The sequence below is a fragment of the uncultured Plantibacter sp. genome (assembly GCF_963518075.1).
Classification (GTDB): domain Bacteria; phylum Actinomycetota; class Actinomycetes; order Actinomycetales; family Microbacteriaceae; genus Plantibacter; species Plantibacter flavus_A.
The window spans coordinates 167099-392572 of the sequence record NZ_CAUQHZ010000001.1; the positions used below are offsets into that span (position 1 = coordinate 167099).

Annotated in this window: 219 protein-coding genes (2 of these 219 only partly in view); 116 read left to right on the forward strand and 103 right to left on the reverse strand. The window is 70.2% G+C overall.

The window, feature by feature from the left end:
• Positions 1 to 612: the 5' portion of a substrate-binding domain-containing protein gene (locus tag RWN05_RS00835; protein ID WP_314137888.1), read on the reverse strand. Its footprint begins 258 nt before the window's first position; 612 of the gene's 870 nt are visible here — the first part of the coding sequence; its start codon is at positions 610 to 612; its stop codon lies off the left edge, out of view.
• Between the two features lie 74 nt (positions 613 to 686).
• Here RWN05_RS00835 and RWN05_RS00840 point away from each other — a divergent pair, with 74 nt between their 5' ends.
• The 3 genes from RWN05_RS00840 (at position 687) to RWN05_RS00850 (ending at position 5569) form a co-directional block, all read left to right on the forward strand.
• Positions 687 to 1910 carry an ROK family transcriptional regulator gene (locus tag RWN05_RS00840; RefSeq protein WP_314137889.1) on the forward strand — a complete coding sequence of 408 codons (1224 nt, stop codon included), beginning with the start codon at positions 687 to 689 and terminating at the stop codon, positions 1908 to 1910.
• A gap of 78 nt (positions 1911 to 1988) precedes the next feature.
• Positions 1989 to 2648, forward strand: a complete 660-nt coding sequence (locus RWN05_RS00845; RefSeq protein ID WP_314137890.1) for a HEAT repeat domain-containing protein — start codon at positions 1989 to 1991, stop codon at positions 2646 to 2648.
• Positions 2649 to 2689: 41 nt separating this feature from the next.
• Positions 2690 to 5569: a hypothetical protein gene (locus RWN05_RS00850; protein WP_314137891.1), complete on the forward strand. Its 2880-nt coding sequence runs from the start codon at positions 2690 to 2692 to the stop codon at positions 5567 to 5569.
• A gap of 205 nt (positions 5570 to 5774) precedes the next feature.
• On the opposite strand, the gene RWN05_RS00855 is transcribed toward RWN05_RS00850, so the two are convergent.
• Both RWN05_RS00855 and RWN05_RS00860 read right to left on the reverse strand, forming a co-directional pair.
• Positions 5775 to 8567 (reverse strand): family 78 glycoside hydrolase catalytic domain, encoded by a 2793-nt coding sequence (locus RWN05_RS00855; protein WP_314137894.1) that lies wholly within the window; start codon positions 8565 to 8567, stop codon positions 5775 to 5777.
• A gap of 8 nt (positions 8568 to 8575) precedes the next feature.
• Complete coding sequence (locus RWN05_RS00860; RefSeq protein ID WP_314137896.1) at positions 8576 to 12031, reverse strand: sugar-binding protein; 3456 nt, start codon at positions 12029 to 12031, stop codon at positions 8576 to 8578.
• Positions 12032 to 12248: 217 nt separating this feature from the next.
• Here RWN05_RS00860 and RWN05_RS00865 point away from each other — a divergent pair, with 217 nt between their 5' ends.
• The 8 genes from RWN05_RS00865 to RWN05_RS00900 are packed head-to-tail and all read left to right on the forward strand — an operon-like array spanning position 12249 to position 20920.
• Positions 12249 to 13607: an extracellular solute-binding protein gene (locus RWN05_RS00865; protein WP_079000932.1), complete on the forward strand. Its 1359-nt coding sequence runs from the start codon at positions 12249 to 12251 to the stop codon at positions 13605 to 13607.
• Positions 13608 to 13656: 49 nt separating this feature from the next.
• On the forward strand, positions 13657 to 14601 hold the full coding sequence (locus RWN05_RS00870) for a sugar ABC transporter permease (protein WP_314137898.1): 945 nt from the start codon (positions 13657 to 13659) through the stop codon (positions 14599 to 14601).
• Entirely contained in the window at positions 14598 to 15536 is a 939-nt protein-coding gene (locus tag RWN05_RS00875) for a carbohydrate ABC transporter permease (protein WP_064295933.1), read from the forward strand. The genes RWN05_RS00870 and RWN05_RS00875 overlap by 4 nt, the downstream gene beginning before the upstream one ends.
• Positions 15533 to 16423 (forward strand): NAD(P)-dependent oxidoreductase, encoded by an 891-nt coding sequence (locus RWN05_RS00880; protein WP_314137900.1) that lies wholly within the window; start codon positions 15533 to 15535, stop codon positions 16421 to 16423. The genes RWN05_RS00875 and RWN05_RS00880 overlap by 4 nt, the downstream gene beginning before the upstream one ends.
• The gene (locus RWN05_RS00885) at positions 16420 to 17682 is read left to right on the forward strand and encodes an enolase C-terminal domain-like protein (RefSeq protein WP_079000927.1); all 1263 of its coding nucleotides are present in this window, start codon (positions 16420 to 16422) and stop codon (positions 17680 to 17682) included. Before RWN05_RS00880 ends, RWN05_RS00885 begins: the two co-directional genes overlap by 4 nt.
• Before the next feature lie 54 nt (positions 17683 to 17736).
• Complete coding sequence (locus RWN05_RS00890) at positions 17737 to 19038, forward strand: DUF4038 domain-containing protein (protein WP_314137902.1); 1302 nt, start codon at positions 17737 to 17739, stop codon at positions 19036 to 19038.
• 23 nt (positions 19039 to 19061) lie between these two features.
• Positions 19062 to 19868: a hypothetical protein gene (locus RWN05_RS00895; protein WP_314137904.1), complete on the forward strand. Its 807-nt coding sequence runs from the start codon at positions 19062 to 19064 to the stop codon at positions 19866 to 19868.
• 35 nt (positions 19869 to 19903) lie between these two features.
• Positions 19904 to 20920 carry a LacI family DNA-binding transcriptional regulator gene (locus RWN05_RS00900; RefSeq protein WP_064295998.1) on the forward strand — a complete coding sequence of 339 codons (1017 nt, stop codon included), beginning with the start codon at positions 19904 to 19906 and terminating at the stop codon, positions 20918 to 20920.
• A gap of 40 nt (positions 20921 to 20960) precedes the next feature.
• On the opposite strand, the gene RWN05_RS00905 is transcribed toward RWN05_RS00900, so the two are convergent.
• The 3 genes from RWN05_RS00905 to RWN05_RS00915 all read right to left on the reverse strand — a co-directional run bounded on the left by RWN05_RS00905 (position 20961) and on the right by RWN05_RS00915 (position 24582).
• Positions 20961 to 22619: an extracellular solute-binding protein gene (locus RWN05_RS00905; protein WP_079000920.1), complete on the reverse strand. Its 1659-nt coding sequence runs from the start codon at positions 22617 to 22619 to the stop codon at positions 20961 to 20963.
• 83 nt (positions 22620 to 22702) lie between these two features.
• The gene (locus tag RWN05_RS00910; RefSeq protein ID WP_064295927.1) at positions 22703 to 23590 is read right to left on the reverse strand and encodes a carbohydrate ABC transporter permease; all 888 of its coding nucleotides are present in this window, start codon (positions 23588 to 23590) and stop codon (positions 22703 to 22705) included.
• Positions 23587 to 24582: a sugar ABC transporter permease gene (locus RWN05_RS00915; RefSeq protein ID WP_285038630.1), complete on the reverse strand. Its 996-nt coding sequence runs from the start codon at positions 24580 to 24582 to the stop codon at positions 23587 to 23589. The genes RWN05_RS00910 and RWN05_RS00915 overlap by 4 nt, the downstream gene beginning before the upstream one ends.
• A gap of 141 nt (positions 24583 to 24723) precedes the next feature.
• On the opposite strand from RWN05_RS00915, the gene RWN05_RS00920 reads away from it, so the two are divergent.
• The 5 genes from RWN05_RS00920 (at position 24724) to RWN05_RS00940 (ending at position 33116) form a co-directional block, all read left to right on the forward strand.
• Positions 24724 to 25815 carry a substrate-binding domain-containing protein gene (locus RWN05_RS00920; protein WP_314137905.1) on the forward strand — a complete coding sequence of 364 codons (1092 nt, stop codon included), beginning with the start codon at positions 24724 to 24726 and terminating at the stop codon, positions 25813 to 25815.
• A gap of 104 nt (positions 25816 to 25919) precedes the next feature.
• Positions 25920 to 26948, forward strand: a complete 1029-nt coding sequence (locus RWN05_RS00925) for a hydroxyacid dehydrogenase (protein ID WP_314137907.1) — start codon at positions 25920 to 25922, stop codon at positions 26946 to 26948.
• A 62-nt stretch (positions 26949 to 27010) separates the two neighbouring features.
• Positions 27011 to 28942, forward strand: coding sequence for a heparinase II/III family protein (locus RWN05_RS00930; RefSeq protein ID WP_314137908.1), 1932 nt, complete (start codon positions 27011 to 27013; stop codon positions 28940 to 28942).
• The gene (locus RWN05_RS00935) at positions 28939 to 30918 is read left to right on the forward strand and encodes a DUF2264 domain-containing protein (protein WP_314137909.1); all 1980 of its coding nucleotides are present in this window, start codon (positions 28939 to 28941) and stop codon (positions 30916 to 30918) included. Before RWN05_RS00930 ends, RWN05_RS00935 begins: the two co-directional genes overlap by 4 nt.
• A 26-nt stretch (positions 30919 to 30944) precedes the next feature.
• Complete coding sequence (locus RWN05_RS00940) at positions 30945 to 33116, forward strand: alpha-galactosidase (protein ID WP_314137911.1); 2172 nt, start codon at positions 30945 to 30947, stop codon at positions 33114 to 33116.
• On the opposite strand, the gene RWN05_RS00945 is transcribed toward RWN05_RS00940, so the two are convergent.
• A complete protein-coding gene (locus RWN05_RS00945) occupies positions 33113 to 34120 on the reverse strand; it encodes a glycosyl hydrolase (protein WP_314137912.1) in 1008 nt (335 codons plus the stop codon). The two genes, RWN05_RS00940 and RWN05_RS00945, sit on opposite strands and share 4 nt — an antisense overlap.
• 157 nt (positions 34121 to 34277) lie before the next feature.
• Between RWN05_RS00945 and RWN05_RS00950 the strand changes: the two genes are divergently transcribed.
• From RWN05_RS00950 to RWN05_RS00970, 5 genes are all read left to right on the forward strand, one after another.
• Complete coding sequence (locus tag RWN05_RS00950) at positions 34278 to 35186, forward strand: PhzF family phenazine biosynthesis protein (RefSeq protein ID WP_314137913.1); 909 nt, start codon at positions 34278 to 34280, stop codon at positions 35184 to 35186.
• 104 nt (positions 35187 to 35290) lie between these two features.
• Positions 35291 to 35731, forward strand: a complete 441-nt coding sequence (locus RWN05_RS00955) for an META domain-containing protein (RefSeq protein WP_314137915.1) — start codon at positions 35291 to 35293, stop codon at positions 35729 to 35731.
• Between the two features lie 54 nt (positions 35732 to 35785).
• Positions 35786 to 36361 (forward strand): leucine-rich repeat domain-containing protein, encoded by a 576-nt coding sequence (locus RWN05_RS00960; RefSeq protein ID WP_314137919.1) that lies wholly within the window; start codon positions 35786 to 35788, stop codon positions 36359 to 36361.
• Positions 36362 to 36517: 156 nt separating this feature from the next.
• Complete coding sequence (locus tag RWN05_RS00965; RefSeq protein ID WP_314137922.1) at positions 36518 to 37177, forward strand: hypothetical protein; 660 nt, start codon at positions 36518 to 36520, stop codon at positions 37175 to 37177.
• Positions 37174 to 37668, forward strand: a complete 495-nt coding sequence (locus RWN05_RS00970) for an RNA polymerase sigma factor (RefSeq protein ID WP_314137923.1) — start codon at positions 37174 to 37176, stop codon at positions 37666 to 37668. The genes RWN05_RS00965 and RWN05_RS00970 overlap by 4 nt, the downstream gene beginning before the upstream one ends.
• Before the next feature lie 5 nt (positions 37669 to 37673).
• Here the strand turns inward: RWN05_RS00970 and RWN05_RS00975 are convergent, their stop codons facing one another.
• The 5 genes from RWN05_RS00975 to RWN05_RS00995 all read right to left on the reverse strand — a co-directional run bounded on the left by RWN05_RS00975 (position 37674) and on the right by RWN05_RS00995 (position 42505).
• Positions 37674 to 38333 (reverse strand): response regulator transcription factor, encoded by a 660-nt coding sequence (locus tag RWN05_RS00975; protein ID WP_314137924.1) that lies wholly within the window; start codon positions 38331 to 38333, stop codon positions 37674 to 37676.
• On the reverse strand, positions 38330 to 39616 hold the full coding sequence (locus RWN05_RS00980) for a histidine kinase (protein WP_314137925.1): 1287 nt from the start codon (positions 39614 to 39616) through the stop codon (positions 38330 to 38332). The genes RWN05_RS00975 and RWN05_RS00980 overlap by 4 nt, the downstream gene beginning before the upstream one ends.
• Positions 39617 to 39684: 68 nt before the next feature.
• On the reverse strand, positions 39685 to 40917 hold the full coding sequence (locus tag RWN05_RS00985) for a serine hydrolase domain-containing protein (protein WP_314137927.1): 1233 nt from the start codon (positions 40915 to 40917) through the stop codon (positions 39685 to 39687).
• A gap of 14 nt (positions 40918 to 40931) precedes the next feature.
• A complete protein-coding gene (locus RWN05_RS00990; RefSeq protein WP_314137929.1) occupies positions 40932 to 41756 on the reverse strand; it encodes a hypothetical protein in 825 nt (274 codons plus the stop codon).
• Positions 41756 to 42505: an ATP-binding cassette domain-containing protein gene (locus RWN05_RS00995; RefSeq protein ID WP_314137931.1), complete on the reverse strand. Its 750-nt coding sequence runs from the start codon at positions 42503 to 42505 to the stop codon at positions 41756 to 41758. The genes RWN05_RS00990 and RWN05_RS00995 overlap by 1 nt, the downstream gene beginning before the upstream one ends.
• A 99-nt stretch (positions 42506 to 42604) precedes the next feature.
• Between RWN05_RS00995 and RWN05_RS01000 the strand changes: the two genes are divergently transcribed.
• Positions 42605 to 43162, forward strand: a complete 558-nt coding sequence (locus RWN05_RS01000; protein WP_314137933.1) for a hypothetical protein — start codon at positions 42605 to 42607, stop codon at positions 43160 to 43162.
• An 81-nt stretch (positions 43163 to 43243) separates the two neighbouring features.
• A complete protein-coding gene (locus RWN05_RS01005; protein WP_314137934.1) occupies positions 43244 to 43957 on the forward strand; it encodes an HAD family hydrolase in 714 nt (237 codons plus the stop codon).
• Positions 43958 to 43988: 31 nt separating this feature from the next.
• Here the strand turns inward: RWN05_RS01005 and RWN05_RS01010 are convergent, their stop codons facing one another.
• The 3 genes from RWN05_RS01010 to RWN05_RS01020 form a co-directional block, all read right to left on the reverse strand.
• Positions 43989 to 44444, reverse strand: a complete 456-nt coding sequence (locus RWN05_RS01010; RefSeq protein ID WP_314137935.1) for a BLUF domain-containing protein — start codon at positions 44442 to 44444, stop codon at positions 43989 to 43991.
• Between the two features lie 188 nt (positions 44445 to 44632).
• Entirely contained in the window at positions 44633 to 45904 is a 1272-nt protein-coding gene (locus RWN05_RS01015) for a DUF222 domain-containing protein (protein ID WP_314137936.1), read from the reverse strand.
• A 200-nt stretch (positions 45905 to 46104) separates the two neighbouring features.
• Positions 46105 to 46701 carry a hypothetical protein gene (locus RWN05_RS01020; RefSeq protein ID WP_314137937.1) on the reverse strand — a complete coding sequence of 199 codons (597 nt, stop codon included), beginning with the start codon at positions 46699 to 46701 and terminating at the stop codon, positions 46105 to 46107.
• Positions 46702 to 46759: 58 nt separating this feature from the next.
• Here RWN05_RS01020 and RWN05_RS01025 point away from each other — a divergent pair, with 58 nt between their 5' ends.
• The gene (locus RWN05_RS01025) at positions 46760 to 48079 is read left to right on the forward strand and encodes an FAD-dependent oxidoreductase (RefSeq protein ID WP_314137938.1); all 1320 of its coding nucleotides are present in this window, start codon (positions 46760 to 46762) and stop codon (positions 48077 to 48079) included.
• Positions 48080 to 48258: 179 nt separating this feature from the next.
• On the opposite strand, the gene RWN05_RS01030 is transcribed toward RWN05_RS01025, so the two are convergent.
• A complete protein-coding gene (locus RWN05_RS01030) occupies positions 48259 to 49569 on the reverse strand; it encodes an ABC transporter permease (RefSeq protein ID WP_314137939.1) in 1311 nt (436 codons plus the stop codon).
• Positions 49566 to 50273, reverse strand: coding sequence for an ABC transporter ATP-binding protein (locus tag RWN05_RS01035; protein ID WP_056779793.1), 708 nt, complete (start codon positions 50271 to 50273; stop codon positions 49566 to 49568). The genes RWN05_RS01030 and RWN05_RS01035 overlap by 4 nt, the downstream gene beginning before the upstream one ends.
• A gap of 166 nt (positions 50274 to 50439) precedes the next feature.
• Here RWN05_RS01035 and RWN05_RS01040 point away from each other — a divergent pair, with 166 nt between their 5' ends.
• The 3 genes from RWN05_RS01040 to RWN05_RS01050 all read left to right on the forward strand — a co-directional run bounded on the left by RWN05_RS01040 (position 50440) and on the right by RWN05_RS01050 (position 53856).
• Positions 50440 to 51675, forward strand: a complete 1236-nt coding sequence (locus RWN05_RS01040) for a sensor histidine kinase (RefSeq protein WP_314137941.1) — start codon at positions 50440 to 50442, stop codon at positions 51673 to 51675.
• A complete protein-coding gene (locus RWN05_RS01045) occupies positions 51672 to 52349 on the forward strand; it encodes a response regulator transcription factor (protein ID WP_314137943.1) in 678 nt (225 codons plus the stop codon). The genes RWN05_RS01040 and RWN05_RS01045 overlap by 4 nt, the downstream gene beginning before the upstream one ends.
• 64 nt (positions 52350 to 52413) lie before the next feature.
• On the forward strand, positions 52414 to 53856 hold the full coding sequence (locus RWN05_RS01050) for a sugar porter family MFS transporter (protein WP_314137944.1): 1443 nt from the start codon (positions 52414 to 52416) through the stop codon (positions 53854 to 53856).
• A gap of 7 nt (positions 53857 to 53863) precedes the next feature.
• Here RWN05_RS01050 and RWN05_RS01055 read toward each other — a convergent pair whose 3' ends face one another.
• A complete protein-coding gene (locus tag RWN05_RS01055) occupies positions 53864 to 54427 on the reverse strand; it encodes a manganese efflux pump MntP family protein (protein ID WP_314137945.1) in 564 nt (187 codons plus the stop codon).
• Positions 54428 to 54639: 212 nt separating this feature from the next.
• Here RWN05_RS01055 and RWN05_RS01060 point away from each other — a divergent pair, with 212 nt between their 5' ends.
• Genes RWN05_RS01060 through RWN05_RS01075 form a run of 4 tightly spaced genes read left to right on the forward strand, consistent with a single transcriptional unit; the run spans position 54640 to position 57443 of the window.
• Positions 54640 to 54975: a metalloregulator ArsR/SmtB family transcription factor gene (locus RWN05_RS01060; protein WP_314138585.1), complete on the forward strand. Its 336-nt coding sequence runs from the start codon at positions 54640 to 54642 to the stop codon at positions 54973 to 54975.
• Positions 54972 to 55664, forward strand: a complete 693-nt coding sequence (locus tag RWN05_RS01065; RefSeq protein WP_314137946.1) for a cation transporter — start codon at positions 54972 to 54974, stop codon at positions 55662 to 55664. Before RWN05_RS01060 ends, RWN05_RS01065 begins: the two co-directional genes overlap by 4 nt.
• A 40-nt stretch (positions 55665 to 55704) precedes the next feature.
• Positions 55705 to 56460 carry an enhanced serine sensitivity protein SseB C-terminal domain-containing protein gene (locus RWN05_RS01070; RefSeq protein ID WP_314137947.1) on the forward strand — a complete coding sequence of 252 codons (756 nt, stop codon included), beginning with the start codon at positions 55705 to 55707 and terminating at the stop codon, positions 56458 to 56460.
• A gap of 20 nt (positions 56461 to 56480) precedes the next feature.
• Positions 56481 to 57443 carry a hypothetical protein gene (locus RWN05_RS01075; RefSeq protein WP_314137948.1) on the forward strand — a complete coding sequence of 321 codons (963 nt, stop codon included), beginning with the start codon at positions 56481 to 56483 and terminating at the stop codon, positions 57441 to 57443.
• Positions 57444 to 57455: 12 nt separating this feature from the next.
• Here RWN05_RS01075 and RWN05_RS01080 read toward each other — a convergent pair whose 3' ends face one another.
• Both RWN05_RS01080 and RWN05_RS01085 read right to left on the reverse strand, forming a co-directional pair.
• Positions 57456 to 57782 (reverse strand): hypothetical protein, encoded by a 327-nt coding sequence (locus tag RWN05_RS01080; RefSeq protein ID WP_314137949.1) that lies wholly within the window; start codon positions 57780 to 57782, stop codon positions 57456 to 57458.
• 97 nt (positions 57783 to 57879) lie between these two features.
• Complete coding sequence (locus RWN05_RS01085; RefSeq protein WP_071261327.1) at positions 57880 to 58305, reverse strand: Hsp20/alpha crystallin family protein; 426 nt, start codon at positions 58303 to 58305, stop codon at positions 57880 to 57882.
• Positions 58306 to 58465: 160 nt separating this feature from the next.
• On the opposite strand from RWN05_RS01085, the gene RWN05_RS01090 reads away from it, so the two are divergent.
• The 3 genes from RWN05_RS01090 to RWN05_RS01100 all read left to right on the forward strand — a co-directional run bounded on the left by RWN05_RS01090 (position 58466) and on the right by RWN05_RS01100 (position 61332).
• A complete protein-coding gene (locus RWN05_RS01090; RefSeq protein WP_064295887.1) occupies positions 58466 to 58750 on the forward strand; it encodes a MerR family transcriptional regulator in 285 nt (94 codons plus the stop codon).
• Between the two features lie 43 nt (positions 58751 to 58793).
• Positions 58794 to 60266: a serine hydrolase domain-containing protein gene (locus RWN05_RS01095; RefSeq protein WP_314137953.1), complete on the forward strand. Its 1473-nt coding sequence runs from the start codon at positions 58794 to 58796 to the stop codon at positions 60264 to 60266.
• 61 nt (positions 60267 to 60327) lie between these two features.
• Positions 60328 to 61332 carry an alcohol dehydrogenase catalytic domain-containing protein gene (locus RWN05_RS01100; protein WP_314137955.1) on the forward strand — a complete coding sequence of 335 codons (1005 nt, stop codon included), beginning with the start codon at positions 60328 to 60330 and terminating at the stop codon, positions 61330 to 61332.
• Between the two features lie 6 nt (positions 61333 to 61338).
• Here the strand turns inward: RWN05_RS01100 and RWN05_RS01105 are convergent, their stop codons facing one another.
• Positions 61339 to 61581: a hypothetical protein gene (locus RWN05_RS01105; protein ID WP_064295884.1), complete on the reverse strand. Its 243-nt coding sequence runs from the start codon at positions 61579 to 61581 to the stop codon at positions 61339 to 61341.
• Between the two features lie 123 nt (positions 61582 to 61704).
• Between RWN05_RS01105 and RWN05_RS01110 the strand changes: the two genes are divergently transcribed.
• Positions 61705 to 62553: a DNA/RNA non-specific endonuclease gene (locus tag RWN05_RS01110; protein WP_314137957.1), complete on the forward strand. Its 849-nt coding sequence runs from the start codon at positions 61705 to 61707 to the stop codon at positions 62551 to 62553.
• 45 nt (positions 62554 to 62598) lie between these two features.
• Here RWN05_RS01110 and RWN05_RS01115 read toward each other — a convergent pair whose 3' ends face one another.
• Both RWN05_RS01115 and RWN05_RS01120 read right to left on the reverse strand, forming a co-directional pair.
• On the reverse strand, positions 62599 to 63099 hold the full coding sequence (locus RWN05_RS01115) for a MarR family winged helix-turn-helix transcriptional regulator (protein ID WP_071261330.1): 501 nt from the start codon (positions 63097 to 63099) through the stop codon (positions 62599 to 62601).
• A 107-nt stretch (positions 63100 to 63206) separates the two neighbouring features.
• On the reverse strand, positions 63207 to 63818 hold the full coding sequence (locus tag RWN05_RS01120) for a TetR/AcrR family transcriptional regulator C-terminal domain-containing protein (RefSeq protein ID WP_079003792.1): 612 nt from the start codon (positions 63816 to 63818) through the stop codon (positions 63207 to 63209).
• A 96-nt stretch (positions 63819 to 63914) separates the two neighbouring features.
• On the opposite strand from RWN05_RS01120, the gene RWN05_RS01125 reads away from it, so the two are divergent.
• From RWN05_RS01125 to RWN05_RS01150, 6 genes are read left to right on the forward strand one after another with little or no spacing between them, the layout of a single operon-like run.
• Complete coding sequence (locus tag RWN05_RS01125) at positions 63915 to 64520, forward strand: biotin transporter BioY (RefSeq protein WP_314137960.1); 606 nt, start codon at positions 63915 to 63917, stop codon at positions 64518 to 64520.
• Positions 64517 to 65674: a fatty acid--CoA ligase family protein gene (locus RWN05_RS01130; RefSeq protein ID WP_314137961.1), complete on the forward strand. Its 1158-nt coding sequence runs from the start codon at positions 64517 to 64519 to the stop codon at positions 65672 to 65674. The genes RWN05_RS01125 and RWN05_RS01130 overlap by 4 nt, the downstream gene beginning before the upstream one ends.
• Positions 65667 to 66833 carry a thiolase family protein gene (locus tag RWN05_RS01135; protein ID WP_314137963.1) on the forward strand — a complete coding sequence of 389 codons (1167 nt, stop codon included), beginning with the start codon at positions 65667 to 65669 and terminating at the stop codon, positions 66831 to 66833. The genes RWN05_RS01130 and RWN05_RS01135 overlap by 8 nt, the downstream gene beginning before the upstream one ends.
• Positions 66830 to 67540 carry an energy-coupling factor ABC transporter ATP-binding protein gene (locus RWN05_RS01140; RefSeq protein ID WP_079000834.1) on the forward strand — a complete coding sequence of 237 codons (711 nt, stop codon included), beginning with the start codon at positions 66830 to 66832 and terminating at the stop codon, positions 67538 to 67540. Before RWN05_RS01135 ends, RWN05_RS01140 begins: the two co-directional genes overlap by 4 nt.
• Before the next feature lie 4 nt (positions 67541 to 67544).
• On the forward strand, positions 67545 to 68141 hold the full coding sequence (locus RWN05_RS01145) for an energy-coupling factor transporter transmembrane protein EcfT (RefSeq protein ID WP_314137966.1): 597 nt from the start codon (positions 67545 to 67547) through the stop codon (positions 68139 to 68141).
• Positions 68138 to 68470, forward strand: a complete 333-nt coding sequence (locus tag RWN05_RS01150; RefSeq protein ID WP_314137968.1) for a CHY zinc finger protein — start codon at positions 68138 to 68140, stop codon at positions 68468 to 68470. The genes RWN05_RS01145 and RWN05_RS01150 overlap by 4 nt, the downstream gene beginning before the upstream one ends.
• On the opposite strand, the gene nhaA is transcribed toward RWN05_RS01150, so the two are convergent.
• Positions 68424 to 69740, reverse strand: a complete 1317-nt coding sequence (gene nhaA / locus RWN05_RS01155) for a Na+/H+ antiporter NhaA (RefSeq protein WP_314137969.1) — start codon at positions 69738 to 69740, stop codon at positions 68424 to 68426. The two genes, RWN05_RS01150 and nhaA, sit on opposite strands and share 47 nt — an antisense overlap.
• A gap of 160 nt (positions 69741 to 69900) precedes the next feature.
• Here nhaA and RWN05_RS01160 point away from each other — a divergent pair, with 160 nt between their 5' ends.
• Positions 69901 to 70629, forward strand: coding sequence for a VIT family protein (locus RWN05_RS01160; RefSeq protein ID WP_121289144.1), 729 nt, complete (start codon positions 69901 to 69903; stop codon positions 70627 to 70629).
• A gap of 201 nt (positions 70630 to 70830) precedes the next feature.
• Positions 70831 to 71004 carry a CsbD family protein gene (locus tag RWN05_RS01165; protein ID WP_064295874.1) on the forward strand — a complete coding sequence of 58 codons (174 nt, stop codon included), beginning with the start codon at positions 70831 to 70833 and terminating at the stop codon, positions 71002 to 71004.
• 123 nt (positions 71005 to 71127) lie between these two features.
• On the opposite strand, the gene RWN05_RS01170 is transcribed toward RWN05_RS01165, so the two are convergent.
• Entirely contained in the window at positions 71128 to 71781 is a 654-nt protein-coding gene (locus tag RWN05_RS01170; protein ID WP_079000823.1) for a hypothetical protein, read from the reverse strand.
• Positions 71782 to 71988: 207 nt separating this feature from the next.
• Between RWN05_RS01170 and RWN05_RS01175 the strand changes: the two genes are divergently transcribed.
• On the forward strand, positions 71989 to 73509 hold the full coding sequence (locus RWN05_RS01175; RefSeq protein ID WP_314137973.1) for a glycosyltransferase family 39 protein: 1521 nt from the start codon (positions 71989 to 71991) through the stop codon (positions 73507 to 73509).
• Between the two features lie 7 nt (positions 73510 to 73516).
• A complete protein-coding gene (locus tag RWN05_RS01180) occupies positions 73517 to 74011 on the forward strand; it encodes a GtrA family protein (protein ID WP_314137974.1) in 495 nt (164 codons plus the stop codon).
• Positions 74012 to 74021: 10 nt separating this feature from the next.
• On the opposite strand, the gene RWN05_RS01185 is transcribed toward RWN05_RS01180, so the two are convergent.
• Positions 74022 to 74513 carry a MarR family winged helix-turn-helix transcriptional regulator gene (locus RWN05_RS01185; RefSeq protein ID WP_064295869.1) on the reverse strand — a complete coding sequence of 164 codons (492 nt, stop codon included), beginning with the start codon at positions 74511 to 74513 and terminating at the stop codon, positions 74022 to 74024.
• Positions 74514 to 74635: 122 nt separating this feature from the next.
• Between RWN05_RS01185 and RWN05_RS01190 the strand changes: the two genes are divergently transcribed.
• From RWN05_RS01190 to RWN05_RS01240, 11 genes are all read left to right on the forward strand, one after another.
• Complete coding sequence (locus RWN05_RS01190) at positions 74636 to 75862, forward strand: TerC family protein (protein WP_064295868.1); 1227 nt, start codon at positions 74636 to 74638, stop codon at positions 75860 to 75862.
• A gap of 128 nt (positions 75863 to 75990) precedes the next feature.
• Positions 75991 to 76584: a TerD family protein gene (locus RWN05_RS01195; protein WP_064295867.1), complete on the forward strand. Its 594-nt coding sequence runs from the start codon at positions 75991 to 75993 to the stop codon at positions 76582 to 76584.
• A gap of 58 nt (positions 76585 to 76642) precedes the next feature.
• Entirely contained in the window at positions 76643 to 77221 is a 579-nt protein-coding gene (locus tag RWN05_RS01200; protein ID WP_064295866.1) for a TerD family protein, read from the forward strand.
• 52 nt (positions 77222 to 77273) lie between these two features.
• Complete coding sequence (locus RWN05_RS01205; RefSeq protein ID WP_079000817.1) at positions 77274 to 78485, forward strand: toxic anion resistance protein; 1212 nt, start codon at positions 77274 to 77276, stop codon at positions 78483 to 78485.
• Positions 78486 to 78539: 54 nt separating this feature from the next.
• A complete protein-coding gene (locus RWN05_RS01210; protein WP_314137976.1) occupies positions 78540 to 79055 on the forward strand; it encodes a hypothetical protein in 516 nt (171 codons plus the stop codon).
• A complete protein-coding gene (locus RWN05_RS01215) occupies positions 79055 to 79606 on the forward strand; it encodes a TerD family protein (protein WP_064295863.1) in 552 nt (183 codons plus the stop codon). The genes RWN05_RS01210 and RWN05_RS01215 overlap by 1 nt, the downstream gene beginning before the upstream one ends.
• Positions 79607 to 79609: 3 nt before the next feature.
• On the forward strand, positions 79610 to 80446 hold the full coding sequence (locus tag RWN05_RS01220; protein WP_314137978.1) for a hypothetical protein: 837 nt from the start codon (positions 79610 to 79612) through the stop codon (positions 80444 to 80446).
• 2 nt (positions 80447 to 80448) lie between these two features.
• Positions 80449 to 81642, forward strand: a complete 1194-nt coding sequence (locus RWN05_RS01225) for an HpcH/HpaI aldolase/citrate lyase family protein (RefSeq protein WP_071261351.1) — start codon at positions 80449 to 80451, stop codon at positions 81640 to 81642.
• 85 nt (positions 81643 to 81727) lie between these two features.
• A complete protein-coding gene (locus tag RWN05_RS01230) occupies positions 81728 to 83122 on the forward strand; it encodes a phosphoribosyltransferase domain-containing protein (protein WP_314137981.1) in 1395 nt (464 codons plus the stop codon).
• The gene (locus tag RWN05_RS01235) at positions 83119 to 84273 is read left to right on the forward strand and encodes a cysteine protease StiP family protein (RefSeq protein WP_314137983.1); all 1155 of its coding nucleotides are present in this window, start codon (positions 83119 to 83121) and stop codon (positions 84271 to 84273) included. Before RWN05_RS01230 ends, RWN05_RS01235 begins: the two co-directional genes overlap by 4 nt.
• Complete coding sequence (locus tag RWN05_RS01240; RefSeq protein ID WP_314137984.1) at positions 84270 to 85082, forward strand: HAD family hydrolase; 813 nt, start codon at positions 84270 to 84272, stop codon at positions 85080 to 85082. The genes RWN05_RS01235 and RWN05_RS01240 overlap by 4 nt, the downstream gene beginning before the upstream one ends.
• 12 nt (positions 85083 to 85094) lie before the next feature.
• On the opposite strand, the gene RWN05_RS01245 is transcribed toward RWN05_RS01240, so the two are convergent.
• From RWN05_RS01245 to RWN05_RS01255, 3 genes are read right to left on the reverse strand one after another with little or no spacing between them, the layout of a single operon-like run.
• The gene (locus RWN05_RS01245; RefSeq protein ID WP_314137986.1) at positions 85095 to 86333 is read right to left on the reverse strand and encodes a molybdopterin molybdotransferase MoeA; all 1239 of its coding nucleotides are present in this window, start codon (positions 86331 to 86333) and stop codon (positions 85095 to 85097) included.
• Positions 86330 to 86602, reverse strand: a complete 273-nt coding sequence (locus RWN05_RS01250; RefSeq protein WP_071261359.1) for a DUF6457 domain-containing protein — start codon at positions 86600 to 86602, stop codon at positions 86330 to 86332. Before RWN05_RS01250 ends, RWN05_RS01245 begins: the two co-directional genes overlap by 4 nt.
• The gene (locus RWN05_RS01255; protein ID WP_314137988.1) at positions 86599 to 87276 is read right to left on the reverse strand and encodes an NTP transferase domain-containing protein; all 678 of its coding nucleotides are present in this window, start codon (positions 87274 to 87276) and stop codon (positions 86599 to 86601) included. Before RWN05_RS01255 ends, RWN05_RS01250 begins: the two co-directional genes overlap by 4 nt.
• Before the next feature lie 93 nt (positions 87277 to 87369).
• On the opposite strand from RWN05_RS01255, the gene fdhD reads away from it, so the two are divergent.
• A complete protein-coding gene (gene fdhD / locus RWN05_RS01260) occupies positions 87370 to 88248 on the forward strand; it encodes a formate dehydrogenase accessory sulfurtransferase FdhD (RefSeq protein WP_071261361.1) in 879 nt (292 codons plus the stop codon).
• Positions 88245 to 90536: an FdhF/YdeP family oxidoreductase gene (locus RWN05_RS01265; RefSeq protein ID WP_314137991.1), complete on the forward strand. Its 2292-nt coding sequence runs from the start codon at positions 88245 to 88247 to the stop codon at positions 90534 to 90536. The genes fdhD and RWN05_RS01265 overlap by 4 nt, the downstream gene beginning before the upstream one ends.
• A 40-nt stretch (positions 90537 to 90576) precedes the next feature.
• Here RWN05_RS01265 and RWN05_RS01270 read toward each other — a convergent pair whose 3' ends face one another.
• From RWN05_RS01270 to RWN05_RS01285, 4 genes are all read right to left on the reverse strand, one after another.
• Entirely contained in the window at positions 90577 to 90837 is a 261-nt protein-coding gene (locus RWN05_RS01270; RefSeq protein ID WP_064295852.1) for a hypothetical protein, read from the reverse strand.
• Positions 90838 to 90927: 90 nt separating this feature from the next.
• The gene (locus RWN05_RS01275; protein ID WP_314137992.1) at positions 90928 to 91872 is read right to left on the reverse strand and encodes an alpha/beta hydrolase; all 945 of its coding nucleotides are present in this window, start codon (positions 91870 to 91872) and stop codon (positions 90928 to 90930) included.
• A 209-nt stretch (positions 91873 to 92081) separates the two neighbouring features.
• Positions 92082 to 93269 (reverse strand): hypothetical protein, encoded by a 1188-nt coding sequence (locus tag RWN05_RS01280; protein ID WP_314137994.1) that lies wholly within the window; start codon positions 93267 to 93269, stop codon positions 92082 to 92084.
• Positions 93270 to 93401: 132 nt separating this feature from the next.
• Entirely contained in the window at positions 93402 to 93803 is a 402-nt protein-coding gene (locus tag RWN05_RS01285) for a cupin domain-containing protein (protein ID WP_079000803.1), read from the reverse strand.
• 132 nt (positions 93804 to 93935) lie between these two features.
• Between RWN05_RS01285 and RWN05_RS01290 the strand changes: the two genes are divergently transcribed.
• Positions 93936 to 94829: a DUF808 domain-containing protein gene (locus RWN05_RS01290; RefSeq protein ID WP_314137995.1), complete on the forward strand. Its 894-nt coding sequence runs from the start codon at positions 93936 to 93938 to the stop codon at positions 94827 to 94829.
• A gap of 32 nt (positions 94830 to 94861) precedes the next feature.
• Here RWN05_RS01290 and RWN05_RS01295 read toward each other — a convergent pair whose 3' ends face one another.
• The gene (locus RWN05_RS01295) at positions 94862 to 95356 is read right to left on the reverse strand and encodes a GNAT family N-acetyltransferase (protein WP_137242686.1); all 495 of its coding nucleotides are present in this window, start codon (positions 95354 to 95356) and stop codon (positions 94862 to 94864) included.
• A gap of 177 nt (positions 95357 to 95533) precedes the next feature.
• Between RWN05_RS01295 and RWN05_RS01300 the strand changes: the two genes are divergently transcribed.
• Positions 95534 to 96469, forward strand: a complete 936-nt coding sequence (locus RWN05_RS01300) for an alpha/beta hydrolase fold domain-containing protein (RefSeq protein WP_240555635.1) — start codon at positions 95534 to 95536, stop codon at positions 96467 to 96469.
• A gap of 73 nt (positions 96470 to 96542) precedes the next feature.
• On the opposite strand, the gene RWN05_RS01305 is transcribed toward RWN05_RS01300, so the two are convergent.
• Positions 96543 to 96854 (reverse strand): metalloregulator ArsR/SmtB family transcription factor, encoded by a 312-nt coding sequence (locus tag RWN05_RS01305; RefSeq protein ID WP_064295846.1) that lies wholly within the window; start codon positions 96852 to 96854, stop codon positions 96543 to 96545.
• 65 nt (positions 96855 to 96919) lie between these two features.
• Here RWN05_RS01305 and RWN05_RS01310 point away from each other — a divergent pair, with 65 nt between their 5' ends.
• Positions 96920 to 97819, forward strand: coding sequence for an NAD-dependent epimerase/dehydratase family protein (locus RWN05_RS01310; RefSeq protein WP_079000795.1), 900 nt, complete (start codon positions 96920 to 96922; stop codon positions 97817 to 97819).
• Positions 97820 to 97870: 51 nt separating this feature from the next.
• Here RWN05_RS01310 and RWN05_RS01315 read toward each other — a convergent pair whose 3' ends face one another.
• On the reverse strand, positions 97871 to 98929 hold the full coding sequence (locus RWN05_RS01315; protein WP_079000793.1) for a LacI family DNA-binding transcriptional regulator: 1059 nt from the start codon (positions 98927 to 98929) through the stop codon (positions 97871 to 97873).
• A gap of 167 nt (positions 98930 to 99096) precedes the next feature.
• Between RWN05_RS01315 and RWN05_RS01320 the strand changes: the two genes are divergently transcribed.
• Positions 99097 to 101535, forward strand: coding sequence for a glycoside hydrolase family 2 TIM barrel-domain containing protein (locus RWN05_RS01320; protein ID WP_314137998.1), 2439 nt, complete (start codon positions 99097 to 99099; stop codon positions 101533 to 101535).
• 19 nt (positions 101536 to 101554) lie between these two features.
• On the opposite strand, the gene RWN05_RS01325 is transcribed toward RWN05_RS01320, so the two are convergent.
• On the reverse strand, positions 101555 to 102166 hold the full coding sequence (locus RWN05_RS01325) for a helix-turn-helix domain-containing protein (protein ID WP_314137999.1): 612 nt from the start codon (positions 102164 to 102166) through the stop codon (positions 101555 to 101557).
• Between the two features lie 162 nt (positions 102167 to 102328).
• Between RWN05_RS01325 and RWN05_RS01330 the strand changes: the two genes are divergently transcribed.
• Positions 102329 to 103360, forward strand: a complete 1032-nt coding sequence (locus RWN05_RS01330) for a zinc-binding dehydrogenase (protein WP_314138000.1) — start codon at positions 102329 to 102331, stop codon at positions 103358 to 103360.
• Complete coding sequence (locus tag RWN05_RS01335; RefSeq protein ID WP_314138002.1) at positions 103357 to 103899, forward strand: cysteine hydrolase; 543 nt, start codon at positions 103357 to 103359, stop codon at positions 103897 to 103899. Before RWN05_RS01330 ends, RWN05_RS01335 begins: the two co-directional genes overlap by 4 nt.
• A gap of 60 nt (positions 103900 to 103959) precedes the next feature.
• Here the strand turns inward: RWN05_RS01335 and RWN05_RS01340 are convergent, their stop codons facing one another.
• Positions 103960 to 104715 (reverse strand): SDR family NAD(P)-dependent oxidoreductase, encoded by a 756-nt coding sequence (locus RWN05_RS01340; protein ID WP_314138003.1) that lies wholly within the window; start codon positions 104713 to 104715, stop codon positions 103960 to 103962.
• A 100-nt stretch (positions 104716 to 104815) separates the two neighbouring features.
• On the opposite strand from RWN05_RS01340, the gene RWN05_RS01345 reads away from it, so the two are divergent.
• Complete coding sequence (locus tag RWN05_RS01345) at positions 104816 to 105661, forward strand: helix-turn-helix transcriptional regulator (protein WP_314138004.1); 846 nt, start codon at positions 104816 to 104818, stop codon at positions 105659 to 105661.
• 21 nt (positions 105662 to 105682) lie between these two features.
• Here the strand turns inward: RWN05_RS01345 and RWN05_RS01350 are convergent, their stop codons facing one another.
• A complete protein-coding gene (locus RWN05_RS01350; RefSeq protein ID WP_314138005.1) occupies positions 105683 to 106099 on the reverse strand; it encodes a hypothetical protein in 417 nt (138 codons plus the stop codon).
• Between the two features lie 99 nt (positions 106100 to 106198).
• Between RWN05_RS01350 and RWN05_RS01355 the strand changes: the two genes are divergently transcribed.
• Positions 106199 to 107011: an isocitrate lyase/phosphoenolpyruvate mutase family protein gene (locus tag RWN05_RS01355; RefSeq protein WP_314138006.1), complete on the forward strand. Its 813-nt coding sequence runs from the start codon at positions 106199 to 106201 to the stop codon at positions 107009 to 107011.
• 13 nt (positions 107012 to 107024) lie between these two features.
• Here the strand turns inward: RWN05_RS01355 and RWN05_RS01360 are convergent, their stop codons facing one another.
• The 3 genes from RWN05_RS01360 to RWN05_RS01370 all read right to left on the reverse strand — a co-directional run bounded on the left by RWN05_RS01360 (position 107025) and on the right by RWN05_RS01370 (position 108929).
• On the reverse strand, positions 107025 to 107567 hold the full coding sequence (locus tag RWN05_RS01360; RefSeq protein ID WP_314138007.1) for a hypothetical protein: 543 nt from the start codon (positions 107565 to 107567) through the stop codon (positions 107025 to 107027).
• On the reverse strand, positions 107564 to 108115 hold the full coding sequence (locus RWN05_RS01365; RefSeq protein WP_314138008.1) for a helix-turn-helix domain-containing protein: 552 nt from the start codon (positions 108113 to 108115) through the stop codon (positions 107564 to 107566). The genes RWN05_RS01360 and RWN05_RS01365 overlap by 4 nt, the downstream gene beginning before the upstream one ends.
• A gap of 181 nt (positions 108116 to 108296) precedes the next feature.
• On the reverse strand, positions 108297 to 108929 hold the full coding sequence (locus tag RWN05_RS01370; protein WP_314138009.1) for a Type 1 glutamine amidotransferase-like domain-containing protein: 633 nt from the start codon (positions 108927 to 108929) through the stop codon (positions 108297 to 108299).
• Positions 108930 to 109037: 108 nt separating this feature from the next.
• On the opposite strand from RWN05_RS01370, the gene RWN05_RS01375 reads away from it, so the two are divergent.
• The 4 genes from RWN05_RS01375 to RWN05_RS01390 all read left to right on the forward strand — a co-directional run bounded on the left by RWN05_RS01375 (position 109038) and on the right by RWN05_RS01390 (position 113582).
• Positions 109038 to 109922, forward strand: coding sequence for a hypothetical protein (locus RWN05_RS01375; protein WP_079000780.1), 885 nt, complete (start codon positions 109038 to 109040; stop codon positions 109920 to 109922).
• A 172-nt stretch (positions 109923 to 110094) separates the two neighbouring features.
• Complete coding sequence (locus tag RWN05_RS01380; protein ID WP_314138010.1) at positions 110095 to 111018, forward strand: pentapeptide repeat-containing protein; 924 nt, start codon at positions 110095 to 110097, stop codon at positions 111016 to 111018.
• A gap of 1 nt (position 111019) precedes the next feature.
• Entirely contained in the window at positions 111020 to 111553 is a 534-nt protein-coding gene (locus RWN05_RS01385; protein ID WP_314138011.1) for a hypothetical protein, read from the forward strand.
• Between the two features lie 133 nt (positions 111554 to 111686).
• Complete coding sequence (locus RWN05_RS01390) at positions 111687 to 113582, forward strand: FAD-binding monooxygenase (RefSeq protein WP_314138012.1); 1896 nt, start codon at positions 111687 to 111689, stop codon at positions 113580 to 113582.
• A 3-nt stretch (positions 113583 to 113585) separates the two neighbouring features.
• Here RWN05_RS01390 and RWN05_RS01395 read toward each other — a convergent pair whose 3' ends face one another.
• A complete protein-coding gene (locus RWN05_RS01395; RefSeq protein ID WP_314138014.1) occupies positions 113586 to 114632 on the reverse strand; it encodes an NAD(P)-dependent alcohol dehydrogenase in 1047 nt (348 codons plus the stop codon).
• Positions 114633 to 114678: 46 nt separating this feature from the next.
• On the opposite strand from RWN05_RS01395, the gene RWN05_RS01400 reads away from it, so the two are divergent.
• Complete coding sequence (locus RWN05_RS01400) at positions 114679 to 115251, forward strand: TetR family transcriptional regulator (protein ID WP_079000770.1); 573 nt, start codon at positions 114679 to 114681, stop codon at positions 115249 to 115251.
• 16 nt (positions 115252 to 115267) lie between these two features.
• Here the strand turns inward: RWN05_RS01400 and RWN05_RS01405 are convergent, their stop codons facing one another.
• From RWN05_RS01405 to RWN05_RS01430, 6 genes are all read right to left on the reverse strand, one after another.
• A complete protein-coding gene (locus tag RWN05_RS01405) occupies positions 115268 to 115489 on the reverse strand; it encodes a hypothetical protein (RefSeq protein ID WP_079000769.1) in 222 nt (73 codons plus the stop codon).
• 9 nt (positions 115490 to 115498) lie between these two features.
• Entirely contained in the window at positions 115499 to 116875 is a 1377-nt protein-coding gene (locus RWN05_RS01410; RefSeq protein ID WP_314138015.1) for an acyltransferase, read from the reverse strand.
• Between the two features lie 118 nt (positions 116876 to 116993).
• On the reverse strand, positions 116994 to 117662 hold the full coding sequence (locus tag RWN05_RS01415) for a response regulator transcription factor (protein ID WP_064295829.1): 669 nt from the start codon (positions 117660 to 117662) through the stop codon (positions 116994 to 116996).
• On the reverse strand, positions 117659 to 118897 hold the full coding sequence (locus tag RWN05_RS01420; protein ID WP_240555633.1) for a sensor histidine kinase: 1239 nt from the start codon (positions 118895 to 118897) through the stop codon (positions 117659 to 117661). The genes RWN05_RS01415 and RWN05_RS01420 overlap by 4 nt, the downstream gene beginning before the upstream one ends.
• A 5-nt stretch (positions 118898 to 118902) precedes the next feature.
• On the reverse strand, positions 118903 to 119583 hold the full coding sequence (locus RWN05_RS01425) for a VTT domain-containing protein (RefSeq protein WP_314138017.1): 681 nt from the start codon (positions 119581 to 119583) through the stop codon (positions 118903 to 118905).
• 113 nt (positions 119584 to 119696) lie between these two features.
• Positions 119697 to 121016 (reverse strand): ammonium transporter, encoded by a 1320-nt coding sequence (locus RWN05_RS01430; RefSeq protein WP_314138018.1) that lies wholly within the window; start codon positions 121014 to 121016, stop codon positions 119697 to 119699.
• A gap of 163 nt (positions 121017 to 121179) precedes the next feature.
• Here RWN05_RS01430 and RWN05_RS01435 point away from each other — a divergent pair, with 163 nt between their 5' ends.
• Positions 121180 to 121644 (forward strand): type II toxin-antitoxin system Phd/YefM family antitoxin, encoded by a 465-nt coding sequence (locus RWN05_RS01435; protein WP_064295825.1) that lies wholly within the window; start codon positions 121180 to 121182, stop codon positions 121642 to 121644.
• 2 nt (positions 121645 to 121646) lie between these two features.
• On the forward strand, positions 121647 to 121928 hold the full coding sequence (locus tag RWN05_RS01440; protein ID WP_314138020.1) for a hypothetical protein: 282 nt from the start codon (positions 121647 to 121649) through the stop codon (positions 121926 to 121928).
• A 73-nt stretch (positions 121929 to 122001) separates the two neighbouring features.
• Here RWN05_RS01440 and RWN05_RS01445 read toward each other — a convergent pair whose 3' ends face one another.
• The 5 genes from RWN05_RS01445 to RWN05_RS01465 form a co-directional block, all read right to left on the reverse strand.
• Positions 122002 to 122739: a helix-turn-helix domain-containing protein gene (locus RWN05_RS01445; protein ID WP_314138021.1), complete on the reverse strand. Its 738-nt coding sequence runs from the start codon at positions 122737 to 122739 to the stop codon at positions 122002 to 122004.
• Positions 122740 to 122797: 58 nt separating this feature from the next.
• A complete protein-coding gene (locus RWN05_RS01450) occupies positions 122798 to 123796 on the reverse strand; it encodes an alpha/beta fold hydrolase (RefSeq protein ID WP_314138023.1) in 999 nt (332 codons plus the stop codon).
• Between the two features lie 5 nt (positions 123797 to 123801).
• A complete protein-coding gene (glnT, locus tag RWN05_RS01455; protein ID WP_064295821.1) occupies positions 123802 to 125163 on the reverse strand; it encodes a type III glutamate--ammonia ligase in 1362 nt (453 codons plus the stop codon).
• Between the two features lie 191 nt (positions 125164 to 125354).
• Positions 125355 to 126401 (reverse strand): NAD(P)-dependent alcohol dehydrogenase, encoded by a 1047-nt coding sequence (locus RWN05_RS01460; RefSeq protein ID WP_314138025.1) that lies wholly within the window; start codon positions 126399 to 126401, stop codon positions 125355 to 125357.
• Between the two features lie 161 nt (positions 126402 to 126562).
• Positions 126563 to 126931, reverse strand: coding sequence for a VOC family protein (locus RWN05_RS01465; RefSeq protein ID WP_079003789.1), 369 nt, complete (start codon positions 126929 to 126931; stop codon positions 126563 to 126565).
• A 64-nt stretch (positions 126932 to 126995) separates the two neighbouring features.
• Here RWN05_RS01465 and RWN05_RS01470 point away from each other — a divergent pair, with 64 nt between their 5' ends.
• On the forward strand, positions 126996 to 127442 hold the full coding sequence (locus RWN05_RS01470) for a MarR family winged helix-turn-helix transcriptional regulator (RefSeq protein ID WP_071261399.1): 447 nt from the start codon (positions 126996 to 126998) through the stop codon (positions 127440 to 127442).
• An 8-nt stretch (positions 127443 to 127450) separates the two neighbouring features.
• Here the strand turns inward: RWN05_RS01470 and RWN05_RS01475 are convergent, their stop codons facing one another.
• A complete protein-coding gene (locus RWN05_RS01475) occupies positions 127451 to 128581 on the reverse strand; it encodes an epoxide hydrolase (protein ID WP_314138029.1) in 1131 nt (376 codons plus the stop codon).
• 108 nt (positions 128582 to 128689) lie between these two features.
• Here RWN05_RS01475 and RWN05_RS01480 point away from each other — a divergent pair, with 108 nt between their 5' ends.
• Positions 128690 to 129271 (forward strand): helix-turn-helix transcriptional regulator, encoded by a 582-nt coding sequence (locus tag RWN05_RS01480; RefSeq protein ID WP_314138031.1) that lies wholly within the window; start codon positions 128690 to 128692, stop codon positions 129269 to 129271.
• 212 nt (positions 129272 to 129483) lie between these two features.
• On the opposite strand, the gene RWN05_RS01485 is transcribed toward RWN05_RS01480, so the two are convergent.
• The 4 genes from RWN05_RS01485 to RWN05_RS01500 all read right to left on the reverse strand — a co-directional run bounded on the left by RWN05_RS01485 (position 129484) and on the right by RWN05_RS01500 (position 132245).
• The gene (locus tag RWN05_RS01485; RefSeq protein WP_314138033.1) at positions 129484 to 129840 is read right to left on the reverse strand and encodes a hypothetical protein; all 357 of its coding nucleotides are present in this window, start codon (positions 129838 to 129840) and stop codon (positions 129484 to 129486) included.
• A 99-nt stretch (positions 129841 to 129939) separates the two neighbouring features.
• Positions 129940 to 130068 carry a hypothetical protein gene (locus RWN05_RS01490; RefSeq protein ID WP_276207405.1) on the reverse strand — a complete coding sequence of 43 codons (129 nt, stop codon included), beginning with the start codon at positions 130066 to 130068 and terminating at the stop codon, positions 129940 to 129942.
• Between the two features lie 26 nt (positions 130069 to 130094).
• On the reverse strand, positions 130095 to 131372 hold the full coding sequence (locus tag RWN05_RS01495; RefSeq protein ID WP_314138034.1) for an alpha/beta fold hydrolase: 1278 nt from the start codon (positions 131370 to 131372) through the stop codon (positions 130095 to 130097).
• A gap of 357 nt (positions 131373 to 131729) precedes the next feature.
• The gene (locus tag RWN05_RS01500; protein WP_314138035.1) at positions 131730 to 132245 is read right to left on the reverse strand and encodes a MarR family winged helix-turn-helix transcriptional regulator; all 516 of its coding nucleotides are present in this window, start codon (positions 132243 to 132245) and stop codon (positions 131730 to 131732) included.
• Positions 132246 to 132337: 92 nt separating this feature from the next.
• On the opposite strand from RWN05_RS01500, the gene RWN05_RS01505 reads away from it, so the two are divergent.
• On the forward strand, positions 132338 to 133570 hold the full coding sequence (locus RWN05_RS01505) for an FAD-dependent monooxygenase (RefSeq protein WP_314138037.1): 1233 nt from the start codon (positions 132338 to 132340) through the stop codon (positions 133568 to 133570).
• A gap of 36 nt (positions 133571 to 133606) precedes the next feature.
• On the opposite strand, the gene RWN05_RS01510 is transcribed toward RWN05_RS01505, so the two are convergent.
• The 3 genes from RWN05_RS01510 to RWN05_RS01520 are packed head-to-tail and all read right to left on the reverse strand — an operon-like array spanning position 133607 to position 138230.
• A complete protein-coding gene (locus RWN05_RS01510) occupies positions 133607 to 134575 on the reverse strand; it encodes an NAD-dependent epimerase/dehydratase family protein (protein WP_314138039.1) in 969 nt (322 codons plus the stop codon).
• On the reverse strand, positions 134572 to 137250 hold the full coding sequence (locus tag RWN05_RS01515; RefSeq protein ID WP_314138040.1) for an alpha/beta fold hydrolase: 2679 nt from the start codon (positions 137248 to 137250) through the stop codon (positions 134572 to 134574). The genes RWN05_RS01510 and RWN05_RS01515 overlap by 4 nt, the downstream gene beginning before the upstream one ends.
• Complete coding sequence (locus tag RWN05_RS01520; protein ID WP_064295813.1) at positions 137244 to 138230, reverse strand: 3-oxoacyl-ACP synthase III; 987 nt, start codon at positions 138228 to 138230, stop codon at positions 137244 to 137246. The genes RWN05_RS01515 and RWN05_RS01520 overlap by 7 nt, the downstream gene beginning before the upstream one ends.
• Before the next feature lie 360 nt (positions 138231 to 138590).
• Here RWN05_RS01520 and RWN05_RS01525 point away from each other — a divergent pair, with 360 nt between their 5' ends.
• Positions 138591 to 139439 (forward strand): Abi family protein, encoded by an 849-nt coding sequence (locus tag RWN05_RS01525; protein WP_314138043.1) that lies wholly within the window; start codon positions 138591 to 138593, stop codon positions 139437 to 139439.
• A gap of 82 nt (positions 139440 to 139521) precedes the next feature.
• Positions 139522 to 140748: a pyridoxal phosphate-dependent aminotransferase gene (locus RWN05_RS01530; RefSeq protein WP_064295812.1), complete on the forward strand. Its 1227-nt coding sequence runs from the start codon at positions 139522 to 139524 to the stop codon at positions 140746 to 140748.
• Positions 140749 to 140780: 32 nt separating this feature from the next.
• On the opposite strand, the gene RWN05_RS01535 is transcribed toward RWN05_RS01530, so the two are convergent.
• Positions 140781 to 141449 (reverse strand): YitT family protein, encoded by a 669-nt coding sequence (locus tag RWN05_RS01535; protein WP_314138046.1) that lies wholly within the window; start codon positions 141447 to 141449, stop codon positions 140781 to 140783.
• A 91-nt stretch (positions 141450 to 141540) separates the two neighbouring features.
• On the opposite strand from RWN05_RS01535, the gene RWN05_RS01540 reads away from it, so the two are divergent.
• The gene (locus RWN05_RS01540) at positions 141541 to 142032 is read left to right on the forward strand and encodes an Lrp/AsnC family transcriptional regulator (protein ID WP_314138048.1); all 492 of its coding nucleotides are present in this window, start codon (positions 141541 to 141543) and stop codon (positions 142030 to 142032) included.
• A 22-nt stretch (positions 142033 to 142054) separates the two neighbouring features.
• On the opposite strand, the gene RWN05_RS01545 is transcribed toward RWN05_RS01540, so the two are convergent.
• Positions 142055 to 143290 carry an MFS transporter gene (locus RWN05_RS01545; RefSeq protein ID WP_314138050.1) on the reverse strand — a complete coding sequence of 412 codons (1236 nt, stop codon included), beginning with the start codon at positions 143288 to 143290 and terminating at the stop codon, positions 142055 to 142057.
• An 83-nt stretch (positions 143291 to 143373) separates the two neighbouring features.
• Between RWN05_RS01545 and RWN05_RS01550 the strand changes: the two genes are divergently transcribed.
• A complete protein-coding gene (locus RWN05_RS01550; protein ID WP_079000723.1) occupies positions 143374 to 143688 on the forward strand; it encodes a helix-turn-helix transcriptional regulator in 315 nt (104 codons plus the stop codon).
• Between the two features lie 99 nt (positions 143689 to 143787).
• Positions 143788 to 144105 carry a hypothetical protein gene (locus RWN05_RS01555; RefSeq protein WP_079000721.1) on the forward strand — a complete coding sequence of 106 codons (318 nt, stop codon included), beginning with the start codon at positions 143788 to 143790 and terminating at the stop codon, positions 144103 to 144105.
• 284 nt (positions 144106 to 144389) lie between these two features.
• On the opposite strand, the gene RWN05_RS01560 is transcribed toward RWN05_RS01555, so the two are convergent.
• Positions 144390 to 144911, reverse strand: a complete 522-nt coding sequence (locus RWN05_RS01560; RefSeq protein ID WP_064295985.1) for a MarR family winged helix-turn-helix transcriptional regulator — start codon at positions 144909 to 144911, stop codon at positions 144390 to 144392.
• Between the two features lie 131 nt (positions 144912 to 145042).
• Here RWN05_RS01560 and RWN05_RS01565 point away from each other — a divergent pair, with 131 nt between their 5' ends.
• From RWN05_RS01565 to RWN05_RS01580, 4 genes are read left to right on the forward strand one after another with little or no spacing between them, the layout of a single operon-like run.
• The gene (locus RWN05_RS01565; RefSeq protein WP_071261404.1) at positions 145043 to 145345 is read left to right on the forward strand and encodes a hypothetical protein; all 303 of its coding nucleotides are present in this window, start codon (positions 145043 to 145045) and stop codon (positions 145343 to 145345) included.
• Positions 145346 to 145352: 7 nt separating this feature from the next.
• Positions 145353 to 145904 carry an RNA polymerase sigma factor gene (locus RWN05_RS01570; protein ID WP_079000718.1) on the forward strand — a complete coding sequence of 184 codons (552 nt, stop codon included), beginning with the start codon at positions 145353 to 145355 and terminating at the stop codon, positions 145902 to 145904.
• Complete coding sequence (locus RWN05_RS01575; RefSeq protein ID WP_314138055.1) at positions 145901 to 146515, forward strand: hypothetical protein; 615 nt, start codon at positions 145901 to 145903, stop codon at positions 146513 to 146515. The genes RWN05_RS01570 and RWN05_RS01575 overlap by 4 nt, the downstream gene beginning before the upstream one ends.
• Entirely contained in the window at positions 146515 to 146898 is a 384-nt protein-coding gene (locus tag RWN05_RS01580; RefSeq protein ID WP_314138057.1) for a hypothetical protein, read from the forward strand. The genes RWN05_RS01575 and RWN05_RS01580 overlap by 1 nt, the downstream gene beginning before the upstream one ends.
• A gap of 6 nt (positions 146899 to 146904) precedes the next feature.
• On the opposite strand, the gene RWN05_RS01585 is transcribed toward RWN05_RS01580, so the two are convergent.
• Positions 146905 to 147843, reverse strand: coding sequence for a DMT family transporter (locus RWN05_RS01585; RefSeq protein WP_314138058.1), 939 nt, complete (start codon positions 147841 to 147843; stop codon positions 146905 to 146907).
• A gap of 72 nt (positions 147844 to 147915) precedes the next feature.
• On the opposite strand from RWN05_RS01585, the gene RWN05_RS01590 reads away from it, so the two are divergent.
• Both RWN05_RS01590 and RWN05_RS01595 read left to right on the forward strand, forming a co-directional pair.
• Positions 147916 to 148839, forward strand: a complete 924-nt coding sequence (locus tag RWN05_RS01590) for a LysR family transcriptional regulator (protein ID WP_314138059.1) — start codon at positions 147916 to 147918, stop codon at positions 148837 to 148839.
• A gap of 90 nt (positions 148840 to 148929) precedes the next feature.
• The gene (locus tag RWN05_RS01595) at positions 148930 to 150111 is read left to right on the forward strand and encodes an alcohol dehydrogenase catalytic domain-containing protein (RefSeq protein WP_071261406.1); all 1182 of its coding nucleotides are present in this window, start codon (positions 148930 to 148932) and stop codon (positions 150109 to 150111) included.
• Positions 150112 to 150195: 84 nt separating this feature from the next.
• Here RWN05_RS01595 and RWN05_RS01600 read toward each other — a convergent pair whose 3' ends face one another.
• The 5 genes from RWN05_RS01600 to RWN05_RS01620 all read right to left on the reverse strand — a co-directional run bounded on the left by RWN05_RS01600 (position 150196) and on the right by RWN05_RS01620 (position 156058).
• Positions 150196 to 151632: a glucose-6-phosphate dehydrogenase gene (locus RWN05_RS01600; protein ID WP_314138062.1), complete on the reverse strand. Its 1437-nt coding sequence runs from the start codon at positions 151630 to 151632 to the stop codon at positions 150196 to 150198.
• An 84-nt stretch (positions 151633 to 151716) separates the two neighbouring features.
• Positions 151717 to 152730, reverse strand: coding sequence for a LacI family DNA-binding transcriptional regulator (locus RWN05_RS01605; protein ID WP_071261407.1), 1014 nt, complete (start codon positions 152728 to 152730; stop codon positions 151717 to 151719).
• A gap of 73 nt (positions 152731 to 152803) precedes the next feature.
• Positions 152804 to 153706 carry a carbohydrate ABC transporter permease gene (locus RWN05_RS01610; protein ID WP_079000706.1) on the reverse strand — a complete coding sequence of 301 codons (903 nt, stop codon included), beginning with the start codon at positions 153704 to 153706 and terminating at the stop codon, positions 152804 to 152806.
• Positions 153707 to 153710: 4 nt separating this feature from the next.
• Entirely contained in the window at positions 153711 to 154697 is a 987-nt protein-coding gene (locus RWN05_RS01615) for a carbohydrate ABC transporter permease (protein ID WP_079000704.1), read from the reverse strand.
• Between the two features lie 59 nt (positions 154698 to 154756).
• On the reverse strand, positions 154757 to 156058 hold the full coding sequence (locus RWN05_RS01620; protein WP_064295800.1) for an ABC transporter substrate-binding protein: 1302 nt from the start codon (positions 156056 to 156058) through the stop codon (positions 154757 to 154759).
• A 228-nt stretch (positions 156059 to 156286) separates the two neighbouring features.
• On the opposite strand from RWN05_RS01620, the gene RWN05_RS01625 reads away from it, so the two are divergent.
• Together RWN05_RS01625 and RWN05_RS01630 are read left to right on the forward strand one after the other, a co-directional pair.
• Positions 156287 to 158323 carry a beta-galactosidase gene (locus RWN05_RS01625; RefSeq protein WP_314138065.1) on the forward strand — a complete coding sequence of 679 codons (2037 nt, stop codon included), beginning with the start codon at positions 156287 to 156289 and terminating at the stop codon, positions 158321 to 158323.
• Positions 158324 to 158552: 229 nt separating this feature from the next.
• On the forward strand, positions 158553 to 159842 hold the full coding sequence (locus tag RWN05_RS01630; RefSeq protein ID WP_314138066.1) for a DUF222 domain-containing protein: 1290 nt from the start codon (positions 158553 to 158555) through the stop codon (positions 159840 to 159842).
• A 169-nt stretch (positions 159843 to 160011) separates the two neighbouring features.
• On the opposite strand, the gene RWN05_RS01635 is transcribed toward RWN05_RS01630, so the two are convergent.
• On the reverse strand, positions 160012 to 160812 hold the full coding sequence (locus tag RWN05_RS01635; RefSeq protein ID WP_079704551.1) for a sugar phosphate isomerase/epimerase: 801 nt from the start codon (positions 160810 to 160812) through the stop codon (positions 160012 to 160014).
• A gap of 189 nt (positions 160813 to 161001) precedes the next feature.
• Here RWN05_RS01635 and RWN05_RS01640 point away from each other — a divergent pair, with 189 nt between their 5' ends.
• The gene (locus RWN05_RS01640; RefSeq protein WP_314138068.1) at positions 161002 to 161190 is read left to right on the forward strand and encodes a hypothetical protein; all 189 of its coding nucleotides are present in this window, start codon (positions 161002 to 161004) and stop codon (positions 161188 to 161190) included.
• A gap of 20 nt (positions 161191 to 161210) precedes the next feature.
• On the opposite strand, the gene RWN05_RS01645 is transcribed toward RWN05_RS01640, so the two are convergent.
• Positions 161211 to 161414: a three-helix bundle dimerization domain-containing protein gene (locus RWN05_RS01645; protein ID WP_064295795.1), complete on the reverse strand. Its 204-nt coding sequence runs from the start codon at positions 161412 to 161414 to the stop codon at positions 161211 to 161213.
• A 214-nt stretch (positions 161415 to 161628) separates the two neighbouring features.
• On the opposite strand from RWN05_RS01645, the gene RWN05_RS01650 reads away from it, so the two are divergent.
• Entirely contained in the window at positions 161629 to 162072 is a 444-nt protein-coding gene (locus RWN05_RS01650; protein ID WP_137242729.1) for a YciI family protein, read from the forward strand.
• A 103-nt stretch (positions 162073 to 162175) separates the two neighbouring features.
• The gene (locus tag RWN05_RS01655; RefSeq protein WP_314138588.1) at positions 162176 to 163369 is read left to right on the forward strand and encodes an RNA polymerase sigma factor; all 1194 of its coding nucleotides are present in this window, start codon (positions 162176 to 162178) and stop codon (positions 163367 to 163369) included.
• Positions 163370 to 163387: 18 nt separating this feature from the next.
• Here the strand turns inward: RWN05_RS01655 and RWN05_RS01660 are convergent, their stop codons facing one another.
• The 9 genes from RWN05_RS01660 to RWN05_RS01700 form a co-directional block, all read right to left on the reverse strand.
• Positions 163388 to 164023 (reverse strand): DUF805 domain-containing protein, encoded by a 636-nt coding sequence (locus RWN05_RS01660; protein ID WP_314138071.1) that lies wholly within the window; start codon positions 164021 to 164023, stop codon positions 163388 to 163390.
• Positions 164024 to 164093: 70 nt separating this feature from the next.
• Positions 164094 to 164306 carry a helix-turn-helix transcriptional regulator gene (locus RWN05_RS01665; protein ID WP_137242732.1) on the reverse strand — a complete coding sequence of 71 codons (213 nt, stop codon included), beginning with the start codon at positions 164304 to 164306 and terminating at the stop codon, positions 164094 to 164096.
• On the reverse strand, positions 164306 to 164791 hold the full coding sequence (locus tag RWN05_RS01670) for a DUF2975 domain-containing protein (protein WP_314138072.1): 486 nt from the start codon (positions 164789 to 164791) through the stop codon (positions 164306 to 164308). Before RWN05_RS01670 ends, RWN05_RS01665 begins: the two co-directional genes overlap by 1 nt.
• A gap of 199 nt (positions 164792 to 164990) precedes the next feature.
• The gene (locus RWN05_RS01675; RefSeq protein ID WP_314138073.1) at positions 164991 to 168836 is read right to left on the reverse strand and encodes an OmpL47-type beta-barrel domain-containing protein; all 3846 of its coding nucleotides are present in this window, start codon (positions 168834 to 168836) and stop codon (positions 164991 to 164993) included.
• Positions 168837 to 169022: 186 nt separating this feature from the next.
• On the reverse strand, positions 169023 to 175286 hold the full coding sequence (locus RWN05_RS01680) for an OmpL47-type beta-barrel domain-containing protein (RefSeq protein ID WP_314138074.1): 6264 nt from the start codon (positions 175284 to 175286) through the stop codon (positions 169023 to 169025).
• 203 nt (positions 175287 to 175489) lie between these two features.
• Positions 175490 to 177457, reverse strand: a complete 1968-nt coding sequence (locus RWN05_RS01685; RefSeq protein ID WP_314138075.1) for a beta-L-arabinofuranosidase domain-containing protein — start codon at positions 177455 to 177457, stop codon at positions 175490 to 175492.
• A gap of 2 nt (positions 177458 to 177459) precedes the next feature.
• Positions 177460 to 178383: a carbohydrate ABC transporter permease gene (locus RWN05_RS01690; RefSeq protein ID WP_307783524.1), complete on the reverse strand. Its 924-nt coding sequence runs from the start codon at positions 178381 to 178383 to the stop codon at positions 177460 to 177462.
• Positions 178384 to 178385: 2 nt separating this feature from the next.
• Positions 178386 to 179303, reverse strand: a complete 918-nt coding sequence (locus tag RWN05_RS01695) for a sugar ABC transporter permease (RefSeq protein WP_314138077.1) — start codon at positions 179301 to 179303, stop codon at positions 178386 to 178388.
• A gap of 77 nt (positions 179304 to 179380) precedes the next feature.
• On the reverse strand, positions 179381 to 180676 hold the full coding sequence (locus RWN05_RS01700) for a sugar ABC transporter substrate-binding protein (RefSeq protein ID WP_137242737.1): 1296 nt from the start codon (positions 180674 to 180676) through the stop codon (positions 179381 to 179383).
• 166 nt (positions 180677 to 180842) lie between these two features.
• Between RWN05_RS01700 and RWN05_RS01705 the strand changes: the two genes are divergently transcribed.
• Together RWN05_RS01705 and RWN05_RS01710 are read left to right on the forward strand one after the other, a co-directional pair.
• A complete protein-coding gene (locus RWN05_RS01705; protein ID WP_314138078.1) occupies positions 180843 to 181889 on the forward strand; it encodes a LacI family DNA-binding transcriptional regulator in 1047 nt (348 codons plus the stop codon).
• Positions 181890 to 181959: 70 nt separating this feature from the next.
• On the forward strand, positions 181960 to 182229 hold the full coding sequence (locus RWN05_RS01710; protein ID WP_314138079.1) for a hypothetical protein: 270 nt from the start codon (positions 181960 to 181962) through the stop codon (positions 182227 to 182229).
• 29 nt (positions 182230 to 182258) lie between these two features.
• On the opposite strand, the gene RWN05_RS01715 is transcribed toward RWN05_RS01710, so the two are convergent.
• A complete protein-coding gene (locus RWN05_RS01715; RefSeq protein ID WP_314138081.1) occupies positions 182259 to 182837 on the reverse strand; it encodes a hypothetical protein in 579 nt (192 codons plus the stop codon).
• A 73-nt stretch (positions 182838 to 182910) separates the two neighbouring features.
• Here RWN05_RS01715 and RWN05_RS01720 point away from each other — a divergent pair, with 73 nt between their 5' ends.
• Positions 182911 to 183162, forward strand: coding sequence for a hypothetical protein (locus tag RWN05_RS01720; protein WP_314138082.1), 252 nt, complete (start codon positions 182911 to 182913; stop codon positions 183160 to 183162).
• Positions 183163 to 183286: 124 nt separating this feature from the next.
• Positions 183287 to 183886 carry a hypothetical protein gene (locus tag RWN05_RS01725; RefSeq protein ID WP_314138083.1) on the forward strand — a complete coding sequence of 200 codons (600 nt, stop codon included), beginning with the start codon at positions 183287 to 183289 and terminating at the stop codon, positions 183884 to 183886.
• Positions 183887 to 183952: 66 nt separating this feature from the next.
• On the opposite strand, the gene RWN05_RS01730 is transcribed toward RWN05_RS01725, so the two are convergent.
• Entirely contained in the window at positions 183953 to 184519 is a 567-nt protein-coding gene (locus tag RWN05_RS01730; RefSeq protein WP_314138084.1) for a TetR family transcriptional regulator, read from the reverse strand.
• A gap of 46 nt (positions 184520 to 184565) precedes the next feature.
• Between RWN05_RS01730 and RWN05_RS01735 the strand changes: the two genes are divergently transcribed.
• Complete coding sequence (locus RWN05_RS01735; protein WP_314138085.1) at positions 184566 to 185735, forward strand: zinc-binding alcohol dehydrogenase family protein; 1170 nt, start codon at positions 184566 to 184568, stop codon at positions 185733 to 185735.
• A 25-nt stretch (positions 185736 to 185760) separates the two neighbouring features.
• On the opposite strand, the gene RWN05_RS01740 is transcribed toward RWN05_RS01735, so the two are convergent.
• On the reverse strand, positions 185761 to 186345 hold the full coding sequence (locus RWN05_RS01740) for an NADPH-dependent FMN reductase (protein ID WP_314138086.1): 585 nt from the start codon (positions 186343 to 186345) through the stop codon (positions 185761 to 185763).
• Between the two features lie 59 nt (positions 186346 to 186404).
• Here RWN05_RS01740 and RWN05_RS01745 point away from each other — a divergent pair, with 59 nt between their 5' ends.
• Positions 186405 to 187493, forward strand: a complete 1089-nt coding sequence (locus RWN05_RS01745; protein ID WP_314138087.1) for a GrpB family protein — start codon at positions 186405 to 186407, stop codon at positions 187491 to 187493.
• Between the two features lie 51 nt (positions 187494 to 187544).
• On the opposite strand, the gene RWN05_RS01750 is transcribed toward RWN05_RS01745, so the two are convergent.
• Positions 187545 to 188819 (reverse strand): threonine/serine exporter family protein, encoded by a 1275-nt coding sequence (locus tag RWN05_RS01750; protein WP_314138088.1) that lies wholly within the window; start codon positions 188817 to 188819, stop codon positions 187545 to 187547.
• Positions 188820 to 188868: 49 nt separating this feature from the next.
• Positions 188869 to 189075, reverse strand: coding sequence for a hypothetical protein (locus RWN05_RS01755; RefSeq protein WP_085511274.1), 207 nt, complete (start codon positions 189073 to 189075; stop codon positions 188869 to 188871).
• A gap of 145 nt (positions 189076 to 189220) precedes the next feature.
• Here RWN05_RS01755 and RWN05_RS01760 point away from each other — a divergent pair, with 145 nt between their 5' ends.
• Positions 189221 to 189433, forward strand: coding sequence for a DUF2945 domain-containing protein (locus tag RWN05_RS01760; RefSeq protein ID WP_314138089.1), 213 nt, complete (start codon positions 189221 to 189223; stop codon positions 189431 to 189433).
• A gap of 76 nt (positions 189434 to 189509) precedes the next feature.
• Positions 189510 to 190418 (forward strand): cation diffusion facilitator family transporter, encoded by a 909-nt coding sequence (locus tag RWN05_RS01765; RefSeq protein WP_314138090.1) that lies wholly within the window; start codon positions 189510 to 189512, stop codon positions 190416 to 190418.
• Positions 190419 to 190439: 21 nt separating this feature from the next.
• Here the strand turns inward: RWN05_RS01765 and RWN05_RS01770 are convergent, their stop codons facing one another.
• From RWN05_RS01770 to RWN05_RS01780, 3 genes are all read right to left on the reverse strand, one after another.
• Entirely contained in the window at positions 190440 to 191627 is a 1188-nt protein-coding gene (locus RWN05_RS01770; protein WP_314138091.1) for a cobalamin-independent methionine synthase II family protein, read from the reverse strand.
• A 46-nt stretch (positions 191628 to 191673) separates the two neighbouring features.
• Positions 191674 to 191877, reverse strand: a complete 204-nt coding sequence (locus RWN05_RS01775) for a hypothetical protein (RefSeq protein WP_124768057.1) — start codon at positions 191875 to 191877, stop codon at positions 191674 to 191676.
• 160 nt (positions 191878 to 192037) lie between these two features.
• A complete protein-coding gene (locus RWN05_RS01780) occupies positions 192038 to 192595 on the reverse strand; it encodes a GNAT family N-acetyltransferase (protein ID WP_314138092.1) in 558 nt (185 codons plus the stop codon).
• Positions 192596 to 192681: 86 nt separating this feature from the next.
• Between RWN05_RS01780 and RWN05_RS01785 the strand changes: the two genes are divergently transcribed.
• The 7 genes from RWN05_RS01785 to RWN05_RS01815 all read left to right on the forward strand — a co-directional run bounded on the left by RWN05_RS01785 (position 192682) and on the right by RWN05_RS01815 (position 201354).
• Positions 192682 to 193410, forward strand: a complete 729-nt coding sequence (locus RWN05_RS01785; protein WP_314138093.1) for an alpha/beta hydrolase family protein — start codon at positions 192682 to 192684, stop codon at positions 193408 to 193410.
• 141 nt (positions 193411 to 193551) lie between these two features.
• A complete protein-coding gene (locus tag RWN05_RS01790) occupies positions 193552 to 194904 on the forward strand; it encodes a cytosine permease (RefSeq protein ID WP_085511293.1) in 1353 nt (450 codons plus the stop codon).
• 81 nt (positions 194905 to 194985) lie between these two features.
• On the forward strand, positions 194986 to 196539 hold the full coding sequence (locus RWN05_RS01795; RefSeq protein ID WP_314138095.1) for a hydantoinase/oxoprolinase family protein: 1554 nt from the start codon (positions 194986 to 194988) through the stop codon (positions 196537 to 196539).
• Positions 196536 to 197639: a DUF917 domain-containing protein gene (locus tag RWN05_RS01800; RefSeq protein WP_079000662.1), complete on the forward strand. Its 1104-nt coding sequence runs from the start codon at positions 196536 to 196538 to the stop codon at positions 197637 to 197639. Before RWN05_RS01795 ends, RWN05_RS01800 begins: the two co-directional genes overlap by 4 nt.
• Positions 197636 to 198784, forward strand: coding sequence for a DUF917 domain-containing protein (locus RWN05_RS01805; protein WP_079000660.1), 1149 nt, complete (start codon positions 197636 to 197638; stop codon positions 198782 to 198784). The genes RWN05_RS01800 and RWN05_RS01805 overlap by 4 nt, the downstream gene beginning before the upstream one ends.
• Before the next feature lie 9 nt (positions 198785 to 198793).
• Positions 198794 to 199849, forward strand: coding sequence for a DUF917 domain-containing protein (locus RWN05_RS01810; RefSeq protein WP_314138099.1), 1056 nt, complete (start codon positions 198794 to 198796; stop codon positions 199847 to 199849).
• The gene (locus tag RWN05_RS01815; protein WP_079000656.1) at positions 199846 to 201354 is read left to right on the forward strand and encodes a CdaR family transcriptional regulator; all 1509 of its coding nucleotides are present in this window, start codon (positions 199846 to 199848) and stop codon (positions 201352 to 201354) included. The genes RWN05_RS01810 and RWN05_RS01815 overlap by 4 nt, the downstream gene beginning before the upstream one ends.
• A 73-nt stretch (positions 201355 to 201427) precedes the next feature.
• Here the strand turns inward: RWN05_RS01815 and pdxY are convergent, their stop codons facing one another.
• Positions 201428 to 202276, reverse strand: coding sequence for a pyridoxal kinase PdxY (pdxY, locus tag RWN05_RS01820; protein ID WP_079704522.1), 849 nt, complete (start codon positions 202274 to 202276; stop codon positions 201428 to 201430).
• Positions 202277 to 202446: 170 nt separating this feature from the next.
• Between pdxY and RWN05_RS01825 the strand changes: the two genes are divergently transcribed.
• Positions 202447 to 203457 carry a diacylglycerol kinase family protein gene (locus tag RWN05_RS01825; protein ID WP_064295398.1) on the forward strand — a complete coding sequence of 337 codons (1011 nt, stop codon included), beginning with the start codon at positions 202447 to 202449 and terminating at the stop codon, positions 203455 to 203457.
• An 11-nt stretch (positions 203458 to 203468) separates the two neighbouring features.
• Here the strand turns inward: RWN05_RS01825 and RWN05_RS01830 are convergent, their stop codons facing one another.
• Positions 203469 to 204797 (reverse strand): MFS transporter, encoded by a 1329-nt coding sequence (locus RWN05_RS01830; RefSeq protein WP_314138103.1) that lies wholly within the window; start codon positions 204795 to 204797, stop codon positions 203469 to 203471.
• Positions 204798 to 204807: 10 nt separating this feature from the next.
• Positions 204808 to 205086, reverse strand: coding sequence for a hypothetical protein (locus RWN05_RS01835; RefSeq protein ID WP_064295400.1), 279 nt, complete (start codon positions 205084 to 205086; stop codon positions 204808 to 204810).
• A gap of 89 nt (positions 205087 to 205175) precedes the next feature.
• Here RWN05_RS01835 and RWN05_RS01840 point away from each other — a divergent pair, with 89 nt between their 5' ends.
• On the forward strand, positions 205176 to 205691 hold the full coding sequence (locus RWN05_RS01840) for a GNAT family N-acetyltransferase (protein WP_314138106.1): 516 nt from the start codon (positions 205176 to 205178) through the stop codon (positions 205689 to 205691).
• Positions 205692 to 205933: 242 nt separating this feature from the next.
• Here the strand turns inward: RWN05_RS01840 and RWN05_RS01845 are convergent, their stop codons facing one another.
• The 8 genes from RWN05_RS01845 to RWN05_RS01880 form a co-directional block, all read right to left on the reverse strand.
• Entirely contained in the window at positions 205934 to 207886 is a 1953-nt protein-coding gene (locus tag RWN05_RS01845; protein ID WP_314138107.1) for a hypothetical protein, read from the reverse strand.
• A gap of 10 nt (positions 207887 to 207896) precedes the next feature.
• The gene (locus RWN05_RS01850; protein ID WP_064295403.1) at positions 207897 to 208649 is read right to left on the reverse strand and encodes an SDR family NAD(P)-dependent oxidoreductase; all 753 of its coding nucleotides are present in this window, start codon (positions 208647 to 208649) and stop codon (positions 207897 to 207899) included.
• A gap of 234 nt (positions 208650 to 208883) precedes the next feature.
• Positions 208884 to 209756 (reverse strand): phosphogluconate dehydrogenase C-terminal domain-containing protein, encoded by an 873-nt coding sequence (locus RWN05_RS01855; protein WP_314138109.1) that lies wholly within the window; start codon positions 209754 to 209756, stop codon positions 208884 to 208886.
• Positions 209753 to 210550 (reverse strand): sugar phosphate isomerase/epimerase family protein, encoded by a 798-nt coding sequence (locus RWN05_RS01860; protein ID WP_314138110.1) that lies wholly within the window; start codon positions 210548 to 210550, stop codon positions 209753 to 209755. Before RWN05_RS01860 ends, RWN05_RS01855 begins: the two co-directional genes overlap by 4 nt.
• On the reverse strand, positions 210547 to 211374 hold the full coding sequence (locus RWN05_RS01865; protein WP_314138111.1) for a triose-phosphate isomerase family protein: 828 nt from the start codon (positions 211372 to 211374) through the stop codon (positions 210547 to 210549). Before RWN05_RS01865 ends, RWN05_RS01860 begins: the two co-directional genes overlap by 4 nt.
• Entirely contained in the window at positions 211374 to 211844 is a 471-nt protein-coding gene (locus RWN05_RS01870) for a ribose-5-phosphate isomerase (protein ID WP_064295405.1), read from the reverse strand. The genes RWN05_RS01865 and RWN05_RS01870 overlap by 1 nt, the downstream gene beginning before the upstream one ends.
• Complete coding sequence (locus RWN05_RS01875) at positions 211841 to 213625, reverse strand: dihydroxyacetone kinase family protein (RefSeq protein WP_314138113.1); 1785 nt, start codon at positions 213623 to 213625, stop codon at positions 211841 to 211843. Before RWN05_RS01875 ends, RWN05_RS01870 begins: the two co-directional genes overlap by 4 nt.
• Positions 213622 to 215001 carry an MFS transporter gene (locus RWN05_RS01880; RefSeq protein WP_231884344.1) on the reverse strand — a complete coding sequence of 460 codons (1380 nt, stop codon included), beginning with the start codon at positions 214999 to 215001 and terminating at the stop codon, positions 213622 to 213624. Before RWN05_RS01880 ends, RWN05_RS01875 begins: the two co-directional genes overlap by 4 nt.
• 140 nt (positions 215002 to 215141) lie before the next feature.
• Between RWN05_RS01880 and RWN05_RS01885 the strand changes: the two genes are divergently transcribed.
• The gene (locus RWN05_RS01885; RefSeq protein WP_314138116.1) at positions 215142 to 215879 is read left to right on the forward strand and encodes a FadR/GntR family transcriptional regulator; all 738 of its coding nucleotides are present in this window, start codon (positions 215142 to 215144) and stop codon (positions 215877 to 215879) included.
• A gap of 52 nt (positions 215880 to 215931) precedes the next feature.
• On the opposite strand, the gene RWN05_RS01890 is transcribed toward RWN05_RS01885, so the two are convergent.
• Positions 215932 to 216531, reverse strand: a complete 600-nt coding sequence (locus RWN05_RS01890) for an NAD(P)H-dependent oxidoreductase (RefSeq protein ID WP_314138118.1) — start codon at positions 216529 to 216531, stop codon at positions 215932 to 215934.
• A gap of 117 nt (positions 216532 to 216648) precedes the next feature.
• Here RWN05_RS01890 and RWN05_RS01895 point away from each other — a divergent pair, with 117 nt between their 5' ends.
• Entirely contained in the window at positions 216649 to 217779 is a 1131-nt protein-coding gene (locus RWN05_RS01895; protein ID WP_314138120.1) for a VanZ family protein, read from the forward strand.
• Positions 217780 to 217875: 96 nt separating this feature from the next.
• On the opposite strand, the gene RWN05_RS01900 is transcribed toward RWN05_RS01895, so the two are convergent.
• On the reverse strand, positions 217876 to 218436 hold the full coding sequence (locus tag RWN05_RS01900; RefSeq protein WP_231884345.1) for a TetR/AcrR family transcriptional regulator: 561 nt from the start codon (positions 218434 to 218436) through the stop codon (positions 217876 to 217878).
• A gap of 247 nt (positions 218437 to 218683) precedes the next feature.
• Here RWN05_RS01900 and RWN05_RS01905 point away from each other — a divergent pair, with 247 nt between their 5' ends.
• The 5 genes from RWN05_RS01905 to RWN05_RS01925 all read left to right on the forward strand — a co-directional run.
• Entirely contained in the window at positions 218684 to 220204 is a 1521-nt protein-coding gene (locus tag RWN05_RS01905) for an ABC transporter substrate-binding protein (protein ID WP_071261458.1), read from the forward strand.
• Between the two features lie 207 nt (positions 220205 to 220411).
• Complete coding sequence (locus RWN05_RS01910; protein ID WP_064295411.1) at positions 220412 to 221353, forward strand: ABC transporter permease; 942 nt, start codon at positions 220412 to 220414, stop codon at positions 221351 to 221353.
• On the forward strand, positions 221350 to 223209 hold the full coding sequence (locus RWN05_RS01915) for a dipeptide/oligopeptide/nickel ABC transporter permease/ATP-binding protein (protein WP_314138123.1): 1860 nt from the start codon (positions 221350 to 221352) through the stop codon (positions 223207 to 223209). Before RWN05_RS01910 ends, RWN05_RS01915 begins: the two co-directional genes overlap by 4 nt.
• Positions 223206 to 224057, forward strand: coding sequence for an ATP-binding cassette domain-containing protein (locus tag RWN05_RS01920; RefSeq protein ID WP_314138124.1), 852 nt, complete (start codon positions 223206 to 223208; stop codon positions 224055 to 224057). The genes RWN05_RS01915 and RWN05_RS01920 overlap by 4 nt, the downstream gene beginning before the upstream one ends.
• 153 nt (positions 224058 to 224210) lie before the next feature.
• Positions 224211 to 225474 carry the 5' portion of a glycoside hydrolase family 3 C-terminal domain-containing protein gene (locus RWN05_RS01925; RefSeq protein ID WP_314138125.1) on the forward strand. It continues 1214 nt past the right edge of the window, so only the first 1264 of its 2478 coding nucleotides appear in the window; it begins with the start codon at positions 224211 to 224213; the stop codon falls past the right edge of the window.

A 225474-nucleotide genomic window follows, 5' to 3' on the forward strand; every position in this document is an offset into this window, starting at 1 on the left:
CGCCATGACGTCGCTGTCGAAGACGACCGCCGTCGGTCGCGGGTCCCGTGCGAGCAGCGCCTGCATGGCCTGGACGCCGGACGCCCGGGAGTAGTCGCCGCCGATCGAGACGGTGTCCACCTCGGGCAGGTCGGAGGCGAGGGTGAACGCCTCCATGCGCGAGAGCGTGTGGGTGAGTTCGCGCGGACCCGTGACGTGCGCGAGCCGCCGGTGCCCGAGGGAGACGAGGTGGTCGACGGCCTCGTGCATCGTGACCGCGTCGTTGGTCCAGACGGCCGGCAGCCCCTGCGCCGTCGTCGGTGCGCCGATCACGATCGCGGGGATGCCCGAGCGCTCGACGAAGGCGACCCGCTCGTCGTCGTCGATGAGGTCCACGAGGATCACGGCGCTCACCGTGCCGTCCCGCTGCCAGCGTCCGAGCTGCAGCAGCTCCTCCTCGCGCGTCGGCAGGACGCGCAGCAGCACCGACAGGCCGTGCGGGCGGACCACGCGATCGATGCCCGCGATGAGCTCGTGGTAGAACGGCTCAGCCCCGTAGATCTCCGAGGCACGGAACAGCGTGAGGCCGATCGGCCGGGGCTGCGCGATAGTCTGTTCGGCGTCGAGACCCATCGGGACGCGGCCTTTCGTGAGGAGTGGTCGTGTGGCCCTCACATTACGCGCTCGACGATCGCCGGGAGGGACAGATGGCCAGACGCGAGTCCGTGCAGTCGGGCCCCGGTAGCCAGGCACTCATCGTCGACCTCATCCGCTCGGCCGGCACGATCAGCCGCACGGAGCTCACCGAGGCGACCGGCCTGACCCAACCGTCGATCTCCAACATCGTGCGTCGACTCATCGAGGACGGGCTCGTCCGCGAGACCGGCCGCGCAGCACCCCGAGGCGGGAAACCGCGGACCCTCCTCGAGATCAACGCGAGTGCGAAGTACGGGATCGGCGTGCAGCTCGGGTTCGAGTCGATCACGCTCGTCGCCACCGACGTCCGTGGTGGCGTGGTCGGCCGGCAGCTCGTCGACGGCGCGGGATCGGCCACGCCGGAGCAGGTGACCGATCGCCTCGTGACGCTCTACCGCGACTTCGTCGCCGGGGTGGGGCTCGCGGCGCCGTCGATAGCCGGGGTCGCGGTCGTCGCGCCCGGGCCGATCGCCCAGCTCGGCGGGGTGCTGCTCGGGCCACCGACGCTCGTCCGCTGGGACGACTTCCCCCTGCAGCAGGCGTTGCAGGAGAGCCTCGACGTGCCGGTGGTCGTCGACAACGACGCCGCCGCCGCGGCCGTCGGCGAGTTCTGGAGCCGCCAGGTCTCGCGGACGGAGTCGTTCGCCTGCGTCTACATGGGCACCGGCATCGGCGCCGGTATGGTGCTGGGCGGTGCGCTCTACCGCGGTTCGAGTTCGAACGCGGGCGAACTCGGTCACATCAGCATCGAGGTCGACGGTGTCCCCTGCCACTGCGGCAACCGCGGTTGTCTGGAACGCTATGCGGCACCGGCGGCCGTGATGGCCGCCGCCGAAGCGGTGCGGGACCGTCTCGACGGCCTGGGGCTCGGCTTCGCCCCGGAGACCCTCAGCCGTGACTTCGACCAGCTCGCCCGGGCGGCCGTCAGCGGTCACGAGGTGGCGCTCGACCTCATCCGGTTCTCGGCCGACCGGGTCGCCGCAGCCACGGTGACGCTCGCGAATCTGCTCGACCTCGACCGACTCGTCCTCGCCGGCCCCGGCATGGCGGTCGCCGGTTCGCTCTACGCCCGCGCCATCAGGGAACGCCTCGAGGAACGGTTCTTCGCCCGCCGGGCACACCCGATCGTGGTGGAGCTCTCCGCCAACCCGCGCGACGCGGCCGCCATCGGTGCCGCGTCACTCGTCCTGCAGGGCACGATCGCCCCGGGGCACGGTCCGGCGCTCACCCGCTGATCGACCGTTTCGGGGATCTCGTCCGCCCCGGCTCACCTAGGCTGGAATCGAACCGACACAGCTCTGGGAGGTCGCTCGATGAGCCAGGAGTACGACGCCGCTGCAGCGAACGGTCTGGCGATCGCCCTTCGTGCGCCCGTCCCCTCGGACCGACTGCAGGCCGCACTCGCCGCGGGCACCACCCCGAGGACCGCCTACATCGAGGTGCTCGTCGACCGCTGCGCCGTCGAGCCCGACTTCTTCGTGCGCGACATGCTCACCTGGGCGCTCGTGCGACACGACCCCGAGGTGACCGTCCCTCGCCTGATGGAGGAACTCGGGTCGGTCTTCCCACAGGCACGCAGCCAGGCGCTGCACACCCTCTCCAAGACCGGAGACCCACGCACCTGGTCGGCCATCACCCTGGCGCTGCTCGAGGACGAGGAGGATCAGGTCGCCCGAGCCGCGTGGCGCACCGCCGCAGGGGTCGTCCCGGAGCGGGAGGCGTCGGCGCTCGCCGAGCTGCTGACGAGGCAGTTCGGCCGCGGCGACCGCGAGGTGCAGCTCAGCCTCACGCGTGCGTTCACCACGATCGGTGAGCCCTCGCTCGAACCCGTCGAACACACGGCCGTGTCCGAGGCATTCGGCCGGGAGGCCCGTGCACACGCTCGCGCGACCGCCCGGATCCTCCGCGACCCCGAAGTCGACTTCGACGAGGCGATGCAGGAGGCCCAGCACGCCCTGCGCCAGGGTGACTGACGAGCGGGCGGCCAGGCGGCCCCGCCCCGTACACTCGACGGGTGCGGGGATCTGACAGCGTGAGCGAGTCGGCCCTCGACGAACCCGACCTCCGCATCCCGGACCCCGCACCACGGCACACGCCGTTGTGGACCGTCCTGTCCGCCTGGCTGCTGCGCGTCGAGCGGTGGTTGCAGTCACGTGGCGGCTCCCGCCTCCGCAGGGTGCTGTGGCAGTTCTGGGGCCTCGTCGCCATCGGCGGGCTCATCCTCCTGGTCGGCCCGGTCATCAACCCTCCCCTCACCCTCGACGACCTCACCGACGAGGCGTCCGACGTCACCGACACCTGGATAGCCCGCTCCTTCGACGCCGACTACCGCGTCACGATGGACGACGACGGCCGGCTCGTCACGGAGGTCGAGGAGCGCATCGATGCGTTCTTCCCGACGGACCTCGACGACCGCACCATCGAGCGGGTGCTCGCCACCGAGTACCAAGGGCACGCCCTCGACCCGTCCATGATCTCGGTGACGCTGGACGGCGTGGAGCAGGACGTTCGCAGGGAACGCGCCGCGGTCTTCCTCCGCCTCGTCGTCGACCCCGGCGAGCAGCTCACGGGCGACCACGAACTCGTCATCCGGTACCAGCTCTCCGATCTCGCCTACGTCGCTCCGGACCCCGCCACCGGGCAGCCAGTCGACCTGCTCCGGTGGGACGTGTTCGGCCCCGATCTGCAGCAGGCCGTGGCGAAGCTCGACGTCCGGGTGACCATCCCGCAGGACCTCGACGACCGTCTCGTCCGGCAGCCCCGAGGCTCGCTCGCGTGGACCCTCGTGGGCGCCGGGCAGTGGTTGACCCCGGAGCCGGACGCCCCACCCGGCGAGGTGGCCTACGCCTTCACGAGCGACGACGCGGCCCCGCCGCATGCGCAGGCGCGCTTCACCATGCCGTTCGAGGCGGGCTCGATCACGATGCCACCGCAGTCCTGGATCTTCTGGGTCCAGACCTTCGGGCCCGTCCTGCCGATGCTCGTCCTCGCGGCGACGCTTCTGCTGTCGTTCGCGGCCCGTGCGGTCGCGTGGGGTGATGCCCGCGGACGTCCGTGGTACCTCGCGCAGTCGGAACCGCCGGACGGCGTCTCGCCCCGCACCGCGGCGCATCTCCTCCGGTCACCCGCGACGATGGAGCTCGCCGAACGCCTCAAGGACGCCGCGATCAGCGGCACGAAGCAGCAGGCGAAGCGACAGGCGCGTCTCGTCGCGGCGGCGGGCGCCGCCAAGCGGGCCGGCCGTCTGGGCGACCGACCCCGGGCCCTGCGTCGGTACCTGACCGGGCCGGAACGCGCCGGGCAGGTGCGCGACGGCCTACGTCGCGTGCCGACGGGCTTCGTCCGCGACTGGTTCATCGCCGCACCGATCGCGCTGACCATCCTCCAGTGGGGCATCGTCCGGCAGCTCTCCCACCAGGCCGTGCTCGCAGTGGTGTGGTGGCCGCTCGCCTTCGTCGTCCTCTCGACCGTCTTCGCCGTCATCGTGCTCGCGATCGCCCTGACCGCCCGGCCGCTGACCCGCAAGGGTGCTCTCCTCAAGCAGCACCTGCTCGGCATTCGGGTGTTCGCCGAGCGGACGCAGCTGCTCGATCGCGCCAGCCTGCGCGACCGTCTCCTGCCCTACGCCGTGCTCGGCGCCCCGCCCCGGGCGACCGGCCGGCGGGTGGCGGCCCTGATCGCGCCGGAGGTCACGATGCCGGCGGCCGCGGCCGATCGCGCCTCGCGCGCCGATGGGTCGACAGCGGGCTTCCTGTCCGGTCCGCGCATCGCCGTCCGGGTGCTCGCCGTGCTCCTCGTCGTCGGCGCGATCGTCGCGGTGAGCGTCCTCCCGGCGCCGTCACTGGAGCCCGAGACACCCCGTTCCTACACGGGCGACATCCCCGGATCGACCCTCACGACGATCGCGACGGCCGACCTCGACGCGGAGCTCACGAGGACCGACGGCGACGGTGCGCGACTGCGCGTCACCGAACGCCTCGGCGTGGACTTCTCCGACGAGGGTGCGGTGCCCGGTCAGGTGGTGCGCGAGTGGCCCGCGGTCGTCGACGGTCAGGACCTGGGCCTCACGGTCGACGGCGTGACGATCGACGGCGAGGACGCGCCGTTCACGACGGAACTCGAGGACGGGCGGCTGCTGCTCCGGACGACCTTCGAGGACGTGCGCACCGGTCTGCACGACGTCGTGATCGAGACGACGTCCACGAGGCCGGCCGTCGCCGCGACCGTCGACGGCCTGGACGTCGACCGGGTCAACTGGGTCGCGCTCCTCGACGGCTGGACGAGCGGCGTCGCCTGGGACGAGGACGTGCAGCAAGGCCCGTTCCGACTGTCCTTCAGCGCCGACCGCGAGCTCCTCGACGACGCCGTCGACGCCGGGTGGACCCCCGCGGATGCCGGGAGGTGGCTGCCGTCGGCTGACCCGGATGACACCGGTCGGGCGACGGCGACCGTCGAGCTCGAGCCTGACAGCGACGGTCGATGGCCGCTCGACGTCCGGAGTGACGACCTCGGTGTCGTCCTCGACCTCCCGGCCGGGACGGTTGCGGGCGTCGATGCTGGAGCACCGATGACCGCTCGGCTGGCGGTGCAGTGGCCGGGGCTCGTGGCGATCACCCTGTCGGTGCTCGCAGTCCTCGGTGCCGTGCTGGGCGTGGCCGGCGCGGTGCGACGCCGCAGTCGAGGCATCGAGGGCACGCCTGGCACGGCGCGTGACGCGGTGCGCTGGCTGGCCCCGTCCGCCATGATCGCCGCCCTGGTGGTGGGCGTCCGGATGCTGAACGGCATCCCCGCCGACGATCCGTTCGGTGGGCTCCTCCTCGCTGCGCTCGGCGCAGGTGTCCTGTCGATGCTCGTCTGGTGGTTCGTCGCCCGACGATTCCGAAGCCGCCGCTGACCCCCTCTCCCCCTGACGCCAGCGCGGTGCGCTGACGCCCACACACTCGCCTTCACGTCAGCGCGCCGCGCTGACGCGAGCACACCCCAACCGGCGCCACCGCGCCCCACACGCGCGAGCGCGCCCCTCCGGAGACCCGCGCTCACGCGTACGACCCGCGCCCACGCCCACGCCAGCGCACCGCGCTGGCCGAAGGCACGGGGACTCAGCGCGGGGGCACGGCGAGGGAGGAGAGTCCCTCGTCGATGCGCGCGACCACCTCCGGGGGCGCCGCGACCGCCGCGAGCTCGGCACGCAGCGTCCGTCCCGGCACCCAGCGGATGTAGGCGTCGAACTCCTCGGCGAGCGCCGGTTCGGCCTCCCGCAGGACCGCCGAGACGAGCGCGCCCACGCCACGGTGGTCGATGAGTCGCGCCAGGTCGTCGTCGACCCCCAGGGCGACGGGCCGTTCGGCGGGCGGGAGGAGGACGGTCCATCGATGCGTCCCCGAGCCGATGTCGAACACGGGCCGGTCGGGTAGGCGCACCTCGGCGCTGCTCCCGGTCGGGATCGTCGCGCACACCGTCACGCCGTCCGGCACACGTTCCCAGGCGACCTCTGCGCGACCGAACGGGGTCTCGTGCACGACGGACGCGTGCCGGAGGGCTTCCGGGAACCACGGTCGCACGAGGATCCGCCGGTACCCGGGCGCGGCGGGCGCGAGGCCCCCGATGCGGCGGTGCAGCACGTCGGCCACGGCACCGAACGCGCAGTGGTTGAGGGACACCATCCCGGAGGGATGCACCGAACCGTCCGGCCGGATGGCGTCGGGCCGTTCCCACACCGTCGTCGCGCCCTGGGTCACCGGATACAGCCACGACGGGCAGGCGGTCTGGAACAGCAGGCGCTCGGCGGCCCGTTCCTGGCCATGGTCGAGGAGCGCGTCGAGCACGAACGGCGTCCCGAGGAACCCGGTGGCGAGGTGGTGGCCGCCGGCACGGAGCAGGGCGGCGAGTCGTTCGGCGAGGACGGTCCGGTGCCCTACCGGGGCCAGGTCGAACGCCAGGACGAGGGCGTAGGCGGTCGGGGTGTCGGACATCAGCCGGCCGGCGGGGGTGAGATAGGCGTCGCGGAAGGCCCGGCTCGCTTGCTCGGCGAGTGCCCGCGCCCGTTCCGCGCCACGGTGGTCCCCGGCCGCCTCGAGCGCGGCTCCCGCGAGGCACGCGGAATGGACGTGGAACGCGGTGGCGACGAGGCCGGGATCGGTACGCGCCTTGTCCGGTCGGCTCACCGTCGGGTCCAGCCAGTCGCCGTACTGGAAGCCCCGTTCCCACAGCCCGGAGGGGTCGGCGCGCTCGGCGCACGCCTCGACCCAGGCGAGCATGGATGCGGCGTGGCGGCGCTCCATCGCCAGATCGCCGTACCGGTCGCGGAGCACGTCCGGCACCATGGTCACCGCGTCACCCCAGCCCGCTGCGGCGACCTCGCTGAACGAGCCGAGCGGGTTCGGCACGACGGTCGGGACGACCCCGCCGGCCGCACGCTGTTCCAGGGCGAGATCGTCGAGCCAGGACGCGAAGCAGGCGTCGACGTCGAACAGCGACGCCGCGGCTGCCGAGAAGACCTGCGCGTCGCCCGTCCAGCCGAGCCGTTCGTCCCGCTGCGGGCAATCGGTCGGGATCGCGAGCGTGTTGCCGCGGACGCTCCACACGACGTTCTCGTGGAGGCGGTCGAGCATCGGGTCGGAGGACGAGAACCAACCGGTGCGGCGCAGCGCGGACTGGAGGACGACGGCGCGGACGTCGTCGGCTCCGACCGAAGCCGACACGCCACGCACCTCCGCATAGCGGAAGCCGTGGAAGGTGAACTCCGGCTCGACCCAGCGCGGGCCCCGGCCGTCGGCGACGAACCGGTCGGTCGCCGACGCGGCACGCAACGATCGGGTGTACAGCTCACCGTCCTGGAGCAGTTCGGCGTGCCGGAGGATCACCTCGGTCCCCGCCGGCGCGTCCAGGCGGAGCCGGAGCCGACCGACCAGGTTCTGACCGAAGTCGATGATCGTCCCCGTGCCGTCGGGGTTCGGCCACACGGCCACGGGAGTTCGGTCGTCGACGACGCGCACCGGCTCGACGTCGGCGGCCTGCACCTGGACGTCGGCGGGGAACGGGTGCACCGCCGCGGCGAGCCACGGCTCGGACCCGTCACCCCGACCGTCGACCTCCCGACTGAGGTCCCAGGTCTCCCCGGCGTAGAGGCCGCTCTCGACGAGGGCGGGCGCAGGGTCGACGAGCCACGCGCCGTCACCTCCCACCCGGACCATCCGGCCGTCCGCGCATCGCAGCTCGAGTCGGAGGGAGACCGTCGGCTGCTCCCCGTAGTGTCGGCGAGCGGTCTCGCCGAAGCCGTAGCGCTCGGTGAACCAGCCGCCGGCTACCCGGACGGTCACGACGTCCTCCGCCCCCGGGGTGAGCAGCGCGCCGACCTCGGTTCCGGTGACCGTGAGCCGATCCCGGTAGCTCGTCCAACCGGGCTTGAGGACATGGTCGTCGACGTCGACGCCGTTGATGGAGACCTGGTGGACGCCGTGCGAGGTGCTCCACAGCGTCGCCGACACGAGGTCGGCGGGGACGGTCACGACCCGCCGCAGGACGAACGGCTCGGCCTCCCGCGTCGGGGCGGGGTGGGCGAGGAACGGCTCGGACCAGGGCGCGTCGAGGAAACGGGTGACGAAGCGGAGCGGCGGACTCCACTCCGACGCGGTGCCGTCGACGCCGTCGACACGGACCTCGAGCCGATGCTCCGAACCGGGCGCCAGCGGTGCGAACGGCCAGGGCTCGACCACCCCGTGGGGGTCGAGCTCGCGCTCCTCGACACCGTCGAGGCGTACGACGGCGCGGGCGCCGGCCCAACCGGGCTCGGCCTCCACCGTCCACGAGAGAGGCGGATCGGGGACCGCGGCGACGGCGACGTCCCGCCGTCGGCCGACCCGCAGGCCGGTGACGACGGGACGGCGAGGCATGCCGTCGGTCACGGTCGGTGACCGCTCGCGCGTCGGCCACGCGCGACGACGAGCGCCCCGGCGGCGAGCGCCCCGAGTCCGAGCATCGCGAGCGTCGCCGTGCCGTCGACTCCGGTGCCGGCGAGACCGCGCGTCCCGGACTGGGCCGTCGACGCGGCTCCTCCGTCCAAGCCACCCGAGGTGCCGGTACCCGTGCCCGTCCCGGGCTCGGTGCCCGGATCCGTGCCACCACCGGTACCGGCCGCCGGCAGGAGCCGCACGGGCAGGAACTGCGCGGAGTCCTTCTCGGCCGCGATACCACCGCCCCAAGCGAGGTACCCGTCGCGCCCCTCTCCGTCGGCCTCGTTCACGATGAAGGCACTGCTCAGCAGTGCCGCGTCCGGACGGACACCGGTGAGCCGCACCCAGGGCACCGCCACCTCGTACACGGTCGTCGCGGCGGCGTCGTCCCGTTCGACGGCGACCCGCGCTCCCGCGACCGTCCCGGGACCCTCGCCCACCGCGAGCCACCGGTACAGCTGGGGCCCGGCCGGGGTCAGCGCCATCCCGAGTTCATGCCATCCGGTGGCCGATCCCGGGGCACCCGCTGCGACGGTGAACTGCACCGAGTCGCCCTGCCAGATGTTCGCGCCGGCCGCCGGCTGGTCGTGGACGTCGTCGGTCACCTCGACCGACAGGAAGAGGTCGTCCTCGTCCCAGGTGTACCAGGCCCGCGCGGACTGGTCGTCAGCGGCACGTCCGGTGGCCGCCGGGACGATCGGCGTGAGGTCGTCGAGGTCGTCGAGCACGCCGTCCACCTCGATCGTCCGATGCGCGGCGTCGACCGCGGTTCCGAGGTCGAGGGGCACGACGACACCCGACGCCGTCAGTTCGCGCCCGCCCACGAGCGCCACGGCGCTCCAGTCCGTGCGACCGGCGAGACCGGCGAGCGGGAGATCGGCGGTCGCCGACTCGTGTGCCGCGACCGTCACCCCGTCGAGGAACGTCTGCGTGGAACCGCCGAGGTCGACGGTCAGTCGGTCGATCGTGACCGGCTCGCCCGAGGCGTTGTCCACGGTCAGGCGGAGTGCGCTGCCGTCGGCCAGGGCGACCTGATCGCCGACGAGCGTGACGGGTTCCCCGACGGTGGTGCGTGCTGTGAGGCGCCCGAGCTCGACGTCGTCCTCGAGGAGGGTGGCCTCGACGAGCAGCTCTCCGAGCGCGCTCGCCGGTGGCAGCTCGACGACGACGCTTCCGGTGGTCCCGGCGGCGACCGTCTGCGACGCCTCCTGGCCGTCGTCGAAGCGGAGCACGACGGTACGGTCGGTGGTACCCGCCCGGTTGTCCATGGTCCACCTCGCGGTGACCGCCTGCCCCAGGTAGGCGGGGTCGAGCGTCAGCGCGGTCTCCGAAGCGGTCACACCGGCCACCTCGCCCTGGACGTACACCGGGCCCTCCCCGAGTTCGAGCAGGATGCTCGTGCCGTCGCCGGCCGCGACGGTGCGCGACGCGCCGTACAGGTCCGTGATCACGACCTCCCCGCGCAACCCGAGGGTGACCGCCCGGTCCGAGGTCGACCAGAGCGCATGCAGTGGCCCGTCGGGCGTGTCGAAGGAGACGTTCCAGAGATCGGCGACGGAGGTGTCCCGTCCCGTGGCCGTCGCGTCCAGCAGCAGCCCGGCCGCCGTGGAGTAGGAGACGAACGCCGGCTTCGGGGTGAACGCGCCCAGCGGGTCCTGCGGGTGGTGCAGCAGGCCGAAGTTCTCCTCGGTCTCCTGCGCGTCCACGCCGTCGTTGACGAGGTCGTAGATGAAGGTCCGCTGCACGTCGTGCATAGCCGTGATGACCGCCGACTTGGCGATGTCGGCCGCCTGCGACGACTCGGAGACGGCTCGGGCGTTCGTGCCGGTCGGCCAGCCGAGCTCGGTCACCCACAGGGGGATGGACTCGCCGCCGTTGTACTGCCGGACCAGCGCGTCGACACGGCTGAGGGTCTCGTCGAGCGCCTCGGCCCCGACCGGGTAGCTGTAGGGGTGCAGGACGATGCCGTCCAGGTATTGCAGCGCTCCGAGACGGAACGTCTGCTCGAGCCAGTCGGTGTTGAGGTTCGCGACCGCGGGACCGATGACCGGCAGCTCGGGGGCGACCGCCTTCACGGCGGGGGACGCCGCGGCGAGGAGGTCGACGTAGTGCTCCGGGGCGACGTTGGTGTTGCCACCGAGCCCGAGGTCCCACTCGTTCCAGATCTCGAGGCCCGTCGACATGTCGCCGAACTCGTCGGCCATCGCCGTCGCGTACGCGGCGTACGCGGACACGGCTTCGTCACTCACCGGTCCGTTGCCACCGTCGTAGAGCGGGTTGCCGTAGCCGGCGAGGAGGAGCGGTTTGACGCCGGAATCGCGTGCAGCATCGAGGAACTCGGCTCGCGGGCGCGACCAGTCGTAGACGCCTGGGGTCGTCTCGACCTCGCTCCAGTACACCTCGTCGCGGAACTGCGCGACACCGCCGACCGCGAGGGCGCCCATCGAGGCCGGGTCCCAGCCCTGGCCATAGTGGGTGGCTGCACCGTACCGCCCGGTCGCCGTGGCGGCGACGTCGGTCTCGGCGAGGACCGCGAACGTCGTGGTGGCGGAACCCACCGACTCGCCGGCGGCGAGGCCTTCGACGGACAGCGAGAACCATCCGCGACCGGGTGCGGTGAGGTCCAGCGCACCGTCGGCGTCCTCCTCGCCTTCGTCGACCACGCGTCCGTCCCCGTCCGTGACGGTCCAGCGCACCGTGTCGGCACCGGTCGTGTAGGGGAAGGCGAGCGGATCGCCCGCGGTGAACAGGTTGCCGAGCGTCCCCGGGGTCAGGGCGAACCCGGAGGGGGCGTCCGCGGCCCGGACGGTGAGGTCGTCGACGAGCAGGCGGGCGGACGGCTGGGCTGTGTCCGCCCGAGCCCACCCGTTGACGACGAAGCCGACCTGCCGCGCCGGGCCGTGCCAGATCCCGTCACCAGCGCCGCCCCAGGCGCTGTGACTCGGGTCGGTCACGGGCGATTGCAGGGTGAGCTCCTGCCACCCGTCGGACGCGGGGACCGGGAGGAAGCTCTGGTGCGTCTGCCCGGTCGCGTCCACGAGCTGGACACCGACGGTGGTCACGTTCTCCGCGCGGACCCAGAACGACACCGAATCCAGCGGGGCGTCGTCCAGGGACCGGACGGCCATCTCCCAGCCGTCCACCGTGCGCGCTCCGGTGTCCAGGAGGACCTCGACGGCGCCCGCACCCGTGTGGCCGTCGGCGGCGATGCGCGGAGCACTCGGCGCGACCGACGTCCCGTCGAACGCGACACCCGACCAGCCCACGAGATCCTCGACGGGGATCGTCGTCTCCTGCGCCACCGCCGCGGTCGGTTGCGCCAGGGCGCCGACCGCGAGGAGGACCCCCAGCGTTGCTGCCGCGAGCCGCCGCGGGTGCGACGGGCGTCGTGTTCGTTCGGTCATCACTGTCTCCTCGTTGAGCGTGCCCCGTCCGACGGGGAAAGCGGTTTTCCTGACGAAGCCTGCCGAACCATCGGGCCCACTGTCAAGCACCTCTTCGCAGCAGCTATTGAGCACACTCGTCGTGAAAGTCCGCTTTGACGAACCACCGCCGAACCTGCTAGACATCCGTAGAGCAATCGCTTTTCCTCTCACCCGAGCATCGAACGAAGGAGTTCACATGACTGGACGCATCCGCGCAGCAGCGGCTGTGCTGGTGATCGGCGGCATCGCCGTCGCAGCGGCGGGCTGTTCGCCGCAATCGTCGGAATCGGCCGACGGCAAGACCACCATCGAGGTCGGCGACCGCCCGTCGGCGGACCGCCCCGAGGATCGCAAGTACTTCGACGAACGCGTCTCGGCGTTCGAGGAGGCCAACCCCGACATCGACGTGAAGGCGGTCGAGACCGCTTACGACCCGACGACCTTCCAGGCCCTCGCGGCCGGCGGCAGCCTCCCGGACGTCCTGAGTGTCCCCCTCACCGAACCCCAGGGGCTCATCAAGCGCGGCCAGGCTGCCGACCTCACCGACACCCTGAAGTCCGAGGGCCTGCTCGACTCGCTGAACCCGGCGATCCTGAAACTCGCCTCCGATGCCGACGGCAAGGCCTACGGCGTCCCCACGAACGCCTACTCCTTCGGCCTCGTGTACAACCGCGCCCTGTTCACCGCGGCCGGACTCGACCCCGACGCACCGCCGACCACCTGGGACGAGGTCCGCACGGCCGCGCAGCAGATCACCGCGAAGACCGGCGCCGCCGGCTTCTCGGTCCTCACCACCGCCAACACGGGCGGGTGGCAGTTCACCGGGATGACCTACTCCTTCGGCGGGACCGTCGAGAACGCGGACGGCACGAAGGCCACCTTCGACGACACGCCCTCGGCCGATGCGCTCGCCCTCCTGCAGACCATGCAGTTCGAGGACGGCACCCTGCCCGCGAACACCCTGTACGACGCCGACTCGCAGGGCCAGGACTTCGCCGCGGGCAAGATCGGCATGATGATCGGTGCCAGCGACCGCTACTACGGCGTCGTGCAGAACCTCAAGCTCCCGGCCGAGGACTTCGGCATCGGTGGGATGCCGCAGGACGGCGGGTCGAACGGCACCCTCTCCGGCGGCAGTGTCCAGATCGTCAACCCGAACGCGACCGACGCCGAGCGTACCGCCGCGGTGAAGTGGATCAGCTTCCTCTATCTGCAGCGCTACTTCGACCAGGACACCGCCGTCGCCGACGCCAAAGCCTCGAACGAGGCAGGGTCCGTCACCGGCCTCCCCGGCCTCGCGGTGGTGAACGAGGACGCGTACGACACCTACTTCGACTGGATCGCCGACTACATCAACGTGCCGTCGGCCAACTTCACGCCCTACCTCGACGCCTCGGCGGAGATCCCGGTCGTCGCCGAGCCCGTCAACAACGCGCAAGAGGTCTACGGCGCGCTCGACACCGTCATCCAGACCGTGCTGACGGACCGGAACGCAGACATCGACAGCCTGCTCTCGCAGGCGAGCACCGACGTCCAGGGCCGACTGACGCGCTGACGACCCTCCGGGGCGGGCCACGCGCCCGCCCCGGTCCCAGGAGGACCCCATGTTCCAGACCATCAAGCGACCGCAGCCGGGTCCGTCATCGGCCACGCGCACGCCCGCGGCGACACGACGATGGCGACGCGCCCGTCCAGGTCTCGTCGCCCTCGGCATCGCGCTGCCGGCGATCCTCGTCTACCTGTACTTCTCGTGGGGTCCGATCCTCTCCTCGCTCGTGATGAGCGTCCAGAACATCACGCCCGGGCAGACGTCCACCTGGGTCGGGATGGAGAACTTCAGCTACGTGCTGAGCGATCCGAACCTGCCGCAGGCGACCCTCAACACCCTCCTCTACACCGGTCTCGCGATCCTCTTCGGCTTCCCGGTCCCGCTGGCCCTGGCCGTGTTCATCTCCGAGTTGCGCGGCCACCGTTGGTACTTCAGCGCCCTGGCCTACCTCCCCGTCATGGTGCCGCCGGTCGTCGCCATCCTGCTCTGGAAGTTCTTCTACGAACCGAGCGAGGACGGCGTCTTCAACGCGGTCCTCGGCGTCGTCGGCATCGGGCCGGTACCATGGCTCACCGCACCGACCCTCGCGATGCCGTCGATCGTCCTGGAGACCACCTGGGCCGGCGCCGGGACCGCCGTCATCATCTACATCGCCGCCCTCTCGAGCATCCCGGCCGAACTGTACGAGGCGGCCGAACTCGACGGCGCGGGCATCTGGCGTCGCGTCTGGCACGTCGCCCTGCCGCAGATGCGCGGCATCATCGGCACGATGCTGCTCCTCCAGGTGATCGGCACGATGCAGATCTTCACCGAGCCCTTCCTCTTCACCGGCGGCGGACCACTCGGTGCCACCAGGACCCTGCTGATGACCATCTACGACTACGCCTTCGTACGCGTGGACTACGGCGCAGCGACCGCCCTGAGCGTCCTGCTCGCAGCCGTCCTCGCGGTCTTCGCCCTCGTCTACGCCCGTCTCACCCGCCGTTGGAGTGCCTCATGAGTGCGCCCGCACTAGCCCGCAGCGCCAAGCGCGCCGACCGACCCGAGCGCGACGCCGTCGGACGGTCGAACATCTCCGACACCGACCGCCGTCGACCCGTCGTCCGCGTCTCACTGCTCCTGGGACAGGTCGTCGTCCTCCTCGGCCTCGTCGTCGCGGGACTCGGCCCGCTCGTGTGGCTCGCGCTCGCCGCCGTGTCGCCGACCCAGGACCTCATCCGAGAGCCGTTCGCGTTCTTCAGCAGCGGCGTCGTGCAGTGGGAGAACATCGGCATCGCCTGGGAACGCGGGCGGATCGGCCACTACCTCTGGAACACCGCGGTGCTCGCCCTCGGAGCGACCGTCGCGACCCTCGTGGTCTCCACCAGCGCCGCCTTCGTGATCACGGTACTCCGGCCCCGATGGGGCCGCTTGTTCTCGGCAGCCATCCTCGCCACGCTGTTCGTCCCGGGCATCGTCGCGCTCGTTCCGCTGTACCTCACGGTCCGCGAGCTGCCGGTCGTCGGCATCTCCTTGCTGAACACGCCGTGGGCGGTCTGGCTGCCGGCTGCGGCCACGGCGTTCAACGTCCTGATCATCGCCCGCTTCCTCGAATCGATCCCCGCGGACCTCTACGACGCGGCTCGGATCGACGGAGCCGGCGCGCTGCGGATCCTGTGGAGCATCGTGCTGCCGCTGTCCCGTCCGATCCTGGGCGTCGTCGGACTGCTCGCCGTGGTCGCCTCGTGGAAGGACTACCTGTGGCCGCTCCTCGTGCTGCCGGACCCCGACCTCCAACCGGTGTCGGTGGCACTGCCGCGACTCGCGGCCCAGACGGAACTCAGCGTCCAGATGGCGGCACTGTTCCTGTCGCTCATCATCCCGGTGGCGCTGTTCCTGGTCTTCCAGCGACAGTTCCTCCGCGGTGCGAGCATGGCCGGCGGGGTGAAGGGATGACTCGCGTCCTGGTCACCGGCGCCGACGGCGAGATCGGCCGCGCCGTCAGCCACGCGCTGGTCCGCGCAGGCTACGAGGTCTCCGCGCTGTCGCTCGCCTTCGGCGCGGAACACCCCGCCGACCGGCTGTTCGTCGGCGACACGACCTCGGTGGCCGACGTCGCCGCCGCACTGGACGGCGTCGACGCGGTCGCCCACTTCGCCGCCATCCCGCACCCCTCGCTCGGGACGCCGTACGAGGTGTTCCGGGTGAACACCGACTCCACGTTCAACGTGCTCGACCAGGCCGGTCGACGCGGCGTGCGGCGAGCGGTCATCGCCAGCAGCATCAACGCGCTCGGGTACCCCAACAACCCGCACGGGACGTGGCCGCCGTCCTTCCCGCTGGACGAGCACACCCCCGCGGACATCGCCGACGCGTACTCGCTCTCCAAGTCGGTCGACGAGCAGACCGCCGCATACGCCCACCGCCGCCACGGCATCGACGTGGTCGCCCTGCGCTTCCCGCTCGTGAAATGGCCGTCCGTCCTGCGCGACGTCGCCGAGGAGGTCGCGCGCGACCCCGCGGCCATGGCGCGCGAGGGCTGGGCCTACCTCACGATGGGTGACGCCACCCGCGCGGTGCTGCGCGGCCTCGAGGTGTCGACCGAGGGCGTGCTCGTCGCCGGCCTGAGCGCCGCGGACACGCTGCTCGGCGGCGAGACGCTTCTGCTGGCCGATCGCTACACGCCCGGTGTCCCGATCATCCGGCCGGTGTCCGACACCGCAGCCCTGATCGACACGACGACCGCGGAGCGGGCCCTCGGCTTCCACCCGACCGAATCCCTGCACGACGGGACCGCCGTCGCGCAGCCCGACCCCGAGACCCCGGTGAGGAACCTCCGATGACCGATGCCGCCCCGACCACCTTCGCCCAGCCGTGGATCCCGCGGGACGACGTGCGCATCACCGACGTCCGCGCGGTGGTCACCGCTCCCGAGGGCATCCCGCTCGTCGTGGTGAAGGTGCTCACGAGCGACGACGGGCTGTACGGTCTCGGCTGTGCGACCTTCACCCAGCGTTGGCGTGCCGTCGTCGCCTACCTCGACCACCTCCGGCCGCTCCTCGTCGGGCGGTACCCCGGAGACATCGAGGACCTCGGGCGGTTGATCCGCTTCTCCGCGTACTGGCGCGAAGGGCCCGTCGGCAACAACGCACTCTCGGGGATCGACATGGCCCTGTGGGACATCGCCGGCAAGCGGGCCGGGACGCCCGTGTACGAGCTCCTCGGTGGCAGGGTCCGGGCTGCGGCCGATGTGTACCTGCACGCTGAGGGTGCCGACCCCGAGGCCACGGCGGCCCACGCCGAACAGCTGCGGGACGAGGGCCTCCGGCACATCCGGGTGCAGACGGGCCAGGCCGGGATCGGCCACTACGGAGCACCGCCGGCCGCCGACCCCTACACCTGGGCGAAGCACCCGCAGGGGTGGCGCGTGGAGGAGTACCTCCGGCGGACCCCGCGCCTCTTCCAGCGCATGCGGGAGCTCCTGGGCGACGAGGTCGAACTCCTGCACGACGTGCACTCCCGGCTGACGCCGCGCCAGGCGATCGCCCTCACCCGTGCGCTGGAACCGTACCGCCCGTTCTTCGTGGAGGACGTCCTGGCGCCGGAGCACTGGGACCGACTGCCCGAGGTGGCCGCCGCATCGCCCGTGCCCCTCGCGGTCGGCGAGCTGGCGACGTCGTTCACCGACGCGGCTCGCCTCGTCCGCACCCACTCCGTCGACTTCATCCGCTGTCACCTCTCCGACATCGGCGGCCTCAGCGCCGGTCGGCGACTGGCCACGCTCGCGGACGTCGAGGGCATCCGGACCGCCTGGCACTCCCCCGGTGATGCGTCGCCGTTCGCCGTGGCGGCCGCAGTAGCCCTCGACGTCTCGAGCCCCGCCTTCGGCGTCCAGGAGGGCCACCGGTATTCCGAGGCCTGTCACGAGGTGTTCCCGGGCATGCTCGACATCGTCGACGGCTGGCTCACCCCGAGCGACGCACCTGGCTGGGGCGTGGACCTGGACGAGCGCGAAGCCGCCAGGTATCCCGCGGGCGTCTCCGGCCACGACGCCTGGGCGGCCGGTGTGCGCGCCCCGGACGGCGGGCTCATCGCCCCCTGACCGCCCACGCCCCGTCCTCCTCCGCCTGCCCGTCACCCTCCGAAAGCGCACCCCATGCCCCGTTGGTCCGTCTCCCCCTCCCGTCGCGCCCTGCTGCGCGACGGCCTGCCGTCGTTCCTCCTCGCAGACACCGTCTGGGCCGCGTTCAGCGGTCCGACGGACGAGGAGTGGTCCGACTACCTCGTCCTGCGGCGTCGGCAGGGCTTCACCGCCCTGCTCATCAGCGTGTTGCCGATCGAGCACGACCGGTCCGAGGGTGGCCGTTCGCCCTACGCCGTCGTCGACGGGCGTCTGGACCTGTCCGCGGGCGATCCCGGCTACTGGCCGCGCGCGGTCCGGCTCCTCGAGCAGGCGGTCGAGCACGGCTTCACGCCGATGCTGGTCCTGTTGTGGAACAACTTCGTCCCGGCGACATGGGGAGCGGGCCTCACGCCCCAGCTGGTGCTCGACGAACAGCAGACACTCGACCACGTGCGCGATTCGGTCGAGCGGTTCGCACGGTTCGAACCGATCTGGATCGTGTCGGGCGACGACGACCTCGATGCCGATGAGGCCATCGCCCGCTACAGCCTCGCCGCGTCCGAGGTGCGCCGACTGGCACCGGAGGCGCTCGTCACTTGGCACAGCACCCCGACCGCGCGCATGCCGGAAGACCTCGCGAACGGTCCGCTGCTCGACCTGCACGGCCTGCAGTCCGGGCACAACGAGGACTGGGACACGCTGCCGCAGACCCTCACCCGATACGTGGACGGCCTCGCGGTCACGCGGCCGATCATCGATCTGGAACCCTGTTACGAAGGGCTCGGTCGATTCGCCGGCCGCGCGAGGCACTCGCGCGCGGACGTGCGGCAGGCGAGCTGGACGGGCGTCGTGGCAGGTGCTGCGGCCGGACTCGGCTACGGCGCGCACGGGGTGTGGTCATGGCATCGTCGCGGGAGCACGTTCACGGCCGAGGCGGTCCACGGCGTCCCGTTCCCCGCCGCCGTCGCACTCGGCTTCCCGGGAGCGGACGACGTCGGCTTCCTCCGACGGGTCGTCGAGGCCGAGGGGCTGTCAGAACTCCGCGAGGACCGCGCGCTCCTCGAGTCCGAACCCTCGGGCGCCGTGGCTGGTCGGGTGGACGAGCACCTCGTCGCCGTGTACGCGCCGTCGGCGTTCGCGCTGACGTGTCGACTCGATCCCGCTTCGGTGGCGTCGGTCACCGTCTACGACCTCGACGAGCGCCGGCAGGACGCCGCGGAATGGACCGCGGTCGCTGGCGAGGACGGCACCGGGCGTATCCGCCTCGAGCAGCCCGAGTTCCCGGGCGACGCGTTGTTCGTGATCCGCGTCGAGCACGGGACGGCCGCGGCGTGACGTCCCCCACCGAGCCCGCGTCGGTGACGATCCGAACCCACGGCCTCCGGGTCCGGGTCGTCGCCCTCGGCGCGCGGATCGACTCGATCCTGCTCGAGGAGCCCGGTCTGGAGCTGCTGTACCGGACGCCATGGGCAGACGCCGGAGGATCCGAGTGGGGCATGTCCTCCTCGAGCGCCCTCTGGCACCGTGATTACGCCGGTGGCTGGCACGTGCTGCTGCCGTCGGCGGGCGATCCCGATCCGCGGGCTCCCGTCGAGCAGCCGTTCCACGGTGAGGCCGCCTGGCGGACCTGGTCACTGCGGCAGGACGGTGACACGGTGGTCGCCGAAGTGCTGCTGCGCACCGTGCCCGTCCGGGTCGTCAGGACGGTGTCAGTGACCGAGGGCCGGGTCACGGTCGACACCGTGCTGCGCAACGTCGGGATGGACGCGACCCGCCTGATGTGGGTCGAACACCCCGCGTTCGCGGGCGAGCTGTTTGACGACGCGGAGCTCCTCGTCGACGGCGGCGCGGTCGGTCTCGTGTCGGCACCGGGCTCTGCGTTCGCGGACCTGCCGGTCACGACCGGGACGGTCGAACTCCGGTCACGTTCCAGCGGCGTCGGGCTGCGACTCGGTTTCGACGTCACCGTCCATCCCCGGGTGTTCGTCTGGCAGGAGCGTCGCGGCGAGCGCGCGTTCCCCTGGTGGGGTGCCGGTGATGCCGTCGGTTTGGAACCGGCATCCGACCCGTACGGCAATCCGGCCGACGGCGTCGGTTCGGTGCGCCTCGCGGTCGGCGAGGAGCGCTCGACCCGGTTCGAGCTCGACGTCGACCGCCTCGGATGAGCCTCGGGATCGCCGCCCGGTACAATCGATCCGCGATGTCTAGAAAAGCGATTTCCCTGCAGGATGTGGCCGCCATCGCCGGGGTCTCCGTCTCGACCGCATCGAAGGTGTTGCGTGGTCAGGGCAAGGCCTCGGACGCCACGCGCGAGCGCATCCTCGAGGCCGCGGCGCGACTGGACTACCAGCCGAACGCCCTCGGCCAGTTCCTCGCGCAGGGACGCAGCGCGACGATCGGTGTGCTGACGCTCAACGCCCCCGGCGCGTTCACGATGCCGGTCCTCACCGCCGCGACGACGACCCTCGGCGCCCGCGACCTCTCGGTTCTCGTGTCCGACTCCCGTCTCGACCGCTCCCTCATGGCCGCGACCGTCCGGAAGCTGCGCGCCCGCAACGTCGACGGCCTCCTCGTCATCGGCGACGGCAGCGGGACCGAGATGCGTTCGGTCACCGACGGGTTCGCGGTGCCCGTCGTCTACGCCTACGGTGCCTCGGACGATCCCGGGGACGCCTCGTTCCTGCACAACGGCCGCCTGGCCGGCGAGCTCGCGGGACGACATCTGCTGGGCCTCGGTCGCCGTCGCATCGCACACATCGGTGCCTCGCTCGACGACCGCTCCGCCCACGACCGGGCGGAGGGACTGCACCGCGCGCTGGACGAGGCCGGGGTCGAGCTGGTCGGCGGGACGGGGCTCCACGGCGACTGGTCCCGGGCCTGGGGGCGTCAGGCGGCACAGCGACTCATCGAGGCCGGACACGACGTCGACGCGGTGTTCTGCGCGAACGACACCATCGCACTCGCCGCCATCGAGGTCTTCCGGGAGGCCGGTCGCCGGGTGCCCGAGGACATCGCCGTGGTCGGGATGGACAACCTCGCCGGCCTCATGGGTCAACGGGACCGGACCCTCACGACGATCGACCCGCTCCTCCACGACGTCGGCCGTGCTGCGGCCGGCTATCTCGCCGATGCGATCGCCGGTGGCACCTACGTCCCGGGGGTGCACTTCGTGGACGGCGAGCTCATCGAGGGCGAGTCGACCGGGTCCCCGGCCTGAGGTCGGTCCGGGCGGGTCTCGACGACCCGCCCGGCCGCCGTCAGGACAGCTTCTCGAGCTGCTCCTGGTACTCGGCCCGCACCTTGTCGTTCGTCGACTGCTTCCACGAGGCGATCCCCGACTTCACGGCGTCGAAGCTCGTACGGCCCAGGATGTACTCGTTCATCGTCGACGACAGGTTGTTCGTCGCCGACGCGGTCTTGCCGGCGGTCTCCGAGTAGAGGCCGGTGATCGGACTCTTCTGGAGCATGGGAGCGGCTTTCTGCTGCCACTCGTGCGAGCGCCGCAACCGCTCCTCCATCGGCACGGCCGTCGCGAGGATCTGCGGTGCCGCCGCGAGTCGGTTGAGCGAGGTCGGGCCGATCTGCGCCGACCCCGCCTCGGTGAGGACGACGCGACCGTCCGCCTCCCGGGTGTGGTGCTCGCCCTCGACGCCGTACTGCAGGAAGAACCCTTCGGTGCTGCCGTAGGGGGCCGCGAGGTGGTTGAGCAGGGTCAGCAGCTCCTTCACCCGCGCCTCGTCCGCCTGCTTGATCGCCGTGAACGAGAACATCGACGAGCCCTGGTAGACGATGCCGTCGCCGCCGTCCGCCGCGAACGGCAGGATCGCGTCGTAGACCACGCCCTCCGGCGCGCCGGGGTCGATGATGGCCGAGATGCCGTCCTGGTGCATGAGGACGGTGCCGTTGGCCATGTAGGTCTTCGCCTGCGAGCCGGAGATGCTCGGGGTGTCCGGGTGGTAGTACCCGGCGTCCTTCAGCTCCTTGATGTACGAGAGCGTCTCGAGCCACCGGTCCGACTCCCACTTGTGGACGAGCTTCGACCCCTTCAGCTCCCACCCGTTCGGGACCCCGAACATCGCACCGATGAAGTCGTACCCCCAGTCGACGCTGTCGCCATTGCTCTGCCCGCTGATCGCGTAGCGGTTGCGCTTGGCGTCGGTGACCGCCTTGCACAGCTCGGTGAAGTCGTCCTTCGTCTTGGGGGCGGGCTCCGCCCCGGTGAGGTCCTTGATGACGTCCGGACGCGAGATGAGCATGTTGCCGAAGGGTGGCCGGTTCACCGGGACACCGTAGATCCGGCCGTTGATCCGGCAGCCCTCCCACGACGGCGTGGGCAGGTTCGCGAGGTTCGGGTACGTCTTCACGTTGTCGCCCGAGAGGTGGTCGGAGAGGTCGGCGAACTGCGCTTTGAGCAGTTGCGGGTAGGACGGTGGCAGCTGGAACGCGAGGAATTCGACGAGGTCCGGCACGCTTCCGCCGGCCATGACCGTGGCGAACTTGGGTGCGAAGGAGTCGGCGGGGACCACCTGGAGGTCGAGTTTGCACCCGAGTTGCTTCTCGGCCGCCTGGAGGTAGCTGTTCGAGGCCGGCGCCGGCGGGCTGTACGAGATGACGAAGCCCGACACCGTGCCGCTGATCGCCGTCTTCCCCGACACCGAGGTGAACAGCTCCGACTCCTTCGGCGCGGAGTAGTACACCGGCTGGACCGTCGCTGAGCCGGCGAGATCGGGGGTCGGTCCCTTCGTGATCGGCACGTAGGTGGGCAGCGGGACGAGGGCTCCGGATCCGGCGGCTCCCGAGGTCGCACCACCGGGGGTGCAGCCGGTGAGCGCGGACCCGAGGCCGAGGACCGCGAGGCCGACGCCGGCCGCGGTGAGGAAGGTGCGGCGGGACAGGCCTGGGGTGGTGTCGTTCATCGTGGTCTCCTTCGAGGTGAGGCGAGCGCCTGGGGCGCTGGTCGGATCCCGGCGACGATGCCGGGTCGGTGGGTGCGGATCGGTCAGCCCTTGACGGCGCCGGTCAGCACGCCCTTCGTGAGGTGGCGTTGCACGAGCGGGTAGGCGATCAGGATCGGGACGATGGCGATGAGCACCACGGCCATCTGCAGGGACTCGGCGGGCGGCAGCACGGAGGCGTCCGAGGCTCCCCCGACGAGCGAGGACCCCTGCAGCACGTACGTCCGGAGGACGAGCTGCAGCGTCCACTTCGAGGTGTCGTTGATGTAGAGGAGGGCGTTGAAGAACGCGTTCCAGTACCCGACCGCGTAGAAGAGAGCGACGACGGCGATCACCGCGCGGGACAGCGGCAGGACGATCGTGCCGAGGATACGGAACTCCCCGGCGCCATCGATCTTCGCGCTGTCGATGAGCTCCTGCGGGATGCCCATCATGAAGCCGCGGACGACCACCATGTTGAACACGCTGAACGCACCGGGCAGGATGAGCGCCCAGACGTTGTCGAGCAGTCCGAGCTGCTTGACCATCAGGTACAACGGGATGAGGCCCGGCGTGAAGAGGAAGGTGGCGAGCACGATCATGAGCACCGGGCGCTGGAAGAACGACCGTCGACTGAGAGCCCATGCCGCCGAGACCGTGCAGACCAGGCTGATGAGCGTGCCGACGACGGTGACGAACAGCGTCACCAGGATCGCCCTGGTCACCACCCCGCCGGCGAGGATCTGCTGGTAGGCGTCGAGGGTGAACGACTTGGGCCACACGACGTAGCCGCCGGCGGCCGTGACGTCCTCGGCGGTCGAGACGCTGGTCGAGACCACGATGAGGAACGGGAAGAGGATGACGGCGAGGATCACGACGATCGCGAGCGCCTTGAGCGCGAGGACGACGGGCTTCGGCTTCCCCGCCCAGATCGGTCGGACGATGGTGCTCATGATTTGGAATACACTCCCTGCTCGCCGAGCATGTGCGCCGCTTTGTTGGCGACGAGGATGAGGATGAGACCGACGAGGCCCTTGATGAGCCCGGCGGCGATGCCGGTGCTCCAGTTCCCGTCGATGACGCCGTGGTAGTAGACGTAGGTGTCGAGCACTTCGGCGGCCCCCGGCCCGACGGCGTTGCGTTGCAGGATGATCTGCTCGAACCCGACGGACAGCGCCTCGCCCAGTCGCAGGATGAGCAGGAGCACGATGATGGGTCGGATGCCGGGCAACGTGATGTGCCAGAACCGGCTCCAGGCGCCCGCGCCGTCGATGGCGGCGGCCTCGTAGAGGGAGTCGTCGATCGCCGCGAGTGCCGCGAGGAAGATGATCGTGCCCCAGCCCGCGTCCTTCCAGATCACCTGTGAGGAGAGCAGCAGCTTGAACGTCGCCGGATCCGACATCACCGAGACGGTGCCGAGGTCCAGCTGCCGGAGCCAGGTGTTGAGGACACCACCGGAGCCGAGGCTCTGCTGGAAGAAGCCGACGACGATGACCCAGGACAGGAAGTGCGGCAGGTACAGCACCGACTGCACGATGGAGCGGAGCCAGGGCCAGGTCAGCGAGTGGATGAAGATGGCCAGCGCGATCGGCACGGGGAAGAACAGCACCAGTTGGATGAAGGTGATCTGGAGGGTGTTGGAGACCGCGTTCCAGAACGCCTGGTCGGTGAACAGCGCCGTGAAGTTGGCGAAGCCCACCCACGGGCTGTCCGGGATCGGGATGTAGGGCTGGTAGTCCATGAACGCGATGACGTTCCCGAGCAGCGGGATGTACACGAACAGCAACAGCAGCACGACCGCCGGGGTCACCATGACGAGCAACGGTGCGTCGCGACGGAACTGCATCCGGAACGGCACGCGGCGTCTCCTCGGCCGATCACCGGACCCGGCGGGGGCGATCGGTGGTCGGATGGTCTCCGGCCGATCGGTCGTCGTCGCGCTCACAGCAGCTCCCTTGCTCACGGCGGATGCCAGGTCTCGGGCCTCCGCGCCGTTCTCTCGAACGTTGGACATCATTCGCGGGGCCGCTGTGTAAAGTCAACATCATTCAATCATTCGAACAGGAATCGAACATCGGAGTTCATCATGGAGCTGTCGCAACGACACGAGCGCATCCTCGCCGAGCTGCGCATCCACGGCAGTCTCTCGGCAGCGGACTTCGCCGAACGGATGGGCATCTCGACGATGACCGTCCGGCGCGACCTCCGCGAGCTCGGTGAACAAGGTCGGCTCCGCCGCGTGCACGGTGGCGCGGTGTCCGTCGACACGCAGCCGACGACCGGGATGCCCCACCGGCCCGGTGCCCGGCCGGCCCCGGCTCCAGGGGCGGCCGACACCCTGTTCACCTTCGGGTTCGTCGTCCCCGACCCGAGCTATTACTTCCCGACGATCGTCGCCGGTGCGGTCGAGCGCGCCCAGTCGCTCGGTGGACGGATCGTCCTCGGCGTCTCCCGCTACGACCCCGACCGCGAGCGTGATCAGATCGAGCGCCTCCTCGTCGGCGGGGTGGACGGCCTGCTCGTGACGACGTCGATCCTCGACGCCCACCCGACGCTCGAGCTGCTGGAGCGGTCGCCGGTGCCGGTCGTCCTCGTCGAGCGCTCCGTCGCCGAGTCCGCGATCGGCGACGGCCTGGAGTTCGTGCGCACCGACCACGCCGCCGGGGCGGTCATGGCCCTGCGTCACCTGGCCGGACTCGGCCACGAACGCATCGGGATGGCCGCCTTCGACACCCCCACGACGCCCTCGCTGCGTCTCGGCTTCGAGCGGGCCGTGCGCCAGCTCGGACTGCGCGAGGACGCCAGCACGGCCATCATCGACGACCAGCAGGGCGTCGGCGAGCAGACGCGGCGATACCTGGAGGCGTGCGTGGCGTCCGGGACGACGGCGGTGTTCCTGCACTCGGACCACTACGCCGTCGAGTTCGCGGATGCCGCGCTCGACCTCGGCCTGTCCATCCCCGGAGACCTGTCGATCGTGGCCTACGACGACGAGGTCGCCGGCCTGGCCAGGGTGCCGCTCACGGCCGTCGCACCGCCCAAACGCGACATCGGCAGGTTCGCGGCCACGATGTGCTTCGAACGCATCTCGGCCGCAGCCCAGACGGGGTTCGCCGCGCGCCACACGAGCCTGCGGCCGAGCCTCAGCCTCCGGGAGTCGACGGCACCGCCTCGGTGAGGTACGGGTTGTTCATTTGCTGTTCGTTTGAACGCGAGTGCTTGACAGGCTCCGGCGTCGCGCACTGGGATTGAGCCTGCTGTCGAGACGACCAGGAGGCGACGATGCTGCAGAGCGAGAGCGCCCTCCGAGGCACGGTCGGCTTCCTCATGCCGGAGGGCACCTTCGAGCGGGTGTTCTCCGAGCTCGACCTCGCACGCCTGCGGTCCGAGTCGCGCCTCCATCTCCTGTCCGACCGCCCGCTCCGTCCGGAGCGCGTCGACGACCGCGCGCTGTTGGCCGAGGCCGAGGTGCTCGTGACCGGCTGGGGGTCCCCGGCGCTGGACGAGCCGCTCCTGCGGATGCTCCCGTCCCTGCGCGCGGTGGCCCACTCGGCCGGCAGCGTCCGCGGCATCGTCACGGACGCCCTGCTCGACCGTCACGTGTCGCTGACGTCGAGCGCAGCGGCCAACGCGGTACCGGTGGCCGAGTTCACCGTCGCGATGATCGTGCTCGCCGCCAAGCGGACGTTCTGGGCGGCGGAGACGCTGCGGTCCTCGAACGCCCCCGTCGACACCGAGCGGGCCTGGCCGACCGTCGGCAGCCACGGCATCACCGTGGGGGTCGTGGGCGCCTCGCGCATCGGTCGGCTCGTCATCGAACGGCTCGCCTCCCTCGACGTACGGGTGCTCGTCGCCGACCCGACGCTCGACCACGAGCAGCAGCTCGCCATCGGCGTACCCTGCGTGCCCCTCGAGGAGCTGGCCGCACGCAGCGACATCGTCACCCTCCACGCGCCGGCGCTGCCCTCGACTCGGCACCTCGTCGACCGCGGACTCCTCCGGCTGATGCGTCCCGGCACCACCGTCATCAACACCGCCCGTGGCGACCTCGTCGACCACGAGGCCCTCGCCGATCGTCTCGAACGCGGCGACCTCGTCGCGATCCTCGACGTGACCTCCCCCGAGATCCTGCCGTCGACCTCACGGCTGTGGTCGACGCCGAACACGGTCATCACGCCCCACATCGCCGGCTCGGCCGGGAACGAACTCGGCCGGCTCGCCACCAACACCGTGGACGAGGTCCTGCACCTCGTCAGGACCGGTGCCTTCCGACGACCGATCACCATCGCCGCGCTCGCGCTCCAGGCGTGAGCGGGCCACCGAACCGCACACCACTGAACCGCAGACCACCGAACCGCAGCAGAGGCCAGACCATGCCCCTCCCAGCAGACACCAGCGCGCCGACCACCACGAGCTTCGCCGAGCAGTTCACGCCGCGGGCACGCCGAGCCCTGCGCGTCGGGGGCTGGCGCGCAGGTCCGCCGGTCGGAGACCGCACCGCCTGGGGCCGGGTCTCGGAGCGGGACCGGACGGCGTTGCTCGCCGCCGCGCGGCACTGGTGCGTCGAGGCCGACCGCAACCCGCCCACGCTGTCCCTCTGGGCGCGGTACAGCTCCGACGGCGACCGGACCCCCTACGAGACGGCGCAGCAGGCGCTCCTCGGTTCGGTCGCCTCGTCCGCGCTCGCCCTCGGCGCGACCGACGACGAGGCCTGGGTCCGCGAGCTCGGCGATCGCGTCTGGCGGCTCTGCGAGCTGACCGCGTGGTGTCTGCCCTCCCACTACGCCCTGCCGGAGTCCGGCGAGCGCCCGTTCCTTCCGCTCCCTGGCCGCGACATCCTCGACCTGTCCGACGCCTACGTGGGCGGCATGCTCGCCGCGGTGGACACGATCGCCGGTGACCGCCTGGAGCTGGCCTTCCCCGGGCTGCGCTCGCGGGTGCACGCGGAGATCCGGCGTCGCGTGCTGGACCCGTGGCGGAACGAGGTGGACTTCTGGCACGGGCTCGACGGCCCGCCGAACAACTGGGCGCCGTGGATCGTCTCGAACGTCCTCGTGTGCTCGGCGGTGGTCGAGACAGACCCGGACGAGCTGGCGTCGTCGATCGACCGCGCACTCGTCATCCTGGACCGGTTCCGAGCGGGCTACGCCGACGACGGCAGCTGCGACGAGGGGGCGACCTACTGGTGGTGGGCGGGGGCGACGCTGTTCGAGGCGCTCGACCTCCTCGGCGAGGTCACCGAGGGCGCGTTCGACGGGTTCGCGGTCGCGCCGGTGGCCGCGATGGCCCGCTTCCCGATGGTGATGCAGCTCTCCGGCGAGTCACAGGTCAACTTCTCGGACGGGTCCGCGAGCCTGCCGACGAATGCGACCTGGAACCTGCTCGCCCGCTTCGGCGAGCGCGTGGGCGACGACGAGGTGGCGGCCCACGCCCGCTGGATGGGGCGCTCGCATCCGCTCGGCTTCTCGGGGCAGTTGGCTCCGTTGTTCCGCCGCACACTCGCGGAGCTGCTCGACCCGGCGTGGACCACGGCCGGCGACGCCACGCCGGGAATGCCCTCCTCCTGGTACGCACCGGGAACGGAGGTGGCGGTGTTCCGCGAGCACGCCGGTCGCGTGGACGGCTGGGCGGTCGCCGCGAAGGGCGGTCACAACGACGTCAGTCACAACCACAACGACGCCGGCGGCGTGATCGTCTCGTTGGACGGAGCACCCGTCCTCATCGACGTCGGCGTGGGCGTGTACCACCGCGACACCTTCATGCCGGACACCCGCTACGGCATCTGGACCATGCGGAGCGCCTTCCACAACGTGCCGCTCCCCGCAGGTGTCGAACAGCCGTATGGCCGGGGGTTCGCGGCGAGTGGGACGCGGTTCTCCGACGGTGACGGACGCGCGGTCCTCGCCATGTCGCTCCTGGGCGCCTATCCGGCCGAGGCTCGGCTGACGGCGCTCGACCGCACGGTGTCGCTCGACCGCTCGGCCGGCACCGTCCTGATCGAGGACGACTGGGCGTTCTCGGAACCGATGCGGATGACGCTCACCTTCCTCACCGCCGTCGAGCCGATCGTCACGGGCGGTGGGATCCTGGTCGGCGACGCCCGCCTGGACACCGACCCCGCGTTCGAGGTGGCGGTGGACCGGATCGACATCGACGACCCGAAGCTCCACGAGGTCTGGGGGTCGGCCGTCTTCCGCATCCGGCTCGTGCAGCGCGCCACCGCGACGAGCGGGTCACACACGCTGCGGGTGCGCCGCGCGCAACAGTACCCGGAACCGGGAGCACCGATGGAGGCCCCACGATGACGCCCGACCCGCTCCCGCCGTTCCGTCTACCGGCCGCGGACCCCGTCGCCGCACCCTTCACCGGGTGGACGCGGGCGCACTGGGAGGCCACGGCCGACCGGTGGCTGGCGGAGGTCCGCCGGTTCGAGAGCCCGCTCGGCGGCATTCCTCGGCTGCCAGGTCGGGTCACCCGCGACGGTGTCGCCCGCGAGTGCATGGAGGCGGTCGGTCGCTCCTTCCTCCTCGCCGCACCACGGATCGCCGGCGGCGGAGACGGCGATGGTGACGGGGTCGAGGACCTCGTCACCTGGTACAGCCGGGCACTCCTCGCCGGTACGGCCCCGGACGGTCCGGAGTCCTGGCCGCTGGGCGTGACGTGTCGGGCTCCTGGCACGGGCGTCACCAACTCGATCGTGGAGGCGGCGAACATCGCGTTCGGCCTGTACGTCAGTCGAGACCGACTGTGGGCGGGGCTCACCCGGAAGGAGCAGGTGCAGATCGCCGACTGGCTGCGCCACCATGCGCGCCTCGAGGTCTGGCACAACAACTGGCAGCTCTTCCCGGCGATGGCGGAGGCGTTTCTCCGCTCGGTCGACGAGGACGTCACCGGGCTGAACGGCACGAGGAACGTCGCCCGCGTGGAGTCGTGGCACCTGGAGCAGGGCTGGTACACCGACGGTCCGGAACACGCGATCGACTACTACAACGCGTGGGCGATCCACCCCTACCTCTGGGCCTGGTACCGCATGACCGACCGCACGGGCACGGCCGACGGCTCACGGCATCTGGAACGGCTGCACGACTTCACCGGCTCCTTCGCGCGCATGGTCGCACCCGACGGGTCGATGGTGCACGTCGGTCGCTCGCTGAGCTATCGGACGGCCGCCCTCGCCGCGCTCTGGTGCGCCGAGCTCTCGGGGGTAAACCCGTTGAGCCCCGGCGCGACGCGTCGCCTGGCCTCCGGGGTGGTCTCAGGGTTCGTCCGGCACGGCGTCGGTGTCGACGGCCCGCTGAGTCTCGGTTGGTACGGGCCGTGGGAGCCCACCGCGCAGAGCTACAGCGGCTTCGGTTCGCCGTACCTCGCGGGCATCGGGTTCCTCGGGCTCGCCATCGACCGCGACGACCCGGTGTGGACCGCTCCGGAACACCCGCAGCCGACCGACGGGCCGCCGGAGACCACCGTGCTGCCGGCGGTCGGGTGGATCCTGCGCTCGCAGCGGGACGGTGTCGTGACGCTCGCCAACCACGGCAGCGACCACTGCGAGATCCCCGTCGAGCCCGCTCGCGCCGACGCGGACGATCCGCACTACGCCAAGTTCGGGTACTCCTCGCACACCGCCCCGGGGACGGGCGCGGCGTGGGACGAGAACGTCGACGGCCATCTCGCGCTGCTCGATGAGGACAGGCGGGCGAGTCGCCGCGCCGCGATCCGCGGGATGCGGACCGTCGGCGAGGTCTCCGGCTCGGTGCACCTCCCACAGCTCGACGGCCGAGTGTGGCCGGGCTGCGCCGTCACCACGGTCAGCATCGTCCACGGCGATCAGGAGCTCCGCGCGCACCTCGTCGAGTCGACTCGCGCGTGGGCCGTCCGCGAGGGCGGTGCGGCCGTCGCCGACGACGCGGTACTGCGCACCGTGGTCGATCCCGCCGGGGCCGCGCCGCGGGCCACGGTGGTCGGTCGTGACGGGCTCGCAGCGACCATCGTCGGGCTGCACGGCTGGGACCGCGCGGAGGCCGTCGCCTACCGCGACGCCAACGCGTTCGGTCCCCACTCGGCGGTCCCGGCGCTGTGCGCCGCCAGCACTCCGGGGCACACCGTCCTGGCCGCACTCCACACCCTCCGCTTCGACGACGGCGAGACACCCGACCTCCCGGTCGCGGTGGACGTGACCGGGACCCGGCTGGTCGCACGGTGGACCGACGGAACCGTGCACGACGTCGACCTCGCCACCTTCGTCCCCTGGGACGGCCAGCTCGCACGCCCGTCCGCGGACTGACCACCGCACCCATCCGAAAGGACCCCATGTCCATCGACACCCGACAGCCCGTCGTCCACCTGCGATCGCGCGCCGTGAGCGTCGTTATCGACCTGCGCGACGGTCACCTTCCGTCGATCGCGCACTGGGGAGCCGACCTCGGTCCGCTCGACGATCGGGAGCTCGCCGATGTCGTGCGCGGTGCGGAGCGGTTCGTCACGGAGAACGCACCCGATCGACCGACCCGCCTCGCGGTGCTTCCGGAACAGAGCGAGGCCTGGCTCGGCCGGCCGGGCATCACCGGCAGCCGGGACGGCCGCGACTGGTCGCCGCTGTTCACGATGAGGCCGGCGCTGGTCACCTCGCGCACGGTCACCGTCGACGGAGAGGACGCCGAGGCGGGGCTGGCCGTCCGGGTCGAGTTCGAGCTGAGCGAGGCCGGCCTGCTGCGCGTCAGAGCGACGCTCCGCAACACCGCCGACGGCGTCTACCGACTCGACGACCTGCATCTCGCCCTGCCGATCCCGGCCCGCGCCCGCGAGGTCCTCGACCTCGCGGGCCGGTGGGGCAAGGAGCGGACGCCGCAGCGCGGTCCACTCCGCGTGGGCGCCTGGGTCCGCGAGGACCGCCGCGGACGGACCGGCCCAGACACCCCGCTCGTGCTGAACGTCGGCGTCCCGGGCTTCGGTTTCGCCGCCGGTGAGGTGTGGGGCGTGCACGTGGGGTGGAGCGGCGATCAGCGACACCTCGCGGAACGGCTCTCGACCGGCGACCAGGTGGTCGGCGGTGGCGAGCTGCTCCTGCCGGACGAGGTCCGCCTCGGCCCCGGCGAGGCGTACACGAGCCCGTGGGTGTACGGGGCCTACGGTGACGGGCTCGATGAGCAGGCCGCACTGTTCCACGAGCACCTGCGTGACGGGCGGAGTCATCCGGTCCGCGACCGGCCGCTCACGCTCAACGTGTGGGAGGCGGTCTACTTCGATCACGACATCGACGCCCTCGTGGAGCTGGCGGAGGTCGCCGCGTCGCTCGGGATCGAACGCTTCGTCCTCGACGACGGCTGGTTCCGGGGTCGGCGGCACGACCGAGCCGGTCTCGGTGACTGGTACGTCGACGAGGAGGTGTGGCCGGACGGACTGCGACCGCTCGTCGATCGGGTCCGCGCGCTCGGGATGGAGTTCGGTCTGTGGTTCGAACCGGAGATGGTGAACCTCGACTCCGACCTCGCCCGCGAACACCCGGACTGGATCATGCAGACGGGCGGTCGACTGCCGATCCCGGCGAGGAACCAGCAGGTCCTCGACCTCGGCCGTCCGGAAGCCTTCGCGTACGTCCTGGAACGGATGACCTCGATCCTCACCGAGGTCGACATCGCGTACGTGAAGTGGGATCAGAACCGCGACCTGGTCGACGCCGGGTCCGCACCCGACGGCGGGGCCGGTGTGCACCGTCAGACGACGGCCGTCTACCGATTGATGGACGAACTCACGCGGCGGTTCCCTGAGCTGGAGATCGAGTCCTGCTCCTCGGGCGGCTCGCGCGTCGACCTCGGCGTCCTCGAACGCACCCACCGGGTCTGGGCCTCCGACTGCAGCGACCCGCTCGAACGGCAGCAGATCAACCGTTGGACCGCCCAGCTGGTCCCGCTCGAGCGCCTCGGTGCGCACATCGCGTCCGGTCGGTCGCACACGACGGGCAGATCGCACGAGCTGTCGTTCCGGGCCGCGACGGCGCTGTTCGGTCATCTCGGGGTCGAGTGGGATCTGCGGCAGGCCTCCCCGGCGGAACTCGCGGAGTTGGCCGACTGGTTCGCGCTCTACCGCTCGACCAGGGCCCTGCTGCACACGGGGCGGCTCGTCCGTGAGGACGTGGTCGACGACGCGCTCCAGATCACGGGGGTGGTGGCCGCGGACCGGTCGGAGGCGTTGTTCTGCCTCGCATTCCTCGGGCGTTCCGATGTCGCGAGGATCGGGCGGTTCACGCTTCGCGGCCTGGACCCGGAGCGTCGCTACCGGGTCCGGCCGCTGCGCATCGGCGAGCCCTCGAGAGGGCGCACCGTCCCCGCCTGGTTCGGTGAACCGGACGGGGTGGACGGTCCGCACGCCGGTTGGACCGGCGTGGTGATGTCCGGGGCGACCCTCCGCCACGCCGGCCTGCAGACCCCGGCGACCCCGCCCGAACGGGCGTGGATCGTCGAGGTCGCCGCGGTCGACGACTAGGGCAGCACCACCTCACCCTGGTTGAGCACCCTCGGGTGGAAGTAGGTGTTCTGGATCTCGGTGTTCGAGTTGTTGCCGCGCAGCTGCTCGGACCAGATCATGAAGTACGACCAGCGCGTCTGGGACTGCAGGAGGTTGGCGTCGGGCACCTTGCCCATCTCCGCGATGGCGATCGGCTTCGTCCCGGCGATCGACTGCAGCTGCTGGTAGTCGGCGGTGCTCGGGTAGTTCTTGTACCAGACGTCGAGCGAGACGACGTCGACGTAGGAGTTCCCGGGGTAGTAGCCCGACCACCCTCCCTGCGGGTTGTCCTGGACGTTCCAGACCCAGATGAGGTTGTCGAGGCCCTGGGCGTCGAAGTAGTCGCGCATCTGCTGGAAGATCTTCGCGCCACCGTTCGCCCCGGACCGGCCACCCCACCAGTTCCAGGTCTCGTTCATCTCGTGGAACGGACGGAACAGGACGGGGATCCCGGCGTCCTTGAGCTGCCGCAGGTACGGCACCACCTCGGCCATCCGCTGCCGCCAGGTCGTGTTGAGCGCGGTGCCTCCCGTCACGATCTGCGTGAACTGGGCGTTCGAGATCTGGGTCTTCACCCCGCCGTCGAACTCGCAGGTGGAGGGTCCGGTCGGTGAGCAGGCGTGCCAGGTGAGGGCGACGAGCGAGCCGTTCGCCCACTCCGTCTTCGCCTGGTCGATCACCCGCTGTCGGTTCGCGGCGTCCTGCCCGCGGAACATGAGGTCACCGCCCCAGAGCCCGGGATACTGCCCGGTGATGTCCTTCACCTGCTGGGTGTACTGACCCGGCAGGCTCGCCGGTTCCTTGTTGTGCTGGCCCGACACGATGTTCGTCCCGGCGATCGTCTTGAGGTACTGGATCACCGTGGACTTGTTCTTCGCGGGGAACGCCTCGGCGTCCACCGGTTGCGCGACGGCGGAGCCGACGAGGCCGAGGACGAGCGCGGCGCCCAGTGCGATGCGCGTCCTCCGGGTGTGCGATGTCATGTCCATCTCCTTTCCGCCCTGCGTCGTCGGAGGGCGGCGACCCCAGGATCGCGGTAGGGGCGGGGTGCCGTCAAGGACTTTCATAAATTACTGCTTAAACTCATCACAATGGCGTCGGTTCCGGGCGGGGCTTGGCGAGGAGCGGTAGCATCGACGGATGTCGAACGCCGGACCGCCCGAGATCCTCCGCCTCACGGCCTTCGCCGCCGAGGCCGGCGGCGGCAATCCCGCGGGGGTCGTGCTCGACGCCTCGACGCTCACCGAGGCCGAGATGCAGGCGATCGCCACCGAGGTCGCCTACCCGGAGACGGCCTTCGTCGTCGATCCCGGTGTCGACGGTGACGACCGGCACGTGCGGATGCGCTACTTCTCCCCCGGTGCCGAGGTGCCGTTCTGCGGTCACGCGACCATCGCGACCGCGGTCGCCCTCGCGGAACGGCGTGGCGTCGGGCGGTTCACCCTGGATACGAACGTCGGGCCGCTCGTCATCGAGACGGCCTCCGACGCAGACGCCGACACGACCGGCGGCACCGGCTCGATCACCGCGTCGTTCACGAGCGTCGAGCCCACCCTGCGTGAGCTCGACGCCGACATCACCGATCGGCTGCTGTCGCTCCTCGGGCTCGAGCGTTCAGACCTCGACGAGCGGTGGCCGCTGCGTGAATCGTTCGCCGGCAACCGGCACCCGGTCGTCGCCGTCCGTGACCAGCACGCCTTCGACGCCTTCACCTTCGATCCGGCCGCGCTGCGCCGACTGATGGACGAGCAGGGCTGGGCCGGAACGGTGACCGTGGTGCACGGCCACGGTCTCGATGACGCCGGGCGCCTGCTCGTCGAAGCCCGCAACCTCTTCCCCGTCGGCGACATCACCGAGGACCCGGCGACAGGCTCCGCCGCGGCCTCGCTCGGCGGTTATCTGCGCGCACTCGGCCTGGTCACCCCGCCTGCGCAGGTCGTCATCCGGCAGGGCCATCACGTCGGCGCACCCAGTCTGCTGACGGTCGACGTCCCCACCACCGGCGGCATCACCGTGACGGGGGCGGCGCAGGCGATCGCAGCTCATTGAGTCGCGGGCCCTCGACCGATGAGCCGTGGGACCGATGAGCCGTGGCTCGGACTCGCGCTAGCATCGAGCCAGTCGCGGCCGGGCGGCCTCCGGAGGGGATGGACATGTTCACAGGTGGCGGATCGAAGCGGGGGCGCACCGCGGGCCTCGGCGTCATCGGTGCAGCAGTGCTCGCGATCGCCCTCGCGGGATGCGCCTCCGGGACCCAGAGTGGCGCCGACCCCTCGACCACAGCGCCCGGCGAGTCCGGCGACGCGGTCGGTGTCGTCGGTGTCTGGGGAGACGCCGACGCACAGAACACCCCGTCGCTGGTGTTCGCGGAGGACGGCACGGTGACGGGGAGTGACGGGTGCAATCGACTCATGGGCTCGTGGACGGCCGACGGCGACACGGTCGAGTTCGCGCCGCTGGCGTCCACGCGGATGGCCTGCGAGGGGGTCGACACCTGGTTGTCGGGCGGAGCATCCGGCACCTGGACTGACACGAGCCTCGTCGTCCTCGACGACAGCGGCACGGAGATCGGTACGCTCGAGCGCTCGGAGTGAACCGGCCTTCCGGGCTTGCCGGGTGTTCGCCGGTGGGTGCGAGAGGATCATCGGGTGGATGAGGTCGAATCGTTGCGGGACGCGGGGCTGCGGGCTGCCGTGCGGGAGCATCTGCGCGGGTTGCCGCACGGCGCGGGCTCGGAGGGCTTGAGCGAGATCGTCGTCGATGAGGTGACGGTGCTGGATGGCATCGAGCGCTTCCACGGACTCCGACGACTCGGGCTGGAAGGCACGGATGTCGTCGATCTTCGTCCGCTCGCAGGCCTTCGAGACCTGGAGGAGCTGTGGCTGAGCGAGACGCGCGTGACCGATCTCCGCCCACTGTCGGGGCTGCAGGCACTCACGGTGCTCGAGCTCGGCGATACGCCGGTCGTCGACATCGAGCCACTCCGACCGCTCCGCCGCCTGCAGAAGCTGTGGTTAAACGGGTCGAACGTCACCGATCTCGACCCGATCCGTGCCCTCACGGGCCTGGTCACCGTCGGGGTGGCCGGCGCCACGATCGAGGACTACCGGCCACTGGAGGCACTGGCGGAGCTGCAGACCCTGGTGGTCTCACGGTCGGCATCCGCGCGCCTCGGGGCGCTGTCGCATCGTGGTGACCTGGACATTCTTTACCTCGACGAGTGACGTCGCTGGGGGCAGAGGAGAGTGGGCTCGACTGCTGGGTTCGAGCATCGGCGCAGCCTCCTCGTCCGGGATGCTGCGCCGCACAGATTCGACTCGGGGCGGACGGATGGTCCGGTGCTGGACATGTAGGGGTGAGATGACCCTGACGATGGAGGCATGATGACCAGGGAAGCGTTCGATGAACTCCTTGATCGGTCCGCGCTACCGGCTCGCACGGCTGCGCAAGCGGACCTTGACGCGATGGCTGCGGATGCCCGCCGCCACACTCCCCGCGTATTCCGTCCGAAGGTCCTGATCACAGCGGGACTTGCGGCGGTCCTCGCGACGAGCGGAGCGAGTCTCGCAGCTGCCACCGGCCAGTTCTCCTGGGCGCCGTGGGCGCAGGAACCGATCGGTGCCGTGACCTTCACCATGGATGTCGGGTTTTCGTGCGAGCTACGGTTCTCCGAGTACACGGGGGGCGCGGATCCTGGCTACGTGGCCGAAGTGAACCGGATCCTGCGGGATTGGTATCGCTCGGCGGATGTGCGTACCGCCGTGGAGGCGATCGTCCCTGAGAAGCTGGACGAGGTCGACGGGCTTGAGTTGCAGCCGGGTGAGACGCTCGAGACGTTGCCTCCGGGGGAAGCGACGAACCGGGAATGGGCGCGTCAGTGGACCGCATGGGATGCGGCCGTGAACGACGCGGAGTGGGATGAGCTGAACGCACACGGTATCTCCGGCGGCGATCCCCGCATGAACGGGAGTGAGCGGAACGGTCAGATCAACTGCTTCGACGAGGACAACGCGCCCTACTCCTTCGGGTCCGGTTCGTGAAGCGAGCGCACGTCCGCATCACCACCGCGCTGAGCGAGTCGTCGGCGGACCTGCTCGCTTATCTGCAACGACGCGTCGGGTTCGATGAGGCCTCTGACCTCATCGGAGAGACGATGGTCGTCGCATGGCGCCGCGTCGACGACCTTCCCCTCGACGCGGAGCAGGCACGTATGTGGCTCTTCGGCATCGCCCGCACCGCACTGCTGAACCACTCTCGCCGGCAGCGCCGCCGATGGGCGTTGGCCGATCGCATCCGCGGTGATGCGCTGATGCCCGTCGTCGCGCCGGCCGCCGATGACGGTGCGGAGATCCGAGATGCGATCGACCGTTTGGACCCTGACCTGGGTGAACTGGTGCGGCTGATCAACTGGGAGCGTTTGACGATCGTGCAGGCCGCTGGACTGCTCGGCATCGCCGACTCGACTGCGCGCACCCGATGCGCGCGAGCGAAAGCGCAGCTCCGCGCGGCGCTCGGAGTGCCCGCGAGCTGAACCTGTCACCGCGGGTCGACGAGCCCCGCTCGGATCCCCCACAACACGGCCTGCAGGCGATCGCGCGCTCCCGTCTTCTGCAGCAGACCGGCGAGGTGGTACTTCACCGTGGTGGGCTCGACGAAGAGCCGCTCGGCGATCTCCGCGTTGGAGAGTCCCTGCGCCAGGAGGTCGAGGACCTCGAACTCGCGGTCGGTGAGCGGTGACTCGACCGGCGCGGTCGCGACCGGGGCCTCCCGCCGGCGCTCCGAGAACTCGCGCAGGATGCGACGGGTGAGGCGTTGGTCGAGCGTCCCCTCCCCCGCTGCGACGGACCGGATCGCGGCGAGCAGCGTCGCCTCGTCCGCGCCCTTCAGCAGGAAACCTGCTGCGCCGGCCTCGAGGGCGGCGAACACATCCGCGTCGACGTCGAAGGTCGTGAGGATGAGGACGTCGGCGTCGACCTCAGGGTCCGCCGTGATCGTGCGGGTCGCCGCGATCCCGTCCGTGCCCGGCATCCGGATGTCCATGCAGATCAGGTCGGGCCGCAGTTCCTTCGCCAAGCGCACCGCGTCGGCACCGTCGATCGCCTCACCGACGACCTCGATGTCGGGCTCGGCGCCGAGGATCACCGAGAGGCCGGCGCGGACGACCGCCTGGTCGTCGGCGATGAGGAGGCGGATCATGAATCACTCCGATGCTGGTCGGGACGGTGCTCCTCGGGGCGGTGCTCGTCAGGACGGTGCTCGTCAGGGATGGTCAGTTGATTGCGCCACCCGCCCTCGTCCGTGGGTGCCGAGGTCAAACGCGCTCCGATGAGTTCCGCGCGCTCGCGCATGCCCCAGAGGCCGTACCCGTCGCGCGACGGCGAGGCAGGCCGTTGCGACGATGCGGCGTTCGTCACGGTGAGCTCGATCGCGTCCACCTCGAACCGCACCGCGACGCGGCAGACGGCTCCGGGCGCATGGCGAGCGGCGTTCGCGAGCGACTCCTGGACGGTCCGGTACGCGGCCGTCTCCGCGAGCGGACCCAGCACCCGAGGCTCACCGGTCACGGTGTACGCGACGTGCTGCCCACGCGACCGCGCCGCCTCGACGAGTTCCGGGATCGCCGAAATGGTCGGGGTTGTCGCCGGACCGAGCGTCGATCCGTCTCCGCCGCGCTGGACGTCCGCATCATCGCTGCGCAGCAGGCCGACCGTCCGCCGCAGGTCCACGAGCGTTGTGCGGGCATCGGACTGCACCGTCTGGAGCATCTCCCGAGCGCGTTCCGGGTCGCGCTCGACCAGCGCGCTGGCCGCCTGGGCACTGACGATGATCCCCGACAGGTGGTGCCCGGCGATGTCATGCAGTTCCCGGGCGAGGGCGGTGCGCTCGGCGCGGAGGTCGTTCTGCACACTGATCCGTCGCTCGTTCTCGGCCATGCGCGCCTGGTCCTCGATCGCCGACAGCAGGCGCTCGCGCCCCCGTGCGTACTCGGCGACACCGGCCGGGAGCACGTACTGCAGCACGATGCGCGCGACAGCCGCGAACACGAGGATGAGCGGCTCCTCGGACGACCCGAAGGCCATCGCGATGCCGCCGACGATCGTCGTGGCCGCCGCGCCCGTCACCAGTGCGGCCACCACCGTTCGACGGTCCTCGCGACGAGCGAGCGCGTAGGTGGCGAGGATCACCCCGAACGAGCCGAGGCCGAGCTCACCGCCGGTGCTGCCGAGGATCACGAGGTCGAGCGCGACCACGACCCCGAACACGACGACCGGGTACCGGCTCCGCACCAGCAGCGCGACGGCTTGGAGCACGACCAGGGCCACATGCACCCACGGCGGGATCCGACCCGGCACGGCGTGCAGCTCGTCGACCCACGGGACGACCCCGAGGTACCCGACCGCACCGGCGAGGACCAGGACCGGCGGGAGCGCCGAGCGCAGACGGGCCGCGAGCGGGGCGGGCCGCGCGGAAGAGGTCATGGGTCGAGTCAACCACGCCGAGCGCCGACCCCGGAGGGGGGCGGCGCTCGGCGTCCGGTGAGCAGCGGTCATCGCTCGCAGAGGGTGGCGTCGAGGGCGTCGACGACGATCCGGTACTGCTCCATCAACCGCTCGTTGTCGTCGGGCGAGACGACCGCCCACGGCAGCGAGGTGACGGCGATGGTGACGGCCGTGCCGTCAGGACCGACCGCGTTGCGCGTCTGGGTTCCGGGGATGTCGCCGCCATGGCCCCAGGCCACACCACCGCAGCTCAGCGGGTAGCTCTGCAGGCCGAGCCCGTAGCCCGCTCCCGGCCACAGCTCGTCGCCAGCCGGAACCGTGGTCTGCATCTCGGCGAGGCTCTCCTCGTTCAGGAGTTCACCGTCGAGCAGGGCCTGCATGAAGACGTTGAGCTCGTGCGGTGTGGACACCATGGCCCCGGCGGACCAGGCGAAGGAGGAGTCGAGGGCCGTGATGTCGAGGAGGTCGCCGACGGTCTTCGCGTGGTACCCGTGCGGGTGCTCACCGCGCAGCTCGCGTTCGCCCGGCGCCGGGAAGTAGGTGTGCTCGAGGTCGAGCGGTTTGACGATGCGCTCGTCGATCTGCTGGGGCAGTGCACGGTCGGTGACGGCCTCGACGAGCAGTCCCAGCACGAGGTAGTTCGTGTTGCTGTACGCCCAGCGCTCCCCCGGCGCGAACACGGCCGGCTTGGCGAGGGCGATGTCGAGCATGTCGCGGGGTGAGGTGTAGCGCTCCTGTGCCGCGAACGCGTCGGCGGCGATCTGGTCGGCGTACTCGGGGAGCCCCGCCGTGTGCTGCAGCAGCTGACGGACCGAGATGCGGGTGCCGTCGATGCCGTCGCCGGTGATGAGTCCGGGGAGGTAGGTGTCGATCGGGGCGTCGAGCGCGACCTTCCCCTCCTGGACGAGCTGCAGGACGACGGTCGAGACGAACATCTTCGTGTTGCTCGCGATCCGCACCTCGCCGTCGATCGGTGCCGGCTCGTCGGTCGCGAGGTCGCCGATACCGGCCGCGACGTCGATCGCCTCACCGTCCGGTCCGATCACCGAGGCGAGCGCAGCGGGGTAGCCGGCGTCGACGAGCGACTGCATCCGGTCCTGCAGTGGGCCCGATTCGGAGCCGGTGCCGGCGGTCTGCTCCGTGGCGCTGGAGCAGGCACTGAGGGAGACGGTTCCGGCGAGCAGCGCGGCGGCGGCCGAGACGGCGATGAGCGTGCGGTGACGGGTCTGGTGCTGTGCCGTGGTCTGGGTCTTGGTGTGCGTCTGGTCCTGGTCGTTCATGTGGGTGATTCCTTTCAGATGTCGCGGCGTGAGAGTGCAGCGGATGCGGCCACAGTGAGGGCGGCGGTGAGGGCCACGAGGGCGAGGATGACGACGAACGGTCCGAGCCCGTCCGTTCCGCCGTGGATGACGCCCTGTGCGAGGGCGACAGGCAGGAACTGGGTCCAGACCGGCGGAGTACCGCCGCCGACCAACTGGATCGACGAGACGACGATCGGTTCGAGGATGAGGACCGCGATCATCGTCAGCACGCCGGCGAGCTGGGTGCGGACGATGAGTCCGACCGCGAGGCCGATGACCGACAGTGCGGTCACGGCGAGGACACCGAGCCCGAACCGTGCTGCAAGGTCAGGGAGACCGAGGACGAAGGGCGTTCCAGTCGCTGCAAGGGTGATCACGAGCGTGACCAGACTGACGAGGGCGAGCACGACACCGAGGGCGACGCCGGCGAGTGCGACCGCGCCCGCTTTGGCTGCGACGATGCGGAACCGCTTGGGTGAAGCGAGGACAGCACCGACGATGCCGCCGTAGCGGTCGTCACTCGTGCCGGCGAGCACACCGAGCAGAGTGATCGCCAGGAGTGCGACGCCGATGGAGCCGCTGCCCATCGACGCACCGAGGGGGTTGAGCGCGTCGAGTTGGACGGCGCGGGAGGCGAGGTCCAGGACGGGGAAGTCGCTCCCGAGGGCATCGAGGCCAGGACCGATGTCGCCGTCGGCGAGGGCAGGCATGAGGGTGACGAAGGCGAGTTGCGTGACGATGAGTCCCACGACGGCGACCGCCGCGGTGACCTTCGTCGCGGTCGTGGTGACGAGCCCGATGAGTTCAGCGCGGAACATCAGCGCACCTCCCTGTTCTCGGTGAGCTGGGCGGTTCCGGTGACCTGGAGGTAGTACGCCTCGAGGCCACCGCCCGATGCGGCGAGGATGTCGACCATCGGCGACTGGGCCAGCACGCGACCGTCGGTGATGACGACCACGTCGTCCGCGATGTCCTGGACATCGGACAGCAGGTGGGACGACAGCAGCACCGTCCCACCCGCGTCGGCGAACGCACGCAGCCGGCGTCGTAGCCACTGCATGCCGGCCGGGTCCAGACCGTTCGACGGCTCGTCGAGGATGAGCACGGCAGGCTCGCCGAGGAGGGCTGCGGCGATCGCGATCCGCTGACGCATGCCGAGCGAATACCCGGCCGCAGGACGGTCGGCGTCGCGAGTCATCCCCACCTCGGTGAGGACCGCGTCGATCCGGGCCGCGTCGACCCCGATCCGTGCGGCGGCGATGCGGAGGTGCTGCCGCCCGGTGCGGGCCGGGTGGAGTCCACCGGCGTCGAGGACGGCGCCGATGGAACGAGCGGGGTGCTCGAGCTGGCGGTACGGGCGGCCGAGGATGAGACCGTCGCCCGCGTCAGGACGGACCAGACCGAGGAGCAGACGGATGGTGGTGGTCTTCCCGGCACCGTTGGGGCCGAGGAGTCCGACGATCCGGCCGGGGTCGACGGTGAAGGACACGTCGTCGACGCGCGGGCGACCGTGGAAGGTCTTCCGGAGCCCGCGGGCCTCGATGGGATGAGAGGTTGGTACGTTCATGTGTTCAGCCTCGTAGCGGCCGGTCCAGGGCGCCCCAGCCCGCCGCACAGTCCCCGACTGGCCGAACGGACAGTCGTCGGAGACCTCTAGGCTGCAGGCATGGACACGACTGCTCGGCTGCACGATCGACGTCGCCGTCTCGCGCCGCGCGCGACCCTCGTGGCCACGGCGGTCGTCGTCGCCGGTCTACTCGCAGGCTGCGCGTCGTCGCCCTCGCCGGACCGGACGACGGCGGCATCCGCATCCGCATCCGCATCGGACGCCGCGACCCGCTCGGGCACCGGGGAGATCCGGCACGAGCTCGGCCCCCTCACCGAGCGCTTCCCACAACTCGCCAGCGCGCTCTCGGCGACCTGGATGTCGGGGACCATGGGCGACGCGCGGGTTCCGGGCCCGAGTACGTACTGGATCGATGCGGTCGTCGTCCTGGACGAGGCCGGATACGCGGAACTGCGGGCGCTCGCACCCGATGAGGGGGGCTCGGACGTGGGCGCGGAGCTTCCGGACCTCGACCCCGGACTCGACGACGCACTGCCGCCGGGACCGTTCGTGCGTTCGTCTGCGCTCGACGACGCCTTCTCGCAGGACGGCCGAGTGACGCAGGTGTTCCTCGACGACGCGACCAGCTCGGTGGTCCTCACGAGTCGGTTCCAGTAGCGGGCGGCACGGCGGGCTCGCACGTTCTGCGGCGAATCACCACCGCTTCACAATCGCGGGCTCGCGGGATTGACTGGACGCATGTCCGAACCAGCTGACACCACCGTCCCCGAGAACTCCGACGACCGCACCGCGGTGCTCTTCGACATCGACGGGACGCTCGTCGACTCGAACTACCTGCACGTCGACGCCTGGGATCGTGCGTTCGCCGATGCCGGCAGACCGGTCGACGCGTGGCGCATCCACCGCTCGATCGGCAAGGACGGCGGCGAACTGCTCGAATCGCTGCTGGACGGCTCCGACGAAGTCGAGCAGTACGGCGAGCGGGCGAAGGAGCTGCACAGCGAGTACTACCTCCAGAACACCTCCCGGCTGCGGGTGATCGGCGGTGCGCGCGAGCTGCTCGGCGAGTTGGCGGGGCGCGGGATCGCAGTCGTGCTGGCGACGTCGGCACCGGAGAACGAGCTCGAGATCCTGCGGGAGCTGCTCGACGTCGACGACGTGATCTTCGCCGCGACCTCGTCCGGTGACGTGGAGACCGCCAAGCCGGAGCCCGACATCGTCGAGGTCGCGCTCGATCGTGCGGGCGTGCCGGCGTCCCGGGCGGTCATGGTCGGCGATGCCGTCTGGGACATCGAGGCGGCTGCGCGGGCCGGCGTGGAGTGCATCGGGGTGCGCAGCGGTGGCTTCGGTGAGCAGGAGCTCCGTGACGCCGGCGCGGTCGCGGTCTACGGCGACGTCGCGGAGCTGCTCGCGAACCTCGACGACAGCCCGATCGGCAAGCTCGCAGGCTGACTGCGGGTGTGAGCGCGGGCTTGAGCGCGGCTCAGCTCCGCTTGGCGCGGCTGCGGAACCAGCGAGCGAGTTCCTGCAGCGCGCGCATGGTGGCGGTCGGGTCGTCGCGGTCGAGGTCATCGAAGGTGTCGCGGTAGCCGTCGAGCTCGGTCTCCGAATCGGTGCCGGTGGCGGTGTCGGCGCGTTCGAAGCCCATCGTCCAGGCGGCGAACTGGCGTTCGCGGATGGGCTCCTCGAACATCACGCGGATGCCGGTGTGGCGGGGATCGGCGGCGAGGGTCTCCATGAGCTCGCGGACGGCGGGCTCCGGTCCTTCGAGGACCTGCAGGAACCGGCCGTCGCGGTGGACGAGCATGCCGGTGAGCTGTGCGCGGGCGTTGTTCTCGCGGCAGGTGGCGAGCAGGGCGGTGAGGTCGTCGTCGCTGAACGGCTGTGTCGCCGTGCTCGCGTATACGAGTGACAGCATCTGGTCTTCGTCGGTGCCCACCTTTGGAGCCTACCCGGCGGGGTGCGGAGGTGGTCCCGGAAGCAGCTCCCCGTCCACGGTGCGTGTGCCACCCGACTGCCCTTCGACAGGCTCAGGGACCGGGTCCATCCGGGCACACCTCGTCCAGTAACTGAGCCTGTCGAAGTGCCCACGAAGAACCCTTCGACAGGCTCAGGGACCGAAACGGGTCAGAACGGTGCGGGATCAGGTTCGGTCCGGTGATGCTTCCCGTCGGGTGTGGTCCACTCGAGCACCCCACCGGGACCATGGTCGAGATTCCATCCCGGAAGGTGCTTCATCCGATGGTGATGTCGACAGAGACAGGCGAGGTTCCCGACATCCGTCGTCCCGCCGTCCTCCCAGGCGACGGAATGGTCGAGGTCGCAAGCCCGGGCCCGTCTGCCGCAACCGGGTGCCCGACAGGTGCCGTCCCGAAGCCGTACAGCGCGTTGGAGGTCGGCGGGAACCCGGTACTGGTTCCGCCCGACGGAAAGGATTGCGCCGGTCTCGGGTTGGATGAGGATCCGGGTGAAGCTGGGGGCGTTCACGGCGATACGTGCTGCGGTCTCCGGGTCGATGGGTCCGTACCCGTCGAGCACGGCCGGGGCATCGCTCACGCCGGCCATCGTGAGCGCCGGGACCGTGATCTGCACGGTCGGCTTGATGTGCTCCTGGACCTCGATCGGGTGCGGGAGGACCGGGCTCGACATCACGTCGTCCGGCGTGACGCCGGTGAGGGCGAGCGCCGCGAGCGCGTCGGCCTGGAGTTGTCCGCAGGTGCGGGTGTCACCGGCCTGGCGCGATTCCGCAGCTGCAGTCTCGACCCGCTCGATGATGCCTTGCGCGATGGGTGCCGTGGTGAACAGGTGCACCCACGCCATGCCGTCGGCGGCGGGTTCGAACTCGATCCGACGGTCCGCCTCGGACCGCCGGGCGCGGGCGGTGATCGACTCGGGGTGGAGCCGCTCGCGCAGGACGCGGGCGCGCCTGCGGAGGTTCGCGTTGGTGGACTCTTCCGCGACCGGCAGGACTTCCGCGAGGAACACCGCCCGCCCTGCGGTCGGGACGTCATTGAGTTGGTCGATGATCGTCTGCGCATGCCGCGCCGAAATGCGACCGGCTTCGAGGGATTCGAGTACAGCGGGTGCTTCGTTCACGAGCCGCTCGGCGTCGTTGGTCGCCCGCTGCACCGTCTGCTCGGGCGTGCGCGTCGCCATCGCGAGGGCTGCGCAGGTCGACCGACGGGAGAGGGCCTGGCGTTCCGCCGGCGGGAAGATCGCCGGAACCGTGACGTCGGCGAAAGCGTCGGCGTAGGCGGCAGAGCGGGCGAGGAGCCGGGCCTCCTCGGCGTCCAGAGCAGCACGCCGACGCTGGATGTCCGCGTAGTGGTCCGAGAACTCCGCGAGCTGCGCGGCGTATTCGTCGCCGACGCGGATCGCGGAAAGGGTGGTCTCGGTCATGGAACAAGTCCATCATGGACCACTGACATTCCAGATGCCGAGTCGAGCCGGTTGTGGAAGTCTCCTCGTGTGCCCTTCGACAAGCTCAGGGACCGGCGAGGGTTGCTCAGGGACCGGCGAGGGTTGCTCGCGGACCGGGGGTGCTCAGGGAACGGTCTGGGTCGCCGACCGTGCCGAAGGGCGACATGCTCCCAGTCCGCTCACCGGGTCATGAGCGCCTTCACGACCGCGACCGCGGCCGGCCCGTCGAGCGATGGATGACCCGCCCACTGCCCGCCGGTGACGGACACCTCGGTGTCCGGCAGCACCACCGTGGTGACGATCACCGCGGCGACTCCGGTCTCGACCGTCGCGCTGTACGCGATCCCGCCGGCAGCCTCGATGGTCGCATCCGGGATCGGCGTGAGCCCGGCGGCGGCGAGCTCGTCAGCCGACAACGCCTCGCTCGACTCGGGCGAGACGACGACCTCCACCGACCGGATGTCCGCCGCGTCGATCGTCCCTTCCGGCGCCTCCCAGCCGCAGAGTGTCCCGTACTCGTCCGCCCCGTTGTCCTCCCGCGCGACGAGTCCCTCGATGTACGGCGCGACGGCCGCCTGCACCGCCGCGCAGTCGACCTGCAGGGGCGATCCGTCTCCCGAGCCCCCGCTCGACGTCTCCGCCGGCGCCGTCGCAGCTGGCGATGCACTGCCGGCGGAGCCGCCACCGGGCCCACTCCCACCAGAGCACGCCGACAGCGCGAGCACGATCGTTCCGGACACGAGAAGCGGCACTCCCACCCGCTGCAACAGACGCATGATGTCGACGATATTGGTTCCGGAGTAGTGTCCGGAAGAGACCGACGGGAGCAGCGCGATGAAACCGACGACCCGCACCGACAGCGATCACGGCGACTACACCCCCGACCGCGACTGCGTCATCGCGGGTGGCGGCCCGGCCGGCATGGTGCTCGGCTACCTCCTCGCACGGACGGGCCTCCGCGTGACCGTGCTCGAGAAACACGCCGACTTCTTCCGCGACTTCCGCGGCGACACGATCCATCCGTCGACCATCACGTTGCTCGGCGAGCTCGGCCTGCGCGAGCGGTTCCTGCGGCTACCCCTCAACCGGTTGCAGACGATGGACGCCGTGATCGACGGCCTGCGGATGACGATGGTCGACTTCCGCACCCTGCCGGCGCCCGACCGCTTCCTCGTCCTCGCGCCGCAGTGGGACTTCCTGAACTTCCTCGCCGAGGAGGCCGCCGCACTGCCGAACTTCGAGCTCCGTCTGCGCACCGAGGCGACCGGCCTCATCGTGGAGCAGGGCCGGGTCCGCGGCCTGCACGCGACCACGACGACCGCCGACGGCACAGCGGCCGACACCGACCCGGCGGCCGGCACCTCCACCGACGTCGAGATCCGAGCCACCCTCACGGTCGCGGCTGACGGACGCACCTCGGCACTCCGCGACGCGGCCGGACTCATCCCCGACGAGAGCGGCGTCCCGATCGACGTCCTGTGGTTCAGCCTGCCGAAGCCCGCCGACCCGCCGCCCCCGACCCTCGCCTACCTCTCGCCGCGCGGCATGGTCCTCACGATCGACCGGGGTGACCGGTACCAGTCCGGCATGGTCATCCGGAAGGGCGGCGCGGAGCTGCTCAGAGCCGAGGGCATCCCGGCGCTCCACCGTCGGATCGTCGATGCCGCGCCGGTCCTGCGCCCGGTGGTCGACACCTTGACCGACTGGGACCAGGTCAAGCTCCTCTCGGTCCAGCTCAACCGCCTCGACCGCTGGTACCGCCCGGGCTTCATCGCCATCGGCGACGCAGCGCACGCGATGTCACCGATGTTCGGTGTCGGGGTCAACTACGCGATCCAGGATGCGGTCGCCCTGTCCAATGCGATCGCCGGCCACCTCGCCGCTGGGGACGCACCGTCCGAGGTCCTCGCTGCCGTCCAACGTCGACGCGAGCAGCCGGTCAGGATCATGCAGCGCATCCAGCGGGCAGGGCACCGGGTGATCTCCCGCACGACCACGGGCGACCGCATCGCACCGCGGTGGGTGATCCGCCTCATGCGGCTCGCCGGCCCGGTCGTCCGGCCGCTCGCGGCGAGGTTCATCGGCATCGGGCTCCGAGCCGAGCACGTCACCACCCCACGGCGCGAAGCGGAGAAGCGCGAGCGCGAAGCGTAAGAGAGCAGGCGCCGAGCCTCAACCTCCGACGACAGGGCGGTCACTGGTCGTAACGTGGACGCTGCAGACGTGACCTGAGCGTCTGCGCCGGTGCTGCTCCTCAACCTGGCGCCGGCGCGGCTGTGGGGTGCCGCTTCCGCCACGCCCCACAGCCGTCACCACGGACCTTCCGCCACATCTCACTCGTAGCGGAGCGACTCCACCGGATCGGCCTTGGCGGCCCGGGCGGCGGGCAGGGTCCCGGCGAGGAACGCGATCACCATGACGACCAGGACGATGATCCCGAGCGACACCGGGTCGAACGCGATGAGGTCGAGGCCCGGCAGGTCGGCGAGGAGCGATCCGGACAGCGCGGCACTGATGCCGGTGCCGGCCAGCACCGCGATACCGACGCCGATCGCACTGCCGAGGAAACCGATGAACGCCGCCTCGAGGCTGAACAACCCGAAGACCTTCCCGCTGCCCATCCCCATGGCCTTCATCAGCCCGATCTCGCGGGTGCGCTCCTGCACGGACATGAGGAGCGTGTTCACGATCCCGAAGCTGGCCGCGAGAAGGGCGATGATCGCGAAGGCGTTGAGGACGAGGACGATCCCGTCGATCACCGTCTTGATGGTGCCGAGTTGGTCCGCGACGGTCGTGCCGGTGTAGCCCGCGTCGGCGAGTCGGTCCTTCAACGCCGTGATCTGCTCGTCGGTGGCGTCCGCGCTGAACCGGATGGAAGCCTGTGCGTACCGCTCGACCTGGTCGGACGGGACGCCGATGTTCTGCGTCTCATAGAGGAGGTCGGTGAGCGCGGCGTTCGGCACGATCGAGGCGCCCGTGGGCGAGGCGAGGCTCTCCTCGGCGACTCCGACGACCGTCGCGTCCACGGTGTGCTGCGTGCGCTGCGCATCCGTGATGGCGACCGTGACCGTCTGCCCGACCGCGTCGGCGTCGCTTCCGAAGCCGAGCGGTTCCACATAGGAGGTGGGGAGCACGAGCTGGAGCGTGTCGGTGTCGTCGTCGGGCTGTGCACCGTCCAGCAGTGTGACGCTCTGCCCGGAGATGAGGCCGCCGACACCGACGACGTACTTCGTGCCGCCGCCCGACTCGATGTAGTCGGTCGAGATCGACTTCACGGCCTGCACGTCGAGGACGCCGTCGATCCCGCCGAGCTCGTCGAGATCGGTCGGCGTGAGGGCGACGACGGTCGATCCCGGCGCACCGGCACCGGTGGAGGCGACCGCGTCCGGATCGTACTCCTTCGGCCCGCTCGTGGCCCCACCCAGCCCGCCGCCGGTGTCGGCCGTCTTGGTGACGGTCATCGTGTCGGACGCGCCGACGCTCGACACCGTGTCGTCGATGTAGGCGTTGATGCCGGTGCCGAGCCCGTTCGTGAGGGTGAGGGTGAACGCTCCGACGAAGATCGCCAGGATGGTCAGAATGGTCCGGGTCTTGGACCGGAACGTGTTCGCGACGGCGGTCCCGATGAGGTCGACGGTTCTCATGCGGCCACCGCCTCGTCCTCGACGAGCAGTCCGTCTCGGATGAGGATCCGCCGATCACATCGTGCCGCCAGCTCCTCGTCGTGCGTGACGACGATGAGGGTGATGCCGCTCTCCCGGTTGAGGGAGAACAGGATGTCCTCCACGACGGCGCCGGTCGCCGTGTCGAGGTTGCCGGTCGGCTCGTCGGCGAAGATGATCCGCGGGTTGTTGACGAGCGCGCGGGCGATCACCGTCCGCTGCTTCTGCCCGCCGGAGAGGTTCACCGCGCGGTTGCGCGCCTTGTCCTCGAGCTGGAGCTGCGCGAGTGCGGCGAGCGCCCGGCGACGTCGGTCACCGCGGCGGACGCCGGCGATCTTCATGGGGAGCAGGACGTTCTCGAGCACCGTCGCGTTGGCGGTGAGGAAGAACTGCTGGAACACGAACCCGAAGGTCTTGTTCCTGGTCGTGTTGAGGCGGCGACCGCGGAGGGTGCTCGTGTCGACCCCTTCGAGCTCGACGGTGCCGGAACTCGGTGCGTCGAGGAGCGCGAGCACGTGCATGAGCGTGGACTTGCCGGAGCCGCTCTTCCCGACGATCGCCACGCTCTCGCCGGCGTGGATGTCGAAGCTCACCCCCTTCAGCGCGTCGAACCGGTTCTGACCGCGACCGTAGGAACGCCGGACGTCCCGGACCGAGATGATCGGCGGCGCTGTGGTGTTCTGCATGGTGTCTCCTCGTCTGGGGCCGGGTGCTCCGGCACCACTCCAGACTCGCGGCGACGCCCGTCCGACGCGTCCCCCACCGGCGGACACCCGTGTACCGCGTCCGTGGTACCGCGGAATGCCACGTGCGGAGGAGTCGCCGGGCGCCGGTTCCCGGCAGACTGGGCCCATGACCTCCGTGACGCAGGATCACCGGGTGCGCGATCCGCATCCGAGACCGCCGGCGTGGGTGGGCGATGTGGTGGCCGCGGTCCTCATCATCGCCTCGGCGTTCATACCCTTCCCCAACGCGGAGTTCCGGCCCGGTAGCCCACTCGTCGTCGCGCTCGTCGTCGCGCCCGCGCTCCTGCTCCCGCTCCGTCGACACTGGCCCATCCCGGTGCTCGCGGCCGTCGTCGCCTGTTACGGGGCAGCGGCGATCACGGGGACCCTCGCTCCCGGTGTCGTGATCGCGGCCGCCATCGCGATGTTCGGGGTGGCCGTTCGCTCTGCGCGTCGGACGACCCTCATCACGGCCGTCGCGACGATGGTCGCCGTCGCCCTCCTCAGCCTGCTCGCGTCGATCGGGAGCTTCGATCCGCGGACGGTGCAGTTCGCGGTGCTGATCGCGTTCGCCGCCGCGGCCGGAGACGGGACGCGGTCCCGCCGCGCGTACATCCTGGCGATCACCGAACGCGCGGAGCGGGCCGAACAGACCCGCGAGGCAGAGGCGAGGCGTCGGGTGACCGAGGAGCGGCTCCGGATCGCGCGGGACCTCCACGACACCGTCGCCCATCAGATCTCGGTGATCAGCCTGAACGCCGGGGTGGCGTCGAGCTCCCTGGAGTCGCGGCCGGAGAAGGCGAAGGAGGCGCTCGTCTCGATCCGCCGGGCGTCGCGGACGGTGCTCGGCGAGATCGGTGATCTGCTCGAGGTGCTGCGCAGCGACAGCGACGAGGCCGTCGTGGGCTCCCGGGGAACGCTGCCGCAGCCGGGACTCGACCGACTCGACGCATTGATCGCCGAGTTCGCCGCCGCAGGCCTCGACATCACGACACGGATCGACCCCGACGCACCGAAGCTGTCGACCGCCACCGACATGGTCGCGTACCGCGTCGTCCAGGAGGGGCTGACGAACGCGCTGAAACACGGTCCTGAGCGTCGTGCACACGTGCTCGTGGAGGGCGAGAACGGGAGGATCGTCGTCAGCGTGAGCAACCCGACGGCCCCCGGGGTCCCGCGTGAGCAGGCCGAAGCGGCGCCGACCACCGGACACGGACTCCTCGGCATCCGCGAGCGCGTCGCCGCCGTCCGCGGGTCCGTCGACGTCGGCGCGACTCCGGGCGGCTGGCGGCTGTCCGCGAGCCTCCCGACCGGCGAGCCGACTCTCGCACACCCGACGCACCCCGAGGAGTCCCCCGCATGACCACCGTGCTCGTCGTCGACGACCAGTCGCTCATCCGCCAGGCCGTCGCCGACATCCTCTCGTCCGAGGCCGACCTCGAGGTCGTGGGCGAAGCCGTCGACGGCGCGCAGGCGGTGTCACTCGCGCAGGAGCTGCGACCGGACGTCGTGCTCATGGACATCCGCATGCCCGTGCTCGACGGCATCGGCGCGACCTCGGCGATCTGCGCCGACCCCGACCTCGCGGACACCCGGGTCCTCATCCTCACCACGTTCGAGGAGGACGAGAACCTCATCGCCACCCTGCGAGCCGGCGCGAGCGGCTTCATCGGTAAGGGCTCGGAGCCCGAGGAGATCGTCCGCGCCGTGCGCGCGGTGCACGCCGGCGACGCACTCCTGTCCCCCGCGGCGACCCGGAGTCTCATCACGAAGTACGTCGTCGCTGCGGGGGAACCGACGAGCCCACGCGCGGTCCCCACCGAGCTGGCGCTGCTCACCGAGCGGGAACTCGAGGTGCTGCTCCTCGTGGCCCGCGGACGGTCGAACCAGCAGATCGCCGACGACCTCGTCATCTCACCGCACACCTCGAAGACCCACGTGAACCGCATCATGACCAAGGTCGCCGCTCATGACCGCGCCCAGCTCGTCATCCTCGCGTACGAGAGCGGCCTGCTGCGGCCGGGTGCCGACGACTGAACCGGTACTGTCGTCCTGTCCACGACGCCGTCCGGCTCGCGGGCCCAGGAGACGAGGAAGTGCGATGCCCGGATCCCCCACAGCCCGACAGACGGCGAGCGCGCTGCCTGCCCTCACGCCCGGGCCGCACCGCCGCCACCTCGGCCTGATCTCGATCGTCGCCTGTTTCGGCGGGTTGCTCTTCGGCTACGACACCGGCGTGATCAACGGGGCGCTGCGTCCGATGACCGCGGAGCTCGGGCTCACCCCGTTCACGGAGGGCATCGTCACGAGCTCGCTCGTCTTCGCGGCCGCCGTCGGTGCGCTGCTCGGCGGCCGGGTGTCGGATGCGTGGGGCCGGCGGCGGAGCATCATCGTGCTGGCGGTGCTCTTCTTCGTCGGGACGCTCGTGGTCGTCTGCTCGCCGAACGTCGAGTTGCTCGTCGCCGGTCGCGTGCTCCTCGGACTGGCCGTCGGCGGTGCCTCCGCCGTCGTCCCGGTCTACCTGGCGGAGCTCGCTCCGTACGAGATCCGAGGGTCGATCACCGGCCGGAACGAGGTCGCGATCGTCCTCGGACAGTTGTCAGCGTTCGTGATCAACGCCGTCATCGGCACCGTGTTCAGCGAGCACCCGAGCGTGTGGCGCATCATGTTCGCCGTCTGCGCCCTGCCCGCGGTCGCCCTGTTCGTCGGCATGCTGCGGATGCCCGAGTCACCACGCTGGCTCGTCGACCACGGTCGCCGCGAGGACGCGCTGGACGTCCTGCGGACCGTCCGCTCCGACGACCGCGCCGTCGCCGAACTCGCGGAGGTGGAGGCGTCCATCACCGCGCAGCGCGACGAGCACCGGATCGGGCTCGGGGCCGTCCTCCGCAACCCGTGGCTCGTGCGCATCCTGCTCGTCGGTGTCGGCGTCGGGATCGCCCAGCAGCTCACCGGGATCAACTCGATCATGTACTACGGGCAGACCGTGCTCGTGGAGTCGGGTTTCGACGAGAGCGCCGCGCTCATCGCCAACATCGCGCCCGGCATCATCGCCGTCGTCGGCGGCTTCATCGCCCTCACCTACATGGACCGTCTCGACCGACGGAAGACGTTCGTCATCGGCTTCTCACTCACGACCGCGTGCCATCTGCTCATCGGCTTCTCGTCGATGGTGCTCGAGCCGGGCGACCCGATGCGTCCATGGGTCATCCTGTTCCTCGTGGTCGTGTTCGTCGGCTCCATGCAGACGTTCCTCAACGTGGCGGTCTGGGTCTACCTCGCCGAGGTCTTCCCGCTCCGGATGCGCGGTCTCGGCATGGGCGTCTCGATCTTCATGCTCTGGGTCGCCAACGGGTTCCTGGCGCTGTACTTCCCGTCGCTCGTCGACGGCCTCGGCATCACCGGGACCTTCTTCGTCTTCGCGGGTGTCGGCGCGCTCGCGCTCCTGTTCGTCGCCACCCAGGTGCCCGAGACGCGTGGGCGGAGCCTCGAGGCGCTCGGTGAGGACGTGTCGAACGGCGCGATCTTCACCCGGAAGCGGTGACCTCTGACTAACCCGCGAGGTGGTCGATGAGGATCTTGGTGCCGATGAGGATCAGGATGACGCCGCCGGCGATCTCCGCCGGCTTGCCGAAGCGCTGACCGACGCGGCGGCCGATGAAGACGCCCAGGAACGCGAGCACGAAGGTCGTCAGTCCGATGAGGACGACGGCTTCGAGGATCGACCCGGGCAGGAACGCGAGCGTGATGCCGATGGCGAGCGCGTCGATGCTCGTGGCGAGCGCGAGGATGAGGAGCCGCTGGACGTCGATGCGGTCGGAGTCGACCTCGGTGTCCTCGTGGCTCGAGAACGCCTCCCAGAGCATCTTGCCGCCGACGAGGGCGAGCAGGCCGAAGGCGACCCAGTGGTCGACCTCGGTGATGTACCGCGCGAACTGCGTGCCGAGGAACCAGCCGATGAGCGGCATGACCGCTTGGAACAGCCCGAAGGTGCCGGCGATCACGAGGGCGTGACGCACGTTGAACCGTCGCATGTGCAGGCCCTTGGTGAGGGCGACGGCGAAGGCGTCGGCGGAGACGCCGAGCGCGATGAGGAGCAGCGGCCAGAACGTCATGTCGCGGGGTCTTCCTGTGATGCGTCCTGGGGGCGGAGATGCGTTCGGGCGCCGTGCCGCGAGGACCCGTCAACGTTGCCAGCGCGGTGCGGCGGCGGCAAGCCGAGACGCCCGATTGCCAGCGTTTCGCCTCGCCTAACGCGGCTGTTCGGGCGACCGCGAGGCTTGCTTGATACAGCGTTTCGTGTACTGTCGCTCGCGTGACCGACACCATGACACCGACCGCGACCCTGACGCACACCGCCGCGCTCGCGAGGCTGGGGCACGCCCTGTCGGACGAGACCCGGGCCCAGATCCTCCTGACCCTGCGCGAGGCACCGGCCTTCCCCTCCGACCTCGCGGACGCACTCGGCGTCTCCCGACAGGTCATGTCGAACCAGCTCGCCTGTCTCCGCGGCTGCGGCCTCGTCGAAGGCGTCAAGGAAGGACGCAACACCTGGTACCGCCTGGCGGACAGCCACCTGGCGCCGGCGCTCGACGACCTCCTCCGGCTCGTCCTGGTCGTCGATCCCGCCTGCTGCTCGGGTGAGAGCTGCACCTGCGCATGAGCACCGTCGGCCTGCCGAGCCCCCGTCTCCGCGCCCAGCTGAGCCCCGCCAGACGCGCGACGCTGCAGCGCCGGATCCGCTGGATCGTCGCGGCGACCATCGCCTACAACGTCGTCGAGGCCATCGTCGCCCTGTCGGCCGGGACCGTCGCCTCATCAGCGGCCCTCGTCGGCTTCGGTCTCGACTCGATCGTCGAGGTCCTGTCCGCCGCCGCGGTCGCCTGGCAGTTCTCGAGCCCCGATCCCCATCGCCGGGAACGGGTCGCCCTCCGGGTGATCGCCCTGTCGTTCTTCGGCCTCGCCGCGTTCGTGAGCGTCGACGCCGCCCGCTCGCTGCTCGGGTTCGCCGAGGTCCAGCACTCGACCGTCGGCATCGTCCTCGCGGCGGTCAGCGTCGTGATCATGCCGGCGTTCTCGCTGTTCGAGCGCCGGACCGGCAAGGAACTCGGATCCGCCTCCGCCGTCGCCGACTCGAAGCAGACGCTCATCTGCTCCTACCTGTCGGCCGCGGTCCTCATCGGGCTGGTCCTCAACAGCACCCTCGGCTGGGCCTGGGCGGACGCCGTCGCCGCCCTCGTCATCGCCGGCTTCGCGGTCCGAGAGGGCGTCGAAGCCTGGCGTGGAGACGCGTGCAAGCGGCCGGTCTCATCGCTCACCTCGGAGAACACGGACACCCGCGACTGCTGCTGAGCACGCGCACCTTCCCACATGGCCGGGATACGCTGCTGGCATGCCTGCCGCCGACGACGCACCAGACGCTCCAGAGATCGAAGCCCTCCTCGCCGCAGCCGCGAACGACCGCTCGAACGCACCCGCGTTCCTGACGGCGCTCCTCGAGAGCACCGTGATCGTGGCGGGGACCGTGACCGACGACGGCATGGCGACCCTGGCGGACCTCCTCGACTCGGACGGCAGCTCGGTGCAGCCGTTCTACACCTCGAAGGCGCGCTTCCAGGAGACACTCCAGGTCGTCCCGTCGTTCGAACAGCACCTCCTCGCCCTCCCCTGCCGCGTCCTGTGGCAGATGACCCGAGGCGCGAGGCTGGTCCTGAACCCGCATTCCACGCACGGCAAGGAGTTCCTCCCGGGCGAGATCGCCCAGCTGCTCGACGGCGAGGCGGTACTCACACCACGCGTGGTCGAGCGCGAGACCGAGGTCATGGTGGGACAGCCGGCTCGCATCCCACCGGGGATGACCGAGACGCTGACGGCGGTCCTCGCCGAGCACAGCGAGGTCGACGAAGCGGTGCTGGGCTGGAAGGTCACCCCGCAGGAGGGCGGCACGTTCGACGAGTGCTACCTCCTCGTCATCGTCGGCGCCCCGACCGCCCGTGAGTCGATCAGCGGTCCGCTCGCACGAGCCCTCGCGACGTACTCGGCGAGCGTGCCGATCGACGTCATGTACGTGGCGCCTGGCGCGAAGCATCTCCTGAGTGGTGTCCCGCCGTTCCATCGCCGCAAACGAGGGTTGTTCCGGCGACGATGAGCAGTGGGCTGAGTCGAACGGTGCCCGCGATCGCACGTGGCGCACGCGTCCTCACGATCGCCGCGCTGCTGGGCGTCCTCACAGCGTGTAGCGCGCCGCTATCGGGGGTGCCCACCGAGACTCCGGCCGGATCCGCACCGGATTCATCGGCGGCGCTCCCACCCCTGCCGACGTCCGCCTTCCCGGGACTCGCCTGCGACGCACTCGTCCCCGACGCGGAGGTCGCATCCTTCCTGGGCGCCGCAGCCGCGCCGCAACCGCTCTCCATCGACGACGCCCAGGTCCTACAGGACGGCGGGACCGTCTGCGCCTGGGCCGATGAGGCGGACGGCACCTCACTGACCGTCCGACTCCTCGGAGACGGCGTCGACCACTGGGCCACCTTCAACCACTGGTACGAGCACACCGACTGGAGCGCGAGCGTCGGCGAGATCAACGGGACGATGTGCTCGGACGGCGCCTGCTCCGTCCACGCCCTCGACGGCGAGCGGTTCATCGAGGTCGATGCGGCAGGGGTCGACGACCCGGCTGGGACGCGCACGGAGGAACTGGCTCGGGCAGCGCTTGCGGCAGCCCCGGTTCCGGCGCCCGCCGCGCCCCCGTCGTCGTCGGCAGCCACCTCGCGCTCCTGCGCCACGGCGCTGCCGGTGGACACCGCGGCGGCACACCTCGGCGCAGCCGCCACTGGCGCGAGCTACGTGAGCACCGCGACACCGAGCTACCACCTCGCGCAGGACTCGCTCCAGCGGGTCGGCGGACTCGACTGCCGACTGCTGTCCGCGGACTCCCACGAGCTGGTCCGGTTCACGGTGCTCCCCGGAGGCGCCTGGGTGCTTCGCCAGGACAGTCCGGTCAGCGCCGTGGACTCGGTCGGGAGCGAGCACTCGGCGCAGGCTCGACGTGGCGACGATTGGGTGCGTCTGCAGGCGCCCGGCACGAGCGAGGAGACCACACGGGCCCTGCTGGACGAGCTCCTCGGCTGAGGGCGGTGCGCGCTAGAAGACCGGCCGGTCGGCTACGGAGACGACGACCGCGGCGATCACGGTGGCGACGGTGAGCGCGACGGCGACGACCCACTGTACACGAGGCACGGCACGGCGGATCACGAGGACCAGATGGACCAGCAACGCCAGCACCGCCAGGGCGGCGATGACGGTGCCGACCACCGCCGGTTCGAACACGGCGATCTGCTTCGTCGCCAGACCGTCGGCGCCCGGCGCCTGGTACCAGGACATCGTGGTCTGCGTCGCGACGACCGCCAGGCTGAGCGCGGCGATCACGAGCAGGGCTGACGCTCCGAGGATGCGTTGGACGCGGGACATGCCCTCAGTATGCCGACCGCCGGTCGCACACGGGCGAACGCCCCGCCCACGGATCGTGGGCGGGGCGTTCGTGCTCCGGTCAGGCGTCGAGCTCCGGTCAGGCGTTGATCGACTGCGGGTGGTCGGTCGTGGAGTCGACGGTGATCTTCCGCGGCTTCGCGCGCTCGCTCACCGGGATGATCACGGAGAGCACACCGCTGTCGTAGGACGCGGTGATGCCGTCGAGGTCGACGCCCTCGCCGAGGGTGAACTGCCGCAGGAAGTGGCCGCCACCGCGCTCGCGTGCGAGCCAGCGGACACCCTCGCGGCTGTCGGCCGTGCGCTGGGCACGGATGGTGAGCTGACCACCGTCGACGTCGACGTCGATGGATCCGGGGTCGATGCCGGGGAGGTCGGCGACCATCATGTACCGGTCGCCGTCGCGGAAGAGGTCCACCGGCATGGGCCGGGGTGCGCGCACGGAGTCCAGGACGGAGGCCGCGAAGCGGTCGAGCTGGCTGATGGGATCGAGGGTCATTGCCATGGGTGTTCTCCTTCCCTGTCGCCCGATGACGGATCGGGCTCTTCGATTGTCAGTGCCCGGAAGTCTCAGATCCGGGGGTTCGGATCTGCATTTCTTGGTGTAGATTTTTTATACATCCGAGACCCGATCCGTTGCAACCCGTTCAAAGGAAACCTCAAGCATGGCCGATCGTGACGGCACGACACCCGTGTACGGCATCGCCGTCGCGGCCCAGCTCGCCGGTGTCCCGGAGGCGTCGCTGCGGCTCTTCGAGAGCAAAGGCCTCCTCACCCCGTCCCGGACCGAGGGCGGCACCCGGCGCTACAGCGAGGACGACATCGAGCGACTCAAGCGCGTCACGGATCTCCGTGACGACGGCGTCAACCTCGCCGGCATCGCTCGCGTGCTCGACCTCGAGGACATCAACCAGGGCCTCCGCGACCAGCTCGACGCCGACCAGGACTGAGCGTCGGGTCGATCCCGCCGCCGGCAGATGGCAGCATGGAGGGATGAGCCTGCAGCGAAGCACTCCGTCCGCCCAGCACGTCGACGCCGCCGGGATCGAGGCGTTCATCACGGCCCTCGAGCACACGCCGAACGTCGAACCACACAGCCTGATGCTCTTGCGCGGTGGGAACGTCGTCGCCGAGGGCTGGTGGGCGCCGTACTCGGCTGATCGGGTGCACCTGCTGTACTCGCTGAGCAAGAGCTTCACCTCGACCGCCGTCGGCCTCGCCGTCGACGAGGGTCTGCTCGGACTCGACGACACCATCATCAGTCACTTCCCGGAGCTCGAAGCCGAGATCACCGACCCCCGCAGCCGCGCCATGCGCGTGCGCCACCTGCTCGCGATGGCGAGCGGTCACCGCGAGGAGACGATCATGCGGGCCGCTGCGATCGACCCGACGAACCTCGTCCGCGGCTTCCTGCTCCTCCCTCCCGATGAGGACCCGGGAACCGTCTTCGCGTACAACCAGCCCTGCACGTACACGGCCGCGGCGATCGTCCAGCGCGTCACGGGCGGGACGCTCACCGACTACCTGCAACCGCGGCTGCTCGAGCCGTTGGGTATCGGCGAGTTCGACTGGCAGCGGGACGACGAGGGCTTCGAGCTCGGGTACAGCGGTCTGCACGCGACGACGGAGGCGATCGCCGCGCTCGGTCAGCTCTACCTGCAGGGTGGCGAGTGGGAGGGGCGGCAGCTCCTGCCGGCAGCCTGGGTCGCCGAGGCGACGCGATCGCACATCGCGAACGGCGACGACCCGGAGTCGGACTGGGCGCAGGGGTACGGGTTCCAGTTCTGGATGGCCCGGCACGGGTTCCGAGGCGACGGCGCCTACGGTCAGTACTGCGTCGTCCTGCCGGAGCACGACGTCGTCCTGGCGATCACCGGGCAGAGTCTCGACATGCAGGCCGTGCTGAACGCCGCGTGGGAGCACCTGCTGCCAGCCTTCGGGACGGGCCAGGCCTCCGACGCGGAGCGCGGTGCGAGCGCAACCACCGACCAGGCGTTGCTCGAACGCCTGGCAGGGCTCGCCCTGCCGCCGCTCGACGCCTCGGACGAGACCGGCTCGGCTTCGTCACTGCGCGAGCTCGCCGGACGGACGTTCGCGGCGGCCGCCGATACCGGCCTGGCGCAGCTGACGGCGCTTGAGGTGACGGCGGGCGAGGGCGACGACATCGTGCTGGTCGTGCACGAGGGCGACGACCGGGTGGAGCTCGTCCCTGGCGTCGGCGCATGGCGGACGCACGGTCCGATCGTCGCCAGTGCCGCCTGGGGCACCGGCGGCGAGGACGGAGCGCGGGTCCTCCGCGTCGACGCGATCTTCATCGAGACCCCCCACCGCATGCACGTCGAGATCGACCCGGCTGCCGGCACCTTCGACGCCTGGTGGGAGACGACGCCGCTCCGCACCTCCCGCCTCACCGAAGTGCAGCGGCCGAGCGCGGTCGTCGCAGGCGGGGGCAAATCGTCCTGGTGAGCTGAGACGGCGGCATACCCCCACGACGCTCTGACCAGCGCCGTCGCGACGAGGAGACCGCATGAGAGCCGTACGCATCACCGCGCCGAACGAGGCCACTGTCCTCGACCGACCGGATCCACAGGCCGGACCGGGTGAGGTCCTCATCCGCATCGAACGCGCCGGGCTCTGCGGCACCGATGTCGCGCTGCTGCGCGGCACCATGCCGTACCTCGCCGACGGCCGCACCATCCTGCCCCTCCAACCAGGCCACGAGTGGGCCGGCCGGGTGGTCTCCGTGGGCGAGGGTGTCACCACGATCGCACCGGGCGATCTCGTCACCGGTGACACCTTCATCGGGTGCGGCGTCTGCATGCTCTGCGCCACGGGGCGACACCACCTCTGCCCCGACCACTTCGAACTCGGCGTCCTCGGACAACTGGAGGGAGCCCTCGCAGAACTCCTCGTCGTCCCCGAGCGCGCGGTCCATCGCCTCCCGTCCGGCGTCGACGCGGACCTCGGCGCGATGGTCGAGCCCGCCTCCTGCTCACTCCGTGGCGTCCGACTCACGGCGGTGGGGCCGGGCGACCGCGTGCTCGTCTGGGGCGCCGGCACCCTCGGCATGTTCGCGGCGCTCTTCGCCGCGGATTCCGGGGCATCCGTCACCGTCGTGGCGCGCCGCGAGTCCGATCGGCGGTTCGCCGCGGACTTCGGCCTGGCCACGCGCGATCCGGCCGACCTCGGAGACGAGCGCTTCGACGTGATCATCGAGGCGACGGGTTCGGCCGAGGTCACCCGTCGCCTGCTCGACAACGCGACCGCCGGCGTCCGCATCGCACTCCTCGGCGTGCCCGGCGGCGACGTGGGGCTGCCCTCAGGCAGACTCATCGCCCTCGACGCCACACTGCACGCCGTGCTCGGCGGATCCGACTGCATCGATGAGGCGGCGCGACGGTTCGCCTCCATGGGTGACACGGTCCGGCGATTGATCGGCACGGTCATCGGCCTGGACGACGTGCCACGGGTGTTGACCGACGGCCTCCCCCGCGCGGCCGGCTCCGGACCGAAGACGCAGATCCGCTTCTGAGTCGGCTCAGGCGATCGACGCTCGGGCGAGGCGAGCGAGGACGACGACGACCACGAACTGCACCGCGAAGAGGACCGCGGTCAGGATCGTCGCCGTCGCCACGGTGACGCCGCCGTCCATCCCTGAGACGCCGGGGAGGAATCCGATGCCGAACACGATCAGGGCGTCGACGAGGAAGGTCGCCGACACGAGCGCCGCGAGGATGCGGGCATCGCTGGCTCGGTGCGGGTTCTGATAGATCGTGGTCATGAGTAAAATATATCAAACTCCATACTGAAACAAAAGTATGAGCATTGCAGCGTTCGCGCCGCTGACAACAGCGCCACCGCTCCGCGCTTCCTTTCCACCCGAAATCATGATCGACTCATGTTCATGACTGGATTCGATTCAGGCTTCCTCGACCTCTCCGAACCGCTCACCATCCCCGCTCCAGCCGACCCCACGGCCAAGGCGCGACTCCGGACCCTCGACTACACGCACTTCTCCGTGCTGCTCGACCCCGATCGTCGGCTGGCGGCCGCGACCGGTGTCGACATCGACGGCGCCGCCCTCCTCGACCTCGGGCGCGGGGACGACTGGCACCTCGACGACCGCGTGCCGGTCGAGGAGCAGGCCGGCCCGGAGCTCTATGCCCGCAACGACCTGGACCGCGGCCACCTCGTGCGCCGGAGGGACCCGGTCTGGGGGCCCGTCGAGATCGCCCGGCAGGCCAATGTCGACACCTTCTGCTACACGAACGCCGCACCGCAGGCTGCGGACTTCAACCAGCCACTCGAGCTGTGGAACGGCCTGGAGGACCTCGTCCTCGAGTACGCCTCGGCCGGGCGCCGGCGGCTGTCGGTCTTCACCGGGCCGGTGTTCGCCGACACGGACCCGCTCTACCGGGGCGTGCAGATCCCGCGCCGGTTCTGGAAGGTGGCGGCGTGGTCGAACGGCGGAGCGCTCGCGGCGAGCGGCTACCTCCTTGACCAGTCGGCGCAGCTCGACGACATCGACCTCGACCGGTCCAGCGCGATCGACGACACGCAAGACGCCACCGCCGTGCCCCCACTCGGCCCGTTCCGGACGTTCCAGCTGCCGATCCTCGACCTCGCGAGCCTCACCGGTCTCGATTTCGGGGCCCTCGCCTCCGCCGATGTCCTCGAGCCGGCTCCCGCGACGGTGCGTCCCGACACCGACACCTGGATCGAGCTGAGCGACCCGTCCGACCTGCGGTTCTGAGGCGGGTCCGGTCCCTGAGCTTGTCGAAGGGCGTCGAGCAGACCCCTACCGACGCTCGAGCGCCGCGCCGATGACCCGCAGGCTCTCGATGAGCACGGCCACCTGCTCATGGCTGAGGTCGGCGAGCATCGCGTTCTCGTCGTCCACCAGCCGACGCATCGCCTCGTCGACCCGCTGCTGACCGAGGGTCGTCAGCACGACGATCTTGCTCCGGCCGTCGGCCTCGTTCTTCTGACGGGCGACGAGTGAGCGTGCTGCCAGGCGGTCGAGCTGACTCGCGAGGTTGCCGCTCGTGATGCCCAACCGCGTTGCGAGCATGGACGGCGTCAGCCCGTCCGCTCCGTGCTGGCGGAGGATGGAGAGGAACTCGAACTCCCACGGCCGCAGGTTGCTCGCGGCGAACGACAGGCGTCGGACCTCCTGCAGGTGCGGCACGAGCCGGCGGAGGCGGGACACCACGTCGAGCGGTGCGAAGTCCACATCGGGCAGCGCGTTCGCCCAGGCGTCGATGACGATGTCGACGTCGTCGTCATCACCCTTCGCCATCACCGGCCTCCCTCACGTCCTGCCTGATCCAACGCTACCGTGGGCCGCCGCCGATCCAGACGGTGGGCGGTTCCATCCACGCTGTGCTATCGGCGTACCGAGAGCCGTCAGCGGACGGAGAGCGCCGCCAGGCCGTCGACCAGCAGACCGACCCCGAAGGCGAACGCCTGGGCCTGGTCCTCCTGGCCGAGCGGATCCGTCGCACCGTCGGCCAGCACACCGACGCTGTCGTACTGCATCCGTTGCTGCTCGTGCGACACGTGCCCGAGGATGAAGTGGAGCAGCACCGTGCCCGCACGTCGACTCGTCGCCTCATCGAACCCGGCCACCGACACCGCATCCGTCAGCCGGGTGAGCGCCCGTCCGGAACCGAGCCCGAGCGCGTAGGTGCTCGACACCACCTCGGCGCCGTCGCGATAGGCGAGGAGGGCGTCACGCAGCGCCTCCGCCTCCACGCGCGTCCGCTCGCGCCAGTCGGAACCGGCCTCGGACACGGCGTCGACCGGTGCCGGGTGGGCGTCGACGATCCGGTCGGCGAGCTCGGCGATGAGGGTCTGCTTGTTCTCGAAGTGCCAGTACAGCGCACTCGGCTGGACGTCGAGCGACGCGGCGAGGCGGCGCATCGTGAGGTCGGCCAGGCCGTGATCGTCGAGGATCCGCAGCGCCACCTGAGCCACGTCGTCGCGCCGATGGCGACGCACTGTTTCGGGTCCGGACATGAGCACCACTATAGTGAACGCTGTTCAGGTGAACACCGTTCAGGTGCGATCCACCCGCCCCCAAAGCGAACCGACCATCCCGATAAAGGACCCAGCATGAGCAGACTCCGGATCGACGCGACCGACATCGCACGCATCGCCGTGTTCGCCGCCATCGTGGCCGCCCTCGGCCTGCCCGGCGCGTTCTCGGTGCTCGGCGCGGTGCCCATCACGGCGCAGACCCTCGGCGTCATGCTCGCCGGCGCGATCCTCGGCCCGTGGCGCGGCATGCTCTCCATGGTCGTGCTGCTGGCCCTCGTCGCCATCGGCCTCCCGCTCCTGTCCGGCGGTCGCGGCGGGGTCGGCGTCTTCGTCGGACCGAGCGCCGGATACCTCCTCGGCTGGATCGTCGGCGTGTTCGTGATCGGGCTCATCGTGCACGCCGGTGGGCGTCGGCTGCGCTGGTGGCGCACCGCGCTCGGGGTGTTCGTCGGCGGCATCGGCGTCATCTACGCGTTCGGCATCCCGGTGCAGTCGCTCGTCACCCGTCTGCCACTCGGCGAGACCGCCCTGCAGAGCCTCGTGTTCGTACCCGGCGACCTCGTCAAGGTCGTGCTCGCGACGGTGATCACGATGACGCTCGCCCGCGCCTACCCGCGCGCGTTCCGCAACGCGGCCGGCGCCGGCTCCACGCGTCCCGGCGAGCCCGCCCGGATCGGATGACCGTGCGTCCAGGGCACCTCGTCCCGCTGCGCGGCGGGGCGCCGACCGACCTCGTCCGTCGGGCGCTCGAGGTGCGGGCGTCCGGCGGCGTGCCGTTGCTCGGCGACGATCGATGGAGCGAGTCGTACTGGCGTTCCGTCCGCGACCGCGGCACCGCGGCCGGTCCACAGCCGGACCAGGGCTGGGCGACGCTGACCTCCGGCACGACGGGCGAGCCGCGGATCGTGCTCCGGACCGCCGCGTCCTGGGCGGACTCCTTCCCGGCCGTGGGAACACTGCTGGATCTCGGTTCGGACGACGTCCTGGCGCTGTCGTCGCCGCCCGCGTCGTCGCTGTCGCTGTTCTCGATCGCGCATGCGGCCGCCGTCGGTTGCTCGCTCGCCCTCCCGACGACCCACGCACTCACCCCCGACGACGCCCGTGACGCGACCCGGTTCCACGGGACCCCGAACGGCCTCCGGGCGCTCCTCGACGGCGAGGTGCCGCCCCGCCTGCGGGTGGCGTTGATCGGAGGCGCCTCACTCGACCCCGGACTCCGCGCCACCGCGGAGGGCCTCGGCATCCGCGTCGTCTCCTACTACGGTGCCGCCGAACTCTCCTTCGCAGCCGTCGACGACGGTGTCGATCCGGATCGACCCGGCCTCCGCGCGTTCCCCGGTGTCGAGCTCGAGGTCCGGGACGACGATGTCCTGTGGGTCCGATCGCCGTTCGTCGCGACCGGGTACCTCGAGGGCGACGGCCCGCTCCGACGCGACGGCGACTGGTCCACCGTCGGCGACCGGGCGCGGATCGACGACGGAATCGTCACGCTCCTCGGCCGAGCCGACGACGCGATCCTCACGGCCGCGGCGACCGTCATCCCCGCCGACGTCGAGGAGGCCCTGCGCCGACTCGACGAGGTGGACGACGCCGTCGTGCTCGCTCTGCCGAACGCGAGGGTCGGATCGCTCGTGACGGCCGTTTTGGAACTGCACCCGGGCTCGCGGCCGAGCCGCGCGATGCTCCGCGTCGCCCTCGAACCGCTGTTGCCGCCGACCCACCGGCCCCGACGCTGGTTCGTCGTCGACGAGCTACCCCGGACCGTCACCGGCAAGGCCGCCCGCGCGGAGCTCGCCGACCGACTCGCGGCCGGGACGGTGGCGTCCCTTGACTGAGTCGCACACCCTCCCGCGCATCGTCGCCGCCCGACGGACGCCGATCGCGACGCGCGGGCGCGCCCTCGCCGCGCTCACGGTCGAGCAGCTGGCGGTCCCCGTCGTCCGGGCCGTGCACGACGACGCGACGCACCTGCTGGGCGTGCCGCCGGTGGTGGCGGACGTCGTCCTCGGCAACTGCATGGGGCCTGGCGGCAACCCTGCCCGCGTCGCCGCACTCGGAGCGGGCCTCGGCTTCGCCGTGCCAGGGCTCACCGTCGACCGGCAGTGCGGCAGCGGCCTCGCGGCGATCATCGAGGCGTCCACGGCGATCAGCGCCGGCGACCATCGGCCACGGATCGCCGGCGGTGTCGAGAGCGCGTCGACCGCGCCGACCCGTTCCGTCGACGGCGTCGCCTATGCACGCGCACCGTTCGCGCCGGCGGGCTGGCACGACCCCGACATGACCAGGGCCGCCGAAGACCTCGCCGAGCACGACGGGATCTCCCGCGAACGCCAGGACGCCTACGCGGCGCGCAGCACGCACCGTGCGGCGAGCGCCGTCGCCGCCGGGCGGTTCACCGGCGAGCTCGTCCCGCTGGTCGGGGCGACCGAGCACGATGAGGCGCCGCGCAGCGGGATCGAGCGGCTCCTCCCCCGGTTCACGCCGCTCTTCAGCGACGGCTCCCTCACCGCAGGCAACACCTGCCGGGTGAGTGACGGTGCCGCCGCGGTGCTCGTCGTGCCCGGCGGACCCGGCGGGCCCGGCGGGCCCGCCCACGGGAGCGCGACGCCCGGTCTCGCCGTCCGGGCGCACGCCGTCGTCGGCTGCGACCCGGCACTCCCAGGGATCGGGGCCGCGCCGGCGATCCTCGACGCCCTCGAACGGGCCGACGTGGACCTCGCGCAGGTCGCCGCGTTCGAGATCGTGGAGGCGTTCGCGGCCCAGACGCTCGCCGTGCTCGACCGGCTCGGTGTCGCCGAGGACGACGAGCGACTCTGCGCCGACGGTGGAGCCCTCGCGCTCGGTCACCCGTGGGGCGCGAGCGGTGCGGTCGCCGTGGTCCGCCTGTTCTCGCGGCTCGTCCGCGGCGGGGCTCCAGCGGGCACGATCGGGATGGCGGCAGCGTCGGTCGGCGGCGGTCTCGGCGTCGCCGCGGTGTTCGAGGTCGTGCGATGATCGGGGACATCGACCAGTCATCCGCCATCCGTCTCGACCGCGTCACCGCGCGTCTCGGCGACACCGTCGCACTCGACGACGTGACGCTCCACCTCGACGACGCGCGCATCGCGGTCATCGGCGCGAACGGCTCGGGCAAGTCCACCTTCGCCCGGCTCGTCGGCGGCCTGACCCGCGCGACCGCCGGCAGCGTGCAGGTCCACGGGGTCGACGCCGCGAAGGACACGGCGACCCTTCGACGACTCGTCAGCATCGTGTTCAGCAACCCGGACGCGCAGATCGTCATGCCGACGGTGGCGGAGGACGTCGCGTTCTCCCTCCGCGGCACGAAGGCGTCGAAGGCCGACATCGCCACGCAGGTCGCCGATGCGCTCGACGAGTTCGGCCTGACGGCGCTCGCCGACCGGTCCGCCTACGAACTCTCCGGTGGCCAGAAGCAGCTGTTGGCGCTCTGCGGGGCCGTGATCCGCCGGCCGGCGCTGCTCATCGCCGACGAACCCACCGCCTACCTCGACGCCCGCAACAGCGCCGCCGTCGCCGACCACCTCCTGCGTCCCGAGGCGGGCCATCAGCTCCTCCTCGTCACCCACGACCTGGAACTCGCCGCCCGCTGCGACACCGCGCTGCTCTTCGACGGCGGGCGGGTCGTCGCGCAGGGCGCACCGGACGACGTGATCGCGGCCTACCGCGCGAGTCTGCGATCGTGACGGCGTGATCACCCTCTACCGCCCCGGCTCCGGCTGGCTCCATCGCGCGCCGGCCGGCCCGAAGGCGCTCGGCATCCTCGTCGTGGTGCTCGCGATCTCACTCCTACCGACGAGCTGGTGGACCGCGGGCATTGCCACCACCGCGACCGTCCTCGCCTACCTCGTCTCGGGTCTCGGCCTCGGCGAGCTCGGACGGCAGCTCCTGCTCATCCGCTGGATCATCACGATCACGGTGGCCGGCCAACTGCTGTTCCTCGACGTCGAGTCCGCCGTGTCGAACACGTCCCGCATCGTCGCCGCCATCCTGCTCGCGGCACTCCTCGTGCTGAGCACGCGCGTCGCCGACCTGCTCGACGCCTTCGAGCGCGTCCTCCAGCCCCTGGGTCGCTTCGGTGTCGACCCCTCGCGCATCGCCCTGATGCTCGCCGTCGCGATCAACACGGTGCCGATCCTCGCCCGCCTGGCCACGAGCGTCCGGGAGGCCCAGCGGGCGCGCGGGGCGGGGTCGAACCTGGTGACCTTCGTCGTGCCGTTCCTCGTGGTGTCGCTGAAGCACGCCGACGAACTCGGTGAGGCCCTCACCGCCCGGGGCGTCCGATGAGCGGCGGCGGCGACACCGTTCACGTCCTCGGGAAGACGGTCGACGACGAGACGCGCTGCGTCCACTACGCGACCACGCTCGACGTCATCGCGATCCGCTTCGCCTGCTGCGGCGAGTACTACCCGTGCCACCTGTGCCACGCGGAGTGCGCCGACCACCCGGCCGAGCAGTGGCCGCGCGAGCAGCGCGACCGCGAGGCGATCCTGTGCGGCGTGTGCTCGACGGAGTTGACGATCGACCGCTACCTGGAGGTCGACGCCTGCCCGAACTGCGACGCCCGGTTCAATCCGGGCTGCCGCCTGCACTCGGCGTACTACTTCCAGCCGTGACCCCACGCCGGTAGACGCGGTTGCGGGCGGCGAGGATCGCGGCACCGATGGCGGCGGCGATGAGCGAGCCGGCGAGCACACCGACCTTGACGTGGTCGTCGGACTCGCTGCCGACACCGAAGGACAGTTCACCGACGAGCAGCGACACCGTGAATCCGATGCCCGCGACGAACGCCATGCCGACGAGGTCGACCCAACGGATCGAGGGGTCGAGCCTGAGCCCGGGCAGGCGCGTGACGAGGAACGTCGTCACCGTGATGCCGATCGGCTTGCCGAGGACGAGTCCGGCGATGATCCCGAGTGCGATGGTGTCCTGGAAGGACTCGACGAGCCCGGAGATCCCGCCGATGACCACGCCCGCGGAGAAGAAGGCGAAGATCGGGACGGCGACCGCCGTGGACACGACACTCCAGCGGTCGGCGAAGTGCGCGGCGAGCCCGTCGTAGACCGGGCGCCCCTCGGCGGTGGTCCCCACCTGGACGCGGGCGCGCTTCGTCGCGAAGACGGGCACCATGAAGCCGAGCAGCACGCCGGCGACGGTCGCGTGGATACCGGAGGCGTGGATGAGCGCCCAGGTGCACAGACCGAGCGGGATGAGCACCCACCAGGCCCGGACGCCGCGCTGGACGAGCACGGCGAAGATCGCGAGCGGCACGGCCGCGATCGCGAGGGGCAGGAACTCGATGTGGTCGGTGTAGAAGATCGCGATGATGCTGATGGCGATGAGGTCGTCCACCACGGCGAGCGTGAGCAGGAAGGTCCGCAGTGCCGGCGGCAGGAACTTGCCGACCACCGCGATCACGGCGACGGCGAACGCGATGTCCGTGGCGGCCGGGATCGCCCAGCCCTGCAGCGCGTCGGGCCCGGCGCTCAGGTTCACGAGGACGTAGATGACGGCGGGCACGACCACGCCGCCGACGGCTGCGGCGATGGGGAGCGCCGCGGTCTTGGGGTTCCGGAGCTTTCCGGCGACGAACTCCTCCTTGAGTTCCAGGCCGACGACGAAGAAGAAGATCGCGAGGAGCCCGTCGGCCGCCCAGGCACCGATGGAGAGGTTCAGATGGAGCGCCTCCGGACCGAAGGTGACGTCGCGGACGCTCAGGTAGAAGTCGGAGGCACCGGTGTTGGCGAGCACGAGCGCGAGTGCGGTTGCGACGACGAGGAGGGCACCACCGACGGTGTCCTGTTGGAGCGTCTGGTGGATGCCACGCCAGATCGAGTGCGGGGCCTGGTCGGCCGGCAGGTCGTGGGAGCGGTGAGCGTCGGGCATACGGATCCTTCGGGGGAGGGTTCGGTCGAGCAGCAGAGCGATCCCGATCGATCGCCCGCCGACCAGACTTCCCGGCGCACCAGCCTCCAGTCTAGGCGACCGGGCACGCGATCGGGCGGGAACCGTGCGCGGGCGGCCCGCGGAGTGCTTGGATGCATCCATGAGCTCCTCACCACCGACCGGCGGCCACCCGGACGAACCGCACCGCGGTGACCTCGCGGGCCGCTTGAACTGGCTCCGTGCGGGTGTGCTCGGCGCGAACGACGGCATCGTCTCCGTCGCGTCCCTCGTCGTCGGTGTCGCCGGTGCCACGACCGACAGCGCCCCACTCCTCGCCGCGGGTGTCGCCGGGCTCGTCGGTGGTGCGATCTCCATGGCGCTCGGCGAGTACGTGTCGGTGAGCAGCCAGCGGGACAGTCAGCGAGCCCTCATCGCGAAGGAGCGGCGAGAGCTCTCCGACGACCCCGAGGCGGAGCTCGCGGAACTCGCCGGGATCTACGAGGCGAAGGGGCTCCGGCCGACGACCGCGAGGCGGGTCGCCGAGGAGCTGACCGCACACGATCCGCTCACGGCGCACCTCGAGGCCGAACTCGGCATCACCGAGGACGCCGTCGTGAGCCCGTGGGCGGCCGCCGGCGCATCGGCGCTCGCCTTCACGATCGGGGCGCTGCTCCCCCTGCTCGCGATCCTGCTGCCGCCGCCCGAAGTGCGCGTCCCGATCACCTTCATCGTCGTGCTCATCGCGCTGGCGCTCACCGGCTTCACGAGCGCGAGGATCGGCGGCAACCCCGTGCTCCGCCCGACCGTCCGGGTCGTGGTCGGTGGAGCGCTCGCCCTCGCCGTCACCTTCGCGATCGGCACCCTGCTCGGCACGAGCGGCGTGGTCTGATGGCCATGGTCCCGGTCGTCGACGACGATCCGACGACGGGCGCACTGGCACAGCGCGGTCCGGGGAGTTCTCTGGGAGTCTGCTGGAGCCCCGCCCGAGCCTGGGGCTCCCGGGTGTAGAAGTGAAGGGCGTCCACCCGGTCGCCCTGTCGGATTCGATCAGTGCGGATCGACAGCCCGAAGAACATGTGAGGAGCACCATATGAGCGCAGGAGACAAGATCAAGAACGCCGCCGAAGACCTCGCGGGCAAGGCCAAAGAGGCCGTCGGCAAGGCGACAGACAACGACAAGCTCATCGCGGAGGGCAAGGCCGACCAGGCCAAGTCCGACGTGAAGCAGGCCGGTGAGAACGTGAAGGACGCGTTCAAGAACTGACCTCCTGATCACACGGACGCCGGTGACCCGCTCGGGTCACCGGCGTTCGTCTGTCCTCCCCCGGTCCCTGACTCCCCTCCCCGGTCCCTGAGCCTGTCGCAGGCACTCAGGCCCGCAGGACAGCTAGTCCTTGATGAGCAGGATCGGGTCGCCGTCGAAGGAGTCGTAGGGGTTCGGGTCGGTGAAACCGCCGTCGTACATGAGGCCGGCCGGAGCCTTGCCACCGGCGGGAGCCGCCGCGACGTAGCACTGCGTGATCGGCTCGCCGCCATCGAACTCCTCGGTGAACGACTCGGATCCGCACTCGTCCCACCCGATGAGCGTGGCCTCCTGGACCTTCTCACCATCGGCGTCGACGGGTGCGAAGGAGGTCGCGTCGCTGTTGAACGCCACCGGGTCGCCCGACACCTTGGTCATCTCGAGGCGGATAAGTGTGATGTCGTAGCCGTCGAGTTCTCCGCCGTCGAACTGCGTCTTGAGGAACGCGACCTGGTCGGCGGTCGCGGGGGTGACCTCGGTCAGCTTCGCGCTGATGAGCGCGGTGACGCCGTCGGTGCCCTGCGACTCGTAGACGATCGGCTCATCGATCCCGACCTGCGCTCCAGGCTCGGTGACCTCACCATCGGCCGATCCGGTCGAGGTCGGCTTCGACGTCGCGGACGACGAAGCCTTCTCCGTCGGCTTCGCGTCGGGGGCCGACGGCGTGGAGCATCCCGCCAGCACGAGCATGGCTGCGACAGGGAGCGTGATCAGGGCGGCGACTCTGGAGAGCTGCATCGGGATTCCTTTCGGCGGCGGACCCCTGCAGTCTGTCCTGCGCACCGACGCCGCGCGATGGGGACAACTCCCCACCGGGACGGCCCGCCTCCGGCCGTCAGGCTCCAGCAGGATCCCCCGCGCCCTCTCAGGAATCTCTCTGCTCGCGTTCATCCGAGCGGCGGACGATGAGACGACGCGCCAGGTTGTCGCGTCCGAGGGGAACCCATGACTGCGACGATCACCGTCCCGACCGCGCCCTCGCGCCGTCGGTGGGACGCCCTCCACACCCTCCTCGGCGGCCGCGCCGTGCCCTGGGTCGTCGGCCTGTTCGCCACCCTCGTCTCGCTCATCGGCATCGGGACGCCGTCGTACTGGGGCGACGAGGCGGCGAGCGTCCTCGCCGCCGAACGTCCACTCCCCGTCATGTTCGGGATGATCGGCCACATCGACGCCGTCCACGGCCTGTACTACGCGTTCCTGCACGTCTGGACCGGAGCCTTCGGTACCGCCGAGGCCGTGACGCGGTTCCCGAGTGCTGTCGGGGTCGGTCTGGCCGCGGCCGGCACGGTCGTGCTCGCGAGGGCGCTCTTCACCCCGGCGATCGGCATCACGGCTGGCCTCGTGTTCGCCGTGATCCCCCAGGTCACGAGGATGGGCGCTGAAACGCGTTCCTATGCGCTGGGCATGGCTGCGGTCGTGTGGCTGACGGTGTGGTTCGTGTCGCTCGTGCGTCGCAGGTCCACATCACGCCGCAGCTGGGCCCTCTTCGCCGTCGCGAGCGCCGCCTCGATGTACTTGTTCCTGTACCTCGCGATGCTCCTCCTCGTGCACGCCACCTGGATGGTGCTCCAGCGCCCCGGGCGGCGGGTGATGCGAGCCTGGGGCTGGTCGCTCGTCGGGGCACTGGTCCTCGGCGCTCCGATCGTGATCGCGGGCATCGCGCAGCGCGAGCAGATCGCGTTCCTGGGCAGACGGGACTACGCGACGCCGGAATCGGTGCTCGTCGGCCAGTGGTTCCAGACGCCGGCCTTCGCCGTGCTCGCGTGGCTACTGATCGTGCTCGCCCCCATCGGGGTGCTCGTGGTCCGCCGATCCTCCCGACAGCGTCGCGCACTGGCGATGATCGCCGTCTGGGCCCTCGCACCGACGGCGCTGCTCATCATCGGCAACACCCTCGTGACGCCGATGTACAACCTGCGCTACGTCACCTTCTGCGTCCCGGCCGTCGCGATCATGATGGCGCTCGGACTCCGGACGATCGTCGACCTCCTGCCGAAGCGGGTCGACCGCATGGCGGCGACCGCGGCCGGTGTCGCGCTCGTGCTGGCGCTCGCGACCCCGGTCCTCGTGGAACAGCGCGGCCCGTTCGCGAAGGACGACGGCAGCGACCTCCGGCAGACCGCGGAGGTCGTCCAGGCCCACGCCTCGCCGGGCGACGCGGTCGTCTTCGACCAGTCCGTGAAGCCCTCGCGCAAGTCGCGGCTCGCGATCGACCTCTACCCGCAGGCCTTCGCCGGCCTCGACGATGTGGCGCTCGAGACGAGCTACCGCGACCGCCCCGAGCTCTGGGACCTTGCCGCGCCGCTGGCGGACATCCACGACCGGCTCATCGGCCACGACACCGTCTGGGTCGTCGAAGGGTCGAGCACCTCTCCGGACGTGGCGGATCTGGAGGCCCTCGGCTACCGCGTCGAGCAGCGCATCCCCGTCAACCGCAGCATCGTCTTCGAGCTGGTCAGGTCGTGATGCAGTGGTGATCCGGCCCCTCCCGAATCCGCGCGCGCTGCTCCGGCGCCCGATCGTCCGCGAGGTCGCCGCCTTCGGCCTCGTCGGCGGTGTCGGCTTCCTCGTCGACGTCGGGGTCTTCAACCTCCTCGCGTACACCGTGTTCCTCCACACCGGCACCTCCGGGCTGCTCGTGGCGAAGGGTGTCTCCACGACGCTCGCCATCGTGGCCAACTGGGTGGGCAACCGGCTCCTCACCTTCCGCGCGCATCGGCGCTCGGACGTCGCCCGCGAAGCGCTCGAGTTCGGCATCGTGAGCCTCGCGGGAGGCGCGATCGCCCTGGGCTGCCTCTGGGTCTCCCACGACGCACTGCACCTGACGACGCCGTTGGCGGACAACGTGTCGGCGAACATCGTCGGCCTGGCCCTCGGCTCCGCATTCCGCTTCGTGCTGTATCGCTTCTGGGTGTACGGGCCACGGGCGGAGCGGACCGGGCCGATCCCGGTGCGCGTGGACCCGTGAGGTCGTCCGGTCAGCGACTCGCGTTGTGCCGGGAGACCGCGTCGCTGACCCAGGAGAACTCGTCGACGAACCGCGAGAGGAGTCGGGCGAGCTCCACGCGATCGTGTTCGCTCCACTTGCCGACGAGCGTGTTGTAGACCTGCTGGGCCGCCTGCCGGTGCCGCTCGAGAGCCGTGCGTCCCTCCTCCGTGGCGCTGACGAGCACCGCTCGGCGGTCGCTCGGATCCGTCTCCCGGACGACGAGACCACCCTCCTCGAGGCGGCGGACCTCGGCCGTCGCGGTCGACTTGTCCACGTCCATCCAGCCCGCGACCGTCGACATGCGGATCGGGCCGGCGGTGATCACGTACTCGAGGAGCCACGCGTCCGTGCCGGTCAGGGCTGCGCCTTCGGCGTCGTGCAGGGAACGCCGGTTGTCGGCCCGGGTGGACCACCGGAGCACGGACGCGAGCGACGCCTGGATGACGGCGCCGGCGTCGGCTGGGTCGACCTCATCGCTCATAGCTGAATTCTTCCTGAATACCTGCGTTCGGGTGTTGGTTCGACCATACCAACTATATAGTGGGACGGCACCAACTAAACGTCACCCGTCCCCCACCTCGAGCGCTGCGGAGAATACAGCCCATGGAAATCCCCGGATACGTCTGGCTGCTGACGATCGTCGGCATCCTGGCCCTCCTCGCCTTCGACTTCATCTTCCACGTACGCAAGGCCCACGAGCCGACGCTGCCGGAAGCCGCGAAGTGGTCGGCCCTCTACGTCGGTTTCGCCCTCATCTTCGGTGTCGGCGTCCTCATCTTCGGCGGCGGGACGCTCGGGTCCGAGTACTTCGCCGGCTACATCACGGAGAAGGCCCTGTCGGTCGACAACCTCTTCGTCTTCCTCATCATCATGTCGAGCTTCCGCGTGCCGCGTGCCGACCAGCAGAAGGTGCTGCTCTTCGGCATCGTCTTCGCGCTCATCGCCCGCACCGGGTTCATCTTCCTCGGCGCCGCCGCGGTCAACGCGTGGTCCTGGCTGTTCTACATCTTCGGCGCGTTCCTCATCTTCACCGCCGTCAAGCTGCTCCGTCCGGAGGAGGAGAACGAGGACGAGGCGAACAACTTCGTCATCCGACTCGCCAAGCGTCTCTTCAAGACGACCGACCGCTACGACGGCGACAAGCTCGTCACCATCGAGAACGGCAAGAAGGTCCTCACCCCGATGCTGCTCGTCATGGTCGCCATCGGCGGCACCGACCTGCTCTTCGCGCTCGACTCGATCCCCGCGATCTTCGGCCTCACGCAGAACGCGTACATCGTCTTCACGGCGACCGCGTTCTCGCTCCTCGGCCTCCGTCAGCTCTACTTCCTCATCGACGGCCTGCTCGACCGCCTCATCTTCCTCAGCTACGGCCTGGCGGCGATCCTCGGTTTCATCGGTGTGAAGCTCGTCCTGCACGCGCTGCACGAGAACACCCTGCCGTTCATCAACGGCGGTGAGCACGTCCCGGTCTTCGAGATCGAGACGGGCCTCTCGCTCGCGGTCATCGTCGGCATCCTCCTCGTGACGGTCCTGCTGTCGCTCCTCAGCCCGGCGGGCCGTGCCCACACGATCATCAGCGACGCCCGCAGCCAGGCCAAGAAGATCGTGCTCCACGCGGACTCCCCCGAGGACATCCCGGTCGGCCACCACGTGGACGAGGTCGAGCTCGAGACGAGCTACACCCGCATGGTCGAGCGCCAGAAGTCCTTCGCCAACCTGAAGCCCAAGCACCAGGCGAAGGCGGCCGACGACGAGGAGCTCCAGCGGCTGCTCGCCCGAGCCCACGAGCTGCAGGCCAAGGGCTCCGACTCACGCGGCCTGCTCTGAACGGACCGGGAATCCGGGCGCTCGCCCGGCTGAACCGATAACGTGGACGTGCGCTCCCGGCTTCGGCCGGGGCGCACGTCCCACACCTCACCACCAGCTACACGATGAAGCATCAAGGAGACGGAACCATGGGTCTGAGTCTGGAAAAGGGCCAGTCGCTCTCACTGACGAAGCAGGACGGTGGCTCGCTCACGCGGATCCGTCTCGGCCTCGGCTGGGACGGCGTCGCACCCGTGAAGCGCGGCTTCTTCGGTCGCGCAGCCTCCGCGCCCGACATCGACCTGGACGCCTCGGCGATCTTCTTCGACGCCACCGGCAAGGTCCTCGACACCATCTGGTTCCAGCAGCTCGCGAGCAAGGACGGCTCGGCCACCCACACCGGCGACAACCTCACCGGCGCGGGCGACGGTGACGACGAGACCATCCTGGTCGACCTCTCGAAGGTGGCGCCGTCGGTCCAGCAGATCGTGTTCGTGATCAGCAGCTACAGCCGGCAGACCTTCGACACGGTGCAGAACGCCTTCAGTCGCATCATCGACGACTCGACCCCCGGCTCGCCCGAAGTCGCCCGCTACCAGCTCACCGACTCCGGCCCGCACACGGCGATGATCATGTCGAAGGTCTCGCGCGAGGGCAACGGTTGGACCTTCAAGGCGATCGGCGAGCGCGCCAACGGGCGCTCCGTCATGGATCTGCTCGGTCCGGCCGCCCAGGCTCTCTGAGCACCACCCGCAGTAGTCCCCCGCGCGTCAGCGCAGTTCCGAAGGAGAAGCGATCACCATGGCAGGACTCACCCTCGAAAAGGGCAACAACCTCTCGCTCACCAAGACCAGCCCCGGCCTGACGGTCGCGACGGTCGGCCTCGGGTGGGACCCGCGCACCACGAGCGGTGAGGCCTTCGACCTCGACGCCTCGGCGCTGCTGATCGGCGCGAACGGCAAGGTGCGCTCCTCCGCCGACTTCATCTTCTACAACCAGCCCGCCTCGGCGGACGGTTCGGTCAAGCACCTCGGTGACAACCGCACCGGCGACGGCGAGGGCGACGACGAGCAGATCTCGGTCGACCTGAACGCGGTCGGCGCCGACGTCGAGCGCGTGGTCATCGCCGTGTCGATCGACAAGGCCGACGAGCGTCGCCAGAACTTCGGCCAGGTCCGCGGCGCGTACTGCCGCATCGTCGACCAGGACGGCACCGAGATCGTCCGCTTCGACCTCAGCGAGGACGCCGCTCCCGAGACCGCCATGCTGTTCTCGGAGCTCTACCGCAACGGATCCGAGTGGAAGTTCAAGGCCGTCGGCCAGGGCTACACCACCGGTCTCGCCGGCATCGCCGGCGACTTCGGCGTCCCGCTCGGCTGAGCACCGACGCCTCCACCACGAGCAAGCCACACACGAGAGCAAGGTCGACCGCATGAGCACGCCACTCACTCCGCCAGACGCCAACGAACAGGCCGCAGCCTCCCTCGTGCTGCACGCTCCGGACGCACCGGACGTCGTGCAGGCCGAAGAGGCGCCGGGCATGGTCCCGGTCCCGGCGGAGCGCCAGACGGAGATCCAGCAGCAGGCACGCTCGTTCGTGTCCGAGGTCGCGACGCTCGACCCGCGCTCCCCCGAGTTCACGCAGAAGATCGAGGGCATCTCCCAGATCGGCGGCAAGGAGATGGTGCAGTCGAGCGGGTACTCCTCGCGCATGCTCGACCGCTCGTCGACCTCGGTCGCCGGGGCGAAGCGTTCGGGTGACAGCGCGCAGATCAAGGTCGCGACCACGCTCGGCGACCTCCGCAGCACCGTCGAGGACCTCACGCCCAACCAGGCGGACCTCGGCGTCGGCCGCAAGATCCTCGGGTTCATCCCAGGCGGCAACAAGCTCGCCAAGTACTTCCAGAAGTACGAGTCCGCGCAGACCCAGCTCGACAAGATCATCAAGTCGCTCATGGCCGGACAGGACGAACTCCTGAAGGACAACGCCTCGCTCGCGGGCGAGAAGGTCCAGCTCTGGGAGACCATGCAGGCGCTCAGCGAGTACGCCGTCTTCGCCAAGGCGCTCGACGCCGCGTGCGTCGCCAAGATCGACGAAGCCCGGTCCGCCGGACGCATCGAAGAGGCGCAGAAGCTCGAGGCCGACGTCCTCTTCCCCGTCCGTCAGCGCCACCAGGACATCCTCACGCAGCTCGCCGTCTCGGTGCAGGGCTACCTGGCGATGGACCTCATCCGCAAGAACAACCTTGAGCTCATCAAGGGCGTCGACCGCGCTCGCACCACGACGATCGCCGCTCTTCGGACCGCCGTCGTCGTCGCGCAGGCCCTCGCGAACCAGAAGATGGTGCTCGACCAGATCGACGCGATCAACACCACGACGAACAACATGATCCTGCAGACCAGCGAGATGCTGAAGGACCAGACGACGCGCATCCACCAGCAGGCGTCCACCTCGGGCGTCAGCGTCGAGACCCTGCAGCGCGCGTTCGACAACGTCTTCCAGACCATGGACGCGATCGACACCTTCCGTGCCGAAGCCGCCAAGAACATGGAGGGCACCGTCAACGCGCTCGAGTCGGGCCTCGAGAAGGCGAAGCCGTACCTCGAGCGCAGCCGTCAGGCCGAGCAGCGCGAACTGCGGTAGCCTCACGCTCGGGTGACCGGGCGCACGGGTCGCTGAGGACGAAGGGGACGAGGGATGGCATTCGGACGACTGCTGAACGCACTGCGGACCGGCGGGGCCGAGCCGCTCGGCGTCGTCGACGCCACGCCGGCGCCCGTCGGTGAGACCGAGGACGAGCAGACGGCCCGGCACCTCGACGAACTCCGCGACGCGGTGCGCTCCGTGGGGCGCGACCTCCCCACGCTGCTCACCTCGCAGCTCCGACAGATCGACGACCAGTTGCGCCTCGTCGTCGCGACGATCGCCGACCAGGGTGCGTCGACCGAGCAGCGCGTGCTCCTCGCCGCGATGGTGACGGACTACCTCCCGAGCCCGCTGCGCTCCTTCCTCGCGCTGCCGGCCGCGGACCGCACCGACGACTCCCGCAGCACGATCGTCTTCGCCCGTCAGCTGGAGCTCATCGAGGAGACCATCCGCGACCTGCTCAACCAGATCCGCATCGGTGCGATCGCCGAACTCTCGACGCACGGTCGGTTCCTCTCCGACAAGTTCCAGGAGCCCGACGCCGGTCTCGTGCTGGGTGCGCACTGATGGCGTCGCTGATCGCGGGCGCGAACGCCGCGCTCACCGCAGAGAACCCCGGTCTCGACGCGGTGCTCATCGGGTTCGGCTGGGACGTCATCGCGAGCCGTGGGCCGCAGAGCGAACCCGTGCCGCTGGCGATCATGTGCGGCGACGACGGCAAGGCGCTGTCCGACGACCACCTCGTGTTCTTCAACCAGGTCGAGAGCCAGGACGGCGCGGTCACCTTCTCGTCCGAGGCCGACGATGAGGAGATCGACGTCGAGCTGTCGCGCGTGCCGGACGCCGTGTCGAAGATCGCCTTCCTGCTCTACATCGACCCCGACGTCCGCGGCCCCGGCGACTTCTCGCCCGTGCGCTCGGCGTTCGTCCGCGTCGCCACACCCGACGGTCGGGAGCTCGTGCGCTTCGACGTGCCGATCGCCGAGGTCCGCAGCAGCCAGGCGCTGCTCCTGGCGGAGCTGTACCGGCACCGCTCGGACTGGAAGTTCCGTGCTCTCGGGCAGGGGTACGCCGGTGGTCTCGCCGGCGTGGCGCGCGACTTCAGAATCGACCTCTGAGCCGTGCCGCTCAACACCTCCCCGGTGCGACGGGACATCGACTACCTCCGTCGTCGGGTGAAGCCGAGGCCTGCGCCGGTCGCGCAGGAGGAACCGGTGGCGAGCGCCCCGGCGGCACCTCCTCCTGCAGCGCCGGCCGCATCGGCAGCACCGTCGACCGGACTCACGCTCGGTGGGCCGTCCACGTCCGCCGCCGCACCCCCTGCCCCGGTGGCATCGGCAGCGTCTGCACCGTCGACGGGACTCTCGCTCGGCGGATCCTCGTCGACCGCTCCCGCTGCGCCGTCGGCACGCCCGGCCACCACGCCCGCCGCAGCTCCGACGACCCCACAGCCCTTCCCCGCCCCGACGGCCGAGGAGATCCACGTCCTCGACGACGAGACCCCGCTGGTCCGGCTCGACCCTCGTCAGTCGGCGATCGGCAGCCTCATCGTCGGCGGAGCGACGGCGATCGTGTGGGAGACCGTCGAACTCGTGACGGGGGTCGCGACCGCCGACGGCATCGACGGCACGCCGGTGACGACGCCCGGCAACCGGCCGCTGCTCGGCTTCGACGGCGGCGACGCGATCCTCGCGCTCCGGCACGTGCACCTCATCCGGCGGGCGTTGTTCGTCGGCACAGCCGGTCACCCACTGACGGTGCAGCTCTTCGACGGCGAAAGCTTCGCCGCCGCTGACGACACCGGCGCACCGCCGGTCGTCTCGCTGCTGCGCATCGGGTCGAGACTCGAACTCCGCCTCGAACCCCTTCCCGCCGAGATCCCCCTCCAGACGCTCTTGCAGCAGTTCGGCTTCGAGCCGACGCCGTACGTCGTCGCCCGCGAACCCCGGAGACGATGACCATGCGCCACTTCAGTTACGTCGACGACAAGCGCGCGTCGCGGTTGTTCCACAAGCTCCCGAGCCCCATCAGCATCGACTCCCCACCGGAACACGTGGCGGCGGCACTCGGCGCGACGCTCTACAGTCCCGGCACGCGCCCGACGCTCGCGAAGGACGTCGTGAAGCAGGCGAAGCACGGCTGCCTGAGCATGGTGCTGTGCCTCGAGGACTCGGTCCCCGACGACGCGGTCGAGTTCGCCGAGACGAACGTCGCGGAGGCCATGCAGCAGCTCGCCGCCAAGAGCTCAGGGTCCAAGCGCCCGGTGCTGCCGCTGCTCTTCATCCGCGTCCGCACGCCCGAGCAGCTCGAGCGGGTCGCCGGGCTCCTCGGTCCGGGACTCGACCTCCTGAGCGGCTTCGTCATCCCCAAGTACGAGAACAGCGACGGGGTGGCGGACCGCTTCTTCGAAGCACTCGGTCGCGTGCAGCGCGACTACGGGCAGGACGGGTCGAACGGCGCGCGTCGGCTCCGGGTCATGCCGATCCTCGAGTCGCCGCGGATGATCCACCGCGAGACCCGCGACGACACCCTCTCCGGGATCGTCGACGTCACCAAGGCCCACCGCGAGGACGTCCTGGCGGTCCGGATCGGCGCCACCGACCTCTCGAGCGCCTTCTCGCTCCGGCGCTCCCGCGACCTCACCGTGTACGACGTGAAACTCGTCTCCTCGGTCATCGCCGACGTCGTCAACGTCTTCGGTCGACCGGGCGACGACTTCGTCATCACCGGCACGGTCTGGGAGCACTTCCACAACGCGGAGCGGCTCATGCGCCCGCAGCTGCGCATGACGCCGTTCCAGGACGCGAACGAGGCGCAGCTGCGTCAGAAGCTCCTCCTCAAAGGACTCGACGGCCTCATCCGCGAGATCGCGCTCGACCAGGCGAACGGTTTGCTCGGCAAGACGGTCATCCACCCGAGCCATGTGCCGGTCGTCCACGCGATGTCGGTCGTGAGCCACGAGGAGTACGTCGACGCCCTCTCGGTCGTCGGCGACGTGGGCGGCGGCGCCAACGCCTCTCCGTACCGGAACAAGATGAACGAGATGAAGCCGCACCAGGCGTGGGCGCGCAAGACCCTGCTCCGCGCGGAGGCCTTCGGGGTGGCTGCGGAGGAGACGACCTTCGTCGACCTCCTCGAGACGAGCATGCGGTGACGGTATGGACGGGCCGCTACTGGGCCGTGGCAGAGAACACGACCTTCGTCGACCTCCTCGAGACGAGCATGCGGTGACGGTATCGATGGGCGCATGGACAGGCGGTTTCGTGCGCGACGCCGTCGGCATCGGCCTGCGCTCGGACGCGTCCCGGAGCCTGATCCCGGTGGAGGACCTCGTCGGTCTGGCGCTCCGCGACAACCCCAAACGCGCTCAGCTGCTCGTGTCGACGGTCCTCGCCAAACACGTGCCGACCGTGCCCGGCCTGGCACTCGCCGCCGGAGAACTGCTCGGACTGCTGGTGCGGAGCGCGCTTGACGGCAGCGATCCGGAGACGGCTCCGTTCGACACCGTGGCGCACCTCCTGGCCCGACGGGAACGGCCGGATGCTGACGGTCTCGCCGCCCTCACCGCCGTCCGTGAGCACCTCGCCGAGCTCCGCGATGCAGCCCCAGCGGCCGGCCCGGAGCTCGTCACCGTCGGTTATGCCGAGACGGCGACCGGGCTCGGCCACATCGTCGCCGACGCGCTCGGCTCGCCCTACCTCCACTCCACGAGGCACGAGGCGGACGTGCCCTTCACGCCGTTCGAGGAAGAGCACTCGCACGCGAGCGACCATCGCCTGTATCCGAGCGACCCCGCGTGGGCCACGGCCGGCGGGACCACGGTGCTCGTCGACGACGAGTTGAGCACCGGCCGCACCGTCCGCAACACGATCACCGCGCTGCACGCCACCACTCCGCAGGCGCACTGGGTGGTCGCGGGTCTCATCGACCTCCGTTCGGATGCGGACCGACAGCGCTTCGACGACCTCGCCGAACGGCTCGGCACCCGGATCACCGTCGTGGCGCTCGGCGTGGGTGCCGTCGACCTTCCGGAGGACGTCCTCGCCCGCGCGCGAGCGGTCATCGACGCCGCACCCGCCGCGTCGTCCGCCGGATCGACCACGGCCGGCGACGTCGTCGTCGTGGACGCATCCGACCTGTCGCCCGTGCGGAGCGCACGCTTCGGTGCGCCTGGACGCCTGGACGACGCGATGACGGCCGCGATCGCCGACCGGGTCCTTCCGGAGCTGCCGGACGGCGAGGTGGTGGTGCTCGGCTCCGAGGAGTTCATCGCGGTACCGCTGGCCGTCGCCGCCCACCTCGACCGCACCCGCGGAGCGACGCGCTTCTCCACCACCACTCGGTCCCCCATCGCCGTGATCGACCGTGACGACTACGCCATCGCGAGCGCGGTGTCCTTCACCAGTCATGACCGCACCATCGACGGCCTCGGGCCCCGCTTCGCCTACAACCTCTCCCGCGGCGGTTCACGGTTCGCGGCGGTGGTCCTGTTCCCGGAACCGGGGGCCGACCGAGAGCTCCTGCTCCGGCCCGATGGCGTCGTCGACGCGCTCCGGACCGTCACCGACCGCGTCATCGTCGTCCTCCTCACCGAATCCGTCCCGACCCCAGCCGAATGGAACCCCGCACCGTGACCATCGACGCCGCCGCCCTCCCCGAGCCGCTCACCGGACCGGACTTCGGGTCCTACGACGCCTCGGAGGTGCGCTGGCTGCTGACCGACCTCGGCGACACCCGCCTCGAGGCCGACGCCTCCGAACGTGAGGCCGCGATCCAGAGCGGTCGCGCACATTACGCCGAGTCGCTGCCCATCGAGTACCTGCCCTCCCCCGAGTACGAGGAGCTCTATCGCGACGCTCTCGCGCGGTCGAGCCGTCGCCTCGCGGTGGCCGTCGGCGTCGTCACCGACCTGGTCCTGGCCTCCCGTGCGAACCGACCCGTGCTGGTCTCCCTCGCCCGCGCCGGAACGCCCATCGGGATCCTCATGCGTCGCTGGGCGATGGAGGTCCGAGGGATCGACGTGCCGCACTACACGATGAGCATCGTGCGCGGGGTCGGCGTCGACGGGACCGCGCTGCGCTACCTCGCGGCGCACCATGACCCGGAGCAGATCGCGTTCGTCGACGGCTGGACCGGCAAGGGCGCCATCGCGCGCGAGCTGACGGCGGCGCTGGAACTCTTCGCCGAGACCGACGGCATCCGCTTCTCCGACGAGCTGGCTGTCCTCGCCGACCCCGGCCACTGCGTGCCCGTGTACGGCACCCGCGACGACTACCTCATCCCCTCGGCGTGCCTCAACTCCACCGTCTCCGGCCTCGTGTCCCGCACGGTGTACAACCGCGAGCTGCTCGCCGACGACCAGTTCCACGGTGCCAAGTTCTACCGCGAGCTGAGCAGTCACGATGTCTCCGGCGCCTTCCTCGACGCGGTCTCGGGCCGCTTCGCCGAGGTGGTCGACGACGTCGCCGCGGGTGTGGAGGAGGCCTCGACGGCCGACCGTGAACCGAGCTGGATCGGCTGGGAGGCCGTCGAACGGATCCGGGAACAGTACGACATCCCGACCGTGAACCTCGTGAAGCCGGGTGTCGGCGAGACCACCCGCGTCCTGCTCCGCCGAGTTCCGTGGAAGGTGCTCGTGTCGCCGGACGCCCTCGACGACGTCGCGCACGTGCTCCTGCTCGCCGAGCAGCGCGGTGTGCCGGTCGAGGTCGTGCCCGGGTTGCCCTACAGCTGTGTCGGGCTCATCAACCCGTTGAGCGACGCCGCGGCGGGAGACGCCCAGTGAGCGCCCTCGTCGCCTGCGACCTGGATCGCACCCTCATCTACTCGCCGAAGGCGTTCTGGCTCGAGACGCCGGACCCCGATGCGCCGTCGATCATCGTCTCGGAGCTCTGGAACGGCGTGCCGATCTCGTTCATGACGCGCGAGTCGGAGCGCCTGCTGATCGAGCTGCGCTCGCAGGCCGTGTTCATGCCGGTCACGACGCGGACGGTGGCGCAGTATCAGCGGGTGCAGCTGCCGGGCGGCGCGCCCGCCTACGCGATCACGAGCAACGGCGGCGAGATCCTCGTCGACGGCGTCCCGGACGCCGATTGGCGCGACCGGGTGCGAGCGCACCTCACCGACCACACCGCTCCGCTCGACGAGGCGCTCGCGCGCTTCGAGGAGCTGGCTTCGCCGACCTGGATCCTCAAGACGAACGTCGCCGACGCGCTGTTCTTCTACTCGATCGTCGAGCGCGACGCGATCCCGGCGGGCTGGCTCGAGCAGGTCGAGCAGGAGTGCGAACGGCTCGGGTGGACCGTGTCCCTGCAGGGACGGAAGCTCTACTGCGTGCCGCGGACGCTCACGAAGCACGATGCGGTCAGTGAGGTCGCCCGCCGCCTCGACGGACCACTCGTCCTCGCGGCCGGTGACTCGCTCCTCGACCAGTCGATGCTGGAGACCGCCGACCTCGCGTTCCGGCCGGCGCACGGCGAGCTCGACGACGAGGGCTTCACGATCGACACGCTGACGGTCACCGAGCGGCGCGGCATCCTCGCCGGCGAGGAACTGCTGCAGCTGATGACGGCTGCGGCCGTCCGGGGCCGCTGACCCGAGGCCCGATCACCAGGGCAGGTCGAGACTCGGTACCAGGCCGCCCGCGGCCGCGCCGGAGCCCGGGCACACGAGCACGCCATCGGCGTCGGCGAGCCCGCGGAGCATGGCTGCTCCCTGCCATGGCGTCGGCTCCGCATGCGGCGTCGCCGAATCGGGATCGTGCACCGAGCGGTAGGGGCGCAGCACCGTCCCTGAGCGGGCCCCGTCGACGGGCGAGGCGAGCACCGCCGGTCGCAGGGCCGGGAGCTCGAGTCCCTGGAGGCCGGCGAGCACCGGGTGCACGAGCGTGAGGACGCTGAGCAGGGCGGCGAGCGGGTTGCCGGGCAGGCCGACGAACAGGCGACCGTCCGGCAGCCGCGCGAGCAGCGCAGGGCCACCCGGGCGGACGTCGACGCCGTCCACGAGGAACTCGGCACCCGCGTCACGGAGCAACGCTCGGACGTGATCGGCTCGGGAGTCGCCGGTACCACCCGTGGTCACGACGAGGTGCCGCTGGTGGCGGGCGGAAGCGGTGACCGCACTCGTCAGCCCGAGGGCGTCGGCCGTGGTGGGCGCGTCATCGCCGACACGGACGCTGGATGTGACGACGCCTCCGAGCGAGGCGATCACTCCCGGGAGCGATGGGCCGAAACTGTCGCGGACGAACCCCGGGCCGGGAACACCGCTCGTGACGACCTCGTCACCCGTGAGGACCAGGCGGACCCGCGGTGTCGGCACGACGGGCACGCGGTCGAAGCCGGCGCCGGCGGCGACAGCGAGGTGGACGGGACTGAGACGCGTGCCGGCGTCGAGGACGGTCGACCCCGCGGGTGACTCGGTTCCGGCGGGTCGGATGTGCCGCCCCGGCCGCGGTTCCCCGCTCGGGGCGGACGGTGCGGGGTGGAGGCGCGCTGATCCCGAGCCATGCCCGATCACGCCGTGCTCCAGTTGGAGGACCGCATCGGCGCCCGACGGGATCAGCCCACCGGTCAGGACGTCGACCGCGACACCGTCGCCGAGTCCGACCGACCGCGCGTGCTCGGCGTCCTCACCGGTCAGCAGGGTCCACGGGCCGCTCCCGGCCACCACCCAGCCGTCCATCGCCGAGGAAGCATAGTGCGGGATCGCGATGGGCGAGACGAGCGGCGCCGCGAGCACGTGTCCGAGGGCCTCGGCGAGCGTCAGGGTGTCGACGACGTCGGACCGATGCGCCGCACCCGTCGCATGCGCGATGCTGCGAGCGTCCCACCAGGAGGCCCTCGTCATGCGGTCGTGTCCGAGGCGACCAGCCGTTCGACGGCCGCGGTCGCAGCCTCGGCGGCGGCGACCGGATCCGCACCGCTCGCGAGCGCCTTCCCGACCGCGATACCGACGAGGTAGGTGGTGAGCGGGGCGGCGGGACGCCGCACGGCGTGCGCGGCCGTGCCCGCGAGTCCGAGGACCGCGTCGATGTCGACCCCGACGTCGCCGAGCTCCAGCTCGGCGGACACTCGTTCGGTCCAGTCCGCGAGGACGGCGTGCAGGTCATCGGTCATGGGAGACGCTCCTCAGGGTCGGCGGTCGGAGTGGTGGACATGTCCGGCACCGGCGACTCGCCGGCGGTGTCGACCCCGAGGTCGGCGGCGTCGGCCCAGGTGTCGACGTCGGCCGAGCCGCCGTCGGGAACGGACACCTGGCGGAGGACGAGTCCGGCGAGCAGCTGGCGGACGGAGACACCCGCGAGGTCACCGCCGGGTTGTGACGTCCGCAGTGCGGCGACCCGGCGTTCCAGGGCCTCCCGGTGGTAGACGGCGAGCAGCGACTGCTCACGACCGGAGTCGTCGACCGCGACCCAGCCGTCGGCATCGGTCCCGGCCGTGGCGGCGGCTGCCTCGAGCACCACGGCGAGCGCCCGCGCGGCATCCGGCATGTCGCAGGCGAGGACGGCGACCTGTGCGGGGCCCTCGGTCGCGACGCCGTCACGCAGGGCGTCCAGGCCCGCGGCGATGGCCGCAGCGGGGCCGCCGAAGGCGGGGCGCTCGCGGACGAAGCGGACCGGAGCGGTCGTCTCGAGCTCGGGGCCGACCACGACGACACGGCCGCCGGCCGCCCGCGCAGCATCGATCGCGAGCTGGAGGAGCGTCCGCCCGTCGCGGAGCAACGACGCCTTCGCGACGCCGCCGAGGCGGGAGGACCGCCCTCCCGCGAGGATGATCGCATCGACGGACATGGCACCAGCCTAAGCCGCGATCCAGCCCCCGAGGCGGCTGCGGATCCGGTGAGGCACCTTGCCCTCGTCCGATGGTGGTGATAGCCATGAGCCATGACTCGCATCACGGCGCGCAGACGCGTCACCCGCATCACGGTGGGGCAGCCCGCACGCACCCGCGAGGACGTCCTCGCCGTCGAGGAGCCGCTCGAGATCCGCGTCGGTGGTCGTTCGCTCGCCATCACGATGCGGACGCCCGGCCACGACGTCGACCTCGCGATCGGCTTCCTCGTCTCTGAGGGCGTCATCGGTCGGGGTGACGACGTCCGGACCGCGCGGTACTGCGCCGGCGCGACGGACGAAGGTGTCAACACGTACAACGTGCTCGACGTCGCCCTCTCGCCCGGCGTTCCCGCTCCGGATCCGAGCCTGGAACGGAACTTCTTCACCACCAGCTCGTGCGGCCTCTGCGGCAAGGCGAGCATCGACGCCGTCCGGACGAGTTCGCGGTACTCCGTCGCGGACGACGACTTTCGCCTCGATCCGGCGCTCCTGGTGACCTTCCCCGACCGCCTCCGGGCACAGCAGGCGGTCTTCGAGCGCACCGGCGGTCTGCACGCCGCAGGCCTGTTCGACGCCCGGACCGGCGAGATGCTCGTCCTCCGCGAGGACGTCGGCCGACACAACGCCGTCGACAAGGTCGTCGGATGGGCGGCGAAGGAGGGGTTGCTCCCGCTCCGCTCCATGGTCCTGATGGTGTCGGGTCGCGCGAGTTTCGAGCTCACGCAGAAGGCCTCGATGGCCGGCATCCCGATGCTCGCAGCAGTCTCCGCTCCGTCGTCGCTCGCCGCCGAACTGGCCACCGAACTCGGGATGACGCTCGTCGGCTTCCTCCGTGGCGACTCGATGGTCGTCTACAGCGGAGCACGTCGACTCGCCGACCCGGCCGAAGGCTCGGCACCAGCAGCACTCCAGACCGGAGCGAACGCATGAGCGCCGAACCGCCCGTCGAGGACGTCACGGACGCCGACATCGAGGTCAGCCAACCGAAGCACGTCGCCGTCGGCCTGCCCGGCATCCTGCACTCGATGGAGCCCGCCCTCCGGCAACTCGGGCCGAAGCGGACCGCGGAGCTGTTCACCTCGATCAACCAGCGCGGCGGCTTCGACTGCATGAGCTGCGCCTGGCCCGACCCGGACGACCGCAAGAAGCTCGAGTTCTGCGAGAACGGCGCGAAGGCCGTCATCTGGGAGGCGACGCCGGTCGTCATCCCGAGCGCCTTCTGGGCCGAACACTCGCTCACCGATCTCGCCGACAAATCGGAGTACTGGCTCGGCATGCAGGGGCGACTGTCGGAGCCCGTCTACAAGCCGGCCGGTTCGGACCACTACCGGCCGGTGAGTTGGGACGAGGCGTTCGCCATCGTCGGCGAGCAGCTGCGCGGTCAGGAGTCCCCCGACGAAGCCGTGTTCTACACGAGCGGCCGGGCGTCGAACGAGGCGGCGTTCGTCTATCAGCTCTTCGTTCGCGCCTTCGGGACCAACAACCTCCCCGACTGTTCGAACATGTGCCACGAGTCCACCGGCACGGCGCTCGGCGAGGTCATCGGCGTCGGGAAGTCGACCATCCGGTACGAGGACTTCGAGCAGGCCGACCTCATCATCGTGATGGGCCAGAACCCGGGCACGAACCATCCCCGCATGCTCACGGCGCTCGAGGACGCGAAGCAGGCGGGCGCGACGATCGTCTCGGTGAACCCGCTGCCAGAGGCGGCGCTCGAGCGGTACAAGAACCCGCAGACGGTCCGCGGCATGGTCGGGCGCGGCACGGTCATCTCCGACCAGTTCCTGCAGATCCGGCTCGGCGGCGACATGGCGCTGCTGCAGGCGGTCTCGAAGCGAGTCCTGGAGGCCGAGGCGGCGGCTCCGGGGACGATCCTCGACCACGCGTTCCTCGCCGAGCACTGCCTCGGACTCGAGGAGCTGACGGCCCACCTGGCCGACCTCGACGAGGCTGCGGTGCTCGAGGCGACCGGCCTCACGAGCGAGCAGATCGACGAACTCGCCGAGCGCTACATCGCGTCGAACGCGACGATCGTCACCTGGGCCATGGGTCTGACCCAGCACAAGGCGGCGGTCAACGGGATCAAGGAGATCATCAACCTGCTCCTCCTCCGCGGGAACATCGGCAAGCCCGGCGCCGGTGCGTCGCCGATCCGCGGGCACAGCAACGTGCAGGGCGACCGGACGATGGGTATCTGGGAGCAGATGCCCGAGTCCTTCCTCGCCGCCATGGAGCGTGAGTTCGCGGTCCCGATGCCGCGGGAGCACGGGGTCGACGCGGTGAACGCGATCCGAGCGATGCAGCGGGGCGAGGTCCGCACCTGGCTCTCGCTCGGCGGCAACTTCGTCGCGGCGATCTCCGACACCGCCGCCGCCGAGGCCGCGATCCGTGGAACGCAGCTGTCCGTGCAGATCTCCACGAAGCTCAACCGCTCGCACGCGGTCACGGGCGAGGCGGCGATCATCCTGCCGACCCTCGGGCGCACCGAGATCGACCTGCAGGCGAGCGGGCCGCAGATGGTCAGCGTGGAGGACTCGGTGTGCGCTGTCCACGCCTCGCACGGCCGCATCCCGCCGGCAGCGCCCGGTCTGCTCTCCGAGGTCGCGATCATCACGCGCCTCGCGCGAGCGACGCTCGGCGAGGACTCGGGCATCGCCTGGCAGGCGTTCGAGGACGACTACGACACGATCCGCGATCACATCGGACGGGTCGTGCCGGGCTGCGAGGGGTACAACGAGCAGATCCGCCGCGAGGACGGCTTCGTCCTGCCGAACGGGCCGCGGGACTCCCGCACGTTCACGAACCCCGAGGGTCGCGCCCTGCTGACGGTCAACGAGCTCGAACCGATCCACTGCCCGCCCGGTCGGCTGCTCCTGCAGACCCTGCGTTCACACGACCAGTTCAACACGACGATCTACAGCCTGAACGATCGGTACCGCGGCATCAAGAAGGGCCGGAACGTCGTCTTCGTCAACCCGGACGACCTCCGCGACATCGGCCTGGAGGACGGGCAGACGGTGGACGTCTTCAGCGAGTGGGCCGGGCAGCCGGATCGGGAGCTCCGCGGCTTCCGCGTCGTCTCCTACCCGACCGCTCGCGGATGCGCCGCGGCGTACTTCCCCGAGGCGAACGTCCTCGTCCCGCTCGACTCGACGGCCGACCGCAGCAACACCCCGGTCTCGAAGGCGATCGTGGTGCGGTTGCAGCCGGCGGCCTGACAGCCGGAGCGACGTCGACCCGGGCGACGGTCTGAGCGGTTCATTCGTACGCTCGGAGGAGTTGCCAGCGTCCGCGCGCGGCATCGAGTCGGATGTCGAAGACGAAGGACCGGCCGTCTGCAGCGGTCGCCTGGAACCGCCAGGCGGGGGTCGCCGCGGGCGGATGGGTGACGAACGAGACGTTCGGCTCGAGCGGGGTCGGGGTGTCGGTGACGAGGTACCGGGCTCCATCCCAGAACAGTCGCTCCGGCACGCCTGCCGGCGTCGTCCAGACCGCGATCTCGGTGCTCGTGATCAACATGCGTGGCCTCCCGTCGTTCGAACATACGTTCGATAGAGAGTGAGCCTAACCCGACATCCGACGACACGCCAGCCCGGATCGGCCGGGGATTCAGTCTCCCGGCGTGTCGGCGAGGAACCGCTCGATGTCCTCGCCCATCACCGTCGCCTCGGTGTGGTGCAGGTAGTGGCCGCCGTCGAGTCGGACGAGCTCACCCCGCTCGACTCCGGCGAGCTGCTCCTCGTGGAGGGGCACCCAGTCGGAGAGTTCCGGGTCGTCGCCGACGACGAACATGAGGATCGGCAGGTCGGCCGGGAACGCTTGGGATCGGGCCGCCTGGAAGTTGCCGGGCGTGTGGGCGATCTCGTCGAGCAGCGTCGGCGACATCGCATTGCGGTTCGTCAGGATCGCGAGTTGGCGCTTCGTGGCGGCGTCGTACGGGAGGCCCTCGTACGGGTCCGGCGCGATGGCGGTGAGCAGGCGGAGGATGCCGAGCGCCTGCAGCGCCTCGACCCCGTCCGTCGGCGTCGACTCGTCGCTTCCGGGCTGGGTCGGGACGCTCGTGTCGATCCCGATGAACGCCGTCACCTCGGCGCGGAACCGCTCCAGATACTCGAGGGCGTAGACACCGGCGATCGAGTGTCCGGCGAGGACGTAGCGGTCGATGCCGAGGTGCTGCAGGGCGGCGTGCACCTCGCCGGCGATGTTGGCCGAGGTCCGGGGCACGTCCGTCTGATCACTGAGGCCGTAGCCGAACGGCTCGACGACCACCACCCGGTACTGGTCGCGAAGCTCGTCGACGAGCGGCTCGAAGTCGAGGCCGGGTGCCGCGGTGCCCTGCCCGGGCAGCAGGACGATCGTCTCGGCGCCGGAACCACTGATGACGACGTTCATGTCCTTGCCGTCGACGTCGACCAACTGCCCATAGGGCTGCAGTTCGCCCGCTTCCGACGAACTCGCGACGGCGTTCACGATGCTCGTCGTCGCGAGGCCCGCTGCGACGAGGCCGGCGATCGTGGCGATCGAGATCAGTGGAACCTTCAGGAGCTTGCGCATCGTCACCCATCGTGAGGAGTCGGCGGCGGGCGGTCGCACCGCGCCGATTCCATACTCACGGAGCGAGCGCATCGCCACATCCGCCGCTGGGCGAAGACGTGCCCGACGCGGCTACGCAGTTGTGCGCCAGTGGAGCCCGGCTTCGAGTGCGACCGACGACGGAGCCGGCTGGAAGCGGTCGGCTTCCAGCCGGCTCGTGGTCGGTTCGCCTACTCGGAGGGCGGCGGGCTCTGCGGCTGCGCCGGCTGCTGCGGCTCCGTCGGCTGCTTCGGCTCCTGCGGAGGGCGGGACTCCTGCGGACGCTGCTGGTCCTGCTGCGGAGGCGCGGGCGGAACCGGCGACGACGGGACCTGCGGCTGCGGAGGCCCCCACTGTTGCGGCGCGGGCTGTGCCGGAGCAGGCTGGCCGGGCGCGGAGCCCTGCCAGGACGGCGTGGGCCACTGCTGGCCCGGCTGCGGCGGGGTGGGCTGCTGCGGTGCGGGCTGCCCCTGGTACGGCTGCCCCTGGTACGGCTGCCCCTGGTAGCCCTGCCCGGGGTGCCCCTGCCCGTACTGGCCGGGGTTCGGCTGGCCGCCGTACGGCTGCTGCTGCCCCTGGCGCGGCGGCTGCGGGTACGGCTGGGCCTGATACGACTGCTGCGGCTGCTGTCCCGGGTAGAACTGCTGGCCCTGGTATCCCTGCTGCCCCGGATAGCTCTGAACCGGGTAGCCGGGTGCGGCCTGCTGGTACACCTCCGGGCGGTACGGCTGCTGCCCGTAGGTCACCCGCTCGCCCTCCGGCTTCGGCGAGAACGCCCGGACGATGACGGGGATCACGGCGGAGATCGCCGCAGCGAGCGTCGTGGCCGCTGCGATGCGCCACCACCAATCCGCCCAAGTGCCCTCGGGGAACGCCATGGGCAGCACGAGCACGAGGACCGTGGCGATGATCAGCGCGATCGTCACGATGCCGGTGGCCCTGACCACGGTGGACGTGGCGCGGGTGACGAAGTGGAGGAAGTACACCTGGATGATGATGAGCGCCAGACGCACGATGATGAGGATGCCGAGGAACAGCATGATCTGCGTGGACCAGACGAACCCGTCGGAGGTGTTCGGCGGCTGGAGCCACCCGTTCCACAGCTTCAGGAGGCCGACGGTGACGAGGAAGATGTTCACCAACGTCGACACCGCGAGGTACCACTTGTTGGGCCCGTGGCCGGCTGCGGCGTCGAGCGACACGGCACCGACGAAGGCCGCGAGCAGCAGCAGCGTGAGCCAGACCCGCCCGGCGATGTCGGCCTGATCGCCGACGATGATGAAGTATCCGCCGATGATCGCCGCTGCGACGAGCGTTCCGATCGTCAAGGTCAGCGCGAGCACGGCCGACCGTGAGCGGCGCGGTGTGGTCTCGACCATTCGAAATCCCCAATCTGTCGTGAGTGCCAACAGTACCGGGGTGGCATCCGCATGGAAGGGAGGCCTCCCTACCTCCGGGGAGGACGCCCGCTTCTCCACAACGGAGAAGCGGGGCCGCGGTCGGGCAGTCGGTCAGGGGCGGTGGTAGTCGGCTTCGGCGACGTGCTCGAGCCAGGTCGTGCTCATTGCCGGGTCGTCCGCCTGTTCGAACATCGCGAGGTGCTCCATGTAGTCGTCGGGCGTGGCTCCGTGCCAGTGCTCCTCGCCGGGTGGGGTGTAGACCGTCTGGCCCGGCCGGACGACGAGAACGGCACCGTCGCGCGTGCCCATGAGGGCGACTCCCTCGGTGACGTGGAGGGTCTGCCCGTTGGCATGGGAGTGCCATGCGGTGCGGGCGCCGGGGAGGAACCGCACCTTCGCGACCACCATGTGCTGGCCGTCCTGCTGCGGCGCGGCCAGCAGGTCGAGGTAGACATCGCCGGTGAACTGCTCGGCGGGGTTCTTGATCGTCGCGGGTTTCGGTTGGATCTGCATACGGACGACGCTACGGCCGTGCACGTCGGCGAGGGAGTGTCCAGCAGTACACCCTTCGGCGATCACGACAGTACTGTGGACTCCGTCCCCGCAGAGCCCGCAGCGGTGTGACCCCGAGCCAAGGAGAAGCACATGTCGGTCGGCCTGCTCGCCGTTGTCGATGACATCCTCAGCGCAGCCCTCAAGGCGAGTGCGAAGACCGCCGGCATCGTCATCGACGATGCGGCCGTCACCCCGCAGTACGTGCAGGGGCTCACCCCCGCTCGGGAGCTGCCGGTCGTGTGGCGGATCGCCCGCGGCAGCCTCATCAACAAGTTCGTCATCATCATCCCGATCGCCCTGCTGCTCACGGCGTTCGCCCCCTGGGTGCTGCCGTTCCTCCTCATCGTCGGAGGCACCTACCTCTGCTTCGAGGGTGCGGAGAAGGTCATGGAGTGGTTCGGCATGCACCACGCCGAGGCGGAGGAGGACGTCCGCGACGAGAAGAAGCTCGTCTCCGGGGCCGTCCGCACCGACCTCATCCTCAGCACGGAGATCATGCTCATCTCCCTCGCCAGCCTCGACTCGGGGCTCGGCATCTGGATGACGCTGGGCGCCCTCCTCGTCATCGGCCTCGTCATGACGGCGGTCGTCTACGGCGCGGTCGCCCTGCTCGTGAAGATCGACGACATCGGACTCCGGCTCATGAAGAACCCGTCACGCGGCGTCCGCCGCACCGGTGCACGGATCGTCGCGTCGATGCCCGCGGTCTTCCGCGTCATCAGCATCGTCGGCACGGTCGCGATGCTCTGGGTCGGCGGCCACCTCGTGATCGCGAACCTCGCCGAGACGTTCTGGCACGGACCGTACGACCTCCTGCACGTCGTCACCCACGCGATCGAGGCCGCCGGACCGGTCGTCGTCTGGGTCGCCGACACCGCGATGTCCGCCGTGTTCGGACTCGTCCTCGGCCTGATCGTCGTCGCGATCGTGACCGGAATCTCGCGCCTGCGGTCACGGAACCAGCCCGCGAAGGCAGCTCACTAGCGGCGACAGCCGAGCTGCTGAGCTGCTGAGCGTCAGCGGAGCGGGCGGGCGTAGCAGAGCGACATCGGGATGACCTCGTACGGCGAGTAGATCGGGATGGGTTCGTAGCCGAGCCACTCGTAGAGCCGCACGGCCTCGGGCTGGCGGTCGCCGGTCTGCAGGATGAGTCGGGACGCCCCCTCGGCACGGGCGGTGTCCTCGACGGCGGTGATCAGGCGCTTCGAGACACCCCGGCCGCGGTGAGCCGGGAGGGTGACGACGCGCTTGAGCTCCCATTCGCCGTGCAGTCGGCGCAGGGCGGCGTGGCCGACCGGCTCGCCGTCGATGAGGGCCAGGAAGGTCGCGCTGATGTCGGCAGGATCGACGGTGAACGCGGTCAGCGCTCGCTCGGCGGCCGCCGGGTCCCAGTCCTCCCAGGCCGATGCGTACCGCGCACCCATCTCCTCGTCCATCGCGGCGCGGAGCCGCACGGCCCGCTCGTCGTCCCAGGCGACTCGCTCGATGACGACGGGGTTCAGCTCGGGCATGCGGTTCCTTCGGGACGGGCTGCTGCGGCGCGATCGGCACGTCGACGCCGTCTGCCAGTGTCCCACGCGAAATCCGCACCGGCCCCGCCAAGGGCGATCCGGCCCCGCCAAGGATCCGGCCCCGCAGCGACAGAGCAGAGCGGCGATGGGGACTCCTGCCCAGCCTGCGCTGCTAGCGTGGCGATCCCCAGAGAACCCGTCAACCGCGGAGGCACCGTGCTCACCATCCCAGGCGTCGTCGTCGGCCCCGCCCTCCGACTCATCCGGGCGAACCGGGCCTTCGTCAGCGAGGCCGGAGCGCGCCGCCGGATCCGGGAGCGCACCCTCAGGCCGGTGTCCTACGGTCCACCCGGCACCCTCCGAAGCGATGTCCGGGTCGACGTCGAACGTGTCGGAGACTGGCCGGTGTACACCGTGTCCCCCACGCGGCGACCGACGATCGGCGGGGTCGTGTACGCGCACGGCGGCGGCTGGGTCGGCGAGATAGCACCGCAGCACTGGACGCTGGCCGCCACCATCGCCGCGGAGACCGGCGCCGTGGTCACACTCCCGATCTACCCGCTCGTGCCCTACGGCACGGCGGCCGAGGCACAGACCGGCGTCGTCGAGCTGGTCCGGCGCAGCATCGAGCGGCACGGGCCGACCGTCCTCGCGGGCGACTCGGCCGGCGGTCAGATCGCACTGTCGGCTGCGCTCCGACTCCGGGACGAGGGCGTCGTCCTACCGATGACCACCCTGTTGTCACCGGCGCTCGACCTCACCTGGAGCAACCCGCGGATCCCCCTCGTGCAGCCGAGTGACCCCTGGCTGGCGACGCCCGGCGGACGCGTGTTCGCGGAGCACTGGCGCGGCGATCTGGACATCACCGATCCGACCGTGAGTCCGCTCTTCGGCGACCTCGCCGGGCTCGGGCCGCTCACGGTCTTGAGCGGGACCCGCGACGTCCTCAACCCCGATGCCGAGGTGCTCGTCGAACGAGCCGAAGCGGCCGGCGTCATGGTCGACTACCACGAGGGCGCCGGACAGTTCCACGTCTGGGCACTGCTGCCGACCCGTGCCGGACAGGCCGCCACGCAGACGATCGTCCACAGCGTCACGCGCGGGCTGCGCTGAGTCGCCCGAAACGGCTCGAGATCGCGGCGGAATCGAACACGTTCGGGCGACTCAGGGCCGGATCGAGACCAGGCTACGCGGTCCGGCGCTTTCGGACCTCACGCAGGACCATCTGCTCCGGGCACACGGTGGACAGGAAGTCGCCAACCGAGAGAGCGAGGCGCTCACCGACGAGTGAGTAGAGGATGCGGTTCGCGTCGCGGCGCTCCGAGACGAGGCCGGCCTGGCGCAGGACGCTCAGGTGCCTGGAGATGGTCGGACCGGTGGCGTCGAAGCGTGCGGCGATCTCCCCCGCGGCGAGCTCACCGTCTTTGAGGTCCTGCAGGATCTGCCGTCGCGTCGGGTGAGCGAGCGCGGCGAAGATGTCCGACGCCGTATCTGCCATGTTTGCAATCTAGCACAATTGCGATATACAGTTTCGCTATATTGCTAACAAGCGAAGGAGACAGCATGCGAGTGGCCATCACCGGTGGGACCGGGTTCGTCGGACGGCACCTCGTCGAGCGGCTGCGGCACGACGGACACGAGATCGTCGTCGTCTCCCGACGCACCGGCGTGGAGATCGACGACGTCGAGGCGTTGACCGCCGCGTTCGCCGACTGCGACGCGGTCGCGCACTGCGCCGGGATCAACCGCGAGCTCGGTGATCAGACCTTCCAGCGCGTGCATGTCGACGGCACCCGGGCGGTCGTGGACGCGGCCCGTCGCGTCGGCGTCGGTCGGATCGTCCTGGTGAGCTTCCTCCGCGCGCGCCCCGACTGCGGCTCCGGGTACCACGAGACGAAGTGGGCTGCCGAGGAGATCGTGCGGGGCTCGGGTATCGCGCACACCGTCCTCAAGTTCGGCATGATCTACGGCGCAGGCGACCACATGGTCGATCACGTCACCAAGGCCGTCCGCACCTTCCCGGTGTTCGCGACCGTCGGCTACCGCGAACGCCGCGTGCGTCCGGTGCCGGTCGCGGACGCCGTCGACGTCCTCGTCGCAGCGCTCGAGGGCCGGGTGCCGGAGCCGACCGTCGCGGTCATGGGCGCCGAGGAACTCGAGCTGGGTGCGGCCGTGCGCCGGATCGCGCACGTGGCCGGACGCCGCCCGCTGTACGTCCCGGTCCCCGTCTGGACGATCCGCTTGCTCGCACGCGCGGCGGAACGCCTCATGAAGACGCCGCTCGTGGCGAAGGCGCAGGCGCAGATGCTGGCCGAAGGGGTGAGCGAGGCGGCTCCACCGGCACCGGAACTCCCTGCGGACCTCCGTCCCTCACGCCGCTTCGACGAGTCCCGGATCCGTGCCGCGCTCCCCGTCGGCCGCTTCACGCTCCACGACCTCCGCCTGTCGCGCTCGTCCCGCTGAGTCGCCCGAAACTGCTCGAAATTCGGGCCGAAACGCACAGATTCGGGCAACTCAGGGCGTCGAGGGCGGGACCGGCCCCGTCGACTCCCGCGCGATGAGCGTCGTCGCGAGCTCGAGGTGATGGGAGAACGGCCGCTCGCCGGCATGCAGGCGGAGGGCGGTGTCGACCGCCGCCCGGCCGATGTCGCGCATCGAGGTGTGGACGGTCGTCAGGAGCGGAACGGTCAGCATCGCCGAGTAGGTGTCGTCGTAACCGACCACGCTCACGTCCTCCGGCACCCGAAGTCCGGCCCGCAAGACGGTGCGCACGACCGCGAAGGCGTCGGCGTCGTTGGACGCGAACACGGCGGTCGGCGGATCCGAGCTGGCCAGCATGCGCGCGACGGCGTCCCCGGCGGTCCCCATCCCCTCCTCGGAGACGAGGTCCGGATCGAGCGGGATGCCGGCCCCGCGAAGTGCTTCGCGGTACCCGACGGCGCGCGCCCTCAGGCCCGGATTCGCCGGGTTCCCTCCGACGAAGGCGATCCGCCGGTGGCCGAGATCGAGCAGGTGCTCGACCGCCTGCTGCCCGCCGGCGGCGTGGCTCGAGCCGATACTCGCGACCGAGCGGTCGAGCGGATCAGGCGAGTCGACCGCGACGAGCGCGATGCCCGCGTCGAGGCACGCGTCGACGACGTCGGCGGCGATGGGGGTCGTGACGACGATCATGCCGATCGCACCTCGCGCCGCGACGCCGTCGACGAAGCCGCGGTCGAGCGCCACCTCGTCTCCGGTCGCATCCGTGGAACCGAATCCGGAACCGGGCGACAGCACCCGCGTCACGAGGTCGATGTCCGACCGCTGTGCCGCGGCGACCATGCCGTCGAGGACACGGAGGGAGTAGACGCTGTGCAGGGTGTCGAACACGACGTGGATGCTTCGTGGAGCACCGGGGATCGACCGGGGTGTCGGGCGGTACCCGAGCTCGCGCACGGCCACCTCGACCCGGGCACGGGTCGCCTCGGACATGCCCGACCGACCGTTGATCACCTTCGAGACGGTCGCGATCGAGACTCCGGCGTGCTCCGCGATCGATGCCAGCGTCGGACCCGTCATCGGCGTTCGTGCCATGGAGTCCCCTCCCTCGTCCCGCAGCGGGCAGCCGTCGGTCGCGCCCAGCCTAGCGAAACTGTTTCGAGTCGACGCGTTGACGATGTCACTCGGCCTCACTTACCGTCGAAATCACGGCGCGCGACGCCGAAAGACTTTCGTCACCCCGATCTGCACTGGAGCACGTCATGACCACCATCCCGTTCACCGCCGACTGGATCGTCCGCGCACCCCGAGGCCCGTTCGCCGCCGTCCAGGGCGGTGCGGACGACTCGCTGACCGTGACCCTCCCGCACGACGCCCTGCGCGACGCCGAGCGCTCGCCGGAAGTACCCGCCAAGGGAGGGGCCGCCTACTTCCCCGCCGGCGCCTTCAGCCAGGTCAAGACCTTCGAGGTCCCCGCCGAGTGGTCCGGTCGCATCGTCCGGCTCGAGGTCCAGGGCGCGTTCCGACACGCGATGGTGTATCTCAACGACGAGTTCGCCGGCAATCGTGCCGACGGCTTCGCGCGCTTCTTCGTCGAGCTCACCCCGTTTCTCCGCTTCGGCGAGACGAACACGCTGCGCATCGAGACCCGCGCAGGACAGGACTCCCGCTGGTACGCGGGCGCCGGCCTCCACCGCCCGGTCCTCCTCCATGTCGACGAACCCACGCACGTCGAGCCCGACGGCGTCCGCATCACGACGGTCCGGATCGAGGACGACCAGGCGGTGCTCGAGGTGGCGACGACCGTCGTCAACCGGGGTCTCACCAGGAGTGCGCGCGTCCTCGCGACGGAACTGGCCGGCCCCGACGGAAGCGTGGTCGAGGGCGAGCGCACGCCGGTCACCGTCGCGCCAGGCGGTAGCGCGCTCATCCGCCAGCGGCTGTACGTGCCGGACCCGGCCCTGTGGAGCGTCGACTCACCGGCGCTGTACTCGGCGCGGACATCGCTCGAGGTCGACGACCGGCCCGCCGACGAGGCGGCCGTCGTCCGCACGGTCCACGGCATCCGCACGGTCACGGTCGACCCGCGGAAAGGTCTCCGCATCAACGGCGAGCCGGTGCTCCTCCGCGGCGCCTGTATCCACAGCGACAACGGTCCGCTCGGTGCAGCGTCGATCGCGCGCGCCGAGGAACGGCGTGTCCAGCTCCTCAAGGACGCCGGCTTCAACGCGATCCGGGCGGCCCACAATCCGGCGTCACCAGCCATGCTCGACGCCTGCGACCGCATCGGCATGCTCGTCATGGACGAGGCCTTCGACATGTGGGGCCGGGGCAAGACGGACCACGACTACTCCCTCGACTTCGCGCAGTGGTGGCGGGCCGACCTGGAGTCGATGGTGGCGAAGGACATGAACCATCCGAGCGTGATCATGTACTCGATCGGCAACGAGATCGTCGAGGTCGGGACCCCGCACGGCGCGATCCAGGCGCGGGAACTCGCCGAGCACGTGCGCGCGTTGGATCCGACGCGCCTGGTGACGAACGGCGTGAACGCGACCCTGGCCGTGCTCGACGATCTGGACGGCATCATGGCGTCGGACCAGGGGTTGAACGAGCTGATGGGCGAAGCGGGCGCGAACATGATGAGCCTCATCGGTTCCTCCGACGCCGTCACGACGCGCACCGAGGAGTCCAGTGCAGCCCTCGACGTCCTCGGCCTCAACTACGCGGACGGCCGCTACGCGAGTGATGCCGAGCGGTTCCCGCACCGCGTGATCGTCGGCTCGGAGACCTTTCCGACCCAGATCGGCGACCTCTGGCCGCTCGTCGAGGCGAACCCGAACGTCATCGGCGACTTCACCTGGACCGGCTGGGACTACCTCGGCGAGGTCGGCATCGGTGCGACCTCCTACGCCGAGGACCCCGAGTCGAACGGCGCACTCGAGCGCGAGTTCCCCTACCTCACCGCGTGGTGCGGCGACTTCGACATCACCGGCTGGCGGCGGCCGGTGTCGCACTACCGGGAGATCGTCTTCGGTCTGCGGTCCGAGCCGGCCATCGCGGTGCTCCGACCGGAACGGCACGGGCAGACGATCACGATGCAGTCCCCGTGGGCGTGGAGCGACTCGGTCGACTCGTGGACGTGGCCCGGTTTCGAGGGCGCGCCGGTGACGGTCGAGGTCGCCGCCGACGCCGACGAGGTGGCCCTGCTGCTCGACGGAGTCGAGGTGGCGCGGGGCCCGGTGGGTGGACGCCGGCCGAAGCTCGCCGAGCTCGAGACCGTCTACCGGCCGGGCATGCTCGAGGCAGTCGCGTTCCGCTCGGGCGCGGAGGTCGGCCGCACTGCGCTCGTCTCCGCCACCGGCCCGACCAGACTCGTGGCGACCGCAGACCGGACGACACTCCGCGCCGACGACACCGATCTCGCCTTCATCGCGATCGAGCTGCGTGACGCGGCCGGCGTCCTGGTGAGCGGCGCCGACCGCGAGGTCTCGGTCAGCGTCACGGGCGCGGGTCGGCTCGCGGGCTTCGGAACCGGTGCCCCGAAGACGACCGAGCGCTTCGACGCGACCACGCGCACCACGTTCGACGGACGGGCGCTGGCGATCGTCCGGCCGAGCCGGGCCGGCGCCATCACCGTGACGGTGAGCGGTGCAGGCCTCGACGACGTCGTCGTCGACCTCGAAGCGGCGACCTGCTGATACCGCGTCATCGCGGACCTCAGGACGCCGCCGAGCCGTCGTCGAGGTTCAGTGCGCGGGTCATGGCATCGATGAGTTCGGCGCGCAGCACATCGGTGGGCACCTCGTCGAGCGCGGCGAGGGACCCGGCCGCCATGATGCCGCCACCCGCGAAGCCGAAGGCGATGCGACGCCCGACGGTCGGATCGGGCCCCAGCAGGAGGCGGTCGATCCGCGCGATCTGCCGTCGGTAGGGCTCGTGGTCGTCGAGCGTACGGACCATCGCCGGATCGAGCCGGACGACGGCGGCGATACCGCGCTCGTCGATCACCAAATCGACCAGCCCCTCGATGACCGCAGCCACGGACGCCGGTTCATCGAGCGCCTCCGCCCGGTCGGCGATGGATCGCAGTCGTTCGATGATCGGCTCGGCGACCGCGAGGACGATCGCCTCCTTCGACGAGAACTGGTGGTAGACCGCCGCTTTCGTGACCCCGAGACGGTCTGCGATCGCCTGCAGCGACGTCGCGCTCACCCCCTGCTCGGCGAACAGGTCCGTCGCCGCGTCGAGGAGTCGCGCACGTCCCTGCCCCCGGGGTGAGCGACGGCGGGGAGCAGGTGCGGACCCGTCCGCATCACTCAGAGCCACCATGGTCCACCTCCGGGTCCGGTCGAGAGCTCGTCCCTCGACGGTAGCCGAGAATTCGCCGGTTGGTGTTGCACTAAGTAGCCGATCGGCTAGTTTGTTCTCATCGACCCGAGTGGGTCGGACACGATGTCGCGGCGAACGACCGCGGTCGATGAGGGAGACGAGATGGTGGAGATGCAATCGGTCGTGGTGACCGGGCCCGGGGCGTACGAGGTACAGACGATCGACCGCCCGACGCCTGGCCCACGGGACGTCCTCCTGCGCGTGCGCGCGTGCGGAATCTGCGGATCCGACGGCTTCTACGTGTCGATCGGGGGCATTCCTCCTCGACAGGGCGCGACCCCGCTCGGGCACGAGGTCGCCGGTGAGGTCGTCGAGGTCGGATCCGAGGTCAGGGGGATCGCCGTGGGCGACCACGTCGTCGTGAACCCCATGGCGGCACCGACCGGCATCATCGGCAACGGCGGCGCGACGGGCGGGCTCTCCGAGTACCTGCTCATCGAGGAGGCCGTCCTCGGCACGAGCCTTGCGGTCGTCCCACCCCACATCCCCTTCGAGGTCGCGGCCCTCAACGAACCGATGGCCGTCGCCCGCCACGCGGTGAACCGCGCGGACCCGCGACCGCAGGACCGCGTCGTCATCTTCGGCGCCGGGCCCATCGGCCTCGGCGCCCTGATCGACCTGACCCTGCGCGGCGTCGCAAGCGTCGTCGTGGTCGACGTGCAACCGGGCCGACTGCAGAAGGCACTCGAGATCGGCGCCGACGCGGTCATCGACTCGTCGCAGGAGGACGTCGCCGCCCGACTCATCGAGCTCCACGGTGACGCTCCGCTCCGGCCCGGCGATTCGCGTCCCGGCACGGACGTCTACATCGACGCCGCCGGTGTCGGCGCGGTCATCGAATCCGTCCAACGGCTCGCGAAGCGTGGTGCGCGACTCAGCATCGTCGCGGTGCACAAGCGGCCGGTCGAGGTGGACTTCGGAGCACTGCTGTCGACGGAGCTCACCATCACGATGGCGATGGGGTACCCGACGGAGATCTTCGAGGTCACCGACGACATCGTCACCGCCTGGGAGCGCTACGGGCGCATCATCAGCGACCTGGTGCCGTTCGAGCGCGTCGCCGAGGCGATCGCCCTCGCGACGGCCCCGGGCGCCGCGGACAAGGTCGTCGTGACGTTCGGCGATGCGGAGTGAGCACCGACGCGCGAACCACGAGCCGCTCCGCCCTGGTCGTCCTCGATCTCCAGCTCGGCACCACGGTGGGGCCGAAAGCGCACGCGATCGACGAGATCGTGCCGCGGGTCCGTGAACTCGCCGACCTCTTCCGGTCCCGCGGCCTGCCGGTGGTGTGGGCCACCGTCGACGGCACGCCTGCGGGACGCACGAGCCACGGAGCCGGTAGACGGATGTTCCCCGACGGATTCGCGCAGCTGGTCGACGGCCTCGGCGCCCAAGATGGTGACCGCCACCTCGTCCGCCGCAGCTGGAGCGCCCTCGCTGCACCCGACGTCGACCACGACCTCCGGGAGGTCGGCATCACCGAGGTCGTCATCGTCGGCATCGCGACGAGCTTCGGCGTCGAGTCGACGGCGCGCCAGGCGTACGACCTCGGGTACGACGTCGTGATCGTCGAGGACGCCGTCACGGACAACACGGTCGAGGCGCACGAGCACAGCATGACGCGGGTCCTCCCCGCACTTGCCCGGATCATCCGTGCGTCTGACCTCGGCTGAGTCGCCCGGATCTGCCCGGATTCAGGCGGAGATCGTGCAGATCCGGGCGACTGAGTCCGCCTAGTGCGGGTCGAGGCGGTTGAGCATCGCGACCGTCTGGTCGTACTCGCCGCGCACCTCGGCGTAGCGGAGGAACTTGACGTTCTCGACCTGGATCTCGGTGGCGTCGGGCTGCGACTCGATGAGGCCCATGACCTCGTCGGCGAACGCGTCGAGGGGCATCGCGAAGTCACTCTCCTCCTGGCCGGGCATGAGCGAGGTGCGGACGGCCGGCGGGACGAGCTCGACAACGCTGACGCCCGTGTCCGCCAGCTGGAGGCGGATGGACTCGCTCAGCATGTGGATAGCCGCCTTGCTCGCGTTGTAGGTCGGCGTCACCCGCAGCGGGGTGAAGGCGAGCCCGGACGAGACGGTCATGATCGTCGCGTCCGGTCGACTGCGGAGCTGCTCGATGAACGCACCGATGAGCCGGATGGGCCCGAGGACGTTCGTCGTGATGATCTCCTCAGCGGTCGCGACGAAGTCGGAACCGGTCCAGTCCTCCCCGCGCATGACGCCGGCCATCGTGATGAGCACGTTCAGCTCCGGGTGCTCCGCGATGACCTGCCTCGCCGCGGCTTCGATGCTCGCGGGGTCGGTCGTGTCGATCCGCACGGTGTGGAGGCCGGGCTCGTCGGCTGCGATCGACTCGAGGAGTTCGGTGCGTCGCCCGCCGATGATGACGGTGTTGCCGGCTGCGTGGAGGCGTCGTGCGAGAGCGAGGCCGATGCCGCTCGTCGCGCCGGGGATGAAGACGGTGTTTCCGGTGATCTGCATGCATCGAGTCTCCGTCGGTGACGTCGGCCGCACCAGGGTCCGGCGATCCATGGATCCGCGATCCCTGGATCGCCTGGCCGCGGAGGCGGATACTGGCGGGATGGATCGCCAAGCGCTCGCCGACTTCCTCCTCCGACACCGGTCGACGTTGCAGCCCGCGGACGTCGGTCTGAGCAGCGGATCCCGGCGACGGACGGCGGGGCTCCGACGCGAGGAGGTCGCGCAGCTCGCAGCGATGTCGACCGACTACTACGCGCGGCTCGAGCAGCAGCGGGGTCCACAGCCGAGCACCCAGATGCTGGGTTCACTCGCCCGCGCCCTCCGGCTGAGTGCCGAGGAACGCGACTACCTGTACCGGATCGCCGGGCACAACGCTCCGACCCGTCTCGCAGCGACCGACTATGTCGCGCCGGCACTCCTGCGCGTCCTCGACCGGCTCACCGACGCACCCGCGCTCATCCTGTCGGCACTCGGCGAGACGCTCGTCCAGAACGATCCTGCCCGGGCGCTGTTCGGTGATGCGAGCCGGTACCGGGGTCTGGAACGCAGCGCGATCTACCGCTGGTTCCTGCACCACGAGGAGCGCGAGCGATACCCCGCCGAGGACCGGGACAGGCAGAGCCGAGCGCAGGTCGCGTCGCTGCGTGCGGCCTACGGCTCCCTGGGGGCGCAGTCACCGGCGGGCGAGATCGTCGAGGCACTCTCCGGGCACAGTGAGGAGTTCCGGCGACTGTGGGCGACGCACGAGGTCGGGCGGCGCTTCGAGGACCACAAGGTGCTCATCCACCCAGAGATCGGCCCCATCGAGCTGGACTGTCAGGCCCTGTTCACCGAGGACCAGTCGCAGGCACTCCTCGTCCTCACGGCCGCGCCGCACACCGAGGCCGCAAGCAAGCTCAAGCTCCTCGCCGTCCTCGGCACCCAGACCTTCGAGGGTGCGCGGTAGCGGAGGCGCCGGCCGAGCGGTTCAGGCCGTCGGCGCTGTCCGCAGCTTCCGACGCCGGGCAGCCCCGCCGATCGCGACGCCGACGACCCCGACGATCACCGGGATGACCAGCCCGAGGACGACGACCGCGAGGAGCGCCAGGACGAAGCTCGGCATCAGGCCGCCGCCGATCAGGTCGACCACGAGCAGCGGGATGAACGCCAGCAGCACGAGCCAGGCGAGCCCCGGCTGACGCGACACCGCGAGGATGCCGACCGCGAGCCAGACACCCGCGCCCCACAGCAGGAGCCCGAGGGTGAAGCGCCAGGAGTCGTACGCCTGGTACGGCAGGAGTTGCGGACCGGGTGCGGCCAGATCCGGGTTGCCGATCACGACCAGCGAGGCGACCACGAGGCCGAGGGCGGCGAGCACGAGGGCAAAGACTCCGAAGACACGCACGGCTACCTCCTAGGGGACGACTGCTGGACACCTGCGGTCGGGTCAACCATACGGGCAGGCGCGCCGCGCTCGGTAAGGAAGATGTGCTGGACTTGCCTGATGACCACACCGCTCGAACGCGCGCTCGCCCTGCAGGCGATGCACGTCCCCGGAGACCCGCTGATCCTGCCGAACGCCTGGGACGTCGCCTCCGCCCGCGCCGTCCTGGCGTCCGGCGCCCGCGCCATCGCGACGACGAGTGCCGGGGTCGCCTGGTCACTCGGGCACCGCGACGGGAACGAGCTGACCCGCGACGTCGCACTCGATACGGTGCGACGGATCGCATCGTCGGTGTCCGTCCCGGTCACCGCGGACATCGAGGGCGGCTACGGGGAGACACCGGACGAGGTCGCCACCACGATCGCCTCCTGCATCGACGCGGGCGTCTCCGGGGTGAACCTCGAGGACTCGTTGCGCCCGATGGAGGAACAGGAACGACGGATCGCGGCAGCGCGGTCCGCCGCAGCCGACGCGGGGGTCCCGCTCTTCATCAACGCCCGCATCGACACGCATCGACTCGGCGACATCGGAAGCGACTGCTGGTTCGACGAGACGGTCACGCGAGCCGCCGCGTATGCACGGGCCGGCGCGAGCGGGATCTTCGTGCTCGGCGCCCTCCGAGCCGACACGATCGAGCGGCTCGCCGATGCGACGACCCTGCCGCTCAACGTCGCCTTCGGCCCGGGCACACTGTCGATCAGCGAGCTCGCGAGAGCCGGAGCGAGTCGTATCAGCGCGGGTTCGTCGATCGCGGAAGCCGCCTACAGCCTCGCGCAGCAGTGGGCGACGGCGATGCTCGAGGCTCCCGATGCGGCTCCCGCATCACCGCCCACGCTCGGCTGGGCCGCACTGAACCAGCTCATCCGGGACTGAACCCCCGGCGGGATCAGCGGGACACCGACCACACGCCGCGGATCGCCTCGAGCTGTCGGTCGATCGTGAAGCCGGAGACGTCCAGGACGACGTCGACCTCCGGCGGCGACGCGAGCAGGTCGTGCAGCAGATCGAACTCGGCGTCAGTCAGATACGCGGGGCGCGTCGCGGCACGTGCTCGCGCCTCCTCCACCGGGAGTGCGAGCTGGACCACGAGGCAGTCGGGGAGTTCGGAACGATAGGCCGCGAGCGCGTCGGCCGGCACGACATCCGCGATGACCACGTCGAAGCCGGCGTCACCCAGATTGCGAGCGCGCGCCGCGGCGTTCCGGACCGCGAGCAGGTGCTGTGCTCGCCCCTCAGGACCGCTCCAGAGCGTCGCGTCACCGGCGACGATCAGCTGTCGAACGTCGTCGGCATCGATGAACGCCGCTCGTTCACGCTCGTCGGCCAGGCGCCTGCCGCAGGTCGACTTCCCGACCGCAGGACCGCCCGAGAGCACCAATGGACGCTTACTCATCTGCTCGATGCGATCACCGGCCTGCGAGAAGGTCAACTCGCAAGGGTGACGCTGCGATCCCCGAAGTCGGCGACAACCCGGACCTGACCGCCCAACGCGGCGACGTACTTCCTGATGGTGTCGAGTTCGAACGACTCAAGCTGCCCGTGTTCGATGGCCGACACGCGACGCTGCGATACGCCCATCGTCTTACTGAGCTCCGTCTGCGTCAGATCAGCTTCCTTCCGCAGCGTGACCAGTTGATAAGCGAGCACTTCTGCCTCGGCGGCGTGGCGAGCGGCTGCGACGCGCTCCGGATCTCGGCCCAACTTCGCGCGCGCGCTCCCCCAACTCACTGGCTTCTCACTCATCGTCATCACCCTTCTGCCATTCACGAAATCGCTGTTCTGCGGTCTTGATCGCCGGCGGATACCAGCCTCTCCAGTCGCCGCGCCCATCACCAAGAGAATCCCACGACTCTTCGGATCGAACACGAAGAGGATCCGAACCGAATCCGCGCGAAGCTCCTCCATCTTGTGGATCGTGCTGCCTGTGATCCGATCCACGATGGGACGTCCCAGCGACGGGCCATATTCGGACAGCATGTCGATACGGGCGGTGATCTGGTCGCAGAGATCAGGATCGAGCTCGGCTCAAGCAAGGATCTGCTTCTCGACATCGGGCCAGAGTCGAATGTCCCAGGTGTGCTCCACCACGTCATTTTAGAATGCTTGAGTTCTCAAGACAACCCGATCGAGCATCCCGATCCGACGCCGCGCGATACCCTCACGGACTCGACGGGATCACCGTCGCCGTCGCGCCGTCGATCAGCAGGGCCTGATCGTCGCGGAGCGGGACCAGCGGGTAGTCGTCGGCGTACTGCTCCAGCGTCCGGCTGATGAGCTCCGGCGGGTACGGCGGCAACTGGCCGTCGGCGTGCGGGATCACCGTTCGGTCGATCAGCGCGAGCCCGGCGAGGCCGGTGAGTGTCGGGCCGTCGGCAGGGTCGTCCAGGAGCGAGGCTGGGGTGGCGTCCGGTCCGGCGATGATCGATCCGGCGCTGGCACCGATGTACGGCAGGCCCGCCCGCACGTGCCTCGTGATCACCGTGTCGTTCCCGGAGCTCCGCAACGCCTCGAGCAGGGCGAAGGTGCTTCCACTCGCGACGTAGACCGCGTCCAGGTCCGCCAGCGTGCGGTCGAGGTCGGCAGGCGCGGTCTCGCGGACGGTGACCCGGACGACCTCGTGGCCGAGGGCCTCCACCGACTCGCGCTCGGCGCGGACGAAAGGAGCCTCGGCGAACGCCACCTGCGCGTCGTCGACGTACCCGAGTCGCAGCCGACGACCCGCCGCATCGGTCGACTCGGCGAGGAACGGCGCCATGGCGCCCGGTTGGCGGGACAGCAGGAGGATCTTCACGGAGACACGCTAGAAGATACCGCCGACACGGCCGCTCCGGGCCTGTACCACCATCACCGCGAATGCGCGGGATTGGACCGGCTCCCGTGGCTGTGCTGGAGTGGACGTATGACATCACCGCAGGTCCTGGACCGGGAACAGGTCCGCGCCGCCGTGGACGTCGAGCAGCTCACCGAGGAACTCGGTGCAGCACTCCGCTCGTACACGGGCGAGGGTGCGCCGCAACGCATCCGCGTCCCGATCAACGACAACCTCACGGCCATGGTCCTCGTGCCCGGTCGCCACGAGGGCATCCCGGCCTACACGGTGAAGGTCCATGCGAAGAACCCGACCGCACGCGAGGCCGTGCACGGGACCATCCTGCTCCACCGCCTGCCCGACGGCGCCCTGTTGTCGATCATGGACAGCGGCTGGCTCACGGCACAACGAACCGCGCTCAGTGCCGCGTACGTCCACGACCACCTGACCGCAGCCGCGACACCGGGACCGGTGGCGATCATCGGAGCCGGCGTCCAAGGGGCGACCTTCGCGCGAGCCCTGCAGCGTCGACGCCCCTCGGTCGGATTCCGGATCCACGACCCGGATGCCGCCCGAGCCGAGTCACTGCGGGCCGAGCTGGGCGAGGGCTCGACGGTCACGGCGACGGTCGAGCAGGCGTTGACGACGGCTACCTCGGCGATGACCGCGACCTGGGGACGCCGGCCGGTCGCCGAAGCCGCGGCGCTCGCGGCCTGCGAGCACATCACGGTGCTCGGCATGGACGAACCCGGCAAACGCGAGCTTCCCGAGGAGACCCTGGCGGGTGCGACCCGCTACGCCGACGACCCAGCGCTCGTCGAGCCGATCCTGCAGCGACCGACCACGCCGATCAGCCTGGTGCTCCGGGGTGAGCGGATCGCCCGGTCCGCGCACGATCGCACCGTCTACCTCGCCGTCGGCCTGCCGATGCAGGACTGCGTCGCAGCCTGGCACGTGCACAACCGGGCGGGGTAGCCTGAGAGCAGTGAACCGTTCTTCCGCTCTGTGACCCAGAGGCCTTTCAGCGACACCCGTTCGCTCCTCCCACGAGGGGCGGCGATTTCGTGCGCCCGGAACGGGAGCTCCCTGCGGAGTTCCCCTGCACCCCGGCCTCCACTCGAAACCACTCCGGAAAGAACACCCACGCATGACGTCCATCGACGCTTCTTCCACCCACTCCGACGGCCGCTCGGCGCTTCGCGCGAACTGCGCTGACTGCTTCGCGCTCTGCTGCACCGCCTTCGGGTTCCAACGATCGACCGACTTCCCGATCGACAAACCAGCGGAAACGCCCTGCCTCAATCTGGCGGACGACTTCTCCTGCACCATCCACGAATCCCTGCGTCCGAGAGGATTCCGCGGGTGCACCGTCTTCGACTGCTTCGGCGCGGGCCAACTCGTCTCGCAGGAGCTCTTCGGCGGCACGAGCTGGCGGGAACGCCCCGACACGAGCGCCGAGATGTTCGCCACGTTCTCCGTGGTGCGCCAGCTGCAGGAGATGCGCTGGTACCTCGTCGGAGCCGCCGAGCGGACGACCGCGTCAGACCTGATGGCGCACATCAGCCGGCTCCGTACCGGGATCCAGCGGACGCTCGACGGTGGCACCTCCGAGGTGCTCGCCTGCGACGTCGATTCCCTCCGCGCCGAGGTCCGGCACCTGCTGATCGACGTCAGCGAGGAGGCGCGGGGAGGGTACCTGGCCTACACCGCACCGGACGACGACCTCCGCTCCTCGGCGGACCTCGCCGGCCGCGACCTGCGCGCTCGTCGACTGTGCGGAGCCGACCTGCGCGGTGCGGTCCTGATCGGCGCAGACCTCCGCGGAGCGGACCTGGCGGGCGTGGACCTGCTCGGTGCCGATCTCCGCGGTGCACGACTCGACGGGGCCGACCTCTCGGACGCCCTGTTCCTCACCCAGATGCAGCTCAACGCGGCCCGAGGTGACGAAGTGGCTCTGCTCCCCACCACCCTCGACCGACCGGGTCACTGGACTGGCCCCTTGCCCGCCTTCCCGACGGATGGGGAGTTGTCCCCGTGGGCCTCGAGCACCCATCCCCGATACCGTCGATGACATGATCCGGAAGAACCGCACCCTCGCACTCGCCGCACTCGTCTCCGCAACCGTCGGGATCGCCCTGACGGGCTGCTCGAGTCCGCAGCAGGCACCCGACGACGCCCTGGCGCTCGGCACGGGCGTGGCGGTCGAGGTCGGGACCGGCGTCGAGATGTCGTTCGCCATCGACGACGTCCGGGAGGGGAAGCTCAGCGACCTCGCCGACATGGGTGTCCAGTCGAGCCCGTCGGATGAGGGGAAGACTCCGTACTTCGTCACCTATTCGGTCACGCTGACGGACGGCGACATCAAGGACGCCGACCGATCCGCCCTCCCGGTGCCGACGACGGACGAGTGGAAGCTCAGCGGCACGGGCAGCTACCAGCCCATCAAGGTCCTGGGCCAGTTCGACTGCACCCCGGACGGCAACGCGACGGCCGGGGTGTCCCCCGACGCCCCGCTCGTCGCCTGCCAAGCCTTCCTCGGCGACAAGGACGCCCTGCCCACGGTCATCGAGGTCAAGGACCTCGGCACCTGGACGACGAAGGACTGAGCTCCCGCGACTCGAGCTGCACCTGCACCGGCGAACGGTCTTCCACCGTGCGCCGGTGCAGGGTAGTGTCTGCCGTGCGATAAGCGAACAGCCTGTTCCATTATCGAATTCTTGACGATGAAGTGAGGAATCGATGCAGTTCCACCACCACGGCTACGTCTCCGGTGATCCGCGGGTCCTGCCCGCAGCGGGTGTCGGGGTCGATCGACCCGACGAGCTTCCGGACGAGGTCGACGTCCTCATCGTGGGCAGCGGGCCGGCGGGCATGATCGCGGCCGCGCAACTGTCCCGATTCCCCTCCATCACCACGCGTATCGTCGAGCGCCGACCGGGACGCCTCGCGATCGGTCAGGCGGACGGCATCCAAGCCCGTAGCGTCGAGACCTTCGACGCCTTCGGCTTCGCCGAGCGCATCACCGCCGAGGCCTATCGCATCACCGAGATGGCGTTCTGGCAGCCCGACGCCGAGGACCCGGGTCGGATCGTCCGCGGCGCCCGACCACTCGACGACACCACCGGCGTCAGCGAGTACCCGCACCTCATCGTGAACCAGGCCCGCGTGCTCGACTACTTCGCCGAGTACATGGCGAACGCCCCGACCCGGATGCGCCCCGACTACGGGTGGGCGTTCCAGCGACTCGAGATCGACGACGATGCGGAGCACCCCGTCGCGGTCACGCTGCTGGACACGAGCGACGAGTCCTCCGGCGCGACCAGGACCGTCCGCGCGAAGTACGTCATCGGAGCCGACGGCGCCCGGAGTGCCGTCCGCCAGGCGATCGGGTGCACCTTGGCCGGTGACCAGGCGAACCACGCGTGGGGCGTCATGGACGCCCTCGCCGTCACCGATTTCCCCGACATCCGGACGAAGTGCGCCATCCAGTCGGGTTCCGGCGGCAGCATCCTGCTCATCCCCCGCGAAGGCGGGCACCTGTTCCGCATGTACGTCGATCTCGGCGAGGTGCCGTCCGGCGGAAGCGAAGCCGTGCGGTCGACCTCGATCGAGCAGATCATCGACCACGCGAACACCATCCTGAGCCCCTACCGGCTCGACGTGAAACACGTCGCCTGGCACAGCGTCTACGAGGTCGGCCATCGCCTGACGGATCGCTTCGACGACGTCCCGATCGACGAACTCGGCTCGCGCACACCGCGTGTCTTCATCACCGGCGACGCCTGCCACACCCACAGCGCGAAGGCCGGGCAGGGGATGAACGTGTCGATGCAGGACGGCTTCAACCTGGCGTGGAAGCTCGGCCACGTGCTCGAGGGTCGGAGCCCGGAGAGCCTGCTGGCGACGTATTCGGCCGAGCGTCAGGTCGTGGCCCGGGAGCTCATCGACTTCGACCGCGAGTGGTCGAGCCTCATGGCCAAGCGGCCGGAGGAGTTCGAGGACCCCTCCGAGCTCGCCGACTTCTACGTGCGGACGGCGGAGTTCCCGGCCGGCTTCATGACGGAGTACAGCCCGTCGGCGATCGTCGGCGAGGCGACCCACCAGCACCACGCGAGCGGCTTCCCGATCGGCAAGCGGTTCAAGTCCGCCCTCACCTCACGTGTCGCGGACGCGAACCACATCCATCTCGGACACCACGCGACGGCCGACGGACGCTGGCGGATCTACGTCTTCGCGGATGCCGCCTCGCCAGCGTCTGGCCGATCGGCGGAGCTCGCCGTCTGGCTGCAGGACGCACCGGAGTCACCGCTCCGCGCGGTGCCCGACGGCGTGCGGGCCGACGACTGGTTCGATGTGAAGATCGTCTACCAGCAGCGCCACACCGACATCGACCTCGGCACCGTTCCGCAGGTGTTCCTGCCGCGCGTCGGCCCCTTCGACCTCGTCGACTACGAGAAGGTCTACGCCCGCCATCCCGACGTCGACATCTTCGCCGAGCGCGGCGTCGACCGAGCGGGTGCCGTCGTCGTCGTGCGGCCGGACCAGTACGTCGCCCATGTGCTCCCGCTCACGGCCACCGCGGAGCTCGCGGCGTTCTTCGACGGCGTGATGGGACGGCAGACGACGCACTCCTGATCGTCAGGCGAGCGCGGCGTCGATGTCGGCGAGGTCCAGCACGAAACGGTACCGGACGTCGTTGCGGGCCAGGCGATCGAGCGCGACGTCCACGTCGGCTGCCGGGACCACCTCGACGTCCGCCGTCACGCCGTGGGTGCCGCAGAAGTCGAGGAGGTCCTGCGTCCACCGGCGACCACCGCTCCCGGCCGACGTCAGACGCTTCCGGCCGAGGAGCAGGTCCATGGTCTCGATGTCGATCGGGCCGAGGTAGCCGAGCGAGCAGAGCGTCCCGTCGAGGTCGAGGACATGGAGGTACGGCGCGAGATCGTGCTCCACCGAGACCGTGTCGATGACGAGGTCGAGGCTGCCAGCTGCCGCAGCCATGGCGTCGGCATCGGTCGAGACCACCACTCGGGACGCCCCGAGCCGCAGCGCGTCGGTCGCCTTGCCCTCTGACGTGGTGAAGACGGTGACTTCGGCACCGAGCGCATGACCGAGCCGGACGGCGAGGTGTCCGAGGCCGCCGAGGCCGACGACGCCGAGTCGCGTCCCCTCCCCGACGTCGTTGGTGCGGAGTGGCTCCCAGACGGTGATGCCGGCGCACATCAGGGGTGCGACGCCGGCCGGGTCGAGGGAGGTCGGGCGGTGGTAGACGAAGCTGTCGCGCACGACGTAGCGCCCGGAGTACCCGCCGAGCGTCGTACTGCCGTCGACGCGGTCACGGCCGGCGTACGTGAGCGTCGGGAACTCCACGCAGAAGTTCTCCTGGTCGCGCAGACACATCGTGCAGGTTCCGCACGAGTCCACGATGTTGCCGACAGCGACGGCGTCGCCGTGCGCGAAGGACGTCACGTCCGAACCGACGGCGACGACTTCGCCGACGAACTCATGACCGGGCACGAGTCCCGCCTCCGGACCCGCGGACGCGAGCGCGTGCAGGTCGCTGTGACAGACACCGCAGTGCGTGACGCGGACATCGACGTCGTCCGGTCGGAGCTCGCGACGTTTGATGACGGTCTGCTGGAGCGATCGAGGGGCGGCGGTGGACATGAGGGCGATTGTGCGCATGCCGTCGATACTACCTACTAGTTGGTAGCATCGATACACTCGAGCGATGAACACCGCAGAACAGACTCGTCAACGCATCCTCGACGCCGCGACCGAGGAGTTCGCCACCCACGGCATCGCCGGTGCACGGGTGGATCGAATCGCCCAGCGCTCAGGCATGAGCAAGCCGATGATCTACGCCTATTACGGCGCCAAGGACCGACTGTTCGACGCCGTCTTCGACGCGCATGTCATCGCCAACGGCGATCGCGTGCCGTTCACGGCGGCCGAGCTCCCCGAGTACGCGGCGCGACTGTACGACGACTACCTCGCCGATCCCGCGCTCGCCCGCCTCGTCATGTGGAAGCGGCTCGAGCGCGAGAGCACCGGATACCTCTACAGCGGCCTCGAGGACCATGACCTCCGCCACCTCCGGGACATCGAGGCCGAGCAGCGAGCGGGATCGATCCGCGCCGACCTCGACGCCGCCGACGTCTGGGCGCTGCTCATCTCGACCGCGGCGACATGGGCGCAGGCGTCCATGACGGTCGTCGCCACGTCCACAGACGCACCCGATGTCCACGACCGTCGGCGCTCGGCGCTGGCCGCGACGATCCGCGCCGGCCTCTGCGGTCAGTGAAGCGACGGCGCCGCCGTCACCAGCTGTCGGGCGTCTGCTGATGGTTCGTCGCGCCCGGCTTCGAGACGCGATCGCGCTGCGACCGACGTCCGCCGGCGTGCCGCGCAGCCGCGTCGCCGTACTGTTCCTGTCGGCGACGGGCGTCACGTCGCTGCCGAAGATGGTTCAGCACGAGCGCGAGCACGGACAGCACCACGAATGCGACACCGATGACGAGCGCCACGGTCCAGAACTCCATGGGCCCACCCTATGCGCCGGACGCTCCGACGACCTCTGCACCTGTCGCATCGGAGCGCAGCAGACGGATCGTCGGTCGCTCCGATCGCGAGGACGACCGCGATACGCGCAGCGCGGCGAGGATCGACAGTACGGCGAGCGTCGCGCTGGTCACCGAGGTGCCGGCCACGAGGAGGAGCACCACAGCAGCCAGCCCGAGGAGGACGGCGACCGTGATCCGGCCGCGCGAGTGCGTCGCCATCGGCGTCGGTACCGCCTCAATGCGGGCGAACACCGTCGCGACCAGCGCGGTCAGTGTCAGTGCCGCCCCCAGCCAGAGGGGTCGCCCGAGCCACCACCCGAGGCTGTCCGGCGCGGGGAGGGCGACGCCGGTCGTCAGCGCGAACACGGCGGACGCACCGGCCATGGTGAGGAGCACCGGCATGTGCCAGAGGTAGATCGTCATGGCGCGACGGGTGACGAAGTCGGTGACGAACGCGACCCGGCGATGCGCGCTCAGCCGAGTGAGTCGCTCGCGGACGAGCGACAGCAGTGCCGTGTGGGCGACGCCGACGAGAAGGAGCGCCGCGGTGGGCGGGTTGATGTTCGCGATGAGGTCACTGGAGTAGACGCCGGTCCACCAGGTGACGACGAGGACGACGACCGCCCCGACACCGGCGAGCGATCGGACACGTCGGCTGAGCGCACCGATCGAGCCGTCCGCCAGGAAGAATCCGAGTTGCTGGAGCGCGGTCCAGACGAGGACGAGGTTGATGAATCCGAGGGCGTCGACACCAGTGGCCGCACGCAGGACGTCGACCAGCACGGCCGCAGAGGTGAGCGACGCGATCGACCGGAGCGGTGCGCGCTCGTGGGCGGCGGCGAGCGCAGGCAGCAGTGCCTGGCAGAGCAGGAAGACGCCGAGGAACCAGAGTGGCTGGCCGAACCGGAAGCCGGCCATGGCGACGAGGTCGGCGGGGACACCGGCCAGGGTCAGCATCGCGAGGGCTACTCCCACGCAGCCGATGGTGACGACCGCGGGGAGCAGCAGGCGATGGAGTCGCGTGGCGACGAACGCCGAGGCCGGCGCACCGTGTGACCGGTGGCGTCGGTACGCGAGCAGGCCGGCGAATCCGCCGATGACGAAGAAGAGCGGCATGACCTGCAGAGCCCAACTGAGCGGGGCGATCCAGGCGGTGCCGTCACTCGCGTTCTCGAACACGGGACCGGTGGCGGTCACCGTCACGCCGACCATCATCGCGTGCAGGACGACGACCCCGACGATGCAGCAGGCACGCACGAGGTCGATGCCGCGGTCGCGTTCGCCCCGGGTGCGATCGAGCCCGGTGCGGACCGGTCTGGCGCGATCCGTTCCGGCGTCGATCCGTACTGCGTGGGTGATGGCCATGTCGGTCCTCCTCGGTGGTGTCCGAGGAGGTTACGAACGCGGTACCCGAGGGCACATCACCCGGCGGTGTCGTCGCGCCCCGTACCCAGGGGTGAGGTGTCGACGCGCGGCGTCCGGGTCAGGACGGGGCGACGAGTCCGGTGTCGTAGGCGAAGATCACGGCCTGCACGCGGTCGCGCGCGCCGACCTTGGCGAGCACTTTGCCGACGTGGGTCTTCACGGTCTGCTCCGCGATGAACAGGGTCGCGGCGATCTCGCTGTTCGACCGCCCCTGGCCGATGAGGACGAGCACCTCGCGCTCGCGCTCGGTGAGCTCCGCCAGCCGCGCGGCACCATGCGAGGCACGGGGCTTCTGCGCGGCGAACTGGGCGATCATCCGCCGGGTGACGCTGGGTGCCAGCAGTGCGTCGCCGGCCGCCACCACCCGGACGGCGTGCACGAGGTCCTCGGGCAGCGCGTCCTTGAGGAGGAAGCCGCTCGCCCCGGCCTGCAGCGCATCGTAGACGTAGTCGTCGATGTCGAAGGTGGTGAGCATGATGATGCGAGGCACCTTCGCCGCCGGGTAGCCCGGGCCGAGGATGCGCTTCGCCGCCTCGATGCCGTCGAGCTCGGGCATGCGGACATCCATGAGGATGACGTCGGGGTCGAGTCGCGCCGACAGCGTGACCGCTTCGGCACCGTTCGCGGCCTGCCCTGTCACCCGGATCCCGTCGTGGGCGTCGAGGAGCGCGGCGAACCCGGCTCGGACCATGGCCTGGTCGTCGGCGATGAGGACGTCGATGGTCACTGGCGTTCCTTCGTCGAGCTGGGTCGGGGGCGGGATGGCATCGAGGTCGGTTCCCCGGTGGGCAGCACGGCCGTCACGAGCCAACCGCCGACACCGTCGGGGCCGGCGTCGAGAGTGCCGTCGAGGAGGGCGGCGCGTTCGAGCATGCCGCGGAGGCCGTGTCCGGCGCCGTGCTCCCCGGGGCTCTGCGCAGGGCCGTTGTGGATGCGCAGCTGCACTGCGGTCGCGTCGACCCGGACGTCGACGACGATGGGCGCGCCCGGTGCGTGTCGGACGGCGTTGCTCATCGCCTCCTGCACGATGCGGAACGCCGCGATCTGCACGGTCGGCGGGGCGGGCAGGGCGCCCTCGTCGCCGCGGTCCATCGAGAGGGTGATGTCGGCGCCGACGCGACGCAGCCCGTCGGCGAGCGCCGGGAGGTCGTCCAAGCCCTGTTGCGGAGCGAGTTCCGCGACCTGGTCCTCGGTGCGCAGGACGCCGAGCAGACGCCGCATCTCGACGAGCGAGCCCCGAGCGGTGGCGGCGATGTCGTCGAACTCCGCTGCGGCGTCCTCGGCGAGGCCGGGCACGCGGTACTTCGCCGTCGAGGCCTGCACCTGGATCACGGACATGCTGTGCGCGACCACGTCGTGGAGCTCGCGGGCGATGCGGGTGCGCTCCTCGACGAGCACGCGCCGGGACTGCTCGGCGGCGGAGGTCTCGCGCTCACGAGTCAGCTCCTCACCCAACCGCACCCGCCCGGAGATGAGCAGAGCCACGAGGTACGCCACCCCCGCGACGGAGGACGCGACGATGAGGTCCGCGGCCATGGCGGTCGCGTCGGCGGCGGACGGGACGAGGAGTGCCGCGACGAGCGAGCCCGCGATGCCGACGAGCAACGGGATGAGTCCCAGCAGCCAGCCGTGGAGGAAGGTGACGACGCCGACGAACACGGCGAAGGCGATGAGCGCGGGCACCGACCACGGCCACGGCCAGACCGGGTCGTGGTCGGGCGAAGCGACCAGCGGGAGCACGAAGGCAGCAGCGGAGAACAGCACGATCGCGACGCGCGGGAGCACGACGGACAGGAGCGGCGCGCCGCAGACCGCGGCTCCGAGGAGGAACGACGCCGGGAGCACGGTGCCGTAGAGGAGGCTCTGGATCGGAACGAGGACGCTCAGCAGGACGACGCCGACGCCCGCGAGGACGAAGCGTCCGACGGTGCGGCGGGAGGTGCCGCGCGCCGTCCGATCCATGAGGGTCATTGTCCCATCAGCGCCAGGGCCGGCGGGTGTTCCTCGGTGTCCGACCGCGCTGGCGTCCCGTCGCTGGCCGCCTCGGACCGCTCGCGGCGACGACGACGGACGGCTGCGACCCGGTCGACGACCAGACCGAGGACGAGCGCGACGCCCACACCGAGCACGGAACTGAGGAACGGCTGGTCCTCGAAGAGCTTGCCGGCGACGACGCCGATGATCGCGCTGTAGGCGGCCCAGGTCACTCCCCCGATGACACTGAGCGGCAGGAACCGTCGCCACGGGTATCGGAGGGCACCGGCGGACATGTTGACGACGACGCGGCCGACCGGGATGTACCGCGCGCCGAGGATCAGCGGGGCGCCTCGACGCCCGAGCGTCCGCCCTGCCCGATCGAAAGCCGCCGCGATCCGGGCACGCCGCATCCACGCGAAGCGCGTCGTGCCGACCCCGCGGCCGATGAGGTAGGCGATGTTGTCGCCGATCGCCGCGCCCACGGCCGCGACGGCGCAGAGGAGCAGGAGGTTCGATCCGCCGGTCGAGACCGCGACGGCCGCCGCGGCGACGAGCACCGTCTCGCTCGGGATCGGCGGGAAGAACCCGTCTATGACGGCGGTCGCGAACATCACCACGTACAGCCACGGTGAGGTCACTGCGTTGAGGATGAGCTGGTTGATGACGTCCATGCTCCGACGCTACGAAGCGGACGGCGCCGCAGCATCACCCTGGGGTATCGCGGACCCCCTACCCCGGTGGTGTTCTGCGGCGCCGTCAGTGCCGTTCCCCCTCGGTGCCGGTCCTAGTCGACGACGGCCGGGACCGTCGGTTCGGCGTGCCCACGCGGGGCGAGCGCCTCGTGCGTGCTGATCTCGTAGGCGTTCTCGGCGTGGAGGACGACGTCGAGGCCCTGCGCCTCCGTCTCGGCCGGGACACGGATGCCCATCGTCTTGTCGAGCACCTTCGCGAGCACCCAGGTGATGGAGAAGGTGTAGACGAAGACGGCGACGATCGCGAGCGCCTGCTTGCCCAGGAGCAGGAAGCCACCGCCCGCGAGGAGCCCCTCTCCACCGCTCGGCGCGAGCGGCACGGCGAGGACACCGATGAGGAGGCCGCCGACGACACCGCCGACGAAGTGCAGCGCGGTGACGTCGAGGGCGTCGTCGAAGCCGAGGCGGACCTTGAGACTGACCGCGAAGTAGCAGACGACCGCCGCGGCGGCACCGATCGCGAGGGAGCCGAGCGGGGTGACCGCACCGCAGGAGGGCGTGATGGCGACGAGTGCGGCGATCGCGCCCGAGCAGGCACCGAGGGTGGTGGGGTGACCGTCGCGCAGCTTCTCGACGACGAGCCAGACGATGACGCCCGCGCAGGTCGCGGCGACGGTGTTGAACACGGCGACGGCGGCGTTGTTGTCGGCGGCACCGAGGGCGCTGCCGTCGAAGCCGATCCAGCCGACGAAGAGCAGGCCGGCGCCGAGGAGTGTGAGCGGGAGGCTGTGCGCCTTGGGCTGCGACGGGAAGCCGTTCCGCTTGCCCAGGACGATGGCGAGGGCGAGCGCGGCGACCCCGGAGTTGACGTGGATCGCGGTGCTGCCGGCGTAGTCGATCGAGCCGATCGTGTTGGCCAGCCACCCGCCCTGCACGCTGCCGTCAGCGGAGTCGAAGGCGAAGACCCAGTGCGCGACCGGGAAGTAGACGAGCGTCGACCAGACACCGGCGAAGACCATCCACGCGCTGAACTTGATCCGCCCGGCGGCCGCTCCGGCGACGATGCCGATCGTGAGACCGGCGAACATCAGGTGGAGTGCGGCGAGCGCCAGCGGCGGCAGCGCGCTCCCCTCAGGGGCGACGAGCAACTGACCGAGGCCCGGGTACTCGGTGGGGTCGCCGACGAGCCCGAGGCCGCCGAGGCTGTCGCCGAAGACCATCGAGTAGCCGAACGCGACCCAGAGGATCCCGACGAGACAGAACGACGCGAAGATCATCATCATCATGTTCATGGTGATGCGACGACTGACCATGCCGCCATAGAACATCGCCAGGCCGGGCAGCATGAGCGCCACGGCCACCACCGCCGTCAGGAGCCATGCCGTGTTGCCCGCGATTGCAGCCGTGTCCATCCGGACCTCCAGGGTTCGCGCGGGATCCGAAACGGACGACCGCATTTTCAATAGGTCATCTAATTGTCGTGACGGTCGGTTTCAATGCAGTATCGAATCCGTTTCGTGTTCGTTACGTCGCGTCTCCATAGACTTCCGAACACATTCCGAATACCATGAGTGGATGAGCGCTTCGACCTACCTCCCGACACTCAGCCGCCGTTCTTCCGATCTGAGCAAGCACTCGGCCGAGGTCTTCGCCGAGGCCGACGATCACCCAGTCACGGTGACCCGACGTGACGGCGAGCCACTGGTCCTCATGTCACAGCGTGAGGCCGAAGCCCGCGCGCACCTCCTGGACTTCGCTGCACAGCTCATCACCGTGACCCTCGACGACACCGGCACACTCGCTGAGCGGATGTCCCGGGCGTTCCCCTGGATGCTCGCGCTCTCGAACGCGGACCGGGCTACGTGCGCGCAAGACCTGGTCGACGCAGCCCGCGCGTCGATCGCGACCGATCAGCCGCACCTGGCGATCACCCGGCTGACCTCCTGGAAGGAGACGGCCACGGCCTTGGCTGCGGGCCTCGGCGCGGTCGATCTCGTGTGGCTCGAGACCGACGAGGTCGGGCCGGTGGAGCGCCCCTGACCGTGGCGGCATCCAAGAGAGGAGCGCTGGTTCCGCGCCCGCCGAAGAAGATCCAGTACGAGATACGCTTCGCGACCGCCGAGGCCAGCCGCGGGTGGCAAGACCTCGTCGCCACCATTCGGAACTCCATGGCCGACACCTGGGACTTCCTCACCTCGACACCGTTGGACACCACGCTCACGAATTACCGACTCATGGGCGATCTCGGCGTCATCACCCGAGCTGGGCAGACGCACGAACGCTGGCAGCACAAGCCGACCGCGAAGGGGACGGCGCGTATCTGATACTACGTTGACGGATGCACCGTCTATCTGGAGCAGGTGCACACGAGCCACCCGAACGAGACGAAGTAGCGGCTCACTCCCCGGCGAGGTCGAGGTGGAGCGCAGCCCGCTCGACGTCGGCGAGCGCTGCGCGGTCGACCAACAGGCTGTGGAGGGTGGCGGAGGCGGTGCGCCGCGCGAAGGCCCTGATGCGGTCCGCCTCGCTCGCACCCTCGGCGGCCTCGACCGGCGGGTACTGGGCGGCGATGTCGCCGGAGCCATAGCGGAAGGCCTTCTGCATGCCCTCGTTGGCGTGGAGCGCGGCGGCCGCAGCCCACTCCGGGGTCTCGCTGCCGCCGAGGACGAGGGCCCCCTGCTCGACGCCGTCTCGGATGAGTCCGGCGATGAACGTGAACAGCGTGCGGTAGTCGTCCCAGAACGACGCGAGGTCGTCGGGATGCTCCGCCGCGAGCCGCTCGATCTCGTTGTAGTCGAAGGGCGCCTCGCAGATCGCGACACCGTCCTCGTAGAGGACGCGGTAGAGCTTCGCGGGGACGTCGGCCTCGATCGGACCGAGGGCCTCCGCGGCGCCGACCGACTGGCGGTTCGAGGCGGCGGTCGCCCGCAGCACCTCGCGCTTGTTCGCGAACCAGTAGTAGAGCGAGGACTGCTTCATCCCGCACGCCTCGGCCAGCATCGTCATGCTCGTGCGCTCGTACCCGCGCTCCGCGAACAGCCTGGTCGCGACCTGGATGATCTCCTCACGAGGATCCTCAGCGGCGACCCCGCTGGCGCGGGGACGACCGGGCGATGCTCCTGTGCGGCCGGCCATCGATCACCACTCCCTGCTCGCGGACACCTCCGCCAATCCTACGGGCGGGCACAGCGCCTCAGCCCTCGGCCAGCAGCTCCCGCATGGCCGCCTCGATCACGGCCGTCTCGGCGGCACGCACGCCAGGCCGCCCAGCCACGTGTCCGAGGTCGGACTCGATCACCCGCACCTCGCTCCGACGCATCATCGCCGACTCCAGGACGTTGTCCTCGACGGTGAAGTAGAGGTCGGTCGACGACGGCATGACGATGCTCCGCGCGCGCACTCGCCCGAGCGCCGCAGCCAACCCGCCCTCGACCCCCTGCCCGGGATCCGCCCGCTGCCAGGTGCGCAGCATCGCGAGCAGGTCGTTCGCGTCCCACCGCTCGTGGTCGGCCGCCCAGTCCTCGAGGAGGTCTGCGACGTCGGTGTACCCGAGCTCGCGGTAGGTGCCATCCCGGAAGAACGCCTGCGAGTAGGCCCACCCCGCATAGACCGTCCCGAATGCGCGGAGTCCGGCCCGTGGCGGTGTCGTGTAGCGGCCGCCGTCGAAGACCGGATCCGCCCGGAGCGCCGCCTCGACACCCGCCAGGAAGACGGCGTTGTGGGGCGAACACCGCGCGGCACCGGCGACAGGGAGGAATGCCTCAACGAGCTCCGGGTACCGCACCGCCCACTCGTACGACTGCAGCGCGCCCATCGACCAGCCGGCGATCAGCCGCCAGCGGCGGACACCGAGGTGTTCGGCGAGCTGCCGTTGCGCACGGACGTCATCGCCGATCGAGACCTCGGGGAACGCCGGACCGCGCACCTCCTCAGCCGCGTTCGACGGCGACGTCGAGACGCCGTTGCCGAACAGGTTGACCGAGACGATGAACCAGCGGGCCGGGTCGAGCGCGCGGCCCGGCCCGATCCACGGCTCGTAGCTCGCGTGCGTCCCGGTGTAGTAGCTCGGGAGCAGGACGGCGTTGTCACCGTCGGCGTTCAGCGCGCCCTGCGTCGTGTACGCGAGTCGCGCCTCCGGGAGGTCCGCGCCGGACTCCAGCGCGAACCTCCCGAGGTCGAGGACCTGGTGCATCGGGATCAGAAGAACTTCAGGTAGCGGGCGGTCTCCCAGTCCGACACGTGCGCCTGGTACTCGTTCCACTCCTGGCGCTTGTAGTCGATGAACGCGTCGTACATCGCCTCGCCGAACACGGCACGCGACAGCGAGTCGGTGGCGAATTCGTCGACCGCCTCACCGAGGCTGCGCGGCAGCATGCCGATGCCGAGCTGCGCGACCTGCGCCTCGGTGTAGTCGTACATGTTCTCGGTGTGCGGCGCTCCCGGGTCGAGGTCCTCACGGATGCCCTCGAGGCCCGCGGCGAGGATGAGCGCCGCCCCGAGGTACGGGTTGCAGCTGATGTCCGCGGCCCGGCACTCCACCCGCCCACCCTGGAGCGGCACGCGCAGCATGTTGGTCCGGTTGTTGTTGCCGTAGCTCACGAAGACCGGAGCCCAGGTGGAGCCCGACATGCTCCCCTGACGCACGAGCCGCTTGTAGCTGTTGACCGTCGGCGCGATGACCGCCGAGAGCGCGGGCGCGTGCTTGAGGACACCGGCGATGAACTTGTAGCCGAGCTCCGAGATGCCGCAACCACGTGGGTCGTCGTCGGTCTCGAACAGGTTCTCGCCGGTCTCGATGTCGGCGAGCGACATGTTGAAGTGCGCACCCGACCCGCTTCGGTCGGCGAAGGGCTTCGGCATGAAGGTCGCGAAGTAACCGTGCTTGCGGACGATCTCGTTGGCCATGAGCCGGAAGAAGACGGCGCGGTCGGCCATGGTGAGCGCGTCGGAGTAGTTGAAGTCGATCTCGAACTGCCCCGGGGCGTCCTCGTGGTCGAACGAGTACACACCCCAGCCCATCTCGGTCATCGCCTCGACCAGCTCAGTGAGCCAATCGAGGTTGTCGAGCGCGGCGGTCGCCGTGTAGCAGGGCTTCGCGAGGTCGTCGCGGTCGCTGACCTCGGTCACACCCTCCGGGGTGTCCTTGAGGACGAAGAACTCGGTCTCGATCCCGAGGTTGAAGGTGAAGCCCATCTCGGCCGCGGCATCGAGCTGGCGCTTGAGGATGTTGCGCGACGCCGCCTCGAACGGCTCGCCCTTCGTGTAGAGGTCGCTCGCGAAGAAGGCGACGTCCTTCCGCCACGGCAACTGCACGGCGCTGTCGAGGTCGGGACGGGCGGAGAGCTCCTCGTCACTGATCGCCTGCGGGAGGCCGTCGAGCGCAGCCCCCGTGAAGAGCTCCGATCCCCCGGCCATGCGCTCGAGGTGGGACAGCGGGACGAACTTGGTCTTGATGCTGCCGTGCATGTCCACGAAGCTCGCCATCGCGTACTTGACGCCGGCCTCCTGCAGGCGGGCGCGGACGGACTCCACGGTGGTAACGGTCTCGACGACGGTCATGGGATGCTCCTCCGGTAGCGTCGCTGCCCTCGCCGCGACTCATTTCGATACTGTATTGAAAGTATGCGCGGATGGAGTTTCGATGCAGTGTCGAAAGTGTTTCGAGGGTGTGAACGCTGTGCCGAGGTGCACTGGAACACAGAACCGGCGCCCGCCGCGAGTGCGACGGACGCCGGTTCCGAGCGTCGTGATTACGGGACGATGACCGCACGCCCGCGGATCGTTCCCGCGTGCAGGTCCTCGTAGGCCTTCGGGGCGTCGGCGAGCGAGTACGGCTGCGCCTCGACGTCGACCTTGCCCGCCTTCGCGAGCTCGAAGACTTCGATGAGCTCGCTCCGCGAACCCCAGTACGGCACGCGCACGGCGGCGTCGTAGGCGATCGACCCGAAGCCGACGGTCGCCGAACCGCCGCCGATGCCCACGATCGTCACGTCGGCCTCCATGGCGGCGACCGCGGTGGCCGTGGCGATCGTCGGGTTGGCACCGACGAAGTCGAACACGGCGTCGACCCCGACGCCGCCGGTCAGCTCGCGGATCTTGCCCGCGGCCGACTCGTCGCTGATGAGCGTGACGTCGGCACCGACGTGCTTGGCCAGCTCGAGCTTCTCGTCGCTCACGTCGAGGACGATGACCGTCGCACCGGAGAGCGCCTTGAGCATCTGGATGCCGACGTGACCGAGGCCACCGGATCCGATGACGACGGCGAAAGTGCCGGCACCGAGCTTCGGCAGGCTGCGCTTGATCGCGTGGTACGGCGTGAGGCCCGCGTCGGTGAGTGACACGTTCTTCACGGGGTCGAGGTCGCCGATCGGCACCAGGTGACGCACAGCGTCGACGATCATGTACTCGGCCATCGAGCCCTGGCTGCCGAGCCCGGGAGGACGGATCCCCTCGGCGACGGCGTTCGTGCAGTAGTTCTCCTTGCCCTGCGAACAGTTCAGGCAGTGGCCGCAGCCCCACGGCCCGTAGACGGCGACCGCGTCACCGATCTGCAGGCCCGTCTCGACACCCTCACCGAACGACTCGATGACACCGGCACCCTCGTGTCCGAGCGTGAGCGACAGCGGGTACTGCTGCGCGAGGTAGTCCTCCTCGGGGAGGCTCATGACGTAGTCGTCGGAGTGGCAGACACCGGCGGCGGTGACCTTCAGCAGGATCTCACCCGGCCCCGGTGTCGGCTTCTCGATCTCGACGACCTCGGGGGCCGAGCCGATCTTCGTGTACCGCAGTGCCTTCATGGTGAGACATCCTCCTCGAGCGTCGGAACCGCACGCCGCAGTCGCTCACTAAGCGACGTGTGTCAGATAAGTCTGACCGTTCCAGTATGCGCCTCGATCCGTCGGCCGGCACCCCGTTGACAGCGCCGAATGACGAGCCGACGGCAGGCCCCCGAGCGAGCTCAGGCGCGGTCGTGGAGGGTCAGCTGGTAGCCGTCCGGGTCGGCGAAGGTGAAGGTGCGACCGAACGGGCCGTCGATCGGCGCCGAGACGATCGTGTGCCCGTCGGCGACGAGGGCGTCGTGGATCTCCTGGACGTCCGTGGCGTGCAGCCAGATCGCCGCGCCGATCCCAGGCTGGGGCGCGGAGGCGAGATCGGTTCCGGGGACGATGTCGCGCAGGGCGAAGGCGGTCGGCGTCGTCTCGAAGACGACCGCGTGCGGCGGGCCGGCCTGCGAGCGGACGAGGCCGAGGTACTGCTCGTAGAAGGCCTGCGAGGCGTCGAGGTCGGCGACCTGGAGGGAGATGAAGTCCGGTCCGGTGACGGGCATGATGTGCATCCAATCGTATTGTGTCAGTTATCTGACACGCATCACTCTATGTCAGAATACTGACATGGGTCAAGATCGGATCGAACTGGACACGTCGCTCGGCTACCTCCTGAAGGAGGCGGCGAGCGCGCTCCGCTCGGCGATGGAGGCGGTCTTGCGGCCACTCGGCATGACGATCACGCACTACTCCTGCCTCGAACTCCTCGCCCAGCGACCTGGGCTGTCGAACTCCGAGCTCGCCCGCGGGGCCTTCGTGACCCGCCAGTCGATGAACGTCCTCTTGCAGGCCCTCGAGCGCGACGGCTTCGTCAGCCGCCCCGAACAGGCCCCCGTCGGCAAGGCGCTACCGACGCGACTCACCCCGCTCGGCCGCGAGCAGCTCGCGCAGGCGTCCGCCGCCGTGCGATCGGTCGAAGTCCGGATGCTGAGTGGCATGACCCCCGATCAGCAGCGGGAGGCGCTCGTCGTCCTGCGCAGCATGATCCGATCACTTCGCGACGACGAGGACTGAGGAGCCGATCAGTCGGTGACGGGAAGCGTCTCGACGAAGGCCTGGATCCGGTCCGCCACAGCGACCGGCACCTGCCAGGCCGTGAAGTGCGCCCCGCGATCCAGTTCCGTCCAGCTCCGGATGTCGCTGTACGCCCGCGCCGCGTAGGAGCGCGGGAGTCCGCGTTCGCCCGTCTGCACGGCGACGGCCACGGGCACCTCGATCAGCGGGAGTTCGGGCTGCTTCGGGTGGTCGCGATACGGCCGGAACGATGATCCGATGCTCTGCGTGAACCAGTACAGCGAGACCGTGGTCAGCAGCTCGTCGTCGGTCCACCAGGTGCCGTCGCCCGCCCACGCGAGGAGCTTCTCCGCGATCCATGCGGCGAGGCCCACCGGTGAGTCGTTCAGGGCCGTCGCGAGGATCTCGGGCCTGGTGGCCTGCACCCGGGCGTAGGCGAGACCGCGAGCCCACTCCTGGTCGTGTCGATCGAGCCAGCCCTGCTCCTCGGCGGTGAGGTCGCGGGCTCGGGACGCCGCCGGGAAGGCGGCGTGGGTCGCGAACTGGCCGATCACCGATTCGGGATACAGCGCCGCGAGCCAGTCGCTCGTCGTCGACCCGACGTCCTCGCCGTAGGTGAGGTAGCTCACGTGCCCCAACACCTCGGTCATGAGCGCGTGCATCAGTTCGGCGACCACCGGACCGGTGAACGGCCGGTCCAAGAGCGGCGCCGAGAACCCGTACCCGGGCAGGGAGGGGACGACGACCTCGAAGCCGAGTGTCCGGCCGCCTCCGAGGTCGACCGTGCGTCCTGCGAGTTCCCTCGCCAGCGGCAGCATCTCGACGAAGGAGTACGGCCAACCGTGGAACGCGATCACCGGGACCGTCACCGTGACGCCGCCCGACGCCGGTAGCCGCGCGACATGCAGCCGCTGCCCGTCGACCTCCACCTCGAACTGCGGCACCTCCTGGAGCTCGCGTTCGACGCGCCGCCAGTCGAAGCCGTCCCGCCAGTGGGCGACGAGTGCCCGCAACCGGTCGAGCGAGAGCGCGCTCTCCTCGGCCGCATCACCGATCGCGGCGGGGAGGCGAACCGTGTCGAGTCGCCGCCGCAGGTCCTCGAGGTCGGCATCGGGCACCTGGATCCGGAACGAACGCATGCGCTCGACGCTAGAGCAGAGGTCCGACAGGGGAGAACCATTCGCAGCGCAGGCGATTGATCAGCATGCCCTGATAGGATTTAGCTATAGCTAACGATAGGGGAGTCGGTGAGTACGCTGATTCGGGACACGATGAGCGCTGCGGGGACGAGCGGGGCCGAACTGGCTCGGCGCCTGCACGTCACCCCTGGGGCGATCTCACAGCTCCTGAGGTCTGAGGAGGACGCGACGATCAAGCTCGCGTCGCTCGAGCGGGCACTGCGCGCCCTGGGCAAGGACATCGTCATCAATGCGGTCGACTCGTCATCACCCGCCGCTCGGTTCTCGCCCGCCGGCGTCTCGAAGGCCATGAGCGACGCACTCATCGAGGGAGATCGCACGTTTGCCCTCCGTCTGCTGACGCAAGCGGTGCAGAAGGTCACGGTCGAGCCCGGCCTTGCGGCTGACCCGCTGTTCGGCAGGCCTCCACAGGAACTCCCGGACACCGGATGGGACACCCTGTTCAGAGCCCATTACGGTCGAGCACTGCCTGATGCGCTCACTTCACGATGGCCCGAGCCGACGCCGCTGCCCGAGCCATGGTTCGTCTCCCAGTTCGACAGCCTGCGGGAGCGTGCGCGCACCCGCTCGCCGGAGCACTTGCGGCGCCTCAACATCTTCATCGACGAACAGAGCCTGAGCCGCGCGTGAGCCATGAACAGCAGTTGGATCCAGGTTTCATCCGCCAGCTGATGCGGGAGCTCGAGGGCGCTTTGACCGAGCGGACGTATGTACGTGGTCGGAGGGGCGGCACTGGCTATGCAGTACCCGGACGATCACGACATACGTGTGACGACCGATGTCGACGCGGTCTTCTGGCCGGACACTGAAGTACGGGAAGAAGCAGCGAGGCTGGCGGAGCGTTATTCGCTTTCGCCGACATGGTTGAACTCGAATGCGAGGCCGTTCATCCCCGACGGCCGAGGAGTCGTCAGAGCACACGCTGAAGGCTTCGTCGTCGCTCTTGCAGATCCGAAGGTGCTCGTCGCGATGAAGCTCATGACCGCGGCAACACGTGCGGCAGGCAGATCGACGCCGCCAGACCGGACCTCCTCACGAATCGGAAGAAGCAGATCGCCGTCAGGCACCGGGTCCGTCGCCAGGCGGGCGTGCAGCTCGACATCGAAACGATCGGCGCCGTACGCGAGCTTCTGCCGTTCGATGCCCTCAGGAAGGAAGCCGGCCCGTATCGCGACCCCGCAGGACGCAGGGTTGTTCACCCGATGACCCAGTTCCAAGCGGAACAGCCCCTCGCGGAATGCGTGATCGGCGACCGTCCTGACCGCTCGCGTCGCGAAACCGCCGCCGCGCGCTCGTGATCAGCCAGTAGGACAGCCACCCGGTGGCGTGCCGCCGAATTGCGGAGCCAGGTCGACGTTCTCGACGGAGGCGACTTGGAGGGACTGCGCGTCGTCGGCGTCCCACAGACGCAAGAACGTGTCGACCATGCGTCCAGTCTGGCAGCCGCTGCGCTTCAACCCAGTGTGCGCATCCAGACCCGGAGGTCGGCGAGGGCCGTGAGGGCGACAGTGGCGTGATCGGCGTCGGGGTAGACGCGTGAGGTCACCGAGGCGCCGGCCTGTTTCTGCGCAGCGACGTAGGCGGCGGTCACGGCAGGCCGGATGAGCGTGTCCTTCGATCCCTGCGCGACGAACAGCGGCACGGTGATCCGCTCGGTCGGCGTGTTCTCCCGCAGGAGGTCACTCCACACGGGGGCCGTCGCCGGGTCCTCGGTCAGGAACGAGCCGATCATCGGGTCGGCGATGTCGTGCAGCTGCTGGTTCTCGCCGAGGAGACACAGCTTCGCCATAGCGGGCACGGCCGCCACTCCGGCCGGAGAGAGGATGGTGCTGAGCGGCTCCGCAGGGAGTCGGTCTGCATAGGCCTCGGCGTAGGCGTTGAAGGCGTAAGTCCCGATCGTGACACCGGAGACGTCGCGGATGTCGTCCTCGAGGAGCGCCGCCAGGTCGCTCGCCGGAGCCGCGACCGCGACGCCCCGCACGTCGAGGTCCGGCGCATAGGTGGCGGCACGCTGCGCCGCGAACAGGGCGGCGTGTCCACCCTGCGAGTGCCCCCACAGCACGACGCGGTCGCTCGCGTCGATGCCCTCGACGTGCTGCGCGGCACGGGCGATGTCGAGGACGTTCGCCGCCTCGGTCGCGCCGATGAGGAACGACGCCGGGCCGGGGATCCCCATACCCGCGTAGTCGGTGGCGACGACGACGTTGCCGTCCGCGAGGAGGTCGGTGAGCCCCTCGATGAGCGCGAACGGCGCGACACCGCTCGACGGCGCACAGTGCGGTGCGGTGCCGGTCGTCGGGTGCGCCCAGGACACGACCGTTCGGCTCCCGGCCGCCGACGGTCCGCTCGGTGCGACGATCAGGCCGGAGACGAGGATGTCGGCGCCGTCGACATCGGTCGAGTGGTAGACGACCCGCAGCGCCGTGGCACCGTCCGGCGCGCCGACGACGGGCTCACTCCGCACGATCGTCCCCGGCGTCGCGGAGGTCGACGCCGGTGTGGGCGTAGCCGACCCGTAGAAGCCCTCCACCGAGGACTCGACCGCCGCCCCCTCCCCCACGCGGACGCCGAAGTCGAGCAGCCGCGCGACGGCAGGTGCCGCCACGATGAACGCCACCAACGCGGCGACGCCGATGATCCGTCCGACCACCCGACGACGGGACGTGGGCACGTGCTCAGCCGGTGCGCCGTCGTACGCAGTGCCGATCCCGGAGTCACGTCGCGCCGCCATGATCGACACGGTAGACCGCGGATCGCTTGGCCGCTACACCGAAAGTGGACTGATGACACCGCCCGGCCTGGCGCGTACCATCGTCCACACCGGGACTTCCCTCCCCGGTCGTGGCCCAGACCCCGCCGCCGCTTGAGCCGGCACCCGAATGTCTGGATCGCCGCGGCGGGGCTGGGACCATGCATCGGAGCTCTCATAGCCATCTTCCGAACAAGCCGCGCATTCCGTCGGGAGAGCGGGGTGAAGCGCGTAACATCGTCACTACCGGGCTCCCTCGCCCGGGTGTGGCCCAGACCCCGCCGCCGCTTGAGCCGGCACTCGGGTGCCTGGACCGCGGCGGCGGGGCTGGGTCTGCGGTCAAGCAGATGCAGCGGCAGCTTTCGAGCGCTCCGCCAAGCGGCCGTTCGCGGCCGTCGCAGCCGAGGTCATGCGCGTCAGGAAGGCGATGACGACTCTCGCCTCCTCAGGCGCGGTCTCATGCAGGGTGCGCGCGATCTCCGCGCCGGAGAACGCGAGGAACCGATCGCTCGCGCGACGCGCCCCCTCCGTCGGACGCAGACCGACCCGGCGCCGATCGACCGTGTCACGATGACGGGTCACATGCCCGGCGGCCTCCAACCTGTCGATCAGCACGGAAGTGGCCCCCGACGTGAGGCCGAGGTGGCGCGACAACAGCGCCGGTGACATCGGCTCCCCAGCCTGCTCCGCCCAGACGATCCGCCCGAGCGCGTTCGCATCCGACACAGGCAGATGCATCCACGTCGACAGATGGCGATTGAGCTCGTCGAAGGCGACGGCCCAATCCCGCAACCCCTGCATCATGGCCACCTCGCGGTCGGCCCACGCCCCGTCCACGGGGTCGATGTCATCCATACATTTACCTTTACTGTGTAGTATCTTGACTGTAAAGCAATCACGTCGACCGGTCGAACAGCGATCGGTCACACACGACAGAGAGATCAGCGATGACCGTACCGCATGCAATCATCTCGGGGGCCAGCATCGCGGGGCTCTCGGCCGCCTGGTGGCTCCACCGGACCGGCTGGGCCGTGACCGTCGTCGAGCGCGCGCCCTCCTTCCGCGACGGCGGGCAGAACGTGGATGTCCGCGGTGTCGCTCGGGACGTCCTGGACCGTATGGGCCTCATGGACGCGGTGAAGGCCGCCAACACCACCGAGACGGGAGCAGTGCTCGTCGACCGGAACGGGAAAGTCACCGCAGAGCTGCCCTCCGACGGGGTCGACGGCGCGACAGCCGAACTCGAGGTGCTGCGCGGCGACCTAGCGCGCACCATCCTCGACTCCTTGCCGACCGGAGTGGAGTTCTGCTTCGGCGAGTCCATCGAGCATCTGGACGGTGTCGACGCGGACACGGCGCAAGGCCGGCTCACGGCGACCACCACCACGGGACGAGTGCTGGACGCAGACCTGCTCGTCATCGCCGAAGGGGTCCGATCGCGCACTCGCGACCGTCTCTTCTCCAAGCCGGGGGAAGTGGACGCCCGGGACCTCGGCGTGACGATGGCATTCGGCACGATCCCGCGCACCCCTTCCGACGACGACCGATGGCGCTGGTACAACGCGATCGGCGGCCGTCAGGTGCACCTGCGACCCGACCCGTACGGCACGACTCGCGCAATCCTCGCGTACGCCGGCCGAGACGATCTGGCCGGCCTCGAGCGGGGCGCCGTGCAGGCGCGTCTCCGCGAGCGATACGCGGACGCAGGCTGGCAGTCCGAACGCGTCCTGGACGGGTTCGCCTCGTCCGAGGACGTCTACGTCGACGAGCTGACGCAGATCCGGATGCCCAGCTGGCACCGAGGTCGCGTCTGCGTCATCGGAGACGCCGCCTGGTGCGTCACTCCGATGGGCGGCGGTGGCGCCTCCCTGGCGGTGACGAGCGGATACGTCCTCGCGGCGTCGCTGTCGAAGGTCGGCGGGCCGACTGACCCGCTCGATCGCCGCGACCTGAACACGGCACTCGCCGCGTTCGACGAGTGGATGCGCCCCTTGGTCGACCAGATCCAGAACATCCCCAAAGGCATCGTCAACTTCGCCTACCCGCAGACCCGTCTGGGACTGACAGTGCGACGTGTCGCCGACCGTGTCCTGACGTCCGCCTTGCTGAGGCCACTCACGGCCAAGCTCACGCGCATCGCCGACAGCGACCGGGCGTTGCCGGCGATCGCCGAACGATGAGCGGCCGGAACGCGGGCCCCCGATGACGAGACGGGGTCAGCCGCGGTAGTGGGCCGCCAGGCGCTCGAGACCCTCGTCGATCGAGACCGCCGGCGTCCAGTGCAAAGCCGCGCGGGTCTGTCGCTGGTCGAACCAGTGCGCGGTCGACAGCTGCTCCGCGAGGAAGCGCGTCATCGGCGGCTCATCGGCGCCGGGGCGGATGCTCCACAGGCGCTCGACGAGCCCACCGGCAGCTCGCGCGACGCCGGCGGGGACACTGAAGGCGGGCGGCTTCACGCCGGCAGCACGGCAGATGCCCGCGAGCAGCTCGCCGACCGGACGCGGCTCCCCGTTCGTCACCACGAACGCCCGACCGTGTGCCGTCTCCGCGTGTTCGAGTGCCGCGGCGATGGCTGACGCCGCGTTCGCGACGTACGTGCTGTCGATGAGGGCGGTGCCGTCGTCGAGCAGGGGCAGGCGGCCTCGGCGCGCGCGATCCACGATGCGCTCGACGAGCTGCGGGTCACCCGGACCCCAGACGAGATGCGGCCGCACGACGACGACCGCGAAGCCGCGGCGGTCCCGCGCGAGGACGAGCAGCTCGCCCTGCGCCTTCGTGCGCGCGTACTCACCGCGAGCCGCGCCCGGATCGGCCGGTTCCGCACCCACACCCACGAGCGCCGAGCCACCGTGCGCGACGGACGGCGAGGAGATGTGGACGAACCGCGAGACGCCTGCGGTCTCGGCCGCGTCGAGGACGACCTCGGCCCCGGCGACGTTGACGCGTTCGAACTCCGCCGGGTCACCCGCCAACGAGACCTTCGCGGCCAGATGCACGACCGCGTCGACACCGTCCATCGCCGACTCGACGACGGCTGCGTCGGTGATGGATCCGCGCACCTCTTCGACGTCGGTGAGTGCCGACGGTCCACGCTGCAACACCCGGACGCGATGTCCGCCACGGAGCAGCTCGAGGGCGACCTCGCGGCCGAGCATGCCGCTCGCACCGGTGACGAGGACGGTCACGGGGTGCTCAGCCGTTCACCGGCCAGGATGCCTTCCGCCCACACCGACAGGCGGGTGCGGTCGATCTTGGAGTTGTGGCGGATGTCGGTCGGCAGCTCGGGGACCACGAAGACGGCGACGAGCGGCTGCGGCGAGGCGTCGCGCACCCGTGCTGCGAGCTGGGCCTCGGCGAGCTGGACCCGCTTCGTGCCCGTGGTCGTCTCGACGATCGCGACGCACTGGCGGAGGCCCTCGGGACCGACGCCCACGACAGCGGCGCGGCGGACGAGCGGCACCGTCTCGATCGCCTGCTCAGGTCCGACCGGAGCGATCGGTCCGTCCTGGGCCGCGATCACGTGCGGCAGACGGCCCTCGATCCACAGGCGGCCGTCGGCGTCGAGATGCCCGACGTCGCCGGTGCGGTGCCAGCGTCCGTCCTCGGCGACGTCGCGGACGGCGGCCCGGTCGGTCAGCCAGAGCCGGTCGTACTGCGACTTGAGGTGCTCGGCCGAGATGATGACCTCGCCGAGGCGGTCCGCGTCCTGCGTCGGCGCACCGGTCGCGCGTCCGGCCTCGTCGAGCGGGCTGATGCGCACGTCGACGCCGCCGATGGGCGTCCCGACGCACACCCCCGTGTGCTCGGTGTCCTCGTCGGGCAGCGTGTCGAGGGTGATGTCCGAGACGAGCAGACACTCGGTCATGCCGTACACCGCGTGTGCGGACGCATTGGGCAGGACACCCACGAGTGCCGTGAGGAGCTGGCGGCTGACGGGTGCGCCCGTCGAGAGCACGGTCCTGACACCCTGGAGCGCCTGTCGGTCCCCTGCGTCGAGCGCATCGGCGGTCGCGACCACGTTCAGGATGGCGGCCGGCGAGAGGAAGACGATGTCGGCGTCCGTCTCGGCCACGGCCGCAGCGACCGCTCGAGCGGTGAGTGTCCGGGGCGCCGAGATGTCCATCTCCGGCGTCGAGGAACGGGCTCCGAGCGCCGGGCCGAGCAGCGCGAACGGCGCGAACCCGGTGACGAGCCCCGAGTCGGCGGTGATCGAGAAGTGCTCCGAGAGGACGTCGCGCAACGACGACAGCTGAGCGTGGGTGTACTTCACGCCCTTCGCCGGACCGGTCGATCCCGAGGTGTAGAGGATCGCCGCGAGGTCGGTCGGGCCGGGTTCGCCGGGCAGCTCAGGCGTTGCACGGGCGTCGAGCAGATCCTTGAGGCTGTGCGAGACACCGAGAGCCGTCGCGGTCGCGCCGGGGAGGCGGGCCGCGGAGATCTTCACACCCGGCCAGCCGAGCGCACGAGCGGCGGCGAGGCCCTTGGTCTCGCCGATGACGTAGGCGGGCCACGCGCCTCGGACCGCACGGTGGAGGCCCTTGACGCCGAGACCGGCGTCGGCGACGACCACGACCGCGCCGATGCGCAGGCAGGCGTAGATCACGGCGGTGAGCGTCGCGCCGGGCGTGACGAGCAGGGACACGCGGTCGCCGCGCCGGACGCCGATGCGGTGCAAGCCGGCGGCCAATCGCGTCACGCGGTCGTCGAGCTGCTTCCAGCTGACGCGACGGGCCGCACCCGAACCGCGCTGTTCGACGATCGCATCGCTGTCGTCGGTGCGTCGCTCGTCCAACCGCCGCCAGAGCGGTTCGAAGTCGGGCTGCTCGGTCGCAGCGGCAGCGGACTCCACAGGCGTCGCTTCGACCGGCACGCCCTGCGGCAGGCTGTCGTCGAGCCACGTGAGCAACGACTCGGCGACCGGGGCGTCCTCGATGACGAGGTGACCCGCGCCGGCGAAGCGGTGGACCTCGGCGTGCGGGAGGCGGTCGGCGAGGTCGTCGAGGTAGCGGTCGCTGAAGATCGGGTCTCGCGGACCCCACAGCATGAGCGCAGGGACGCGGAGCTGGGCGACGTCGTCGGCGAGGCGCTCGAGGCGCGGGAAGCTGACATGCTCCGGAGTCGCCGGGATGTCGGCGACGAACGCGCCGATGCCGCGGCGTCGCGCAGGAGCGGAGTAGGGGCTGCGGTACGCGTCGCGGACGTCGCGATCGAGCGGCGGGGACGCGAGCGACAGCGTTGTGTCGAGGAAGGCGGTCGTCTGCACCGAACCTGCACCGAGCATGCCGCGAGCGCCGGCGAGCCGCAGTGGCGCGGGGATCGGGGTGCCCTCCGGGTGGTGCACGGCCGTGTTGAGCAGCATCGACCCGACGAGGAGCTCAGGATGCTCGGTGGCCCAGCCGAGGGAGATGACGCCGCCCCAGTCGTGACCGAGGGTGACGACGGGACCGGTGAGGCCGAGTGCGTCGGAGAAGGCTGCGAGGTCGGCGATCCGCTGTTCGAGGGTACGGGTGACCTCGGTCCGCTCTGACCAGCCCATCTCGAGCTGGTCGACGGCGACGACGCGCCAGGCGGTACCGCCGGCGTCGGCCTGCTCGACGGACCGGGTGACGAGCGAGCGCCAGAGGTACGACCAGGTCGGGTTGCCGTGGACGGCGAGGACGGTGCCGACCGGCTCGACACCGGCTTCGCTGAGCGCCTCGGCGGTGTCGAGGTAGTGCCAGTTCCTCGTCACGCCGTCGTCCGCCAGCCGACCGGGGACGTCGATGCGATGTGAGTACCGCGCGGGGAGGCCGGGCAGACCGGCGGCGCGCACACCCATGGTCCGCAGGCCGACGTTCGCGGCGACCGTACCCGCTACCACGCGAGTTCCATGAGGCCGGTGTTCAACCCCGAGCCGACGCCCATGAGGAGGACGCGGTCGCCCTTGTTCAGGGTCGACTGCTGGTCGGCGAGGGTGATCGGGATGGAGGCCGGTCCGACGTTGCCGAGGTAGGGATAGGTGACCGGTACGCGACTGCGGTCGAGCGAGGCGGCCTTCACCATGGAGTCCGTGTGGATGGACGACACCTGGTGGGTGATGTAGCGGTCCATCTTCGACCACCGCCACGAGTCGCCGGCGGCTTCCTTCCACGCGGAGACGACGAGGTCGAGCCCGCCCTTGAGGAGTGCTCGGGCATCGGTGAACATGCCGTCGACGCTGCCGACGCAGAGGTGGTTGAACTCCGTCGCCGCGCGGGTGACGCCGCCGAGGATGCGGTGCCCCTCGGGGTGGCGGTCGGCCGGCCCGATGACGGCGGCGGCGGCCCCGGAGCCGAGGGTGAGGGAGGCGAACTCGCTCATGAAGTCGTCGCGGTCGATGGTGCTGCCACTGAGGCGCTCGATGGTGTTGGCGTGCACCTCGCTCGCGTCCTCGCCGTTGACGATGAGTGCGTACTCGATCTGGCCGGACTCGATCATCGCGGCCGCCATGGTCATGCCGGTCACGAAGCCGAGACAGGCGTTGGCGATGTCGAAGTTGATGGCCGAGCTCGGCAGGCCGAGGCCGTCGTGGATGCGGACGGCGACGGAGGGCTCGAGGTGCTGCCTCGTCACCGAGGTGTTGATCATGAGCCCGATCTGGGAGGGCGAGATGCCGGCCTCGGCGAGCGCTCGGCGACCGGCCGACACCGTGGCGTCGTCCGAGTTCTCGCCGGGTCCCCAGTGGCGTCGCTCGACCACACCGGCGACGCGTCGCAGGATGCCCTTCGGGAGGCGGGCGCGTTTCATCGCACCCGCGAGACCTTCTTCGATCTCGACCGAGGTCACCACTGCGGACGGCAGCGTGCTCGCCACCGACAACATGGCCACATTGTCGAATCGGGTAGTTGCGTTTCCGGTCACGATTCCTCCGTGCCTCTGACCAGGCAGTCTTGACCGCCAGCGTCTGACGGTACTCCTCTACCCTGAACGTGGACGAATCGTGTCCCCGTTGTTGACAGCGGGTACCCAGCCCGACAGCGCCACCGCGAACTGTCCACAAGCATGTTCGCCACGGGATGGGCCTGTTACAATTGTCCTAACAGTTCCCCCCGGGGATCCTGCAGTGTCCTTCAGCGGATGCCGGGATCGGTCGGGGGGCCTTTTTGTATCGGTCGGGGGCCATTGTCGACGCGCGCGGCGGGCGGGGGTAAGCGCTCACTTTCGATCTCTGAGCAAGTCGGGTTGCTCGAAGCCCGGGGACTCGTCGACGAGGCGGGCCATCTCCCCCGCGCGCTCATGACACACGGCTACTTCCGGCTCTCTGGGTACTGGCGGTATTTCCAGATCGATCCGAGTGCAGGGAGGAACGCATTCCTTCATGGAACGGAGTTCTTGGAGGTCCTCGACATCTACCGCCTCGACGCTGAGCTTCGGAACCTCCTGCTCGAAGGCATCTCCGAGGTCGAAGTGGCGCTCCGGGCGTCCCTGATCGCAAATCTGTGTACACCGGGCGGCTTGGGGGCCGAGTATCTCCAGGAGACGACCTACTCGGACAGAGTCGATGCCAGAGGGAGAAGCCATCGAGCGAAACTGCTCTCAGACATTCGCGACGACATCGCGCGGTCGAAGGAGCGTCACGTCAGGCATCATCGCGCGACGGGAGACGGTTCGGTGCCGCTCTGGGTCGCGACCGAGGCGATGTCGTTCGGGACGCTGTCCCGGATGTTCGGGCTTCTCGCCGACCGGGAGACCCAGCGGCGGGTGGCGAAGCGCTTCGGTTACGACGACGGGCTCTTCTCTTCGGCCTCGTCCAACCTTCGTGCGGTCGCCGTATTCAGGAACGTGTGCGCGCACCACAGCCGCATCTGGAACCGGCCTGTCCAACAGGATCAGCCACGATTGTTCTCCGGAGCGTTTGCGCCTGGAGTCAGGCCTCGCGACTTCGTCGGCGCACCGTGGGGCGTCATCTCCGTCCTCGGGCACATGGTCATGCAGGTCCGCAACGACACCACGTTCGCGGACGCGGTTCACCGCTTGGTGACGAGCAACTCCTTGTACTGGCAGGGGGTCTCGGATCCCAGCGACGCGTGACCATCCCGTGCGAATGCCTCACAAGCCATGCGGTTGGCAGTGGCACTGCCACGCGCGCAGGTCACCGCAGTAGCCTGTGGGGATGACCACCCGCCGCACCCTCGACCAGTCCTCCAAGCTGAAAAGCGTCCTCTATGAGATCCGGGGGAAGGCCCTCGTCGAGGCCGTGCGTCTCGAGGCCGACGGGCACCGCATCCTCAAGCTCAACACCGGCAACCCCGCCATCTTCGACTTCGAGGCACCGCACCAGATCGTCCGCGACATGATCGCCGCGCTCCCCCACTCGCACGGGTACAGCGACAGCCGCGGCATCCTCTCCGCGCGCCAGGCCGTCTCCTACCGCTACGAGGAGATGGAGGGGTTCCCCCGCGTCGACCCGGAGTGGGTGTTCCTCGGCAACGGCGTCTCCGAGCTCATCACGATGACGATGCAGGCCCTGCTCGACGACGGCGACGAGGTCCTCATCCCCGCGCCCGACTACCCGCTGTGGACCGCGATGACGAGCCTCGCCGGTGGCACCCCGGTGCACTACCGCTGCGACGAAGAGGCGGACTGGGCACCGGACATCGAGGACATCCGCTCCAAGATCACGCCGAACACCAAGGCGATCGTCGTCATCAACCCGAACAACCCCACGGGTGCGGTGTACTCCCGCGAGGTGCTGGAGCAGATCGCCGGAGTCGCACGCGAGCACGGGCTGCTGTTGCTCGCCGACGAGATCTACGATCGCATCCTCTACGACGACGCCGTCCACATCCCGATGGCGACCGTCGCCCCCGACCTCCTCTGCCTCACGTTCAACGGCCTGTCGAAGACCTACCGGGTCGCCGGCTACCGGTCCGGCTGGCTCGTCATCACGGGGCCGCGTGACCACGCGCGCGGCTTCCTCGAGGGCATCACCCTCCTGGCGTCCACGCGTCTGTGCCCCAACGTGCCGGCACAGCACGCCGTGCAGGCGGCACTCTCCGGTGTGCAGTCGATCGACGCCCTCATCGCACCGAGCGGTCGCCTGCTCGAGCAGCGCGACGCCACCTGGGCCGGCCTCAACTCGATCCCGGGCGTCTCCTGCACCAAGCCCATGGGTGCGCTCTACGCCTTCCCGCGCCTCGACCCGGAGGTCCACGAGATCCACGACGACGAGCTGCTCGTCCACGATCTGCTCGTGGCGGAGCACATCCTGCTCGTCCAGGGCACGGGCTTCAACTGGCCGGACCCCGACCACCTGCGGGTCGTCACCCTGCCGGAGGAGCGCGTCCTCACCGATGCGATCGAGCGGCTCGGCAACTTCCTGTCGTCCTACAAGCAGTAGGCGCAGCGGGCACGCACTCGGCGTCCGGCCTGCTACACCCCCAGGTACCGGCCCGGCCGGTGGTTCAGCGCGAGGATGAGGTTCAGCAGGACCGCGCCGAGCGCCGACACGAGCACGTTGAGCGGCGGCACGGCCACGAGTGACACGAGCACCACCACGGTGTCGACGGCCATGAGGACGTAGCCCGCGCGGACACCGAACCGGTCCTGGAGGATCAGCGCGACGATGTTGAACCCACCGAGACTGGCTCGGTGTCGGAACAGGATGAGGATGCCGACGCCGCAGAGCACGTTGCCGACGACGGCCGCGTAGAACGGGTCGAGGTGCCCGACCGGCAGGAACAGCGGGTGCACCCCGGACAGGACGGACACGAGCACGATCGCACCGCCGCTCCGCAGCGTGAACACCCAGCCCTTGCCGCGGATCGCGAGCAGGAAGAACGGCAGGTTGATCGCGATGAACAGCACCGGGAACGGCACGGGTGCGAGGTAGCTGACGAGGAGCGACAGGCCGGCCGTCCCGCCGGTCACGGCCGAACCGGCCTTCAGGATGAACAGCCCGAACGACACCACGGTGACGCCGACGAGCAGCCCGAGGATGTCCTCGACCACCCCGTGTCGGACCGGAGACGGTGCCGGGGCAGGTGTGGAGGGAGCCTGCTGCGCGCTCGACGTCGCGGCGCTCGGCTGCTGGGTGCTCATTCCGCCAACGATGCGTCAGCTCATCGTGTTGCGCAACACGAGTAGAGTGCAGTGGTCATCGTGCTCGATTCCCAGCCTGAGAGTGAGCAACATGCCTCATCCCGCGACCATCGACCACCTCGACGCGCGCATCCTGACCGCGCTCGACGACGACCCGTCCATGACGGCGCTCGCCCTCTCACGCACCCTCGGCGTCGCGAGGAACACCGTCCACGCCCGCCTGCGCCGACTCGAGACGAGCGGCGCACTTGGCGCTCCGAGTCGCCGGGTGCGACTGTCGGCGCTGGGCTACCCGCTCACCGCGTTCATCGAGATCTCCATCCGGCAGGACCTCGCGAACGAGGCCTACGCGGCCCTCGAGTCGATCCCGGAGATCGTCGAAGTGCACGCGACCACCGGCGATGCCGACCTCTTCGCGAAGGTCGTCGCGCACGACACGGAGGACCTGCACCGCATCGCCGGCGTGCTGCTCGCGGCTCCGGGCGTGGTCCGGACGAACACGAAGGTCTCACTCATCGAGGTCATCCCCTACCGAGCGTCGACCCTCCTCGATCGCCTCGCCGAGGGTCCGTCAGCGCGCTGACGTCGTCAGCGGGCTCGAACCGTCAGCGCGCTGACCGGGCGCGCACCACAGCGGCCGTGCCCGCGGCGATCGCGACGACCGTGCCGTAACCGAGCACCGTGGCGTGGAGGCCGATCGCCGAGGCGAGCAGGCCGGCGATGACGGCCGGGACGCCGAAGGACAGGTACGCGACGATGTACAGCGCGGCGAACAGCTCAGCGCGTTCGTCCGCCGGCGCAAGCGGGACGAGCGAGGCGATCGTGCCCATGAACGCCGTGCCGAACCCGGTTCCGGCGATCACGACGGCGACCACCGCGATCGGGAGCGACCCGAGGATCAGGGCGACGAGCAGGAGCACGGTCCCGGCGGACAGTGCGGAGGCGCCGTAGACGGCCGCGACGACGGGTCGGCGACGGTGCAGCACCGCGGCGGCGACGGCCCCCGCGGCCGGCAGCAACCCGATGAGCAGTGCCCCGCCGAGCTGTCCGTCCACGCCGAGCTCCGTGTGCATGATGCTCGGCCCGAGAGAGAGGAACAGCCCGCCGGTCGCCCACCCGCCGAGGACGATCGGGATGCTCACGACGAACAACCGTCGGGCGTCGACGGGGACGGCTGCGCGTGGTCGGATGGCACGGGCCCATCCGGGAGCGCGGGCGGAGGTCTCCGGCACGATCCAGATGGACACCGCGATGAGCAGGTAGGCGATCGCCAGCGGCAGGAACGTCCAGCTCGACGGATCGGCGACCGTCTGCAGGAGGACGCCCGCGAGGATCGTGCCGGAGGCGAGACCGATCATCGGTGCGATGGCGTTCAGCAGGGTCGCCGCTCGTGGCCGCTCGGGCGGGGCCAGGTCGATGATGGTCGCCGACAGCGTGGAGAGCAGCGCCCCGCTGGCGAGGCCTTGGAGGACGCGCGCGAGGTACAGCAGCGCGCCGGAGTCGACGTGCCACAGCAGCAGCATGCTCGCGGCGAGCACGACGAACCCGGCGGCGACCACCGGGCGGCGTCCGAGGTGGTCCGAGATCGAGCCGATCGTGAGGAGCGCGACGAGCAGGGCGAGCGCGTAGGCCGAGAAGGCGATGGTGACGCCGATCGGTCCGATGCCGAGGCGCTCCTGGAGCTCCGGGTAGAACGGTGACGGAGCGCTGGCGCCGGCGAGCATGAGCGTGCTGCCGAGTCCCGCGAGGACGAAGCCGAAGCGGCGACGCGGAGTCGCCGGCACGGCGGCGGCCGCGGTGGGCATGGGTCGGGTCGAGGGTGACGGGGTCGTCGTCTGCACGGGGCGAGCATCCTTTGGTTCCAAAAATATCGAACGATTGGACGATACGCGCTTTCCACCGATTGTTCAACTATTATCGAACCATGCCTGCACCCGCCGATCTCACGCACCCCGACCGCGAGGCGATCGAGCTGCCGGCCGTGCTCTTCGCGCTCAGCGATCCCGACCGGCTCGAGATGGTGCGGCAGCTGCGGGACGGCCCGATGGACGCCGCGAACTGCACGGCCCTCGACCCCGCGATCCCGAAGTCGACGAAGTCCCACCTCATGAAGGTGCTCCGCGAGGCCGGCGTCATCAGGAACGAGCCGAACGGTCGCCACCGCACACTCACCCTGCGGCGCGACGACCTCGACACCCGGTTCCCGGGCCTCCTCGACGCCGTCCTCGACGCCGACTGACCGGCACTCCCACCCCTCGGGTTCGCAGCCCGTGGACGGGAACTGCCAGAATTGTCGGCGCGGTGATCCACCGCACACAGGGACAGGGGGCTGGGGAACATGGGAACGCTGCGATACGGGAACGAAGCACTCGAACTCGAGGACCGGACCCTCGCCCACGTGCAGATGGTCGTCGTCTCCAAGCTCCGCAAGGGTGAGGCGTTCCTCCTCTCGTGGACCATCGACCCCGCACACGGCTCGGGCCGCTACGCGATCTGGATCGAGACCGGCGTCCCCATCGTCTTCCGATTCACCGGTTCCCGCCCGGTCTTGCTCAACCGCGCCTGGTTGCAGGCCATGCTCGACCGCACCTACACGCCGGCGGGGCTCGAACTCATGCCGGAGACCGACTACCCGGAGCTTTCCGCCGACAACTGAGGCACAGCCACCGGTGCGGTCCCGAGTAGCACAAGCGATCCGACCGTTCAAGCATCGGCCGTCCGACACGTGCTCGATTACCATCGGATCATCGAAGGTCGGGGACTTCTGAGAGTCGGCTCGAGCGGTGCCTGGAGGGCCCGCAGCGCGCGGTCGAAATCGTCGAAGACATTCGGAGGCGGGTCACACGGATCAGACCGTGCGGCCCGCCTCGCTGTTTCACATGAGGCCAGGTGGAGCCGGCCGAGTGGCCTGCCGGCTCATCGACGGCTCGGCGCCACCGTTCAGTGCTGCGGCTGCCCCTCGGGCTCGGTGCGATCGATCGAGTCGACGGCCTCGCGCATGCGGTCGAGGAAGTCGACGATGCCGGCCGCCATCTCGGGGTCGATCCCGGTGGTGGCCTCCATCATGCGGTGGTGCATGTGACTGAGCGTCTTGCGGACCTCGGCGTCGGCGAAGTCAGTGGTCGAGACCGTGACGCGACGGCGGTCGGTCTCACTCGGCTGCCGGACGACGTGACCCGCCGCTTCCAGGCGGTCGAGCATGACCGTGACCGACGAGGTCTTGATGCCGAGGTAGGCACCCAGATCGGTCGGACTGACCAACCGGTGCTCCTGCTTGGCCCGCAACATGAAGCGCAGGGCCAGCAGATCGTTCTCGCCCATGTGCATCTCGTCGCGCGTGCGACGACGCATGGCGGCCTCCGCCGCGCGGTACAGCCGCATGGCTTCGAGGATGTGGCGGCCGCGCTCGTGCTCGTCCTGCTCGTACCAGTAATGCTGCGCTTCAACGGCTTGGGCGGTCATGAAGTTCAACAGTAGTGGTTCTCGTAACGAGTTTGTCTAGCGGAGTCTGAATCGCAATGTCAAGTGGGGTACATGCAGACGCATGAATCGCTAGATTCTCTAACAACACGACAGTTGAGCAAGGAGAAGTCATGAGCACGGTGTTGGAGCGAGGCACGACGACCACGGTCGCCTGGGCTGAGCCGGACGCGACCCTCTGGGTCGCCTCGATCGACGGCGAGTACGCCGGCATGGTCGAGTTCCGGGACGGCCGCTTCGTCGCCGCCTCGAGCACCGGTAAGGACCTCGGGGTCTTCGTCTCCCTGCTCCGCGCCAAGGAGGCGGTGGAGAACGGCCCGGCGAAGACGCTCCAGTTTCCGTACGTCGCCACGGTCGCCGCGTCCGCGATCGTGTCCGCGACCGCCGTCGCCTTCACCGCGTTCGCCGTCCTCTAGCCACACCGTGAAGCGCTCGCTCGAGGTCCTCTCGGACGGCATCCTCGCCGAGCGCGCGGCCGACGGAGACGCCACCGCCTTCGAAGTCCTCGTCTTCCGGCACGGTTCCCTCATGCGCGCCTACGCCGTCCGCGTGCTGGGCAACCAGTCGGAGGCGGAGGACGTCGTACAGGACGTCCTCATCCAGGCTTGGGGTCAGCTGGACCGACTGAACGACCCGAACGCGGTGAAGTCCTGGCTGATGCGCATGGTCTCGAACCGGGCGATCGACCGCATCAGGCGCCGCCGCGAACACAGCGAGATCGAGGATTGGAATGCACCCGCCCCGTCCCATCAATCCCCGGAACGGGTCGTCGAGGTGCGCATGCAGATGAGCGCACTCGCTTCGGTCCTGGACCGACTCCCCGCCATGCAGCGTGAGTGCTGGATGCTGAAGGAGACGGGCGGGCTGTCGTACGTCGAGATCGCCGAGTCGCTCGGGGTCCCGGCGTCGACGGTGCGCGGTCAGCTCGCGCGGGCCAGACAGACCGTCCTGCGGGAGATGGAGGTGTGGCGATGAACGACGACGACGAGTCCATGCTCGACGGCCTGGCCGGCGCCGACCTCGACGGGCACACCATCGACGAGCTCTCCGACTACCTCGACAGCGGCCGCGAGCCCCTCGACCCCGACATCGAAGCCTCCCCCGGCTGCCAACTCGCCCTCGACGCCCTCCTCCGGCTGCGCACCCAGACCTGGGCGCTGCTCAAGTCGGAGGCCGCGACGCACTCCGAGCAGGACCGCTCCTGGATGCACGCGGTGCTCCAGAACATCTCGCTCGAGGCGCACGCCGGTCGGGACATCCCGCTCAGGCATCCGGACCCCGAGGTGCACCTGCGCATCACGGAAGGTTCGGTCCGCACCCTGATCCGCGGGGTGGGTGACAGCGTCGGCGGGGTCATCGTCGGTCGCGTCCGCCTCGACGGCGATGTGACGACCCTGGACGCGCCCATCACGGTGGCGATCACCGCCTCGGCCGCGTTCGGCAACAACCTCGAACGACTGTCGCAGCTCATCCGGGATCGCGTCGTCGCGGAACTCTCCACGCACACCGAACTCAATGTTGTCGCCGTCGACGTCACGATCATCGACATCCACACGCAGCGCGTCGCCCGGCCGGAGGACTCCTGATGGACACCGATGCCGCACTCTCGCAGCAGCTCACCGCCGTCGTCGCCGCGACACCGGGGGTCACGACGGTCTACGCGACCGGGTCGCCGATCCGTGTGGTCCTGCGGACCGTCGCCGATGCGGTCGGTCCTGACGACGAGGAGCCCGCGAAGGTGGCCGTCGGTCGCGAAGCAGACGGTGCGCTGACGATCGGCGTGACCATCGGCGTGACCGACGGCGCTCCGGTGCCGGCGACCCTCCGCCTCGTCGGCGATGCGATCCGCGGGGTGCTCGCGACGTCGAGGGAGGGGACACCGATCCATGAGATCGACGTCCGCGCCTGCCGGATCGAGGACGCAGCACCGCTGGGAACGCCGTTCACCGGCTCGGCGACCACGCTGTAGACCCCGTCAGACGGGCGCCGGCTCCTGCTGCGCCGTGGGTGCCGTACCGGTCGTCCGCGCGCGGTGGCGACGTTCGATCGCCTGGCCGACATAGCTCGCCACGATGATCAGCGCCGCACCGAGCACACCGAGCGGGCCGATCACCTCCCCCGCGATGAGCACGCCGACGAGGAGCGCCCAGACGGGTTCCGTCCCCATGAGGATGCTCGCGCGCGAGGCCGAGGTCCGCCGCACCGCCCACAGCTGGACGACGAAGGCGAACACGGAGCACAGGAGGCCGAGGAACAGCACGTCCAGCCATCCGCGCACGTCGAGCCGGGTGACGGCCGCGGCGAGCCCGTCACCGGCGATGAGGCTGAACGCGCCGGCGCACACGAGCATCTGGACGAAGACCACGCCGAGCGTGCTGTCGGTGCGGCCTCGGGTCAGGTGCGCGCTCGACGTCACGTGCACCGCGCGGACGACGGCGGCGGCGATCACGAGCGCGTCGCCCGCGGTGGGTGCGCGGAGGCCGCCGTCCGACACGAGCAGCGCGACACCGACCACGGCTGCGACCGCGGCGACGAAGTAGGACCTCGGGAGCCAGGACCGCGAGGCGACACCGTCGAGCACCGGCGTCATGACGAGCGCGAGGCTGATGAGCAGCCCGGCGTTCGTCGCCGAGGTCAGGTGCACGCCCCACGTCTCGAGGCCGATGATCGCGGCCTGCGAGCAGCCGAGTGCCGCCGCGATCAGCAGGCCCCGTCCGCGCGGCAGGCGCTCCCGCCGCACGAGGCAGATGAGCCCGATGGCGATCACCGCCACCAGGAAGCGCAGGGCGACCGCGGCCGGCACACCGGTGACGGCCGCGAGGTCCTTCGCCGCGAGGAAGCTGGCGCCCCAGACCGCTGCGACCCCGACGAGCAACACGTCGACGATGCGTTCGGAGGGTGCGCGGCGAGCCATGCCGCTACTCTCCAGGAGACGGACACGATAGAACAACGGCCAGTGTCTGGATCGACGATGAAGGAATCACTTATGGATCCTGCCCGCCTCCGGCTCCTCCGCGAACTCGGCGACCGCGGGAGCGTCGCTGCGGTCGCCGCGGCCATGCACGTCAGCGCCTCGGCCGTGTCGCAACAGCTCGCCGCACTGCAGGCCACCATGCCGGTGCCCCTCACCGAGAAGCACGGGCGTCGCCTCGTCCTCACCGAGGCCGGTGAAGCCCTCGCCGTCGCCGCCGCGCGCGTGGAGGAGGCACTCGCCGAGGCCAGGGACGCCGTGGACTCCTTCCTCCAGCACGAGCAGCGCCCCGTGAGCGTCTCCGCGTTCCACAGCGCTGGGCTGGCGTTCTTCGGACCGCTGCTCGCGGGCGGTCCCGTCCCCGGAGTCGATGCGACCGGTCCGGTTCCGCGGCTCCTCCTCGCCGACGCCGACGTCGCGCAGGACCGCTTCGCCGGTCTCACCGCCGATTACGACCTCGTCGTCGCCCACCGCCTCCCGCACGAGCCGGCGTGGCCGCTCGACCGCCTCGTCGTGACGCCGCTGCTCGTCGAGCCCCTGGACATCGCGATGCACGAGACGCATCCGCTGGCCGCACAATCGGAGGTACGGCCGGAGGATCTGCGGGACGAACGCTGGATCTCGACGCACGAAGGGTTCCCGCTCGCCGGCGTCCTCCACCAGCTGGGCGCACTGAGCGGACGGGCGCCGCGGATCGACCACCGCATCAACGAGTTCTCGGTCGCCGCCCAGGTCGTCCGCACCGGAGCTGCGATCGCCGTCATGCCGCGCACCACGGCGGCGCCGTTGGCCGTCGACGGCATGATCCTCCGACCGGTCGCCGGCGCGGTCCTCGTCCGGCACGTCGACGTCCTGGCCAGACCGGAGGCGATGGCGCGGTCCGCGGTCCGGTCGGTGCTCGCCAGTCTCCAGCGCGTGGCCGCCGACGCGGCACGCTGAGCTCGTATCAGCCCTCCGACGAGACGTCCACCCCCAGTCGCCCGACGCCAGGGAGGCGCAGGGTGGACGGACAACGACGAAGGAGCATCCATGCGCGCACTCACGTACCAGGGTCGCCGGTCGGTGTCGGTCGAGACCGTCCCGGACCCCGCGATCACCGCCCCCACCGATGCGATCATCCGTGTCACCTCGGCAGCCATCTGCGGCTCCGACCTCCACCTCTACGAACTGTTCGGCCCGTTCCTCGACCGCGGTGACGTCCTCGGCCACGAGACGATGGGTGTCGTCGAGGCCGTCGGCTCCGAGGTCACCCGCGTCGCGGTCGGCGACCGGGTCGTCATCCCCTTCACCATCGCGTGCGGCGAGTGCTTCATGTGTCGCAACGGGCTGCAGTCGCAGTGCGAGACGACCCAGGTGAAGGAGCACGGCAGCGGCGCCTCCCTGTACGGCTACACGAAGCTCTACGGCCAGGTGCCGGGCGGACAGGCCGAGTTCCTGCAGGTCCGGCTCGCAGACGCGAACTGCATCGTCGTCGGTCGCGACCTGCCCGACGAGTCCTACCTCTACCTGAGTGACATCCTCCCGACCGCCTGGCAGGGCGTCGAATACGCCGGGGTGCCGGACGGCGGCTCGATCACCGTGCTCGGCCTGGGCCCGGTCGGCCAGCTCGCGGCTCGCATCGCCAAGCACCGCGGTCTCGAGGTCTTCGCCGTGGACCCGGTGCCGGAGCGCCGTGCCCTCGCCGAGCGCCACGGCATCCGTGCCCTCGACCTCTCGGACGACCTGGTCGCGGAGCTCCGCGACGCCACCGGTGGACGCGGCCCGGACGGGGTCGTCGACGCCGTCGGCATGGAGGCCCATGGGTCACCGATCGCGGCTGCGGCACAGACGGCCGTCGGCGTGCTGCCCGACGCGCTCGCGCGACCGGCCATGGAGCACGCCGGCATCGACCGGCTCGCCGCCCTGCACACCGCGCTCGAGCTCGTCCGCCGTGGCGGCGTCGTGTCCCTGAGCGGCGTCTACGCCGGTGAGGCCGACATCATGCCGATGAAGTCGATGTTCGACAAGCAGGTGTCGCTCCGGATGGGTCAGTGCAACGTCGCCCGCTGGATCCCGACGCTGCTCCCCCTCGTCGAGGACAGCACCGACCCGCTCGGCGTGCTCGACCTCGCGACCCACCGCGTGCCGCTCGCCGAGGCTCCGGCGATGTACGAGACCTTCCAGAAGAAGGAGGACGGCTGCATCAAGGTCGTCCTGAAGCCGTCGGCGTAACCGCCCACTGTACGAAACGACCCGCGCCGATCATTCGGCGCGGGTCGTCTCATGTCAGGCGGTCAGCAGTGCGTCAGAGCCCGGTCACCAGTCCGTCGGACCGGCGCTCCCCGCCTCGTACTCCTCGAGCGGCGTCTCGCCGGCGGCCCAGGCGGTGACGACCGGGGTGACGATGCGCCAGCACTGCTCGGCGATGTCGCCGCGCACCGACAGCAGCGTGTTCTCCTGCAGGAGGCCGGCGAGCACCTGCGCGTAGGCACTCAGGGTCGCGGCACCAGGGTCCGCCTCGAGCTCGACCCGGCGCAGGCCGTCGACGTCATCGGCCCCGGTCACGATGAGGTCGAGGTGCACCGCATCGCCCTTGAGTGACATCCGGAGGACGGTGTCGGCGTGTCCGTCGGGAGCGTCGAGCCCCGTCGGCGCGGCCGAGCGGCGGAAGTGGACGGCGACCTCGCGGCGCGGGTCGCCGATCCCCTTGCCGGAGCGCAGGACGAACGGCACCCCCTGCCAGCGCGGGGTGTCGACCTGGAGCAGGAGCTGTGCGAGCGTCTCCGTCTCACGGGAGGCGTCGACGTCGGGCTCGTCCACATAGGAGGGGAAGAGCCGGTCGCCGACCCGACCCTCGGTGTACCGGGCGCGACGGGCGGTCGACGGGTCGTCCTTCCACAACCGGACGGCGCCGAGGACCTCGGCGATGCGGTCGTGGACGTCGGTCGGCGTCACCGCGTCCGGCCGCTCCATCGCGGTGAGCGCGAGGACCATCAGCAGGTGGCTCTGCAGCATGTCGCGGAGCGCGCCGGTCTGGTCGTAGAACGCCGCACGACCCTCGAGCCCCAGCTCCTCGTCGTAGAGGATCTCCACCTTCTCGATCTGTTCCGCGTTCCAGCCCGCCTCGAGGAGTCGGTTGCCGAAGCGGAGGCCGAGCATCCCGAGGACGGTCGCGTTGCCGAGGAAGTGGTCGATGCGCCACAGACGCTCCTCCGGCACGACGTCGGCGAGCGCCGCGTTGAGCGCCTGGGCGTCGGCGAGGTCGTCGCCGAAGGGCTTCTCGATGGCGATGAGGAGGTCGTCGGGCAGGTCGATCTGCGCGAGCGCCTCGGCGACCTTGCGCCCGGCGGACGGCGGGAGCGCGATGTAGAGGATCGGTGAGCCGGTGCAGGCGTCGAGCAGTGCACGCAGTTCGTCGGGGTCGGAGGCGTCGGTCGGGATGAACTCCGTCGTCGACACCAGCGCGTCGACGGTCCGGGCCCCGATCCCGGCGTCCTCGAGGCTGGCGCGGACGGTCGCACGCCACTCCTCGTTCGGCTGCGGCGTGCGGGCGGCACCGATGATCTGTAGCGAGATGTCGCGTGCGGCGTCGACGACCTCGCCGAGGCCGGGGATCAGGAGCCGCTTGGCCAGGTCGCCGTTGGCACCCAGGATCGCGATGGTGCGCTTCGTCGGTTCCAGCGACTCCGCGTCCGGGATGCCGGGTACGGTGTCGGGATCGGGCTGGGTGGTGGTGTCGGACTGGTCGCTCATGCACTCAATCCTCATGGACGGAGCCGCGAGACGCTCGGGGTTGCGCAGGCGGGCGCCCCTCGACAAGCTCCCGGACAGATCCGCTCAGGCCGAGTCGCGGACCACGAGTTCCGTCGGGAGCGTGATCGCCGCGGGCCGCTCGCCCTCGATGACCTGGAGGAGCAGGCGCACCATCTCGGCGCTGATCCGCTCGAACGGCTGACGCATCGTCGTGAGGGCGGGATCGGTGCCGACCGCGATGCTCGAGTCGTCGAAGCCGCCGACGGCGACGTCCTCCGGCACGCGTCGGCCGGCGGTTCGCAGAGCGTCGATGGCGCCGGCGGCCATGCGGTCGTTGGCCACGAAGACGGCGTCGATCGTCGGGTCGGCCTCGAGCAGCTCGCGCATCGCCGCTTCACCACTCGCGCGGCCGTAGTCGCCGTGCCGGACGAGCCGGTCGTCGTACGCCTCGCCGAGTTCGAGCCGGTAGCCCTCGAGCCGCGTGACACCGCCCGGGGTGTCCTCGGGTCCGGCGATCGTCGCGATCCGCGTCCGGCCGAGCCCACGCAGGTGCGCCACCATCTCGCGGGCGCCCTCGAGGTCGTCCGCGGCCACGTACCCGAGGCGCTTCTGGAACCCGAGCGGGATGCCGCACGCGATGGCCGGGACCTTCGAGTCCACGATGTCGCTGATGAGCCGCTGTCCGCTGTGCGCCGAGACGAGCAGCACGCCGTCGACGTGACCCGCCTCGATGTAGGCGAGCGCGCGCTCCTGCTCGGCAGCGCTGCCCGCCATGATGAGCACGAGCGACAGCTGCCGTTCGGCGAGCGCCTGCGCGGCCCCCGTCAGCAGCATCGAGAAGTTCGGGTCCTCGAAGAGCAGCTGGTGGTCCTCGGTGAGGAGGAACGCGACCGATCCGGTGCGGTTCGTCGCGAGGCTCCGCGCGTGCGGGTTCACGCGGTAGCCGGTCTTCCGGATCGCCGCGTCCACCGCCGCCTTCGCGTCCTGGCTGACCCAACGCCCGCCGTTCAGCACCCGCGACACCGTGCCGCGGGAGACACCCGCGGCCTCCGCGACGTCGTCGATCGTCGGGCGCCGACGGGACGGGACGGTGGTCATCCCGTCAGCCTAGTGCTGAGGCTTCGCGCACGACGGCGGCACCTTCTGCTGCCACCGTGCGGGCCACGGCGGCTCATGCCTTCACGGCACCGGCCGCGAGGTCCACCCGCCAGAAGCGCTGCAGGATGAGGAAGATCAGGATGAGCGGCACGATGGCGAGCAGGGCACCCGTGATCACGAGGGTGTACAGCGCGGGGGCGGAGGCGCCCTGGTTGAGCAGCCCGTTGAGGCCGACGGTGATCGGGAACAGCGAGTCGTCGCCGAGCATGATGTACGGCAGCATGAAGTTGTTCCAGATGGCGACGAACTGGAACAGGAAGATCGTCACGAGTCCGGGCAGCATCATCGGCATCGCGATGCGTCCGAAGATGCGGAACTCGCCCGCGCCCTCCGTCCGGGCCGCCTCGATGACGTCGGTCGGCACCGCTGCGGCCGCGTAGATGCGGGCGAGGTAGATGCCGTACGGGCTGATGATCTGCGGCAGGAGCACACCCCAGAAGGTGTTCGTCAGCCCGACGTTCGCCAGCAGGAAGTACTGCGGGATCGCGAGGATGACGCCCGGCACGAGCACGCCCATGAGCAGGATGCTGAAGACGGTGCGCTTGCCAGGGAAGTCGAACTTGGCGAGCACGTAGCCCGAGATCGCGGAGACCCAGGTGGAGGCGATCGCACCGATGCCCGCGTAGAGCGCGGTGTTCACCATCCAGCGCCAGAAGAGTCCGTCGCGGTACTGGGTCAGCTCGACGATGTTGTCGAACAGATGGGTGCTCGGCACGAGCGTGAAGGTGGAGAACAGTTCGCCGCTGCTCTTCGTGGAGGCCATGAGCACCCAGAAGACGGGGAAGAGGCAGTAGATCGCGCCGAGGATGAGGATGCCCGTCGAGATGCCGCTGGGCCGGTCGGAGCGCATGGTCGTGCTGCCGGCGCGTTCGCGGCGTCGCGCACCGGCGGGTCGGTCGAGTCGAAGCGTGGTCATGGTGTCAGTCCTCCTGACCGAAGGCTCGCTTCTGCACGACCCGGAGGAAGAGGAAGGAGACGATGAAGGTGGCGACGGCGATGATGATCGAGGTCGCGGCGGCCGAGTAGATGTCGTCACGGGTGAACGCGTCGCGGTAGACGAGCATGAGCGGCGACCAGCTCGTGGAGAGGCTGTTCGTGAGCGGCCGCAACGTCGTCGGCTCGGCGAACACCTGCAGGGTGGCGACCATCGAGAACAGGGCCGTCATGACGAGCGCTGGGGCGACGATCGGGATCTTGATCCGCAGTGCGATCTGGATCTCGCTCGCACCGTCGATGCGGGCGGCCTCGTAGATCTCACTCGGCACGGCCTTCAGCGAGGTGTAGATGACGATCATGTTGAAGCCGACGCCACCCCAGAGGGCGATGTTCGCGATGCCGAAGATGATGGTCCCCGAGGACAGGATCTCCGGGGCGTCCCAGCCGAGGCTGTCGAAGATCGCGTAGAAGGGGCTCACGGCCGGGAGGTAGAGGAAGCCCCAGAGCAGCGAGCTGATCACCGCGGGCACCGCGTACGGCAGGAAGATCGAGATGCGCGAGAACGAGACCGCCCGGGTGCGACGGGAGTCGAGCAGCAGCGCGAAGAGCAGGGCGAGTCCGAGCATGCACGGGATGAGGATGAGGCCGTACAGCAGCACTCGTCCGACACTCGCCGCGAACTCCGGGTCGTTGAATGCACCGAGGTAGTTCTCGAAGCCCGCGAAGGCCGTCGTGCGAGCACCGGAGCCGAGGCCGAGCCCCGTGACCTGCTTCTTCTGGAAGCTCAGGAACAGCGTGTAGACGATGGGCGCCGCCATGAACACCAGGAACAGGATGATGCCGGGGGCGAGCATCGCGTACGGGATGAGCACCCGACTCTTCAGGTTCTTGCGCGATCGGGCCGGCGGACGCGAGCCCGTCGGCGGATCCTGGGTGGGCCGGATCGTGTCCAGCGCGGATGGTGCAGCCATGCCGATTCCTTGGGTCGAGGGCGGGAGCGGGGCCGGCTCGATGAGCCGGCCCCGTGGGACTACTTGACCGAGAAGCCGCTCTTCTTCAGGTCGTCGATGGTGATGGACTGCATCGCGGCGACGGCGTCGGAGAACGCCTGCGCGGTCTTCGCCTCGGCCGCCTTCGCGAACTCGTCGTTGTAGGCGCTGAAGGCGACGTTGACGTTCGGGCCGTAGGTGAACGGCGCGACGGTCTCGGAGGCCTTCGACGCGATGTCGTAGAAGTCGCTCTGCTGGCTGAAGAACTCGGGCGACGTCTTCAGGGCGTCGGCGGCGACCTTCGTCGCGGCCGGGTAGACCCCGGACACGTCGGCGAGCGCGGCGACGGCCTTCGGGTCGGTGTTCAACCAGGTGGCGAACTCGACGGCGGCTTCGGCGTGCTTCGACTGCGTGGTCACCGCGGTGGACGACCCACCCCAGTTGCCGTTGGAGGGCTTCGAGGCGTCCCACTGCGGCAGCTCGGCCGCGGTCCACTTGCCGGCAGTGTCGGGGGCGTTGCCGCCGAGGACGCCGGGTGCCCAGACGGAGGAGATCCAACCGACCTGCGAACCGTCGTTCAGCCCGGCGTTCCACTCGGGCGTGTACATCGGTTTGTTGTCGATCGCACCCTCCTCGACGAGTCCGCCCCAGTACGAGGCGACCTGCTCGGTCGGGCCGGCGTCGATGTCGACTCCCCAGCTGTCGCCGTCGATCGACCACCACGAAGCACCCGCCTGCTGCGCGAGTCCGGCGAACCAGCCGGCGTCGTTCGCGGAGAAGGTGCCGAGGTACTTCGTCGGGTCGGCCTGGTGAACGGCCCGGGCGACCTGTGCGTACTCGTCCCACGTCGTCGGCACGCTGAGGCCGAGGCTGTCGAGGATGTCGGTGCGGTAGTAGGCCATCATCGGGCCGGAGTCCTGCGGGACGGCGTAGACCGCATCGCCACCGAGCGTGACCGAGTTCCACACGCCGTCGGAGAAGTCGTCCTTGAGATCGGCTGCGCCCTGCTTCGAGATGTCGGCGAGCGCGTCGGACGCCACGAGCGTCGGGATCTTCTGGTACTCGGCCTGGATGAGGTCGGGAGCGCCACTGCCGGCCTTGATGGCCGTGAGCAGCTTGGTGATGGCGGGGTCGCCGCCGTCCTGCTTCTGCACGACCACCTGGATGTCGGGGTGGTCCTCGTTCCACAGCTCCACGACCTGCTCGAGGTTGGGCGCCCAGGCCCAGTAGGTGAGTTTGACGGGGCCGGACTCCGTGCCGCCCGAGGATGCCGAGCATCCGGAGAGCAGTAGGGCCGTCGTGGCGACCGTGGCGATGCCGATGTGGCGAAGCGTGCTGCGCATTCGTCCTCCTTGTCGAAAGCTGGGGCGCTCTGGTGCGGGGCAGCGACGTTTCGATGGAGAACGTCGTTGTACCTGTGAGCGGTTACAGTTATTCACAACCGTTTCACGTTGTCAACATCGAAAATCCTTCGAAATGTGTCGCACGAGTCTGTGATAAAACTGGGAGCGCACACAGCCAGGCGATCGAATGGATTCGCTCTCGGCCCACTGAGTCACAGGAGACGCAGCATGACCATCGAGCTCGACCCGCTCACCGCACGAGCCACCTGGATCCCCGGCACCACCGGCCTCCGCTACGGCGGCGACTACAACCCCGAGCAGTGGCCGCGGGAGACCTGGCTCGAGGACATCGCCCTCATGCAGGCGGCCGGTGTCGACCTCGTGAGCGTCGGGATCTTCTCCTGGGCGGTCCTCGAACCGCGCGAGGGCGAATACGACTTCAGCTTCCTCGACGACATCATCGGTCTGCTGCACGAGGCCGGCATCTCGGTCGACCTCGCGACGCCGACGACGGTGCCACCGGCCTGGTTCTGGAAGCGCCACCCCGAGGCTCACCCGGTCACCCGCGAGGGACTGCGACTCGGCCACGGCTCACGCGGCATCGCGAGCCCCAGCTCCCCCGCCTACCGTCGCGCTGCAGCCGCGATCACCGAGCAGCTCGCCGCCCGCTACGGATCGCACCCGGCCGTCGTCCTCTGGCACGTGCACAACGAGTACGGCGCACCGATCAGCGAGGACTACTCCGACGGCTCGGTGCTCGCCTTCCGGGCGTGGTTGCAGCGGCGCTACGGCTCGATCGAAGCACTCAACGCCGCCTGGGGCACCCGCTTCTGGGGCCAGGACTACGGCGAGTGGGACGAGATCGACGCACCGCGCGTCTCGGCCTCCGTCGTCAACCAGACGCAGCGACTCGACTTCGCCCGCTACACCTCGGACATCCTGCTCGAGTGCTACGTCGCCGAGCGCGACATCATCAAGCGGTACGCACCGGAGACCCCGGTGACGACGAACTTCATGGCCACGAACTGCCGCTCGATCGACTACTGGGCCTGGAGCCGCGAGGTCGACATCGTCGCCAACGACTACTACCTCGTCGCGGAGCGGGAGGACAACCACATCCTGCTCGCGCTCGACTCGGACCTCACCCGCTCGCTCGCCGGCGGCGACCCGTGGATCCTCATGGAGCACTCCACCTCGGCGGTGAACTGGCAGCCGCGCAACATCGCGAAGCGCGCAGGCGAACTCGCCCGCAACAGCGCCAGCCACCTGGCCCGCGGGGCCGACGCGATCCTCTACTTCCAGTTCCGCGCCTCGCGGTACGGCGCGGAGAAGTTCCACTCGGCGATGCTCCCCCATGCCGGCACGGAGAGTCGCATCTGGCGTGAGGTCATGGCGCTCGGTCATGACCTCGGCAAACTGGACGAGCTGGTGGGCTCCCGGGTGCGCAGCGAGGTCGCGATCCTCTGGGACGTGCAGTCGTTCTGGGCCCAGGACCTGGAGTGGCGCCCGTCGGTCGAGCTCGACCATCGCGAGCGCGTTGAGGCCTATTACGCCGCCCTCTGGCGGGCTGGCGTCACCGTCGACTTCGTGCACCCGCACGACGACCTGAGCGGCTACCGCCTCGTCCTCGCCCCGTCGCTGTATCTGGCGGACCGCGAGACCTCCGAGAACCTCACCGCGTATGTCGAGGGCGGCGGCGCCTTCGTCGTGTCGTACTTCTCGGGCGTCGTCGACGAGCACGACGCCGTCTGGGAGGGTGGCGCACCGGGAGCGTTCCGTCGCGTGCTGGGCCTCTCGGTCCCGGAGTTCCTGCCGTTGCACGAGGGCGAGACCGTCCAACTGGACGACGGACGGACCGGCTCGAGCTGGAGCGACGACATCGTGCTCGAGGGCGCCGAGGCCGTGTCGGGCTACGTCACCGGCCCCGCCGCCGGTCAGCCCGCAGTGACCCGCAACCGGTTCGGCGCCGGCACCGCCTGGTACGTCTCCACGAAGCTCGACGAGGCCGGACTGTCGGAGCTGCTGTCCGAAGCCTTGGAGCAGGCAGGCGTCGACGCGCCGCCGGTACCGCCGCTCGGGCTGGAGGTCGTGACCCGCTGGGGCGAGGAGGCGTCGTTCACGATCGCGATCAACCATGGCGACGAGGATGCGCAGCTCACGACGACCGGTGCGGTCGAGCTCTTGACGGGCGAGCCGGTGGTCTCGGATGCGGTGGACATCCCGGCGGGTGCGTTCCGCGTGATCCGGACCCCGCTCGGCGGCTGAGCGAGGAGCGGGCTCAGACGCCCGTCGACAGGCTCGGGGACCGCGTTCCCGTTCATCAATCGCGCCCGTCGACAAGCTCAGGGACCGGGGTCCCGCTCACTGAGCCACACACCCGGTCACTGAGCCTGTCGAAGTGCGACCCCGCTCCACATCCCGACCGCTCGTCGAATCCGTCGGGCCCTCGTCACTGATCATCTCGAATGCCAGTGGTCCGTGGTGGACTGGAGTCATGACCGAGACCTCCACCACCCTCCCGGTGCGCGCGGTGGACGTCTTCGAAGAGCGCCTCGCGCAATTGTCCGACGAGTTCGCCGGCATCGCGCGCGAGCGTGCAGCACTCGACGCCCGGGAGGCTCGTCTCCTCGCGAGGTCGGCAGCCCTGGCCGACGCCATGGCGGACAGCCTCGTGTCGCACGACGAGACGCCCGCACAGCGGAAGGCGCTCATCCGTCGTTCCACCTGTGCGACGCTCGCCATGGCGACGCGTGCCTCCGAGCAGACCCTGCACCGAGCCACGGGCGATGCCGAGCGGCTCGTCGCCGATGCCCCGGCCGTCCTCCGTGCGCTGGAGGACGGCCGCATCTCGAGCCGGCACGCGCGGACCATCACCGATCAGCTCCAAGACATCCCGGTGCACGGCCGAGCCGCGTTCCTCGAGACGGTCCTTCCCATCGCGGAACAGTCGACGGTCGCGCGGCTGCAGCACCAGGCCCGCACCCTCCGCGAGCGGCTGCACCCGGAGTCCATCACCGTGCGGGCGGCCCGGTCCGAGGCCGACCGTCGGGTGGAGATCGAGCCTGCAGCAGACGGCATGGCGTGGGTGCACCTGTTCACCACGGCACCCGTCGCCGTCGCGATCGGAGAACGCCTCGACGCGCTCGTCGGTGCAGCCCACCTGACGGACGACGACCGCACCTGTCAGCAGCTGCGCGCCGACGCGGTCGGCTCGCTCTGCATCAGCGGCACCACCTCGGCCGACCAGACCGACCCCGAGGGCCGGCGCTCACCGATCGCCCGGCCGGTGGAGGTGCTCGACGACATCCAGCCCACGGTGAACCTCACCGTGCCCGTGCTCAGCCTCCTGGGGGTGAGCGAGGCCCCGGCGACCCTCGACGGCTACGGCCCGATCGACCCCGAGACCGCGGCGCGGCTCGCGGTCAACGCCCCCTCGATGACGAGGGTGCTCACGCACCCGGAGACGAGTGCGGTCGTCTCGGTCGGGCGGCAGCAGTACCGCGTGCCGGCAGATCTGCAGCGAGCGGTCCGCCTGCGCGACGTCACCTGTCGCGCACCGGGTTGCGGGAGACGGGCTCGGGCGTGCGATCTCGACCACTCCGTCGCCTGGGCCGACGGCGGCACCACGAGCGTCGGCAATCTGGCGTGCGTCTGCCGACATCACCACCGACTGAAGCATCTACCCGGGTGGTCTCTCGACCATCGACCCGATGGCGTCCTCGAGTGGACCACACCCGACGGCAAGCGACACCGCACGGAACCTGAATCGATTCCGCCGTTCTGAGTGCCGGCCGCCGAACCGACCCCGGTCACTGAGCTTGTCGAAGTGCCCCCGAACACACGTCCACGGCCAGAACACGCATCCCCGCGGGCCCTTCGACACCTCGACAGGCTCAGTGCGGCGCAGCTCGGGGAACGGGCGCCCCGCTCACCGAGCCTGTCGAGGTGCGCGCCTACTTGTCGTTCTCGGCGAGCCAGGCGTAGGACTCGGCGACGCCGCCGAAGATCTCCTTGCTGTAGCCGTCGAACTCCACGACGCGGGTCGCGTGCGGTGCGGCAGCGAGGATCGCCGGGATGTCGACCTGGCCCTGACCCGCGGGCTGCTGGTTCGCGAACGCCTGAGCGAGCGCGTCGGGCACGACGAGCGCACTCTCGCTGCTCGGCAGTGCGGTGGCGATGTCACCGGAGATGATGCCGTCCTTGATGTGCAGGAACTGCACGCGGTCACCGAGCGAACGGAGGAACGCCGGGGTGTCGGCACCGCCGACCGTCGACCAGAAGGTGTCGATCTCGAGGACGACCTCGGGCGACAGCTGCTCGACGAACAGCTCGAAGATCGGGCGCCCGTCGACGTGGGTCGAGAACTCCCAGTTGTGGTTGTGGTAACCGAACTTCAGGCCGGACGCCGCTGCTTGGACGGCGAGCTCGTTGACGCGCTCGGCGAGACGTGCCGCGTCGTCGGCGGTCTGCCAGCGATCGGTGGGGATGAAGGGGTCGATGACCGTCCCGATCCCGAGCCGCGATGCCGCGTCGAACGCGACCGCCGGGTCGGCGGCGTCGATGACGGGCGCGTGGCCGGACGGGGCCGTGACACCAGCGGCGGCGAAAGCGGTCTCGAACTCGGCAGCGCGCTCGACGAACGCGTATGGCTCGACCTTCGTGAAGCCGATCTCGGCGATGCGGGCGACGGCGCCCTGCAGGTCCTCGGCGATGGCGTCGCGGACGGTGTACAGCTGCACGGACGGTGCGCTCATGGGTACTCCTTCGTAGCTTCGGGCGGGCACCGACGGGCGCTTCCGCGCGTGTCTCCCACAGCGCGGAACCGCTTCTGTCGACTCGTCGACAAAAGTACCCGAGGTGAGTCTAGCGACAGAGACTGGACGTGCGGGGCGCCGAGGCACTCATAGGCTGGAGAATCGACCGACCATCAGCGAGGGTGCACCATGTCAGAACCGAACCGGACGAAGCGGAGATCACCACTGCGCGCGATCGTCATCATCGGCGCCCGCACCCTGATCGCCGTGGTCGTCTACGCGCTGACCCTGAACCCGAACGTGTTCACCGTGCTCGTCATCTGCATCGTGATCGTGGTCTCGATCGAGGCGCTGACGAGCAGACCCGACCGGCCGTAGTCCGACCGGTGGCGGGACCGTTACTTCTCGGAGCGCTTGAGGGACTTCTTGACCGCGCGCTCGGCGAGGACGGTCACGTAATCCTGGACAGGACGCTCGGCGAGCGCGCTGACCTCTTCGCGCACGAGCTCGCCGATCCGAGCGGAATCAACCCCCGAGTACTTCTCGCTCAGCTTCGCAGTGAGCTGACGGATGATCTCTTCGTGGTCGATCTCAGTTGCCATGGACTCAGTATCAACCCACAGTTGTTGCCTGGGCTGTGAATCGCGACTTCCGTCCGCCGCTATTCTCCCGCCGGACACCTGGCCGCCGCGATCCGTTCACCCTCCCCATCGGGCACCCGCCGAGGATATTCTGACCGCGATGTCGATTTCCGTGTTCGCCGTTCGACGTCAGAGTGAGGCGGGCGATCAGCGCCCCTGACGACAGGAGAAGACGATGTCGAAATACATGCTCATCATGCGCAACAGCGGGTCCGTCGAGAAGCTCGAGGACATGGACTTCGAAGCGGTCATCAACGCGATGGGCGCCTACAACGAGTCGATGATCAACGCCGGCGTGATGGTCGGCGGTGACGGCCTCACCGACGCCGCACAGGGAGCCGTGGTCGAGTTCACGACCGAGGCCCCGATCGTCACCGACGGCCCTTACGGCGAACTCCACGAACTCTTCAACGGGTTCTGGACCATCGAGGTGGCCACCCGCGAGGAGGCCATCGAATGGGCCGGCCGTGCGCCGCTCGGCCCCGGCAACAAGATCGAGGTGCGCCGCGTGACCGACGAGACGGACTTCGCCGACCACGCCGACAACGAGTACCTCCAGAAGGAGAAGGAGTGGCGGGCGCAGGAAGGCGTGGCGAAGCCCGCGGCCGACCCGGCCTGAGCACGACCGACGCGAGACGGACATGACCGACGCCGACCTGACCGACACCGGCGCGGCGGACGGCGATGAGGCCGCCCGCCGCGTGGTCGACAGCGTCTAGCGGATCGAGAGCGCGCAGATCGTCGCCACCCTCACGAAGCTGACCGGCGACCTCGGTCTGGCGGAGGATCTCGCCCAGGAGGCGCTGCTGGAGGCCCTCGAGCAGTGGCCGCGCGACGGCGTGCCGCGCAACCCGGGTGCGTGGCTGACGATGGTGGCGAAACGTCGCGCGATCGACGGTTGGCGACGCCGGGCGGCATTGGACGAGCGGTACCGGTCGCTCGCCCGGGATCTTGAGCAGGCGAGCGACCTCGACTGGGAGCCGATCGGGGACGACGTCCTGCGTCTCGTCTTCACCGCCTGCCACCCGGTGCTGTCGCGGGAGTCGCAGGTGGCGCTGACGCTGCGGGTCGTCAGCGGGCTCACCACCCAGGAGATCGCCCGGATGCTCCTCGTCCCGGTGCCGACGGTGCAGGCGAGGATCACCCGCGCCAAGAAGACGCTCGCCGCGGCCAACGTCCACTTCGAGGCGCCGGACCCGGCCGAGTGGCCGCGGCGCCTGTCGGCCGTCCTCGGCGTCGTCTACCTGCTCTTCACCGAGGGGTACGCGGCGACGAGCGGACCGACCTGGATCCGCGCCGAGCTCGCGAACGAGGCGCTGCGGCTGGGCCGACGGTTGGTCGCGCTCGTCCCCCGCGAGCCGGAGGCGCACGCGCTCGTCGCGCTCATGGAGTTCCAGGCCTCACGCTTCGCCGCCCGCGTCGCACCCGACGGCTCCGCGACCCTGCTCGCCGACCAACACCGCGAGCGCTGGGACCGGGCGCAGATCGGCCGCGGAACGGCGGCGCTGGCCCGCGCCGACGCGCTCGGCCGCGGACGCGGCGCCTACGCACTGCAGGCGACCATCGCGCAGTGCCACTCGGTCGCCCCCAGCGTGGACGCGACGGACTGGGAGCAGATCGTGATCCTCTACGAGGCGCTCGAACGGATCGCCCCTAATCCGGTCGTCGAACTCAACCGCGCGATCGCGGTGTCGATGGCGACCGGCCCGGCGACGGCGCTCCGCATCGTCGACGGCCTCGCCGACGATGCGTCGCTGCGGGGGTCGCATCTCATCCCGAGCGTCCGCGGCGAACTGCTCGCACGGCTGGGGCGCACCGAGGAGGCCCGCTCGGAACTCCTGACCGCCGCGCACCTCGCAGCGAACGACCGTGAGCGCGACGTCCTGCTGCGGAAGGCCGCCGGACTGCCGCAGTGAACCGCGTCTCCTGCGACCTCAGCGTCCGGACGACACCTGCGAGGGGCGATCGAAGCGCTGCCCCTCGGGCTTCGACGGCAGCAGCATGAGGACGAGGACGATGATGCTCCCGACAGACGGCACGAGGGTGAGGAAATAGTACGGGCCGGGGAACCCTGCATCGTGCAGGCGCCGCCAGGCGATCGCCAGGCTCGGCACGATGAGCGCCACCCAGGCGACGAGCAACAGTACGACGCCGACGATGAGCAGGACGCGCACGCCGAACCCCATGGGTCCAGGGTCCGCGAGGTCGTATTCGCTCCCGGACAGCCCCTGCTCCTGCGCGGCAGCCGTCGCCGCGGAGACTGCGGTCATGATCGCGCCGATGGTGATCAGCAGCGTCGGGATGAGCATCAGAAGCGTCGTGAGCAGCGCACTCCACCAGTACTCGCTGAGCGACGCCCGACCCGAGAAGTTCGCGTACTGGTTGAAGAACCGCCTGGTGGCCTGGCGGAACGTCGCCCCGTAGAGCGGCAGGGACAGGTCCTCCGGCGAAGCGGCACCGCGCGGCGCCGGTGCGATGTACTGCGGCTGCCCGTACGGCGGTTGGCCGTACTGCGGCTGCCCGTACGGCAGCTGGGACTGCGGACCTGGAGGGTTCGGAGGATACGTCATGACTGCTTCCGGATCGCTGGTCGAGGTGCCTCCAGTATGCCCGGCATGGCGACCGGGGCATCGGGGCGGATCACTCCGACGCGGCCTCCCAGCGCAAGAGGTCGCCCGGCTGGCAGTCGAGTGCGACGCACAGCGCTTCGAGCGTCGTGAATCGGACCGCCTTCGCACGGCCGTTCTTCAGTACCGCGAGGTTGGCCGGTGTCACCCCCACGAGCTCCGACAGGGTACCGACCGACATCTTGCGGCGAGCCAACATGACGTCGATGTCCACGATGATCGGCATCAGATCACGTCGTCCAACTCGGAACGGAGCCCCTGCGCCTCGATCTCGCGGTCGACGGCCTGACGCAGCAGGGACCGCATGACCACGACCACGAGGGCGACACCGGCGGTCACGAGCGCGGCGCCGCAGAGGAGACCGATGACCCCCGGCGCGATCCCGCCCGGAGCGAAGAGGACGGCGAGCCCGAACGTGAGCAGCGCGGACACGGCGATCGCACCGATGATGACGTCGACGAACCGGAACGAGCGAGCCGAGAAGACCCGCCCCCGACGGACCAGGTCGAGGAGCGCCCAGACACACACGGCGCAGAGCTGGAAGGTGATGATCTCGGCGATCACGATGATCGCGAACAGGGTCCGCGGCACCTCGTCCACGCCGTCGAGGTCCGCCCAGAGCAACGGGACCATCACCACCTGCACCACCAGCGAACCCACCAGAGCGACCGCGAGGATCACCCGCAGCACCAGGACCGTCACTCCGCGCATCGCGCACCTCCATCGAAGAACAATGGAAAGCTATCGTTATTCGATAGATTGCGCAAGCCGACGCCATCCCGCTCCCTGAGCCATTCCGGTCCCTGAGCCCATCCGGTCCCAGAGCCCTTCCAGTCCCCGAGTCCGTCGGGTCCCAGGGCCATCCCGGTCCCAGAGCAATTCCGGTCCCTGAGCCTGTCGAAGGGCGCACTCAACCTCGGAACGCCTCCTGACGACGCCTCGCGACGAGCAGCACACCGGAGAGGAGGGCGAGTGCGGCGATGAGCAGCGCCGCGGCCGGCGCGGCGCCGGTCCTGGCGAGGTCGTCGCCACCACCGCCCCGGCCGGCTCCGGGCGCCGAGGCACCGGGGCTTCCGACAGACGTGCCCGGGAGGGCTCCACCGCCCGTCACCTGCAGCGAGGCCGTCGCCGCGCGATCGGTGGTGACACCTCGGAGCTCGACCGTGTGCACCCCGTTCGGCGTCGAGACCGGCACGGCGACGACACCCGAGACGGCACCCGAGCCGTCGGCGGTGAAGGTGGCGAGCCGCACCGGGTCGGAGAAGAGCGTGACCGTCACCTGCTCACCGGCGCCGAAACCCGAACCGGCGACCGCGAGGGAACCGCCCGCCGTCACCGATGAGGCACCGAGGACCACCCGGGCGCCGTCCCCCGGCTCCGGGTCGACGGGCGTCTCGACGACCGTGACGGTCACCGAACGCTCGGCGCCGACATTGCCGGCGACGTCGGTGGCGCGGTACCGCACGAGGTGCTCGCCCGGTTCGTCGAGCACGAGCCCGGCATCGGAGACCGGCGACCAGCCGGCATCGTCCTGGCCGGCACCACCCGAACCCGCGTCGCCCGACCTCACTGCCGCTTCGACCAGGGCGACCCCGGAACCCTTGTCCGTCGCGTCGAACCGCACGGTGACCGGTCCGGTCGCGGGGGCCTCCGGTGTGGTGACCGCCTCGACCTCCGGCGCGGTCGTGTCGATGTCCACGGACAGGGCCACCGGTTCGGAGACGTTCCCAGCAGCGTCGGTCGCGCGGGCCGCGACCACGTACACGCCATCGGCGCCGAGCATCAGCACCCGCGTCTCCGGGTCGAACGCGTCGACCTCCTCCGCCGGCGTCCACGCGCCGTCGCCGAGCCGGAGTTCGACCATCGGGGCGTCGTCGACGTCGTCGTCAGCGTCGACCGCGACCGACACGCCCTCGCGATACCAACCGGCCTCGCCCGTCGGCTCGGCCGGACTCGACGCGAGCGTCACGGTGGGCGCCGTCGTGTCCGGCTCCCCCGCCGGAGCGACCGCGTTCACCGTGATCTCCAGGATGCCGACGGATCCGCCCTGTTCCGCCGCACCCCAAGCCTGCATGCGCACCCGGAGGGCCGACGTCGCGACCGGTGTGAAGCCCACGGCGTTGGCGACGTCGCGGTCCCGGGTGTACGGGTCCGTGGTGTCGACCGGCACCCAGGAGCCGTCCGCGGCGAGCGTCTCGACCACCCAGCCGTGCGGCGGGATCACCCCCACGTTCGCCTCGTCTGCGGCGTCGGCGAAGAAGTGCACCGACGCGGCGTCGAGCGTGACCTCGCGGTCCCAGCTCAGCTGCACCCACTGCTCACCGACCATCGGCCAGGTGCCCCAGGACGCACCCGAGGCACTGCCGTCGTTGACGGCGTCGACCGTGGTCCACGGCGAGGAGTAGGAGGCGGTCGCCGTGGCGAACGACGCGATGTCGCCCTCGAGCGGGGCGTCCGCCGAGCGCTGCACGGTGATGGCGGTGACCGCCGACACGTTGCCGGCGGTGTCGCTCGCACGCAGGTAGACGTCGTGCGCCTCGAGGTCGAGCATGACCGGCGCGGTGTACGGCTCCCAGGCGTCCTGTCCGTCGACGGCGACCTCGAGGCCCGCGAGACCGGACGCGGTCTCCGGCGCGCCAGGATCGGCGGCCGACGCCGTGACCGCGCGGCTCTCCGCATCGAACGCCGCGTCGACGGTCGGTACACCGGAGTCGATCCGGAACGACGCGTTCCAGACCTCGGAGGTGTTCCCGGCGGCGTCCGTCGCCCGGATGGCCACGCTGTGCGGTCCGTCACCGGTGATCGTCTGCACGGCCGTCCGCTGCCCGGCGACGGCGGTCCAGTCGCCGCCGTCCCGCTGGAACTCGATGAGCGGCGTGGGGTCCGCCGCGTCGAGCGCCGTCGCCCGCAGCGTGACGTCACCGAGGAACCAGTCCCCCGCGCCGTCGACGCCGATCGTCTCGACGTCGAGCGTCGGCGCTTGGGTGTCCTCGGTGACCGTGCCGTCGATGACCGTCACGGTCGCCTCGACGCGGCCGGCCGCATAGCCTTCGGCGGTGCCGAGCACGGTGAAGGATCCGGGCGCGGCGAGCTGGTCCGCGGGGACGGGGTCCCAGTGCACGGTCGCGCGGACGGAGCCGCCCGTCGCGTCGTCGAGGAGCACGGTCTCCGGGAGGAGGGGCTGCGTCCCGGTGATCGTCGACACGACGACCGGCTGATACCCCGTCGTCTCGGCGGCCAGCACGCGCCACTCCTCGACGGCGAGCGCCGAATACGCCGGCGGGTTCGCCCCGTTGGACGAGGCGTTGAGCACCGCCCGGAGCCGGGTGGTGGTGACCGGTTCGAAGGTCACGGTGTGCTCCGCGGTCGTGGAGGTCGGGTAGCCGCTCGGGTTCACGACGTCGACCCAGGCTCCGGACTTCCAGGACTGCAGCCTCCAGCTCGACGGGTCGGACACCCCGTTGCCGGTGCCCGGTGCGACGTCGCGGAAGAACTTGATCGATGCGCTGTCGATGCGCACGGGGCGGTCCCAGTCGTACTGGATCCACTGCTGGGCGGGACGCTCCGCCGACCAGCTGCCCCACATGTCGGGCGGCAGCGGGTTCGGTCGGATCGTCTCGTCGTTGAGGGCGTCGATCCAGTACTGCGTCGGGACGGGCTCGTTCGAGGCCGAGGCGGTCGCCCAGGGTGCGACGTTGCGCCGTGGGCTGAGGTCGGGGCCGCGCTCCGGGGTCGTGACGACCTCGCGCATGGTCGGCGGCACGGTCGTGTCGTCCCACTCCACGCTGTCGATGGCGACCGAGCGACGGAAGTGGTTCCCGCCGACGGCGTCGGCAGTGTGGTACGCGATGTACCACTCGCCCTGGAACTCGGTGATGGCCGGGTGCGAGGTCGTGGACGACACGGGGGCGAGGACGCGGCCGCGCTGGGTCCACGGCCCGAAGGGCGAATCGGCCGAGGAGTACGCGATGCACGCGTGGTAGGTCGCCGGGGTGCAGGTGGAGTCGGGTCCGGCGTTGTTCGCCGCGTAGGCGAGGTAGTAGGTGGCGCCGCGCTTGAACAGCCACGCCGCTTCGAAGAAGCCGTCGACACCGGAGGAGATCGTGCGCACGTCACCCGTGAGCGTCACCATGTCGGCTTCGAGCTCGACCGCGCGGAGCTGACTGAAGCTGCCCCAGTAGAGGTAGACACGACCGTCGTCGTCGACGAAGACCGTGGGGTCGATGTTGTGGATCGTGTTGCCGAGGATGGCCTGGGAGATGATCGGGCCGCCGACCGCGTCCGTCCACGGGCCGAGCGGGTCGTCGGCGACCGCGACGCCGATGCCGAACTGGTCCTCCGACGTGCTCGCCGCCTCGTGGACCGGGACGTACCAGTAGAAGCGGCCGTCGGCACCCTCCACGACCTGCCCCGCGTAGGCGCGGCCGGAGGTCGCCCAGTCGAAGACGGTCTCAGGACGCATGAGCGACGGGTGGTGCTCCCAGGTGCCGGAGTCGGGATCGCCGGTGGAGAACGACTGCCACTCGTTCATGATGAAGTCGTTCGTGGTTGGGCCGGCCTCGTCCCGCCCCGCGTAGATGTAGAGCTCGTCGTCGACGACCAGGGTGGCGGGGTCCGCCGAGTACACGGAGCCGTCGCCGATGATGGGGTTCTGCGTGGCCGCCTCAGCCGGTGGTGAACCGACGACGACCGTGAGCAGTGAGGCGAGGACGGCGGTCGCGGCTCCGAGAGCGGCGAGGCGGAGGGGACGGGACACGAGGATCTCCAGTGATCGGTGTGGTGGTGCGGGTGGCCCTTCGACAAGCTCAGGGACCGGGGTAGGGGACCGGGGTAGGGGCTCACGGACCGGGGTGAACGGGCTCAGGGACCGGCGCAGGGGGCAGGGGCGGCAGCCGGGGCAGGCCCGGGGAGCGGGATGCGCTCCCCGTGCCTGCCGAGGCGATCAGACGAGCGGTCCGGTCGGTCCGCGCTCGAGCTGCGTGCGTCCGGCCCGCCGCTGGCGGGCGATCAGCACGGCGGCGGCTCCGAGGAGCACCGCGAGGGCGGCGAGGCGACCGAACGTGGCGGCCTCCTCGGGCACACCGGTCGACGCGATGGCGTCCGGCGTACTGGCACCCGGCGTGATGACGGTCACTTGGGCCGTCACCTCCCCGCCCGGAAGGACCAGGGCGAGCGTGTGGACGCCGGCCGTGATCGTGTACGGGACGGTGAACACCGCGTTCGCCGTGCCGTCGGCACCCACCGTGAGCGTCCCGAGCGTCACCGGCGTCGACCGCAGCTCGACGCGGAACACCGCGCCCGGCTGGGCTCCCGTCAGCGACACCGGCAGCGCTCCGCCGGGGGCCACGCTCGTGACACCGAGTCGCAGCACCTCGTCACCCGTCAGCGAACCGCTCGGTTCGCTCGGGCCGGGCGTCGGCGTCGGGTCGACCGGAGTCGGCGTCGGCTCCGGCGTGACCGGCTTCGCGGGGACGTCGACGGAGACGGACTCCGAGACGTTGCCCGCGACGTCGGTGGCGCGGACGGCCACCGTGGTCGCTGCATCACCCGTGGCGACGGGTGCGGTGTACGTGGTCCACGCCCCGTCCCCGATCCGGACCTCCGTGAACGCGACACCGGAGTGTTGGTCCTCGGCGGTCACGGTGACGGTGCGCGCGGTCCCATCGAATGTACCCGCGGGCGTCGGGACGGTCGCATCGCGCCGCACCTCCACGACCGACGGCTCCGACACGTTGCCGGCGGCGTCCGTTCCACGGAAGGACACCGTGGTGACCCCGTCCGCGGTGACGACCACCGGGCCGGTGTACGCCACCCACTCGCCGGTCCCGACCCGCGCCTCAAGGGTCGCGACGAGGTCGCGGTCGTCGAGGGCGGTCGCCGAGACGCTCACGTCCTCGCGGAACCATCCGGAGGCGGGCAGCTCGGGGGTGACCGTAGTGGTCACGACGGGAGCGGTGACGTCCGGGACCGGCTGGTCGGCCGCCTCGAACACCTGCCACTCCTTGATCCCGAGGCTACCCTTGCCGCTCTCGGCGCCCGAGGCTTCGAGGAGCAGACGCAGCTTCGTCGTCGTCACCGGGGTGAAGGCGACCGGGTTGAACGCGTCGACCTCGGTCCCATACGCGCCCAGCGCTTCGACATCGACCCAAGCGCCGGCGCCGTCTCCGGCTTCGGCATCCCAGTACTGCGCCTTCCAGGACGTCGGGACCTCGATGCCGAGGCCCGCGTCGTCGAGGTTCGAGACGAAGTACGCCCCGGTCTCGCCGACGGTGACCGCCTCGGCCCAGTCGTACTGGACCCACTGCTGACCGATCTCCGGCCACGCACCCCAGACGGTCGCGTTGTCGTTCGGCGTGACATCACCCGACGAGGTCGGAGCGACGTCGTCGTTGAGACCGTCGACCGTGTTCCAGGCGGCCGTGAACGAGGCCGTCGGGACGGCTCCGATCGCGACGTTCCGGCGGAGCTGACCGTCGCTCTTCGGCACGACGACCGTGGTGTCCGCGGACACGTTGCCCGCGGTGTCGGTGGCACGGAGGTGGACCGTGGTCTCCTCCAGGCCAACGAGGACCGCCTTGGCGTAGGGCGTCCACTCCGCTGCATCACCGATGCGGACCTCGATGGAGGCGAGACCCGAACCGGCGTCCGTCGCGGTCGCCTTGACCGTGCGGGCCGCGGCGTCGGCGACCGGGGTCACCGACGGCGCTGTCGCGTCGATCCGGACGGTGACGTCGGAGGAGGCCGAGCGGTTGCCGGTGGCGTCCGTCGCGCGGGCGGCGACGGTGTGGACACCGTCACCACTCACGGCGATCGGACCGGTGTACGGAGCCCAGGCGGCGTCGTCGACCGACACCTCGACGACAGGCGCCGAGTCGAGGTCGTCGGTCGCGGTGACCGAGACGGTCGCAGCTCCCGTGTGCCAGCCCGAGGCCGGAGCCGCCGGGTCGGCGGTGAGGGCGACCACCGGAGCGGTGTCGTCCTCCTCGCCGCCACCGGCACCGACCGTCACCGTGGCGGTCGCCGACTTCGCTCCCGGCAGGGCCGATTCGACCGTCCCCGCGACCTCGAAGACACCTTCAGCCGCGTAGGACGAGGGATCGACGGTGGCCCACATCACCGGCAGGTCCTCGCGGGACCCGTCGTTGTAGAGGACACCGAGCGAGGTCGGCAGTGCGGGTGCGACCCCGGCTGCGGTGGTGACCGCGACCGGGTCGACGGCGTTGATCTGCCCGGGAGCGGTCGCCCGCACCCAGACGGTCGCCTTCGCCGGCACCGCGGAGCCGGTCACGAGACCGACGACGGAGAAGCTGCCCTCATCCGCGACCTGCTCGGGTGTGATCGACGCCCACGAGACCGGGAGGTCGGCGTGGCTGCCGTCCGCGAACGTCGCGTCGACCGTCGACGGCAGTGTCGGCACGACACCGGTGGTGGTGCGCACATCGATGGGTTCGATCGCCGTCGGGGCGACCGCGAACACCTCCCACTCGCTGACCGCGACACCGGCGTACGGGTCGGCTCCGGTGCCGGGACCGGCCGCGCTCAGCACGAGGCGGAGCTTGGTGGTGGTCACGGCGTCGAAGTCGACGGCGTTCGGTGCGTCGCGCTCGACGCCGTAGGCGGAAGCGCCCGTGACGTCGGCCCAGGCGTCGCCGGTCCAGTACTGCGCCTTCCAGGACTTCGGCACGTTCACACCGGCGCCGGAGGAGGGGTCCGTCTGGTCGCCCCAGAACGACACCGTCGCGGCGTCGACCCGGACCGGAGTCGCCCAGTCGTACTGCAGCCAGCGGGTGGCCGGACGGCTCCCCGACCAGGTGCCCCAGACGTCGGCCTGAGATCCGCCGCTGTGGAGGACCGTGCCGTCGTTCACCGCGTTGACGCTGTTCCATCCCGCCGTGAACTCGCCAGTCGGCGTCGCCTCGCGGGCGACGTTCTGACCGCCCGCCGACGCCGCACCCTGGACCACGAGGTCCTTCGTGCTCGTGAGCTCGCCGTCGCTCGCCGTGAGGCGCAGCGTGTACGAACCCTCGGCGGTGAAGCTCGCCGTCGTGGACGCCGCGGTGGCGTCACCGAAGATGACGAGGCCGTCGTCCGGGGCGTCGACCACGGACCACGCCGAGGTCACGTCGCCGAGCGGCAGCCCGTCGTCCTTGACCTCGCCGACGAGCGCGAGCGTGCCGCCGGCCGAGTTCGCCTGGTCGACCCAGGCGTTCACCGACGGAGCCTGGTTGGTGGAGGCGGGTGCCGCAACGCCGGTCGCGAAGAGTTGGAGCTCCTTGACCCCCGTCTTGAACCCGGCGGCGTGGTTGACCGTCAGCCGCACGGCGTCGCCGGTGACCTCGGGGAACTGCACATGGTTGTAGTTGGCTCGGGGGTAGACCGGGCCACGCGCCTGGGCCGGGATCGCCGTCCAGGTGTCGCCGTTCCGGACCTCGAGCGAGTACGTCGCCGGCTCCGAGTACCCCTGCACGGTGGCGGTGGACGAGGAGTTGTAGAAGTACACCCTGGCGTCGTCGAAGGTCTTGGTGCCTCCGAGTTCGACCACGAGCGAGTCCTTCGCGTTGGGTGACCCCGCGGTTCCCCAGAAGGGCTCGTTGGCGGTCGTGCCGTCCACCGCCGCGGTGGCGGGACGGCTCGGCGCGGAGAAGCTCGCGCTGACCTCGGCACCCTCGGCGGCGTTCGCGGATCCGGCACTGGCCGGATCCACGTCGGCGCCCGCCTTGGCGAAGAGGTCCACGACCCGGTCGCCGGCGGCGAAGGAGACGTCCTGCGGCGCCTGCAGCGAGGCGGTCGTCGAGGACAGGACGGTGACGTCGTCCGCCACCTCGACCGTGCCCGTCGCGGGGTCGTAGACGACCTTGCTCAGGGAGTCGATGGTGAAGGCGAGCTTGCCGTCGAGGAACACCGAGTAGCCCTCCGGGATGCTGTCGCCGTAGTGGCGCTCACCGCCCGGAGCATCCCAGGTGATGGTGAGGTCCTGGTCGCGGAAGGCGATGTTGTTCGCCGTGAAGTGGTCCCAGTCGATGTCGATCGGGTCCAACTCGATCTTCGCGTCGCTCCGCGGACGGAGCCCCATGGTGTCCTCGATCATCGTGAAGTTCGTCGCGCCGAGGATCGTGTGGTGGATCCAGGAGCGGTAGCCGATGTCCTGCGGGTCGGCGTCGCCGTCGGACCAGAACTCGTTCTGGTCGGGCAGGCGGTTGTCGCCGCCGTTCTGGTAGTGCGACCACGCGTTCCAATACAGGAGCTTCTTGTACCACTCGGCGTCGATCGCCTTCGTCGGGTAGTCGCGGAGCACCTTCGCCAGCATGCGGAACGTCACGGTGGAGTTGATCACCGAGAAGTTGTTGCTGCCCGGTCCGCCGTAGTCCGCCTGGTCGGCCTGGTTCGCCGTGTAGAAGGGGAAGATCGGGTACTGGGCGTCGTCCGCGAAGAGGTCGAGCGCCTTGACGTAGTCGTCGGCGTAGTCCGCATCGCCCGGCTTCGGCATGAGACCGACGGTGAAGGGGTAGAAGTTGTTGATCTCCTTCCACTTCGCCAGCTTGCCGTCGGACGTGAACCGGTGCTTCAGGACCTTCGCGTCGGCGTCCCAGAGGAGCTCGACGACCTTGTCCTTGATGCCCTGCGCGAACTCGTCCATCTCGACGGCCTTCGCCTCGTTGCCGGCGGTCCGGTAGGCGGCGGCCGAGGCGAGCGCGTTGGAGTACAGGTACGCGTTCTCGGTGCGGTCCATGTACGCGTTCGGGCGCTCGTGGAACGACACCGCGTCGGCGTCGTTGCCCGTCATGGCACCCCAGTTGTAGTCGATGAGGCCGCTGTCGTCGGTGTCGTACGCGTCGAGCAGGCCCTTCACGTCGTCCTCGGCGTACTCCGCCAGGTTCTCGGCGATCGCCGTCGGTCCGCCGTGCAGCTGGTAGGAGCGCCACGCCGCCTCGGAGATGTACTGCGTGTAGCTGTTCGACCAGTTCGCCGGGTCACCGGGGTTGTCGACGAACTTGTAGCTCTTCGAGGTCTCCCCCGCCGACACCCAGGGGCCGTAGGAGTAGATCGGGTTGCGGAAGTACTTGAGGTCGTCGATGAACATGCCCGTGGTGAGCACGATGGCGTTGTTGTAGCCGAGCACGCCCTCCATCGAGGTGGGGAACTGGTAGTCGTTGCCGGGGATGTCGGCGTCGAGGAAGTTGAAGCGCATGAGCCACCAGCGGTAGTACAGCGTCTTGTCGATGTTGTCCTCGGGCGTGTCCAGGTAGGGCACGTTGTCGGCCCACCACTGGTTGTACGCGGTGACCTGCGCCGTGTACGAGGCGTCGGGCGCGAGTCCGCGGACGGCGTCGTACTGGGTGCGCGACTCCGCGATCTCGTCGGTGACGAACCCGAGCTGCACCTTGGTGGACACGGTGCCGCCGGCCGGGACGGCGAGGCTGGCCGTGATGCCGCCGCCGTCCGGCGTGAAGCCGTCGCCGGAGAGCCGCGGGAAGATCGTCGTGAGCTTGTTGGCCGCGGACACGACGCCGGTGAGCTCATCGCCCTCGACGGTCGTCGTGTAGGCCGAGCTGGCCGTAAGCTGCACGGTGTGCGCGCCGTTGGTACTGCGGACCTGCAGCCCGGTGACCGCGACGTTCCCGTCGGTGATGTACTTCGTCTGGACGACCTCGATCCCCGAGGCCGCGTGGCGGTGCACGCTGCGCCAGTAGCTCGGCGTCTGCACCCGGCTCGCCGTGTCCTCCGTGAGCGTCACGTCGGAGCCGTCGATCTTCGCCGCGACCGTGTACGCGGCCTTGCCGTCGATGGCCTCCCAGTAGGCGACCTGGCCGCCGAACCCGAGCTTCGACGGGTCGTGCTCCTTCATGAACACCGCACGGCCGCGGCTGAAGAGCCACTGGTTGTCGTCGCCGAAGCTGCCGGTCGTGCCGGTGCGCTGGAGCATCCGGTCCATCCAGAAGTCGGGCCCGCCGAGGGCTCCGGCTCCAGCGGCCACGTCCGCGTCGAAGATCGCCTGCAGCTGGTTGCCGGCCGTGTAGCCGGTGCCGGTGGCGGGGACCGGGGTGTCGCTGCCCGAGAACGTCGGGTAGCCGATGTCGGCGTTCGCGGCCTGCGCCGGCGCCGTGAGGAAGGTCGTGCCGATGACGGCGAGAGCGGCTGTCGCCGCGATCCCGCCACGCCATCCACGCGACCCCCGCTTGGGGGTGGATTGCTGTGTTCTGACCACGCTGTCTGATTCCCTCTCGTCAGTGAGTAGGACACTCCCGGGGAGGTTATCGGGAGATTCGCAGGATTCGCAAGGCTTTTCGGAAGTTTCGGCACACCGGGCGGAAATCGGATGACAGCACGACGAAAGCGCCCGACACCATACCGAAAGTCCAGCTGTTCCGGTGTGGTGTCGGGCGTTCAACGGCGCTCCGCGGGCGTCGGTCAGCTCCGCGTCGTGGGGATCCAGACGCGCATCGTCGACGGACCGCGCTCCGCCCAGGAGTGGTACGGGGCGATGCTCGCGGTGAACGGATCGGCGTCACCCGGGGCGTCGAACCCGTCCGCGTACGGCCAGGCGGCGTCCACGACCGGGCGGGTCCGGAGCACGACCGTCAGGCGCCCGTCGGACGCCTCCTCGATGTCCGCGTGCTCGTCGATCTCGACGCGGGCGAGCGACTCGTCGCCACCCGAAAGGTCGACCGACTCGACGCAGTAGACCTCGGGGCCGCGCTCGATCGCGACGGTGCCACGGATCGCGTCCACGCGCGGGTCGGGGTGCGTCACCCGAGGCCGGATGCTGAAGGACAGCTCGACGACGTCGCCGGCGGAGAACGCGCGGGTGACGTCCGCGTACCCGGTCGGGACCTCATGCTCGTCGCGGGAGCCCGAGGCCGTCTGCACCACGAGCCGGGCGTCGTCCGCCCAGGACGGGACGCGCAGCGACACCGTGAGTGCCTGGGTGGGAGCCTCGACGATCCGAAGCGAGACCACCCCGGTGCGCGGGTACTCCGTCACCAGCTCGGCCCGGAACCGGCCGCCGTGCTCACCGCCGACGACGGTGTCGATCGTGGCGGAGGCGAACTGATGGATCTGCACGCCGTGGTCGTCGGTCGTCGCGATGAAGGCCGCGAGGCTCGCGAGCGTGCGGGCGACGTTCGGCGGGCAGCAGGAGACGTCGAACCAGGGCGCGCGCTCCGACGACGACGCCCGGGGCGACACCTCGTCGTCCGGGCTCGACTCCCCGGGCGTCCGCTGGTGCAGCGTGTTGGCGTAGAAGAACGCGGTGCCGGCGGCTGACGGCGACGTCGCCACGACGTTGTACAGCACTCGCTCGATGTGGTCCGCGTACCGGACGTCGCGGTCCTCGAGGAGGAGCCGCCAGCTGAACATGATGGAGGCGATGCCGGCGCAGGTCTCGGAGTACGCGCGATCGGACGGCAACTCGAAGTCCTCACCGAAGGCCTCGTCCTGGTGGTGCGACCCCTGGCCACCGGTCAGGTAGGTGCGCCGGGCGATCGTGCGGTCCCACTGGCCGCGGAGCGCGTCGAGAAGCCCGGTGTCCCCGTGTTCGACCGCGATGTCGGTCGCACCGGCGGCGAGGTAGTTCGCCCGGACAGCGTGTCCCCGCAGCGCCTCGGCGTCGCGGATCGGGAGGTCGTCCTGGAAATAGGCGCGCCCCCACTCGATGTCCTGGAGGACCCCGTGGCCACGACGTTCCACGAACAGCGACGCAAGGTCGAGGTACCGCGACTCCCCCGTCACGCGGGAGAGCTCGGCCAGACCGACCTCGACCTCGGCGTGCCCGCACACGGACTGGATGCCGTCTGCGCCGAACACCTCGCAGATGAGGTCGGCGGCACGCGTCGCGATGCCGAGCAGGCCGTCGTCGGCACCGGGACTCGTGCGCGCTCGCGCCACCGCCGCCTGGAACAGGTGACCGAGGCAGTAGAGCTCGTGGCCCCACTCGAGGTCCGACCAGCGCGCGCCCTGGCCGGGCCGGCCGAAGCGGGTGTTGAGGTACCCGTCGGACTCCTGTGCGGCGGCGACGCGGTCCACGACGCTGCGGAACCGGGATTCGAGCGCGTCGTCACCGCCCCGTCGCCCGATCTCCCAGGCCACGGCCTCGAGGTACTTGTAGACCTCGGAGTCGGCGAACTCGCGACCCCGGCGACCCTCCGGCAGGGTGCCGGCGGCGGCCAGGTCGAAGTTGCGGATCCAGCCCTCCCGCTCCAGCCAGTGCTCGACGTGCGCGAGGGTCGCGGTGCCGTTCACGCGCTGGCGGTCCGCCCAGAACCCCTCGGTGATGCCGACCTCGTCGAGCCCGAGCGGGGTGAGCGCACCGGTGGTGGGGACGACCGGGGCCATGCTGGTCCCCGTGCCCGTTGCTGTGGTCCTGATGGTGGTGCTCATGGTTACCCCTTGAATGCGCCGGACATGAAGCCGCGCACGTAGTGACGTTGGAGGATGAGGAAGAGGAGGATGCACGGCAACGCGAGGACGACGACGCCGGCCTCGGTCGCGCCGTAGTCCACGACGCCCTGGACCTGGCCGCGCAGGTTGGAGACGGCGAGCGGCAGGGTCATCTTCGCGGAGTCGTTGATGAGGATCAGCGGCGCCATGAAGTCGTTCCAGGCGGCGAGGAACGCGAACAGTCCCACGGTGATGAGGCCGGGCTTGACCGCCGGGACGAGCACCTTCCAGAGCACGGTCCAGGAGTTGCAGCCGTCGACCATCGCCGCCTCGTCGAGCTCCTTCGGGATCGACTCGAAGGCGATCCGCATCATGAAGGTCGAGAACGGCAGCTGGAACATGGTGAGCACGAGCGCCACCCCGACGAGCGAGTTGGAGAGACCGACCAGGTTGAGGAGCACGTAGAGCGGGATGAGCAGCGTCGCGTACGGGACCATGAGGATCGCGATGGTCGCGAGGAACAGGGCGTTCTTGCCGCGGAACTGGAACCTCGCGAAGGCGTACCCGCCGAAGAGCGAGATGACGAGCGTGAGGATCACGGTCAGCAGCGAGACGAACACCGAGTTGCCGATGTATTGCAGGATGCCGTCCTGGTACCCGGCGAGGGTGATGTAGTTGCCGAGCCCCCACCCCTCGGTCTGGTTCGTACCGGCAAGCGGAGACACCGAGCGGACGGCGGTCCAGACGAGCGGGTAGAGGAAGATCACGGCGAGCGCCGCGGTGAAGATCCAGAACGGCATCCGGATGGCGATACCGAAGAAGTTCGTCGGCTTCCCGTCCCGTCCGCGGCCGCGAGTGCGTCCGTGACCACGGACGTCGGGCATCGTCGAGGTGACGGTGGCCGGTTCCTTTCGGGTGATGGTCATGCTCAGTCCTCGACCTTCTTGCTGAACGCGCGGATCTGCACGATGTTGATGACGATGAGCGCGGCGAGCACGATGACCGACAGCGCACCGGCGACGCCGAGGTTGTTGGGGCCCTGGAACGCCACGTTGTAGATGAGCTGGACGACGGTGATGGTGCTGTTGTCGGGACCGCCCTTGGTGAGGATGTAGAACTGCTCGAACGCGAGGAGCGAGCCGGTGACGCACATCACCGTGGTGAGGGCGAGGGTCGGCTTCAGCAGCGGGACGGTGATGTCGCGGAAGGTCTGCCAACGCGACGCGCCGTCGATGCGGGCGGCCTCGTAGACCTCCTCCGGGATGCCCTGCAGCCCGACGAGCATGAGCAGCATGTAGAAGCCGGCGAAACGCCAGACGATGAGGAAGACCGTCGACCAGAGCGCCGCGTCCGGGGTCCCGAGGAAGGTGAAGCCCATCGCCTTGGTGAGGTCCGCGAACGGGCCGGCGATCGGCGAGTACAGCACGTAGAACAGGAGCGACGCCGAGGCGAGGCCGAGCGCGCTCGGGATGAGGAAGGCGGTGCGGAGGAAGCCCTTCCATCGGCTGGACTCCTGGACGAGGAGCGCGAGGCCGAGTCCGAGTCCGATGAGCAGGACCGTCGCGATGGCCGTGTACTTCAGCGTGAAGACCACCGAGTCGAGGAAGAACCGGTTGTCGATCGCCTTGGGGAAGTTCTCGGGGAGGTTCCACCCCTGGTTGCCACCGAGGAGTGGCCAGTCGGAGGCTGCCATCTGGAACACGAGTCCCAGCGGGACGAGGAACAGGAGGATGACGAACACGGCCGTGGGGAGCGCAAACAGCCAGCCGGTACGGGCCTGCGCGGCGCGGCGCTTCCTGGCACCGACCGAGTCCGTCGGGCCTCGTCTGGCGAGGGTGGTACTCATGGGTGGGACCTTTCGAACGGGTGGGTGCCGATGCGCCGTCGCGATGGGGGGATCACGGCGGCGCACCGGCGGTCGGACTACTGCGAGAGCACGTCCGTGATGGCGTCGTTGTCGGCGTCGACGGAGTCGGTGCCCTCGAGTACCGCGTTGCGCACGAGCGTCAGCCAGGGGCTGGTCGGCGAGTTGAAGGCCTCCTGGAAGTTCAACGAGTACGGGGTGTCACCCTTCGATGCGACCTCGTTGATCGTGACCAGGCGCGGGTCCTTGCTCGAGTACTCGTTCTCCGCGAGGTCGGAGCGGGAGACCACGTCGTTGTCCTTTGCGAGAACACCGACCTGGGCGTCCTCGGACATCAGCCAGCTGAGGAAGTTCCACGACTGCGCGGCCTTCTTGCTGTCCTTGGAGACACCGATGCCGTCGCCACCGACGAAGGTCGAGTCGCCGCCCTTCGGCCCCGGGATGCCGGACACGCCGACGTCGAACGGGGTCGAGGAGAGGAGCGTCGCCGGGTAGGGCATGACGCCGACCTTGCCCTCGGTGAAGCCGGCGGTCCAGGTGGGTCCGGCCTCGTCCTTCGAGGAGGGGAGCACGGCGCCCGACTTCCACAGATCGGCCCACGTGCTGTAGACCTCCTTCGCGCCGTCCTCGGCGAGGAGCGACTCGGTGCCGTCCTCGTTCATGACCTGCTCACCGTCGGCCCACACACTAGGGAACCAGGTGAAGACGAGGCAGCCGCCGCAGTTGAGGCCCGTGGCGGTGCCGTAGGTGTCCGGCTTGTTGAGCGCCTGCACGGCTTTGGCGTCCTCGGCGAACTCGGCGAGGGTCGTCGGACCCTGCTCGGGGTCGAGGCCCGCCTCCTTGTAGAGTTCCTTGTTCCAGAAGAGCATCGAGAGGTCGAGGACGAAGGGGAGGACGTGTTCCTTACCGTCCGCGGTGCCGGCGGCGAGGTGGCCCTGGTTGATCTCGTCCTTGAAGTCGAGCCCGTCGATGTTCGCGGTGAGGTCCTGGAAGAGGCCCTGTTCAACCCAGTTCGGGACGTACACGATGTCGGCGGCGAACAGGTCGGGGAGGCTGTCGGAGCCGGCCGCCGCACCGACCTTCGCGACGTAGTCGTCGTTCGGGACGACGGTGAGCTTCACCTGGTTCTCGTGCGAGGCGTTGTAGGCCTCCACGAGGAGCTTCGCCTGCTTCTCGAGTGGGGCGCGGGTCCAGAGCGTGAGCTCCGAGCCGTCGTCGACGCCCTCGGGTCCGGCGCTGGCGAGCGGGGCGCTCCCACCGCCGCTGGACGAACAGGCGGCGAGGCCGAGGAGCAGGGCGCTGGCCGCCAACACCCCTCCGACCCGCTGCTTGCGTGTGATGTGCGTGCTGCGCATGTGTGACTCCTCTGACTCTTCGTTGAGCGGACCGGTCGGGTCCGGCGGTGCTTCGGGAGAGGTTTCGAAACTGTCGAAAGCCCTTTCGGTAAAGCTAGCCTGGCATCAGAGTAGCGTCAAGAGGAATATCCGGTAACGTTTCCGAAAGATGAAGAGGGGGCGTTTCATGCCAGACAACGATGTTTCGGCGACGACCGGGATCGCTGCCGGTCGGGCGGCGACCCTCGGTGACGTCGCGCGCATCGCGGGCGTCTCGATCGCCACGGCGTCGAAGGCGATCAACGGGCGGAGCGAGGTCGCGCCGAAGACCCGACAGCGCGTGCTCGATGCCGCGAAGTCCGTCTCGTTCACCCCGAACGAACTCGCCCGGAGCCTGATCAACGGGCGCACCGGCACCGTCGGTCTCCTCACGAGCGACCTCGAAGGCCGGTTCGTGATCCCCATCCTCATGGGCGCCGAGGACGCGTTCGGCGCAGGCCAGGTGAACGTGTTCCTCTGCGACGCCCGCGGCGACGCGATCCGCGAGCAGCACCACCTCAACGCGCTGCTCACACGGCGCGTCGACGGCATCATCGTCGTGGGTCGCAGCACCGACCCACGGCCCTCGCTCGGCCACAAGCTGCCCGTCCCCGTCGTCTACGCGTACGCACCGTCCGACGATCCGACGGACGTGTCCATCACCCCCGACAACCGCGACGGCGGGCGCCTCGCCGTCGAGCACCTGATCGCCTGCGGGCGCTCCCGCATCGCGATGATCACGGGTGAGCCGCAGTACGCGGCTGCCAGGGACCGCGTGACGGGCGTGCAGAACGCCCTCGCGGCGGCGGGACTGGAGCTCGTCGGCTCGCCGATGTTCTCGGAGTGGACCGAGCACTGGGGTCGCGATGCGGCGGCGATGCTGCTCGCACAGCACCCGGAGATCGACGGCATCGTCGCCGGTTCCGACCAGATCGCCCGCGGCGTGCTCGACACCGTCCGCGACCTCGGGCGCGACGTCCCGAGCGACGTCGCGGTCGTCAGCTTCGACAATTGGGAGATCCTGGCCACCAACTCGCGCCCGGAGCTGTCGTCGATCGACGCCAACCTGCAACAGCTCGGCCGGCTCGCCGCCACCCGCATCTTCGAAGCGATCGAGGGCACGGACGTCGCGCAGGGGGTCGAATACCTGCCGGGCCGCCTCGTCCTCCGCGGTTCCACGATCCCGAGGCGCTGAAGTCCGGTCGGACGCCGATACTCGCCGCGCGGGTAATGCGACAGCCGTCGGACATCGCTACGGTCGAGCCATGGACAGCTCAACCGTCATCATGATCGTGGTCCTCGCCGCCGTCGCGGTCATCGTCTTCACGATCACCGTGCAGGCCAGACGACGTAGCGGCGGGTCGAAGCATCGCGGTGGTACGACCTCGGACTCCGGCATGCCGTTCATCGTCGATGGCGACAGTCACCATGGAGGCGGCCACCACGGCGGAAGCGACTCCGGCGGTTGGGACGGTGGCGGTGGCGGCGACTCCGGCGGCGGCGGAGACGGGGGCGGTGGGGGCGGCGGCGACTGACCGGTCGACTCCGTGATCACCTCGGCTGATCAGCGGCGTCGCTGCTGCTTCGAGCGGCGCTTCGGCTTCGTGCGCGGCTTGCGCTTCGATGGCGGCACAACCGCGTCCCCCTCGCCCGAGCGCTTCCGGCGCGAGACGTCGACGCCGCCTGCCGGTCCACCGATCCACATCGGCACCCCACTCCCCCAGCCGGCGACGAAGAACAGCACCCCGCCGATGACCAGGCCGGCGACCCCGACGACCTGCCAGATCGCCTCGTCATAGATCACGGGCCCCACGGCCTGACCGTCGAAGAGCAGATGGAACCCGTTGTTCACGACGACGACGAGCAGCGTCAGCCACCCCACACCGAACACCGTGCCGGCCACCCACCCCCATGAGGCGATCGCCAACCCGCCCAAGACGCCGGCCGCGGCGACGGGTACGCCGAAGGCCACGAACAGGACGATCGCGACCCAGGACTCTGCACTGTCGCCGCCGATGGCGGCCAAGACGATCGCGACGACGACGAGCAGCACCATGGAGGCGATGAGCGCGCCAGTCCACATCGTGATGCGCCGTCGACTCATCCGGTACGGGTTGGTGGTGGACGACTCCCGGTTCGGCATGGCTCCATCCTCGACCATCAGAGGCCCCGCCGTCCGGCGGACGACGAGCGCGGCGTCGCGATAGCCTCCCTGCATGGGGGAATCACGAGGCACACGAGCGCGCCTGGTCACACGGCGGGCCGTCACCATCGGCATCGGCGCGGTCATGGCTGCGGCCCTGCTCACGGGCTGCGGCTCGAGCGCCGGCGCCGACGTGGCACGAGCGTCGATCATCGATGCCGTCGAGGGCCTGCCCGATGTGGTGGACGTCACCGGAACGGTCGAGGCCTCGAACGGCGGCGGGCTGGAGACGTATCACAACGCCAGGATCACCGGCCTGGCGTGACTGGTCGGCCGACACCCATCCGGCCGAGGTCGATGCGGTCCGGGTCGCATCCGTCAAGGTCGAGCTCATCGCGATCTCCGCCCGAGAGCACCGGCCAGCATCGTCCGAGCTCAAGGTGTTGTTCGTGTACGCCGACCCACTGATGCCGACGGATGCAGCGCGACTCGTGGGCGGATTCCAGGCAGAGCTCCCGAAACCGCTGGCCTCGGCGGAGATCTCGCTCGTGTTGACCAACCCCGACCCCGGATCCGCAGGCGTGCACCTTCTGGCATGGGGCCTGCCGGTGCCGGCATCCGTGCTGGAGACCATCGCGACGATCGAGGGGACGACCGCCGCCCTCGGGCCGCTCGGGGGCTCGGTGGCAGCCATCGACTGGTACGGGGAGCAGCATGATCGCGGCCTCGACCGGCCCGATGAGCTCCGCCTCGCGGTCGCGTCCCCCGAGGACGCGCGACTCGGAGGGGTGCCCCTCGCGGAGCTGCAGGCGAGTCCGCAGTGGGCGGCTTACCAGCAGGTGACGACGCTCGCGAACACCTCGGAGACGGCCATCTCGTTCACGATGAGCGCCGACAATCCGCGAATCGCCGGCTTCACGGCCCAGCCGTGCGGCACCGCCGACGACGAGCTGGACCCACCGCGCGACCCCAGCGAGGCCGATCGGGCGATCGCGGCCTGGTGGCTCGCCCAGGCGCCCGTTTGCGCGGGTGTCGGTCGGCGCGAGTGAGGAGGGTCACGTCGGCGTGAACCGGGCCGGGGCGCGCCGAACCTCGCTCGGTCGACGCCCTGGTGATCAGCGACCCGCGAGGTCGCCGAGTCGGGCGCGCATCGCGCGGAGCACGTCGACGAGGAGCGCGTCGTCCGGTCCGGCGAGCCACTGCTCGAGGGAGGCGTCGAAGAGTGCCGAACCGATGGACGCGGCGAGCGCCGCGTCGGCTGATGTGACACCACTCTCCATGAGGCCATCGCGCATCGCGTCGGTGAGGACCGCCGACTTCAGCCGTTCCCGCTCGCGCAGCTGCGGTTCGGACCGGATGACGGCGCGGCGGGCTGCGATGTCGTCCCGCCAGCGCTGCAGCTCACCGGCGGCCACGGTCTCGAGGCCGGACATCACGAGCGCGAGCGCGTCGAGTCCTGGTGGCGCCGCAGCGACCAGCCGTCCGACCACGGTCGGGAGCTCGCGCTCGCGGAGGAAGAGCACATCGCGCTTGTCGGCGAAGTGACGGAAGAACGTGCGGGTGGTGAGCCCGGCGGCTTCGGCGATCTCCGGGACGGTCGTCGCCGTGAAGCCCCGCTCGGCGAACAGCGCCATCGCAGCGCTCTCGAGTCGGAGAGCGGCGTCGGGTGCCCAGCGTGCCATGCGATCAGGATAGCCGATGACACGTCGTGTCGTCAGGTGTAGAGTGATGGCATACCGTGTCATCATCGCCACGCCAATCCTCAACACCCTTGGAGATCTCATGCCGACGAACACCGCAGCCTGGCTGCCAGCACCACGCGCGGACCTCGTCGTCGGTCCGGCCGCGATGCACGAACCCGGCCCGGGTGAACTCCTCATCCGGAACGGAGCGGTCGCGGTGAACCCGCTCGACGACGTCAAGCAGCAGACCGGGAACCTCATGTACCGGTGGCTGCCAGTGCCCGCCGTGCTCGGTGAGGACGTCGCAGGCGAGGTCGTGGCCGTCGGGTCGAACGTCCGTCGCTTCGCCGTGGGCGACCGCGTCGTGGCGTACGCGGTCGGCATGGAGCGCGGTCGACGCCATGACGCCGAGGGCGGGTTCCAGCAGTTCACCGTCGTGCGGGCGGATCTCGCCGCCCCGATCCCGGACGGTCTCCGAGACGAGGACGCCGTCGTCCTGCCGCTCGGGATCTCCACGGCCGCGACCGCCCTCTTCCAACGAGACCACCTCGCGCTCCCCCACCCCTCGGAGCACCCCACCCCCACCGGGACCACCGTCGTCGTCTGGGGCGGCGCGACGAGCGTGGGGAGCAACGCCATCCAGCTCGCGGTCGCCTCCGGCCACCGGGTCGCGACCACGGCCTCGCCGCACAACCACGACCGGATGCGCGAGCTCGGTGCCGACCTCGTGTTCGACTACCGCAGCCCGACCGTCGTGACGGATCTCGTCAGCGCCCTCCGTGGCTCCTCGGTCGTCGGCGTCCTCGCCGTCGGGACCGGCTCCGCAGAACCAGCCCTCGCCGTCGCCACCGCCACCGGGGCACGCCGCGTCGCGCTCGCGAGCCCATCGGTGTCGTTCGGGTCCCTGCCTCGTCGGGCCGGCCCGAGTCTGACGTTCATCCGCACCATGACCCGGCTCGTGGCGGCCAACGTCGCACTCCAGGTGCGTGCCCGACGGGCGGGGATCTCGGCGCGGTACGTGTGGGGTAGCTCGCTCATGACCAACGAGGTCGGGCCGATGCTGTGGGAGGACTACCTGCCTGGTGCGCTCGCCGCCGGACGACACCTCTGCGCGCCCGCTCCCGAGGTGGTCGGCGAAGGCCTCGAGGCGATGCAGCCGGCCCTCGACCGCCTCCACGGCGGCGTCTCAGCCCGCAAGCTCGTCGTGCGGTTGTGAGGCGCGGGACCGTGACGCTCGGCCCTCACACCTCCCAGACCGAGCGGTAGCTCCGCTCGGCGAGGAGCCCCGACAGCTCCGCGTGCACGGTCATCGTCTTGGCGAGCCGCTCGGCACGATCCGTTCTCAGCACGCCGGCCGCCTCCCAGTCCTGCTCCGACAGGTAGGCCGTGTACGGGTTGATGACGCACTTGAAGTCCAGCATGAGCGACTGCCCGAGCGTGGCGGTCGCCATGTAGCTGTGCGGCAGGCCGGCGGCGCAGACGAAAGTCACGACCTTGTCGAACCAGGCGGCGACCCTGCCGTCCTCGCCGGTCGCGCCGGTCGCCTCGATGAGCGATTTCACCGTCGCGGCCGGTGCCCAGTTGTAGACCGGGAAGGCGAGGACGACGCCGTCGGCAGCCGTGATCAATGCATGCAGTCGACGGAACGCAGGGCTCTCGAAGACCCGATCGTTGTCGAACGGCGGCAGTTCCATCTCGGCCAGATCGATGACGGACGAGTCATGACCTTGCTCGCGCAGGAGCTCGCTGCTCGCCGAAGCGAGGGTCCGGCTCCGACTCGCCGGATCGAGGCTGCAGGAGATCACAGGCAGGTTCAAGGAGGCCATCCCTCTACGCTAGCCCGGCAGCCCACACGGCGAACGTGGCGGGTGTGCGAGGGTGGAACATGCTCTCGCCGCAGTCACTCAGTGAAGCCGACCGCCGTCTCGTCGCCTCGTGGGCCGCCGATTGCGCCGAGCGGGTCCTGCCGCTGTTCGAAGCGGAGGCGCCGGACGACGATCGTCCACGTGACGCGATCGCCCGCGCCCGCGCGTTCGCCGCCGGCGACCTCGACACCGCCGGGGAGATCCGCCGACGCTTCGTCGCCAACCGGGCCTCGCAGGCGGTGTCCTCGCCCGCCGCCAAGGCCGCCGCGTGGTCGGCCGGGCAGGCTGCGGGTGTCGCGCACATGGGAGCCCATGCGCTCGGCGCCGCCGCCTATGCGGTGAAGGCCGCCGAGCTGCATCAGGCCGGAGCCGGCGCGGCCGAGATCGCCTGGCAGCTCGACCACGTGAGTGCCCTGGTCCGGTCCGCGCTCCGCCTCCTGCCGGCACTCGGCACGGGCTCCTCGGGTCCGCTCGGCACCGGGCTGCTGGCCTCGGGGGTGCTCGGCGACAACATCCGTGCCATCCAGAGCGGCTTGCGCCGACGCTCCCGCCGCCCGGACGTCACGACGCTCGAGCTGGTCGGAGGCCCCGAGCCGGTCCGGGTCGAGCTGCACGACGCCGACCCGGAGTGGCCCGAACGGTACCGGGAGCACCGGCAGCGGATCATCGACGCCCTCGGAACGAGCGCAGGCGAGTCCAGCACCGTCGATATCGAGCACATCGGCTCGACCTCGGTGCCCGGACTCGCGGCGAAGCCGATCGTCGACATCGTGGTCGCCGTGGAGGACATCACCGCGGAGGAGGACTACCTCGACCCTCTGCTGGCCGCCGGCTACGTGCTGCGCGTCCGTGAACCTCGTCACCGTATGGTCCGGACGCCGGAGCGCGACGTCCACGTGCACCTCTACGAGCAGGGCGCCCCGGAGATCGGCGAGTACCTCCTCCTCCGCGACCATCTGCGTTCCGACACCGACGATCGCGCGCTGTACGAGCGCACCAAGCGGGAGCTGCTCGGGAGGCCCTGGGACGACATGAACGACTACGCCGACGCGAAGACCGAGGTCATCCTCGCGATCAAGGCGCGGGCGCGGGCAGCCCTGAGTCGCTGAGTCGCCCGAATCTGCACGAATTCGGCTCGGTTTCGGACGATTCCGGGCGACTCAGGGACGGGCGGTCGCACGCACCGGCGGGATGACGACACCGGTGAGGACCGCAGCCGTCTTGACGCCGACACAGAGGCTGATGAAGACCGTCAGCGCTGCCGTGACCGCTGAGCCTTCGAGCGTCGCGAGGGAGACCAGGCCAACGGTGCCCGGCACGAGCATGAGCAGGGCCGGCTGGAACGTGACATTGGACGGCACCGCCGCCGAGTACCGCTCGACGATGCGAGCGACGACGAACACGAGCCCGGCGGTGAGCCCCGTCGCGACCGCGTTCCCCACAAGCGGGGCGAACAGGACGATGCCCGCATAGGTCAGCGCCATCACGCAGATGGTCAGCAGCGTCAGGGAGCGGCCCGAGCCGAACGCGATCCCGATCCCGGCCGCGAGCATCACGACGCCGATCCACGTGAACCACAGCGGCGGGACCGACTCCCACCCGACGAGGTCCGAACTTCCGCGCCCCACCTGACCGACGAGCGCCGTCGAGTCGGGGTCGATCGACAGGCCGGTGAGCAGCGCCCCGGCCGAGATCCCGGCCGCCATGAAGGCGAGCACGATGAGGCCGTACATCAGGCGTGCCGAGCCCGTCACGATGTCCGTCGCCGTCAGCTCCAGCAGGGCGTTGGTGATGAGCGCACCGGGCACGAGGATCGCGATCGGTGCGCAGACGGCGAACAGCGGCACGGGACCGAGATCCATCGCCGATGCGAGCGTCCCGACGAGCGTCGTCGACACGAACGCCGTCACGAACGGGGCGATCGCGACCGCTCCCCGCCACCGCGCCAGCAGGGTGATGACGAGGCCGACGAAGGCACCGACGAGCATGGATGCGAGGATCGCCCACCATGGGCAGCGGAACAGCAGCGCGAGCCCACCCGCGAGCAGCAGGTTCCCGACCACCCAGTGCATCGACGCGTGCGGACGCGGCGTCTCCCGGATCGACTGGATGCGGGCCGGCAGGTCACCGACCGGCCAGTGTCCGAGCTCGAGTTCGCGCATGAGCCGGTTCGCCCGGGCCGCGCCGCGGAACGACAGCTCGCCGTGCGCGTTGCCGGCCGCGAGCACGGCGCCGGTGCGCACGTCGTTCACGATGATGAGCTGCGGCAGAACCGAGAAGGCGAGGCCCTCGTCGCCTGATGCGACCGTGGCGCGCTCCAGGGAGTCGCGGACGTCGGTGACGGAGGTGCCGGCATCGAGGAGCAGGCAGCCGAGCGCACTGTAGGCGTGCGCAGCGGTCCTGCGATACTCCTCGGTAGCCGCGTCGTCACTCATCCCGCCAACGGTACGCGAGATCCAGGGACGCCTGCGGCCGCTGCGGGCCTCAGCGGCGGTTGCGGAGCCCGACGGCTCCGGCCACACCGAAGTACAGGCCGGCGAGGATCGGGACGATGACGATCCACCAGAAATGGAAGCCGTACTCGCCGTGGGCGTTCGCGATGGCGACGGGGATGAGCGCCACCCCGAGCACGACGGCCACGATGCCGATGCCGAGCGCGAGTCGGGGTCTTCCCGGAGTGAACGAGGCCATGGGGACACGCTAACGCCGAGGAGCCCGCGGACCTCGGGGGATATCCCCTGCGCTCACGTGGCGCAAGCGCTTGTCCGGCCGACGACACGCTGGCATCGTCGCTCACACGCCGCTCGCGCGCGGCGTGGAGCGCCGAGGAGGCAGCATGGCAGACGTACGAGTGGGCGACCGCGTGTCCTGGGGCACCTCGCAGGGACGGACGCAGGGGAAGGTCGTCGAGCGGAAGACCGCGGACTTCCAGTTCGACGGCCAGCACTTCACGGCCTCGACGGACGAGCCCGCGTTCATCGTGGAGTCGGAGAAGACCGGCGCGAAGGCCGCGCACAAGGGCTCGGCGCTGCGTGTCCTGAAGTCCTGACGCTCTCCCCCTGGTGGCGCGTTGCGCCGACGCCCGGACGTCCACGACGGACCCCGGCTGGGCGTAGCGTTGGCGCATGACCGTCGTGATCGCCTTCCTGGCCAACATCGTCGTCGCCATCGCCAAGTCCATCGTCGCCGCGCTCACCGGGTCGGCGTCGATGCTGGCCGAGGCCGCGCACTCGTGGGCCGACGCGGGGAACGAGATCTTCCTCCTCATCGCCGACAAACGGGCCGACAAGCAGCGCGATGCCGCCCATCCACTCGGCTACGGCCGTGACGCGTACATCTTCTCGCTGTTCGCCGCCTTCGGGATCTTCACCGTCGGCGCGGTCGTCTCGATCCAGCACGGCATCCAGAGCCTCACCGCACCGGAGGCGATGGAGGACTACGCCCTCAGCTACCTCGTCCTGGGCGTCGCCTTCCTCCTCGAGGGCTTCTCCTTCACCCAGTCGATCCTCGAGGGTCGGCGCACGGCGAAGAAGTACGGCCGTGGCTTCTTCGACTACATCGTGAACGGCTCCAACACGACGCTCCGCTCGGTGTTCTTCGAGGACTCCGCAGCACTGCTCGGCCTCATCATCGCGGGTACCGGCATCGGCCTCCACCAGGTGACCGGCGACCCGGTATGGGATGCGATCGGCTCGATCGCGATCGGCGTCCTGCTCGGCGGCGTCGCGCTGCTGCTCATCAACCGCAACCGGCGCTACCTCCTCGGTGCTTCGCCGAGCCCCGCGTACCGCGCGCAGACCATCACCGCGCTCCTGTCCCACCCGGAGATCGAGCGGGTCACGGCGCTGTACCTCGAGTTCAGCGGACCGGAACGCCTCTTCCTCGTCGCGTCGGTCGACCTCGTCGGCGACGACCGCGAGAACGACGTCGCGCGTCAACTCCGCCGACTCGAGGGCGACCTCGAGCAGGACGACCTCATCGGCAAGGCCGTGCTCACGCTCTCGGTGAGCGACGAGCCGTCGATCACCGCCTGAGCGCGGCGTCGAGCCGGGGCTTCAGGCTCCGAACAGCCGCTTCGACGCGATCGCAGCACCCTCGACGAGCGCACCGAGCTTCGCCCACGCGACGTCGGTCGCGACGAACTCGTAACTCGCGAAGGTCGAGAGCCCGCAGTCGGTGCCGGCGATGACGCGTGTCGGGTCGCCGACCGCCTCGGCGACCTCGACGATGCGGTTCGCGATGACCTGCGGGTGCTCCAGGTAGTTGGTGGTCACGTCGACGACCCCCGGGATGAGGAGCGCGCCCTCGGGGAGCGGGTGCTCGCGGAACGCCGGCGCCTCGTGCTGGTGCCGCGGGTTGCCGAGCGGGATGCTGAACGCACCGACCCGCGCCCGGTAGAGGTGCGGGAGGAGCACGTCGACCGGGACGTCGTCCTGGTGCGGCCCCTGCCAGTTGCCCCAGCAGACGTGCAGCCGGACCTGCTCACGGGGGATGTTCCGGATGGCGTGGTTGAGCGCGTCGACGTGCAGGTCCACAGCCGCCAGGAACTCCTCGAGCGTCGCGTCACCGAACTGGATGACCCGCTCCATGGCGAGGTCCGGGGCGTCGAGCTGCAGGACGTGCCCCCGGGCGACGATCGCCTCGTACTCGATCCGCAGTTGCTCGGCGAGCGCGAACACATAGGCGCGGTCGTCGCCGTAGAAGGGGTTCGCGGCGTCGAGCAGCAGCGTCGTCGACACGATCCCGGGCGTCGCCGCGGAGAAGAAGGTGCCGGCGGGTGTGCGCGCATGGCCCGCCTGCACAGCGAGTTCCCGTTCGAAGCCGTCGAGATCGGCGGTGATGCCGGACAGCGCGGGGTCGTACACGAGCCGCCCCTGGGCCATCGGCGGATCCCACACCCGTGCGACGTCCGCACCCTCGACGATCTGCTTCGCCTGGAAGGCCGCATAGTCCGGGAATCGCACGGAGTCGAGCGTCGGCTTGCGGTGTCCGGCTCCACCGAACCCCTCGATGCGTTCCAGCACATAGGTGGAGAAGCCAACGCGCGGGACCTCGCCGTCGTTGATGAGATCGAGACCGGTGGCGAGCTGCGCGGCGACCGTCGAGGCCACCGCATCCGCCGTGACCTCCTCCAGCTCGGCGACGTCGAACGACCGCCGCTGGTCGCGGGCCACGAGCAACCGGGTCAACTCGGGCGTGCGCGGCAGGCTCCCGGCGTGCGTGGTCAGGATGCGGTCGGTCATGCGTGGGCTCCTCGGTGCGTGGCGCGGGTGGATGTGGACCGCACGCTCACGCCATGCAGGGAGCCCACTCCTGGTTGGAGAGTTCCCGCTGCTCGTTCTCGGTCTGCAGGAGCCAACCGGTCTTCGTCGCGCCACGGTACTGTCCGCTCACGAGGTCGGCACACCAGGAGCGACCGTCGAAGGCCCACCGGACGAAACTCGCCTCGCTCCCCTTGCGCAGGAGCGGGCGTTCGCGTTCTACCTGACTCATGTGTTCCATCTCGACCGTGGCTGACATATCTTCCAACCGTATCGAGGAACGTCGTCGGTGAACAGACTGCTTGCGTTTCGCGGCCGGTTGCCCGAAAATGCCCGATCGCGCCCGGAAGCGGCGTCCTTCTCCACGCTCGGAGATCGGGTGCGGCGGTCGTTCAGCCCACGAACACGCGGAGCGCCTCGTCGCTGAGCACCCGGTCGGCGAACACGAGGCGCACGGCATCGGGATCCGGGTTGCCCGCGTCGGGGCCACGCCAGACGACCTCCAACCCCGCGCGTTCGGCAGCCCGTCGTGAACCATCGTTGTGCTCGAGGAGGAACGCCACCACGGGCAGGTCCGGTGCCGACGCCGATGCCGCGGCTCGCGCGGCCGCGATGAGCTCCTGCGCGTATCCGCGCCCCCAGGCCGCGGGCGCCAGGCGGTAGTAGAGGTTCCAGGCGACCCCGCCACGCAGGCTCGGGCCGCCGATGCCGACCAACGCACCCGTCGCGGTGTCACGCGCCACCCACACGTCGAGACCGTTCGCCTCCCAGCCGGCCTGGTACCGCTCGATCAACGCGCAGGTCTCGGAGAGCGCCGTGTGTCGGGCGGACGGCAGGTGCGTCCAGACCGCGGGGTCGGCATGGAGCTCGTGGAGCTCCGGCAGATCCCGATCGGTGGGGCGGGTGAGCGTCAGTCGTTCCGTCAGGGTCGGCGGAGTGGCGTCGGTCATGCCCTCCATTCTGCTCTCTGGAGCGACACGCTTCGCAGCGCGGCGTCGCCGCGTAGAGTCGTCCCCAGCACCGACGGAGGAGGGCCATGCGACTGCACGTCGAGGAACGCGGGCACGGCCCGGTCCGGATCGCCCTCATCCACGGATTCCTGGCCGACGGAGCCGCCTGGACCGACGTCGTCGCAGCGGCCGACCCGGAGCGGTACACGTTCCTGCTCGTCGACCTCCGCGGTCACGGCTCCAGCCCGCGAGCCGATCGACCCCGGGGTGAGCAGTACGACATCACCTCGCTCGCGGCCGACCTCGTCGAGACGTTGCCGAACGGCCTCGACGCGATCGTCGGCCACTCCCTCGGCGGGCGGCTCCTCATCGACATCGTGGCGCCGCTCCGCCCGGCGCACGCGATCTACCTCGATCCCGGGTTCGGCCTGAAACTGCCGGGCCGAGGCGTCGGCGCACGACTGTTCTGGAGCATCCCAGGGCTGCCGCGGCTCCTGGCCTGGTTCTACGACCGCACGGACCCAGCGACGGGTCCCGCGAACGTCGCGCTCGCCGAGGCCGCCCATGCCGCGTGGGACCGCTCGATGATCGCGGAGGTGCTGCAGGACGTCGCAGCGAACCCGGTGACGCCGTCGGCGCCGATCGTCCCCTCGACGCTGGTGCTGTCGGACGACGCGAAGCTCGTCGTTCCGCGAGCGGACGTCGAGCAGTACGAACGGCTCGGCTGGACCGTCACGCGGTTCCCGGGCATCCGCCACGACATGGCGGCACTCGACGGCGCACGCACCTTCGAGGTGATCCAAGCGTCGCTCTGAGCGCCAGCGGACCGGAGCGCCTATGCAGAGTGCTGATATCGCTCGCACATTCCTGCATCATGCACATTCTGCTGCGGGCGAGCCGTCAGTAACGTTGCCGCCACCCGCACCGCTCCCTCCCCCCCACTTCTGGAGACCAGCATGGCTCGCATGGCACACGCAGACGACTTCGCCCTGTCCCGCGTCCGTCCCGACGCACAGAAGCCCTGGTTCGGCATCGCCGTCCAGCGCTTCGGACAGGTGTCGGCCCTGTCCCAGTTCCTCCTCGGCGCCACCCTCGGCTACAGCATGACCTTCGGCGAGGCGTTCCTCGCCCTGCTCCTCGGCTCGATCATCCTCGAGGTGATCATGTGCATCGTCGGCATCATCGGCCAGAAGGAGGGCCTCAACACCGCCCTCCTCGCCCGCTGGACCGGCTTCGGCGAGATCGGCGCGTCACTCGTCGGACTCGCGATCGGCATCAGCCTCATCGGCTGGTTCGGCATCCAGAGCGCGATCTCCGCCGAGTCGCTCGATGCCCTCCTCCCCGGCTTCATGCCGGTCTGGGCCTGGAGCCTCATCTTCGGCCTCGCCGTCACCGCCATCGTCGCCTACGGGTTCAAGGGCATGCAGTGGCTCGCGAACATCACCGTCCCGCTGTTCCTCATCCTCGTCGGCTGGTCGATCATCAGCGAACTCACCCAGCACGACTTCATGGAACTCGTCACCGGCCCGGCACCCGGCCCCACCATGAGCGTCTGGGCCGGCACCGGCATCGTCGCTGGCGGCCTCATCGTCGGCGCCATCATCACCGCCGACATGACCCGGTTCAACCGGTCCCGCGCCGACGTCATCAAGCAGACCGTCGTCGGCGTCTCGCTCGGTGAGTTCGTCATCGGCCTCTCGGGCGTCCTGCTCGCCCACGCCGCCGCCTCTGGCAACGTCGTCGCGATCGTGACGTCCTCGGTCGGCCTCATCGGCCTCATCATCGTCATCACCGGGACGCTCAAGATCAACGACTGGAACCTGTACTCGTCGACGCTCGGCCTGGTCAACTTCATCTCGACCGCGTTCGGCAAGAACCTCAACCGCGTGACCACCACCATCGTGCTCGGTGTGGTCGGCTCCATCCTCGCGGCGGTCGGCATCCTCGGGCAGTTCTCCGGCTTCCTCATCATCCTCGGCGTCGCCTTCCCGCCCATCGCCGGCATCATGGTCGCCGAGTACTTCATCGTGAAGCGCTGGCGCGGCGAGCTCGACGAGACGCGCGCCTCGGGCCGCCTCCCCACGACCGCCCCGCGCATCGTCCCGGCGACCATCATCATCTGGGCCGTGTCCGCGATCACCGGCTACTTCGTCACCTGGGGCATCCCCGCCGTCCTGTCGCTCATCCTCTCGATGGTGCTGTACATCGCCGCCGGCAAGCTCGGCCTGGTCCGAGGTGTCGGCGTCGCCCACACCTCGCAGATCGAGGCGGATGTGACGACGGACAGCCCCGCCACCGCCTCGAGCTGACCCGGGGGACGTCCGTTCCACCCCGTCAGACCGTTCCACCGCACACCGCTCCACCGCACCAACAGAAAGCGAACCCCTCATATGCACATCGGTATCGATGTCGGCGGCACCAACACCGACGCCGTGCTCATGGACGGCACCACCACCCTGGCGGCCGTCAAGCACGCGACCACCCCGGACGTGACCGACGGGATCGTCCAGGCGATTGGCGAACTGCGGAGCGGCCACCACTTCGACGGTGATCAGATCACCGCGGTGATGATCGGCACGACGCACTTCATCAACGCCCTCGTGCAGGCCAAGCGGCTCGCACCCACCGCGGCACTGCGGCTCGGGCTCCCGGCGACCCGCGCGTTGCCGCCCCTCGTGGACTGGCCGGCCGAGCTCGTCGAGGCGATCAGTGCACGCAGCTACCTCGCGCACGGCGGCTACGAGTTCGACGGACGCCCCATCTCGCCGATCGACCCCGACGAGCTGCGGGCACACGCCGAGGACATGCGTGCGAACGGCATCCGCTCCGTCGCGATCTCCTCCGTCTTCAGCCCCGTCAACCACGACCTCGAGGTCGAGGCGGCGCGGATCGTCGGCGAGGTCCTCGGCCCGGACGTCGCCATCTCGCTCTCGCACGAGATCGGGCGCATCGGCCTCCTGGAACGCGAGAACGCGACGATCATCAACGCAGCCCTGCGCGAGCTCGCCTCGGAGATCGTCGATGGGCTCACCGCCGCCGTCCGGAAGCAGGGCATCGAGGCGCCCATCTTCCTCAGCCAGAACGACGGCACGCTCATGGACGAGGACTACGTGCGCCTCTACCCGGTCGCGACCTTCGCCTCAGGCCCCACCAACTCGATGCGCGGGGCGGCACTGACGAGCGGACTCGCGACCTGCGCGGTCGTCGACATCGGCGGCACCACGGCGGACATCGGGCTGCTGATCAACGGCTTCCCTCGCGAGACGGCGAACGAGGTCAAGGTCGCCGGCATCCGCACCAACTTCCGCATGCCCGACGTCCTGTCCATCGGGATCGGCGGCGGCAGCATCGTCGACGAGGAGACCGCCGAGGTCGGGCCGGCGTCCGTCGGGTACAAGCTCATGACCGAGGCCCTCGTCTTCGGCGGCAGCACCCTCACGGCGACGGACATCGCCGTGGCCGCCGGTCGCGCGTCGATCGGCGACGCGTCGAAGGTCGCGCACCTCGACCCGGTCTTCGTGGAGCGCGTCCTCGAGCGGATCGGCGAACGCATCGCCGAGGCCGTCGACCGCATGCGGACCTCCCCAGAGCCGATCCCCGTGGTGGCGGTCGGCGGCGGGTCGATCCTGCTCTCCGACGAACTCCCCATCTTCGGCGCCGTCCACCGGCCCGACAACTACGCCGTGGCCAATGCCATCGGTGCTTCCATCGCGCAGGTCGGGGGCGAGATCGACAAGGTCTACGCCATCGAACCCGGCCGGCGTGAGGAGGCGATCGCCGAGGTCCGTGCCGAGGCGATCGACAAGGCGATCGCGGCCGGCGCCTCCCCCGCGTCGGTCGCGATCGTCGACTTCGACGAGGTCCCGATCCCCTATCTCCCGGGGAACGCCACGCGCATCCGGGTGAAGGCCGTCGGCGACCTCGACATGGGAGGCCTCCGATGAGTTGGACCATCTCGGCCGAGCTCATCCCCGGCCTCGCCCGTGGCGCGGCCGTCCTCGGGACCGGCGGTGGCGGCGACCCGTACATCGGCGCGCTCCTCGCCGCGCAGGCGCTCCGCGAGCACGGCGACGTCACCGTCGTCACCCTCGACGAGGTCCCCGACGACGCGCTCGTCCTCACCGTCGCGATGATGGGCGCCCCGACCGTCATGGTCGAGAAGCTGCCGAGCCTCACCGAGGTCGTCGCACCGGTCCACGCCCTCAGCGCGTCCCTCGGTCGCCCGGTCACGCACATCGCGTGCGCCGAGGTCGGCGGCGTGAACTCGACCATCCCGATCGCTGCGGCCGCAGCGCTCGGACTCCCCCTCATCGACGCCGACGGGATGGGGCGGGCCTTCCCCGAGCTGCAGATGGTGCTCCCGACCCTGTACGGGATCGACGCCTCCCCGCTCGCGTTCAGCGACGAGAAGGGGAACACGGGCGTCCTCACGACCGTCGACAACAGCTGGACGGAACGCATCGCCCGCGTCGCCTGTGTCGAGATGGGCTGCTCGGTCATGATCTCCGGCTTCCCGATGTCCGGTGCGCAGGCGCGCGAGGCGCTCGTAGCCGATTCGCTGTCGCTGTGCCGCGAGATCGGCGACGGCATCGAAGCGGCCCGAGCCGAGAAGGCCGACCCTGTGGATCGGACCGTGCGGCTGCTCGGCGGTCGCGAGCTGTTCTCCGGCAAGGTCGTCGACGTCGAGCGCGCGACCACCACCGGGTTCGCCCGCGGTCGAGCCCGCATCGACGGCGTCGACGCGAGCCTGGAACTGTCGTTCCAGAACGAGCACCTCATGGCGGCACTCGACGGCGTCACCCTCGTGACGACGCCCGACCTCATCATGGTGCTCGAGCACGATTCCGGCGAGCCCATCACCACCGAGGGGCTCCGCTACGGGCAGCGCGTCCGCGTGATCTCGGCACCGAGTGACGACCGCTGGCACAGCCCCGAGGCGCTCGCGATGGTCGGGCCGGGGTACTTCGGGTACGAGGTGCCGTCGCACCGCTTCGACGGCACAGCCGAGACGCCTGCGCCTGACTCGCCGGAGGTCGCCGCATGAGCTGGACGCTGACCGCGGACGACCTGCCCGACCTCGCCCGAGGCGCCACCCTCCTCGGGACCGGCGGCGGAGGCGACCCGTACATCGGCATGATGCTCGTGAAACAGGTGCTCGGCGACCGCTCCATCACGATCCTCGACCCCGACGAGCTCGCCGACGACCTCTTCGTCATCCCAACCGCGCAGATGGGCGCTCCGACGGTCATGGTCGAGAAGATCCCGGCCGGCTTCGAACCGACCCTCGCCCTACGGACGCTCGAGGAGCACCTCGGGCGCACCGCCGACGCGACCATGCCGATCGAGTGCGGTGGCATCAACTCGATGATCCCGCTCATCGTGGCCGCCGAGACCGGGCTGCCGGTCGTCGACGCCGACGGCATGGGCCGGGCCTTCCCGGAGCTCTCCATGGAGACCTTCGCGGTCTACGGCGTGCACGGTTCGCCGCTCGCCATCGCCGGGGAACGCGGCGAGCGCGTGATCATCGACACCGGCGACGACGACCGGCAGATGGAGTGGTTGGCGCGCGGCATCGCGATCCGCCTCGGCGGCGTCGCCCACATCGCCGAGTACGCGATGAGCGGGGCGGACGTGCGCCGCACCGCGGTACCGCGGACGATCTCGATGGCGCTGGCCCTCGGCCGGGCGATCCGGATCGCCCGCGAGGAACACCGTTCGCCGTTCGCCGCCATCGCCGACACCCTGTCCACGACGCTCTACTCCCACGTCCGGGAGCTGTTCGTCGGGAAGGTGGCCGACGTCGAGCGCCGCACCACCGAGGGCTTCGCCAAGGGCACGGCCGTCATCTGGTCGGCCGACCCGTCGAGCTCCGAACGCCTCGAGATCTCGTTCCAGAACGAGAACCTCATCGCCCGATGGAACGGCGAGGTCGTCGCGATCGTGCCGGACCTCATCTGCATCGTCGACCACGAGACCGCCGAGCCGATCACCACGGAGGGCCTCCGCTACGGCCAACGCGTGCGGGTCCTCGGGATCTCGACGCCGGCACTCATGCGCACGCCGGACGCACTGCGCGCGTTCGGGCCGAGCGCGTTCGGGCTCACGGAGCCGTTCGTCCCGGTCGAGGGCGAGGCGGCGGCTGCGGAAGCCGCGGATACGTTCGCCGCGGGTCAGGCGGTCCGAGCCTAGGCTGAGGGCATGCCGACCCTTCTCGAGCGCGATCGCCTCCCCGCCCTGGCGACGGGGTTCGCGATCCTGGGCTCGGGAGGTGGCGGCGCGACGACGATGCTCGAGCTGGCGCTCCGCGACGAGCGCGCCTGGCCGTTCGACCTCCACAGCGTCGACGACCTCGACCCGGAGACCCCGTGTCTCGCCGTCGGCTTCGTCGGTTCCACGATGCTGCTCAGCGAGCGCCTCCCCGGCACGGATCCGTTCGGGCGGCTGATCGGAGCTGCGGAACGCTGGCTCGGACACCGTATCCCGGCCATCTGCTCGCTGGAGGGTGGCGGCGTCAACGGACTCACCCCCTTCGCGTTCGCCGCGGGGCGGACCATCGTCGACGCTGACCTGACCGGACGTGCCGTCCCCTCGCTCGACCAGATGTCGATCCTCGTGGACGAGGTCCCGGGCATCGTCGTCACCTGCGACACCGGTGCCGGCGGGGTCGCCCTCGTCGAGACCGAGCGGGCCCTCGACATCGAACGCGTCGTCCGCGCGGCGATCGTGCAGGCCGGTGGGAGCGGCGGCATGGTGTTCGCGGGCTTCACGGTCGGCGACCTCCGAGCGCACGCCATCGTCGGGAACGCCGCCCGGGCACTCGAGCTGGGCGGAGCGTTCCTCGCGCGGATCGACGGCCCGCTGACCGCACTGGCCGAGTCGCTGGGTGGACGGCTCCTCGCGGAGGGTCGGGTCAGCAGCATCGAGCCGGACTCACGGGACCCGCACGTCCTCACCTTCGGGATCGACGGGAGCAGTGGCGCGCTGCACCGCCTCGTCGCCCGCTCCGAGACGCTCGCGTTCATGACGGACGGACGACTCGAAGCCGCCGCGCCGGACCTCATCGTCGTGGTCGACGCGGTCTCCCGGGACATCCTCGAGGTCACGGCGGTCTCGATGGCGAGGCACGTCGCCGTCATCCGGGTCGACGGTCCGGACTGGTGGTCCGGCTCCCCGGAGCGACTCCGCCATGTGCTCCCGTCCGCCTACGGCCTGGACGAGCTCGACGAGGTCCGAACCGACGAGGTCCCGGCATGAGCGATCGCCTGCAGCTGGGCGCGCTCCTCGCCCACCCCGACAATGGTGGCGTGCGGCTCGTCGCCGGCCCGGCCGACGCCAATTGGGCCGGCGTGGTGGTCGAGACGAACGAGGCGGCCCTCCCCGAGGACGGCGCCGGTCGACTCGCCGTGGTGACCGGCGTCCCACCCACGAGGCCGTGGCAGCAGGATGCGCTCGTCCGTCGCACCCGGGATCGTGGCTTCCTCGCCCTGGCGATCCCGGAGGCCGACGGCTTCGGCGCGGGGACGCGCGCGCTCGCCGACCGACTCGGCTTCTCGCTCCTGCACGTCGACCGACCGATGCTGCTCGCGAAGGCGTGTTGGCAGCTCGTCGAGGCCCGCGACTCCCTGACCCTCGGGTACGTCCGCAAGGTCGCGCAGTCCATCGAGTACCACGCCGAGGGCCTCGCCGACCTGCTCCGCCACCTCTCGACGAGTATCGGCCACGGGATCGCCCTCATCGACGGTGAGGGGGTCCTGCTCGAGGCCGGCGGGCGGCTGCCGTCCGAGGTGCACGCGGCGATCGACTTCGGCCCCTGGGTCGACCTGACGAAGGCCGGGCGTAGCGCGGCGGCATCGGTCCGGGTGGACAGCCCGAGTCGGGAGGGCCTCCGGGTCGCGTTCTTCGGGGACGGACTCGACGACCGACAGCTGAGTGCGCTCGCGGTCGCCGCCGAGGTCGCCATGCCCGCCGTCGCGGCGCGGATCCTCATCGACGAGGTGGCCGAGGTCAGTGACGCGTCCGTGTCGTCCGGCGTCCTGCGGGACTTCGTGGACCTCCGAGGCCGCCCCGACCCCGACGTCGAACGTCGCATGCTCGAGCGGGGCTGGCGGACGACCGGCTACCACCTCGCGTTCCGCATCGTCGGCCGGAGCCGGGTGGACGCCCTGCAACTCCTCCGCTTCGTCACCGGCGCGCTCGGTCGGATCGCCGTGGACTCCCACGCGACGACGAGCGGGCGCGGGGTGAGCGGTTGGCTGACCTTCGCCGAACCGCCGGAGCCGCCGCAGATCGAGCGGTACATCGCCGCGCTCCGCGACCTGCACGTTGAGGCGCGGCGCTCGTTCAACGTCGCGACGGCCGTCGGGTCGCTGGCGAGCGGATCGGCGGGCTTGACGTCGTCACTCGGGGAGGCGTCCGACGCGGTGCGCATCGCCGCGAACCGGTCGACGACGGGCTGGTTCGTGCGGGTGGACGGCCTCGGCCTGGAACAGCTGCTGCTCGCGTGGACCGGCAACGACACCTTCGTCCCGGCGGCACGCTCGCTCCTCGCCCCGTTGCAGACCGGCAACGGCGAGCTGCTGACGACGCTGTCGGCCTACCTCGACCACGAGTCCGCGGTCGCGCCGACGGCGGCCGCACTCGGGCTGCACCGCAACACCGTCGCGACGCGGATCACTCGCGCGCAGGAGCTCCTCGGCGTCGACATGGCGGACCCGGAGGTGCGCCTCGCGCTCCATCTCGCCTGCCGCGCCGTGCGCTGAGCGTGGGTCGCTGAGTCGCCCAGAACTGCACGGAGATCGCCCGGCTCCGAACAGATCCGGGCGACTCACCGGCTCAGACCGCCGTCGCGGTGAACTGCATCCGCGGGTTCGCGTAGAACTCCTGTGCCTCGACGAGCTGCAACTCGCGCTGGCCCGAGCGGTACGTGAGCTCGACGAGGTCGAACACACTCGACGCCGTGCGCTCCAGGGCGAGCTTCGCGTCGCGGGTCTCGCCGTAGTGCGCGGCGAACAGCGCCGCCGTGACGTCACCGGAACCGTTCGCCTTGAACGGCAGCAGCGGCGTCTGGACGATCCACCGACCGGCGTCGTCCACGACGAGCATCTCGATCGTCTCGGGGTCGCGGTCGGGACGCTCGACGCTCGTCACCAGGACGACCGACGGGCCCATCGCGCGGGCCAACTCGACCGACGCCAACGTGGACTCGAGCGAAGCGGGCTCGGTGCCCGTGAGGAAACCCAGCTCGAACTGGTTCGGCGTGATGATGTCGGCGTTCGGCACGACGCGGTCGCGCAGCAGGTCGGGGATCTCCGGGGCGACGAAGCAGCCGGACTTCGCGTTGCCCATGACCGGGTCGCACGCGTACAGCGCGTCGGGGTTCGCCGCCTTGACGCGCTGCACCGCATCCACGATGACGTCGCCGATGCCGACGCCGCCCTGGTAGCCCGAGAGCACGACGTCGATCTGCGGGAACGCTCCGCGCTCCTCGACACCCGTGATGACCTCGCCGACCTGCTCGGGCGAGATGAGCGGGCCGCGCCACGCGCCGTACCCGGTGTGGTTCGAGAAGTTCACCGTGTTGACCGGGATCACCTCGACGCCGATGCGCTGGAGGGGGAACACGGCCGCGGAGTTGCCGACGTGCCCGTAGGCCACGGCTGACTGGATGGAGAGGATCTTCACGATGTCGCAATCACGATGGGGAGGCCGCCGCGGACACTGCGTTCGTGGCGGGCATGGACGGTGCCTGCAAGGACTCAACGATACTCTTCCGCCGCCTGCAGAACCCACGTGCCACGTCAACCCACGGACCGGATCCCCCTCGCGCCTGCCTCCGCTCCTATGCTGATCGGATGACGACACCTGAGAGCACGACCGCGCCGAGCGACACGACGGCGACCAAGATCGCCGCCGTCATCTACAACCCCGTGAAGGTCGACCTCGACGTGCTCCGCGAATCGGTCGAACGGTCCGCCGCCGATGCGGGCTGGGGCGAGTCGCTCTGGTTCGAGACGTCGGTGGAGGATGTGGGCCAGGGCGTCACCGCCGAGGCGATCGCCGCGAAGGTCGACCTCGTCATCGCGGCCGGCGGCGACGGCACGGTCCGCGCGGTCTCGGAGGCCCTGCGCGGGAGCGACATCCCCCTCGCGTTGCTGCCGTCCGGCACCGGCAACCTGCTCGCGCGCAACCTCGACCTCACCCTCAACGACCTGCCCGGCTCCGTCATCGCGGCGTTCACCGGCGAGGACAAGGCGATCGACCTCGGTGTCATCGACATCGAGCGCGCCGACCACTCACGCGACCGCCACGTGTTCGTCGTCATGGCCGGCATGGGCATCGACGCGAAGATGATCAAGAACACCGACGACGACCTCAAGGCGAAGGCCGGCTGGGCCGCCTACGTCGACGCGATCGTGAAGTCGCTGCGCGATCCGGACGAGCTGCACCTCCGGTTCCGGATCGACGACGAGCCGCAGGTGCGCGCCACCGTGCACACCGTCATCATCGGCAACTGCGGCTCGCTGCCCGCCAACATCCTGCTGCTGCCGGACGCGGTCGTCGACGACGGACTGTTCGACCTCATGTTCATGCGCCCCGGTGGGATCCTCGGCTGGATCCGCATCTGGGCGAAAGTCGCGTGGGTGAACGGTGTCCTGCGACGGACGAAGACCGGCCGGGCGTTGGCCGGCAAGAAGAAGGACGACGACGACCTCCAGTACGGCACGGCGAAGCGATTCGTCGCCCGGATGTCGAAGCCGGAGGAGATCGAACTCGACGGCGACGGCTTCGGCAAGGCCATCGCGATCAACACCTGGATCGAGCCGGGTGCCCTCACCGTGCGCGTTCCGGCCGCAGCGGAGTAGCTCGCGCGCCCTCAGCTCACCGCTGTGCGTGGGGTGACCCGCCGGGCCCAGAGCAGCACGGGGATGAGCAGGAGGGCCAGCACGCCTCCCGCGATCGACAGCGCGCCGTAGCCGACACCCGCCATCACGACGCCGGACATGACGCCGGCTCCGGCACCGGCGAGCGCGATGAGGACGTCGAGCGTGCCCTGGGTGCGTGCCCGGTTGACGGGCACCGTGTGGTCGACGACGAGCGCGGTGCCCGCGATGAGCCCGAAGTTCCAGCCGAGTCCGAGGAGGGCGAGCGCCAGGATGAGGAGGCCGAGCGAGTCCGCCGGCGCGAGTGCTCCCGTGACACCGGCGAGCAGGAGGGTCACGCCGGCGGCGATCGCCATCGGGGTGCGGCCGATCCGGTCGACGAGGACACCGGTCACGAGCGAGGGGAGGTACATCGCGGCGATGTGGATCCCGATCACGAGTCCGACCTCGCCGAGGCCGTGGTGGTGGGCGCGCATGTGCACCGGGGTCATGGTCATCACCGCCACCATGGCGATCTGCGTGACCACCATGACCGCGGCGCCGACGTAGGCACCGACGCCGGGACGCGGGCGTGCGGCGGTCGTCGGAGATGCCTGCTTCGACCCCGCCTGCTCCGCGGCGGTCTGCTCCACCTCCAGCTGCGCGAGCTCGGCGTCGAGACGGCGGGCGAGGAGGAACGGGTCGGGTCTGAGCAGCACGAGCAACGCCGTCCCGGCCGCGACGTAGGCGACCGCGGCGAGCAGGAACGGCCCGGCGAGCGACGGCAGTCCGAGGCCGGTCGCGAACGCCCCCAACGGCTCGACGAGGTTGGGTCCGGCGACGGCGCCGAGTGTCGTCGACACCATCGCGACGCTGATCGCCGAACCACGTCGGGCCGGGGTCGCGAGGTCGGTGCCGGCGTAGCGCGCCTGGAGGTTGGTGGCCGTGCCAGCGCCGTAGACGAAGAGCGACAGGAAGAGCAGCGGCACCAGTGCGGTGGTGGCGGCCACGACCACTCCGATCGCACCGACGCCGCCCGCCGCGAATCCGAGTCCGAGCCCGATGCGCCGGCCGAGCCGCTGGGTGACGCGCCCGACGAGGAAGGCGGTGAGCGCGGAGCCGAGGGTGAGGAGCGCGGCTGCGACGCCCGCGAGGCTCATGCTGCCGAGGACGTCCTGCACGAGGAGCGCCCCGACCGTCACCCCGGCGGCGAGACCGGCGCCGCCGAGGACCTGGCTGATGACGACGACCGTGAGTGTCCGCCGCTGGACGCGGGCTCGCTCGGCGGCGATGGCAGCTCTGGCGTCGGAATCCCGGGAATCGCTCTCTCCGCGCTCGCCCATGCTCCGACCGTCAGCGTCGCGTGGAGATGCGACCGTAGGCGTCGACCGTCACGATGAGCGACTCGACCTTGCGGTTCACGACGCGGATGATCACGACGATGAGCCAGAGCCCGCCGGTGAGGAGCGTCAGGATCAGGTTCCAGAACCAACCGATGCGCTTCTGTCGCTGCAGCACGGCCTGCTGGCCCTGCACCGACGACACCGTCCAACCGCGCGCGGCGTAGCGGGCGACTTCGGCGTTCAGGACGGCGGTGAGCTGCTCCATCGGGAGCGGTGTGGAGGAGGACATGCCTCGAATCTACCCGTCGCGGGCGCCAGGCCCCCGAGCCCGACACCGCCGGTCCCTGAGCTCGTCGAAGGGCACTCTACGATCGATGTATGCGCATCCGTCTCGCCGAACCCGCCGACCTGCCTGGCGTCCTCGCCATCCACACCGACGCCGTCGCGAACGGTGTCGCGATCTGGACCGAGGTCACGCCCGACCTCGCCGAGCGCGAGGCATGGCTCGCGCGCCACCAGGAGCCGGGCCGGGTCGCGCTCGTCGCCGTCGCCGACGGCCCCGACGACGCCCTCCCCAAGGGTGACGTCCTCGCCTACGGCAGTTACGGTCCGTACGCCGCGAAGGACGGGTACCGCCACACCGTCGAGAACTCCGTGTACGTGCACCCGGACGCACAGGGGCGCGGCCTCGGCAAGGCGCTCATGGTCGAGTTGCTGGAACGTGCCACGGCCGACGGCCATCACGTCATGCTCGCCCTCATCGAGGCCGAGAACACCGCATCGATCGCCCTGCACACGAAGCTCGGGTTCGAGCAGGTCGGCCTGCTGCCGGAAGTCGGGACGAAGTTCGGCCGCTGGCTCGACCTCGCCATCCTGCGCCGCACGCTCGTCTGAGCCCTCCCGCCGGTTCACAACTCCTGCTCGCGTCGGTCGTGCGTTCGCAGATCGGCTCAGCCCCGGCATGCTGCTGCGCTCCTGCGACGAACTGCAGGAGTTGTGAACCCGCGGGAAGCTCGGCGAGGCGTCCTGCCGACTGAGGCGCTGCGACCGGGATGCGCTGCGCACAACTCCTGCTGGTCGGTCAGAACACCGCCCAGGAGCAGCCCGGCCCCGGGTACGCGCCCGGGATGCAGGAGTTACGAACCGGGGACGGGAGCCGTGATGACGACCCGGGCGACCGCACCCGCAGCGAGGTCCACGGCGCGCGGCTCGGACGCGCCGGTCAGGATGACCCGCACTGGTGTCTCGCCGAGGTTGCCGAGGATCACGACGGTCTCGCCTGCGGCATCGACGGCGGCGATCGCGGTCACACCGGCCGACGAGACGGGTGGCCCGGCGACGGACGACCCGGCACCGAGCGACACCCCGCCGATCTCGACCGCGACGCGCTGCCGTCCGCTGAGCTCGGCGATCCACCCGAGCACCCGGCCGGCAGCCGTGAGCGTCCCGTCGGCCGCGACGAGCCCACGCGGTCCGGTCGCCTCGAAGTACGACAACGATTCGACCCCGGAGACGGCCAGCGCCGCGACACTGCCGACGACCCAGGCACCGAGCGCCTCCGCCGACTGCCGACAATCCGTCGCGCCGGGTACGTGCTCGGCACCGAAGCCCGCGCGGAGTTCCGAGTCGCGGGAGTCACCGGCGCTGGCCCGCGTGGTCGCGACCGCGTTGTAGCGGGCGCCGAGCGTGACCGGCCCGACGTGCAGCGGGCGGCCATCGGCGATCCTCACGGCGTCCGCCACGACGACCGCCTGCATGCCGAGCGATTCGACGAGCTGGTGCCCGCCACGGTCGTGCATGAACGGCGTGATGCTGAAGGCCACCGGGCCCACCCAGCGCTCGAGACGCGCGTGGTTGCGGTTGAGCTCCGTGAAGTGCGCGCGCGTGCCGCCGACGAGCTCGGGCTGCGGCGTCGGGACCTCGGCCCACAGGGTTCGCAGGACCTCGCCGAGCGCGGTCAACAGCGTGACCTCCGAGAGGTGGGTCCGGCGATGGAACGCCCCGACGCGCACGACGGGCACGGCCGCGTCACGCAGCCGCCGCAGCACCGGCTCGGCCTCCTCGCCCGTCCCGAGCACGAGTCGGAGGTCGAGGGGCCCGCCGCCGGCCTGGCGCACGGCGCGATCGAGGATGGCCGGCCAGTCCTGGTTCGTCGGGTCGATCTCCACGAGGATCCCGGTGATCGTGTCCGGGATCTCGGCGCCCGCGCGGCCGCCGTCGGCGTCACTCGACACCGAGGTCCAGATCGTGGGGATGGTGCCGTCGAGTGGTGCGCCGATCCGCCCTTCGACAGGCTCAGGGACCGGGTCCTCTCGTTGCCCCGCGAGCTCTGTCTCGGACACGACGGTGACGGCGAGCGGCGTCGCCAGTGGGGCGTCGGCTGGCTCGGCAGCGCCGACCCGTGCACAGCTGACCTCGACGGACTGCTCCACGACGTCACCGACCGCCAGTGCGACGGGGAACGGCAGCGAGAGGGGCGTCGAATAGGTCTTGAACGAGGCGTCGGTCCAGTTGCGCTGGTCCTCCATCTCGAAGACGTCACCGCTGAAGCGGACCGTGGTCGCGACGCGGTCGCCGGTCCAGGCGAGGGACCCGATGCGGATCGCCGGCTGATGCGGAGCGACGTGCTCCGGGAGGCGCACGGTCGTCGTGGACCCCTCCGGGTGGCCGACGACGAGCTCGGTGCCGGCGAGCGCCGGTGACTGCAGCACGATGAGACCGATGCGCGCGCGCCGGAACGCGGCGGTCACCTCGGCCCGGACGGCGACCCGCAGTGTCGACGCTCCGAGGTCGACCGACAGGGACCAGGCGACGGTCTCGCCATCGTCGCCGACCCGGCCGCGCAGGGCCAGGCCGCTCGTCGTGCGGTCGACCGCGTCGACGATGACGGGCAGTGTCTTCCAGTCCTGGTCGCGGACGACGAAGCGGATGCTGCGCAGCACGGGCTCGCCGTCGAAGGCGATGTCGTCGAGCTCCGAGCCGCGGAGCGAGGCCGACCAGGGCCCCCGGCCGACGGCGAGGGCGTCACGCTCGCGGTCGAGCAGGAGGTCGGATGCGACGCGGAAGGCGGTTCCCGAACGCGAGGTCATGATCGTCGGCTCAGAGGCTCGTCATGCCGCCGTCGACCCGGAAGGTCGCTCCGGTGGCGAAGCTCGACTCGTCGCTGGCGAGGTACACCATGATGCCCTCGACGTCCGAGGCCTGGCCGGGACGACCGAGCGGGATGCGCCCGACGATGGCGGCACGCGACTCCGGGTCGCCGGAGATCGCGGTGACGAGCGGGGTCTCCGTGTAGCCGGGGACGACGGTGTTCACGCGGATGCCCTGATCGGCGTAGGCCGCGGCGACGGTCCGGCCGAGGCCGTGGATCCCGGCCTTCGTGGAGCTGTATGCCGTGAAGTCGGCGCCCTCGCCGTTGAGCCCGGTCGGGCTGCCCGTGAGGATGATCGAGCCGCCGCGGCCGAGCATGGCGCGGACGGCGTGCTTGGTCGTGAGGAAGGTGCCGGTGAGGTTGATGTCGACCGTGCGCTGCCAGACCTCGAGGTCGAGGTCGGCGATCTTCGCGTCCTGGCCGAAGAGCTGTACGCCGGCGTTCGCGACGACGACGTCCGGGGTCTTGCCGGCGGCGTCCATGACCGCGAAGGCGGCCTCGACGCTCGCTTCGTCGGCGATGTCGAGTCGCACGGCGATAGCGGTCGGGAAGGGTGCCGCCGCATCACGGGCGGCCTGGATGTCGCGGTCGGAGAAGACGACGGCGGCATCCTCACGAGCGAACCGCTCGGCGACCGAACGTCCGATCCCCGATCCGGCACCCGTCACGAGCGCGGTCTTTCCTGCAAGTCGTCCAGTCATCGTCGCCTGTCTCTCGTGCGGTGTTGCGGGGGTGGTGTCGCGGGTGTCGTCTCGGGTGTCGCAATGGCTGTCGCGGGTGCGACATCGGGTCGTCTGCAGCCTATCCGGCACAACCGGTTGACCGCATGTGACGTTCGCAATTCAGGACGGCCGCGGCGCGCCGACCCGGATCGGGGGAGGGAGCGGGCCGACGCGCCGGGCACGTCCTGAATTGCGAACAGTTGGGGAAGCGGGCTACCGCTCGATCTTGTCGAGGTGGAGCATGGCGGCGAGGTTCTTGTCGAGCTCGTCGTCCTGGAAGACCTTCTTCCAGTCGTCCTTGATGATCGCGCTGCGGCCGTAGTCCATCGCGATGAGGCACGCGTCGGAGAACGGGTTGTCGCCCTTGAGCGAGTTCGCGAGGGCGACCTGCGTGTGGCCGAGGAGGATCGCGCGGGCGGCCGGCTCCGGCACGCCCATGGTGTTGACGGCCTCGTCGAGCGACTCCTTGAGGAGCGCGCCGATCATGCAGGCGATCGTCTCCACGAGGGTCGGTTCGAGCTGCGCGAGCTGCTTGACCGTGACCCAGTGGACCTCGCCGACGGGGGCGAAGATCGCCCGGACGACGGCCTCGACCTGCGCCTGCTTCTCGGCGTCGTCGGACTCGATCGCGGCGATGGCGTCCTGGAGGGCGGCGATGCCACCGAAGGTGTCCGCGTACTCCTCGGGCGTGTGGCGCTCGACGAAGACCGACGGGTGGCAGGGGTGCGTGACGGCCTGGATGACGTCGTCGCGACGCGTCAGCAGACCCGCGTACGCGGCGGCCGGGTCGAGCGTGAGGAGCACGGCGCCCGACTTCATGAGCGGGACGACGCCGGCGGACACGGCCTTCAGGGCGAGGTCCGGGACGGCGAGGATGACGACGTCGGCGTCGGTGACGGCCGCGTCGGTCTCGGTGAGCTCGCGGCCGGCCTCGGTCACACGCTCCTGGCCGGCGGGCGACACCTCGCTGTAGAAGACGGTGTGGTTGGTCTTCACGAGGTTGTTGGAGACGCGCATGCCCATCTTGCCGCCCGCGCCGATGACGGCGATGGTGAGCTGGTCCGCGACGGTGGTGGTGTCGGTCATGATCTTCCTTCTCTCAGGTACTGCAGGTTGTGTGCGGTCCACGTGCGCTCGAGCTCGATCGTCTCCGTGATGGAGTCCCCGAGCGGGAGCCAGTGTTCGATGATCTGGTTGACGCCGCGCTCGTCCGGTCGGACGACGGCGGTGAGGGCTGGGTAGTCGAGCAGGCCGGTGCCGAGCGGGGCACCCTCGAGGGTGAAGCCGACCCAGCCGCCCCGGCGGGTGAATGCGAAGTCCTTGACGTGGATGTTGCGGACGTACGGAGCGGTGCGCTCGATGACGTCACTCGGGTGTTCGAGCCGGGCGACGGTGTTGGCGGGGTCGAGGCAGATGCCGAGGTTCGGGTGGTCGACGGCGGTCACGAGGTCGACGAGCTCCTGCGACGACAGCTGCTCGTAGGTCTCGAGTGCGATCGTCACGCCGGCCGCCTCGAACGCCGGAAGCACCGTGCGGAGTCGATCGACGGCGTCGGTGTGTGACGGCCGGTCGTCGCCGGAGGTCGCCATGCTGCGCAGGAGCTTCGCGCCCAGCACGGTGGCGATGTGGAGGAAGCGTTCGAGGTGCGCGACCGCGATCCCCTTCGTCCCGAGTTCGAGGGCGACCCCGCGCTCGCGGGCGACCTCGGCGATCCGGCGCAGTTCCTCGTCGGACATCGACTCGATGCGGGCGTCGTCGCAGATCTGGAAGAGCTCGACGCCGGCGTCGGCCGTGCGCTCGATCATGCCGATGACGCTCAAGCGCTCGGGAGCGAGCTCGGAGCCCTCCCAGAAGAAGGTGTAGGTGCCGAAGCCGATCATGCTGTCCTCGGTCCCTGAGCCTGTCGGAGGGTGCCATCCTGAGCCTGTCGAAGGGCCTCGTCGAGCACGGCCTCGAGCGCCGCGACGTCGTGGGCGAAGCGCCCGAGGAACACACCGTCGACGTCGTCTCCGAGCGCGGTCAGCAGACCGGGACCCGCACTGCCGCCGTAGATGACGGAGCTGCCGACACGATCGGGTCGCGCGGTGATCGATTGCTTCAGGATCGCGCCGACGGCTCGCACGTACTCGGCAGACGCGGGTTCAGCCGCACCGATCGCCCAGACGGGCTCGTAGGCGACGATCACCGGTCCCGCCACGGCGTCGGCGAGCGCGGAGTCCAGCTGGCGCACGCACTCCGTCGCAGCCGCTTCGGGCGTCGTGCGCTCGACCTCGCCGATGCAGAGCACGGGCGAGATGCCGTTGCGCAGGGCGGCGGCGGTCTTCTCGGCGACGACCTCGTCGGTCTCGCCGAAGAGGGAGCGGCGTTCCGCGTGGCCGACCTCGACCACGGCGACGCCGACCTCGGCGAGCTCGGGGCCGCCGACCTCACCGGTGAACGCGCCACGGTCCGCGCTCGCGAGGTCCTGCGCTCCGACCAGCACGCCCGTCCCGGCGAGGGCCGCCACCGACGGCGCGACCGCGAGGTAGCCGGGGATGACGAACAGTCGCACGCGACCATCGACCACGGCCTCGTGCCGACGGGCCAAGGCGCCGACCTGCTCGATCCACTCGAGGGTCTGCGCGTGGCCGAAGTACATCTTCAGGCTCACGCCGACCACGCGGGGCGCGGTCGACCTGGGCGCGGTCGACGGGGAGGCGGTCATCAGCAGGAGCCCGTCGCCTCGTACTCACCGATGACGGCGACCTTCTCGGCACTCGCGCTGGTCTCGTCGAAGCGGTAGGTGAGCCACTCGCGGACGAGGCGGCGGGCGAGCTCGATGCCGATGACGCGCTGGCCCATCGTCAGGACCTGCGCGTTGTTGCTGAGGACACCGCGCTCGACCGAGAAGCTGTCGTGTGCCGTGACGGCGCGGATGCCGGCGACCTTGTTGGCGGCGATCGCGACGCCCAGACCGGTGCCGCAGAAGAGGAGCGCGCGGTCGGCCTGGCCGGACGCGACGAGTTCCGCTGCGGCGATCGCGACGCGCGGGTAGGCGGTGTGGCCGTCGGCGTCCACGCCCACGTCGACGAGCGAGGCGACGCCGTCGTGCTGCTCGAGGTCGCGCTTGACGATCTCCTTGTAGTCGAACCCGGCGTCATCCGAGCCGATGACGATGCGCAGCTGATCGGTCATGCGTGTACTCCTTCGTTGGTGGTGGTGCTGGTGGAGCCGTCCGGCGTAGTGGTGCCGGCGGCGCGCTCGAGGACGGGGACGATCGCCGTGACGATGAGGCCGAACGAGTAGGCACCGGCGTCGACCGTACCGAGGCTCTTCTCCGCGTGCGGACGGGCGCGGCCCATCTTCGGCAGGAGGTCCGCGGTCTCAGCGGCAGCGGTCGAGGCAGCCGCAGCGGCGGTCGTCCAAGCGGCGACGAGGTCGGAACCGTCGGCGACGGCTGCACGCAACGTGGTGGTGAACGGCACGAGCGCGTCGACCATCGTCTTCTGTCCGACCTCGGCCTTGCCGAACGACATGATGCCGTCGACCGCGGCCTGCACGCCGGTCGCGACGTCGGTGCGCCCTGGTGCGGCCTCGTCACCGAGGGCGGTTCCGACCGAGCGGAGCGCGAGGCCCCACAGGGCACCGGACGTGCCGCCGGCGCGGTCCGCCCAGGCGTCGCCGGCCAGGTGCAGGACGGTGTGGGCACCGGCCCCGGCATCGGCGGCGGCGTGTGCGGCGGTGACGGCGGCACGAGCACCGCGCTGCATGCCGATGCCGTGGTCACCGTCGCCCGCGACGGCGTCGATCCGGCCGAGCTCCTCGACGTTCGTGTCGATGACCTGGACGAGCGCGTCGAGGGCCTCGACCACGACCGCGGCGGCGGCCCGGGACGCGTCGGAGGCGGCGGGGATCTCGGCAGCCGTCTCGGCGACGATCTCCGACGGGTCGAGCTGTTCGGCCGCTGCGACGACGCCCTTGCGGTAGGCGGGGGTGTCGGCACCGGCAGCCCAGAAGCCCTCGAGCTCCTCGTCCAACCAGAAGAGCGTGAGCGAGACGCCGGCCATGTCGAAGCTCGTGACGAGCTCGCCGACCTCGGGGTCGACGATCTCCACCCCTGCGGCCTCGAGCTGCGCGGCGACCGCACGGTAGACGACGAACAGTTCCTCGTACTTCACCGAGCCGAGGCCGTTGAGGATGACGCCGACGCGAGCGCCGGTGGCCTCGGAGACACCCTCGGGCAGTTCCGCGAGCAGCGAGGAGACGAGCAGCGTGGCGAGTTCATCGGCCGTCGGCACGTCGGTCTCGTCGATGCCGGGCTCGCCGTGGATGCCCATGCCGACCGCCATGCGCCCCTCGGGCACGGTGAACAGCGGCTCGGTCGCGCCCGGCAGGGTGCAGCCGCTGAACGCGACGCCGAAGGACCGGGTGCGCTCGTTCGCGTGGGTGGCGACGCGGACGACCTCGTCGAGGTCGTAGCCCGCCTCGGCCGCGGCGGCGGCCGACTTGAAGACGGTGAGGTCGCCCGCGATACCGCGACGCTTGTGTTTCTCGGCGAGGGGCGCGCTCGAGATGTCGTCGGTGACGGCGACGCTGCGGGTGGGGATGCCCGCCGCATTCAGCGCGTCCTGCGCCTGGGTGAAGTGGAGCACGTCGCCCGCGTAGTTGCCGTAGCTGAGGAGGACGCCGCCCCCGCGCTGCGCCGCCTTCGCGACCGACTCGACCTGATGGGCGGACGGCGACGCGAACAGGTTGCCCATCGCCGCACCGTGCGCGAGGCCCTGGCCGACGATGCCGCCGAACGCCGGGTAGTGGCCGGAGCCACCGCCGATGACGAGCGCGACCGTGCCCTCGGGCGTCCGGGTGCTCCGGACGACACCACCGGTCACGCGCCGGACCTGGTCACGGTTCGCGGCGACGAAGCCGTCGATCATCTCATCGGCGAAGTCCGCCGGGTCGTTGAAGAGGCGCGTCATCGGGTCTTACCCGTGAGGTCGTCGTGCGAGACGCGCAGCTCGCGAGAGCTCCGCTGCTTCGAGAGGATCACCATGAGCGTGGCGGAGATCATCATGAAGCCACCGACGATGAACATCGGGACGACGTACTGCGGGGTGTCGCCGACCTTGGTGAGGTCCGCGACGGCACCGGTGATGTACGGCGCCGAGAACCCGGCGAGGTTGCCGACCGTGTTGATGAGCGCGATACCAGCGGCCGCTGCCGCACCGGTGAGGAACTGCGTGGGCAGCGTCCAGAAGTTCGGCAGCGCGGCGAAGATCGCCATGGCGGTGACCGCGATGATCGCGATGGTGAGGGCGGGCGAGTTGGCGAAGAGCGCGAGCGGGATGCTCACGGCACCGACGATCGCGGGGATCACGATGTGCCAGGTCTTCAGGCCACGGCGCGTCGCGTCACGAGACCAGAAGTACAGGGCGATGGCGGCCGGCACGTACGGGATCGCCGTGATGAGGCCCTTCTGCATGACGTTGAACTCGGTTCCGAACGTCTCCTGGAAGCCCTCGATGATCGTGGGGAGGAAGAAGCCGAGCGCGTAGAGGCCGTAGATGAAGCCGAAGTAGATGAACGCGAGCATCCAGACGCGACCGCTCGTGAACGCGTGCTTGAGGCTGACGTGGCCCTGCTTCTGCTCGGTGGTGGCCTTCTCGTGTGCGAGAGCCGCGGTGAGCCAGGTCTGCTCCTCGGGGGTGAGCCACTTGGCCTCGGACGGACGGTCCTTCAGGTAGAACCAGGCGATGACACCGATGAGGATGGCCGGGAGCCCGACGCCGAGGAACATGAAGCGCCAGCCCTCGAGACCGAAGAACACGCCGTGCTGACCGATGAGCCACCCGGCGAGGGGTGCGCCGATGACGGTGGTGAGCGGCTGCGCCAGGTAGAAGAGGGCGAGGATCTTACTGCGGTGCTTGGCCGGGACCCAGAGGCTCAGGAAGAGGATCGCTCCGGGGAAGAAACCGGCTTCGGCGACACCGAGCACGAAGCGGAGGATCGCGAGCTGCTCGAAGTTGGCGACCCAGGTGAACAGGACCGCGACGATACCCCAGGTGACCATGATGCGGGCGAGCCAGCGGCGGGCACCGAACTTGTTGAGCGCGAGGTTGCTGGGCACCTCGAGCAGGATGTAGCCGATGAAGAAGACGCCGGACGCGAAGCCGAACTGGGCGGCGGAGAGCGCGAGGTCCTCGTTCATGCCGTTGGGGGCGGCGAAGCCGATCGCGGTGCGGTCCAGGTAGTTGATGAAGAACATCAGCGCCACGAACGGCACGAGACGGATCGAGACCTTCCGGATGGCTGATCGCTCGACAGCCGGGTTGGCCGCGGGGGCGGTGGTGTCCACTATGACTCCTCGGGTGGGCGGCATCGATGCCGCGGGCAGGGCGTGGTCCGGGCCGGACCGGAATGAACGATACATCAACCGGTTGACCAATTCAAGCAGTGGGCTCCGGGCATGCCGACCCGCCGCGATACAGTGAACCCATGCCTGCGTTCCCGGATCGGCCGACCGACGACATCTCGTCCAGCCTCGGACCGGTCGCCGTGGGATCCGCCGTCTCCGCCGTCGCGAAGCGCCTGCTCGACCACTTCACGAGCGGTGAGATCGCCCCGGGGACCCGCCTCCCACCGGAGCGTCAGCTCGCCGCGTCCCTCGGCATCGGGCGGTCCGCCGTCCGTGAGGCCCTGGCGGCGCTCGAGATCCTGGGCGTCGTCGACGTCCGCCCGGGCAGCGGCACCTACCTCCGCGGCAGCGTCTCCGAGCTCCTCCCCGAGACGCTCAGCTGGGGCCTCATGCTCGGCGAGCCGCGGACCCGCGAACTCATCGAGGTGCGCGGTCAGCTGGAGGTCTTCGCTGCTGGCCTCGCCGCGACGCGCATGGACGACATGGCACGCAACCGGCTGCGCAACCACCTCACCGCCATGAGCGAGGCGGGCGCCAATCGCACCAAGTTCATCGAGGCCGACCTGAAGTTCCACCTGGAGCTCGCCTCGGCCACCGGGAACCGCGTGCTCTCCGACCTCCTGCAGAGCATCCGCTCGCTCCTCCGCATCTGGGTGGAGCGCGGCATCCACGATGACGTCGACGCCCAGCGCGCCTTCGAGGAGCACGAGGCCGTCTACGAGGCGATCATGTCGGGCGACCCCGCGGCGGCCACGGCTGCGATGCAGCACCACATGGACACCGCGACCGAGCGCCTCAACCGCACCCTCACGGCGTAGCACTTCGACAGGCTCAGTGACCGGGCCTGGTCTCTGAGCCGTCCAAGGGCGGTCAGGCGCGGATCGCCTCGACGACCGTGCCCACCGCGGCCTCGACCGCGCGCGTTCGCGCGTCGGCGTCCTCGCCCTCCGAGTCATGGAGGAAGGTCGTCACGCCGCGGCGAGCGCCACAGAAGTCGACGATGCCGTGCTCGAGCTGCGTCCGCATCGCCTGCTCGTAGCCGTGGCGGTCGTAGACCCCGGCGTCGTCGCCCGCGATCGGCACGAGGTGCACACGCAGGCGGTCGAGCTTCCGGACGATCCCGCCGTCCGCGTCGAGGCCGAACGCCCAGCCGTTGACGAAGACGCGGTCGAACCAGCCCTTGAGGAGCGCGGGCGTCGACCACCAGTACACCGGGAACACGAGCACGAGGTCGGTGGCCCGGTCGAGCCGCTCCTGCTCGGCGGCCACGTCCGGGGTGAAGTCCCCGCCGACGCGGTAGGTGTGGCGGTCCGCGAGCGTGTACCGCGGGTCGAAGCCCTCCGCAGCCAGGTCCGCGACCTCGACGCCGGCCGGGTCCGAGGTCGAGCGCAGCTCCTGCGCGAGCCGGTGGGCGAGGTGATGGGTGAGGGAGTCGGGGTCGGGATGGGTGGTCACGATGAGCGTCGGCACACTCCATCATCGCCTGCATCGAGCGCGGGATCCGCCGTTCGGCACCCTCTGCAGGATGACCGGGGTCCGTCCGCCGACTGATGCCGACGGCGCGGCGAGCGCCCTACAGTTGTCGGAATGAGCGGGTGGACATGGCAGGCGTGGGTCGGACTCGTCGGCGGCACGGTGATCTTCTTCGCCGTCCTCGGTCCTCTTCTGCTCGTGCAGCTCCGTCGCTACGGCCAGATGTCGCTCCCTCGGGTGATCGGTGCTGCGGCGGTCAGTGTCTACGCGGTGGCCCTCGTCGCCTACACGCTGCTGCCACTGCCCGATGAGCGCGCGAACTGCAGCACGGCCCACGGGGCGCTCGAGCTGATCCCCGGTCACTCGATCGGTGACATCGCACGGGAGACCGCCGGGCTCTCGGTCCTGAGCACGCTGACGAGCCACGCGTTCCTGCAGGTCGTCCTGAACGTGATCCTGTTCATCCCGTTCGGCGCCATCGCGCGGCGGTACTGGAACCGTGGGCTCGGTGTCTCCATCCTGCTCGGGGCGCTCGTCTCCCTGCTGATCGAGTCGACGCAGTACACGGGCATCTGGGGCTTGTACGAATGCGCCTACCGGGTGGCGGACGTCGACGACGTGATCACGAACACGGCGGGCGCCGCGATCGGAGCGCTCATCGCCCCGATCGTCCTCGGGTGGATGCCGAGCGCGCGAGCCCTTCGCGCCACCCGCGACCGGGCGCGACCGATCACCGTCTGGCGACGCTGGTTCGGTATGGTCCTCGACGCGTTCGCCGTGAACCTGTCGATCACGGTGCTGTCGCTCGTGTTCGTCGTCCCACGCGTCCTGCTCACGGGTGCGACCGGGACCGCCAACGACCCGACGCTGCCCGAGGTGCTCAGCATCGGCGCTGGCACGGTCGTCCTCGTGATCGTGCTGCCGGCGCTCATCGGGAGCGGTGCGTCGCTCGGGCAACGCCTCGTCTGGCTCGCTCCGCAGTGGCCGGACGGACGCGGATCGGCGGCTCGCCGCCTCTACCGCGGGTCCGTCGTTGCCCTGCCGTACATCGCCACGACGACCGCCGCGCAGATACCCGACGCCGCGAGCGGCCTCACGCAGACGATCGTCGGGATCATCGGGATCCTCAGCTTCGTCATCGTCGCCACGGCCGTCGTCTCCGTACCGTTCACCCGGCACCGCCGCGGCGTCTCGTACGTCTCCGTCGGCGCGGACCTGCGCGACGCACGGGCGACGACGCCGTAGCGCGACAGCAGGAGATCAGCGCCGCAGCAGGACCCACTCGCTCGAAGGCTCCTGCCCAGGGGCGGACCTCCTGGTGCCGCGCCGGCCGCTCGGCGCCTAGAGCTCGGTACCGAGGAGCCCCGACAGGAAGGCGTGGAGCTCGTCCGCCATGTCGACCGACTCCGGCGCGAGCAGCCACTGCACCTGCAGGCCGTCCATGAGCGCGAGGGTCATGAAGGCCGCGCTGGTGGTGGGGAAGCCGGCCCGCACGCGTCCTGCGGAGACGAGCAACCCGAAGGTGCGCTCGAGCCGCGCGCGCGTGCCCTCGTAGCGCTCGACGAAGTAGTCGTGCGCCGGGTGGTCGGGCGAGGTCGCCTCCGCCGAGAGCGTGCAGTAGAGCGCGACCACGCCGGGCACGGAAGCGTTGTACCGGGCGAGTGCGACCAGCCCCCGGAGCGTCTCGATCGGGTCGTCGCCGTCCATCGGGACGAGCGTCGCCGAGAGGTCGTCGCGGTGGGACAGCACGGCGGCGAGCAGCGCGCTCTTGTTCGGGAAGTGGTGCAGGAGTCCTGCCTCGCTCATCCCCACCTGCGCGGCCACCTCCCGAAGCGAACCCGCGCGATATCCCCCGTTGGCGAAGACGGCGAGCGCGGCGTCGAGGATCGCGACGCGCTTCATACCGGTTTTCGCATATGCACCGCGGGGCTTCCCCTGCGGCTTGTTCCCGGTCTTGACCGATGTCATCGGACGACCTCCCCCTTCGGACGGCTTCACGATAGCGCGTTCCCCGTCGAACGCCGCGGCCTGGTCGTGATCCAACTGTGACATGGTCGAAAACAAAAAGCTAGTGACCACTCGGCTTTCGTGCTAGCGTCCTCAATCACCAGCGATCCGATGAGGGATTGCTCACAGCGAATGGACAAAGATGTTCCGATGGAAGACGACCGCAGCCGTCGCGGTCACCGCTGCTGCACTCGTGCTCACCGGATGCTCCGGTAGCACCTCCGGCTCTGACAGCGGCTCCGGTGGCACCCTGATCCTGGGTGCGATCACTCCCCCCACCACGTTCGACCCGGCCGGCTCCGAATGGGGCAACCGCTCGCCCTTCTACCAGGCCGTCTTCGACACCCTGCTCGTCGCCACAGCCGACGGCGAGATCGTGCCGTCGCTCGCGACCTCCTACGAGTACAACGACGACAACACCGTCCTGACCCTCAAGATCCGCGACGACGTCACCTTCACCGACAAGTCGAAGCTCACCGCCGACGTCGTCAAGCAGAACCTCGAGCGCTTCAAGACCGGCACCTCCCCCGACGCCGGCTACTTCGCGGGTGTCGCCTCCGTCGAGGCGCCCGACGACACCACCGTGGTCATCACCCTGAGCGCGCCGGACCCGGCCATGCTCAACTACCTCACCCGCGACCCCGGCCTGATCGCCAGCGCGGAGTCGTTCGACAGCCCCGACCTCGCCACCAACCCGGTCGGCTCCGGACCGTACGTGCTCGACACGGCCGCGACCGTCACCGGCACGAGCTACAGCTACACCGCGAACCCCGACTACTGGAACAAGGACTGGCAGCACTACGACAAGCTGACCATCAACGTCCTCCAAGACGCGACCGCCGGCCTGAACGCCGTCAAGTCGGGCGAGGTCAACGGCATCAAGCTCGCGAACAACGACAACCTCGCCGAGGTCGAGGGCGCCGGCTGGACCGTCAACGCCAACGAGCTCGACTTCCAGGGCATGCTGCTCCTCGACCGCGCCGGCACGATGAACCCGGCGATCGCCGACGTCCGCGTCCGTCAGGCCATCAACTACGCGTTCGACCGCCCGGCTCTGCTCAAGGCGCTGCAGAACGACAACGGCACGGTCACGGGTCAGGTCTTCCCGGAGAACTCCCCCGCCTTCGACAAGTCGCTCGACGACCGCTACGGCTACGACCCCGAGAAGGCCAAGGAGCTGCTCGCCGAGGCGGGTTACGCCGACGGTCTGACGCTCTCGATGCCGTCCTCCACGGTGCTCGGCGCCACCACCTACACGCTGATCTCTCAGCAGCTGGCCGACGTCGGGATCACCGCCGAGTACACGGACCCGGGCAACAACTTCATCGCCGACCTCCTGGCCCCGAAGTTCCCGGTCTCCTTCATGGCGCTGGAGCAGAACCCGGACTGGCAGCTCATCCAGTTCATGATCGCCCCGAACGCCGTCTTCAACCCCTTCAAGTACGACGACCCGAAGGTCGACGAGTACATCAAGCAGATCCAGTACGGCGATGAGGCGACGCAGGGCAAGGTCGCGAAGGAACTGAACCAGTACATCGTCGAGCAGGCGTGGTTCGCCCCGTTCTACCGGGTGCAGGGCAGCTTCGCGACGGACGCCAACACGACCGTCAAGATGATCCCGACGAACGCGTACCCGTCCATCTACGACATCCAGCCGAAGTAGTCCGCTGGTCCTGAGCCTGTCGCGGGTCCGCCCTTCGACAGGCTCAGGGACCGGAACCGGAACCCGTCGCAGGCCCGGCCGTCGACAGGCTCCGGGACCGGGACCGACCGGTCGCACGTGTCGTATCGACCCCGGCCCGCCAGAGTGTCCAGCGCTCGGGCGGGCCGGCCCCAACACCCCTCACTCACCCACTTCCTGGAGTGACCCATGCTCGGATTCATCCTCAGACGCCTGGTGTCCGGCGTCGTCCTCATCTTCGTGATCTCCGTGATCGCGTACTCCCTCCTCTACCTCGGCGGCGGCGACATCGCCCGCCGGATCCTCGGCCAGAGCGCCACCACCGAGACCGTCGCGAAGAAGGCCGCCGAACTCGGCCTCGACCGCCCGTTGCCGGTGCAGTACCTCGACTGGATTGCCTCCGCCTTCCAGGGCGACCTCGGCCGCTCGTGGTTCACCGGCCAGCTCGTGTCCTCGGGCGTCACCGGCCGCCTCGCCGTCACCCTCTCGATCGTGCTCGGCGCGACCATCATCGCCGCGATCGTGTCCGTCATCCTCGGTGTCCTCGCCGCCCGTCGCGGTGGATGGATCGACAACGTCGTCCAGTTCATCTCCGTCATCGGCTTCGCGATCCCCAGCTTCCTCATCGCGCTCGTGCTCGTCATCACCTTCGCGATCAACCTCCGCCTGTTCAAAGCCACCGGGTACATCCCGATCACCACGTCCTTCTCCGGCTGGGTCGCCTCGGTGACATTGCCGATCATCGCCCTCGCGATCGGCGCCATCGCGACGGTCTCGCAGCAGGTGCGCGGTTCCGTCGTCGACGCGATGTCGAAGGACTACGTCCGGACGCTCCGCAGCCGCGGGCTCGGTACGGGCCGCGTCATCTACAAGCACGTGCTGCGGAACGCCGGCGGCCCCGCCCTCGCCGTCCTCGCCGTGCAGTTCATCGGCCTCCTCGGCGGCGCCGTCATCATCGAGCAGATCTTCGCCCTCCCGGGCATCGGTCAACTCGCCGTGCAGGCCACGACCCAGGGCGACATCCCCATCGTCATGGGGGTCGTCATCGCGACGGCCATCATCGTCGTCGTCGTCAACCTGCTCATCGACCTCGCGCAGGCTGCGCTCAACCCGAAGGTGCGACTGTCATGACCGCCATCGAAACCCCGCTCACCGTCCCGACCCCGCAGGTCCGCGTCAACCTCCTGCGCCGGCTCCTCAAGCGCCCGATCGGCGCCGCGTCCCTCGTGTTCCTCGTGCTCATCGGGGTCGTCGCGATCTTCGGACCGCTCATCGCCCCGCAGGACCCGAACCTCGCGTCCCTGCAGCAGGTCCTTGCGCCACCGAGTGCCGACCACCTCCTCGGAGCGGACAGTGCCGGGCGCGACGTGTTCTCCCGCCTGCTCGCCGCCACCCAGATCAGCGTCGCCGCAGCACTCCTCGCCCTCGTCGTCGCGATCGTCATCGGGGTTGTCGCCGGACTGATCGCCGGGTACTACCAGGGGTGGTTCGACTCCGTGTCCTCGTGGTTCACGGGCCTCATCATGGCGCTGCCCGGCATCGTCGTCCTGCTGGCCGCCCGCGCCGTCCTCGGCCCGTCGGTCTGGATCTCGATGGCGATCTTCGGCATCCTGCTCTCGCCCTCCTACTTCCGCCTCGTCTACGCGGCGGTCACGGCCGTCCGCTCGGAGCTCTACGTCGACGCCGCCCGGGTCTCGGGACTCAGCGACCCGCGCATCATCGGCAGGCACATCCTCTCCGTCGTCCGCGCACCGATCATCATCCAGTCGGCGATCATCGCGGGCATCGCCATCGCGATCCAGTCCGGCCTCGAGTTCCTCGGTCTCGGCGACCTGTCGGTGCCGACCTGGGGCTCGATGCTCAACGACGGCTTCACGAACATCTACAAGGCACCGATCCTCATGGTCTGGCCGTCGCTCGCGATCGCGCTCACCTGCATCGCGCTCACCCTGCTCGCCAACGCGATGCGCGACGAGCTCGAGCGCACCGTGTCCGTCCGTCGGCGCCGTCGCAAGATCGTGACGACGTCGAAGACGGGCTCGAACACGATCGTCACGCAGTCGATCAGCACCTCCGGGATCAGTGAGGACGAGATCGTCGGTGTCCCGCCCATCCGCCACGACGACGACGCCCGCGCCGCCGTCCGCGCCGAGGAGCTCGTCCTCAGCGTCCGCGACCTCCGCGTCGGCTACGACCAGGAGGGCGGGCGCGTGACCGAGGTCGTCCACGGCGTCGACCTCGACATCCGCAAGGGCGAGGTCCACGGCCTCATCGGTGAGTCCGGCTCGGGCAAGACCCAGACCGCGTGGGGTGTCCTCGGGCTCCTGCCGCGCGGCGGTCGGGTCACCGACGGGACGATCCGATACGAGGGCACCCGGCTCGACACCCTCGGGGAGCGCGAGTACACGGCCATCCGCGGCAAGCGCATCGGCTACATCCCGCAGGAGCCGATGTCGAACCTCGACCCGGCGTTCACGATCGGCAGCCAGCTCGTCGAACCCCTGCGCGTCACCCTCGGCCTCAGCAGGAAGGAGGCGACGGACAAGGCACTCGCCCTGCTCGAGCGGGTCGGCATCCCGAACCCCAAGCGCACCTTCGCCGCATTCCCGCACGAGGTCTCGGGCGGTATGGCGCAGCGTGTGCTCATCGCCGGCGCCGTCTCGACGGACCCGGACATCATCATCGCCGACGAGCCCACCACCGCGCTCGATGTGACCGTGCAAGCCGAGGTCCTCGACCTGCTGCGCGACCTCCAGGCGGAACGCCACATGGCGATGCTCCTCGTGACGCACAACTTCGGTGTGGTCGCCGACCTCTGCGACCGCGTCTCGGTCATGCAGAACGGCCTCATCGTGGAGACCGGGCCGGTGCGCTCGATCTTCAACCACGCGCAGCACCCGTACACGCAGTCGCTGCTCGGCGCGATCCTCGACGAGGGTCCCGCCCGACCGACACTCGCGACGAACCTGACAGGAGAGACCCGATGACGTCGTCACTGCTCGAGGTGAAGGACCTCGAAGTCGAGTACCCGGGCAAGGGGTTCCGCGCCCAGTCCTTCAAGGCGCTCAAGGGCGTGTCGATCGACATCAAGCCCGGTGAGACGGTCGGCCTCGTCGGCGAGTCCGGCTCCGGCAAGACCACGCTCGGTCGCGCCGTGCTGGGCCTCGCCCCGGTCACCGGCGGCAGCATCCGCTACCGCGACCAGGAGATCGGGCACCTGAAGCGCAAGGAGCGCCGGGCGCTGAGCTCGGAGATCCAGGTCGTGTTCCAGGACCCGTACTCCTCGCTCAACCCCTCGCTCACGATCGAGCAGATCCTCACCGAGCCGCTCACCGTCCGCGGCGTCTCCGGTGCCGACGCCCGCAGGCGCGTCGGATCCCTGCTCGACCAGGTGCAGCTGCCTACCGGCGCGGCCTCACGGCTCCCCCGCGAGTTCTCGGGCGGGCAGCGGCAGCGCATCGCGATCGCCCGGGCGCTCGCCCTCGATCCGAAGCTCATCGTGTGCGACGAGCCCGTGTCGGCCCTCGACCTGTCGACGCAGGCGCGGGTCCTGGACCTCTTCATCGACATCCAGGAACAGACGGGCGTCGCCTACCTGTTCATCTCGCACGACCTCGCGGTCGTCCGGCACATCAGCCACCGCGTGGCGGTCATGTACCACGGGGAGATCGTCGAGTCCGGCGACGGCGACCAGGTGACGGCGCACCCGGCCCACCCCTACACGCAGCGCCTGTTCATGGCGGCACCGATCCCCGACCCGGACCGCCAGGAGGACCGCCGGGTGGAGCGCCGCCGCCTCATCGACGAGCAGCGTGCGGCGGAGTCCGCCGCCTGACCGTCGCTTCGACCGCCCGGTCGGCCGGGGCCAGGAACCTGGCCGGCCGGGCGCACCATTCGGTTCCCGAGACCCACCCACCATCGGTCCCCGAGACCCCACAACCGGTCCCCGAGCTTGTCGAAGGGCCACCCCAGAACGGACCCACATCGCATGACCATCACCACTCCCCGGCACGCCGCCGCCACGAAGCCCGTCGACACCGCGGCGATCGACGCCCTCGTCGCCCGGCTCGACCTCGAGGAGAAGGTCGCACTCGTCTCCGGCGCCGACTTCTGGACCACGGTCCCGCTCGAGAAGATCGGCCTGCGCGCCATGGTGCTGTCCGACGGCCCGGCCGGCGTCCGCGGTCCGCTGTGGGACGAGCGCTCGCCGTCGATCAACCTCCCGTCGGCGACCGCGCTGGCGTCCTCCTGGGACCCGTCGCTCGCCTACCGATACGGCGCCGTCGCGGCGGCCGAGGCCCGCCGCAAGGGCGTCGACGTCGTCCTCGGCCCGACCATCAACCTCCACCGCTCACCGCTCGGCGGGCGGCACTTCGAGGCGTTCAGCGAGGACCCGGAACTGACCGGCTCGCTCGCGGCCGCCTACGTCAGCGGCCTGCAGGACAACGGCGTCGCCGCGACCCCGAAGCACTACGTCGCCAACGACTCCGAGACCGACCGCTTCACGGTCGACGTGCGCGCGAGCGAGCGCGCCCTCCGCGAGCTCTACCTCGCGCCGTTCGAGCGCACGGTGACCGAGGCCGGCACTTGGGCGATCATGAGCGCCTACAACTCCGTCGACGGCGTCACGATGAGCGAGAACGACCTGCTGGAGACGCCGCTCAACTCGGAGTGGGGCTTCGACGGCGTCGTCGTCAGCGACTGGACCGGTGTCCGCAGCCTCGGCTCGGCGCCGGCGTCGCAGGACCTCGCCATGCCCGGTCCCGCTCCCGCATGGAGCGCGGCACTCGTCGAGGCCGTCCGCGACGGACGCGTCGCCGAATCCGACGTCGACCGCAAGGTCGCCCGACTCCTCGCCCTCGCGGTCCGCGTCGGCGCACTCGGTGACGAGGCGCTGGCACCGGCCCCGGTCGACGGGGTCGCCTTCTCCCGCGAGGCCGAGACCGAGGGCGTCGTGCTCCTCGACAACGACGGCACCCTGCCCCTCGACGCGGCCACGCTCACCCGCGTCGCCGTCATCGGGCACAATGCCCGCGACTCCCGCACCCAGGGCGGTGGCAGTGCGACGGTCCTCCCCGAACACACCGTCAGCCCGCTCGAGGGGCTCCGACTCGCGCTCCCCGAGGCGACGATCGACTACGCCGTCGGCGCGATCGTGCAGGAGGGCGTCGCAGAACTGCCGCTCGAGCGCCTCACCAACCCTCGCACGGGTGACCCCGGTCTCGTCGCCACCTTCCTCGACGCCGACGGTG

Coding starts and splice junctions, on each gene's coding strand:
- RWN05_RS00840 (WP_314137889.1), top strand. CDS start 687: ATGGCCAGACGCGAGTCCGTGCAGTCGGGCCCCGGTAGCCAGGCACTC.
- RWN05_RS00845 (WP_314137890.1), top strand. CDS start 1,989: ATGAGCCAGGAGTACGACGCCGCTGCAGCGAACGGTCTGGCGATCGCC.
- RWN05_RS00855 (WP_314137894.1), bottom strand. CDS start 8,567: ATGCCTCGCCGTCCCGTCGTCACCGGCCTGCGGGTCGGCCGACGGCGG.
- RWN05_RS00860 (WP_314137896.1), bottom strand. CDS start 12,031: ATGACCGAACGAACACGACGCCCGTCGCACCCGCGGCGGCTCGCGGCA.
- RWN05_RS00865 (WP_079000932.1), top strand. CDS start 12,249: ATGACTGGACGCATCCGCGCAGCAGCGGCTGTGCTGGTGATCGGCGGC.
- RWN05_RS00870 (WP_314137898.1), top strand. CDS start 13,657: ATGTTCCAGACCATCAAGCGACCGCAGCCGGGTCCGTCATCGGCCACG.
- RWN05_RS00875 (WP_064295933.1), top strand. CDS start 14,598: ATGAGTGCGCCCGCACTAGCCCGCAGCGCCAAGCGCGCCGACCGACCC.
- RWN05_RS00880 (WP_314137900.1), top strand. CDS start 15,533: ATGACTCGCGTCCTGGTCACCGGCGCCGACGGCGAGATCGGCCGCGCC.
- RWN05_RS00885 (WP_079000927.1), top strand. CDS start 16,420: ATGACCGATGCCGCCCCGACCACCTTCGCCCAGCCGTGGATCCCGCGG.
- RWN05_RS00890 (WP_314137902.1), top strand. CDS start 17,737: ATGCCCCGTTGGTCCGTCTCCCCCTCCCGTCGCGCCCTGCTGCGCGAC.
- RWN05_RS00900 (WP_064295998.1), top strand. CDS start 19,904: ATGTCTAGAAAAGCGATTTCCCTGCAGGATGTGGCCGCCATCGCCGGG.
- RWN05_RS00905 (WP_079000920.1), bottom strand. CDS start 22,619: ATGAACGACACCACCCCAGGCCTGTCCCGCCGCACCTTCCTCACCGCG.
- RWN05_RS00910 (WP_064295927.1), bottom strand. CDS start 23,590: ATGAGCACCATCGTCCGACCGATCTGGGCGGGGAAGCCGAAGCCCGTC.
- RWN05_RS00920 (WP_314137905.1), top strand. CDS start 24,724: ATGGAGCTGTCGCAACGACACGAGCGCATCCTCGCCGAGCTGCGCATC.
- RWN05_RS00925 (WP_314137907.1), top strand. CDS start 25,920: ATGCTGCAGAGCGAGAGCGCCCTCCGAGGCACGGTCGGCTTCCTCATG.
- RWN05_RS00930 (WP_314137908.1), top strand. CDS start 27,011: ATGCCCCTCCCAGCAGACACCAGCGCGCCGACCACCACGAGCTTCGCC.
- RWN05_RS00935 (WP_314137909.1), top strand. CDS start 28,939: ATGACGCCCGACCCGCTCCCGCCGTTCCGTCTACCGGCCGCGGACCCC.
- RWN05_RS00940 (WP_314137911.1), top strand. CDS start 30,945: ATGTCCATCGACACCCGACAGCCCGTCGTCCACCTGCGATCGCGCGCC.
- RWN05_RS00945 (WP_314137912.1), bottom strand. CDS start 34,120: ATGACATCGCACACCCGGAGGACGCGCATCGCACTGGGCGCCGCGCTC.
- RWN05_RS00950 (WP_314137913.1), top strand. CDS start 34,278: ATGTCGAACGCCGGACCGCCCGAGATCCTCCGCCTCACGGCCTTCGCC.
- RWN05_RS00955 (WP_314137915.1), top strand. CDS start 35,291: ATGTTCACAGGTGGCGGATCGAAGCGGGGGCGCACCGCGGGCCTCGGC.
- RWN05_RS00965 (WP_314137922.1), top strand. CDS start 36,518: ATGATGACCAGGGAAGCGTTCGATGAACTCCTTGATCGGTCCGCGCTA.
- RWN05_RS00975 (WP_314137924.1), bottom strand. CDS start 38,333: ATGATCCGCCTCCTCATCGCCGACGACCAGGCGGTCGTCCGCGCCGGC.
- RWN05_RS00980 (WP_314137925.1), bottom strand. CDS start 39,616: ATGACCTCTTCCGCGCGGCCCGCCCCGCTCGCGGCCCGTCTGCGCTCG.
- RWN05_RS00985 (WP_314137927.1), bottom strand. CDS start 40,917: ATGAACGACCAGGACCAGACGCACACCAAGACCCAGACCACGGCACAG.
- RWN05_RS00990 (WP_314137929.1), bottom strand. CDS start 41,756: ATGTTCCGCGCTGAACTCATCGGGCTCGTCACCACGACCGCGACGAAG.
- RWN05_RS00995 (WP_314137931.1), bottom strand. CDS start 42,505: ATGAACGTACCAACCTCTCATCCCATCGAGGCCCGCGGGCTCCGGAAG.
- RWN05_RS01000 (WP_314137933.1), top strand. CDS start 42,605: ATGGACACGACTGCTCGGCTGCACGATCGACGTCGCCGTCTCGCGCCG.
- RWN05_RS01005 (WP_314137934.1), top strand. CDS start 43,244: ATGTCCGAACCAGCTGACACCACCGTCCCCGAGAACTCCGACGACCGC.
- RWN05_RS01015 (WP_314137936.1), bottom strand. CDS start 45,904: ATGACCGAGACCACCCTTTCCGCGATCCGCGTCGGCGACGAATACGCC.
- RWN05_RS01020 (WP_314137937.1), bottom strand. CDS start 46,701: ATGCGTCTGTTGCAGCGGGTGGGAGTGCCGCTTCTCGTGTCCGGAACG.
- RWN05_RS01025 (WP_314137938.1), top strand. CDS start 46,760: ATGAAACCGACGACCCGCACCGACAGCGATCACGGCGACTACACCCCC.
- RWN05_RS01030 (WP_314137939.1), bottom strand. CDS start 49,569: ATGAGAACCGTCGACCTCATCGGGACCGCCGTCGCGAACACGTTCCGG.
- RWN05_RS01035 (WP_056779793.1), bottom strand. CDS start 50,273: ATGCAGAACACCACAGCGCCGCCGATCATCTCGGTCCGGGACGTCCGG.
- RWN05_RS01040 (WP_314137941.1), top strand. CDS start 50,440: ATGACCTCCGTGACGCAGGATCACCGGGTGCGCGATCCGCATCCGAGA.
- RWN05_RS01045 (WP_314137943.1), top strand. CDS start 51,672: ATGACCACCGTGCTCGTCGTCGACGACCAGTCGCTCATCCGCCAGGCC.
- RWN05_RS01050 (WP_314137944.1), top strand. CDS start 52,414: ATGCCCGGATCCCCCACAGCCCGACAGACGGCGAGCGCGCTGCCTGCC.
- RWN05_RS01055 (WP_314137945.1), bottom strand. CDS start 54,427: ATGACGTTCTGGCCGCTGCTCCTCATCGCGCTCGGCGTCTCCGCCGAC.
- RWN05_RS01060 (WP_314138585.1), top strand. CDS start 54,640: ATGACACCGACCGCGACCCTGACGCACACCGCCGCGCTCGCGAGGCTG.
- RWN05_RS01065 (WP_314137946.1), top strand. CDS start 54,972: ATGAGCACCGTCGGCCTGCCGAGCCCCCGTCTCCGCGCCCAGCTGAGC.
- RWN05_RS01070 (WP_314137947.1), top strand. CDS start 55,705: ATGCCTGCCGCCGACGACGCACCAGACGCTCCAGAGATCGAAGCCCTC.
- RWN05_RS01080 (WP_314137949.1), bottom strand. CDS start 57,782: ATGTCCCGCGTCCAACGCATCCTCGGAGCGTCAGCCCTGCTCGTGATC.
- RWN05_RS01085 (WP_071261327.1), bottom strand. CDS start 58,305: ATGGCAATGACCCTCGATCCCATCAGCCAGCTCGACCGCTTCGCGGCC.
- RWN05_RS01090 (WP_064295887.1), top strand. CDS start 58,466: ATGGCCGATCGTGACGGCACGACACCCGTGTACGGCATCGCCGTCGCG.
- RWN05_RS01095 (WP_314137953.1), top strand. CDS start 58,794: ATGAGCCTGCAGCGAAGCACTCCGTCCGCCCAGCACGTCGACGCCGCC.
- RWN05_RS01100 (WP_314137955.1), top strand. CDS start 60,328: ATGAGAGCCGTACGCATCACCGCGCCGAACGAGGCCACTGTCCTCGAC.
- RWN05_RS01105 (WP_064295884.1), bottom strand. CDS start 61,581: ATGACCACGATCTATCAGAACCCGCACCGAGCCAGCGATGCCCGCATC.
- RWN05_RS01110 (WP_314137957.1), top strand. CDS start 61,705: ATGACTGGATTCGATTCAGGCTTCCTCGACCTCTCCGAACCGCTCACC.
- RWN05_RS01115 (WP_071261330.1), bottom strand. CDS start 63,099: ATGGCGAAGGGTGATGACGACGACGTCGACATCGTCATCGACGCCTGG.
- RWN05_RS01120 (WP_079003792.1), bottom strand. CDS start 63,818: ATGTCCGGACCCGAAACAGTGCGTCGCCATCGGCGCGACGACGTGGCT.
- RWN05_RS01125 (WP_314137960.1), top strand. CDS start 63,915: ATGAGCAGACTCCGGATCGACGCGACCGACATCGCACGCATCGCCGTG.
- RWN05_RS01130 (WP_314137961.1), top strand. CDS start 64,517: ATGACCGTGCGTCCAGGGCACCTCGTCCCGCTGCGCGGCGGGGCGCCG.
- RWN05_RS01140 (WP_079000834.1), top strand. CDS start 66,830: ATGATCGGGGACATCGACCAGTCATCCGCCATCCGTCTCGACCGCGTC.
- RWN05_RS01150 (WP_314137968.1), top strand. CDS start 68,138: ATGAGCGGCGGCGGCGACACCGTTCACGTCCTCGGGAAGACGGTCGAC.
- nhaA (WP_314137969.1), bottom strand. CDS start 69,740: ATGCCCGACGCTCACCGCTCCCACGACCTGCCGGCCGACCAGGCCCCG.
- RWN05_RS01160 (WP_121289144.1), top strand. CDS start 69,901: ATGAGCTCCTCACCACCGACCGGCGGCCACCCGGACGAACCGCACCGC.
- RWN05_RS01165 (WP_064295874.1), top strand. CDS start 70,831: ATGAGCGCAGGAGACAAGATCAAGAACGCCGCCGAAGACCTCGCGGGC.
- RWN05_RS01170 (WP_079000823.1), bottom strand. CDS start 71,781: ATGCAGCTCTCCAGAGTCGCCGCCCTGATCACGCTCCCTGTCGCAGCC.
- RWN05_RS01175 (WP_314137973.1), top strand. CDS start 71,989: ATGACTGCGACGATCACCGTCCCGACCGCGCCCTCGCGCCGTCGGTGG.
- RWN05_RS01185 (WP_064295869.1), bottom strand. CDS start 74,513: ATGAGCGATGAGGTCGACCCAGCCGACGCCGGCGCCGTCATCCAGGCG.
- RWN05_RS01190 (WP_064295868.1), top strand. CDS start 74,636: ATGGAAATCCCCGGATACGTCTGGCTGCTGACGATCGTCGGCATCCTG.
- RWN05_RS01195 (WP_064295867.1), top strand. CDS start 75,991: ATGGGTCTGAGTCTGGAAAAGGGCCAGTCGCTCTCACTGACGAAGCAG.
- RWN05_RS01200 (WP_064295866.1), top strand. CDS start 76,643: ATGGCAGGACTCACCCTCGAAAAGGGCAACAACCTCTCGCTCACCAAG.
- RWN05_RS01205 (WP_079000817.1), top strand. CDS start 77,274: ATGAGCACGCCACTCACTCCGCCAGACGCCAACGAACAGGCCGCAGCC.
- RWN05_RS01210 (WP_314137976.1), top strand. CDS start 78,540: ATGGCATTCGGACGACTGCTGAACGCACTGCGGACCGGCGGGGCCGAG.
- RWN05_RS01215 (WP_064295863.1), top strand. CDS start 79,055: ATGGCGTCGCTGATCGCGGGCGCGAACGCCGCGCTCACCGCAGAGAAC.
- RWN05_RS01225 (WP_071261351.1), top strand. CDS start 80,449: ATGCGCCACTTCAGTTACGTCGACGACAAGCGCGCGTCGCGGTTGTTC.
- RWN05_RS01230 (WP_314137981.1), top strand. CDS start 81,728: ATGGGCGCATGGACAGGCGGTTTCGTGCGCGACGCCGTCGGCATCGGC.
- RWN05_RS01245 (WP_314137986.1), bottom strand. CDS start 86,333: ATGACGAGGGCCTCCTGGTGGGACGCTCGCAGCATCGCGCATGCGACG.
- RWN05_RS01250 (WP_071261359.1), bottom strand. CDS start 86,602: ATGACCGATGACCTGCACGCCGTCCTCGCGGACTGGACCGAACGAGTG.
- RWN05_RS01255 (WP_314137988.1), bottom strand. CDS start 87,276: ATGTCCGTCGATGCGATCATCCTCGCGGGAGGGCGGTCCTCCCGCCTC.
- fdhD (WP_071261361.1), top strand. CDS start 87,370: ATGACTCGCATCACGGCGCGCAGACGCGTCACCCGCATCACGGTGGGG.
- RWN05_RS01265 (WP_314137991.1), top strand. CDS start 88,245: ATGAGCGCCGAACCGCCCGTCGAGGACGTCACGGACGCCGACATCGAG.
- RWN05_RS01270 (WP_064295852.1), bottom strand. CDS start 90,837: ATGTTGATCACGAGCACCGAGATCGCGGTCTGGACGACGCCGGCAGGC.
- RWN05_RS01275 (WP_314137992.1), bottom strand. CDS start 91,872: ATGCGCAAGCTCCTGAAGGTTCCACTGATCTCGATCGCCACGATCGCC.
- RWN05_RS01280 (WP_314137994.1), bottom strand. CDS start 93,269: ATGGTCGAGACCACACCGCGCCGCTCACGGTCGGCCGTGCTCGCGCTG.
- RWN05_RS01285 (WP_079000803.1), bottom strand. CDS start 93,803: ATGCAGATCCAACCGAAACCCGCGACGATCAAGAACCCCGCCGAGCAG.
- RWN05_RS01290 (WP_314137995.1), top strand. CDS start 93,936: ATGTCGGTCGGCCTGCTCGCCGTTGTCGATGACATCCTCAGCGCAGCC.
- RWN05_RS01295 (WP_137242686.1), bottom strand. CDS start 95,356: ATGCCCGAGCTGAACCCCGTCGTCATCGAGCGAGTCGCCTGGGACGAC.
- RWN05_RS01305 (WP_064295846.1), bottom strand. CDS start 96,854: ATGGCAGATACGGCGTCGGACATCTTCGCCGCGCTCGCTCACCCGACG.
- RWN05_RS01310 (WP_079000795.1), top strand. CDS start 96,920: ATGCGAGTGGCCATCACCGGTGGGACCGGGTTCGTCGGACGGCACCTC.
- RWN05_RS01315 (WP_079000793.1), bottom strand. CDS start 98,929: ATGGCACGAACGCCGATGACGGGTCCGACGCTGGCATCGATCGCGGAG.
- RWN05_RS01320 (WP_314137998.1), top strand. CDS start 99,097: ATGACCACCATCCCGTTCACCGCCGACTGGATCGTCCGCGCACCCCGA.
- RWN05_RS01325 (WP_314137999.1), bottom strand. CDS start 102,166: ATGGTGGCTCTGAGTGATGCGGACGGGTCCGCACCTGCTCCCCGCCGT.
- RWN05_RS01330 (WP_314138000.1), top strand. CDS start 102,329: ATGGTGGAGATGCAATCGGTCGTGGTGACCGGGCCCGGGGCGTACGAG.
- RWN05_RS01340 (WP_314138003.1), bottom strand. CDS start 104,715: ATGCAGATCACCGGAAACACCGTCTTCATCCCCGGCGCGACGAGCGGC.
- RWN05_RS01345 (WP_314138004.1), top strand. CDS start 104,816: ATGGATCGCCAAGCGCTCGCCGACTTCCTCCTCCGACACCGGTCGACG.
- RWN05_RS01355 (WP_314138006.1), top strand. CDS start 106,199: ATGACCACACCGCTCGAACGCGCGCTCGCCCTGCAGGCGATGCACGTC.
- RWN05_RS01365 (WP_314138008.1), bottom strand. CDS start 108,115: ATGCTGTCCGAATATGGCCCGTCGCTGGGACGTCCCATCGTGGATCGG.
- RWN05_RS01375 (WP_079000780.1), top strand. CDS start 109,038: ATGACATCACCGCAGGTCCTGGACCGGGAACAGGTCCGCGCCGCCGTG.
- RWN05_RS01380 (WP_314138010.1), top strand. CDS start 110,095: ATGACGTCCATCGACGCTTCTTCCACCCACTCCGACGGCCGCTCGGCG.
- RWN05_RS01385 (WP_314138011.1), top strand. CDS start 111,020: ATGATCCGGAAGAACCGCACCCTCGCACTCGCCGCACTCGTCTCCGCA.
- RWN05_RS01390 (WP_314138012.1), top strand. CDS start 111,687: ATGCAGTTCCACCACCACGGCTACGTCTCCGGTGATCCGCGGGTCCTG.
- RWN05_RS01395 (WP_314138014.1), bottom strand. CDS start 114,632: ATGCGCACAATCGCCCTCATGTCCACCGCCGCCCCTCGATCGCTCCAG.
- RWN05_RS01400 (WP_079000770.1), top strand. CDS start 114,679: ATGAACACCGCAGAACAGACTCGTCAACGCATCCTCGACGCCGCGACC.
- RWN05_RS01405 (WP_079000769.1), bottom strand. CDS start 115,489: ATGGAGTTCTGGACCGTGGCGCTCGTCATCGGTGTCGCATTCGTGGTG.
- RWN05_RS01410 (WP_314138015.1), bottom strand. CDS start 116,875: ATGGCCATCACCCACGCAGTACGGATCGACGCCGGAACGGATCGCGCC.
- RWN05_RS01420 (WP_240555633.1), bottom strand. CDS start 118,897: ATGGATCGGACGGCGCGCGGCACCTCCCGCCGCACCGTCGGACGCTTC.
- RWN05_RS01425 (WP_314138017.1), bottom strand. CDS start 119,583: ATGGACGTCATCAACCAGCTCATCCTCAACGCAGTGACCTCACCGTGG.
- RWN05_RS01430 (WP_314138018.1), bottom strand. CDS start 121,016: ATGGACACGGCTGCAATCGCGGGCAACACGGCATGGCTCCTGACGGCG.
- RWN05_RS01435 (WP_064295825.1), top strand. CDS start 121,180: ATGAGCGCTTCGACCTACCTCCCGACACTCAGCCGCCGTTCTTCCGAT.
- RWN05_RS01445 (WP_314138021.1), bottom strand. CDS start 122,739: ATGGCCGGCCGCACAGGAGCATCGCCCGGTCGTCCCCGCGCCAGCGGG.
- RWN05_RS01450 (WP_314138023.1), bottom strand. CDS start 123,796: ATGCACCAGGTCCTCGACCTCGGGAGGTTCGCGCTGGAGTCCGGCGCG.
- glnT (WP_064295821.1), bottom strand. CDS start 125,163: ATGACCGTCGTCGAGACCGTTACCACCGTGGAGTCCGTCCGCGCCCGC.
- RWN05_RS01460 (WP_314138025.1), bottom strand. CDS start 126,401: ATGAAGGCACTGCGGTACACGAAGATCGGCTCGGCCCCCGAGGTCGTC.
- RWN05_RS01465 (WP_079003789.1), bottom strand. CDS start 126,931: ATGCCCGTCACCGGACCGGACTTCATCTCCCTCCAGGTCGCCGACCTC.
- RWN05_RS01470 (WP_071261399.1), top strand. CDS start 126,996: ATGGGTCAAGATCGGATCGAACTGGACACGTCGCTCGGCTACCTCCTG.
- RWN05_RS01475 (WP_314138029.1), bottom strand. CDS start 128,581: ATGCGTTCGTTCCGGATCCAGGTGCCCGATGCCGACCTCGAGGACCTG.
- RWN05_RS01490 (WP_276207405.1), bottom strand. CDS start 130,068: ATGGTCGACACGTTCTTGCGTCTGTGGGACGCCGACGACGCGCAGTCC.
- RWN05_RS01495 (WP_314138034.1), bottom strand. CDS start 131,372: ATGGCGGCGCGACGTGACTCCGGGATCGGCACTGCGTACGACGGCGCA.
- RWN05_RS01500 (WP_314138035.1), bottom strand. CDS start 132,245: ATGGATGACATCGACCCCGTGGACGGGGCGTGGGCCGACCGCGAGGTG.
- RWN05_RS01505 (WP_314138037.1), top strand. CDS start 132,338: ATGACCGTACCGCATGCAATCATCTCGGGGGCCAGCATCGCGGGGCTC.
- RWN05_RS01520 (WP_064295813.1), bottom strand. CDS start 138,230: ATGTTGTCGGTGGCGAGCACGCTGCCGTCCGCAGTGGTGACCTCGGTC.
- RWN05_RS01530 (WP_064295812.1), top strand. CDS start 139,522: ATGACCACCCGCCGCACCCTCGACCAGTCCTCCAAGCTGAAAAGCGTC.
- RWN05_RS01535 (WP_314138046.1), bottom strand. CDS start 141,449: ATGAGCACCCAGCAGCCGAGCGCCGCGACGTCGAGCGCGCAGCAGGCT.
- RWN05_RS01540 (WP_314138048.1), top strand. CDS start 141,541: ATGCCTCATCCCGCGACCATCGACCACCTCGACGCGCGCATCCTGACC.
- RWN05_RS01550 (WP_079000723.1), top strand. CDS start 143,374: ATGCCTGCACCCGCCGATCTCACGCACCCCGACCGCGAGGCGATCGAG.
- RWN05_RS01555 (WP_079000721.1), top strand. CDS start 143,788: ATGGGAACGCTGCGATACGGGAACGAAGCACTCGAACTCGAGGACCGG.
- RWN05_RS01560 (WP_064295985.1), bottom strand. CDS start 144,911: ATGACCGCCCAAGCCGTTGAAGCGCAGCATTACTGGTACGAGCAGGAC.
- RWN05_RS01565 (WP_071261404.1), top strand. CDS start 145,043: ATGAGCACGGTGTTGGAGCGAGGCACGACGACCACGGTCGCCTGGGCT.
- RWN05_RS01575 (WP_314138055.1), top strand. CDS start 145,901: ATGAACGACGACGACGAGTCCATGCTCGACGGCCTGGCCGGCGCCGAC.
- RWN05_RS01580 (WP_314138057.1), top strand. CDS start 146,515: ATGGACACCGATGCCGCACTCTCGCAGCAGCTCACCGCCGTCGTCGCC.
- RWN05_RS01585 (WP_314138058.1), bottom strand. CDS start 147,843: ATGGCTCGCCGCGCACCCTCCGAACGCATCGTCGACGTGTTGCTCGTC.
- RWN05_RS01590 (WP_314138059.1), top strand. CDS start 147,916: ATGGATCCTGCCCGCCTCCGGCTCCTCCGCGAACTCGGCGACCGCGGG.
- RWN05_RS01595 (WP_071261406.1), top strand. CDS start 148,930: ATGCGCGCACTCACGTACCAGGGTCGCCGGTCGGTGTCGGTCGAGACC.
- RWN05_RS01600 (WP_314138062.1), bottom strand. CDS start 151,632: ATGAGCGACCAGTCCGACACCACCACCCAGCCCGATCCCGACACCGTA.
- RWN05_RS01605 (WP_071261407.1), bottom strand. CDS start 152,730: ATGACCACCGTCCCGTCCCGTCGGCGCCCGACGATCGACGACGTCGCG.
- RWN05_RS01610 (WP_079000706.1), bottom strand. CDS start 153,706: ATGACCACGCTTCGACTCGACCGACCCGCCGGTGCGCGACGCCGCGAA.
- RWN05_RS01615 (WP_079000704.1), bottom strand. CDS start 154,697: ATGGCTGCACCATCCGCGCTGGACACGATCCGGCCCACCCAGGATCCG.
- RWN05_RS01620 (WP_064295800.1), bottom strand. CDS start 156,058: ATGCGCAGCACGCTTCGCCACATCGGCATCGCCACGGTCGCCACGACG.
- RWN05_RS01625 (WP_314138065.1), top strand. CDS start 156,287: ATGACCATCGAGCTCGACCCGCTCACCGCACGAGCCACCTGGATCCCC.
- RWN05_RS01630 (WP_314138066.1), top strand. CDS start 158,553: ATGACCGAGACCTCCACCACCCTCCCGGTGCGCGCGGTGGACGTCTTC.
- RWN05_RS01635 (WP_079704551.1), bottom strand. CDS start 160,812: ATGAGCGCACCGTCCGTGCAGCTGTACACCGTCCGCGACGCCATCGCC.
- RWN05_RS01640 (WP_314138068.1), top strand. CDS start 161,002: ATGTCAGAACCGAACCGGACGAAGCGGAGATCACCACTGCGCGCGATC.
- RWN05_RS01645 (WP_064295795.1), bottom strand. CDS start 161,414: ATGGCAACTGAGATCGACCACGAAGAGATCATCCGTCAGCTCACTGCG.
- RWN05_RS01650 (WP_137242729.1), top strand. CDS start 161,629: ATGTCGAAATACATGCTCATCATGCGCAACAGCGGGTCCGTCGAGAAG.
- RWN05_RS01660 (WP_314138071.1), bottom strand. CDS start 164,023: ATGACGTATCCTCCGAACCCTCCAGGTCCGCAGTCCCAGCTGCCGTAC.
- RWN05_RS01665 (WP_137242732.1), bottom strand. CDS start 164,306: ATGCCGATCATCGTGGACATCGACGTCATGTTGGCTCGCCGCAAGATG.
- RWN05_RS01670 (WP_314138072.1), bottom strand. CDS start 164,791: ATGCGCGGAGTGACGGTCCTGGTGCTGCGGGTGATCCTCGCGGTCGCT.
- RWN05_RS01685 (WP_314138075.1), bottom strand. CDS start 177,457: ATGAGCACCACCATCAGGACCACAGCAACGGGCACGGGGACCAGCATG.
- RWN05_RS01690 (WP_307783524.1), bottom strand. CDS start 178,383: ATGACCATCACCCGAAAGGAACCGGCCACCGTCACCTCGACGATGCCC.
- RWN05_RS01695 (WP_314138077.1), bottom strand. CDS start 179,303: ATGAGTACCACCCTCGCCAGACGAGGCCCGACGGACTCGGTCGGTGCC.
- RWN05_RS01700 (WP_137242737.1), bottom strand. CDS start 180,676: ATGCGCAGCACGCACATCACACGCAAGCAGCGGGTCGGAGGGGTGTTG.
- RWN05_RS01705 (WP_314138078.1), top strand. CDS start 180,843: ATGCCAGACAACGATGTTTCGGCGACGACCGGGATCGCTGCCGGTCGG.
- RWN05_RS01710 (WP_314138079.1), top strand. CDS start 181,960: ATGGACAGCTCAACCGTCATCATGATCGTGGTCCTCGCCGCCGTCGCG.
- RWN05_RS01715 (WP_314138081.1), bottom strand. CDS start 182,837: ATGCCGAACCGGGAGTCGTCCACCACCAACCCGTACCGGATGAGTCGA.
- RWN05_RS01720 (WP_314138082.1), top strand. CDS start 182,911: ATGGGGGAATCACGAGGCACACGAGCGCGCCTGGTCACACGGCGGGCC.
- RWN05_RS01730 (WP_314138084.1), bottom strand. CDS start 184,519: ATGGCACGCTGGGCACCCGACGCCGCTCTCCGACTCGAGAGCGCTGCG.
- RWN05_RS01735 (WP_314138085.1), top strand. CDS start 184,566: ATGGCATACCGTGTCATCATCGCCACGCCAATCCTCAACACCCTTGGA.
- RWN05_RS01740 (WP_314138086.1), bottom strand. CDS start 186,345: ATGGCCTCCTTGAACCTGCCTGTGATCTCCTGCAGCCTCGATCCGGCG.
- RWN05_RS01745 (WP_314138087.1), top strand. CDS start 186,405: ATGCTCTCGCCGCAGTCACTCAGTGAAGCCGACCGCCGTCTCGTCGCC.
- RWN05_RS01750 (WP_314138088.1), bottom strand. CDS start 188,819: ATGAGTGACGACGCGGCTACCGAGGAGTATCGCAGGACCGCTGCGCAC.
- RWN05_RS01755 (WP_085511274.1), bottom strand. CDS start 189,075: ATGGCCTCGTTCACTCCGGGAAGACCCCGACTCGCGCTCGGCATCGGC.
- RWN05_RS01760 (WP_314138089.1), top strand. CDS start 189,221: ATGGCAGACGTACGAGTGGGCGACCGCGTGTCCTGGGGCACCTCGCAG.
- RWN05_RS01765 (WP_314138090.1), top strand. CDS start 189,510: ATGACCGTCGTGATCGCCTTCCTGGCCAACATCGTCGTCGCCATCGCC.
- RWN05_RS01770 (WP_314138091.1), bottom strand. CDS start 191,627: ATGACCGACCGCATCCTGACCACGCACGCCGGGAGCCTGCCGCGCACG.
- RWN05_RS01775 (WP_124768057.1), bottom strand. CDS start 191,877: ATGAGTCAGGTAGAACGCGAACGCCCGCTCCTGCGCAAGGGGAGCGAG.
- RWN05_RS01780 (WP_314138092.1), bottom strand. CDS start 192,595: ATGACCGACGCCACTCCGCCGACCCTGACGGAACGACTGACGCTCACC.
- RWN05_RS01785 (WP_314138093.1), top strand. CDS start 192,682: ATGCGACTGCACGTCGAGGAACGCGGGCACGGCCCGGTCCGGATCGCC.
- RWN05_RS01790 (WP_085511293.1), top strand. CDS start 193,552: ATGGCTCGCATGGCACACGCAGACGACTTCGCCCTGTCCCGCGTCCGT.
- RWN05_RS01795 (WP_314138095.1), top strand. CDS start 194,986: ATGCACATCGGTATCGATGTCGGCGGCACCAACACCGACGCCGTGCTC.
- RWN05_RS01800 (WP_079000662.1), top strand. CDS start 196,536: ATGAGTTGGACCATCTCGGCCGAGCTCATCCCCGGCCTCGCCCGTGGC.
- RWN05_RS01805 (WP_079000660.1), top strand. CDS start 197,636: ATGAGCTGGACGCTGACCGCGGACGACCTGCCCGACCTCGCCCGAGGC.
- RWN05_RS01810 (WP_314138099.1), top strand. CDS start 198,794: ATGCCGACCCTTCTCGAGCGCGATCGCCTCCCCGCCCTGGCGACGGGG.
- RWN05_RS01815 (WP_079000656.1), top strand. CDS start 199,846: ATGAGCGATCGCCTGCAGCTGGGCGCGCTCCTCGCCCACCCCGACAAT.
- RWN05_RS01825 (WP_064295398.1), top strand. CDS start 202,447: ATGACGACACCTGAGAGCACGACCGCGCCGAGCGACACGACGGCGACC.
- RWN05_RS01830 (WP_314138103.1), bottom strand. CDS start 204,797: ATGGGCGAGCGCGGAGAGAGCGATTCCCGGGATTCCGACGCCAGAGCT.
- RWN05_RS01835 (WP_064295400.1), bottom strand. CDS start 205,086: ATGTCCTCCTCCACACCGCTCCCGATGGAGCAGCTCACCGCCGTCCTG.
- RWN05_RS01840 (WP_314138106.1), top strand. CDS start 205,176: ATGCGCATCCGTCTCGCCGAACCCGCCGACCTGCCTGGCGTCCTCGCC.
- RWN05_RS01845 (WP_314138107.1), bottom strand. CDS start 207,886: ATGACCTCGCGTTCGGGAACCGCCTTCCGCGTCGCATCCGACCTCCTG.
- RWN05_RS01850 (WP_064295403.1), bottom strand. CDS start 208,649: ATGACTGGACGACTTGCAGGAAAGACCGCGCTCGTGACGGGTGCCGGA.
- RWN05_RS01855 (WP_314138109.1), bottom strand. CDS start 209,756: ATGACCGACACCACCACCGTCGCGGACCAGCTCACCATCGCCGTCATC.
- RWN05_RS01860 (WP_314138110.1), bottom strand. CDS start 210,550: ATGATCGGCTTCGGCACCTACACCTTCTTCTGGGAGGGCTCCGAGCTC.
- RWN05_RS01865 (WP_314138111.1), bottom strand. CDS start 211,374: ATGACCGCCTCCCCGTCGACCGCGCCCAGGTCGACCGCGCCCCGCGTG.
- RWN05_RS01870 (WP_064295405.1), bottom strand. CDS start 211,844: ATGACCGATCAGCTGCGCATCGTCATCGGCTCGGATGACGCCGGGTTC.
- RWN05_RS01875 (WP_314138113.1), bottom strand. CDS start 213,625: ATGACGCGCCTCTTCAACGACCCGGCGGACTTCGCCGATGAGATGATC.
- RWN05_RS01885 (WP_314138116.1), top strand. CDS start 215,142: ATGCCTGCGTTCCCGGATCGGCCGACCGACGACATCTCGTCCAGCCTC.
- RWN05_RS01895 (WP_314138120.1), top strand. CDS start 216,649: ATGAGCGGGTGGACATGGCAGGCGTGGGTCGGACTCGTCGGCGGCACG.
- RWN05_RS01900 (WP_231884345.1), bottom strand. CDS start 218,436: ATGAAGCGCGTCGCGATCCTCGACGCCGCGCTCGCCGTCTTCGCCAAC.
- RWN05_RS01905 (WP_071261458.1), top strand. CDS start 218,684: ATGTTCCGATGGAAGACGACCGCAGCCGTCGCGGTCACCGCTGCTGCA.
- RWN05_RS01910 (WP_064295411.1), top strand. CDS start 220,412: ATGCTCGGATTCATCCTCAGACGCCTGGTGTCCGGCGTCGTCCTCATC.
- RWN05_RS01915 (WP_314138123.1), top strand. CDS start 221,350: ATGACCGCCATCGAAACCCCGCTCACCGTCCCGACCCCGCAGGTCCGC.
- RWN05_RS01920 (WP_314138124.1), top strand. CDS start 223,206: ATGACGTCGTCACTGCTCGAGGTGAAGGACCTCGAAGTCGAGTACCCG.